190 protein-coding genes, 2 tRNA genes, 1 other RNA gene, 5 pseudogenes and 2 CRISPR repeat arrays (2 of these 200 cut by a window edge) are annotated in these 230,686 nt (G+C 52.1%); of the genes and pseudogenes, 93 read left to right on the top strand and 105 right to left on the bottom strand.

The features are described 5' to 3' along the window. The 8 genes in view from JFY74_03075 to JFY74_03040 are tightly spaced (at most 60 nt apart) and all read left to right on the top strand, a layout consistent with a single transcriptional unit that may run on beyond the window. Positions 1–31 carry the end of a PrgH/EprH family type III secretion apparatus protein gene (locus JFY74_03075; protein QQG29064.1) on the top strand. The gene continues 1,262 nt to the left of window position 1, outside the view, so the window shows 31 of its 1,293 coding nt (coding positions 1,263–1,293); its start codon lies off the left edge, out of view; the stop codon is at positions 29–31. Continuing rightward, positions 24–290 (top strand): type III secretion system needle filament subunit SctF, encoded by a 267-nt coding sequence (sctF, locus tag JFY74_03070; GenBank protein ID QQG29063.1) that lies wholly within the window; start codon positions 24–26, stop codon positions 288–290. The genes JFY74_03075 and sctF overlap by 8 nt, the downstream gene beginning before the upstream one ends. Positions 291–340: 50 nt before the next feature. Then, positions 341–664 (top strand): type III secretion system inner rod subunit SctI, encoded by a 324-nt coding sequence (gene sctI / locus JFY74_03065; GenBank protein QQG29062.1) that lies wholly within the window; start codon positions 341–343, stop codon positions 662–664. Beyond that, entirely contained in the window at positions 664–1,461 is a 798-nt protein-coding gene (gene sctJ, locus JFY74_03060) for a type III secretion inner membrane ring lipoprotein SctJ (GenBank protein QQG29061.1), read from the top strand. Before sctI ends, sctJ begins: the two co-directional genes overlap by 1 nt. Continuing rightward, positions 1,451–2,008, top strand: a complete 558-nt coding sequence (locus JFY74_03055) for a type III secretion system protein (GenBank protein QQG29060.1) — start codon at positions 1,451–1,453, stop codon at positions 2,006–2,008. Before sctJ ends, JFY74_03055 begins: the two co-directional genes overlap by 11 nt. Then, positions 1,986–2,663, top strand: a complete 678-nt coding sequence (locus tag JFY74_03050) for a type III secretion protein (GenBank protein ID QQG29059.1) — start codon at positions 1,986–1,988, stop codon at positions 2,661–2,663. Before JFY74_03055 ends, JFY74_03050 begins: the two co-directional genes overlap by 23 nt. Continuing rightward, positions 2,660–2,992 carry a hypothetical protein gene (locus tag JFY74_03045; protein ID QQG29058.1) on the top strand — a complete coding sequence of 111 codons (333 nt, stop codon included), beginning with the start codon at positions 2,660–2,662 and terminating at the stop codon, positions 2,990–2,992. The genes JFY74_03050 and JFY74_03045 overlap by 4 nt, the downstream gene beginning before the upstream one ends. A gap of 60 nt (positions 2,993–3,052) precedes the next feature. Next, a complete protein-coding gene (locus JFY74_03040) occupies positions 3,053–3,562 on the top strand; it encodes a lytic transglycosylase domain-containing protein (protein QQG29057.1) in 510 nt (169 codons plus the stop codon). A gap of 658 nt (positions 3,563–4,220) precedes the next feature. Here the strand turns inward: JFY74_03040 and JFY74_03035 are convergent. Both JFY74_03035 and JFY74_03030 read right to left on the bottom strand, forming a co-directional pair. Further along, entirely contained in the window at positions 4,221–4,859 is a 639-nt protein-coding gene (locus JFY74_03035; protein ID QQG29056.1) for a hypothetical protein, read from the bottom strand. Between the two features lie 118 nt (positions 4,860–4,977). Beyond that, a complete protein-coding gene (locus JFY74_03030) occupies positions 4,978–5,691 on the bottom strand; it encodes a winged helix-turn-helix domain-containing protein (GenBank protein ID QQG30432.1) in 714 nt (237 codons plus the stop codon). A gap of 1,133 nt (positions 5,692–6,824) precedes the next feature. On the opposite strand from JFY74_03030, the gene JFY74_03025 reads away from it, so the two are divergent. The 7 genes from JFY74_03025 (at position 6,825) to JFY74_02995 (ending at position 24,406) form a co-directional block, all read left to right on the top strand. Further along, entirely contained in the window at positions 6,825–8,906 is a 2,082-nt protein-coding gene (locus tag JFY74_03025; GenBank protein ID QQG29055.1) for a DUF4034 domain-containing protein, read from the top strand. A 290-nt stretch (positions 8,907–9,196) separates the two neighbouring features. Next, on the top strand, positions 9,197–10,000 hold the full coding sequence (locus tag JFY74_03020) for an efflux RND transporter periplasmic adaptor subunit (protein QQG29054.1): 804 nt from the start codon (positions 9,197–9,199) through the stop codon (positions 9,998–10,000). Then, positions 9,997–11,322, top strand: a complete 1,326-nt coding sequence (locus JFY74_03015; protein ID QQG29053.1) for an HlyD family efflux transporter periplasmic adaptor subunit — start codon at positions 9,997–9,999, stop codon at positions 11,320–11,322. Before JFY74_03020 ends, JFY74_03015 begins: the two co-directional genes overlap by 4 nt. After that, positions 11,319–13,424, top strand: coding sequence for an HlyD family efflux transporter periplasmic adaptor subunit (locus JFY74_03010; GenBank protein QQG29052.1), 2,106 nt, complete (start codon positions 11,319–11,321; stop codon positions 13,422–13,424). The genes JFY74_03015 and JFY74_03010 overlap by 4 nt, the downstream gene beginning before the upstream one ends. A gap of 374 nt (positions 13,425–13,798) precedes the next feature. Beyond that, the gene (locus tag JFY74_03005; protein ID QQG29051.1) at positions 13,799–14,599 is read left to right on the top strand and encodes a tail fiber protein; all 801 of its coding nucleotides are present in this window, start codon (positions 13,799–13,801) and stop codon (positions 14,597–14,599) included. A 324-nt stretch (positions 14,600–14,923) separates the two neighbouring features. Continuing rightward, the gene (locus tag JFY74_03000) at positions 14,924–22,798 is read left to right on the top strand and encodes a tandem-95 repeat protein (protein ID QQG29050.1); all 7,875 of its coding nucleotides are present in this window, start codon (positions 14,924–14,926) and stop codon (positions 22,796–22,798) included. A gap of 99 nt (positions 22,799–22,897) precedes the next feature. Further along, entirely contained in the window at positions 22,898–24,406 is a 1,509-nt protein-coding gene (locus JFY74_02995; protein QQG29049.1) for a TolC family protein, read from the top strand. A 74-nt stretch (positions 24,407–24,480) separates the two neighbouring features. On the opposite strand, the gene JFY74_02990 is transcribed toward JFY74_02995, so the two are convergent. The 7 genes from JFY74_02990 to JFY74_02960 are packed head-to-tail and all read right to left on the bottom strand — an operon-like array spanning position 24,481 to position 40,625. Beyond that, positions 24,481–26,595 carry an amino acid adenylation domain-containing protein gene (locus tag JFY74_02990; protein QQG29048.1) on the bottom strand — a complete coding sequence of 705 codons (2,115 nt, stop codon included), beginning with the start codon at positions 26,593–26,595 and terminating at the stop codon, positions 24,481–24,483. Continuing rightward, on the bottom strand, positions 26,592–32,963 hold the full coding sequence (locus JFY74_02985) for an amino acid adenylation domain-containing protein (protein ID QQG29047.1): 6,372 nt from the start codon (positions 32,961–32,963) through the stop codon (positions 26,592–26,594). The genes JFY74_02990 and JFY74_02985 overlap by 4 nt, the downstream gene beginning before the upstream one ends. Positions 32,964–32,985: 22 nt before the next feature. Beyond that, positions 32,986–33,756 (bottom strand): 2,3-dihydro-2,3-dihydroxybenzoate dehydrogenase, encoded by a 771-nt coding sequence (gene dhbA / locus JFY74_02980; protein ID QQG29046.1) that lies wholly within the window; start codon positions 33,754–33,756, stop codon positions 32,986–32,988. A gap of 5 nt (positions 33,757–33,761) precedes the next feature. Beyond that, the gene (locus tag JFY74_02975; GenBank protein QQG29045.1) at positions 33,762–36,905 is read right to left on the bottom strand and encodes an amino acid adenylation domain-containing protein; all 3,144 of its coding nucleotides are present in this window, start codon (positions 36,903–36,905) and stop codon (positions 33,762–33,764) included. Further along, positions 36,902–37,777 (bottom strand): isochorismatase, encoded by an 876-nt coding sequence (locus JFY74_02970; protein ID QQG29044.1) that lies wholly within the window; start codon positions 37,775–37,777, stop codon positions 36,902–36,904. The genes JFY74_02975 and JFY74_02970 overlap by 4 nt, the downstream gene beginning before the upstream one ends. Before the next feature lie 14 nt (positions 37,778–37,791). Continuing rightward, positions 37,792–39,432, bottom strand: a complete 1,641-nt coding sequence (locus tag JFY74_02965; GenBank protein ID QQG29043.1) for a (2,3-dihydroxybenzoyl)adenylate synthase — start codon at positions 39,430–39,432, stop codon at positions 37,792–37,794. Then, on the bottom strand, positions 39,429–40,625 hold the full coding sequence (locus tag JFY74_02960) for an isochorismate synthase MenF (protein QQG29042.1): 1,197 nt from the start codon (positions 40,623–40,625) through the stop codon (positions 39,429–39,431). Before JFY74_02960 ends, JFY74_02965 begins: the two co-directional genes overlap by 4 nt. Positions 40,626–40,968: 343 nt before the next feature. Here JFY74_02960 and JFY74_02955 point away from each other — a divergent pair, with 343 nt between their 5' ends. Both JFY74_02955 and JFY74_02950 read left to right on the top strand, forming a co-directional pair. Beyond that, positions 40,969–42,219 (top strand): MFS transporter, encoded by a 1,251-nt coding sequence (locus JFY74_02955; GenBank protein QQG30431.1) that lies wholly within the window; start codon positions 40,969–40,971, stop codon positions 42,217–42,219. A 139-nt stretch (positions 42,220–42,358) separates the two neighbouring features. After that, positions 42,359–44,275: a TonB-dependent receptor gene (locus JFY74_02950; protein QQG30430.1), complete on the top strand. Its 1,917-nt coding sequence runs from the start codon at positions 42,359–42,361 to the stop codon at positions 44,273–44,275. Positions 44,276–44,568: 293 nt separating this feature from the next. Here JFY74_02950 and JFY74_02945 read toward each other — a convergent pair whose 3' ends face one another. The 7 genes from JFY74_02945 to prfC all read right to left on the bottom strand — a co-directional run bounded on the left by JFY74_02945 (position 44,569) and on the right by prfC (position 51,275). Continuing rightward, positions 44,569–45,285, bottom strand: coding sequence for a 4'-phosphopantetheinyl transferase superfamily protein (locus JFY74_02945; protein QQG29041.1), 717 nt, complete (start codon positions 45,283–45,285; stop codon positions 44,569–44,571). 149 nt (positions 45,286–45,434) lie between these two features. Then, positions 45,435–46,712, bottom strand: a complete 1,278-nt coding sequence (locus JFY74_02940) for a NupC/NupG family nucleoside CNT transporter (protein QQG29040.1) — start codon at positions 46,710–46,712, stop codon at positions 45,435–45,437. Positions 46,713–47,026: 314 nt separating this feature from the next. Beyond that, entirely contained in the window at positions 47,027–47,824 is a 798-nt protein-coding gene (locus JFY74_02935; protein QQG29039.1) for a TatD family hydrolase, read from the bottom strand. Positions 47,825–47,933: 109 nt separating this feature from the next. Further along, on the bottom strand, positions 47,934–48,122 hold the full coding sequence (locus tag JFY74_02930; protein ID QQG29038.1) for a stress-response protein: 189 nt from the start codon (positions 48,120–48,122) through the stop codon (positions 47,934–47,936). 143 nt (positions 48,123–48,265) lie between these two features. Then, complete coding sequence (locus JFY74_02925) at positions 48,266–48,427, bottom strand: DUF1328 domain-containing protein (GenBank protein QQG29037.1); 162 nt, start codon at positions 48,425–48,427, stop codon at positions 48,266–48,268. A gap of 145 nt (positions 48,428–48,572) precedes the next feature. Next, positions 48,573–49,181: a molecular chaperone OsmY gene (gene osmY / locus JFY74_02920; protein QQG29036.1), complete on the bottom strand. Its 609-nt coding sequence runs from the start codon at positions 49,179–49,181 to the stop codon at positions 48,573–48,575. Positions 49,182–49,685: 504 nt separating this feature from the next. Then, positions 49,686–51,275 (bottom strand): peptide chain release factor 3, encoded by a 1,590-nt coding sequence (gene prfC / locus JFY74_02915; protein ID QQG29035.1) that lies wholly within the window; start codon positions 51,273–51,275, stop codon positions 49,686–49,688. A 293-nt stretch (positions 51,276–51,568) separates the two neighbouring features. On the opposite strand from prfC, the gene JFY74_02910 reads away from it, so the two are divergent. Then, complete coding sequence (locus tag JFY74_02910; protein ID QQG29034.1) at positions 51,569–52,477, top strand: hypothetical protein; 909 nt, start codon at positions 51,569–51,571, stop codon at positions 52,475–52,477. A gap of 54 nt (positions 52,478–52,531) precedes the next feature. On the opposite strand, the gene JFY74_02905 is transcribed toward JFY74_02910, so the two are convergent. Continuing rightward, positions 52,532–53,230: a YtjB family periplasmic protein gene (locus JFY74_02905; GenBank protein QQG29033.1), complete on the bottom strand. Its 699-nt coding sequence runs from the start codon at positions 53,228–53,230 to the stop codon at positions 52,532–52,534. 156 nt (positions 53,231–53,386) lie between these two features. Between JFY74_02905 and serB the strand changes: the two genes are divergently transcribed. From serB to nadR, 3 genes are all read left to right on the top strand, one after another. Beyond that, positions 53,387–54,364: a phosphoserine phosphatase gene (serB, locus tag JFY74_02900; GenBank protein ID QQG29032.1), complete on the top strand. Its 978-nt coding sequence runs from the start codon at positions 53,387–53,389 to the stop codon at positions 54,362–54,364. A gap of 17 nt (positions 54,365–54,381) precedes the next feature. Then, positions 54,382–55,764 carry a DNA repair protein RadA gene (gene radA, locus JFY74_02895; GenBank protein ID QQG29031.1) on the top strand — a complete coding sequence of 461 codons (1,383 nt, stop codon included), beginning with the start codon at positions 54,382–54,384 and terminating at the stop codon, positions 55,762–55,764. A 119-nt stretch (positions 55,765–55,883) separates the two neighbouring features. Continuing rightward, the gene (gene nadR, locus JFY74_02890) at positions 55,884–57,137 is read left to right on the top strand and encodes a multifunctional transcriptional regulator/nicotinamide-nucleotide adenylyltransferase/ribosylnicotinamide kinase NadR (GenBank protein ID QQG29030.1); all 1,254 of its coding nucleotides are present in this window, start codon (positions 55,884–55,886) and stop codon (positions 57,135–57,137) included. Here the strand turns inward: nadR and JFY74_02885 are convergent. From JFY74_02885 to zapA, 3 genes are all read right to left on the bottom strand, one after another. After that, entirely contained in the window at positions 57,134–57,781 is a 648-nt protein-coding gene (locus tag JFY74_02885) for a 5-formyltetrahydrofolate cyclo-ligase (protein ID QQG29029.1), read from the bottom strand. The two genes, nadR and JFY74_02885, sit on opposite strands and share 4 nt — an antisense overlap. A 39-nt stretch (positions 57,782–57,820) precedes the next feature. Next, positions 57,821–58,004, bottom strand: a non-coding RNA gene (gene ssrS / locus JFY74_02880) — 6S RNA. 74 nt (positions 58,005–58,078) lie between these two features. Continuing rightward, positions 58,079–58,408 carry a cell division protein ZapA gene (gene zapA, locus JFY74_02875; GenBank protein ID QQG29028.1) on the bottom strand — a complete coding sequence of 110 codons (330 nt, stop codon included), beginning with the start codon at positions 58,406–58,408 and terminating at the stop codon, positions 58,079–58,081. A gap of 192 nt (positions 58,409–58,600) precedes the next feature. On the opposite strand from zapA, the gene JFY74_02870 reads away from it, so the two are divergent. From JFY74_02870 to ubiI, 4 genes are all read left to right on the top strand, one after another. Then, positions 58,601–59,188: a YecA family protein gene (locus tag JFY74_02870; protein QQG29027.1), complete on the top strand. Its 588-nt coding sequence runs from the start codon at positions 58,601–58,603 to the stop codon at positions 59,186–59,188. A gap of 74 nt (positions 59,189–59,262) precedes the next feature. Further along, positions 59,263–60,588, top strand: coding sequence for a Xaa-Pro aminopeptidase (gene pepP / locus JFY74_02865; protein QQG29026.1), 1,326 nt, complete (start codon positions 59,263–59,265; stop codon positions 60,586–60,588). 45 nt (positions 60,589–60,633) lie between these two features. Next, positions 60,634–61,812, top strand: a complete 1,179-nt coding sequence (ubiH, locus tag JFY74_02860; GenBank protein ID QQG29025.1) for a 2-octaprenyl-6-methoxyphenyl hydroxylase — start codon at positions 60,634–60,636, stop codon at positions 61,810–61,812. A 27-nt stretch (positions 61,813–61,839) separates the two neighbouring features. Next, positions 61,840–63,051, top strand: a complete 1,212-nt coding sequence (ubiI, locus tag JFY74_02855) for an FAD-dependent 2-octaprenylphenol hydroxylase (GenBank protein QQG29024.1) — start codon at positions 61,840–61,842, stop codon at positions 63,049–63,051. A 52-nt stretch (positions 63,052–63,103) separates the two neighbouring features. On the opposite strand, the gene JFY74_02850 is transcribed toward ubiI, so the two are convergent. The 7 genes from JFY74_02850 to JFY74_02820 form a co-directional block, all read right to left on the bottom strand. Beyond that, on the bottom strand, positions 63,104–64,141 hold the full coding sequence (locus JFY74_02850; GenBank protein QQG29023.1) for an NADP-dependent oxidoreductase: 1,038 nt from the start codon (positions 64,139–64,141) through the stop codon (positions 63,104–63,106). Between the two features lie 94 nt (positions 64,142–64,235). Next, positions 64,236–64,742, bottom strand: coding sequence for a TIGR00645 family protein (locus tag JFY74_02845; GenBank protein QQG29022.1), 507 nt, complete (start codon positions 64,740–64,742; stop codon positions 64,236–64,238). Positions 64,743–65,171: 429 nt separating this feature from the next. Then, a complete protein-coding gene (locus JFY74_02840; protein ID QQG29021.1) occupies positions 65,172–66,191 on the bottom strand; it encodes an NADP-dependent oxidoreductase in 1,020 nt (339 codons plus the stop codon). Next, positions 66,188–66,598, bottom strand: a complete 411-nt coding sequence (locus JFY74_02835; protein QQG29020.1) for a hypothetical protein — start codon at positions 66,596–66,598, stop codon at positions 66,188–66,190. The genes JFY74_02840 and JFY74_02835 overlap by 4 nt, the downstream gene beginning before the upstream one ends. A 2-nt stretch (positions 66,599–66,600) precedes the next feature. Further along, the gene (locus JFY74_02830; GenBank protein QQG29019.1) at positions 66,601–67,419 is read right to left on the bottom strand and encodes an oxidoreductase; all 819 of its coding nucleotides are present in this window, start codon (positions 67,417–67,419) and stop codon (positions 66,601–66,603) included. A 132-nt stretch (positions 67,420–67,551) separates the two neighbouring features. Beyond that, positions 67,552–68,334 carry an SDR family oxidoreductase gene (locus JFY74_02825; protein ID QQG29018.1) on the bottom strand — a complete coding sequence of 261 codons (783 nt, stop codon included), beginning with the start codon at positions 68,332–68,334 and terminating at the stop codon, positions 67,552–67,554. A gap of 75 nt (positions 68,335–68,409) precedes the next feature. After that, positions 68,410–69,501 carry an alkene reductase gene (locus JFY74_02820; GenBank protein ID QQG29017.1) on the bottom strand — a complete coding sequence of 364 codons (1,092 nt, stop codon included), beginning with the start codon at positions 69,499–69,501 and terminating at the stop codon, positions 68,410–68,412. A gap of 132 nt (positions 69,502–69,633) precedes the next feature. Between JFY74_02820 and JFY74_02815 the strand changes: the two genes are divergently transcribed. Further along, positions 69,634–70,188 (top strand): TetR/AcrR family transcriptional regulator, encoded by a 555-nt coding sequence (locus tag JFY74_02815; protein QQG29016.1) that lies wholly within the window; start codon positions 69,634–69,636, stop codon positions 70,186–70,188. Positions 70,189–70,290: 102 nt separating this feature from the next. On the opposite strand, the pseudogene JFY74_02810 reads toward JFY74_02815, so the two are convergent. After that, positions 70,291–70,891, bottom strand: a pseudogene (locus JFY74_02810) (tyrosine-type recombinase/integrase). On the opposite strand from JFY74_02810, the gene JFY74_02805 reads away from it, so the two are divergent. Continuing rightward, on the top strand, positions 70,834–71,313 hold the full coding sequence (locus JFY74_02805; protein QQG30429.1) for a DUF4265 domain-containing protein: 480 nt from the start codon (positions 70,834–70,836) through the stop codon (positions 71,311–71,313). The pseudogene JFY74_02810 and the gene JFY74_02805 sit on opposite strands and share 58 nt — an antisense overlap. 208 nt (positions 71,314–71,521) lie before the next feature. Here the strand turns inward: JFY74_02805 and JFY74_02800 are convergent, their stop codons facing one another. Both JFY74_02800 and JFY74_02795 read right to left on the bottom strand, forming a co-directional pair. Continuing rightward, a complete protein-coding gene (locus tag JFY74_02800; GenBank protein QQG29015.1) occupies positions 71,522–72,136 on the bottom strand; it encodes a YagU family protein in 615 nt (204 codons plus the stop codon). 313 nt (positions 72,137–72,449) lie between these two features. Continuing rightward, complete coding sequence (locus JFY74_02795; protein QQG29014.1) at positions 72,450–72,911, bottom strand: MEKHLA domain-containing protein; 462 nt, start codon at positions 72,909–72,911, stop codon at positions 72,450–72,452. A gap of 272 nt (positions 72,912–73,183) precedes the next feature. On the opposite strand from JFY74_02795, the gene JFY74_02790 reads away from it, so the two are divergent. The 6 genes from JFY74_02790 to JFY74_02765 all read left to right on the top strand — a co-directional run bounded on the left by JFY74_02790 (position 73,184) and on the right by JFY74_02765 (position 78,874). Then, complete coding sequence (locus JFY74_02790; GenBank protein QQG29013.1) at positions 73,184–74,797, top strand: ABC transporter substrate-binding protein; 1,614 nt, start codon at positions 73,184–73,186, stop codon at positions 74,795–74,797. Continuing rightward, complete coding sequence (locus JFY74_02785; GenBank protein ID QQG29012.1) at positions 74,775–75,734, top strand: ABC transporter permease; 960 nt, start codon at positions 74,775–74,777, stop codon at positions 75,732–75,734. Before JFY74_02790 ends, JFY74_02785 begins: the two co-directional genes overlap by 23 nt. Further along, a complete protein-coding gene (locus JFY74_02780) occupies positions 75,727–76,593 on the top strand; it encodes an ABC transporter permease (GenBank protein QQG29011.1) in 867 nt (288 codons plus the stop codon). The genes JFY74_02785 and JFY74_02780 overlap by 8 nt, the downstream gene beginning before the upstream one ends. Next, positions 76,590–78,296 carry an ABC transporter ATP-binding protein gene (locus JFY74_02775; protein ID QQG29010.1) on the top strand — a complete coding sequence of 569 codons (1,707 nt, stop codon included), beginning with the start codon at positions 76,590–76,592 and terminating at the stop codon, positions 78,294–78,296. The genes JFY74_02780 and JFY74_02775 overlap by 4 nt, the downstream gene beginning before the upstream one ends. A gap of 75 nt (positions 78,297–78,371) precedes the next feature. Further along, positions 78,372–78,623 carry a YoeB-YefM toxin-antitoxin system antitoxin YefM gene (gene yefM, locus JFY74_02770; GenBank protein QQG29009.1) on the top strand — a complete coding sequence of 84 codons (252 nt, stop codon included), beginning with the start codon at positions 78,372–78,374 and terminating at the stop codon, positions 78,621–78,623. After that, on the top strand, positions 78,620–78,874 hold the full coding sequence (locus JFY74_02765) for a Txe/YoeB family addiction module toxin (protein QQG29008.1): 255 nt from the start codon (positions 78,620–78,622) through the stop codon (positions 78,872–78,874). The genes yefM and JFY74_02765 overlap by 4 nt, the downstream gene beginning before the upstream one ends. 42 nt (positions 78,875–78,916) lie before the next feature. Here the strand turns inward: JFY74_02765 and JFY74_02760 are convergent, their stop codons facing one another. Then, positions 78,917–79,771 (bottom strand): helix-turn-helix domain-containing protein, encoded by an 855-nt coding sequence (locus tag JFY74_02760; GenBank protein QQG29007.1) that lies wholly within the window; start codon positions 79,769–79,771, stop codon positions 78,917–78,919. A gap of 24 nt (positions 79,772–79,795) precedes the next feature. Beyond that, complete coding sequence (gene rhaS, locus JFY74_02755; GenBank protein QQG29006.1) at positions 79,796–80,635, bottom strand: HTH-type transcriptional activator RhaS; 840 nt, start codon at positions 80,633–80,635, stop codon at positions 79,796–79,798. 336 nt (positions 80,636–80,971) lie between these two features. On the opposite strand from rhaS, the gene rhaB reads away from it, so the two are divergent. The 9 genes from rhaB to JFY74_02710 all read left to right on the top strand — a co-directional run bounded on the left by rhaB (position 80,972) and on the right by JFY74_02710 (position 95,260). Continuing rightward, positions 80,972–82,462, top strand: a complete 1,491-nt coding sequence (gene rhaB, locus JFY74_02750) for a rhamnulokinase (protein QQG29005.1) — start codon at positions 80,972–80,974, stop codon at positions 82,460–82,462. Next, positions 82,459–83,721, top strand: a complete 1,263-nt coding sequence (locus tag JFY74_02745; protein QQG29004.1) for an L-rhamnose isomerase — start codon at positions 82,459–82,461, stop codon at positions 83,719–83,721. The genes rhaB and JFY74_02745 overlap by 4 nt, the downstream gene beginning before the upstream one ends. Before the next feature lie 4 nt (positions 83,722–83,725). After that, entirely contained in the window at positions 83,726–84,550 is an 825-nt protein-coding gene (gene rhaD / locus JFY74_02740; protein ID QQG29003.1) for a rhamnulose-1-phosphate aldolase, read from the top strand. 109 nt (positions 84,551–84,659) lie between these two features. Then, positions 84,660–84,974, top strand: a complete 315-nt coding sequence (rhaM, locus tag JFY74_02735; protein ID QQG29002.1) for an L-rhamnose mutarotase — start codon at positions 84,660–84,662, stop codon at positions 84,972–84,974. A gap of 460 nt (positions 84,975–85,434) precedes the next feature. Beyond that, a complete protein-coding gene (locus JFY74_02730; GenBank protein ID QQG29001.1) occupies positions 85,435–87,012 on the top strand; it encodes an MCP four helix bundle domain-containing protein in 1,578 nt (525 codons plus the stop codon). A 441-nt stretch (positions 87,013–87,453) separates the two neighbouring features. Beyond that, positions 87,454–90,165: a magnesium-translocating P-type ATPase gene (gene mgtA, locus JFY74_02725; protein QQG29000.1), complete on the top strand. Its 2,712-nt coding sequence runs from the start codon at positions 87,454–87,456 to the stop codon at positions 90,163–90,165. A 439-nt stretch (positions 90,166–90,604) separates the two neighbouring features. Continuing rightward, positions 90,605–92,554 carry a nitrate- and nitrite sensing domain-containing protein gene (locus tag JFY74_02720; protein ID QQG28999.1) on the top strand — a complete coding sequence of 650 codons (1,950 nt, stop codon included), beginning with the start codon at positions 90,605–90,607 and terminating at the stop codon, positions 92,552–92,554. Positions 92,555–93,125: 571 nt separating this feature from the next. Continuing rightward, positions 93,126–93,794, top strand: coding sequence for a carbonic anhydrase (locus JFY74_02715; GenBank protein QQG30428.1), 669 nt, complete (start codon positions 93,126–93,128; stop codon positions 93,792–93,794). Further along, positions 93,791–95,260, top strand: coding sequence for a SulP family inorganic anion transporter (locus JFY74_02710; GenBank protein QQG28998.1), 1,470 nt, complete (start codon positions 93,791–93,793; stop codon positions 95,258–95,260). Before JFY74_02715 ends, JFY74_02710 begins: the two co-directional genes overlap by 4 nt. Before the next feature lie 49 nt (positions 95,261–95,309). On the opposite strand, the gene JFY74_02705 is transcribed toward JFY74_02710, so the two are convergent. After that, positions 95,310–96,407 carry a DUF1615 domain-containing protein gene (locus tag JFY74_02705; GenBank protein QQG28997.1) on the bottom strand — a complete coding sequence of 366 codons (1,098 nt, stop codon included), beginning with the start codon at positions 96,405–96,407 and terminating at the stop codon, positions 95,310–95,312. A gap of 153 nt (positions 96,408–96,560) precedes the next feature. Between JFY74_02705 and JFY74_02700 the strand changes: the two genes are divergently transcribed. Next, a complete protein-coding gene (locus JFY74_02700) occupies positions 96,561–97,352 on the top strand; it encodes an HNH endonuclease (GenBank protein QQG28996.1) in 792 nt (263 codons plus the stop codon). Positions 97,353–97,357: 5 nt separating this feature from the next. Here JFY74_02700 and JFY74_02695 read toward each other — a convergent pair whose 3' ends face one another. From JFY74_02695 to JFY74_02675, 5 genes are all read right to left on the bottom strand, one after another. Then, positions 97,358–97,663, bottom strand: a complete 306-nt coding sequence (locus tag JFY74_02695) for a type II toxin-antitoxin system RelE/ParE family toxin (GenBank protein ID QQG28995.1) — start codon at positions 97,661–97,663, stop codon at positions 97,358–97,360. Beyond that, positions 97,660–97,944, bottom strand: coding sequence for a damage-inducible protein J (locus JFY74_02690; protein QQG28994.1), 285 nt, complete (start codon positions 97,942–97,944; stop codon positions 97,660–97,662). The genes JFY74_02695 and JFY74_02690 overlap by 4 nt, the downstream gene beginning before the upstream one ends. An 80-nt stretch (positions 97,945–98,024) precedes the next feature. Further along, positions 98,025–99,368: a HEAT repeat domain-containing protein gene (locus JFY74_02685; protein QQG28993.1), complete on the bottom strand. Its 1,344-nt coding sequence runs from the start codon at positions 99,366–99,368 to the stop codon at positions 98,025–98,027. 37 nt (positions 99,369–99,405) lie between these two features. Further along, positions 99,406–100,197: a nucleotidyltransferase domain-containing protein gene (locus tag JFY74_02680; GenBank protein ID QQG28992.1), complete on the bottom strand. Its 792-nt coding sequence runs from the start codon at positions 100,195–100,197 to the stop codon at positions 99,406–99,408. Between the two features lie 4 nt (positions 100,198–100,201). Then, positions 100,202–101,428 carry an RtcB family protein gene (locus JFY74_02675; GenBank protein QQG30427.1) on the bottom strand — a complete coding sequence of 409 codons (1,227 nt, stop codon included), beginning with the start codon at positions 101,426–101,428 and terminating at the stop codon, positions 100,202–100,204. A gap of 200 nt (positions 101,429–101,628) precedes the next feature. Here JFY74_02675 and JFY74_02670 point away from each other — a divergent pair, with 200 nt between their 5' ends. After that, positions 101,629–103,215: a sigma 54-interacting transcriptional regulator gene (locus JFY74_02670; GenBank protein QQG28991.1), complete on the top strand. Its 1,587-nt coding sequence runs from the start codon at positions 101,629–101,631 to the stop codon at positions 103,213–103,215. Positions 103,216–103,259: 44 nt separating this feature from the next. On the opposite strand, the gene JFY74_02665 is transcribed toward JFY74_02670, so the two are convergent. The 8 genes and pseudogenes from JFY74_02665 to JFY74_02630 all read right to left on the bottom strand — a co-directional run bounded on the left by JFY74_02665 (position 103,260) and on the right by JFY74_02630 (position 112,790). Beyond that, a complete protein-coding gene (locus JFY74_02665) occupies positions 103,260–103,772 on the bottom strand; it encodes an AAA family ATPase (GenBank protein ID QQG28990.1) in 513 nt (170 codons plus the stop codon). 47 nt (positions 103,773–103,819) lie between these two features. Then, positions 103,820–104,095: a type II toxin-antitoxin system RelE/ParE family toxin gene (locus JFY74_02660; protein ID QQG28989.1), complete on the bottom strand. Its 276-nt coding sequence runs from the start codon at positions 104,093–104,095 to the stop codon at positions 103,820–103,822. 3 nt (positions 104,096–104,098) lie between these two features. Beyond that, entirely contained in the window at positions 104,099–104,347 is a 249-nt protein-coding gene (locus JFY74_02655) for a ribbon-helix-helix protein, CopG family (GenBank protein ID QQG28988.1), read from the bottom strand. Between the two features lie 160 nt (positions 104,348–104,507). After that, positions 104,508–104,797 (bottom strand): annotated as a pseudogene (locus tag JFY74_02650) (virulence RhuM family protein). A 91-nt stretch (positions 104,798–104,888) separates the two neighbouring features. Continuing rightward, positions 104,889–108,137 (bottom strand): type I restriction endonuclease subunit R, encoded by a 3,249-nt coding sequence (locus JFY74_02645; GenBank protein ID QQG28987.1) that lies wholly within the window; start codon positions 108,135–108,137, stop codon positions 104,889–104,891. Next, positions 108,134–109,504: a restriction endonuclease subunit S gene (locus JFY74_02640; GenBank protein QQG28986.1), complete on the bottom strand. Its 1,371-nt coding sequence runs from the start codon at positions 109,502–109,504 to the stop codon at positions 108,134–108,136. The genes JFY74_02645 and JFY74_02640 overlap by 4 nt, the downstream gene beginning before the upstream one ends. After that, a complete protein-coding gene (locus JFY74_02635; protein ID QQG28985.1) occupies positions 109,504–111,867 on the bottom strand; it encodes an SAM-dependent DNA methyltransferase in 2,364 nt (787 codons plus the stop codon). The genes JFY74_02640 and JFY74_02635 overlap by 1 nt, the downstream gene beginning before the upstream one ends. Before the next feature lie 299 nt (positions 111,868–112,166). Further along, a pseudogene (locus JFY74_02630) lies at positions 112,167–112,790 on the bottom strand (site-specific integrase). A 51-nt stretch (positions 112,791–112,841) separates the two neighbouring features. Between JFY74_02630 and JFY74_02625 the strand changes: the two are divergent. Together JFY74_02625 and JFY74_02620 are read left to right on the top strand one after the other, a co-directional pair. Beyond that, positions 112,842–113,162, top strand: a complete 321-nt coding sequence (locus JFY74_02625) for a type II toxin-antitoxin system RelE/ParE family toxin (protein QQG28984.1) — start codon at positions 112,842–112,844, stop codon at positions 113,160–113,162. Then, entirely contained in the window at positions 113,152–113,436 is a 285-nt protein-coding gene (locus JFY74_02620) for an XRE family transcriptional regulator (protein QQG28983.1), read from the top strand. Before JFY74_02625 ends, JFY74_02620 begins: the two co-directional genes overlap by 11 nt. Before the next feature lie 268 nt (positions 113,437–113,704). On the opposite strand, the gene JFY74_02615 is transcribed toward JFY74_02620, so the two are convergent. From JFY74_02615 to lptF, 5 genes are all read right to left on the bottom strand, one after another. Further along, a complete protein-coding gene (locus tag JFY74_02615; GenBank protein QQG28982.1) occupies positions 113,705–114,421 on the bottom strand; it encodes a hypothetical protein in 717 nt (238 codons plus the stop codon). A 279-nt stretch (positions 114,422–114,700) separates the two neighbouring features. Then, complete coding sequence (locus JFY74_02610) at positions 114,701–115,957, bottom strand: tyrosine-type recombinase/integrase (GenBank protein QQG28981.1); 1,257 nt, start codon at positions 115,955–115,957, stop codon at positions 114,701–114,703. 220 nt (positions 115,958–116,177) lie between these two features. Beyond that, positions 116,178–116,262 (bottom strand) — tRNA-Leu (locus tag JFY74_02605). Positions 116,263–116,492: 230 nt separating this feature from the next. Next, on the bottom strand, positions 116,493–117,569 hold the full coding sequence (lptG, locus tag JFY74_02600; protein QQG28980.1) for an LPS export ABC transporter permease LptG: 1,077 nt from the start codon (positions 117,567–117,569) through the stop codon (positions 116,493–116,495). Next, positions 117,569–118,684, bottom strand: a complete 1,116-nt coding sequence (gene lptF / locus JFY74_02595; GenBank protein ID QQG28979.1) for an LPS export ABC transporter permease LptF — start codon at positions 118,682–118,684, stop codon at positions 117,569–117,571. The genes lptG and lptF overlap by 1 nt, the downstream gene beginning before the upstream one ends. A gap of 282 nt (positions 118,685–118,966) precedes the next feature. On the opposite strand from lptF, the gene pepA reads away from it, so the two are divergent. The 6 genes from pepA to JFY74_02565 all read left to right on the top strand — a co-directional run bounded on the left by pepA (position 118,967) and on the right by JFY74_02565 (position 128,615). Next, entirely contained in the window at positions 118,967–120,478 is a 1,512-nt protein-coding gene (gene pepA / locus JFY74_02590; GenBank protein QQG28978.1) for a leucyl aminopeptidase, read from the top strand. 104 nt (positions 120,479–120,582) lie between these two features. Continuing rightward, entirely contained in the window at positions 120,583–121,032 is a 450-nt protein-coding gene (locus JFY74_02585) for a DNA polymerase III subunit chi (protein QQG28977.1), read from the top strand. A 12-nt stretch (positions 121,033–121,044) separates the two neighbouring features. Beyond that, positions 121,045–123,900: a valine--tRNA ligase gene (locus JFY74_02580; protein ID QQG28976.1), complete on the top strand. Its 2,856-nt coding sequence runs from the start codon at positions 121,045–121,047 to the stop codon at positions 123,898–123,900. A gap of 512 nt (positions 123,901–124,412) precedes the next feature. Next, positions 124,413–125,606, top strand: coding sequence for a hypothetical protein (locus JFY74_02575; protein ID QQG28975.1), 1,194 nt, complete (start codon positions 124,413–124,415; stop codon positions 125,604–125,606). 441 nt (positions 125,607–126,047) lie between these two features. Continuing rightward, on the top strand, positions 126,048–127,169 hold the full coding sequence (locus tag JFY74_02570; protein QQG28974.1) for a cupin domain-containing protein: 1,122 nt from the start codon (positions 126,048–126,050) through the stop codon (positions 127,167–127,169). A 285-nt stretch (positions 127,170–127,454) separates the two neighbouring features. Beyond that, the gene (locus JFY74_02565) at positions 127,455–128,615 is read left to right on the top strand and encodes an alpha/beta hydrolase (protein QQG28973.1); all 1,161 of its coding nucleotides are present in this window, start codon (positions 127,455–127,457) and stop codon (positions 128,613–128,615) included. A 47-nt stretch (positions 128,616–128,662) separates the two neighbouring features. On the opposite strand, the gene JFY74_02560 is transcribed toward JFY74_02565, so the two are convergent. The 7 genes from JFY74_02560 to JFY74_02530 form a co-directional block, all read right to left on the bottom strand. Next, positions 128,663–129,838: an ABC transporter permease gene (locus JFY74_02560; protein ID QQG28972.1), complete on the bottom strand. Its 1,176-nt coding sequence runs from the start codon at positions 129,836–129,838 to the stop codon at positions 128,663–128,665. Then, the gene (locus tag JFY74_02555; GenBank protein ID QQG28971.1) at positions 129,832–130,950 is read right to left on the bottom strand and encodes an ABC transporter permease; all 1,119 of its coding nucleotides are present in this window, start codon (positions 130,948–130,950) and stop codon (positions 129,832–129,834) included. The genes JFY74_02560 and JFY74_02555 overlap by 7 nt, the downstream gene beginning before the upstream one ends. Further along, positions 130,950–131,951: an efflux RND transporter periplasmic adaptor subunit gene (locus tag JFY74_02550; GenBank protein ID QQG28970.1), complete on the bottom strand. Its 1,002-nt coding sequence runs from the start codon at positions 131,949–131,951 to the stop codon at positions 130,950–130,952. Before JFY74_02550 ends, JFY74_02555 begins: the two co-directional genes overlap by 1 nt. Then, complete coding sequence (locus JFY74_02545; protein ID QQG28969.1) at positions 131,948–133,369, bottom strand: TolC family protein; 1,422 nt, start codon at positions 133,367–133,369, stop codon at positions 131,948–131,950. The genes JFY74_02550 and JFY74_02545 overlap by 4 nt, the downstream gene beginning before the upstream one ends. A 377-nt stretch (positions 133,370–133,746) precedes the next feature. Next, positions 133,747–135,186, bottom strand: a complete 1,440-nt coding sequence (gene aspA, locus JFY74_02540; protein QQG28968.1) for an aspartate ammonia-lyase — start codon at positions 135,184–135,186, stop codon at positions 133,747–133,749. Between the two features lie 357 nt (positions 135,187–135,543). Continuing rightward, positions 135,544–136,539 (bottom strand): LysR family transcriptional regulator, encoded by a 996-nt coding sequence (locus tag JFY74_02535; GenBank protein ID QQG28967.1) that lies wholly within the window; start codon positions 136,537–136,539, stop codon positions 135,544–135,546. Between the two features lie 309 nt (positions 136,540–136,848). After that, positions 136,849–137,184, bottom strand: coding sequence for a hypothetical protein (locus JFY74_02530; protein QQG28966.1), 336 nt, complete (start codon positions 137,182–137,184; stop codon positions 136,849–136,851). Between the two features lie 168 nt (positions 137,185–137,352). Between JFY74_02530 and JFY74_02525 the strand changes: the two genes are divergently transcribed. The 3 genes from JFY74_02525 (at position 137,353) to JFY74_02515 (ending at position 139,050) form a co-directional block, all read left to right on the top strand. Continuing rightward, positions 137,353–137,625, top strand: a complete 273-nt coding sequence (locus tag JFY74_02525) for a hypothetical protein (GenBank protein ID QQG28965.1) — start codon at positions 137,353–137,355, stop codon at positions 137,623–137,625. Between the two features lie 698 nt (positions 137,626–138,323). Further along, positions 138,324–138,785: a lysozyme gene (locus JFY74_02520; protein QQG28964.1), complete on the top strand. Its 462-nt coding sequence runs from the start codon at positions 138,324–138,326 to the stop codon at positions 138,783–138,785. 79 nt (positions 138,786–138,864) lie between these two features. Next, positions 138,865–139,050: a hypothetical protein gene (locus JFY74_02515; protein ID QQG28963.1), complete on the top strand. Its 186-nt coding sequence runs from the start codon at positions 138,865–138,867 to the stop codon at positions 139,048–139,050. 54 nt (positions 139,051–139,104) lie between these two features. Here the strand turns inward: JFY74_02515 and JFY74_02510 are convergent, their stop codons facing one another. Continuing rightward, positions 139,105–140,007 carry a LysR family transcriptional regulator gene (locus JFY74_02510; GenBank protein ID QQG28962.1) on the bottom strand — a complete coding sequence of 301 codons (903 nt, stop codon included), beginning with the start codon at positions 140,005–140,007 and terminating at the stop codon, positions 139,105–139,107. A 179-nt stretch (positions 140,008–140,186) separates the two neighbouring features. Between JFY74_02510 and JFY74_02505 the strand changes: the two genes are divergently transcribed. Beyond that, positions 140,187–140,951, top strand: coding sequence for a type 1 glutamine amidotransferase domain-containing protein (locus JFY74_02505; GenBank protein ID QQG28961.1), 765 nt, complete (start codon positions 140,187–140,189; stop codon positions 140,949–140,951). A 109-nt stretch (positions 140,952–141,060) separates the two neighbouring features. Here JFY74_02505 and JFY74_02500 read toward each other — a convergent pair. Beyond that, positions 141,061–144,709 (bottom strand): annotated as a pseudogene (locus tag JFY74_02500) (molybdopterin-dependent oxidoreductase). A gap of 698 nt (positions 144,710–145,407) precedes the next feature. On the opposite strand from JFY74_02500, the gene ascB reads away from it, so the two are divergent. Further along, complete coding sequence (ascB, locus tag JFY74_02495) at positions 145,408–146,796, top strand: 6-phospho-beta-glucosidase (protein ID QQG28960.1); 1,389 nt, start codon at positions 145,408–145,410, stop codon at positions 146,794–146,796. Positions 146,797–146,848: 52 nt separating this feature from the next. Here the strand turns inward: ascB and JFY74_02490 are convergent, their stop codons facing one another. The 5 genes from JFY74_02490 to JFY74_02470 all read right to left on the bottom strand — a co-directional run bounded on the left by JFY74_02490 (position 146,849) and on the right by JFY74_02470 (position 152,207). After that, entirely contained in the window at positions 146,849–148,765 is a 1,917-nt protein-coding gene (locus JFY74_02490; protein QQG28959.1) for a PTS glucose transporter subunit IIA, read from the bottom strand. Positions 148,766–149,084: 319 nt separating this feature from the next. Then, entirely contained in the window at positions 149,085–149,444 is a 360-nt protein-coding gene (locus JFY74_02485; protein ID QQG28958.1) for a DUF305 domain-containing protein, read from the bottom strand. Between the two features lie 71 nt (positions 149,445–149,515). After that, positions 149,516–150,985: a GGDEF domain-containing protein gene (locus JFY74_02480; protein ID QQG28957.1), complete on the bottom strand. Its 1,470-nt coding sequence runs from the start codon at positions 150,983–150,985 to the stop codon at positions 149,516–149,518. Between the two features lie 209 nt (positions 150,986–151,194). Beyond that, positions 151,195–151,683 carry an ATP-independent periplasmic protein-refolding chaperone gene (gene spy, locus JFY74_02475; protein QQG28956.1) on the bottom strand — a complete coding sequence of 163 codons (489 nt, stop codon included), beginning with the start codon at positions 151,681–151,683 and terminating at the stop codon, positions 151,195–151,197. A gap of 227 nt (positions 151,684–151,910) precedes the next feature. Beyond that, positions 151,911–152,207, bottom strand: a complete 297-nt coding sequence (locus JFY74_02470) for a hypothetical protein (GenBank protein ID QQG28955.1) — start codon at positions 152,205–152,207, stop codon at positions 151,911–151,913. Positions 152,208–152,422: 215 nt separating this feature from the next. Between JFY74_02470 and JFY74_02465 the strand changes: the two genes are divergently transcribed. Next, entirely contained in the window at positions 152,423–154,477 is a 2,055-nt protein-coding gene (locus JFY74_02465; protein ID QQG28954.1) for an NADPH-dependent 2,4-dienoyl-CoA reductase, read from the top strand. Between the two features lie 11 nt (positions 154,478–154,488). Here the strand turns inward: JFY74_02465 and rlmG are convergent, their stop codons facing one another. Continuing rightward, complete coding sequence (gene rlmG, locus JFY74_02460; protein ID QQG28953.1) at positions 154,489–155,628, bottom strand: 23S rRNA (guanine(1835)-N(2))-methyltransferase RlmG; 1,140 nt, start codon at positions 155,626–155,628, stop codon at positions 154,489–154,491. Between the two features lie 161 nt (positions 155,629–155,789). On the opposite strand from rlmG, the gene JFY74_02455 reads away from it, so the two are divergent. From JFY74_02455 to sstT, 3 genes are all read left to right on the top strand, one after another. Further along, complete coding sequence (locus tag JFY74_02455) at positions 155,790–156,788, top strand: Gfo/Idh/MocA family oxidoreductase (protein QQG28952.1); 999 nt, start codon at positions 155,790–155,792, stop codon at positions 156,786–156,788. A gap of 253 nt (positions 156,789–157,041) precedes the next feature. Continuing rightward, positions 157,042–157,995 (top strand): TerC family protein, encoded by a 954-nt coding sequence (locus JFY74_02450; GenBank protein ID QQG28951.1) that lies wholly within the window; start codon positions 157,042–157,044, stop codon positions 157,993–157,995. Between the two features lie 279 nt (positions 157,996–158,274). Then, entirely contained in the window at positions 158,275–159,522 is a 1,248-nt protein-coding gene (gene sstT / locus JFY74_02445) for a serine/threonine transporter SstT (protein ID QQG28950.1), read from the top strand. Positions 159,523–159,607: 85 nt separating this feature from the next. Here sstT and JFY74_02440 read toward each other — a convergent pair whose 3' ends face one another. The 4 genes from JFY74_02440 to uxaC form a co-directional block, all read right to left on the bottom strand. Further along, positions 159,608–160,138, bottom strand: coding sequence for a YgjV family protein (locus JFY74_02440; GenBank protein ID QQG28949.1), 531 nt, complete (start codon positions 160,136–160,138; stop codon positions 159,608–159,610). Positions 160,139–160,227: 89 nt separating this feature from the next. Beyond that, positions 160,228–161,718 carry an altronate dehydratase gene (locus JFY74_02435; protein QQG28948.1) on the bottom strand — a complete coding sequence of 497 codons (1,491 nt, stop codon included), beginning with the start codon at positions 161,716–161,718 and terminating at the stop codon, positions 160,228–160,230. 19 nt (positions 161,719–161,737) lie between these two features. Continuing rightward, positions 161,738–163,204, bottom strand: coding sequence for a tagaturonate reductase (locus JFY74_02430; protein QQG28947.1), 1,467 nt, complete (start codon positions 163,202–163,204; stop codon positions 161,738–161,740). A 112-nt stretch (positions 163,205–163,316) separates the two neighbouring features. Further along, positions 163,317–164,726 (bottom strand): glucuronate isomerase, encoded by a 1,410-nt coding sequence (uxaC, locus tag JFY74_02425; GenBank protein QQG28946.1) that lies wholly within the window; start codon positions 164,724–164,726, stop codon positions 163,317–163,319. Positions 164,727–165,140: 414 nt separating this feature from the next. Between uxaC and JFY74_02420 the strand changes: the two genes are divergently transcribed. The 10 genes from JFY74_02420 (at position 165,141) to JFY74_02375 (ending at position 172,372) form a co-directional block, all read left to right on the top strand. Further along, positions 165,141–166,442, top strand: coding sequence for an MFS transporter (locus JFY74_02420; protein ID QQG28945.1), 1,302 nt, complete (start codon positions 165,141–165,143; stop codon positions 166,440–166,442). Positions 166,443–166,651: 209 nt separating this feature from the next. After that, the gene (gene exuR, locus JFY74_02415) at positions 166,652–167,428 is read left to right on the top strand and encodes a transcriptional regulator ExuR (protein QQG28944.1); all 777 of its coding nucleotides are present in this window, start codon (positions 166,652–166,654) and stop codon (positions 167,426–167,428) included. Between the two features lie 502 nt (positions 167,429–167,930). Beyond that, positions 167,931–168,614 carry a DedA family protein gene (locus JFY74_02410; GenBank protein ID QQG28943.1) on the top strand — a complete coding sequence of 228 codons (684 nt, stop codon included), beginning with the start codon at positions 167,931–167,933 and terminating at the stop codon, positions 168,612–168,614. A 2-nt stretch (positions 168,615–168,616) separates the two neighbouring features. Then, positions 168,617–169,012, top strand: coding sequence for an EnvZ/OmpR regulon moderator MzrA (gene mzrA / locus JFY74_02405; GenBank protein QQG28942.1), 396 nt, complete (start codon positions 168,617–168,619; stop codon positions 169,010–169,012). 5 nt (positions 169,013–169,017) lie between these two features. Then, a complete protein-coding gene (locus tag JFY74_02400) occupies positions 169,018–169,407 on the top strand; it encodes a DUF1090 domain-containing protein (GenBank protein ID QQG28941.1) in 390 nt (129 codons plus the stop codon). A gap of 174 nt (positions 169,408–169,581) precedes the next feature. After that, positions 169,582–169,887: a DUF883 domain-containing protein gene (locus JFY74_02395; GenBank protein ID QQG28940.1), complete on the top strand. Its 306-nt coding sequence runs from the start codon at positions 169,582–169,584 to the stop codon at positions 169,885–169,887. Between the two features lie 31 nt (positions 169,888–169,918). Continuing rightward, positions 169,919–170,314 (top strand): phage holin family protein, encoded by a 396-nt coding sequence (locus tag JFY74_02390; GenBank protein ID QQG28939.1) that lies wholly within the window; start codon positions 169,919–169,921, stop codon positions 170,312–170,314. Further along, the gene (locus tag JFY74_02385; GenBank protein ID QQG28938.1) at positions 170,311–170,601 is read left to right on the top strand and encodes a YqjK-like family protein; all 291 of its coding nucleotides are present in this window, start codon (positions 170,311–170,313) and stop codon (positions 170,599–170,601) included. Before JFY74_02390 ends, JFY74_02385 begins: the two co-directional genes overlap by 4 nt. Positions 170,602–170,873: 272 nt before the next feature. Continuing rightward, complete coding sequence (locus tag JFY74_02380; GenBank protein ID QQG28937.1) at positions 170,874–171,269, top strand: DoxX family protein; 396 nt, start codon at positions 170,874–170,876, stop codon at positions 171,267–171,269. A gap of 107 nt (positions 171,270–171,376) precedes the next feature. After that, positions 171,377–172,372 carry a glutathione S-transferase family protein gene (locus tag JFY74_02375; protein ID QQG28936.1) on the top strand — a complete coding sequence of 332 codons (996 nt, stop codon included), beginning with the start codon at positions 171,377–171,379 and terminating at the stop codon, positions 172,370–172,372. Between the two features lie 58 nt (positions 172,373–172,430). Here JFY74_02375 and JFY74_02370 read toward each other — a convergent pair whose 3' ends face one another. Beyond that, a complete protein-coding gene (locus JFY74_02370) occupies positions 172,431–173,327 on the bottom strand; it encodes a LysR family transcriptional regulator (GenBank protein ID QQG28935.1) in 897 nt (298 codons plus the stop codon). A 113-nt stretch (positions 173,328–173,440) separates the two neighbouring features. Here JFY74_02370 and JFY74_02365 point away from each other — a divergent pair, with 113 nt between their 5' ends. The 3 genes from JFY74_02365 to JFY74_02355 all read left to right on the top strand — a co-directional run bounded on the left by JFY74_02365 (position 173,441) and on the right by JFY74_02355 (position 175,434). After that, positions 173,441–174,139 carry a pirin family protein gene (locus JFY74_02365; GenBank protein ID QQG28934.1) on the top strand — a complete coding sequence of 233 codons (699 nt, stop codon included), beginning with the start codon at positions 173,441–173,443 and terminating at the stop codon, positions 174,137–174,139. Positions 174,140–174,245: 106 nt separating this feature from the next. Beyond that, the gene (zur, locus tag JFY74_02360; protein ID QQG28933.1) at positions 174,246–174,755 is read left to right on the top strand and encodes a zinc uptake transcriptional repressor Zur; all 510 of its coding nucleotides are present in this window, start codon (positions 174,246–174,248) and stop codon (positions 174,753–174,755) included. 244 nt (positions 174,756–174,999) lie between these two features. Then, positions 175,000–175,434: a RidA family protein gene (locus JFY74_02355; GenBank protein ID QQG28932.1), complete on the top strand. Its 435-nt coding sequence runs from the start codon at positions 175,000–175,002 to the stop codon at positions 175,432–175,434. Between the two features lie 246 nt (positions 175,435–175,680). On the opposite strand, the gene JFY74_02350 is transcribed toward JFY74_02355, so the two are convergent. The 3 genes from JFY74_02350 to JFY74_02340 all read right to left on the bottom strand — a co-directional run bounded on the left by JFY74_02350 (position 175,681) and on the right by JFY74_02340 (position 177,436). Further along, positions 175,681–175,890 (bottom strand): CsbD family protein, encoded by a 210-nt coding sequence (locus JFY74_02350; GenBank protein ID QQG28931.1) that lies wholly within the window; start codon positions 175,888–175,890, stop codon positions 175,681–175,683. A 461-nt stretch (positions 175,891–176,351) separates the two neighbouring features. Next, the gene (gene lexA, locus JFY74_02345) at positions 176,352–176,960 is read right to left on the bottom strand and encodes a repressor LexA (GenBank protein ID QQG28930.1); all 609 of its coding nucleotides are present in this window, start codon (positions 176,958–176,960) and stop codon (positions 176,352–176,354) included. A 110-nt stretch (positions 176,961–177,070) separates the two neighbouring features. Beyond that, positions 177,071–177,436, bottom strand: a complete 366-nt coding sequence (locus JFY74_02340) for a diacylglycerol kinase (protein QQG28929.1) — start codon at positions 177,434–177,436, stop codon at positions 177,071–177,073. A 252-nt stretch (positions 177,437–177,688) separates the two neighbouring features. Between JFY74_02340 and plsB the strand changes: the two genes are divergently transcribed. Beyond that, positions 177,689–180,157, top strand: a complete 2,469-nt coding sequence (plsB, locus tag JFY74_02335; protein ID QQG28928.1) for a glycerol-3-phosphate 1-O-acyltransferase PlsB — start codon at positions 177,689–177,691, stop codon at positions 180,155–180,157. 128 nt (positions 180,158–180,285) lie between these two features. On the opposite strand, the gene ubiA is transcribed toward plsB, so the two are convergent. The 5 genes from ubiA to JFY74_02310 form a co-directional block, all read right to left on the bottom strand. After that, positions 180,286–181,149, bottom strand: coding sequence for a 4-hydroxybenzoate octaprenyltransferase (gene ubiA, locus JFY74_02330; GenBank protein ID QQG28927.1), 864 nt, complete (start codon positions 181,147–181,149; stop codon positions 180,286–180,288). 12 nt (positions 181,150–181,161) lie between these two features. Then, a complete protein-coding gene (ubiC, locus tag JFY74_02325; GenBank protein QQG28926.1) occupies positions 181,162–181,695 on the bottom strand; it encodes a chorismate lyase in 534 nt (177 codons plus the stop codon). Between the two features lie 401 nt (positions 181,696–182,096). Beyond that, positions 182,097–183,743 carry a chaperonin GroEL gene (gene groL / locus JFY74_02320; protein QQG28925.1) on the bottom strand — a complete coding sequence of 549 codons (1,647 nt, stop codon included), beginning with the start codon at positions 183,741–183,743 and terminating at the stop codon, positions 182,097–182,099. 45 nt (positions 183,744–183,788) lie between these two features. After that, positions 183,789–184,082, bottom strand: coding sequence for a co-chaperone GroES (locus JFY74_02315; protein QQG28924.1), 294 nt, complete (start codon positions 184,080–184,082; stop codon positions 183,789–183,791). A 225-nt stretch (positions 184,083–184,307) separates the two neighbouring features. Continuing rightward, positions 184,308–184,778, bottom strand: a complete 471-nt coding sequence (locus tag JFY74_02310) for an FxsA family protein (protein ID QQG28923.1) — start codon at positions 184,776–184,778, stop codon at positions 184,308–184,310. Positions 184,779–185,216: 438 nt separating this feature from the next. Between JFY74_02310 and aspA (JFY74_02305) the strand changes: the two genes are divergently transcribed. The 6 genes from aspA (JFY74_02305) to JFY74_02280 all read left to right on the top strand — a co-directional run bounded on the left by aspA (JFY74_02305) (position 185,217) and on the right by JFY74_02280 (position 191,198). Further along, positions 185,217–186,656 carry an aspartate ammonia-lyase gene (aspA, locus tag JFY74_02305; GenBank protein QQG28922.1) on the top strand — a complete coding sequence of 480 codons (1,440 nt, stop codon included), beginning with the start codon at positions 185,217–185,219 and terminating at the stop codon, positions 186,654–186,656. Positions 186,657–186,902: 246 nt separating this feature from the next. After that, on the top strand, positions 186,903–188,204 hold the full coding sequence (locus JFY74_02300; GenBank protein ID QQG28921.1) for an anaerobic C4-dicarboxylate transporter: 1,302 nt from the start codon (positions 186,903–186,905) through the stop codon (positions 188,202–188,204). 131 nt (positions 188,205–188,335) lie between these two features. Then, complete coding sequence (gene cutA, locus JFY74_02295) at positions 188,336–188,668, top strand: divalent cation tolerance protein CutA (GenBank protein QQG28920.1); 333 nt, start codon at positions 188,336–188,338, stop codon at positions 188,666–188,668. Then, positions 188,644–190,377: a protein-disulfide reductase DsbD gene (locus JFY74_02290; GenBank protein ID QQG28919.1), complete on the top strand. Its 1,734-nt coding sequence runs from the start codon at positions 188,644–188,646 to the stop codon at positions 190,375–190,377. The genes cutA and JFY74_02290 overlap by 25 nt, the downstream gene beginning before the upstream one ends. 43 nt (positions 190,378–190,420) lie before the next feature. Next, entirely contained in the window at positions 190,421–190,996 is a 576-nt protein-coding gene (locus JFY74_02285) for a transcriptional regulator (GenBank protein ID QQG28918.1), read from the top strand. 126 nt (positions 190,997–191,122) lie between these two features. Next, positions 191,123–191,198: transfer RNA gene (locus JFY74_02280), tRNA-Phe, on the top strand. Positions 191,199–191,414: 216 nt separating this feature from the next. Here the strand turns inward: JFY74_02280 and JFY74_02275 are convergent. The 5 genes from JFY74_02275 to JFY74_02255 form a co-directional block, all read right to left on the bottom strand. Next, entirely contained in the window at positions 191,415–191,663 is a 249-nt protein-coding gene (locus tag JFY74_02275; protein QQG30426.1) for a helix-turn-helix domain-containing protein, read from the bottom strand. 200 nt (positions 191,664–191,863) lie between these two features. Further along, positions 191,864–193,483 (bottom strand): Tar ligand binding domain-containing protein, encoded by a 1,620-nt coding sequence (locus JFY74_02270; protein ID QQG28917.1) that lies wholly within the window; start codon positions 193,481–193,483, stop codon positions 191,864–191,866. 212 nt (positions 193,484–193,695) lie between these two features. Then, positions 193,696–194,775, bottom strand: a complete 1,080-nt coding sequence (locus tag JFY74_02265; protein ID QQG28916.1) for an alpha/beta fold hydrolase — start codon at positions 194,773–194,775, stop codon at positions 193,696–193,698. 622 nt (positions 194,776–195,397) lie between these two features. Further along, entirely contained in the window at positions 195,398–196,435 is a 1,038-nt protein-coding gene (locus JFY74_02260; protein QQG28915.1) for a M48 family metallopeptidase, read from the bottom strand. Between the two features lie 16 nt (positions 196,436–196,451). Next, complete coding sequence (locus JFY74_02255; protein ID QQG28914.1) at positions 196,452–197,633, bottom strand: DUF898 domain-containing protein; 1,182 nt, start codon at positions 197,631–197,633, stop codon at positions 196,452–196,454. A gap of 294 nt (positions 197,634–197,927) precedes the next feature. On the opposite strand from JFY74_02255, the gene JFY74_02250 reads away from it, so the two are divergent. Then, positions 197,928–198,431 (top strand): GNAT family N-acetyltransferase, encoded by a 504-nt coding sequence (locus tag JFY74_02250; GenBank protein QQG28913.1) that lies wholly within the window; start codon positions 197,928–197,930, stop codon positions 198,429–198,431. A 94-nt stretch (positions 198,432–198,525) separates the two neighbouring features. Here the strand turns inward: JFY74_02250 and rraB are convergent, their stop codons facing one another. Beyond that, positions 198,526–198,951 (bottom strand): ribonuclease E inhibitor RraB, encoded by a 426-nt coding sequence (gene rraB, locus JFY74_02245; protein ID QQG28912.1) that lies wholly within the window; start codon positions 198,949–198,951, stop codon positions 198,526–198,528. A 161-nt stretch (positions 198,952–199,112) separates the two neighbouring features. On the opposite strand from rraB, the gene argF reads away from it, so the two are divergent. Continuing rightward, positions 199,113–200,120: an ornithine carbamoyltransferase gene (argF, locus tag JFY74_02240; GenBank protein QQG28911.1), complete on the top strand. Its 1,008-nt coding sequence runs from the start codon at positions 199,113–199,115 to the stop codon at positions 200,118–200,120. Positions 200,121–200,513: 393 nt separating this feature from the next. Here the strand turns inward: argF and JFY74_02235 are convergent, their stop codons facing one another. The 3 genes from JFY74_02235 to JFY74_02225 all read right to left on the bottom strand — a co-directional run bounded on the left by JFY74_02235 (position 200,514) and on the right by JFY74_02225 (position 202,702). Further along, positions 200,514–201,179 carry a PAS domain-containing protein gene (locus tag JFY74_02235; protein QQG28910.1) on the bottom strand — a complete coding sequence of 222 codons (666 nt, stop codon included), beginning with the start codon at positions 201,177–201,179 and terminating at the stop codon, positions 200,514–200,516. Positions 201,180–201,183: 4 nt separating this feature from the next. Then, positions 201,184–201,867 carry a helix-turn-helix transcriptional regulator gene (locus JFY74_02230; GenBank protein QQG28909.1) on the bottom strand — a complete coding sequence of 228 codons (684 nt, stop codon included), beginning with the start codon at positions 201,865–201,867 and terminating at the stop codon, positions 201,184–201,186. Positions 201,868–202,237: 370 nt separating this feature from the next. Next, positions 202,238–202,702, bottom strand: a complete 465-nt coding sequence (locus tag JFY74_02225) for a YhcH/YjgK/YiaL family protein (GenBank protein ID QQG28908.1) — start codon at positions 202,700–202,702, stop codon at positions 202,238–202,240. Positions 202,703–203,152: 450 nt separating this feature from the next. Between JFY74_02225 and pyrB the strand changes: the two genes are divergently transcribed. The 5 genes from pyrB (at position 203,153) to nrdG (ending at position 208,259) form a co-directional block, all read left to right on the top strand. Then, positions 203,153–204,088, top strand: coding sequence for an aspartate carbamoyltransferase (gene pyrB, locus JFY74_02220; GenBank protein QQG28907.1), 936 nt, complete (start codon positions 203,153–203,155; stop codon positions 204,086–204,088). A gap of 15 nt (positions 204,089–204,103) precedes the next feature. Next, complete coding sequence (locus JFY74_02215) at positions 204,104–204,568, top strand: aspartate carbamoyltransferase regulatory subunit (GenBank protein QQG28906.1); 465 nt, start codon at positions 204,104–204,106, stop codon at positions 204,566–204,568. A 219-nt stretch (positions 204,569–204,787) separates the two neighbouring features. After that, positions 204,788–205,174, top strand: a complete 387-nt coding sequence (gene ridA / locus JFY74_02210) for a 2-iminobutanoate/2-iminopropanoate deaminase (protein QQG28905.1) — start codon at positions 204,788–204,790, stop codon at positions 205,172–205,174. A 400-nt stretch (positions 205,175–205,574) separates the two neighbouring features. Beyond that, positions 205,575–207,713: an anaerobic ribonucleoside-triphosphate reductase gene (nrdD, locus tag JFY74_02205; GenBank protein QQG28904.1), complete on the top strand. Its 2,139-nt coding sequence runs from the start codon at positions 205,575–205,577 to the stop codon at positions 207,711–207,713. A gap of 81 nt (positions 207,714–207,794) precedes the next feature. Continuing rightward, positions 207,795–208,259 carry an anaerobic ribonucleoside-triphosphate reductase-activating protein gene (nrdG, locus tag JFY74_02200; protein QQG28903.1) on the top strand — a complete coding sequence of 155 codons (465 nt, stop codon included), beginning with the start codon at positions 207,795–207,797 and terminating at the stop codon, positions 208,257–208,259. Positions 208,260–208,270: 11 nt separating this feature from the next. Here the strand turns inward: nrdG and JFY74_02195 are convergent, their stop codons facing one another. From JFY74_02195 to JFY74_02185, 3 genes are all read right to left on the bottom strand, one after another. Further along, on the bottom strand, positions 208,271–208,924 hold the full coding sequence (locus tag JFY74_02195; GenBank protein ID QQG28902.1) for a hypothetical protein: 654 nt from the start codon (positions 208,922–208,924) through the stop codon (positions 208,271–208,273). An 87-nt stretch (positions 208,925–209,011) separates the two neighbouring features. Then, entirely contained in the window at positions 209,012–209,479 is a 468-nt protein-coding gene (locus JFY74_02190; GenBank protein ID QQG28901.1) for a YhbP family protein, read from the bottom strand. Positions 209,480–209,488: 9 nt separating this feature from the next. Beyond that, positions 209,489–209,935, bottom strand: coding sequence for a helix-turn-helix transcriptional regulator (locus tag JFY74_02185; GenBank protein QQG28900.1), 447 nt, complete (start codon positions 209,933–209,935; stop codon positions 209,489–209,491). 152 nt (positions 209,936–210,087) lie between these two features. Between JFY74_02185 and JFY74_02180 the strand changes: the two genes are divergently transcribed. Together JFY74_02180 and JFY74_02175 are read left to right on the top strand one after the other, a co-directional pair. Continuing rightward, positions 210,088–211,368 carry an MFS transporter gene (locus tag JFY74_02180; protein QQG28899.1) on the top strand — a complete coding sequence of 427 codons (1,281 nt, stop codon included), beginning with the start codon at positions 210,088–210,090 and terminating at the stop codon, positions 211,366–211,368. A 54-nt stretch (positions 211,369–211,422) separates the two neighbouring features. After that, positions 211,423–212,775 (top strand): aspartate aminotransferase family protein, encoded by a 1,353-nt coding sequence (locus JFY74_02175; GenBank protein ID QQG28898.1) that lies wholly within the window; start codon positions 211,423–211,425, stop codon positions 212,773–212,775. A gap of 97 nt (positions 212,776–212,872) precedes the next feature. Here JFY74_02175 and JFY74_02170 read toward each other — a convergent pair whose 3' ends face one another. Next, entirely contained in the window at positions 212,873–213,331 is a 459-nt protein-coding gene (locus tag JFY74_02170; protein QQG28897.1) for a hypothetical protein, read from the bottom strand. 183 nt (positions 213,332–213,514) lie between these two features. Then, positions 213,515–214,947: a CRISPR direct-repeat array (repeat unit 29 nt; unit sequence CGGTTTATCCCCGCTGGCGCGGGGAACAC). An 84-nt stretch (positions 214,948–215,031) separates the two neighbouring features. Further along, positions 215,032–215,322 (bottom strand): annotated as a pseudogene (gene cas2e / locus JFY74_02165) (type I-E CRISPR-associated endoribonuclease Cas2). Between the two features lie 287 nt (positions 215,323–215,609). Between cas2e and JFY74_02160 the strand changes: the two are divergent. Further along, positions 215,610–216,113, top strand: a complete 504-nt coding sequence (locus JFY74_02160) for a hypothetical protein (protein ID QQG28896.1) — start codon at positions 215,610–215,612, stop codon at positions 216,111–216,113. A 222-nt stretch (positions 216,114–216,335) separates the two neighbouring features. Here the strand turns inward: JFY74_02160 and JFY74_02155 are convergent, their stop codons facing one another. The 9 genes from JFY74_02155 to casA form a co-directional block, all read right to left on the bottom strand. Then, positions 216,336–216,752, bottom strand: coding sequence for a helix-turn-helix domain-containing protein (locus tag JFY74_02155; GenBank protein QQG28895.1), 417 nt, complete (start codon positions 216,750–216,752; stop codon positions 216,336–216,338). Continuing rightward, positions 216,749–217,060, bottom strand: coding sequence for a type II toxin-antitoxin system HigB family toxin (locus tag JFY74_02150; GenBank protein ID QQG28894.1), 312 nt, complete (start codon positions 217,058–217,060; stop codon positions 216,749–216,751). The genes JFY74_02155 and JFY74_02150 overlap by 4 nt, the downstream gene beginning before the upstream one ends. Before the next feature lie 95 nt (positions 217,061–217,155). Further along, positions 217,156–218,711: direct repeats of the CRISPR family, unit length 28 nt; unit sequence GGTTTATCCCCGCTGGCGCGGGGAACAC. An 84-nt stretch (positions 218,712–218,795) separates the two neighbouring features. Next, positions 218,796–219,089, bottom strand: a complete 294-nt coding sequence (gene cas2 / locus JFY74_02145) for a type I-E CRISPR-associated endoribonuclease Cas2 (GenBank protein ID QQG28893.1) — start codon at positions 219,087–219,089, stop codon at positions 218,796–218,798. Beyond that, the gene (cas1e, locus tag JFY74_02140; protein ID QQG28892.1) at positions 219,090–220,007 is read right to left on the bottom strand and encodes a type I-E CRISPR-associated endonuclease Cas1; all 918 of its coding nucleotides are present in this window, start codon (positions 220,005–220,007) and stop codon (positions 219,090–219,092) included. A 27-nt stretch (positions 220,008–220,034) separates the two neighbouring features. After that, positions 220,035–220,682, bottom strand: coding sequence for a type I-E CRISPR-associated protein Cas6/Cse3/CasE (gene cas6e / locus JFY74_02135; protein QQG30425.1), 648 nt, complete (start codon positions 220,680–220,682; stop codon positions 220,035–220,037). Beyond that, positions 220,682–221,416, bottom strand: coding sequence for a type I-E CRISPR-associated protein Cas5/CasD (gene cas5e / locus JFY74_02130; GenBank protein ID QQG28891.1), 735 nt, complete (start codon positions 221,414–221,416; stop codon positions 220,682–220,684). Before cas5e ends, cas6e begins: the two co-directional genes overlap by 1 nt. A 9-nt stretch (positions 221,417–221,425) precedes the next feature. Then, complete coding sequence (gene cas7e / locus JFY74_02125) at positions 221,426–222,493, bottom strand: type I-E CRISPR-associated protein Cas7/Cse4/CasC (GenBank protein QQG28890.1); 1,068 nt, start codon at positions 222,491–222,493, stop codon at positions 221,426–221,428. 3 nt (positions 222,494–222,496) lie between these two features. Beyond that, positions 222,497–223,120 carry a type I-E CRISPR-associated protein Cse2/CasB gene (casB, locus tag JFY74_02120; GenBank protein QQG28889.1) on the bottom strand — a complete coding sequence of 208 codons (624 nt, stop codon included), beginning with the start codon at positions 223,118–223,120 and terminating at the stop codon, positions 222,497–222,499. Beyond that, the gene (casA, locus tag JFY74_02115) at positions 223,104–224,675 is read right to left on the bottom strand and encodes a type I-E CRISPR-associated protein Cse1/CasA (protein ID QQG28888.1); all 1,572 of its coding nucleotides are present in this window, start codon (positions 224,673–224,675) and stop codon (positions 223,104–223,106) included. The genes casB and casA overlap by 17 nt, the downstream gene beginning before the upstream one ends. Before the next feature lie 861 nt (positions 224,676–225,536). On the opposite strand from casA, the gene JFY74_02110 reads away from it, so the two are divergent. Further along, entirely contained in the window at positions 225,537–226,010 is a 474-nt protein-coding gene (locus JFY74_02110; protein QQG28887.1) for a helix-turn-helix domain-containing protein, read from the top strand. Here the strand turns inward: JFY74_02110 and cas3 are convergent. The 3 genes from cas3 to JFY74_02095 all read right to left on the bottom strand — a co-directional run bounded on the left by cas3 (position 226,000) and on the right by JFY74_02095 (position 229,658). Continuing rightward, positions 226,000–228,717, bottom strand: a complete 2,718-nt coding sequence (gene cas3 / locus JFY74_02105; protein QQG28886.1) for a CRISPR-associated helicase Cas3' — start codon at positions 228,715–228,717, stop codon at positions 226,000–226,002. The genes JFY74_02110 and cas3 overlap by 11 nt on opposite strands. Before the next feature lie 31 nt (positions 228,718–228,748). After that, positions 228,749–229,300 carry a polymer-forming cytoskeletal protein gene (locus JFY74_02100; protein ID QQG28885.1) on the bottom strand — a complete coding sequence of 184 codons (552 nt, stop codon included), beginning with the start codon at positions 229,298–229,300 and terminating at the stop codon, positions 228,749–228,751. Positions 229,301–229,469: 169 nt separating this feature from the next. Further along, positions 229,470–229,658, bottom strand: a complete 189-nt coding sequence (locus JFY74_02095; GenBank protein ID QQG28884.1) for a hypothetical protein — start codon at positions 229,656–229,658, stop codon at positions 229,470–229,472. A 322-nt stretch (positions 229,659–229,980) separates the two neighbouring features. On the opposite strand from JFY74_02095, the gene JFY74_02090 reads away from it, so the two are divergent. Further along, positions 229,981–230,686: the 5' portion of an aminoimidazole riboside kinase gene (locus JFY74_02090; protein ID QQG28883.1), read on the top strand. It continues 218 nt past the right edge of the window; the window shows 706 of its 924 coding nt (coding positions 1–706); its start codon is at positions 229,981–229,983; its stop codon lies off the right edge, out of view.

The raw sequence follows: 230,686 nt of genomic DNA, 5'->3' as shown, positions 1-230,686 counted from the left end.
ACTGAAAAAAAGAGACATAAACTATGACTGATCTAACTCACCCAAAGTTAGGATACAACAATGATTATTTTTTAGATGATGTTTCCGGAGCCTTTGAAGAAGGCGCCGAAGCAATGATGAAAGATCTAAATGCTGCACAGGCTGAACTAGAAAAAGATCCATCCAATCCAGCAGTATTAGCCAACTATCAGGCAAAACTACAGGAATACACTCTCTTTCGTAGTGCGCAAACCAGCACAGTTAAAGCCTACAAAGATATTGGGGCTAGTATTATTCAAAACTTCCGTTAACGTTTAGGGGGCCAGGATTCCCTGTGCCCATTTTTTATTTAGGACATGGTATGAACCAATCAGTTAAAGCATTATCGTCGCTAACCCATTTAACCCCCTACACTTTTGCGCCAGAAGATAATTCATCTATCAGCGTACACGATCAAAATTTTAACAATTTAGTTTCTAGCACGTTTGAAGAAACTAGTAAAAAAGATGTACAATTCAAAAATGTTATTAATATGCTAAGCCAATCACCAGAATATACCAGCGATCCACAAAAACTATTAATGTTGCAAAGTTACATAGGTGAATATAGCAACTACGTGTCTCTTGTTAGTACGTTAGCACGTAAAGGGGTCGGTACTATTGAAACACTGGTAAAAGCACAATAATGATAAAAAAAACATTTCAGATGATTGGCATTTTCTTTACAGTATTGATGTTGTCAGCTTGCCGTGAAGATGCCGTCCTTAATGACTTGACTCAAGAGCAGGCCAACCAAGCGTTGGCCATTTTACAGCAGCATAACATTGCTGCAAAAAAAGAGGGCACATTGAAATCGGGCTATACTATCACCGTTGATAACCCTGAGGTCACTGCTGCACTTTCTATTATTAGTCAATATAAATTGCCTTGGTCTGCCGATGTACAAATAGCAAATGCGTTCCCAGAGAGTTCTTTAGTTTCTTCACCGAATGCCGAACAAGCTCGTGTGATTTCTCTACAAGAGCAAAGGCTGGAACAGTCATTGAAAATTATTACGCAAGTAGTTAATGCTAAAGTACACATAAGTTATCCCTCTTTTAGCAATGATGTAGGAAATAAAAAAAAAGACGGACATGTTGGCATTCTTATTTCTTTCAAAGGAGAAATTGATGAAAATATTTTTATTTCTAAAATCAAATTATTGATTAAGAACAGCTTGGATGATGTGCGCTATGAGAACATTTCCATCGTACTTTTCTCCGCTCCACTCATTCAGTATGCCTCACCGATAAAATCGCCTGTATCTACACCAAGCTTGTGGACAATACTCCTTATAGCTATTGCCATGTGCGCAACAGCAATAACCTCGTATGTGCTCTATAAAACCAGTAGGAAACCTCCCATCGTTCAAGAAAATAACAATGCGGAAAAAGATAATGAGCCGCTGGACAAAGATAAGGAATCGCTTAATCATGAAACCTAATATAGAACAGATGATGAGTATTTTATACTATCCAGTAAATTATACCGACCCGAGTCATTTACCAGAAGAGCTATTGGTAAATGAAATATGGGATGAGACGCTGATAAATTACTGGTTACTGACTCAATATAAACTTGAGAATCTGCCAGTAAACAGCACGCCATGCGACCCCACATCATCACTTATAATCGCGTATTGGCAGAAAATACCCACGATTGCCCACCTGATCGGTGGGTATTTGCTACGTAGTCAATTACTGAGCCAGGGGGCATCGTTGTTAATAGATCATCGATTACTAACATTTATCTCTCTCCCCCTTGTACACCATGTAGCGATGAAAAATGTAACGCAGCACATAGATACTTACGCATGGGGGATGGCTTTTATTCTTAGCCAGCTCACTAATTTTCCAATTGCACTGAGGCAACGCCTTTTTCTCAGTTTTCCAGCGCAAATGGCACTGCCAGCAAACCCAATATCAAGTCACCCAGATCATATTAATTTGTTAAGAATGGCAATCACTTATGCGAACGATTACCAAAAATGAATTACCGCAAGACTTCAATAAACTCACGTTAATTAAATCCAGCGAACGGGCTAGATATCGTCGTATGGTCAATGCTCTGGAAAGTACACTTAAGCGTTGCAGTGAAATTCATGAAGAATATGAATCTCACACCGTCAGGTTAAGAGAAAGCTGCGAAAAAGAGGGTTTTTCAACAGGTTTTTATCTCTTTTTTTCTCAGTTAATCACAATGCTGGATCAATATGAAAAACAGCAAAACTCACGTATGGCCACCATGCGTGAGCATTTGATTACGGCATTAAGATCTTCGCTACACGATCCTGTTATTGTTGAGCGAATTATTCACCACTTGCAAGAAAAATGCGGGCATCAAAAAGATCTAAGAATTGTGATACCTAAAATTATCCCACTTCCCGATGGCGTTGATACATCTCATTATCAATTCACCGATGACAATCACATTACGGTACAGAACGAAACGGAGGCAATCCGATTCCCGAGTGAGTCACTTTGTTGGGAATGGATCCATTATGCAGATGATGAAATAGACTCATTGAACAAAAAAATAAACAGTATCATACCAGATACTCTCGCCAGTATTGCAACACGACTAACTTTATTGTGCCAGAAAGAAAATATCAATAAAATCATTGAAGAAAAGGAAAAAAATGAATGACAAACATTGACAGAATAATTCAACATAGCTCTAATTACGATAGTTATTCCAGCATAAATGAAAAATCAGACCTTCACGAAAAAGTATTACTTTGTGCCAAAAAAAACTATATTAATTATGATGATAATGCATTTTTAGAAAAACTAGCGCAACTTTCACCTAACACAAAAAAAGAAGAATTTCATACCTATAATGATGAATTAACAACAGGGACAGATAATACATCCCCACTTCTGGATGATAAACAATTATGCCTGTCAATATTTTTGAATGCGTTTATGGCGCGTATGTTACAGCCTGATTATCTCCTTTCATACGATGATGATTAATTAACACATCACAACATCACCCGGACTAATACTTCCCAGTTTAAGACTGGGATATATATCATGATGAAGAAAAATATTATTCTCACCCTACCGTTCCTTTTTCCAACACTGGTGACGGCCGCAACGCAGCAGTATGATTGTATTACTGAAGCAGCGATGTGCTTTCAAATTAATCCATTACTAATTAAAGCAATTATTTTTCAGGAATCTGGAAATAGGCAGCATGCCATAACAAAAAATAAAAACAACACAATAGATGTCGGTCTGATGCAAATAAATAGCATTCACTTTAAGGAACTCAGCTCAATCGGTATATCAGAACAAACACTACGAGAGAATAGTTGTGCTAATGTGTTCTCCGGTACATGGATACTACATAAAGTCATTCAGAAGCATGGCTACTCTTGGGATGGCATCGGTAAATATCACTCCAGCACTCCACATCATCATGATAAATATATAAATAAAATCATCTCCATTATCGTGAATAAAAATCAAGATTTGAATGAGATACAAGTTTCTTTACATGAAGATGTGCACAAGAAATTCAAGTGCAAGCCTATTCATTAGAAATATGTTCTTCTCTGTGATACTGTCATCATAGAATATGATGACATGGGATACGAGAACTATCTTTTTTAGAAATAATTATAAATTCGACATAGATAATTATAACGCTAAAATTTTAAAATTAAAAAAACAGTTGATTTCTAAATAGTTTTGCATAATAGCGCTACATTTACAGGCAGTTTTCCCCTGTCAGCACTTGCCTCGCACAATGCATAATGAGAAGTAAAGCATCAATGTGCGAAGTTATTTAGTTCAACGTAATTAATGGGAAAATCTTTTTAAAAAAAAGAGGGGGTTATGATTTAAGCAATAAAATTTTCGCTTTCATATTTCCATAATTTATTTTTTTAAATTTTATATTTTTACTTTCCGGTTCAGCTATTAAATCAGCGGATGAAACATCTTCTTTTTTTAAAGTGCTAGAATGAAAACAATACAAAGAAAACAATTATCATTATATAAAAAACGCCAATTATTTTTGTAAAAATTACATTTAACTACATGGCAGCAGGTCATTGTCTATTAAAAAAATTCAAATTTAAAATAACTCTGGCGATCCTAAATACCGCTCTAGTGAACGGTATTAATTTTAAATATATAAAACCAAACTCTTTCATTCCTCTTAAAAAAATTGAATAGTTAATGGTTTGTTTCTTACTCACCTATTTGTTTTCTTTAGTTTATGTCTAGCCTGAATAATCCTCGAGAGCATAGAATCTTTTCTTACTTCGGCACCCACAATGATTTCTTCATTCTCCTTTGAAGAATCATTATAATAATTGGAAATCAATGAACCGGAAACTGAATGTTGAGCACCTAGAAAATTAATAGACTTAATACCACCAGAGGAATTGCGAGAAACGGAACTCGAATTATTTTCGTCAGCTCGCCGTGTTATCGATTGATAAAAGTAATCCATCTCTTTTTTCATCATTTTAGAATCTAAATTACTAGAAGAGATATTGGCTCCGCAGTCAATAATAACACCTTCAATTCCTTTACAAATTGTAGCAATCCATGACAATTTATCTTTTTCCATACCAGAGCATTGGTTTTTCAATCTTTTTTGTAACGAGTCAGAAATATCTACAACATTTATTGAGCGATCCATAAAAGATTTATACAATTCGTTCTTAATTCCTTTCTCGTTTTTAACACAATTGATTTTGTCAAATAAATATGAAGCTTTTGATAGATCTTTTTTTTTCAATTTCCCATCGGGATTATCAATTATTCTATTCAAATAAAAATTTATCTTATCAGCGGTAACCTGTGATGAAAAAATGCTACTACACATATATTTTCCCCATGCTCTTGGATAAAAGTTTAAGATATCATCTTTGATATCAGCTAAAATATAAAAAATAGATTCCTTAAAAAATATAATTAAGCACCGTCAATAATTATTCCGTGTATTAGGTACTGTTTTTTCCACTAGAAAAACACATTACATTTTTTTCTTTTTTATTACAAAATAAAAGATCATCTTTGTCATCATAAAGCGAATTTCCAGACCATATAAAATTTGTACTAACACGAGCACGCTCTTCATCTGGATTTAAAGGGATTTCTCGCATTTTCGATCCTTTCAAAATCAGGCCGACCATAAAAACAACGATGCTACAGGTAAATAACATAAATATTTTTTTCGGAAAAAATCCTTTTTTAGATAAAAATCTATTCGCTAAGGATGGTTCATAGGCAAATAAAAATTTCGATTCTGCTATGGCGCGCTTGTTATCATCAAATACTTCAGAATTGCAATCTTTCCACGCAATATTTCTCTGCTCGACTTCGCCAATATTCACATCTGGCATGCAAAAAGATGGCTCTGTCGCAAGCTGATAGCCCAGCTTAGGGATCGTAATGATAATATTTTTATTTTTATCTTCCAAGGTACGCCTCAATGATCGAATCACTTGCGCAATGCTTTGAGAGGTGACATATCCTCCCTGCCATACCTCTGCTAAAAAATCATCTTGTGAGACGGGCTTCGGATATTTACGGCATAGCAGAGCGAGAACGTCAGCTTCTTTTTTTCTTAATTGGTAAATGTCTTCATCTTTTTTAAGACTTCTCATTTTTATGTTGAAAACAAAATTAAGGAAATAAACCTGTCCGTCATTCATCGATGTATCTTTCATACCTAATCCCATGGAATATTTTTTTCATATACTCATTGTGAAATAAACTTTCGGTACAAGCGTAAAATTACACTCTTATAGGCGTGGCAATAAGGGGTCATAACATCACTATAACAAATCCACATAAGAGAATATAAAAATACGATAGGAAATTTCTTATTATTGAATAGTGATGATGGACACAGTCTATCGCCCGCTTTTTAAACAAAAAGCAAACGAAGCATGTCAAAATGCCGACGTGGCATAAAATGAGACGCAGTGGTAGAGAATATTTTTACGTATAAACAATAGCTTTCAGGTTTTTTCATCAAAAAAATTTAATTCAAATAACGTCCAAAATTAATCAAACGCACCAACAGCATTTCTATTTATTTTCCCGCTTACGTTATACCTGAGAAAACCTAACCTTTTCAAATAAACTGTTATCTTGCGCTGCCTTGCATAATTTTCACCATCAGAAAATTATGCAAGGCAGCCAAGATTTTTTAAGGAAGAAAGCCATGGAGATAACTCACCTCTACCTGTTAATTATAATAACATCGGCATTCAATAGGCTCTACCAAAAAACGCCTCAAGTAAAGATGAGTGCAAAAATATAAATACTCCAGTAAGGCAAGTTTTTCACTTTTCGAGATTATTTTACATATAGCCGATACTCAGCCAAGAGAGATTATTATGCTTAAAAATCAATTCACTAAGTACAATTCACCACTGCTCTTAAAACTGTATGCTAGCCAGCTTGCCTAATTATACACCCCATTTTTTTCTCACACGTCATTAATTATATAACTACATAGTTTTAAAAAAAAATTTACATCCATGTAAAAATTGATGCCTCTGTATCAATTTATAGGTATTATTTTAACCATGAGTAGATAAATGCAATGAATACCAGCACAGGAAACAATGTCAATATACACGCTGTATGGATACTCAGGGAGCACACTATCCGTTCCCAATGTGGACATCCCTCCGATTTTTCTGTGTTATCTGAGCACTCATTTGTGTATTGCTTCGATATCAAACAGGTAATACCTCTAAACCCTGCCTGCACATGCTGCTGATAAAGCACGATGTTGTCGGCGTGGTGACTCAACAACAGGCCAAGAATTTACGCTATGACATTAATTTCTGAATCACTCACCGCATTGGTTAAGCGCCGCGCGCAGCTGCGCGAGATGTTCGCGACGCATCAATTCGATGCACTCGATACCCTGCTGGAGCAAGAACACCAGATTTGGCTGGATGGCCCCAACCGGCCTTATACCTATCTCTGGCACGTTAATTCGCTCTTTGACCCAGCGGTATCTGATGCCGATACCCTGCCACACTTGCAGGCATGGGTTGCCGCATGCCCAGAGAGCTATCACGCCACTTATCTGACAGGGCAATATTGGGAGAACGCCGCTGCGCGGATTCGTACCTCAAACGGCGGGCAATATGTAGAAGACGATCGCTGGATGGGCGCGGAACTGGCTCGCGATCTGGGCGTCTCGGCCTACCTACGCGCCAGTGCTTTACATCAACGGCCTGCGCTGGCCTTTTCCCGCCTGTTTCGTTTGACCTGCTATTTAGGGGAACCGCAATGGCTGGGCGTATTACTACAAGGTGGTGAACCACTGACCTACGCACAGCGTCAGGCGCAGGTGGAACCCGAGTTGTGGGAAGCGGGTCTACAGCACCTGCGTAATGAAGGCGCACAAGCGCTTGTTGAACTTCCTGTTGCTCTGCCCGCATCACTGCCGGCCAGAGAGGAACACGAATGGGAAGAGCCCATGCACTACTGGCTGCGTGTCACCTTGGCCGTTCGTCCACAGGACGTAGAAGTGCGCAAAGAGTGCGTTTACTTCCTGTACCCACGCTGGGGCGGTAGCCATGAGGCAATGGCGCAATTTATTGATGGGCCACTGTGTGAAGTGCTGACAGAGCAGGAACGTAACAGCCTGCGCGTTACACAGTGTTGGGACTACCTTGGCTATGCCGCACTCATTCCAGACGCAGATGATACCGAAAGCATCACGTACTGTCGGGAAACATTCGATTGGTTGTTGGGTCTGGAGCTCTTTCCAGAAACTCGCGCACGTGTTTTGCGCCAATACGCCTGGTTCCTCAGCCACTATGCACGTATTGAGGATGAAAACGGCATCCACTGGAATAAAGCGGATATGCAACTGGCCTACGACCTGATGGTTGAAGCGTGGCAGGTTGATTCTCCAGAATCCGATCCCGAAAGCGATGCATTCGCCACGTTAATCAGCTGTCTGGATTTCGCCCACATTCAAGATAGTTTCGGTTTAATGCCGAAATGGCTGGAACGCTGCCAATACTGGGGCGATGCGCACTATGAAACCACCATCGCGGCGCTCGCCAGTAAATTTGGCTTCTACGGTATCTCAAAAGGCCAATTTGATAGCGATGCGTTGCTTGCCCGTTGCCGTGTAATGAAATCAGATACAAATTTTGGTCAAGCAGCCACAAACCTGTTCGAGTATGTTTCTGAAGAAGCGGGCGTATTCCTGCTGCACGAAGCCGCTGACTGGGGGGAAGCCTCCTCAATGGCTGCGCTGTCGGATTTATACTCCGGCCATCTTTCCCGCCGTAACGGCCGCGATCCTTCGCCTTACGAAGATCAGGAAAAATCAGACTACTGGCAGGAACGCGCAGCAGATGCAGGCAGCGAGATTTGCCAGTACAACATTGCCTATTGCCTGATCAGAGATAATGAAACGCTGTCGCCAGAGCAGTACCAGCGCGCACGCGAACTGATGTTCGGCGTCCTGCATCGCCCCAACGTGGGGAGAACGGTATGGACACGAGCAGCAAGGGAACTAAGCACGCTGCTGCTGTTTAGCAACATTGCGGAAGATCAGGCGATCTGTGTGGATGTCGTCCTGCCTGAATTATGGAACGATGAAGATGATGCCAACTGCGACTATGCGGCAGGTTATTACGCGTATGCTTTCCGTAACGGGGCGGGCGTCGCTCAGAATAGCTATCTGGCCAAAGTGTGGATCGACCGCGCGCTGGAAATCAGCCCCGATAGCCAGTACAACCGCGATCGGGCAAACGAAATCTATCAACGGAGCGGTATGCTGGGCGGCGTTCGCGCCAAAATGGGCTTCAGCCGCGATAAAGCGCAAATGGATGCGCGTGGACGAGCGATCACGTTTGGCGATGACGCCCGTCAGGAGCACCAGTAAGCCACGACCGGTTTTCCCGTTTCATCATGGGGAAATCGCGGCATAGTATTATTGGGGCAGCACCGCTGCCCCTGTTATTTCAGGTGTTAATATCTATCGAGCTTCAAATCGCACAGGCATGGGCTAAAACGACAAATTGAGACCAGAACAGCCCTCTATTGCAGTTGTCAATTCAGCGTATTTTGTACCATTATATTCCCCAAAATAAGCACCGCTAATAAGTGAAAATTCAGAAAATCCCTTTATCTTTTCTGACGTGGCACACACCTCAACAAATAAGGCAGGCCAGTGTGGATGGTTTCAGTAACGTAATATTTCGCCACGCTTTTCAATTGCTGGCATTTTCCTTATTCACGTTTGCGGCCCATGCGCAAACGAGCGACCCACTCTTGGCAATGCCCTCTCATGACACACCCTCTCTCACGTCTACGGACAATCAGGCTCGCGGCATTCTGATAGCGGTGGAACAAGCCACACTGTCCAGCGAATTGGCCGGACGTATTGTGGAAATACCGTTTAGAGAAGGGGAATCCTTCAAGAAAGGCGATCTGTTGGTGCGGTTTGACTGTTCCATTTACCAAGCTCAATTGGCTGCGGCTTCTGCTGCCACACGAGCCGCAGAAGCGGAGCTGAGCCAAAATCAGCAGTTGGCACAGATGAAATCAGTGGGGAGACACGCGGTATCGTTATCAGCCGCGCACTTTGCACAAGCTCAGGCAGAAAGCCAGGTTTACCAAATTCAGGTCAATCGTTGTCGCATCACCGCCCCCTTCGACGGTCAGGTGGTAAAACGCCGTGTGCAAGCCTTTGAGAGTGTGGCGCAAGGTGCCCCACTGCTGGACGTGGTGAATAACCGCCACCTAGAGATCAACTTGCTAGTACCATCACGACTTCTGTCGGTGCTCAAACCCGGATTAGTCTTTACCTTCACGCCGGATGAAACCGGAAAACCGTTACAAGCCAAGGTCACACGGCTTGGCGCACGTATTGATGAGAGTAGTCAAACCCTAGGCCTGATTGGTACGCTGGCCCACGCGGACAATACCTTGATGGCCGGTATGAGCGGAACGGCACAGTTTTCGGAGGCGAGGTGAATACTACGCCAACGTCTGTCAGCACCGCTACGTTTGCCCGCTTCCTTGACCTCGAGCAGCAAGCACGGGCAGCCAACAGCATAGAAGAGCTAGCTTACTGCATCGTCAACGACAGCCAGCCGCTATTCAGTTTTCGCCATGCCGCCCTTCTGATTAACGGTAAGGTGCGCGCCGTAACCGGCGTCACTCAACCTGCCCCCCATGCCCCCTTTGTCGCCTTTGTTGAACGTGCCTGTACGCAGTTATCATCCGTCGATGAGAAAGCACTGGCTCAATGCAGAGTGATTCAAGCCTCACAGCTTGATGAACAAAGCCGTAAAGATTGGCTGGCGCTGTCTGCCCCCGAGGCACTGTGGTCTCCCCTCAACGATCGTCAGGGGAACCCCTTCGGTGCTATTTGGTATGCAAGAGAGCAACCATGGCAGAGTACCGATCAGGTATTGGCGGAGCAACTCAGCGGGGCTTTTAGCCACGCCTGGCTGGCTCTAGAACCGCAAACGACCCGTTGGCGTCGTCGGGCTCGGTGGAAAATCATCGTACCTGCGCTGCTACTGCTCGCTTGCCTGTTCATTCCGGTGCGCCAATCCGTGTTGGCACCCGCCGAGGTTATTCCTCATCAAGGCCGTGTCGTCGCCGCACCACTGGACGGCGTGATCCAATCCTTTACCGTGTTACCGAACCAGAGTGTACGCCAAGGGGAAGTGTTAGTTCGCTTTGACAGTACAACCTTGAAAGCCCAGGCAGATGTGGCCGAACGTGCATTGAATGTCGCCGAAGCGGAGCATCGTGCGAGTTCTCAACGTGCATTTCAGGATGCGGACTCCAAAGCCAGGCTCGACTTTCTCGCCGCTCAGGTGGCACAAAAACGAGCGGAACGCGATTACGCCAATGCCTTGCTGAGTCGCGCAGAAATCCGCGCCGAACGGGATGGCATTGCGGTATTTGCCGACGCAACGCGCTGGATGGGGAAACCGGTACGCACCGGCGAACGTTTGATGGAGCTGGCAGACCCCGCTCTCACCGCGTTACGCATCGAGTTAGACGTGGGTGACGCTATCCAGCTTGGTGCTAAAGCACCGATCACCCTCTTTCTCGATAGCGACCCGCTCACCCCACACGCCGCACTGCTGGAACGTATAGCTTATGAATCTGAACTGACGCCTGCGGGTAATCTGGCCTACCGATTGGACGGGCGCTTCAGCGACGCCCCTCCTCGCATCGGTCTGCGCGGCACAGCAAAAATCTCCGGTGACTACGTGCCGCTGGCTGTCTATCTGTTCCGCCGCCCCTTGGCGGTAATCCGTCAGACGATCGGGATATGAGTTCACTGCTGCCCACCCTGCGCGCCGACATTCAGTTGGCGGAATCTGCCACTGGGCTAAACGGCGCGCCACAGTGGATACTGTCCGATCCCGTGACTGGACGCTATTTCAACCTGACGCCCGCCGCCATCCGAATGTTGCGCCACTGGGCGCTATGCCATCCGCAGCAGGTACTGGCAGCGGCGAATAGCGAACCCGGATTACCGCTACGGCCGAAGGATCTGGAACAACTGGTGCAATTTTTACGTCAGCACGATCTGGTCGCTGCGAGCGATCCCGATCAGCGCCTGCGCTATATAGGCAAAGCCAACGCCATGCGCACCAGCCTGTGGAAAACCGTGCTGCACCAGTATCTGTTTTTTCGCATTCCGCTGTTTCGACCCGATCCCCTTCTCAACCTCTGTTGGCCCTGGCTACAGCGCTACGGCGGGCCGTTTCTTCGCTACCTGTTTCCTCTGATCCTGCTGCTGGGTGCGTTTCTGGTCAGCCGCGACTGGGTACGTTATTCCCATTCGTTTCCACACCTGTTCAGTCTGACCGGCATGGCGCTGTTTGGCCTGACGCTGATTTTCGCCAAGTTTTTCCATGAACTGGGGCATGCTTTTATGGCTAAGCGTGCGGGCTGTCGCGTGCAGAGCATGGGGGTAGCCTTCATCGTGCTGTTTCCGCTGTTTTACACCGACGTGACCGATGCCTGGAGGCTCAAGGATCACAAAGCACGGCTGCTGATCGGGGCAGGAGGTATCCTGGCCGAGCTGGTTCTGGCTGGGATTGCGCTACTAGTGTGGGCGCTGCTGCCTGATGGTCCGGCGCGCACCGCGGCCTTTATGCTCTCTAGCGCAACCTGGCTCACCACGCTGGCAGTAAACCTGAATCCGCTGATGCGTTTCGATGGCTATTTTTTGCTGAGCGACTACTGGCGCGTCGAGAACTTGCAGGAGCGGGCGTATGCACTATGCCGCTGGCACCTACGCGAAAGTCTGTTTGGCTACGGCCACCCGCCGCCAGAAACCTGGTCACCAGCAATGCAACGTAAGCTACTTTTCTGGGGATACGCCTCCTGGATATGGCGTTTTTTCCTGTTCTTCGGTATTGCCTTGGTTGTGTATCATTTTTTTATCAAGGTGATCGGCATTGGCTTAATGCTCATTGAGATCGCCTGGTTTATTGCTCTTCCTATCGTGAAAGAAATTTACATTTGGTGGTCTATGCGCAATGCCATCCGTCCTTCAACCTTACTGCGATCCGCCCTGCTGTGCCTGATCGTGTTACTGGTACTGTTTTTCCCTTGGCGAGGCAGCGTGCAGGTGCCCGCCGTGCTGGAAGCCGAAAACGTGAGCACGCTCTATGCAGCGATTCCCGCTCAGGTGAAAATGTTGCATGTCAGCGACGGTCAGTTGGTAAAAGCGGGTGAGACCTTGTTGGAATTGACCTCAAGCGATCTCGATTACCGGCTAGACATTGAGCGTCAGCGTATTACCCTGCTGCAACAGCAGCGCCAGCGCGGCGCAGCGCGTCAGGAAACAGCAGGTGAAACTCAGGTGCTCGACCGTCAACTGGCAGAATCGCTGGCACGTTACCGGGGATTGGCAGCCCAGCGCCAGCGCTTGTCGATTGTGGCACCGCAGGACGGTACGGTACGCGATATCGCGCGCGACATGACTGCAGGACGCTGGCTCACCGCCGATATGCCACTGCTACGCGTCGTAGAACCCACACGCGGCAAGGTACTGGGCTATCTGCCCGAAGATAATCTAGCACGCGTCAAAGAGGGTATGCATGGCGTGTTTATCGCCGATGATCCCGCCTATCCGCGTTTAGCGGTGCAACTGCATGCCATCGCTCCCACTGGCAGCGCCTATTTGCAACAAGAGATGCTGGCGTCCGATCGCCACGGGCCCATCGCCGTGCGCCGCGATAACGATCGCAACCCTCAGCCAGTGCAAGCGCACTACAGCGTGCGCTTTACCCTAGAACACGATATTACCTTGCCACCTCAGCCACTGCGCGGCAGCGTAATTTTACAAGGTGAGAAAGAATCGTTGTTAGGTACAGTGTGGCGTCGTATCGCAGCATTAGGCATCAGAGAGAGCGGTTTCTAGCTACTGGTAACACTTGCTAACAGGCAGACCATATCCTGCTATTCCTGCACAAGCGGGAATCGTCTTCAGCATTAACGCATCCCGCCTATGAGAGATCCTCCACCGCCGCGGAAGATGACAGAGTCATGTTGGAAGATAACCAGTGCCATACAGGCCATCATTGTGAGTTGGCAAGATAAGTTGCTTTGCATCATCTTTTTTCAGAATATTGAAATTAATTATCCTCCACAGCTAACAAAATTGGTGGCCTTAGCTATGTTTCATAAATAACTAAAATTGACACAAATATGATCATTTTAAATGATAAGTCAGCTAATTAATTGACTGCGATGGTATTCCCACAAAAGACAGTAAATCTATCAAGGAGAGTCGTTATGAAACTTAGCAAGGTGTTATTTGCCAAAACCGCCCTAGCGTCGACGTTGGCGGTTGTCTTACTGCACACAGAAAATGCTTCAGCTTGCGCCGCCGAACCTTTAATCGGCTCGGTCTGTTTTATGGCCACCAATTATTGTCCGCAGGGGTTTCTGCCCGCGAAAGGACAAGTCGTACAGATCAATGCTTACCAGGCTCTCTATGCGCTCGTCAGTAACACCTATGGGGGTTCAGCGGCATCAGGCACCTTTGGTCTTCCCGATTTGCGTGGCAGAGGCGCCATCGGCACCGACCAAGGGACTGGTCTGAGCAATGTTGTCCTCGGTCAGACGTTGGGGGCGGAAACGGCTACCCTCAGCATCGCGAATCTGGCCGTACACAGTCACACTGTTACCCAGACTCAACCCCCAGCAGATAACGTATTCATCCCTGCCGTGCCGGGCACTTTGAACGTAACAGCCAGCCTGCCACTTGCCACCACCGCGCCCGCCAGCGGCGGTGCCGCGCCTGTTAGCGGACTGAACTACCTCACAGCCATTGCCGGTACAGTGCCCGCTGGCGCTGGCACATCGAATGTGACCTTCAAAGGTCCCTATACACAAACCAAACCTGGCGCCGGTGCCACCCTGCCCGCTGACGTGGTGACGACAGGAAACTCCACCATTCCGGCGTTCTCGTTTAAGGTGCCGACTGTCACGGTCGGGACTACTGGCTCAAGCACCCCTGTCGCGGTACGCGACCCCGCGTTAGGGCTGACAGCCTGCATCGCAACGCAAGGTATCTACCCACAGCATCCGTAATCAGACACTTACGGGGTAAGCCGGTACTGATTACTGTATTGCCGACGATCGGTACCGGTTATTTATCGCGAGAAAGAAATCGTCCAAAACCGAACTTTCAGGAAAAATCTCAAAAATCAATTAAATTATTATTTAATGGTTGCAATATTAATATTTTCAATATTCAACTTTTAACTTAAATTTACAGACAGACAACAAAACAATCATGTCGCCATAGTTTCATTACACTTTCGCCACATGAGGTTTTCCGTCTCCCAGCAATGTAATCCCGCTGTTTTCACATAAGCAGCCATGTAACAAATATGATTATCGGGAGTAAGGCCTATGCTTCGGCGCCTTTTCGCAACGTTACGCACACCTCGCCACCACACTACTGCGGCTGACGCGACTTCATCAACGCCACTCGGGTTCGCTCTGGAGGCACGCATGATGTTTGACGGTGCGGTAGTCGCCACCGCCACGCAGGCCGATGCGGCACAGAACTCCAGTGAGGCGGCACAGACGGCCAACAGCACGGCGCACACGACGGATGACTCGCAGACCCATAACAACGATCAAACACAAAATGGGCAAGGCGATCACAGCATTACATCGGATGATACCACCAGCGATATTGCCGTCGCCGGTGAAGCACCACGCAAAGAAGTGGTGTTTATCGATACCTCGCTCACCGATTATCAAACGCTGGTGAACAATGTGCCGAGCAGTATTGAGGTTGAACTATTTGATGGCAGTAAGGATGGCCTCAGCCAACTGGCACAGTGGGCGCAGAACCACAATGGCTATGACGCGATCCACATTCTCAGCCACGGCGCAGAAGGGGAAATTCAGCTAGGTAGCCTGAAACTGGATAGCACCACCGCCAGCACACGTTCCGCCGATTTAGCCACCTTAGGTGCCGCGCTAACCGACTCGGGCGACCTGATGATTTATGGCTGTGATATAGCGCAAGAATCGGGACAAAGTTTTGTCACCTTGCTGGCACAACTGACCAGTGCGGATGTTGCCGCCTCGGACGATACCACGGGAGCCAGTGCGCTGGGCGGTAACTGGACGCTGGAAAGCCACAGCGGTAGTATCGAAACCAGCGCAATACATATCGACAGTTATCGGCATACGCTTGATGTCAGCGGTACCACAGTGGATTTAATGATTGGCAATACGTCTTATGCCACCGGCACGGTCGGCGCTGGCGTTGAACTGTTTCTTGATGGCGCGTTTGATGTCGACAGTTCTAACTGGTACGCCGATATCAATCCCACCACCTCCACCATCACCATGACCATCCGCAATGGCATCTACGTCAGCGACGGACTGACTTCGTTTGATTTTACCTTTTCCGGCGGTACATTGCTCGCCATCACCTCGATCACCAAAGACAATTCAGCGACCACCAGTGTCGCAGACATTTCTGCCAGCGTCAGTGGTAAGACGATCACCTTCCATATCGACACCAACGAGACAGGAGGAAATGGCGTACTGGTGTGGCATTTTACCTCTACCAATACCGGCGGCAGTACCGATACGGCGCCTAGCGTGGTCGCCACCGGGGCCAACCCCACCTATACCGAGAACGGCGCAGCGGTGGGTGTGTTTACCGGCATCAGCGTCGACACTAATGACACAGGGCAGACCTTTGCCAGTGCGGTATTTACCGTCAGCAACGTAGCGGGTAGCACCGAATACCTGACCCTTCATGGCATCAATGTGGCGCTGAGCAATGGTAACAGTGTCTCGCTCGGCAGTGGCTATGGCTCCGCCAGCGTTAGCCTGAGCGGCGGGATTGCTACGGTCAGCATCACGGGTGCGACGCTGAGTAACAGCGACATGGGCAGCCTGTTGTCCGGCATGACGTATGGCAACAGCAGCGACAACCCCGGCAATGCCACACGCACGGTGACACTGACGCAACTGACCGATTCCGGTGCCAGCAACAATACCGTTGCGCCGAATATCAGCAGCGCCATCACCGTGGTGCCGGTGAACGATGCACCGACCGATATTACGCTCTCTGCCACCACCTTTGCGCAATCGCTCGGCAGCAACGGCACTGTTGCCACCCTGACGGCGACCGATGTGGATTCCTCGGTGTTTACCTACAGTCTGGTGAGTGGCAGCGGCAGTACCGATAACGCGCTGTTCACCATTAGCGGCAACACCCTAAAAGCAGTCAACGCCACTGGCATGGCAGCGGGTACCTACTCGGTACGCCTACAGGTATCTGATGGTGCCGCTACCTATGACAAAGTGGTGTCATTGGTGGTGGTGGATGATATCGCCCCCACGTTTGACCAGTCACCCAGCGTCTCCAACGCCACCGTGGGCGGTTTTAACCTAAGCGGCAGCCTCACTGAAACTGGCAATGTGTATTATGTGGTGGTGGCTGACGGTGCCAGTGCTCCAACCGCGACGCAAGTGATCGCTGGACAAACCGCCACAGGCAGCAGCGCCACCGCCTCCGGCAGCCAGGTGCTGGGTTCTTCGCCATTCAACTTTAGCTTTACCTTGGCCGGCCTTGCCGCCAGCACTGCGTATGATGTGTATGTGGTGGCGAGGGACAGTGCAGGTAATAATACGGTCAGTGTAGTTAAGGTTGATGCCACCACGACCAGCGCGGGCACAGCGCCGACACTCAGCGCCACTGGCAGCAACCCGGTATTTATCGGCGGCATGGCCGGCTCGATTGATCTGTTCAGCGGCGTCAGCGCCAATACCAACGACAGCGGCCAGACCTTCAGTTCGCTGACATTGACTGTTTCCAATGTCACCGACAGCGGCGAATTTATCAACGTTGGCGGCAACAATATCAACCTGAGCTCCAACAGCAGCGGCACGCTGACCGGCATCGGCAGCTACAGCGTGACGCGCGTCGGCAACACCGTCACTCTGCAACTGAACGGCATGAGCGCCAGTAACAGTGAGGTAGCCGGGCTGGTGGATGGCTTGCGCTACGGCAATACCAGCACCACCGCCACCGCAGCTACGCGTGCAGTCACCCTAAGCGCCGTCAGCGACAATGGCAGCAGTAACAACAGCACAGCACTCAACCTGACCTCAAACGTCAACGTGCTTGCCAGCAACAGCGCCTTGTTTGTCACCGCCGGGGATGATATCGGCGACGATGCAACTTTTGGCAGTTCGGTGCAAGAAGATGCCAATGACGGCGGCGGGCTCAGTCTGCGTGAAGCCCTGCATTGGGCGAATGCCACGGCGGGTATCGACCGTATTGTGTTCCAGACCGACGTGACGCTGGCCAGTTCGCTGCTATCGCCGACCGACAGCGTACTGATTGACGGCCAGAGTTTCACCCTGAACGGTGGCGGCTATTCCGGTTTTCAAATCGTTACCGGGTCGATCACCCTGGCCATCCAAAACCTGACACTGACCAATTTCACCACCGATTACAGTACCGACACCGGCGGCGTGTTTGGGATCAGCTACAGTGCCAGCGATGTCAACTTCCGGCTGTACAACGTGGATATTTCAGGCAACCGTGACACCATGTTCGGCAATGGCGTCTTCGACCTGTTTAACATTGCCCCCGGCAGCTACAACTTCGATTTTGACCGGGTGAATATTCACGACAACCTGATGATTGGCAATTTGAATGAAGGGGTGATCAGACTGTTTGTGTCCAGTACCCAGCAAACAGTGTCCCTGTCGATCACCAATTCCGCCATCACCAACAATACCGGTATTAACCCGGCAGGCAGCACCTTCGGTATCAGTGGGTTGTGGTTAACCGGGAATCAGGGTAACCCCACCAGCACCCACATCAGCCTGATCAACACCACCATTACCGGGCAGGACAACGGCATCGTCTTCGAATTTATCAATAATGCCCTCAGTTGGGTCGCCAGCGTGCGCAATTCCATCATCACCGGCACCAGTCAGGATATTGTCGCCTACACCCCAACGGGACAACCATCCGGCGGCAGCTACACCCTGTACGGCGGCAACAACATCCTGAGTGGCAGCATGGATCAGGTATCGTCATCTGATCCGCGACTGGCCGCCACGGCCAGCAATGCGATTAATCAAGGCAACCGTTTCTATGTTACAGGTGAGACAGATGTGCGCGGCTTGGATCGGGTACGGCAAGGCTCCGTTGATATTGGCGCTTATGAATCGCAGTTTGCTGCGGGTACCGCCCCGCAGGTCGATTTGAATGGCAGCACCACAGGCAATAATTACTCCACGACGGTACCCGCCGCCGCCGCCGCTACGGGTATTTCCGTGACGGATGCCTTAGCAACCCTGAGTCAAACCGACGGGGATTCCCGCCTCTGGACGCTGACGCTCAATTTGGCAGGAACGACAGACGGTAGCAGTGAGTCCTTATCCCTTTCACGGCAGGCATTGCTCGCTGCCCATGCTGCCGGCATCAACGTAACCGGTAATGGTAGCCAGACGCTGACGCTGACAGGCGGTGCGACGCAGGAAGCCTTCCAGATCGCGCTACGTGCCATTGTGTATGCCAACGTAGCCGCTACGCCAACGGCAGGAAATCGGACCGTATCGGTAACGGCCAATGATGATGCCAGTAGCACCGCAACCTCTACCTTGACATTGACTGCGAGTAACAACGCGTCTCCGGTAGTGTCCGGCACGATTGCCGCGCAGAGCATTGCACAAGGGGACACTCTGAATGTCACCTTACCCGCCGGCACCTTTACCGATCCGGATGGCGATACCCTGACGCTCAGTGCCACGCTGGCGGACGGCACCCCGCTGCCATCCTGGCTGTCGTTTAACCCGGCCACCGGCACCTTCACTGGCACACCAGCCAATGGGGATGTGGGCAGCCTGACCATCAAAGTCACTGCCACCGACGGCAGCAACGCCTCGGTCAGCACCACCTTTGGCCTGACCGTCACCAACGTCAACGATGCCCCAGTGGTCTCCGGCACCGTTCCGCCACAGAGTGTTGCGCAGGACAGCGGCCTGAACTTCACGCTCCCGTCGGGACTTTTTACCGATGTGGACGCGGGCGATACCCTGACGCTCAGTGCCACGCTGGCGGACAGCACGGCGCTGCCAGCCTGGCTGTCGTTTAACCCGGCCACCGGCACCTTCACTGGCACACCAGACAATGGGGATGTGGGCAGCCTGACCATCAAAGTCACTGCCACCGACGGCAGCAACGCCTCGGTCAGCACCACCTTTGGCCTGACCGTCACCAACGTCAACGATGCACCTGTCGTCGCCACGCCGATCCCCGCGCAAAGTGTCGCGCAGGATGGCAGCCTGAGTTTCACCGTGCCCGCAGGCACCTTTACCGATCCCGATGGCGATACCCTGACCCTCAGCGCCACGCTGGCGGACGGCACGGCGTTGCCAGCCTGGCTGTCGTTTAACCCGGCCACTGGCACCTTCTCCGGCACACCAGCCAATGGGGATGTGGGCAGCCTGACCATCAAGGTCACCGCCACCGACGGCAGCAATGCTTCGGTCAGCACCACCTTTGGCCTGACCGTCACCAACGTCAACGATGCACCTGTCGTCGCCACGCCGATCCCCGCGCAAAGTGTCGCGCAGGATGGCAGCCTGAATGTCACCGTACCCGCCGGCACCTTTACCGATCCGGATGGCGATCCCCTGACGCTCAGTGCCACGCTGGCGGACGGCACCGCGCTGCCATCCTGGCTGTCGTTTAACCCAGCCACGGGCACCTTCTCTGGCACTCCCGCCAGTGGTGATATTGGCAACCTGACCATCAAAGTCACCGCCACCGACGGCAGCAGCGCCTCGGTCAGCACCACCTTTAGTTTGACGGTCACCAACGTTAATGAAGCCCCGGTGGTCTCCGGCACGATTGCCGCGCAGAGCATTGCACAAGGTGGCAACCTGAATGTCACCGTTCCCGCAGGCACCTTTACTGACCCTGACGGCGATACGCTGACGCTCAGTGCCACGCTGGCGGACGGCACCGCGTTGCCAGCCTGGCTGTCGTTTAACCCAGCTACTGGCACCTTCTCCGGCACACCGGCTAATGGGGATGTGGGCAGCCTGACCATCAAGGTCACCGCCACCGACGGCAGCAACGCCTCGGTCAGCACCACCTTTGGCCTGACCGTTACCAACGTTAACGATGCCCCAGTGGTCTCCGGCACGATTGCCGCGCAGAGCATTGCACAAGGTGGCAACCTGAATGTCACCGTTCCCGCAGGCACCTTTACTGATCCGGATGGCGATACGCTGACGCTCAGTGCCACGCTGGCGGACGGCACCGCGTTGCCATCCTGGCTGTCGTTTAACCCAGCTACCGGCACCTTCTCCGGCACACCGGCCAATGGGGATGTGGGTAGCCTGACCATCAAGGTCACCGCCACCGACGGCAGCAACGCCTCGGTCAGCACCACCTTTGGCCTGACCGTTACCAACGTTAACGATGCCCCAGTGGTCTCCACGCCAATCCCGCCGCAAAACGTGGCTCAGGGGGGTGGCTTCAACTTTACCGTGCCTGACGGCACCTTTAGCGATCCCGATGGTGACACGCTGACGCTGAGCGCCACCCTCGCCAACGGGTCGCCGCTGCCAAACTGGTTACGCTTCGATCCTGCTATCGGCACCTTCTCCGGCACACCGGGCAATGCAGATGTCGGTACCTTGGTGATCAGGGTCACGGCCACCGACGGCAGTAATACGTCCATCAGCACCAGCTTTGGTCTGACGGTAACTAACACCAACGATGCACCCGTGGTCGCCACGCCAATCCCGCCGCAAAGCGTAGCTCAGGGTGGTGGCTTCAACTTTACCGTGCCTGACGGCACCTTTAGCGATCCCGATGGTGACACGCTGACGCTGAGCGCCACCCTCGCCAACGGGTCACCGCTGCCGAGCTGGCTGCGCTTCGATCCGACCATCGGCACCTTCTCCGGCACGCCGGGCAATGCAGATGTCGGTACCTTGGTGATCAGGGTCACGGCCACCGACGGCAGTAATACGTCCATCAGCACCAGCTTTGGCCTGACGGTGACTAACGTTAACGATGCCCCGATGGTCGCCACGCCAATCCCGCCGCAAAGCGTGGCTCAGGGTGGTGGCTTCAACTTTACCGTGCCTGACGGCACCTTTAGCGATCCCGATGGTGACACGCTGACGCTCAGCGCCACCCTCGCCAACGGATCACCGCTGCCGAGCTGGCTGCGCTTCGATCCGACCATCGGCACCTTCTCCGGCACGCCGGGCAATGCAGATGTCGGTACCTTGGTGATCAGGGTCACGGCCACTGACGGCAGTAATACGTCCATCAGCACCAGCTTTGGCCTGACGGTGACTAACGTTAACGATGCCCCTGTGGTCTCCACGCCAATCCCGCCGCAAAGCGTGGATCAGGGCGGTGGCTTCAACTTTACCGTGCCTGACGGCACCTTTAGCGATCCCGATGGTGACACGCTGACGCTCAGCGCCACCCTCGCCAACGGATCACCGCTGCCGAGCTGGCTGCGCTTCGATCCGACCATCGGCACCTTCTCCGGCACGCCGGGCAACGCGGATGTCGGTACCTTGGTGATCAGGGTCACCGCCACCGACGGCAGTAATACGTCCATCAGCACCAGCTTTGGCCTGACGGTGACGAGCAGTTTTGTAAGCGGCGATCCTCAGTTCAAAGCCAACGACGGTCTTGGCCGGACGCCGTCAGCCAGCGATACACGCCAGCTGTTTACGCAGGATGCCACGATAGCACTGCCGGCATTGGATGGTCTGATTGCCAATCCATCGCTCGGCAGTTTCACCGTGGGTAACGACGGCGCACCGAAGTCAGTGATGTCTGCCATTTTTGCTACCGGACGCCAGAACACCGAGAGAGGCCCCCTCCCAACGAGTCAGATGGCGGGCACTTTCGGACGTGGAGCCGCCAGCGGCATTGGCATTAACTTCGACAGCACGCTAGGTTCCTTCCCCAGCTTCAGCAAAGATCCCGCTTTAGGCGGCACCTCATCGCTGGCTAGCACGTTCTCAGGGATCTATCTGCCTTCACTGACGCCAATGGAGGTCTTCTCCGGCGGCAGTTGGAAGGATATTCCGCTCAATGGGACGAGTAACGCAATGAATAGCACTGATGACGGCACTGGGCGCTCGGTGGCATTTACGCCCTCGCTGCATCGGCAATTACAACAGATAGGTGATTCGAAACAGCAACGTCTTGCAGCCATTGAGCAAGCATTGCAGGAAAGTGGTCAGCAGCAGGGATAACCCTGCGCGGCAGCGGCGATACGTAAGACGATCGCAAGAACAACCAGAACCATTACAAGAATAACATGGGTAATGATGATAATGACGAGGAGCGGAATCGTGTTAAAGGGTCGGAAACTATTTAGCCTTAGCGCCATCGTGCTAGCCGCCAGCGGCTGTGCCGTGACCACCCAGCCGATCAGCAAGGTCGAAAGCGGACAACGCAGCCAGCAAGACCGAGTCGCCATGTTCAGCCAGCAGGAGCCCGTCACGGCACCAATCACGCTGTATGATGCCATGGCACGTGCACTGAAATATAACCTCGAATCACGCTTAAAAGTGATGGAATATGCGCTGAGCCAGCAGCAGGTGGAGCTAGCACGCTACGATATGTTGCCGAAACTGGCGGCATCAGCGGGCTACGTGGGGCGTAATAATATGAGTGCCTCCAGTAGCCGCAGCGTGGAAACAGGACGTACTTCTCTGGAACCTTCCACCTCACAGGACCGCGACCGAGATGTAGCCGATCTGACTATGGTGTGGAACGTGCTCGACTTTGGCGTCAGCTACGTGACCGCCCAGCAAAAATCAGATCAGCGCTGGATTGCCGAAGAGCGTAAACGCAAAGTCGTGCACACCATCCAGCAAGACGTACGCTCCGCCTACTGGCGCGCCGTGGCAGCTGAACGCTTATTGGGACAGATTGATGGCCTGATCGTCCGTGTCAACGCTGCGCGTGACGCGAGCGAACACATGTCGTCACAGCAGATTGGCGACCCCATTGAAGTCCTTAGTTACCAACGCGCGCTGATCGACGCCACACGCCAATTGGAGGAACAGCGTCGCGCATTATCGCTAGCCAAGACTGAGCTGGCAACCTTGATGAACCTGCCATTGGATACGGCCTACAAGCTTGCGTTGCCACAAAGCGGTGACGAAACCGTACCGCAACTGAATGTCGATGTGAAGGTGCTGGAAGAAGCGGCGCTGGTCAGTCGCCCAGAACTGCGCGAGCAGGATTATCAGGTACGAATTCATGCCGCTGAAACCCGTAAAGCGCTGCTGCGTATGCTGCCCGGCGTGGAAATCAGCGCAGGTGGCCACTATGACAGCAACTCTTTCCTGGTCAACAACAGCTGGGCTGACGTTGGCGTGAAAGCCACCTGGAACCTGTTCAATCTGCTGTCCGGCCCAGCCGCGCGTAAAGCCGCTCAGGCTAACGAGTCCGTGTCGGAAATTCAGCGCCAGGCGATGTCACTGGCAATTATGGCACAGTTATACATCGCCCGAGCCAACTTCAATGAGGCGCAGCGACAATATAAAACTAGTTCAGAATTGCGCAATCTTGACACTAAAATCGTCGAACAGCTGAGAAACCGCTATAAGGCTAACAGCATCGGTGAACTACAGTTGATTCAAGGTGAGCTGAACGCACTCAACGCCAGTTTGCGTCAAGATCTGGCCTATGCAGAACTACGCAATAGCTACGGCCAGATATTCTCAACGATCGGACTGGATTTGCTACCGAAAACCCTCCCGTCCAACAGCCTTGCAGATATCAGTCAGGCACTGCGTCAATCTGACACCAACTGGCAACAGGGCAAAATCAGTACATTGCAATCGTTCTGATACGCACTATTGTTGTGCCTGAAATATCATGTTTTACGCGAGTAGGAGGGGCAGCAACGCTGCCCCTCTTGCTGTCAGACGTCAGTCAGGCGTTTGCGATCGACCTTGCCGCTGCCGGTTTTCGGCAGCTTGTCGAGCACCACAATGCGCCCTGGCACCATGTAAGCTGGTAAGAACTGATGCAGCTGTTTGCGCAGCGCCAGTTTGGTCATCTCTGAGCCGGGTTTATACTCAACGTAGCCGACCAGCACCGCCTCATCCCCTTCCCCCTGAAGCTTGACGGCCGCATCCTGCACTTGTTCGATCCGTTTCAATTGCGCTTCGATCTCTCCTAATTCGATGCGAAATCCCCGTAATTTTACTTGATCGTCGAAGCGACCAAGATACTGATAACGATCGTCCGCCAGCAGCCGGACTTTATCGCCAGTGCGATACATTCGCTGCCCGGATTCCACCTGCTGAATAAAACGATCCTGCGTCAGATCGTCACGTTGCCAGTATCCGCTACTCAGCGCTTCACCGAGAATGCACAGTTCGCCGACCATCCCTTCTTCTAACGGATGGCGATCGTCATCGATCACCAAATGCTGATAGCCCGCCAGCGTATTGCCCAACGCGACCGTGTGCTGGTTTTCCAACGCGGCACCGTCGATCTGTGCCATCTGCGACCAAATTGTCGCTTCGGTTGGCCCGTAGCAATTCCACAGCGTCCTGCAACGGCTGACCAGACGTTGCGCCAGTCGCAGATCCAGCGCTTCACCGCCGCACAGCGCGACCAGATCGGATTTACCCTGCCAGCCCGCTTTGAACATCATGCGCCAGAAAGCGGGTGTGGCCTGCAATACGTTGATGTCCGGCCGAGCCTGCAAATACGCCGCGACCGCCTGCGGATCTTTGTATTCCTCGTGCGTGGTCAGATGCTGCACGCCACCGACCCACAGCGGCGCAAACACTTCCAGCATGGAGATATCAAACGCCAGCGTGGTAATCAGCAGCCAGTTGGCTTTATCCGTTAACGTCAGCCGCTCTACGCTGGCATGAATAAAGGTTTGCAGCGCCCGCTGACCAATCACAACGCCTTTTGGTTTCCCTGTCGAACCGGAGGTAAACATCATGTAAGCCGCCGTTTCCGGTCCACCGGCCCGCGCCAGCTGTACGCTCGCCGTGGAATCACTGGCCGCATACGGTAAATCGCAGAGATTCAGTATCGGGCAGTCAAACGCCAGCGAACCGCCGGTGTAGCCGTCCTGCAAGACCGCTGCCAACGCCGCCTCCTGCTGAATCGCCTGTAGACGCTCCCCCGGAAAGTCTGGCTCCAGCGGCACAAACGTCACCTGAGAAAACAGGCAGGCCAGCAGCGCCGCGACGGTGTCAGGCTGGCGACTGAGATGCAGCCCCACACGCTGACCCGCAGCCACCCCCTGTGCAGCCAGTGCCTGTTGAATCAGCGCCACGCGTTGCAGCAGTTCCCGATAGCGAATTTCGCGATCCTGAAAGGCGATCGCCACGCAATCCTGACGCGCTTCCTGAGTCAGGCGCGCCAGCAGTTCATCGTGCAGCGCATGCGTCGTCGCCCGGTGCGGTAACGTTGCCACCCGCGGGCTAAGGCGGATCTGCGCCAGCCGTTCCCAGCGCGATGCCAGCAGGCCATCAAGTAGCTGCGTGAGATGGCGAGCAATGCGCTGTAGCTGCCGATTATCGAACTGTCCGTCAGGTGCGGTCAGAATTGACCGATCGTTTTGAACCTGTACGATCAGCGCCACGTTTTGCGCCGCTTTTTGTACTACCACAGGCAACGATGCCATCTCCCCCACGATCAGCAGACTGCTAAACAGCGCATGCTGGATGTCTGCTGTCAGAAGCTCTGACGCAGACTGCGGATCGCACGACGATCCCACGGCGGCGATCCACTCGCTGACGAGACGATCGCGCTGTTGAAAATGCGCGATCAGCGGCCTTACGTTATCAGGAAGATCGGCCGTGACGAGCGCGGCACACACCTGCTCTTCACCGCTGTATTTGTACAGTAGCCAACTCCACGCCGCGCTCACCAGCGATGCAGGATAGTGCTTAATCAGCTCACTGCTGTGCCGCTGTTCACCGTGCGCGGCCCCCACCCGCTGCCCGAAGGCCGTGGGCTGTTGGATATCCGCCAGCGGGTTCCCTACGATTTCATCGTTCACTGTCATGACAGCGTTTCCTCATTGGCGGTCACCCTCGACTGTGCCAGATACCCGCTCAGCGCCTGCGGTGAAGGGTAGCGTTGTAATAACGCCACACTCACCGGTTGCGCTAACGCACGGCTTAATGCCTGTGCCAGCGCAATACGCTGGAGCGAATCGACACCGCTTTCACACAGCGTCTGTGACCAGAGGCCGGATTCATTGAGGCTAGGTTCACTGAGTTTCAGCGCCTGCGCCCACACGCGCAGCAGCGACTGGGCTGACGGCGTATCAGGCGAGCCAGCACGGCTATCCGGCGAGCCAGCACGGCTATCCGGCGTGACAGCCTGTTTCATCGCCGCATCTGCCACCTTATTATGTCCAACGATCTCGGCTGACTGCTGCGGTGAACTATTCACCAGCGCCACCATTTCGTCATGCCAGCGCATCAGCACCCGCCGCGCCTGCGCACTGTCCAGCGCATCGGCGTCAAACTCGAAGCGCAGCAGCATGCAGCCCGCCTGCTCACGCACCACCAGATTCAGCGGCATCTCGACTTTTTCATAGGCGGCGGAGAATTCGGGTGATAACCGATGCGGATCGTCAGCACGTTGGCCCTGCTCCGCTTTCGCGCCAGGATAGTTTTCATAAATAAACAGGCTGTTGAACAGACGCGGGCGTCCAGCAGTCAGGGCAATCAGCGACTGCGTAGCATGCTGATTCATCGCCATCAGCTCATTCTGCAACTGCACCAGATGCTGTTGCAGCGATACCGGCTGCTGCCAGCTCAACGCCAGCGGCAGGCTGTTGATGTACAGACCCACGCTACTCGCCACGTCCTCCACCGGGCTTTCCCTGCCCGACAGCACGTTGCCGACAATACTGACCGCATCACCAGTCGAGCGCGCCAGCAGCCGGTGCCAGGCATATTGCGCAATAATGCTGTGCGTAACGCCCACCTCACGGGCAAAGGCAGTTAGCGTCGCCTGATCCTGCTCGTTCAGACTCACACCAGTGACCTGCGGTTCAACCTGCGTCAGATGCTGACTGAGATCGGCGCGTTTCCCTGTCGCCGCAAACAGCATCGCCACATCGTTCGTCTGCGCCAGCAGCGGCTGACGCTGCTGCCAGAAGGCATCGACAGCGGGCTGCTGCGCCACAGCGTGCCGCGCATGATCCACATAAGCACGATCCGACTGAATCGCGGATGTTTCGCCGTGCATTAATGTTTCACCGCGCATCAACAGCAGATAGTCGCGGTGTACCGCGCCCAGTAGCTGCGGGCCGCTCCAGCCATCAATCACGCTGTGGTGACAGCTCAGGAGCACCCGATAATCCTGCTCGCCCAAACGGAAACAGGCAATGCGCAACAGCGGCGGCTGCGACAAGTCAAATCCTGAACGTAAATCCTGCTGGCGATAGCGCTCGATGACCGCCAGTGGATCGGCCTCCTGCGCCACATCCTGATAGTAGAAAGGCAGATCGGCCTGCTTCACAATCACCTGCACGCTGGCACATTCGCTTTCCAACGCGGCACGCAGCGCCGGGAAACGCTGAATCTGACGCTGCCATGCCTGACGATAGCCTTCCACATCCAGCGCCTGCGCATAGCGAATCGGCGTTTGCAGATGATAAGCATCATCCTGCGGACAGCGTAGGCGGTGATACAACATCGACTGCTGGAGCGATGACAGCGGCAACAAGGTGTCGATGTCATAACGCTGCGACAGGCTATCAAGTTGCGTCTGGCTCAGCGCAATCGCCGGGAAATCGCTGGGGGTAAAGGCCGTGCCGTGGTGCAACTGGGCCAGACAGGCTGCCGTCAGCGCTCGCAGATTCTCCGTCAGTCGCACCATCAGACGTTCACTATCGCGCTGGTTGAGGCACCCCACCTGACGCAGCGTTAACTGCCCGTCTGCAATACCACCGTGGAGACTGATCACCTCCGCTGGTTTGTTCTCCGGCGATACGCAGCAGCCCGGCGCGATGCCCACCGGACGCCATGTGCCAGCGGCCTGAACCGACAGCCCGAGATAGTTGAACACAATCGGCGACAGCGTTAGCGCATTGCCCTGCGGATGGTGGTAGCGCAACGGGTTAAACCCAACGCCTTTATCCGGCACCTGACGCAGCTGTTCCTTGCTGGATTTAATCAGGGAAGCCCAGTCAGGCTTATCTTGCAGGCACACCGGATAGGTGCTGGTAAACCACCCCACCGTGCGGCTGACATCCAGCGTCGGATCAATCGCTTCGCGGCCGTGCCCTTCCAGCATGATGCGCGCTTTGTCGCCCCAGCCGAGATCGTTTAACGTGCGGGTTAGCGCCGCCAGCAGCAAATCGCTGACTTCGGTATTAAAGGCACGATTCGCCTCGCTTACCAGTTGGCCCGTGGTTTCGGCGTCCAACGTCAGAATCGCGGCGCTGGCCTGGCCCTGCGGATCTTTCGCCGCCAGCAGCGCTGCCTGATCCACGCCATTTTCCTGCGCCTGCCAGTACGCCAGTTGTTCCGCATGCTGCGTAGCATAGTTATGCAACGCCGTGCCCCACTGGCGATAGCTCGACGTTTTCGGCGCCAGCGCTTCACCGAGGTACAGCCGCTCCAGATCATCAACTAGGATGCGCCAGGACACGGCGTCAATCACCAAATGGTGGAAAGCGAGGAATACAGCCGTGTCCGCCTGCGGATGGTGCCGCACCAGCGCACACCCCATCGTTCTTCCCTGCACGGGATCGAATTCACTCTGCAACGCGGTAAACGCCTGTTGCAGGCCGTCATCGCCAAGCTGGCGATAATCCAACGTCGACACAACCGGGCAAGGCACCTCCGTCAGATAGCGTTGCCCGTCGGCATCACAAGCCAGACGCAGCGCGTCATGCTGCGCCATCAACGCCTGCAACATCGTGGTAAGTCGTTCGGTATCCACGTCCGGCAGTTGGATCATCGCCGCCTGATTCCAGTGTTCTGGACGTGCCAGCGGCTGTTCCATAAACCAGCGCTGAATCGGCAGCAGCGCAAATTCGCCTTCCAGCGTGCCCTGCTCCGCGACAATGCCTGTGTCACGGTTATTCTGCGCCAGCACGCGGCACAGACGCCGCACGCTCTTCGCTTCGAAAACGTCCTTCACCGTGCAGACATAGCCCGCGCTGCGCAGGCGGGTGGTCAGTTGGATACTGAGAATGGAATCGCCGCCTAAGCGGAAGAAATCATCCTCAACGCCCAGCGGCGTATTCAGCACGCTGCGCCAAATCACCAGCACGTCCGCTTCCAGCGGATTACCGGCTTCGCCGTCGCCCTCGCTGGTTTCCAGCACCGGCGGTAGCTGTTTCGTATCGAGCTTGCCGTTCGGCGTCAGCGGCATGTCTTCTAGCAGAATCAGTCGGAACGGCACCATGTATTCGGGCAGATGCTTTGCGACATCAATCAGCACGGCGGCGGGTTCCGGCGTGCTGCTGCCTGCTTTCACCGTGCCATAGGCGACCAGCGCCGGCCGGTTCCCCACCTGCGCCACGATGACTTTAACCTGTTTCAGCGACGGACATACTGTCGCCAGCTGTGCCTCGATTTCACCCGGTTCAATGCGGTAGCCGCGCAGTTTGATCTGCTCATCAATACGGCCACAGTATTCATAGTCGCCGTTGTTCAGCAGTCTGGCCTTGTCGCCCGTGCGATAAATGCGCAGCGTCGCCGTGCCGTGTTCAGCATTATTTACGTCATTCAGCGTGATGTGTTCAAAGCGGCTGGCCGTCATTTGTGGCTGGTTGAGGTAGCCACGCGCCAGCCCAAGCCCCGCAAGACACAGCTCTCCCGGTACGCCCGCTGGACACAGTTGCCCGGCCGCATCCAGAATCAGCGCCTGAATATGAGTAAGCGGTTTACCGATAGTGACAGGCTGGCCTTTGCGCAGACGGGTACTCAATGCCGTGACGGTACACTCCGTCGGCCCGTACATGTTGTACAGCGCCACCTTATCGGCCCAGTTTTCCACCACTGCGTTCGGGCAGGCTTCTCCGCCCATGCCAATCGCCTGAATACCATTAACCTGCTGTGGATCGAGAATCGACATCAGCGCCGTCGGCAGGATCAGATGCGTCGCGCCCGCCTGTTCGGCCTGCACAATCGCCCGATCGTTGGGTTCGCCAAACGCCAGCGTGCCACCGCAGCTCAGCGGCAGCAGCGTCGTCATGTTACCGGCGTCAAACGAGAGCGACATGCAGTTGAACATGGTGCTTTGCGGCGTGAACGCGATGCGATCGCGATGATCGTCCAGCAGATTGATCAGCGAACCGTGTTCGATCATGACGCCCTTCGGCAAACCAGTCGATCCCGAGGTGTAGATCACCTGTGCCAGCTGCTGTGCATGGCGCGGAATGGCGGGCGCTTCATCGCCCGGCAGATCGTGCCACTGCGCGACAACCGTAGGATCGGTCAGATCGATACACTGTTCGGCAGACCACTGCGCCAGCTGTTGCCCATCGCCGCCAAGAATGACGGCAAGATTGGCATCGGTAATGATGTGGAGCAGCCGCTCCGGCGGATAGTCAGGATCCAGCGGCACATAGGCAGCGCCCGCTTTCCAGACGGCCAGCAGCGCAATGACAAAATAGCGATCGCGTTTCGCCAGCACGCCAACCAGCGACTGTTCGCCCAGCCCCTGACGGTGCAGCCAGTGCGCCAGCTGATTCGCCTGCCTGTTCAGTTCAGCGTACGTCAGCGTGTCAGTGCGCTGTTCACCATCAAAAGCAATCGCCAGCTGCTGTGGAGCGCGCAGTGCCATCGCTTCAATCACATCGGTTACCGTCAACTGCGGCTGCGGATAGCTACGCGGCAGTTGCTGACTTTCCGCCTGCACGGCAGCAAACCGCTCCGCATCCATCAGCGGCAGGTGCCAGACATCGGTTTCGGGGGCCTCAACGACGGCTTCAATCAGCCGGATAAAGCGGTCGGCGTAATACTGGATCGTCTGGCGCTCAAACAGCGCGGTAGCAAACAGCCAGTCCAGCCGCACCTCGCCCATCAGCTCCGTCACCTTGACCGAAATATCGGTCTTGGCAGGCAGCACGGGCGAGGTTTCTTCCGCCGCATCACAACCGGGGATCAGATCGTTGAAATCTACTTTGGCCTGATAAACCAGCATCACCTGGAAGATCGGGTTGATCGCAGTGGTGCGATCGGAGCCGATCGCCTCGCTTAATGCTTCAAAACGGTAGAGTTGATGATCGAAAGCCGACAGATCCTGTTCGCGGCAGTATTGCAGGTAATCGACGAAAGTCTGGCTGTCTTGCAACTGGGTGCGCAGCACGATGGTGTTAACGAAAAAGCCGACGACATCTTCGATATCCGGCCGCTCGCGGTAGGCCAGCGGTGAACCAATCACGATATCTTTCTCGCCGCTGATGCGCGCCAGCATCAGGGAGAACACCGCATGCAGGCCAATGAAATTAGACGTGTTATAGCGCTGGCACAGGCGTTTGAATTTATCCCACAGATCGTTGTTGATCGCGGAGAAGATCACCTCCCCGCCGCTGTTCTGATGCGCCGGACGCGGTTTGTCCAGCGGCAGGCTATGTACTTCGGGGATCCCCGTCAGCCGCTCAACCCAGAACGGTTTGAATTCATTGTGGTAATCCAGAAACGAGTCGGAATTAAACCAGTGTGCGTAATCGATATAGTTAAGCTGGGTCGGTTCGACGGGATGAGGCTGGCGATTTTGACAAGCAAGAAAAGCTGGTTTGAAGTCCGCGAACATATTCTTCACCGACCAGCCATCGGAAATAATATGGTGCTGGGTGATCATCAGAACATGCACCCGTTCGCTCATTTTCACCAGCCGCACGCGGGTGAGATCGCCCGCCGTGAGATCGAACGGACGGCTGATTTCCGCTTTCACCTGCTGCTGCAAACGCCCTTCCCGTTCGGCTTCCGGCAACAATGAGAAGTCATCATGCTGTATCACAAACGGTTGATAAGCATCGATACGCTGCTCACCTTTGCCTTGTTCATTGACCACAAAACGGGTGCGCAAGCTGGCATGACGCTGCGCCAGCGCGTCAAAGGCAAACTCCAGCGCAGCCACATCCAGCGTGCCGGTCAGCCGAAAATAGACCGGCATATTGTAGAGGTGTGATTGCTCTTCGTACTGCTCGATAAACCACAGTCCGCTTTGCGATGACGATAGCGGGCCAGACGTCGCATTCTGCGGCGTGATGGGGCGCTCAAACGCCTGCTGCGCCGTCAGGCAGCGCACAATGGCGTCTTTGTTTTCCTTAATCGTGCGCCCAATCTCTGCCGTGATCGCGTCTTTGTTGGACTGCGAAATCAGCTGCCCCTGTGCATTCAACGCCAGACGAACGCCCTGCCGTTCCAACTGCTTTAACAGCGTTACGATATCTTTCATGACTTATCACTCTCTCAGCAAATCAGGCCGTCAGCGTTGCCCCGCCATCCACCACCACGTCCTGCATGGTGATGTGGCTGGCCAGATCGGAAGCCAGAAAAACCACGGTATTGGCGATCTCTTCCGGCTGAGCGATCTTGCCCAGAGGAATTCCCAGTTTGTACTGGTCAGGAAAGCCCGCGATAGTGCGCTGCTCGGCATCCGCGCGGTGCCACATGCCGCGCTGCATCGGCGTATCCGTTGAGCCTGGCGACACCAGATTGCAGCGCACGCCGTAAGGCGCTAACTCCAGACCCGCACAGTGAGACAGGCTGGTGAGCGCCGCTTTCGAGGCACAGTACGCCGCCATCTGTAGGCGTGGCACATGCGCGGCATTGGAACCGACGCAGACAATCGCGCCACGGCGCTGCTGCTTGAAATGCGGCACCAGTGCGTTCAGCAGGTAAAACGCACCAGAGGCGTTGACGTTAATGCACTGGTGCCAGTCGTCCACGCTCAGCGCGTCGATATCACCGAGACGCAGAATCCCAGCGGCGTTGACCAGAACATCAAGCCCAGTTTCTGCCAACTGCTGGCGACAGACCGCCGCCACGCTGTCCGGCTCGCTGATATCCAGCATCACACAGGTAAACGGGCGATCGTCATGTTGGAACGCGCGATCGAAGCCGATCACGTTCGCGCCCAGCGCGACAAACTGGCGGGCAATGCTTTCGCCAATGCCGCTCGCCGCCCCGGTTACCCAGACGGTCTTGCCGCTGAAATCAAACTGAAGAGGTTGTGCCTTGTTCATCATTTTCCCTACCACACCATTTCCACGCTGTTTTCATCCTGTGACAGCCTGTCGTCCAGATAGCGGCAGAAGTCGCTGAGCTGGGGATGATCGAACACATCAGACACCTTGATGCTGACGGAAAATTCGGCAGCCAGACGATTAACGATCTGGATGGTCTGCAATGACTGTCCGCCCAGTTCGAAGAAGTTATCTCGCGATTGGATCCCCGACACGCCGAGGATCTGCTGCCAGATGGCGCTGACCCGGTTCTCGGTTTCGCTGGCTAACGCCTGCGCAGGTGCCTCGTCGCGGTATTCCGCCAGCAGACGTTTGCGATCGACCTTGTTAGAGCCGGTTTTTGGCAACTGTCGGAAGGCGCGGTAATCGGTCGGGATCATCGCTGGCGGCAGCACGCTGCTCAGGCGCTGTTTCAGCGCTCGTGCATCGATCTCGCCCGCTTTCGTGGCAACAAATGCCACCAGACGCCGTACGCCGTTAGGGTAAATAATGCCCTGCACGCAGGCTTCATCAACGTCCGGCTGCGCCAGTAGATGGGCTTCGACTTCCCCCGGCTGGATCCGGTACCCGCTGATTTTAAATTCGTTATCCATACGCCCGAGGTACAACAGCTGTCCTTTCTCCAGCCGAACTCTGTCGCCGGTGCGGTAAGCCGGAAGATCCTGATCGCCCACCGCTATTTGCGTAAACGCCGTGTGTTCTGTACCGATGTAACCCGCCGCCAGCGTTGGCCCCAGCAGCACCAGTTCTCCTTCCGCCGCAGGGCGGTCGCCCGCCGCCAAAATCAGCGCGTTGACGCCCGCCAACGGCAGACCAATAGGAAGCTGCGCCACATCGGCAGACTGCGTTTGCAGATCGTAACTGGTCGCGACTACCGTGGTTTCGGTGGGGCCATAGGTATTGATTAAGCGCAGCGTATTCGGCGCATGACGCTGCCACTGCGCCAGCTGTTCGGGGTACACCGCTTCACCGCCGATGATGATAGCGCGCAGTGCGGAAGGCATGGTCAGCGTGCCGGTTTTCAGCCCCACTACCCATTCATTCCAGAATGCCGTTGGCAGATCGAGCAGCGTAATCGCCTGCTCTTCAACCTGTTCGACAAAGGTCGGAATCGATTCCAGCATCTCATCGGTGCGCAGCACCAGCGTCGCACCGCTGGTCAGCGTGGCAAAAATTTCTTCGATGCTGGCATCAAAATTGAACGGGGCAAATTGCAGCACGCGATCCGCCGCACGCAGGCCGTAGCGCTGACGTGCCGCCGCCGTGAAGTGATCCAACGCGCTGGCGCCGATCTCCACACCTTTCGGCAATCCGGTCGATCCCGATGTGAACATGACATAGGCAATCTGCCCGTCTCTCGCTTCCACAGGCGGCAGCGCGGCGGCCTGTGCGTTGGATGACAGAAGATGCCCTGCCAGAACGATCTCGCCGGAAAAGACCGACGCCAGCCGATGTTGATAATCCGCCTGCGTGACGATCGTATGCAGATCGGCAATCTGGATGATGTGCTGCTGACGTTCACGCGGCTGTTCAGGATCGAGCGGCACATACACCGCACCGCACTGCATCACGGCCAGCAGGCAAATGATGGTTTCAGGGCTACGGTTCAGCATAATGCCGATGCGTTCGCCGGGCTGAACGCCGCGCTCATGCAGTGCCGCAGCAGCCTGACCGCTCAGATCCAGCAATTGCTGGTAGCTATACTGTCGATCGCGCTGCGTCAGCGCCAGATGGTTCGGGTTTTTACGCGCCTGTTTGGCGATCGCCGTCAGAACCGGTTCGGCAAACGGCTCAGGCTCGCGGCTGGTGATCAGCGCCAGTTCGCGTTCTTCACGCAGCCAGCGTCCCAGCAGCTCGCCACTGGTCTGCTGCGGCTGTGCCAACCAGCGTTGAAGCAGCGTGAACAGCGTTTCTTGCAGGCTGGCAAGCGCTTCCGCGCTGTAACAAGCTGGGTTAGCGTCAAAATCCAATACCGGTGTGCCATCCGGTTTGAAATGGATCTCGATCGTCAGATCTTCGACTGGCCCAGCACTGAGATTCAACGTGCTGGACGACAACGATCCGTAATTGAGCGGATGATCGAACGGCATGATATTGATCAGCGGGCCGAAGAGGCGCTGTTCGCCGCCGACGCGGTTCAGATCGCGCCGTAAATGCTCATAGCGATAATGCTGATGCCGACGCAGCGTGCGCTTGGTGCGGGCAACCTGCTGCGCCAGTGTGACAAAGTCCGCCTGCTCATCCACCTGAATGCACAGCGGCACGATATTCATCTGCATGCTCGGCACCGTCAGCGAGGCGGAACCGATACGGTTCATCACCATCATGCCGAACGTCAGCCTATCGCTGCCGGACACCAGCTTGAGGTGCGTCGCCAGCATCGCCAAAAACAGATCCGGCCAGCTGATTTTGTTGCCTTCACACAGCGTCGTCAGCGGCTGCCAGATATCTGTAGGCAACACGCTGCTTTGGCGCAAAAAACGCGCCGCGATCGGAGCTTTCTTCTCGCTGAAGCTGGCCGGTTCCGGCATTGCGTTCAGCGTTTCTAGCCAGAAATCACGCGCCTGCGTCGTCTGCCCGCTGGCATCACGCTGCTGCTCTTCTTCCAGTACCTCGCTGAATGGGCCGAACTCCGCCACCGCCACGGGTTGCCCCGCCGTCAGCGCGGTATAGATCTGGGCGATGCGTTGAAACAGCATCGTGGTGCCAAAGCCGTCCAGCGCAATGTGGTGAACGCAGCTATAGAGAAAATCACGCTTTTCACCGCACAGTAGCGCAAAGCGGCAGGGTAATCCGTTCAGCAAATCCAGCGGCTGGGAGATTTCCTCACGCGCCCAGTGGCGTATCGTCTGCTCTTCATCCGTCATCGACGCGGGTAGCAGCTCTATAATCGGCAGCACGCCGATCGGCACTGGCAGTTGTGAAGCCACAAAGCCGATTTCCGGCTGGTCAGCTTGTTCACCTGCGACCTCAACAAACTGGCAGTACAAACACTCGCACTCCATTACCGCCTGACGGATCGCGCTTAACATGGCTTCAATATCGACCTTGCCATCAAACGCGATGCACTCCGCCGTGTTGAACGTCGCCTTATCATCGTTCAGGGCATGGCCTAACCACAGCCCGCGCTGCGCAACGCTCAAGGGCTTCATGATGCAGCTCCCTGCTGTTTTTCGATCAGCGCCCACCAGGCATTCAGGCTAGGGTTACGCGCCAGATCGACAAAGCTCAGCGTGACGCCCTGATTGCGCCATTCGGTTAGCAGCGCCATCATGCGTACCGAATCCAAACCGTAGTCAATCAGGTTCTCATCTTCATCGAACTGATCTTCTTCTTCGTCGATCAAGGTCAGCAGGTGCGCTCTCAGTCCTTGTTTCGTTAGTGCCTGTGCCATTTTTGCTCCTGTGAGTTCTGCCGTGCTAACTACTCGTCCAGCGCGCGTCGCCACATATTTCAGCGCCATCTGGTGTTCCTGAAGTGAGAAATCCGCCACCGCATCGCCGACCATGAATGGCTTGATGTCGCGCATGAAGGCATCCGTTGCGGTAATCATGCAGCCGATATGCCCGTAAACGCCGCAGATAATCAGCTGATCTTTACCCATTTCCTTCATCATCGGTTCCAGCGGCGAACGGTGGAAGGCGCTATAGCGCCACTTCACCAGCACGGTGTCGTGCTCATCCGGTGCCAGCGCGCTCACGACGCGCTGTTTTTCAGGATGATTATTCAGCCCTGCGCCCCACATGTCGTTCAGCAGCGCCCGGTCAGCCGCACTTTGTGCATTCGGCTGCGCGGTATACACCACCGGAATCCCCTGTGCTTTGCAGTAGGTTCGCAACGCCACAATATTCTCAATCAGTTGCTGCGCCAGCGGGCTGTCCGCGCCATAGAAATTCACGAAATAGTCCTGCATGTCGTGAATCAGCAGCACCGCGCGTTCAGGCTCAAACGCCCAGGAAACCTTGTTCTCAGGGAAATCCTGTGCGCGCGGCAGGGGATAAGAAGCAATAGAAGGGATTGCCATCACAAAATCCTTATTTATTTTGAACACCAAGTTGGGTTTTGAGTGCTAAGTTGGGTCTGGATGCGCTGACGGAGTGATTTCTTATCAATCTTGCCAACCGGTGTAACAGGTAAGGTGTCGATCATCTCGAAGCGGTCCGGCAATTTGAATTCAGCAATACCCTGATTACGCAGATATTTTCTTAACGTGATGGCTTTCAGCGAGGGATCGTTGACCACCAGAAAAGCGCAGCTCTTTTCGCCCATAATCGGATCGGGCATGGACACCAGCGCGGCATGGAGAATGCCATCATGCTTGAGCAGCAGGTTTTCGATCTCTTCAGCGGCAATCTTTTCACCGCCTCGGTTAATCTGATCTTTTTCCCGCCCGACCACGCGCAAATAGCCATCTTCGGTCATCTGCACCACATCGCCCGAGTGGTAGAAGCCTTCACTATCAAAAGCGTGGGCGTTGTGTTCCGGGCTGCGGTAATAGCCTCGGAAGGTGTACGGGCCGCGCGTCGCCAGCAGCCCCGTTTCGCCTCTCGGCACCGGATTACCGTCGATATCCAACACTTTAACTTCATCGTCCGGGCTCATCGGATAGCCCTGCGTGGTGAAAGTGTGCTCGTCGCTGTCGTCCAGTCGGGTGTAGTTCACCAGCCCTTCCGCCATGCCGAGCACCTGCTGTAGCTGACAGCCCAGCACCGCCGGAATACGACGGGCGACGGTTTCACTCAGCTTCGCGCCGCCTACCTGCAAGATCTTCAGGCTACGCAGCGCGCCACCAAACTGTTCGGCTGCTTGGATCCACAGCGCGGCAGCGGGCGGCACCAGAGAGGTAATATCGATCTGATGGCGTTCGATCAGCGGAAAACAGGTCATCGCCCCCGGATCCGGTGCCAGCACGACACGTCCACCGGCGTAGAACACACCGAGCGAGCCGGGCGAACTTAACGGGAAGTTATGTGGCGCAGGCAACGCGCACAGATAGCGGGTGTGTGGCGTCAGCTCGCAAATTTCCACGCTGCGGCGCACGCTGTAGTAATAATCATCATGGGTACGGGGAATCAGCTTTGGCGTGCCGGTACTGCCGCCAGAAAGCTGGAAGAAAGCCACCTGCCCCGACGCAGAAGGCTGATACTGGCTGGTCGACGCGTACGGTTGCAGCCAGTCCGTCAGACTGTGCCCCAGCGGGCTGTCGCCGAGCATCACCACCGTTTGCAGGCGGGGAACCTGCGTCTGTAGCCGATCCAGAAATTCACCGTTGCCAAACAGCGAATGTTCGGCCGAGGCGATCAGTAGGCGTGGTTCGATCTGCGTGGCATACGACAGCAGCTCCAGCTTGTTATGGCTGAACAGTGCGTTAACCGGTGCGACGCCCATTTTCAGCAACGCAAAAAAGGTCAGGTAGAACTCTGCCACGTTCGGCAACTGCACCAGCGCGGTGTCGCCACAGCGCAGGCCGCTTTCAGTCAGGCGCGATGCCAGTGCGGAAGACTGTCGATCCAGCTCCCGATAGCTCCACTGCCGCTCGCCGCACACTACCGCAACGGCGTCAGGCTGCGTCGCAAGATGACGTTCCCAGGCATCCGTGAGCGGCAGGCCAACCCAGTACCCCTTGTCGCGATAACGCTGTGCCAGTTCCTCTGGCCAGGGCGTAAATTCAATGCTCATAGTCCATCCACACCTGAGTTAAGCCCAAACGCATTCAGCATCGTGTTTAATTTGGCGGCGGTTTCAGCCCATTCATCCTCGGGGACGGACGCCTCAACAATGCCCGCACCGGCAAACAGGCGGACTTTGTTGTGTTTAATGGTGCCGCAGCGAATCGCTATCGCCCATTCACCATCGCCGTTGGCATCACACCAGCCGACGATGCCGCTGAATACGCCACGATCGTGCGGTTCAAGCTCGGCAATCAGCTGACGCGCTTCCTGCGTGGGGAAGCCGCACAGTGCGGGGGTAGGATGGAGCTGGCAGGCGACCTGAAGCGCCGTCATCTCCGGGTTCGCCAGTTCACCGCGGATAGCGGTAGACAGGTGCCACATGGAGGCGGTGTGCATCAACGAAGGGGCCGATGGAATGGTTAACGACGAGCACAGCGGCATCAGGCGTTGGCGGATGTCATCCACCACCAGCTTATGCTCGTGCTTGTCTTTACCCGATTTCAGCAGGCGCTGGCTGTTCAGGTAATCCAGATGCTCATCGTTCATCCGTCGCGCCGATCCCGCCAGCGGATTAGAGACAATGACGTTCCCCTGCTTGCGCACCAGCAGTTCCGGGCTCGCGCCCAGCAATACCGAACCATCCGGCAGCGGCAGTGAGAAGTGGTATCCACCCGCGTTCTGCACCATCAGGTTATTGAGGATCGTTTGCGCCTTCACGGGGCTCGTCAGCTCAATGTCCAAAACGCGTGACAGCACCGCTTTGCTCAGTTCACCACGGCGGAACCGCTCAACCGCCTCTGCCACGATGGACTTGAACTGACATTCGTCTGGAATGCTGTTTAACGTTAGGGCAGCAGGGCCCGCAGCCGTGTGCTTACGGGCACGGCTGACGAGTTCAGATTTCGTCGTAACGGTATAACTATCAGGGATATAGAGACAAGACGGTTGCGTAGTATCAAAGGGAATCGCCCCCACAACAATAGGCAGCGGCTGCCCTGCCTGACGCGCTCGCTGGAATGCCTGCGCGATTGCAGGGCTAAGCCTGTCATCGTGCGAGCCAGGGACACAAACAGGGGACGAAATACGTTCAAATAAGCCTGAAGTAGACAGGCTTCGGTGCTCCGATGCATATAAAAAAGCGGTCTGTTCCGAATAGGTTAGCCCGCTAAATGCTTCAGTTTTTGTAATCAGTGTATCCACAAGACAGCTCCTGCGCTCGCAAATCAAATACCAATGATTATTAAAATCATTATCATTTATATTAAGCGCAGTTAAATTACACTGAAGTAACGTGTTCGGTCAATCCTTCCACAAAATGGTTATTCACGCCTATTAATTAGGGGTTATATTGATGTTAATCAATTTTTTTGTTCATGTTTCATAATGAATAATGGTTAGCAACAAGAATGTATTGATTATAAAACCCACATCACAGGTGATAATGAAAATACTTATCATTTATTGTCAGAAAAATTAAGCTGCGCTAGACTGCGCAAATATTTTACTATTTATGTCTAAATGTGAGCCTGTCATGGATGAAAGCATGTACCGCCCGCACACCCGATCCGTTGTGCATCTGGCGCTGCTCATTAATATGCTTTCCCTCGGTAGCTTGATGATGGTGATGCCGCTAGGCCCCGATTTCGTTAGCGCACTGTCTATGGATGCTAAGAACATCGGCTACATTAGCGGCGGTGCAACGTTTGCCTCCGCCATCGTCGGCTTTCTCGCCGCTCCCTATCTGGACAGATTTAACCGTAAACATGCTCTGATCGTGCTGCTAACGCTGCGCTTTGGCCTGACGGCAGCCTGCATGTTTGCCACCAGCCAAACCGATCTTTTGCTGCTGTTTATTCTGGCGGGCTGTGTTGCTGGGCCGGCATCCGGTGTCTTGATGGCCGCGGTTGTCGATATTGTGCCGGCCAACGAGCGCGGAAAGCAGCTGGCCTATGTCGGCATGAGTTTTTCGCTCGCGGCGATTGTCATCATGCCGCTGTCGCTGGAACTGGCGCACCGAATTAACTGGCAAGCGCCGTTTTATATTTTCGGCCTCGGCGGTCTGCTACTGGCGCTGTTAGTGCTGTGGTTTTTTCCTTCCATGCCGCCGACGCATCGGGTCCAGCAAGGTAATTCCCCTACGACGGCATCCACGTCGGTATTACATGACCTGTTAGCATCGCCTCTTTTCCTGCTGGGACTGACGGTAATTTCGCTGCAAATGTTCGGTCATTTCCTGCTGATTCCGCACTTTTCCAACTACTTTCAGTTCAATCTGGCCTTCCCGCGGGATGATATTTCCCTGCTCTATCTCTGCGGCGGGCTGGCCAGCATGGTGACCATGCAGCTGTGCGGCAATCTGTTGGATCGAGGATATGCCAGCCGGACGATTGTCGTCACGACGCTACTGCTGGCCGTTGTGATTCTCTGCGGTTTCGTTTTGCCTTTTTCATTTTCCCTGTATCTGGTGTTCACCCTGTTCATGGCGCTCAGCGCAGCCCGCTCCAGCAGCACGCTGGCAATTACCGCCGGTATTCCGCTACCGCATCAGCGCGCCGCGTTCATGTCCTATCAGGGAACCGCTGCCAACGTGGCATCCGGGCTTGCCAGCGTCGCTTCTGCCGCTTATCTGAGCACCTCTGCCGAGGGAAAAATTGACGGATTCTCGCAGCTCGCTATCGCCAGCACCGTATTTGCGCTGGCCGCCATGCTGCTGACCCTGCGCTTAATTCCGCAGTTGGCTGAACGCAGCCGAAAGATGGCCGCACGCCAACCTGCACAGGCTACAGGGCAATAAACCGATCACGTACTAATGGGTCGGCAATACACAACACAGCACGTTTACGGGGATATTTTTTCCACTCTTTGATGGGGTCTTTGACATGCAGCTAAAACCGGAAAGTCGTTTTTCACATCATCATTTCCCACACAGCAAGGTGTATCACGCCCTGCTGGTGACCGGGTTACTAACGTTACCTGCGCTTGCACAGGCAGAAAACGCGGCAGATGAAAAAATCGTCGTGACGGCAACACAGACGAAACATACCACGCTAAGCGCTCCCGCCAGCGTTTCTGTCATCACCCGCGCCGAGCTGGAAAAGATGTCGGTGAATAACGTTACCGATGCGGTGAAAAAGCTGCCGGGCATTAATATCAACCCGTCGACTACCTATGGCCGTAACGAGATCAAGATCCGTGGTATGCGGGCAGACTACACGCTGCTGCTGGTGAATGGTCGCCGTATCAACGCCCAAGAATCACTCGCAACTGATATGGGGAATGATTTCGATCTTAGCTCCATTCCTATGTCGGCGATTGAACGTATCGAAGTGATTCGTGGCCCAATGTCTTCGCTGTACGGTGCTGACGCGCTGGGCGGTGTGGTAAACGTGATTCTGCGCCAGCCGGGGGAGAAAGTGGCTGGTGAATTCGGCTATAACTTTCAGGCACCGACCGAAGGTTCCGGCGGTGACAACAATCGCCTGAATGACTACGTTAGCGGCCCACTGATAGAGAATACGCTGCTGGGTAGCTTGATTGTCGATGGCGGCAAACGTGATGCGTGGCGTACCGAGCAATCACAAAACCGTAACACGGATGCCATAGAAAAGCGTGATAACTACAGCGTGCTGGGTAACCTGACGTGGTTGATCGATTCCCAGCAGAGCCTGGATTTTGATGCGACCTATACCAAAGATGACCGCTTCGTCGACTGGAATAACGCTGGCACCGCTGCTCATAATACACAGAAAATCGATCGCCTCGGCCTGGGGCTCACGCATAACGGTAGCTGGGACAATGTCGATACGCGGCTGCGCTACTACTACGAAAACATCGATTTAATGGATAATTCTGAGCTTAATAAAGGTATAGCCGATATTACTCAGAATAATCATACCGTTGACGGGCAAATTTCTGGTTACCTAGGTGACCACCTGCTGACCGGCGGCGGCGAATACCGCATCACATCGCTGGAACACAGCATGAATCTGAAAGGTGGAAAAGCAGACGTCAATCAGAGTGCTCTTTTCCTACAAGATGAGTTCAAGATTGCGGATTTAGCCCTCACCTTTGGTGGTCGCGTCGACCACCATGAAGTCTATGGAACAGAATTCAGTCCACGCGCCTACGCCACTTATAGTTTAACCGACAACTGGGTGATCAAAGGCGGCGTGAATAAGGCCTTTAAAGCGCCAACCCTCGCTCAGTTTACCCCCGGCTATATGAAGGCAGCATGTCGCGGATTCTGCTATCTAGTCGGTAACCCTGATCTCAAAGCAGAAACTTCCATCAGCTATGAGATAGGAACTGCCTATGAAGCTGAGCGCTTCGGCGGAGGTGTCACTCTGTTTAATAATGATATCAAGAATATGATCCAATCTGAGGCTTGGGATAAAGACAGAACTAGGGTAGTCAATCTTCCTTATTACAACGTGGATAAAGCGCGGGTTCAGGGAATTGAAACCTCATTTTGGGTCGATCTCACGGATGACCTAAACTGGACCACTAACTGGACTATCGTCGATGCCGAAGACCGCACCACCAAGAAGCGCCTGAAAAAAACCCCAAAAAATACGGTTAACACGCAGTTGAACTGGCAAGCACTGGATAATGTATCAACCTATATTGCTTACCAATATACGGGGAACCAATATCTGCTTGACAAAGAGTCCACCAAGACTCGCGGTTTCAATACCGTGGATATCGGTGCCACTTATACACCGGTTAAAAACGTAGATCTAAAACTGGGCGTCACTAACCTGACCAACGAAAAACGGGACTATGTTGCCACTGACAACGACTACTTCCTGTCTGGGCGTACGGTGTACGGCGGCGTGAGCTATAAGTTCTGATACCGATGACTCTAGCCCGCTAACGCGAGCTTCAGACCGTTGACAAGTCTGTTTATCGAACGAGAACGGGAGCAACGGAATAGAAGAGTAAAGCGTTTGCGCCAGGGACAAAAACGTCAGGAACGTTTTTGAACGTCGCTTGCGACGGCCCTGCAAGGGTGAATCTCAGGGATGAGATTTATATCTGCGCAAGCCGAGCTTACATGGACGTACTTGCAGCGTCTTTACGATCTATCCGTTACTCCCGCTCGACGGACTTTGTCAGCAACCCCAGCCCGCTAACGCGGGCTTTTTTAGCAGCAGAGAAAGGTGGTGACGTCGTACTCTCTCAGCAGATACGCACCTTTAAAACGGCGTCCGGCATAAAACGTTGGCGTCAGATCGGTCAGCAGTTCCAGCTCGAATTCACGTTTGGTGATATCCAGCGCCACCAGTCTGGCATCCAGAAAATCGAAATAGTGCCTAACCTGCGGGTAAAGCGCCTTGAACAGACTCTCTTTCGCAGAGAAGCTGATCGTCAGCAAACAACTAAATGCCTCATCCCGCTCCTGAAACCAATGGAACTCTTCATCGCCAATGATGCCAGGCCACAGCGACTGCGCACGCTCGTCGGACATAAATCCTTCGATATCCACACCCACGCACGATAGCGCATCGCTACGTAAATGGGCGGCGCAGAGTACGCTGTCTTTGTTATGGCTCAGCGAACCAGCAATATTTCCCGGCCACTGCGGCGAGCGGTCTTCTCCGCTATGCAGAACAAAACCAGGGTGATCCAGCTTGTTCAACACATGTTTGGCAACACAACGCCCAGCCAAAAATTCGGCACGTCGTTTCGGTACGGCGCGCTCTAGCGCGTCGGAAAAAGGAATGTTCGCCTCGGCAAAAAGCGCGTCGTCGTAGGCAGACAAATGGAAATGGCAGCGTGCAGTAATACCTGGGTAGGCGGCACCGTCCGTTGCCCGTGGAAAAGAAATCCATTCAACATCATCAATAAAAGCAGAAAGCATGTTGCTCCACTCAGGCAAGCATATCGCACCCGCATTCGGTAAATGCTGCGCAAGCCACGCTTAAACCCTGAATAATGTAGGGACTTAAACGAACAATGGGCGACTTTCGCCGCCCATCATCTCGCTACTGCAAGAATGCCTGGTTACATTTACAGGGCCAGGAAGAACCCTGCGATGCAGGCGCTCATCAGGTTAGAAAGCGTACCTGCCGCAACCGCTTTCAAACCAAAGCGGGCAATATCCTGACGCCGAGTCGGTGCCATACTGCCCAAACCTCCAATAAGGATAGCAATAGACGAAAGGTTAGCAAAGCCGCACAGCGCGAACGAAATCACAGCTTTGGTATGATCCGACAGAACCTGCAAACCAGCGGCCTGCACCACCTCATCCGCTTTCAGATATTCACTGAAATTCAGGTAAGCAACGAACTCGTTGACGATCAGTTTCTGCCCAATGAACGAGCCCGCCACGGTTGCCTCACTCCACGGAATACCAATCAGGAACGCGACAGGCGCAAAGCACCAGCCCAGAATCAGTTCCAGTGACAGCTGCGGGTAGTCAAACCAGCCACCGATGCCGCCCAGAATGCCGTTCAACACGGCGATCAAGGCGATAAACGCCAACAGCATCGCACCCACATTCAGCGCCAGTTGCATACCGGACGCCGCACCGCTTGCCGCCGCATCGATGACGTTAGCTGGGCGATCGTCTTCATCGACAAAGCCAACCATCTCATCATGGTCGTGCGTTTTTTCCGTTTCCGGCACCATCAGTTTGGCAAACAGTAACCCGCCTGGGGCAGCCATGAAGGACGCTGCAATCAGGTATTCCAACGGCACGCCCATCTGGGCATAGCCTGCCATCACCGCTCCGGCAATTGAGGCCAACCCACCACACATCACCGCAAACAGTTCTGACTGCGTCATATTGGCAATATACGGACGGACCACCAGCGGCGCTTCCGTTTGACCGACAAAGATATTGGCCGTCGCAGAGAGCGATTCAGTACGGGAAGTTCCCAACAGTTTCTGCAATCCGCCACCGAGTACCTTGATGACGATCTGCATAATGCCCATGTAGTACAACACGGCGATAAGAGAAGAGAAAAAGACGATAATCGGCAAGACGCGGAGTGCGAAAACAAAGCCACCACCGCCAAAGACTTCGAACATTTTGTCGGAGACCAGACCGCCAAACATAAACGAAACGCCTTGATTTCCGTAGGAGATAACGTTTGCTACACCGCTCGTCATGCCCTCCAGAATCTTGCGCCCAAGGGGTACATACAGTACCAGCGCACCAATACCAATCTGAAGAATAAAAGCACCAACTACGGTGCGCAATCTGATCGCTTTACGGTTATTGGATAACATAACCGCGCACAGTATCAGAACAATCATACCGATGAGACTCATAACGAGTTGCATGTGTAGTTCCCTATAACGCGTGAAAAAGTAAGAGCATAATAAAAATCGGGTCACCAGAACGGTAAACACGCGCTGGCGAGCCGATTATAAAGACAGGCCCGTGAAGGTCGCTAACTTATGTCACAAATACATACAACATCGAACAGCCGAAAACACAAAAAGGTGATCTTTATCACAATTTAATGATTGATATATGAAATCAGAATGGCTGTTCTGTCTGTTGTTGCACAGAAATAACAGAAAACGGAAGCAAGTATTCTTCCACTTGGGGGAATGGTAGTGGTGTAACGGGTAGCGTCGTAACACTCTCAGCGTTACGTCGGGCTCAGCCGTCCAAACAGCCTGAACGAATTCTGCCACAGCGCCTCGGCAATCTCTTCAGGCGATTCTGCACGTAGCTCACACAGCGTTTGAAACGCGCACGAAATACGTTCAGGTCGGTTTGGCTGCCCCTGATAGCCACTCATCGGCATGTCGGGCGCGTCAGTTTCCAGCAGCAGTCGATCTAACGGCAGTTGCGCGATTGCCTGACGCGTTTTATTCGCTCTGTCATAGGTTATGGTTCCCCCTACGCCGATGTAATAGCCCAGCCGGATAAAGGCCTGCGCCTGTGCCAGGCTACCTGCAAACCCGTGAACCACGCCAGTACGCGGCACATCGATACGGCGCAGTAATTGCGCCAGCCTGTCGTGGCTTCGTCGCGAGTGCAGAATCGTCGGGAGATCGTATTTTTTCGCCAGCCGAAGCTGAGCCTCAAGGAAGGTAAGCTGCCGCTCAAACTGCGGTTCCGGCATATAGAGATCCAACCCAATCTCCCCCACCGCCACCAGCTTGGTGGGTAGCTGGCGCAGTTCGTCTTCCAGACGGAGCAGGTCGCTCTCCTGATGCTCGGCGATATAAAGCGGGTGAAGGCCCAGTGCGGCGTAGAGCGGTGAGTAGGTGCGAGAGAGCGTCAATACGCGCTCAAAATGCTGAGAAGCCACGGCAGGAATGATGATGCACTCAACCCCAGCGTCTTGCGCCAGACGCAAGCTTTCCGGTGCGTCATCATAGAATAAGGGGAAATCAAAATGGCAGTGGGTATCGATAAAACGGTATCGTTCAGCGGGCACGTCGCTTCTCTCCGTCAAAATTAGGTCAGATGAGGCGACCTAATCTACGCCCAAGAACTATCCTGCCAAAGCCTCATGGCAGAATCGGACTTGTCGTTGCGGTGAGGCCTCAGTGTAACGTGGTTTTCTCTGAGGATACCTCTTCGTGCGCTTTTCCGTAACCCTCTTGCAAGACACCGGACAGGTAATCGTTACTCCCTTCCAGCCAGGCGCAGTCGCTGTCAAACCAATCGGCCCACAGCGCGAGGAAATTCCCTTTCCACTGTTTCCATTTGCCAACAACGATATCGCTATTCATCATAAACCTCCTGATAAACTGTCGAAATGCAGCAAATACGCGGGTAGTATCAGTAAAAGACAGTGTGCCGGTAAAATATGACAGCCGCGTGGCGCGGCTGTGTGCTCTGTATGACATTTTTCTATACGAAAGGATGCGCTGTGCTACGGCCGTTTTCGACCCGTGAACAAGCTAACCAGAAACAGAATAATACCGACTACAAAGACGATTTTTGCCGCGCCAGCTGCTGTGCCGGCTAATCCACCGAAACCCAGTGCTGCCGCGATGAGTGCGATAACTAAAAAGATAATACCCCAACGAAACATACGCTCTCCTTACCAGACAAAATGAAAAATCATGGTGGTCATCCTGACGCCATTCGTGCGTCCTGACTGCGTATCCACAGGTGGTGTTTTATTATGCGGATTAGGTAGGGTTATCCGCCATTAAGGATAACCCTGTATCAAAGGGTTATTTAACTGTCAGGTCGTTCTTGACGCTTTTCACACCGTCGACGGCCTTCGCAATACTCTCAGCACGGTCGGACTGCGCTTTGTTATCCACCCCGCCGCTCAGTTGTACGACGCCAGCCTGCGTTTCAACTTTCACTTTACGGGACGGAACAATGTCATCCGCCAGCAGCTTGGCCTTAATGGTGCTGGTAATCACGGCATCATCGGCATACGCGCCAACCGATTGTGATTGATTATCTTTCACCTGCAGTTTATCGCTGACAGACTGGACCCCCTCAACCTGCGTAGTGATTTCTACCGCGCGGGTGCTCAATTCCTGACTACCGACAAAGCCACTCAGCGTGACGACGCCATTTGATGTTTCAACGGAAATATCGCTGCTGGTAATCGATTTGTCTTCCAACAACGCACTCTTCACTTTTGCTGTGATAGCGCTGTCACTGACGTAGCCAGAAGCTTTATTGGCGGAGCTATCGATTTTTGCACCAGTTGTGTCCGCGATACGCTCTACTTTCTGCCCTAACGTTTCTTCAGCCATGGCACCGCCAGCCAGAATCGAACCCAGAGCAACTACGATCAGCGATTGTGTCAATTTGGTCTTTTTCATCGATGTCTTCCTTCTTATGCTCTTCTATAAACCCGAAAAACCGATTTGGGTCACGTTAACGCCTGCACCGTCATCAGCAAACCAAGGTGATAATGACGTTATCAATACTCCGATGATTCCTTCTGCTTGTATAAAAAAATCAGAGTATTGAATTGCAAAGACGAAACAAATCAAAATAATGAACCAACTTAAATTGAACTAACAGTTGAACAAGCTAAATCAGTTAACACGCTGTTAACTATAGCCTACAGAATGGAAAATCACAGGGGAGCAAGGGAATATGCGCAGCAATTCAGATTTGTCTGTTGCACTGAAGCGAGAAATAACAGCAGGGAAAAACCCTGGGTAATGCATTGTTTTTAAATACATTTAAAAATAAAAACACCCAGCACTTTTGGCCTAAAGCCAAGCATAACCGGGTGATGATTATTTTAACAATGTGGTCACGATTTAAACGCCACAGTTACGATGATTTTCATGAAACCGTGGCGCCATCGATCAAAATTAATGCTCGCGCGTTTGGTGGAACTTCACTTCTGGATAGCGTTCCCGCGTCAGGTTCAGGTTTACCATCGTCGGTGCGATATAGGCCAGATTATCACCACCATCCAGTGCCAGATGCTGTTCGTTCTTACGCTTAAACTCTTCGAACTTCTTCACATCGCTGCACTCAACCCAGCGCGCGGTAGAAACGTTCACCGACTCGTAAATCGCCTCAACGTTGTATTCCGTTTTCAGACGAGCAACGACCACATCAAACTGCAGCACACCGACCGCACCCACGATAAGGTCGTTGTTGGTCAATGGACGGAAGACCTGTACCGCGCCTTCCTCGGACAGCTGTACCAGCCCTTTAAGCAGCTGTTTCTGCTTGAGCGGGTCACGCAGGCGGATACGACGGAACAGTTCCGGCGCAAAGTTGGGGATACCGGTGAATTTCATGTCTTCACCCTGGGTAAACGTATCGCCAATCTGGATAGTGCCGTGGTTGTGTAACCCAATGATATCGCCGGGGTAGGCTTCTTCAATGTGGGAACGGTCGCCCGCCATAAAGGTCAGCGCATCTGAAATCACCACGTCTTTGCCCGTACGCACCTGACGCAGCTTCATGCTCTTTTCATATCTTCCGGACACCACGCGCATAAACGCCACGCGGTCACGGTGTTTCGGGTCCATATTGGCCTGAATCTTGAACACAAAACCGGTGAATTTCTCTTCCGCCGCCGTCACTTCACGGGTATCCGTTTTACGCGGCATCGGCGCAGGTGCCCAGGCGACTAAGCCATCCAGCATGTGGTCAACGCCGAAGTTGCCCAGCGCCGTACCAAAGAAGACTGGCGTCAGTTCACCTGCCAGAAACGCATCCAGTTCAAATTCGTGCGATGCCCCTTGCACCAACTCCAGCTCTTCACGCAGTTGTGCGGCCAGCTCTTCGCCAACGGCGGTATCCAGTTCCGGGTTATCCAGCCCTTTAACGATGCGCACTTCCTGAATCGTATGGCCTTTACCAGTCTGATACAGATAGGTTTCGTCTTTATAAAGGTGGTACACGCCTTTGAACAATTTGCCGCAGCCAATCGGCCAGGTAATTGGCGCACAAGCGATCTTAAGTTCGCTCTCGACTTCATCCAGCACTTCCATTGGATCGCGGATGTCACGGTCAAGTTTGTTCATGAACGTCAGAATCGGGGTGTCGCGCAGCCGAGTGACTTCCATCAGCTTACGCGTACGATCTTCGACCCCTTTTGCGGCATCGATCACCATCAGGCAGCAATCCACCGCCGTCAGCGTACGATAGGTATCTTCGGAGAAGTCTTCGTGCCCTGGGGTATCCAGCAGGTTAACCAGACATTCGCGGTAGGGAAACTGCATCACGGACGTGGTGATGGAGATACCACGCTGCTTTTCCATCTCCATCCAGTCGGATTTCGCATGCTGGTTCGAACCACGCCCTTTTACTGTACCGGCAGTCTGGATCGCCTGTCCGAACAGCAGAACCTTTTCGGTAATCGTGGTTTTACCGGCATCGGGGTGAGAAATGATAGCGAACGTTCTTCTTTTGGAGACTTCGCGGGCGTATTCACTTGGAGACATGATTTTCAGGTTTCTTTTGTTAGCCACCCGGCGTCAGCATCAAGTGAACAACACACCGATGTCAGATCGTCAGGCAAAGCGGAAATAAACGGTAGCCGAGCATTTTCCCTGATTTAACGTGCAGACACAATCGGTGATGGCATAAACAGCAAAGCAGCGTCTTTACTTGCCAAACCTCGGCACCACGTCACAAGTAATAATAACGGAATAAATCATTTATAAAGTTACCATCTGTCCCTGCCGATAACATTTGGGTCAATATTTAACCATTCAATCGCACTTAAGGAGAGAGTATGAGCTTGTCTGTAAATAATACGGGTTATAGCAATTCTCAGGCCCAAAGCACCGCGATACCTTCATCATCAACACAGCACACGGCAACGACAGAGTCCAGCGCGGCCGACAGCGTACAAATCGTCGATCCGATTACCGGAAAGGCGGTCACCTTCCCCAACACTATAAAAATCTCTGCGGAAGCGATGGCACGCTTGAAAGAAAATATAGCAAACGCTCCACCTTCTAACTTGAGCGAAATAGATCAAGATGCGATGCAAGCAGAGATGCTTAAAGCACGTAACCTGATGATACAAAACGAGATTAACTCAACGGCCAAGTTGCCGATTGATCCTATCGGCACGAATGAAATAGCGTTGGAACTTTGGTCAAATAATCTCAAAGCCGACAGCGGTATCAGTAAAGAAGACTTTATCGACCTGGTTCATCAAGCGCTGTCTAAACCGTCCGACGTGAGAACGTGGAGCTATACCACCGATAGTATCGAAATCACGCTAAAAGCCGCAAAGCTGGAAGAACTGAAAAACCGCTATGTGGATAGTAGCGCTCACCAGCAAGCCGATAAAGATATTCAGGACTTTATCCAGTACCAGTCTGATGCGTTGAGTAACGTGGAAAAACATATTCTGCAAGATGAGTATCAACGCAGTGTCGACGCGGGAGACACCGATAAAGCGAACGCGACGTTCCAGGAACTACAGAAAAATGCGGAAGGCACGTCAGCCACGCAGGTTCAACGCCAGCAAATCTTTTCTCTGGCTGCATCAAGCGACAGCGACGCCATGTTCAGCCATTTTCGTAACTATATTTCCGCTACTGCATCCGATCGCTACACCAAAAGCGAATACACCTCGATACTCAATCAATTCCATAGCCACTGGCTGGAGTTTCAACTGTCGTTGAAATAACTCGCTACGCCCTCCGTACAAACAGACCGTTTGTACGGGGTGCTCGCCCGCATGTCAGAGACTTTTCTCTTCCCCGTCTTTTTTCACTATCGCGCCGCTGTCCGGCTGCGTGTCGCTTTCTACCTCATCCCCTTCTTCTTTCACTGGCGTACTGGCCGTGAGAAGGTAAGGCGACTGCTGCCAGCGGGTACGACGATTCTGCAACAGCGTTCGGGTCAGAATAATGCCGATAGCCAGTGAAAGTAGAATCATCAGACGCAGAATATTGGTGGTGTTATCTACCTGTCGGGCTTCGGTCGCCAGCACATGGGTATCTAAGGTGATGCGCAGGAACCCGATCGGGCCTTCTTTTCCTTCAATCGGCTGCACCAGTTGGTGGTTAAAGTAGCTACCGACACGATTGCCGTCCAGCGCCAGCCGGTCTCGCAGTTGCACCTGTTCACCGACATGCGCTACCAGCGAACCGTCCTGTTGATACACACCAGCATCCAGAATGCGGCTATGATCGGTAAGCTGCTTGAGGATGGTATTAATCTTTTGACTATTATCATCGACGCTACCCATCAGCGACGAAAGGCTGTAAGCCACCTGTCTGGAGAGCGTACGCGCCAGATCTTCAACCTGCTCAGATCGCACCATCTGGTGGCTCAAACTGAAATAGGACGCACCTTGCATTAATACCACTAGCAGAGCGAAGCAAATCAGCACAATTGCCGTGCGGTGTAGACGAAATTTCACCTGGGCGCGAACCATGATAATCCTTACACGATTTGGATACTTTCATGTTGCCAGAAGCGCCGACGATAGGATAGCTTGTTGCCCAGTTTTTGGAGGGATATGTTTGGTCGACGCCACATCCCTCTTTATCACACGACTTTATCGCACTACTGCCAGCAGAGGATTTACCCCATGTCGAATAGTCTGACCTATCGTGATCTCCCTGATGAGATCAACTGTTGGCCGGGACTGCCATTATCACTAAGCGGTGACGAAGTGATGCCGCTTGACTACCGCGCTGGCGACACCGGCTGGCTTATTTATAGCGACGTCCTCGATAAAAACCTGATTTCCCGCTACCAGCGTAAACTGGGAAGTGCGATGGTGATCGTGAGCGCTTGGAGCGTGGGCGATTATCAGGTCGTACGCTTGGCTGGCACGCTGACGCCACGCGCAACTAAGCTGGCCCACGAACTGGGCATCGATGTCGCGGCAATGCGTAACGCGCCAACGCTGCGTTCGCCGGGTTTACTGGTGATGGACATGGATTCCACCGCGATTCAGATCGAATGTATTGATGAAATCGCCAAACTAGCGGGTACAGGCGAACTGGTCGCTGAAGTTACCGAACGCGCGATGCGTGGCGAGCTGGATTTCGCTGACAGTTTGCGCCAGCGCGTAGGGACATTAAAAGGTGCCGACGCCAATATTTTACAGACGGTGCGTAAAAATCTGCCGCTGATGCCGGGCCTGCGTAATATGGTTAGTCAGCTTCAGGAAGCAGGCTGGCACGTCGCGATTGCATCGGGCGGGTTTACCTATTTTGCTGATTATTTACGTGATGAGTTAGGTCTGGTCGCCGCCGTTGCCAACGAATTAGGCATGCAAGACGGCAAGCTGACTGGCGACGTCATCGGCACGATTGTCGATGCAAAATATAAAGCGACCACGCTGCAACAGCTGGCGGAAAAGCTGGAAATCCCAATGCATCAGACCGTTGCGATTGGCGACGGCGCAAATGATCTACCGATGATCAAGGCAGCCAGCTTAGGCATTGCCTATCACGCCAAACCGAAGGTCAATGAGCAATCTGCGGTGACCATCCGTCATGCCGACCTGAGTGGTGTACTATGCATCCTCAGCGGCAGCATGAGACACGAAAAGCGTTAATCAGTGGGAGGTGAGACGTGGCAAAAGCCGTCAAACGGGCGTTTGTATGTAATGAATGCGGGGCTGACTACCCGCGCTGGCAAGGGCAGTGCAGCGCCTGCCATGCCTGGAATACCATTACCGAAGTCCGTCTGGCCTCGGCGTCTGTGTCACGTTCCGACCGTCTCACTGGCTATGCAGGTGAAAGCGCTGGCGTCAGCCGGGTACAAAAGCTCTCAGAAATCAGTCTTGAAGCGCTGCCTCGCTTTTCTACCGGCTTTCAGGAGTTTGACCGCGTTCTGGGCGGCGGCGTCGTTCCGGGCAGCGCCATTCTGATCGGCGGTAACCCCGGCGCAGGCAAGAGTACCCTGCTGCTGCAAACGCTCTGTAAACTGTCAGAAAATATGAAAACCCTGTACGTCACCGGTGAAGAATCACTACAGCAGGTAGCAATGCGGGCGCACAGACTCAACCTGCCGACCCAGAATCTCAACATGCTGTCGGAAACCAGCATCGAACAGATTTGCCTGATTGCCGAGCAGGAACAGCCGAAGCTGATGGTGATCGACTCCATTCAGGTCATGCACCTCGCCGATATCCAATCGTCCCCCGGCAGCGTGGCGCAGGTGCGTGAAACCGCCGCCTACCTAACGCGCTTCGCCAAAACGCGCGGCGTTGCTATCATCATGGTCGGCCACGTCACCAAAGACGGTTCGCTCGCCGGGCCAAAAGTATTGGAACACTGCATCGACTGCTCCGTGCTGCTGGATGGCGATGCCGATTCCCGCTTCCGCACGCTGCGCAGCCATAAAAACCGTTTCGGCGCCGTTAATGAGCTGGGCGTGTTCGCCATGACGGAACAGGGTCTACGCGAGATCAGCAATCCGTCGGCGATTTTCCTCAGCCGCGGAGACGAAGTCACGTCCGGCAGTTCGGTCATGGTGGTGTGGGAAGGCACGCGTCCGCTGCTGGTCGAAATTCAGGCGCTGGTGGATCAATCGATGATGGCTAACCCGCGTCGCGTGGCGGTTGGACTGGAGCAAAATCGCTTAGCGATTCTGCTGGCGGTACTGCATCGTCACGGCGGCTTGCAGATGTCGGATCAGGATGTGTTCGTGAATGTCGTCGGCGGAGTGAAAGTCACCGAAACCAGTGCCGATCTGGCGCTACTGCTATCGCTGGTCTCCAGCTTCCGCGACCGCCCGCTGCCGCAAGATCTGGTCATCTTCGGTGAAGTCGGTCTGGCGGGCGAAATTCGTCCGGTTCCCAGCGGGCAAGAGCGGATCACCGAAGCCGCCAAGCATGGCTTCAAACGCGCCATCGTTCCTCACGCCAATATGCCGAAGAAAGCTCCTGCTAGCATGCAGGTGTTCGGCGTGAAAAAGCTAGCCGACGCGCTCGCAATCCTCGACGATCTCTAAACGGGCCACAGAAGGTCATCCGCCCCTTCCATCCTGAGCTAAACAGGGAATGAAAGCGTAGCGGATATTGCCCTGTTCTGTGTTATTTTGTTTAGTAAGCTAAACAAGAGTGCTGCGCCATGTCATCATTTGATTACCTGAAATCCGCCATCCGGCAGAAGGGTTGCACCCTACAGCAGGTTGCCAACGCGACCGATATGACCAAAGGCTATCTCAGTCAATTACTTAATGCCAAAATCAAAAGCCCTAGCGCCCAGAAACTGGAAGCGCTGCATCGCTTTCTTGAACTGGAATTCCCGCGCTACGAAAAGAGTGTTGGCGTCGTCTTCGGCAAGTTCTATCCGCTACACACCGGCCACATTTATCTTATTCAGCGCGCGTGCAGCCAGGTCGATGAACTGCATGTGATTTTAGGTTACGACGAACCGCGCGACCGCCTGCTGTTTGAGAACAGCTCGATGTCACAGCAGCCCACCGTCAGCGACCGCCTACGCTGGCTATTGCAGACCTTTAAGTATCAGAAAAATATTCATATTCACGCCTTCAATGAGCAAGGAATGGAGCCTTATCCGCACGGCTGGGATGTGTGGAGCAAAGGGATTCAGGCGTTCATGCAGGAAAAAAGCATCACGCCGAATTTCGTCTACACCAGCGAAGAACAGGATGCCGCGCAATACCGCGAGCAACTGGGCATTGAGGCCATTCTGATCGACCCGCAGCGATCCTTTATGAACATCAGCGGTTCACAGATCCGTCACGATCCCTTTCGTTACTGGGACTATATTCCGACCGAAGTGAAGCCGTTCTTTGTGCGTACCGTTGCCATTCTTGGCGGCGAATCCAGCGGTAAATCCACGCTGGTAAACAAATTGGCGAATATCTTCAACACCACCAGCGCCTGGGAATATGGTCGCGATTACGTGTTCTCCCATTTGGGCGGCGACGAGATGGCGCTGCAATATTCCGACTACGATAAGATCGCGCTGGGTCAGGCACAGTACATTGATTTTGCAGTGAAATACGCCAATAAAGTGGCCTTCATCGACACCGACTTTGTCACCACGCAGGCGTTCTGCAAGAAATACGAAGGCCGTGAGCACCCGTTCGTTCAGGCGCTGATCGATGAATACCGTTTCGATCTGGTGATTTTGCTGGAAAACAACACGCCGTGGGTCGCCGATGGGTTGCGTAGCTTAGGCAGCACCACCGCCCGCTCGGAGTTTCAGGATCTGCTGAAAACGATGCTGGCTAACAATAATATCCCGTACGTTTACATCAAAGAGTCGGACTACGATTCGCGCTTCCTGCACTGTGTGGAATTGGTACAGCAGATGTTAGGCCACGATCGCTCGCCTGAAGCGCTCAAAAGCTAGCGTGAGTTCCACTGCCAATGGCGGGAGGGGGTAATAATTTCCGGCAGCGGAATATCCCAACTTTCCACTGGTAGTGCGTCAACCTGCTGACAATCGTGGGCCAGACCGATCGGATAAGGCCCGCGAGATGTATAGTTGCGATACTGCAACGTACGGTCGTAAAACCCGCCCCCCATACCCAGCCGCTGTCCCTGATGATCAAACGCCACCAGCGGCGTCAGCAGGACGTCCAACTGCGGTAACGGCAGCACCTGACGCACATCCAGACGTGGCTCCATAATCTTCAGACGATTGCGCACCAGTTCAGTGTCCGGTGCATAGCGCAGGAACAACAGATGCCCGGTACGAAACGGATGCAGAACCGGCAAATAAACGCGTTTCTCCTGCTGCCACAGCTGTTGAATAAGCGGGTGCGTATCCAGTTCACCATCAAATGACAGAAATACTGCGACGCTATCTGCCTGTATGATTTTCGGGTGCACCATGACGCGTTCACTCGCCTGCTGCGCAAAGCGCGACTGCTGCTCTGGCGTCAGTAAACGACGCTGCTGACGCACAGCCTGACGAATCTGCTGACGCGATGACGCCGTAGAAGAAAGTGAAGTATCGAGAAGTGCCGATGAAGATGAATCAGAAGATGACATGGGCTGCATTCGCCACGGGTCAAAAATGATAAAAGAAAGGGAATCTCCGAGATGCCGCCGCAGGCTGTAACCCTTGAACCCTTGGTTCAAGGTGAACATAACGTCGCAGTCTTAAGGCTTCTCGGACGAACCGAGCGTGCTCACCAACCGCAGAGCATTACATTCTGTTGGTATGAAATATCGGCTCAGGGGACTGGCCCGCTGACAAACATCTCAGAGAAATTTTATTCGTTACTCGCGATAAACCTTAGCACGTCTTCTCGCGTAAAAACACCGTACTTTTGTCAAAATACGACGTTATTCAAATTGTGCACCCTGACGTTCAGTGATCTTGCCTTGCTCCAGCAACGCCTGTTCGATCGTCTGCTGCAACATACGAATACGCTGTTCCATATTCGATGCATAATCACGCGTCTTACCCCGCTCCTGTGCCAGCTCATGGCACACATTCAGCGCGGCAATAAACACCAATTGCTCAGTGTTTGTGACTCTAGTGCGAACTTTAAGATCTTGCAACCGCTGGTTAAGATCTTCCGCCGCCTGATTCAACGCATCCTGTTGTTCTGGCGGGCAATTTACTCTTAACGAACGGCCAAAAATTTGAATATCTACTGGTTGTGCAGACATACCACCTTCCTGCCTTTTGTCGTTCTTACGCCCGCGTGCCACATAGCATGAGCATTACCCGTTACATCGGGCTCGTTAAAGCGGGCGCAACTATATATAGCCGAGATCTAAGATACAAGCCCTTTCTGGTATCGAAAGGGAGCTTGGTGGTAGCATAGCACGAACCAATCCAGCCAACGATGACGAATCCGCATGTCTATAGAGAATACGTTTCCTGCCTATGAAGGCCTTGACCAACTGCTTCACCAACAGCAGGTCGCGCTGACCGCAGCAGAAATGCACGGTTTGATCAGTGGGATGCTGTGTGGTGGAAACCATGACGACAGCTGGAGAACGCTGGTTTTTGAACTGACTAACGAAGGCATGGCGTTTACCCAAACGCTGTCGCAGCCGCTTCAGGAGCTGTATCAGGCCACGTGTGAAGCGCTGGAAGATGATGGCTTTCTGTTCCAGCTTTTCCTGCCGGACGACTCGCAGGATGACGTGAGCGTTTTCGATCGCGCCGACGCGCTGGCAGGCTGGGTCAACCACTTCCTGCTCGGGCTGGGCGTGGCTCAGCCACAGTTGAACAAAGCCAAAGGCGAGCTGAAAGAAGCTATCGAAGATTTACGCAACATCGCACAGCTGGGCTACGACGAAGATGAAGACCAGGAAGAACTAGAGCAATCACTGGAAGAAGTGATTGAGTATGTTCGCGTTTCTGCCATTTTGTGCCATACCGAATTTACCAGCCAACGCGTTGTGACTGCGCCCGAACAGCAAAAGCCAACGCTGCACTAAATAACGTCGAAAGGCATGCCTCATTCAGAGCGGAAGGGAAAGGCAACCGCACGGACTATTTTCAGGAGCAGGTGATGAATCCACAAGAATTTCTTCGTCGTCGTCAGGGTCTGTTGGAAAAAATGGCACCGGGCAGCGCGGCGATTATTTTTGCCGCGCCGGAAGCACAGCGCAATGCCGACAGTGACTATCCTTATCGTCAAAATAGTGATTTCTGGTATTTCACGGGCTTCAATGAACCAGAAGCCGTTCTGCTGCTGGTAAAAAGCGATGCCAAACATCATCACAGCGTGATCTTCAACCGCGTACGCGATCTGACAGCCGAAATCTGGTTTGGTCGTCGCCTCGGTCAGGAAGCGGCACCCGCTAAACTCGGCGTTGATCGCGCACTGCCATTTGGCGAAATCGGCGCACAGCTGCATCTATTATTGAATGGGCTGGACGTGGTGTACCACGCACAAGGGCAGTACGATTATGCCGACAAGCTGGTCTTCGCCGCGCTGGACACCTTGCGCAACGGCTCCCGTCAGAGCTTTGCTGCCCCTGCTACGCTGACAGACTGGCGCCCGTGGGTGCATGAGATGCGCCTGTTTAAATCACCGGAAGAAATTAGCGTGATGCGCCGCGCCTGTGAAATTACCGCGCTGGCCCACACCCGCGCCATGCAAAAATGCCGTCCCGGCATGTATGAATATCAGCTTGAAGGCGAAATTCATCACGAATTTACCCGTCACGGTGCGCGTTATCCTTCTTACAACACCATCGTAGGCAGCGGTGACAACGCCTGCATCCTGCATTACACCGAAAATGAAACGCAAATGCGTGACGGCGATCTGGTGCTGATTGACGCTGGCTGTGAATACAAAAGCTATGCTGGCGACATTACCCGCACCTTCCCCGTCAACGGCAAATTTACCGCGCCGCAGCGTGCCATTTACGACATCGTGCTGCGCTCACAGCTGCGTGCGCTGGAACTGTTTGGCCCAGGTCGTAGCATCCGTGAAGTGAACGAAGAAGTGGTGCGCATCATGGTCAGCGGGCTTATCAAGCTCGGCGTGCTGAAAGGTGAAGTGGAAGAGCTGATTGCCGAGCAGGCACATCGCCAGTTCTTCATGCACGGCCTCAGCCACTGGCTGGGTCTGGACGTGCACGACGTGGGCAATTACGGCACCACCGATCGGGGCCGTCCGCTTGAACCGGGTATGGTATTGACCATCGAGCCGGGTCTTTACATCGCACCTGATGCCAAAGTGCCGCAGCAGTACCGGGGAATCGGCGTACGTATCGAAGATAACATCGTGATCACCGAAAGCGGCAACGAAAACCTGACGGCTGGCGTAACCAAAGACGCTGATGCCATCGAAGCGCTCATGGCGCAGCAGCATGATAAGCAACGCTAAGCAGCGCTTTCAAAGGGCAACGACATAATTGCAAAGGACAACAGCATGGCGGTCATGATTGTCGGTGGCGGGATGGCAGGCGCAACGCTGGCGCTGGCGATATCGCGGCTTTCGCAGGGCGCAATCCCGGTCGTTCTTATCGAGGCGCACTCGCCACTCGACAAGGAACATCCGGGTTTTGACGCGCGCGCCCTCGCGCTGTCTGACGGCACTCGCCAGCAGCTCGCGGCGTTGGGCATCTGGCAAGCGCTGTCGGGTAACGCAACGGCGATAACCGATATTCATGTCAGCGAACGCGGCCACGCCAGCGTGGTAAATCTGAAGGCCTCGGACTATCACGTTCAGGCATTAGGCCATGTGGTTGAGCTGCACGACGTCGGGCAACGCCTGTTTTCCCTGCTGCAACAGGCACCGGGCGTGCGTCTGCATTGCCCGGCCAAAGTCGTTGCCGTCACGCGGACGCAGTATAATGCGACGCTAACGCTGGACAACGGCACCGAGCTAACGGGCCAACTGCTGGTCGCCGCCGATGGCTCACGTTCCATGCTGTCGCAGTCCTGCGGCATTCAATGGCAGCAGCATGATTATGATCAGATTGCGACGATCGCCAATGTGACAACCGCAGAACCTCATCGCGGACGCGCGTTCGAGCGGTTTACTCCACACGGCCCGCTCGCGCTCTTGCCGATGAGTAACGGTCGCAGTTCGCTCGTCTGGTGCCATGATAAACACCGTCAACATGAGGTCGATGACTGGAGCGAGGCCAACTTTCGCCAGCAGCTACAACAGGCTTTTGGCTGGCGTCTGGGGCAGTTCACCCACATCGGCGAACGCCACAGCTACCCGCTGCGCTTACTCACAGCCAGCCAGCATATTAGCCATCGGCTGGCGCTGGTGGGTAACGCCGCGCAAACGTTGCACCCGATTGCCGGACAGGGCTTTAATTTGGGGATTCGCGATGTCATGTCGCTGGCAGAAACGGTCGTCGATGCAGCGAAAAAACAGCAGGATATCGGCCAATACAGCGTGCTCAGCCGCTACCAACAGCGGCGCGAGCCCGACCAACACGCCACGGTGGCGATCACCGATGGACTGGTCAGGCTATTCGCCAACCGCTATGCCGCACTGACCGTCAGCCGCAATCTGGGACTGATCGCCATGAATAACCTACCGCTGATGCGCGACGCCTTTGCTCGTCGCACGCTGGGCTGGGTAGAACGTTAATTAAGCTCGCCAACAGGAAATACGGAAATGCAATCATTCGACGTGGTTATTGCCGGTGGCGGTATGGTCGGTCTGGCGCTAGCCTGCGGCTTACAGGGCAGCGGCCTGCGTATCGCCGTGCTGGAGAAACAGGCGGCCGAACCTCAGCCGCTTGGGAAAGACCATGCCCTGCGCGTCTCCGCCATTAATGCCGCCAGCGAATGTCTCCTGCGCCATATCGGCGTCTGGGAAAACCTCGTGACGCAACGCGTTAGTCCTTACAACGATATGCAGGTGTGGGACAAAGACAGCTTCGGTAAAATCAGCTTTAGCGGCGAAGAATTCGGCTTTTCCCATCTTGGGCATATCATTGAAAACCCGGTGATTCAGCAGGTACTGTGGCAACGCGCCTCTCAGTTAAGCGACATCACCCTGCTCTCCCCCGCATCGTTAAAACAGGTTGCCTGGGGCGAGAACGAAGCCTTCATTACGTTGCAGGACGATAGCATGCTGACCGCCCGGCTGGTCGTCGCTGCGGACGGCGCCCATTCGTGGTTGCGTCAGCATGCGGATATTCCGCTGACCTTTTGGGACTACGGCCATCACGCGTTGGTCGCCACTATTCGAACTGAACACCCTCATCAGTCCGTCGCGCGTCAGACGTTTCACGGCGACGGTATTCTGGCGTTCTTGCCGCTGGACGAGCCTCACCTTTGTTCGATTGTCTGGTCGCTTTCACCGGAACAGGCTCAAGCGATGCAGAGCTTGCCTGCCGACGAGTTCAATCGTCAGGTCGCGATGGCGTTTGATATACGTTTGGGGCTGTGTGAGCTGGAAAGCGAGCGCCAGACTTTCCCACTGACTGGGCGCTACGCCCGCAGTTTTGCGGCACACCGGCTGGTGCTGGTCGGCGACGCGGCGCACACCATTCACCCGCTGGCAGGACAAGGTGTCAATCTGGGCTTTATGGATGTCGCCGAACTGATTGCGGAAGTGAAGCGCTTACAGGCGCAGGGCAAAGACATCGGCCAACACCTTTATCTGCGACGCTATGAACGTCGCCGCAAACATAGCGCTGCGGTGATGCTCGCCAGCATGCAGGGGTTCCGCGAACTGTTTGACGGTGACAATCCGGCGAAAAAGCTGCTGCGCGATGTCGGTTTGGTGTTGGCAGACAAACTGCCCGGCATTAAACCCACGCTGGTTCGTCAGGCAATGGGATTACACGATCTACCAGACTGGCTTAGCGCCGGAAAATAATAAAACCAGAATGGATAATAAGCCTCGCCGCTTAAGCGGCGAGTCCGGTGTATCAGGCATCTGGCCCGATTCTGACCACTAACTTACCGAAGTTTCGGCCGTGCAGCAGGCCGATAAAGGCCTCTGGGGCATTTTCCAACCCGTCGACAATCTCTTCCCGATATTTGATCTTACCTTCCTCCACCCATGGCGAAACATCCTTCCAGAACTCATCAAAGCGATGACCATAATCATCAAAGATAATGAATCCCTGCATCCGAATACGTTTCTTCAGGATCGTTCCCATCAGTAGCGGTAGGCGATCTGGCCCATCCGGTAACCCTATGGCATTGTAGCCAGAGACGAGTCCGCACACTGGAATGCGCGACGAGGTATTCAGCAGCGGCAGCACGGCATCAAAAACTTTCCCGCCGACGTTTTCAAAGTAGATATCGATTCCCTGCGGGCAGGCTTGTTTCAGCTGTTCTGCAAAATCATCCGCCCGGTGATCGAGGCAAGCATCAAACCCCAGAACCTCAACCGCGTAGCGACATTTCTCTGCGCCACCTGCCACGCCAACGACACGGCAGCCTTTCAGTTTCCCGATCTGGCCGACCGTCGCACCAACCGGGCCTGTCGCGGCGGCCACCACCAGCGTTTCACCCGCTTTAGGCTGGCCGATATCCGTTAGTCCCATATACGCAGTGAAGCCCGGCATACCCAGCACGCCCAACGCATAGGAAGGATTGGTGGGCGACTGTCCCAGATTCGTTAACCCTTTACCGTCCGAAAGCGCATAGTCCTGCCAGCCGCTGTAGGACAATACCCAATCACCTACCTGATAATCGGGGTGTTTTGACTCCACCACTCGGCTGATTGTCCCGCCGACCATCACGTCATTCAGTTCGACGGGTTTGGCATAAGAAGGCGCGTCGCTCATGCGGCCACGCATATAAGGGTCAAGGGAAAGGAACACCGTACGCAGCAGAATATGTCCTGAATCAACCTGTGGGACAGGCTGCTGTTCCAGACGGAAAGTCTCTTGTGTTGGCGCGCCGTGCGGGCGCTGAGCCAGAACCACACGGCGGTTAATTTGATTGGTTTGCAGCATCGTATCCTCCGTTAAACAAAGTGTGTTGATAAAATCACTTCATTAACAATAGGATCGGTTTTTTCTTCTGGCTACGCAAACCGTGCGGTGTTCATTATGCCGTTTTGCTTTTCTCGTAACGCGACATGCGATCCAGATATCCCATGACAAGTGCAGACAGCACAAACGTCAAATGGATAATTACGTACCACATCAATTTGTTATCCGGGATGTTACGGGCATCCATGAACACACGCAGCAGGTGAATCGACGAGATAGCGACAATCGAGGCGGCAACTTTATTTTTCAGCGAGCCGGAGTCCATCTTACCAAGCCAGTTCAGCTTTTCTCTGCCTTTGGAGATATCCAGCGCTGAGACAAAATTCTCGTAGCCGGACAGCATCACCATCACCAGCAATCCGCCAACCAGCGTCATATCGATCAGTGACAACAGCACTAACACCAAATCCGCTTCAGCGATATCCAGAATATTGGGCAGGACGTGGAACACCTCCTGGAAAAATTTGATCGCTAGCGCCAGTAAACCCAGCGACAGCCCGAGATAAACAGGGGCAAGCAACCAGCGCGATGAATACATCAGATTCTCAATAAAACGTTCCATAACTCACTACATGCAGGTGGAAAAGAGGGAAATCATAGCGAAAAGTCCTGCGGTGGTGTTAATCAATTCTTGAACAGAATGCACCATTTACAGAAGACTCAGCGCGCTTTTGCTATTTCATCGGGTGTATCTGGCGTTCAAGGGATGTGGCTGGACAAGCAGACAGCGCTCCCTATATGCTGCCCCTCGGAATACGTCATTATTCGTCATGATGCGAACCCGCCTCATCAGGTACACAAAAAATAAGGATTCATCATCACCAACAAAAAATGAGTGAAGGTCATCTACTAAGTTGACAGGCAGCTTTGAGCGATAAGCGGACATTTATGGCCATCAATCTAGATACTTAATAGCTGTGATATATAGTCAAACTTGCGGAGATTGTTCTTGGTGATTATCCTCTTTCACAGATTTAAACTTCAGTTGTTATTACTCCTGCATCTTCACAATCACTTTTCCTTTCGCATGCCCTTGGGCAAGGTAGGCAAGAGCCTCTTTCGCCTCTGTAAAGGGGAATACCTTGTCGATCACTGGCTTGATTTGTTCAGCTTCTATGAGTTTGCCGATTTGGGTGAGTTGATTGCCATCAGGACGAACAAAGAGAAATGAATAGTTCAGTCCCCGTTTTTTCGCAAGACGCATAATCTTGCGGCTCATCATCCTGAACACAAAACGCAGCAAGAAGTTTAATCCCCGGGCTCGTGCGAACGCGGTATCTAACGGCCCGGTGAGAGAAACAATCTTTCCACTGGGTTTTAGAATTTGGGTTGATTTTTCAATTGAATCACCTCTGACAGTGCCGAGAACAATATCGTAGCCGCTCAGCACCTTTTCGAATTCTTGCTTCTTATAATCAACCACTTCGTCTGCACCAAGACCACTCACCCACCCGACGTTACCTGAACTTGTTGTCGTTCCCACTTTTGCGCCAAGGTGTTTCGCCAGTTGGATCGCAAAACTGCCAATTCCCCCGGAACCTGCCGGGATGAAAACCTTCTGACCAGGCCTCAACCTGGCTCGTTCTGTCAGCGCTTGCCAAGACGTTAGGCTCACCATCGGGAGCGAGGCTGCCTGCACGAAATCCAGGTTTGCGGGTTTGATTGCTGCGGCGCTTTCAGGCACCACTGCAAATTCGGCAAGAGATCCCGTTCCCATGTCAAAAATGCTGGCAAAGATTTCGTCGCCTGGCGTGAAACGCGTCACGCGACTCCCAACGGCAACAACAACCCCGGACAAGTCGCTGCCTAATGTCGCGGGAAGCTTAAAATGCAAAACCGGCTTAAATATTCCGGTTGGGATCATGTTATCAATCGGGTTCAGGCCAACAGCATAAACTTTAACCAGGATTTCATCAGGGTTGAGTGAAGGATAATCTACGTCATCGAACCCCAACTCAGGAGATTTACCATAGCATTTAAATGTAAATGCTTTCATCGTCTTAGCCTTCATTTGTCATTTATCCTGTCGCGTTTGTCAGTGAAATTTTTCTTAGCGGATCTGTTGTTAAGTAAAAAGGCAATACCCAGGAATAACTCTATAAATACTGCAAACAGGATCTGCCCATTAACGTGTCCTTCGCGCCATTCAACGATGCCTAGTACGGCTAAAATAATAGATATCGTGCTGATACCGGCGGCCAGAGCATAACGAGCTAGTGAAGGCTCTGCATTTCTGGCAAATAAACACATCACCCCTATTCCCACAAAAAATGCGGCAGAGCGACGACTGATGACTCCTGTACTACTCGTATATTCAATTCCCCACTGAGTTAAGAGCTGTTCTGGGAACAACATCCATAACGTGGCCAGGATGAAAAACAACACAGAGGTCAGAATAGCCAGTTGAGAAAATTTCATTTTTATTCTTTCGCATCTAACTGAAGACTTTTTCGCACCACCTTATCCAGGAATGAGGCAGGGGCGAATCTGAGAATAAAGTTCAATTGACCTGCCAGCTTTCCCGCCGTATAGCGCACCTTTGGACGTGAAGTCTGAGCCGCTTTAACCACCACGTCAGCCACCACCTCCGGACTTTCCGCTTCGGCCATTGCCTTGCTAACCACTTTATCCAGCTTAGCCCGGATGAGGTCATACTCTTCAAGCTTGGCATCCGGCTCTATATTATTGTTTTCAAACTGTGTTTTCATGTAAGCAGGTTCGACGACAGACACTCTGATGCCCTGCGTGCGCAGTTCATGATCCAGTGCTCCCGTATACCCTTCGACCGCATGCTTACTGGCAGCATAAAGTGCCACATACGGCAACGGAACGACCCCGAGTATCGAACCGATATTGATGATGCGCCCGCTGCCCTGACGGCGCATGTGAGGGATCACTGCCCGCGACAACCTGACTATGCCCAGGAAGTTGGTATCAAAAATGCTCTTGGCCTGTTCGATAGAACTTTCTTCTGCCGCCGCCGGCGTGACCCCGAAGCCCGCATTATTCACCAGAACATCGATCCGCCCCTCCAGGCGCAGCAACTCCTCAATGGCGGCCACGACAGAAGCGTCATCCGTCACATCCAGCGTCAATAACGGAAACAGATGCTTTTCTGCCTGAGCGCCACGCCTGCTGGTGCCATATACCCTATACCCCGCGGCTAAAAGTTTACGGGCAGACGCTTCGCCGATACCTGAGGAAGCGCCTGTAACCAGTGCTACACGTTTTTTTGTCATGCTGAATTAGGCCTTCATGATGTATTCGAGGTTTCTCATCAAAGATGAAACGACACGCTGTGAGGGATTTATGTCGGATTTACCTCTCTGCAGAACAGCCAAAAGACCGTTCTGCAGAGTACAACCCATTGACTACAGTGCTTTATACCGCTCTGCGGCTTCATCTTGTTTGATGTCGGAAAGCAGAGCCTGACGCGAAGCATCTAAGGTGTCCCAGCGGGCTGCATTATGTAAAGGCGGGATGGTGACGAGTTCACGGCGATCAAAGCCCACCAGCGCTGCATCCACTAACTCGCCCACTTCCATGAATTTTGCCGAGTTACTGATATCGATACCCGCACGGTCCCAGATTTCCGTGTAAGTGCCGGCAGGGAGCACCGCCTGGACATAAATGCCCTTAGATGACAGCTCGACGTTCATTCCCTGAGACAGGAAAAGAACAAAGGCTTTAGTTGCGCCGTAAACCGTCATGGCAAATTCCGGAGCGAGTCCGACGATGGAACTGATGTTGACGATCGAGCCTTCTCCGGCTTTTACAAATCGTGGTGCCACCGCACTGGCAAGTCTCGTCAGGGCAGTGACGTTAAGCGCGATAAGGCTTTCTATTGAATCAGGCGTCTGCTCTGTAAAACTGCCGGACTGTGCGATACCCGCGTTGTTGATAAGAATGCCAATTTGCGCGTCTTCACACAGGCGAGCTTCGACCACGGCTAAATCACTCGTTTGCGTGAGGTCAGCAGGCAAAACATCAACAGAAATGCCATTTTCCTGTCGCAGACGATCGGCAAGCGTTTCTAACTTTGCTTTGTCGCGTGCGACCAGAACTAGGTCGTGGCCCCGGCGGGCGAACCGTTCAGCGTAAACAGCACCAATACCCGTGGATGCACCTGTAATAAGAACTGAAGCTTTAGTCATAAGTTGATCTTCTTTATCAATATGTAAACAGAATTCGCAATGTGCGACGTGTGTATAGCTGTGACACCTGTTGTTCTACTTTTTGGTCTCAGTAAGCGACGGGTAATCGGTATATCCCGCAGCGCCACCGCCATAAAGTGTTTCAGGATTGAGTGATGCCAGAGGCGCGCCAGTCTTCAGCCTTTCGACCAGATCAGGGTTGGAGATGAACGGACGACCGAATGCGAACAGATCGGCTTTGCCTTCCGCAAGCTGAGTGGTCGCCAGCGGCAGATCATAGCCGTTGTTGCCGATGTAGGTGTTTTTAAAACGCCGGCGCAGGGAGTCGTAATCGAACGGAGATGCATCACGCAGACCGCCCGTCGCGCCTTCAACCACATGAAGGTACACGATACCTAATGCATTAAGTTGATCAGCGACGTAGTCATATTGCGGCTGCGGATCGCTGCACGAAATCGCATTAACAGGGGAAACCGGCGAAATGCGCACCCCCGTGCGGTCAGCACCAATCTCTTCTTTAACAGCCGCAGTGACTTCTAACAGCAGGCGCGCGCGGTTCTCGACAGAGCCGCCATACTCATCGGTACGCTGATTGGCACCGTCTTTAAGGAACTGTTCCAGCAGATAACCATTTGCGCCGTGGATCTCTACGCCATCAAACCCGGCAGCAATGGCATTGGCAGATGCCTTCCTGAAATCGTCGATAATTCCCTGTATTTCCTGCAACTCCAGCGCACGTGGCTCAGAGACATCAGCAAATCCGTTGTTCACAAAGGTCTTCGTCTCGGCACGGATGGCAGACGGTGCGACCGGCGCAGCGCCACCAGGCTGTAAATCAACATGAGAGATCCGTCCCACGTGCCACAGCTGTACAAATATGCGCCCACCTTTGGCATGCACGGCGTCAGTCACTTTGCGCCAGCCATCGATCTGAGCCTGCGTGTAGACCCCCGGCGTATCCTGATAGCCCTGCGCCTGTGGGGAGATCTGTGTAGCCTCAGTAATCAACAATCCCGCAGTGGCACGCTGTGCGTAATATGTCGCCGCCAGTTCGCCGGGTACCAAACCTGCTCCTGCCCGGTTACGCGTCAGTGGTGCCATTACAATATGGTTGGCAAGCGTAATTGGCCCCAGATTGTAAGGTTGAAATAGTTGCTGATTCGTCATGTTGTTTTTCCTAGTCGGTGGTTAATGAAAGCACACAACAATGATGATGATCGTAATCTAAAAAGTCAATCAATTTGATTATGACCATCATCAATGTATACTTAGCCCTATATTTTGAGAGGATTGAAAAACATGAAAGTGTCGAAAGAGCAGGTTCGGGAAAACCGAATCCGCATTGTTGAAACGGCCTCAGAACTTTTTCGTGAGCGCGGCTACGATGGTGTGGGCGTCGCGGAACTGATGTCAGCGGCAGGCTTAACCCACGGCGGGTTCTACAAGCACTTTGGCTCTAAGGCCGACCTGATGGCAGAGGCGATGAGCTGCGGTTTTACGCGATCTGCAGAAAGCACGGTAGGTGTGGACCGGGAAAATTTTGTTAAATACTACCTCTCGCGGCAACATCGCGATGATATGGGAAAAGGTTGTGTGATGTCGGCACTGGGTACCGATACAGCCCGTCAGTCTGAGTCGATAAAAGCGACATTTGCGGCTGGGATTGAAAATCAGCTGACCATTTTAGCAAATGAAAATAGTGCTGAAAGCGGAACGCGTGCTGAACTCATCGACACCATTGCACATCTTGTTGGCGCCCTGGTGCTATCTCGTGCCTGCCCTGATGATTCCGCTCTGGCAGATGAGATTCTGGATGTTTGCCGCACACGTCTTCTCAGTCAGGGATGCACGTAAGGATTGAATTTGCTGGATAACAGGAATTTTTTTGAGCAGTGCATTTAATAAAGTATCCACGTCCGCTTCTGGCACAGGGCTGCTGTTGCTGCCCTGACAGCCTTAGACTTCAATCGACTCAGAGACCTCTAACGCATCATCGACTTCAATGCCCAGATAACGGACTGTGCTTTCCAGTTTCTTATGACCTAACCAGAAGTTGGATCACCCTGAAATTCTTGGTCTTCTTGTATATCAGGTAAGGTTTTGTTCTTCTCATGGAATGTGTGCTGTACAGCGAATCTTCGAGACCAAGCTTTTCTATCCATCCATGAAAGATACGGTTGTATTGCTGGGTTGAAATGTGTTGGCAAGAACCGACCCGAGATTGGAACAAGTGGTCTTTACTGTGCAAATTGCTCAGCTTTATTAGCGCTGCAACTGCTTCTCTACTCCCTTTGGTTATCTCAAATTGGACAGGGATACCGATTTTCTGTTGTAACACCGTTGTCCTACTCGAAACAGAACTCCCATATGCAACATCTGATACTTTGAGTTTTACCAGATCACAGTCCCGAAGTTTACTATCTAAAACCATATTGAACAGTGCTAGATCGCGCGTTTTGCCTTCCAGTTCAAGTCTGATTCGAATCCCCTAGATATGAGATATCTGAAGCTGTCTTTTCAAGCCGGAGTCTTTACGTAGCAGATAACGATGAGCCAACCTTTGAAGTGCTGCCTGTCCGAGAAATCGAGAAGGACACTTACGAATTGCTGTCTTCTCCCGGCCTTGCGTTAAATTTAGCGCGTGGGGATATCTTCCGAATTAACGATAAACATGCCCATCCTGAAGTGTTGCAAAGAGGCGGTAATTTTTGCATTCACATCTATGCCGATTATCTTCCCCCCGAAGACATTACCCGTTTAGAGCATGATGTGGTTAGCCAATTAAATGGAACCTTAGACAGTGTATATCAAGGAAACTTGACGTTGGCCGTTCCTGCCAGAAATGGGATGGATAAGATTGCCGACGTTTTCGATGCCTTCCGCGAAAAAACAGGGGTTCAATGGTACTTCGCGAACATTTATAAGAACATCGATGACGATGAAGACGAAACGCTTTTAAACTGGTGGCTGGATAGTTAAGCACCCGCCGGCCAGCCCTCAAGTGAAAGCGTTCATGGTTAAGATCAGCGGCGTTTTTCCAGAAAAGTAACAACGCCCAGAGAGATCCTCAAGGTGTTCTAGAATGGATTTCAATGTTTACGGCTAATTTTTTCACGATTCATTAATAGTGCGACACTTAAACAATAAGCATCGCACTCTTTCACATTGTCTAAAATAAAATCGCAGCTTATCGTGCAGCATTCAACGGAATTTCAGGATCCGGTTCGCGAGTCATACGATTACGTAAATCACGGCGAATAATTTCAATAGACCAGAACCAAATCAGGTGCCCCACGATCTCTGATACATGTTCATACCAAGGGAGAACAAAAAGAGACGGCGTAAGACCCATTAATGGGAATGAAATCATATGGACAAATAATTGAGCCAGCGCACCAGCCAACAGACCTTGCCATAATTTTATTTTAGGAAATACTTCTGCAACAACGCAGTAACCTACAGCGAAAACAATAGAGAAAATAATGTGCGTTACACCAACCCAATTGAATACGTGGCCGGCAAAGGTATAAACCGCCGCATTAGGGTCAACAACCCCAAGCCAATCGCGTAAAAAGATGTAGGGTGGGTTAAGAAAATTACGAGAGCAGTCAATTTGCTCAGCAGCTCTAATCAGTGATTCAGGGACGCAAGCACTACTAAACATATCAGTAGGGCTACGTGGAGGAAGCGGATTTTCTGCACCCCACTTAACAAAAGATGAAACAATACCAGCAATCAAACCAATAAAAGCAGCTAAGCCATAGCGTCTCCGAGAGGGAGGTGTTTGTTCAAAAAAGTTCATTTTTTTACCAATCTAACCATTAAAGGTTATAGTCTTACATAGACATCACGTACTTATAAAGAGGTTAATTGATATATCGAAAAATCTCTCTAGTATATTTTGTTATTAGGAACGCAGTTTTAAATTTTATAAAAATAAAAATAAGAAATCATGCGTTTATTTTTTGTAAAATTTTTACTCAATAATTGAAAAACCAGATTCTATAACGTGTCCTAAATGTATATTTCCTCCGATAAAAACGAATAATAATCCTCCAATAAAAACATTTCGGTTATTTTTATGTAAAATACTAACAGTTAAGTAACTCATAATTTCACGCTGCACCATACTGATATTCAGCCTGCAACATGGATTGATGGGATGCAGGAATCCAGCAAACCTCACCCCAGACTCCCGTCTTACCCTTCCTTAATTTTGCCTGAACCAATCCGGACGCTGATGCTCTTGCCGCCATTCCCCATGCTGTCCCATCCTGATGATGTAGCTGCCAGACTACGCCGCCATAAATCGGAAACGTCTGGTCATTTTTTCTGACTCGAACTCCGCTGTAGCCATAGACAATCCCTTGCTGAGACACATTTTCAAGAAACTTCTGCCGGGCTGGCTGCAAAGCGGTCTCAGTACTCAATCGTGAAGGCAGTGCCAGCATTTCTGCTTCGGTGCATCCAAAGCAGGCGAGCGCAAAGCGATTGGCAAGATCAGCGGGGGAAGGTAATAGGGAACCACTCTGAGCCAGGTAACACGAATCCATCTTCTCAAGCAATGTGAGTAACATAATCGCTCCTTAAAGGTTTCGTAAGCGTGGATTACTCCCCAGAAGCTGAAGCGTATCAACAGGCACACCGATCAATGGTAGTAATAAAAGCCAACATCATCACTCAGATTTCAAAGAAAGCCTTAGTCATCAATGCAAGCAAAAGCCTTTCGTATATATATTTTTATGGAATTGAAAATCAATTTTTATTCTTTTACATGCATAAGACCGCTCTCTAGAGTAGCGAAAAGACCGCCGTGTATGGCCTCATGTCATCGTAAAGGACACAGGGAATGGAAAAAAATCACCCGCAAGTTACGACTCTCGCAGCAGGATTACTCACGCTGCTTTTCGCACTCAATCCCGGTGCTTACGCTGCACAAAGCGGTGAAAAACCGGTATCCGGTGGTATTCTGAACGTAGGTCTGGGTAGCGATACGCCGATCATCGACCCGCACATTACGGCCTATGGCGTAACGGCGCTGATTGCTCGTAACGTGGTGGATTCACTGGTAGGACAGGCGGAAGATAACCGCTTTACGCCCTGGTTGGCGGAAAGCTGGAAAATTAACGACAACAACACCGAGTACACTTTCCACCTGCGCAAGGACGTGACGTTCAGCGACGGCACCAAGCTGGATGCGGAAGCGGTGAAATACAACATTGAGCGTATTCTCGATCCGAAAACCACCTCCAGCTACGCGAAATCGCTGTTAGGTCCTATCGACAAGATCTCAACGCCGGATGACTATACAATTGTGCTCCACTACAGCTCACCGTTTGCGGCGCTGTTACAGGGCCTGAGCCTGCCGTATCTGGGCATTCAATCGCCGACGTACCTGAAGAAAACACCAAACACCAGCACCACCGTCGTGGGTTCTGGTCCGTTTATTCTTGATTCCTTTGTGAAAGGCAGCGGCAGCAAGCTGACGAAGCGCCCTGATTACAACTGGGGCCCAGGTTATGCCAAGCACACTGGCCCAGCCTATCTGGATGGTCTGGTGTTCAAATATCTGCCAGAAGCGTCGGTTCGCCTTGGCGCACTGAGCAGCGGCCAGATTCAGGCCATTGACGCCGTGCCGCCTGCCAATTTCCCGACGGTGAAGCGCAATCCAAAGCTGGAAGTAATTACCTATGAGAACCCGGGCGTTAACCGCGTACTCTATCTCAACACCACCAAAGGCCCTTTCCAGGATGTCGCGGTGCGTAAGGCATTCCAGAGCGCGGTAGACACCAACGCGGCAGTGAAGGTTGCCTTCTTCGGTACGCTGAAAGCCGCCGATAACGTTCTCGGCCCGGCCACGTTGCACTACGATCCGAGCGTCGCGTCCCGCTGGGGCTTTGATGTGAAAAAAGCCAACGAACTGCTGGATAACGCAGGCTGGAAACAGAAAGACGGCGAAGGCTTCCGTACTAAAGAAGGCAAGCGCCTGAGCGTCAGCTTCGTTTACGCCTCAACCAACGTTGAAGCCGCAGATGTCGCGCTGTTCCAGGCGGTGCAATATCAGGTGAAGCAGGCAGGCTTCGAAGTCAAACTGACGCCAGTTGATGCGGGTGAATTCACCACACGCACCAATGCCAACGAGTACGATATCGCCTCTAACTTCTTCGTGCGTGCAGAGCCAGATATTCTGCGTACCGTGTTCGATTCTGCCTATGCGCCACCGAACGGTAACGGCTTTACTCGCATCAGCGTGCTGGACGGTAAACTGAGAAAAGCCATTGGCGCGGGTGACGCGGAACGTAAACAGCTCTACAGCGAAATACAGCGTGAGGTCATCGATCAGGCGTATGTTGTTCCGCTGTATGTTCCAGCCTACCAACTCGGCCTGTCCAAACAGGTACAGGGCATAAGCTGGGCCACCAACGCAAAACCGAACTTCTATGATGTCTGGATTAAACGTTAATCTGTACGCGCTAGGTAAACGTCTACTCACCATTCTGGCTGTGCTCTGGGGCGCAGCCACATTGACGTTTATTGCCGTCAAACTGATCCCCGGCGATCCCGTCGCTATTCTCAGCGGCGGCGATAACGTGGTGGATGAAGCCTATCGCGCCGTACTCATCAAACAATTTGGGCTCGATCAGCCGCTGTGGGTGCAATATCTGCGCTACTGTGGACAGGCGCTACAGGGCGATTTTGGCGTCAGCTATCTCTATCGTCTGCCAGTCGGCAGCGTGATTAGTGATGCAATGCATGAAACCCTGCCGCTGGCGCTCGGTGGCCTGATTCTGGCTCTGCTCCTCGCAATTACCAGCGCGCTGCTCACCGCAGGCCGCTATGGTGCGCTGCGTACCAGCGTATCGTGGCTGGAGCTAACGCTGCTTAGCACACCGGTCTACTGGATTGGTATCGTGCTATTAAGCCTGTTCAGTTTTCGCCTGCAATGGTTTCCTGTCACTGGCAACGACGGTTTTATGTCGCTGGTGTTACCGGTTATCACCCTGGGCTTGCCGATTGCCGCCATTCTAAGTCAGGTACTGCGCGACGGTTTGGAAGATGCGCTCTCCCAGCCGTTCTCGCTCACTGTACGCACGCGCGGCGTCAGCGAAATCCGGCTGCGTTTCCGTCACGGTTTGCGCCACGCGGCGCTGGCCGCCTCAACGCTGACCGGCACCTTGCTGGCAAGCGTACTCGGCGGCTCCGTGCTGACCGAAACCGTCTTTGGCCGCGCGGGTATCGGGCAGGTCACGCTGAGTGCGATTGAAAACCGCGACATGCCGCTGGTGCTCGGCGTCGTCATGCTGTCCGCGTTCCTGTTCGTCGTCATCAATCTGCTGGTGGATGCGCTGTATCTCCTCATCGATCCCCGTTTACGCAAGAAGGCGAGCGCCCATGAGTAGTGAACCAATGCCCTTCACGCAGACACCATCAAGAAAAACCTATCGCAACCCGTGGCTGAGCACGGCGACGCTGCTGCCTGCCGCTATCGTTTTCCTGCTGGCGCTAGCGGTCTTTTTCCCTTCGCTGTTTACCAGCCGCACCGCCGATGAAATGGATATGGGGGCGGTATTCCAGTCGCCGAATAGCACTTATTGGTTCGGCACCGATCAGCTGGGGCGCGACATTTTTTCCCGCATCGTTCACGGCACCTCGCTGTCGCTGGGTATTGGCGTCGGCGCGATGCTGATCGCCTGCTTCGGCGGCGTGCTGTTTGGTACGCTCTCGGTGCTCGCACCGCTGCGTATCCGTCAGATTCTGGTACGCCTGCTAGACATCATGCTGGCGTTTCCCGATCTGTTGCTGGCGCTGCTGGTGATCGCCGTACTAGGACGCGGCCCGGAAAACACCATGCTGGCCGTCGGTCTGGCGGGGATTGCGGGTTATGCACGTTTGATCCGTTCTCAGGTGCTGCAAGTCAGATTATCCGGCTATGTTGAGCATGCGATTGCGCTGGGCGAGCACCCACTGTATATCGTTTTTCGCCATATCATTCCCAATACGCTGCGTCCGCTGTTGATTGTCGCCACCATTGGCGTCGGCCACGCGGTGCTGTCCGCCTCGGCGCTGAGCTTTTTGGGATTGGGCGTCGTTCCGCCGACCGCCGAATGGGGCGCGCTACTGGCCGATGGGCGTAACTTCCTTGATATTGCGCCGTGGGTCAGCCTGCTGCCCGCTAGCGTCGTCGCGCTGTCGGTAATTTCCATCACGCTGCTGGGGCGTCGTTTACAGGCTATTTTGGCAAAAGGAGAGGCACGATGAGCCTGAACACACTCCCTCACTCCTCTCATTCGTCTTCAGATGCACCAGCGAAGACGCCGCTGCTACGTGTAGAGAACCTGAGTGTCACGTTTCCCAGCCCTTTCGGCCCTGTTCGTTCGGTTAAAAACCTCTCTTTTCAGGTGAATGCCGGAGAAATTCTGGCGCTGGTCGGCGAATCGGGTTCAGGAAAATCCGTCACCGCCCGCACACTGGTAGGTTTATCCGGTGAAGGCGTTGACGTACAGGCAAACGCGATTGAACTCACGCGCCATGATGGCAGCCTGTGCGATTTACGCTATCTGACCGATCGCGACTGGCGGGTGATTCGCGGCCGTGAAATTGGCTTTGTTTTGCAGGATGCGCTGGTGTCTCTCGACCCGCTGCGCAAAATCGGTCAGGAAGTTGCCGAGCCGATTCTGACCCATCGCCTGTTGCCCCGCGAGCAAATTCCCGCCCGCGTCGCCGAACTCCTGACGAAGGCAGGCATTCCCGATCCTGAGAATCGTGCGGCGCAGTATCCGCATGAGCTGTCCGGCGGCCTGCGTCAACGCGCGCTTATTGCCTCCGCGCTGGCAGCCGGCCCACAGTTGCTGATTGCCGATGAACCCACCACCGCGCTGGATGCCACGGTGCAAAAGCAGGTGCTGAAAGTCTTCACCGCCTTGGCACAGGCGGGGCACGGTGTTCTGCTGATCACTCACGATCTTGCCGTCGTCGCGGACGTCGCAGATCGCGTCATTGTCATGCAGCACGGCGCGCTGGTAGAAGGCGGTGAGGCGCGGCAGCTCCTGTCAGCGCCGACGCATCCCTACACCCGCAAGCTGCTGGCGGCGATCCCGACTGCATCTACGCGAGGAAAGTGGCTAGCCGGTGTCGATCCGTTACAGAGCGGTATTGCACCATCAGCGGCGTCTCTGGCAGCGAATCACGCCAACACCGACGCGATAGCCCTGACGGCGGATCGCATTGCGGTGTCGTTCAAGCGTCCGGACGGCAGCCGGATGCAGGCCGTCAATCAGGTTTCTCTCCAGATCAAGCGCGGCGAAACTCTGGGTATCGTCGGGGAATCCGGCTCAGGTAAAACCACGCTGGGCAAAGTCATTTTGGCATTGCAAAAGCCGGACAGCGGGGAAGTCCGACTCGCGGACCATGCCTGGAGCACGTTAACGGAACGCGAACGCCGACCGCTGCGCGCACGTATTCAGACGATTACGCAGGATCCGCTCAGTTCGTTCGATCCGCAATTTACCGTCGCCCAGATTCTGAACCAGCCGCTGCGCTTGCGCCGCGATTTGAGCGACGATGAGAAACAGCGACGCATTTTGACGCTGCTGGAGTATGTCGGCTTGACGCCCGATCTGCTGACCCGACGCCCTACGGCGCTGTCCGGCGGTCAACGCCAGCGCGTCTCCATCGCACAGGCGCTGGCCTCAGATCCTGAAATCCTGATCTGTGACGAGCCGGTATCGGCACTGGATGTCACTACACAGGCGCAGGTGTTGGATTTACTGGTGGCGTTGCAGCGCCAACTGGGCCTGACGATGCTGTTCATCTCCCACGATCTGGGCGTGGTACAGCACATGAGCCACCGCATCGCGGTCATGAAGGACGGGGATATCGTAGAAACCGGGCCGGTCGAACAGATCTTCAATCAGCCGCAGCATCCTTACACGTGCCTGTTGCTCTCGACGGTGGCGGAATAGGGATGTTGAAGAAAGATTGGGTGGTTAAAAACACAGCGACATTGTACAATGATAAGTACATATCAGGAGGTACAGATGCGTACAATTAGCTACAGTGAAGCCCGACAAAATCTATCGGCGACCATGATGAAAACGGTCGAAGACCGTGCTCCTATTCTTATCACTCGACAGAATGGTGAAGCCTGCGTGCTTATGTCTCTGGAAGAGTATAACTCTCTAGAGGAAACCGCGTATTTACTGCGTTCACCCGCCAATGCAAAAAGACTGATGAATTCAATCGAGAGCCTTAAGGCTGGCAATGGCGAAGAAAGAGATATCATTGAGTGAAGCTAATCTGGTCAGAAGAAGCATGGGAAGACTATCTGTACTGGCAGGACATCGATAAGCGGATGGTCAAAAAGATCAATGAATTAATAAAAGAAACGCGCAGAACACCTTTTGAAGGAAAAGGAAAACCAGAGCCACTTAAACATAACCTTGCAGGTTTCTGGTCGCGCCGCATCACCGAAGAACATCGTCTGGTTTATGCCATCACCAATGACGCCATGATGATCGCTGCCTGCCGCTACCACTATTAACCCTTCATTGATCCATCACACTTAATCGCTAAAAAAGCACAATCACTCCACATTCAGGAAGCGCTGTCGATAAGCGCTGGGCGAAACGCCGAACGCCTGATGGAACACCACAGAGAAGTAGTTACTGTCCTCAAAGCCACACAGCGCGGCAACGTCGCCGATGGTTTGCAGGTCATAACGCAGCAGCTCCATCGCCTTACAGAGCCGCAGCTGGCGCAGGTAATGCGGCACGCTCATGCCGGTTTGCTCTTTAAAGCGCGAACGCAAACTGCGGGCGCTAAAGTGGTGCTGTTCGCAGAAGGCTTCAAAGCGGAACGGTGCCGCGATGCTTGCACGCAGCGCATTCATCAACATATCCAACTGGTGCGCATCGGCCAATTGCGGACTATCCGGCGTGTGGCGATAGCGCGCCGCCAGCAGCGCAATCTGCAACAGCAGCGCTTCACTCAATTGCAGCGACAGCGCATCCGATTTCATGCACTCCTGCCTCAGCGCGTCCACCTTCTCGCGGAGGGTATCCATGCCTTCCGAGCCTAAACACCAGTGGCGCTGGCTTTGTGGAAGCTCCCCACTCGGCAGTAACGCTTGCCAGTCGGCGGATAACGTCAGGCGATTGCGAATATAGAGAATGTTGTCCAGCTCAAGCTCGTGGACGGATTCATAGCTGTGGCGATCGTTTGCAGAGACATAGAACATATCACCGCGAGTAATGCGGTACGGCACATCGTTCCAGAGGTGCAGACCATTGCCACGCCAGACGATGACGAGTTCATCAAAATCATGATGATGCAGCGGAAACACGGGCTGTGGGTGTCGTTCGGCAACCATCACGGCATTCTTGTCGGTGAGGAAATAGTCTTCAGTCTGTAATTTCAAACCCCGTATTGCTGTCGCCATTCCCTCACCCGCAGTTGCCGTTACCTACTCTTCACGAGAAAACGCCTGATGGCGCAGTGATTTAGGCGCCTGCGAGAATGCCTTGCGGAATTGCGTCGAGAAGTGATTACTGTCGCTAAATCCACAGGCGTGCGCGATAGTGGTGATGGAATCATCACTCTGCTGCAACCGCCGACGAGCCTCCAGTAATCTTAACCGATTCAGATAGCGTTGTGGCGTCATACCGGTGTGTTGTTTGAGCTGACGGTGCAGCGTACGCAGCGGCAACGAGAACTGATCGGCCAGGCTGCCCCAGTTGACCTCTTCGCTATAGTTGTTTTGCAGCCAGCCCAGCAGCGCCTGTACCCCCTGACGCTCGGGGCCGTTGGCCTGCGTCTGGAAGCAGTGCTGGCGCAGTTGCACCAGAATATGCAGAAACAGGCTCTCACTGGCGGCAATCGCTTCTGGCGCATCGCTCTGTGCCAACTCCGCCAGACTGTTCATCGACTGTTTCAACTGCTGCATCCCCGCCGCATTCACCTGCCATTGCCCCTGCCACTCACCGTTCGGGCCATACGGCAAAAAGGCGGCGATATCGGAAAGGAAGCGGAATCCGCGCGGCGAGCGGTACAACATGTTGGTCAGACACAGCCCTTCCACGTCTTCAAACAGATGCCGATCGTTATCACGAACGAAGAATACCGAACCGCTGCACAGTGCATAGGGCTGATCGTTAAACACATGGACGCCAGCGCCCTGCTCCACCAGCACAATTTCCCAGAAATCATGATAGTGCTCAGGAAACGCCGCTTGTGGGGTACGCGGCTCCACCGCAACCGTTACGGCACGCGAAGTAAAAAAATCATCACCACGAAGTAACGTCATTTCAGTTCTCCATTCAGCCTCTGGCAAAAATGCGGCCTTTGAAAAAGGGTAGCCATAAGCCACAAAACCAGCCTTGAAATACCGTCACCCGCACGCCATCTGGCTGCTCTTTTTTTAAGATCGCACCGCCTAATTGATTGAAGTGTGGTAAGGATCACACCGCCTTTTCCCTGGTTTTTTCATGGTTATTCCCTAAATAATTTCCCAGATTGTGAGCCCTTTCACGGTCAGCTTTGTCATTTTGCCAGCCGCTTGTTGTTGATGGCACTCATAGGAAGGTGGCTTCTGCTACCGCTCCTTACACTGCAACACATCCAACAAGTAAGGAGTGCGGCTATGGCGGTGAAGAATATCGTGGCGGTGGATTTAGGTGCATCCAGTGGTCGGGTCATGCTGGCAACCTTGCACACCGCAACGCAGCATTTGACGCTGAAAGAAATTCACCGTTTCAGCAATACGCTGGTGTTTCAGGACAACCATCATCAGTGGGATCTGGCCGCGCTGGAAGGCGACATCCTCACCGGATTACACCAAATCGATGCCATGGGTATCGCCCCCGATAGCATCGGGATCGACAGTTGGGGCGTGGACTACGTGCTACTCGATAAAAGCGGGCAGCGTGTCGGCCTGCCATATTCCTATCGCGACCACCGCACCGACGGCGTAATGGCCGCGGTTACCGCAGAACTGGGGCGTGAAGCTATCTATCAGCGTACCGGCATTCAGTTCCTGCCGTTTAATACGCTGTACCAGCTTAAAGCGCTAGGCGATGCGCCCTCTGACGATCTGGATCAGGTGGCACACCTGCTGATGATCCCCGACTATTTTCACTATCGCCTCACGGGGAATGTCGTCTGCGAATACACCAACGCCAGCACGACCCAACTGCTTAATCTGGAAAAGAAAAGCTGGGACAGCGAACTGCTGGAGTATCTGGGCATCCCGCGCCGCTGGTTGAGCGATCCGGTACAGCCGGGGCACGCCGTCGGGAACTGGACAGCGCCGAGCGGACGACACATTCCCGTTACCGCTGTCGCCACGCACGATACCGCCAGCGCGGTAGTCGGCGCACCGTTGCTGAGCCGCGACAGCGCCTACCTCAGTTCCGGCACCTGGTCGCTAATGGGCATCGAGAGCGACACGCCGTTTAATAGCCCGCAGGCGCTGGCCGCCAATATCACCAACGAAGGCGGCGTAGACGGCACCTATCGGGTGCTAAAAAACATCATGGGTCTGTGGCTGCTACAACGCGTTTGTCAGGAGCGTAATATCAAGGATTTAGGCGCGCTGATTCAGTCCGCCGCCGCCGTGCCCGCCTTCGCCAGCCTGATTAACCCCAATGACGATCGCTTTATCAATCCGCCATCCATGCATCAAGCGATCCGCGACTATTGCCGTGAGCACAACCAGCCTGTGCCCCATAGCGATGCCGAACTGGCACGCTGCATCTTCGACAGCCTCGCGCTGCTCTATCGGCAGGTGGTACTGGAACTCGGCGAACTGCGCCATGCGCCAATCCACCAGTTGCATATTGTCGGCGGCGGCAGCCAGAACGCCTTCCTGAACCAGCTGTGCGCCGATGTGTGCCAGATTCCGGTTCTGGCCGGTCCGGTCGAGGCCTCGACGCTTGGCAATATCGGCTGCCAACTGATGGCGCTGGGCGCCGTTGCCGACCTTGCCGCCTTCCGGCACATGCTGACTCATAACTTCCCTCTGCATCGCTATACCCCGCGTGCGGAGAGTGATTTTGCCGGGCACTGGCGTCGTTTTCAGGCGCTCAGCCAGCCAGAAACCGCCCCACAGGGCAAAAAGGAGACAACGCAATGAGCACACCAATTGAAGCTGCCTGGCAGTTGGCAAAAGCACGTTATGCCAGCCTAAATGTTGACGTAGAGGCAGTGCTGGAAAAGCTCGACCAGATTCCGGTGTCAATGCACTGCTGGCAGGGCGACGATGTAGCCGGATTCGAGAACACCGGCGGACCGTTGACCGGCGGCATTCAGGCCACTGGCAACTACCCCGGTAAAGCGAGCACGCCAGATGAACTGCGTGCCGATCTGGAACAGGCCTTTGCGCTGATCCCCGGCCCCAAGCGGCTGAACCTGCACGCCATCTATCTGGAATCCGCGCAGCCCGTCGCCCGTAACGAGATTGCCCCCGAGCATTTCAGCACCTGGGTTGAATGGGCCAAGCACCACAAGCTCGGGCTGGATTTTAACCCGACCTGCTTTTCTCACCCGCTGAGCGCGGACGGTTTTACCCTATCACACCCGGACGAAAAAGTCCGCCGCTTCTGGATTGAACACTGTCAGGCCAGCCGCCGGATTTCCGCCTACTTTGGGCGTGAACTCGGCACGCCGTCCGTCATGAACATCTGGGTGCCGGACGGCATGAAAGATTTGACCATCGATCGTCTGGCATTCCGCCAGCGACTGCTCAGCTCACTGGATGAGGTCATCGCCGAGCCGCTCGATCAGGCACACCATATCGACGCGGTGGAAAGTAAGCTGTTCGGGATCGGCGCAGAAAGCTTTACCGTCGGCTCCAGCGAATTCTGCCTCGGCTACGCGACCAGTCGCGGCACCGCGCTCTGTCTGGATGCCGGACACTTCCACCCAACCGAAGTGATTTCCGACAAGATCTCCAGCGCGATTCTGTACGTTCCACGCCTGCTGCTGCACGTCAGCCGCCCGGTACGCTGGGACAGCGACCATGTGGTGTTGTTGGACGACGAAACGCAGGCTATCGCCCACGAAATAGTGCGCCATAAACTGCTCAACCGCGTGCATATCGGGCTCGATTTCTTTGATGCCTCAATCAACCGCATCGCCGCCTGGGTCATCGGCACCCGCAATATGAAGAAAGCCCTGCTGCGCGCGCTGCTGGAACCGACAGAAACGCTGCGCACACTGGAACAAAACGGCGATTACACCGCACGTCTGGCTCTGCTGGAAGAACAAAAATCACTGCCGTGGCAGGCCGTGTGGGAACACTACTGCCAGCGTCATGACGTCATCCCGGGCAGCGAATGGCTGCAACAGGTGCGTCAGTATGAAGAAACCATCCTCACTCAACGTCAAGGGTAAGATTATGCAAGCAATTCTCTCTTCCTGGTTTGTACAGGGAATGATTAAAGCCACCAGCGACATGTGGCTCAAAGGCTGGGACGAACGTAACGGCGGTAACGTCAGCCTGCGCCTGACGGCTGAGGATGTGACGCCTTATGAAAGCGATTTCTACCCGCAGCCGCGCCATGAGGCGTTATCACAGCCGATGCCTGCGCTGGCAGACTGCTGGTTCATCGTCACCGGCTCCGGCAAATTCTTCCGCAACGTGCAGTTGGATCCGGCTGATTCACTGGTGGTGTTGCAGGTCGATAGCGACGGCAAAGGCTATCGCATTTTCTGGGGGCTGACCAACGGCGGCCTGCCAACGTCTGAACTGGCCTCGCATTTCCAGTCGCACATTGTGCGTATGGGCGTGACCCACGGGCGCGACCGCGTCATCATGCACTGCCACGCGACCAACCTGATCGCCCTGAGCTATGTGCTGGAGCTGGATACCGCTAAGTTCACGCGTGAACTGTGGGAAGGCAGCACGGAGTGTCTGGTCGTTTTCCCAGACGGCGTGGGGATTGTGCCGTGGATGGTGCCGGGCACCGATGCCATTGGCGATGCCACTTCCGAACAAATGAAGCGTCATTCGCTGGTGCTGTGGCCCTTCCACGGCATCTTCGGCACCGGCCCAACGCTGGATGAAGCCTTCGGCCTGATCGATACCGCAGAGAAATCCGCTGAAGTGATGGTGAAAGTGAGATCGATGGGCGGTAAGAAGCAGACGATCTCGACCGAAGAGCTGATCGCCCTAGGTAAACGTTTCGGCGTCACGCCACTGGAAGCCGCGTTGCGCGTGTAGGTCGTGTAACGCATGCAGTGCGTGTAATGCGTATAGCATTAGCTTCAGCCTCAACTCGCCACGGCATCACCGCCGTGGCGTTCTGCCAATGACTACGGGGGATTCATCCATGTTGCGTAAGGCTTTTGTGATGTCGGTTTTTCCTGACTGCCACGATGAATATCAGCGTCGCCACAATCCTATCTGGCCGGAACTGGCCGAGGTGCTAAAGAACCACGGTGCGCACCACTACAGCATTTTTCTGGATAAACAGCGCAATCTGCTGTTTGGCTATGTCGAGGTCGAGTCCGAAGCACGCTGGGAAGCGATTGCACAAACGGATGTCTGCCAGCGCTGGTGGAAACACATGGGCGATATCATGCCCTCCAACCCTGATAACAGCCCGGTCAGCGATGCGCTGGAACCCGTGTTCTATCTGGACTGAGGAGAATCATGCGGCGGTAATATAATCAAGGATTACCGCTGTAACATTATTTTGAAGGCATAAGAAAGATTACTGAGGACAGAAGAAAGAAATAATTTGTCATTTAATTAATGGATTCCGTTACATATAATCATTATTTTTATTAAACACATAAGTATTTATTAATTATTGATGGCAGTCACATTTTATTTCCTCTGTTTGTGAATGCTTTATTTTTCACATTAAAAATAAAAACATTTATTAAAACAATGATTAACAACCCTCCCTTCAAAAACAACCCATCACCACAATCCGTTGTCACATTGAAATAAAACAGAGTTTAGTCTCGACATAATCAATTTGGTTATTATTAAATTCTGTTTATTTGCCCGCACCACTTTATCGAATTACACATTATAAAGATCTTATTTTATTTGCCGTTATCACTACTACCTTCTCTCTATAATCAATAAGAATAGCGATGAAATTCTCTCAACTCACAGTACTTTCCAAGTTATTACTCGGTTTTTCCGTCCTGATAGCCATGATGTTGTTATTAGGTGTAGTTTCACTACTCCAGCTTAGCGTTAATAATAGCCGTATTGATGAATTAAGCAGCAGCAGCCTGCCCGGCGTGCGATATAGTCTGGAAATGCGCGGTGCACTGTCTGAAACGCGTTTGCAGCAAATTCAGTATATCGATTCTAAAACCCCCGAGGAGCGCGAAGGCCACCGCAAAGAATTACTGCAAAACGCCGATGCCTTCCTTGCTGCGTTTAAGAACTATCAAGCGGTTGCCAGCACTGAGGATAAAAAAGCGCTGATCAAGGTGATTGGCGAAAACTTCTCAGCGTTCAATTCAGTTAATGCCACACTGATTGATATCGTCAATCGGGGCGATCTGGCAGAAGCCAGCAAGATCAGCGGTGCAAGCTCCGGCAAGTATCGCGGTCAACTGATGAAGGATCTGGCGAAACTGGTCGAAATGGAAGTCGCGACCACAAAAGACATCGTAGACAGCGCCGAAACGACATACCGCGCCTCACAATACTATGTCTGGGGATTGCTGCTACTCGCTCTGCTGACGACCGCCGTTATCGCCACCCTTATCTCACGTAATATTTCGCGCCAGCTCGGCGGCGACCCGCATTACGCGCAAGAAATCATGGCTGAGATTGCCTCCGGCAATTTGACGGCGCAAATCCAGCTACGTCAGGGGGACAACAGCAGCCTGCTGGCCTCCATCAACTACATGAACCAGCAGTTGATGAGCATCGTGCATACCATCATGAACGGCAGTGAATCCATCTCGCTGGCGTCCAGTGAGATTGCTCAGGGCAACAGCGACCTGTCGCAGCGTACCGAAGAGCAGGCGGCTTCACTGATTCAGGCATCGGCCAATATGCAGCAACTGACGCACACCGTGCGCCAGAACGCGGATAACGCCAAAGAAGCGAGCCAGTTGGCGCAGCAAACCTCGGAAACCGCGTCTCAGGGTGGGCTTATCGTGGACGACATGCTCAAACGTATGCATGAGATCTCCGACAGTTCACAGAAGATCGTCGACATTATCGCCGTGATCGAAGGCATTGCCTTCCAGACCAATATCCTTGCCCTGAACGCCGCAGTAGAAGCGGCCAGAGCAGGAAGCGAAGGGAAAGGCTTTGCCGTCGTAGCGGGCGAAGTCCGGACGCTGGCACAGAAGAGCGCCAACGCGGCTAAAGAGATCAAGACGCTGATCGAAGGCACCGTTGAGAAAATTACTGACGGCTCCGCGCGGGCAGACAAAGCCAGCCAGGCGATGTCGGAAATTGTGCTGTCGGTGAAAAAGGTGACGGACATCGTGGCGGAGATTTCTCAGGCCTCCAACGAGCAGCATATCGGCATCAAAGAGATCAGCGTGGCAGTAGAACAGATGGATCGGGTCACCCAGCAGAATGCCGCACTGGTTGAAGAATCCGCCACGGCGGCGCACGCCATGACAGAGCAGGGCGAACAGCTACGCGATGCCGTTCGTTTCTTCAAAGTTAACCAAGACCACGTGCTGAGAATTCATTAATTCCCCTCTGCCCCGTCGACCACTCGACGGGGCAACAAACAGTTTCTTAGCACTTCTCACCCACTGTATAGCAATACGCCGCCGATTAGCGGCAAGCACATCCGATCTCACTCACGAACAAACGTTGACGTCCGGTTTAGGCAAACAGGGTTATGGTTGCACCACTAAACTACGTACTGTGTTTTTACGTAGTCTGTTTCGTCAACTGACGACTATTTTTATATCTCGCCGCACGGCGATAAGGAGACAACATGGACGAGCACCCTAGATGGCTCGGTAAACCGCATCCGTTAGAATAAGGACTGTCTTCTTCGACCTCTCTGTTCTCTTCGCCTGCACCGTTTACCTCCCTTAATACCTTCATTCTTTTCCGCTTTACGTCCCTTTATCTGGGATGCGCGCCCGTGCGCGGCGGACAGGCAACATTAAGAGAGCAGCATCATGACCGATATGATCACGCAAACGGGGTATCGTCGCGCCCGTAAGACACCCACAGCCACCTTTGCGATTGCCCGCGAGGCGCAAAACAGCCTCGATCAAACACTGGCTAACCTGAATACTCATCTGCACGGCTTAAGCCATGATGACGTCATTGAGCGTCAGCAAACCTATGGAGAAAACCGCGTCGCCCACGAAAAAGCGCCTCATGCGCTGGTGCAGTTGGCTGCCGCGTTTAATAACCCGTTTATTTACGTACTGATGGCGCTGGCCGCTATCAGCTTTTTCACCGATTACTGGCTACCGCTGCGCCATCACGAAGAGACATCGCTCACTGGCGTTATCATCATTCTGATGATGGTTAGCCTGAGCAGCCTGCTGCGCTTCTGGCAGGAGTTTCGGACCAATAAAGCCGCAGAAGCGCTGAAATCCATGGTGCGGACGACGGCTACCGTACTGCGTCGCCCTCACCCCAGCGCTACTGCCGTCCTGCAGGAAATTCCGCTTCAGCAGTTGGTTCCCGGCGACATTCTGATCCTCTCCGCTGGCGATATGGTGCCCGCAGATGTCCGGCTGGTGGAATCACGCGATCTGTTCGTCAGCCAGGCAGTACTGACTGGCGAATCGCTGCCGATCGAAAAATACGACATATTCAGTGATATCAGCGCCAAAGGCTGTCAGCCCGCAGGCTGCGGCGGCGAGAGCGACCTGCTGGCGTTATCCAACATTTGCCTGATGGGCACCAACATTTCCAGCGGTACGGCCACGGCGATTGTCGTGGCGACCGGTAGCCAAACCTACTTCGGGTCACTGGCAAAATCCATCGTCGGCACCCGTTCTCAAACCGCCTTCGATCGCGGCGTTAACAGCGTAAGCTGGCTGCTGATCCGCTTTATGATTGTGATGGTGCCTGTCGTGCTGCTGATTAACGGCTTCACCAAAGGCGACTGGATGGAAGCCAGCCTGTTTGCACTGGCGGTTGCGGTTGGCCTGACGCCAGAAATGCTGCCGATGATTGTCTCGTCCAATCTGGCGAAAGGCGCGATTGCCATGGCGCGGCATAAAGTCGTAGTTAAACGACTGAACGCGATTCAGAACTTTGGTGCGATGGACGTCCTGTGCACCGACAAAACCGGTACGCTCACGCAGGATCGCATCATCCTTGAGCACCACCTGAATGCACAGGGTCAGGTCGATGAAAGTGTGCTTCAACTCGCCTGGCTCAACAGCGCACACCAGAGCGGTATGAAAAACCTGATGGATCAGGCCATCATGCATTTTGGTCGCCATAATCCGGCTATCGTTGCGCTCGGTCGCTATCGCAAAACCGATGAACTACCGTTTGATTTTATTCGTCGTCGCCTGTCCATCATCGTTGCCGATGAGCACAACCAGCAACGTCTGATTTGCAAAGGTGCAGTGGAGGAAATGCTGGCGGTCGCCACCCACGTCAGTGAAAACGGGCAGCGCTATGAACTGGACGACGAACACCGCAATACGCTGAAAATGCTGGCAGAGAGCTACAATCAACAAGGGTTTCGCGTGCTGATGATCGGCACCCGTGAGCTGAGTCCGGTGGGCAGTACGCTGCCGCTCAGCGCCGAGGATGAACGCGACCTGACAATTTGCGGCCTGCTGACGTTCCTCGATCCACCGAAAGAAAGTGCCTCTGCCGCCATTCGCGCCCTGCATGAAAACGGTGTGACAGTTAAAGTTCTGACGGGTGATAACGCGATTATCACCAGCAAGATCTGTCGCGATGTCGGGCTGGAGCCGGGCGAGGTGCTGGAGGGCAACGCTATCGATGCGCTCAGCGATGAACAGCTCGGCGTACTGGTAGAACAGCGCACCATCTTTGCCCGACTGACGCCGCTACAAAAATCCCGCGTGCTGAAAGCGTTGCAGGGGAATAACCATACGGTCGGCTTTTTGGGCGACGGTATCAACGATGCCCCCGCCCTGCGCGATGCGGATATCGGGATTTCCGTCGATACCGGCACGGATATCGCCAAAGAATCGGCCGATATCATTCTGCTGGAAAAGAACCTGATGGTATTGGAAGAAGGCGTCATCAAAGGGCGTGAGACGTTCGGGAATATCATCAAATACCTGAACATGACCGCCAGTTCCAATTTCGGTAACGTGTTTTCAGTTTTGGTCGCTAGCGCTTTTATTCCGTTCCTGCCAATGCTGGCGATCCATCTGCTGATTCAGAACCTGATGTACGACATTTCCCAGCTATCGCTGCCGTGGGACAAGATGGATAAGGAATTCCTGCGTAAACCCCGGAAATGGGATGCTAAAAATATCGGTCGCTTCATGTTGTATATCGGACCGACGTCATCGATTTTTGACATCACGACCTACGCGTTGATGTGGTTCGTGTTTGCCGCCAACAGCGTAGAACATCAGGCATTATTTCAGTCAGGCTGGTTCGTTGAGGGGTTGCTGTCACAAACGCTGGTCGTGCACATGCTGCGTACCCAGAAGATCCCGTTCATTCAGAGTACGGCAGCGCTGCCAGTGATGTTAATGACCGGATTGGTGATGGCGCTGGGCATCTATCTGCCATTCTCTCCGCTGGGGCCGCTGGTGGGCTTGCAGCCGCTACCGTGGGAATATTTCCCCTGGCTGGCCGCCACGCTGATTGGCTACTGCACCGTCGCGCAATTGGTCAAACGCGCCTATATCCGCCGCTTCGGCCAATGGTTCTGATCCCTTCTTTACCTCTTCACGGCGGGTGCGCTGTCACCCGCCAAATCAGGAGCCGCTATGAAACCTTCTCGCTACGCATTCAGGATCGTTGTCTTCTTTCTTACCCTGATTTCACTGATTAACGTCACGATGCTGCTCACCGTCATCTAGATTGTAAAAATACCAATACAGTGGCAAAAATACATACCACCTTGGATGTAGCATAAGTTAACGATCTTGTTGCAAAAAAAGAGAGAAAAAAGATATAAGCAATTAAGTAATAAGCAATATATTCTTATCAATGGGGTGGTAAGCAAAATAGGCATGGTTTTTTTAAGGGAATCATGGGGTCAGCGCTAAACCATTCCCCTATTAGGCCGAAACTAAAATAAACCCCCTGTCTACTTTTGCAAACTGCACATGTCAGGAACGGACTACTTGCAGGCTATGGAGCACACCTATGAAATCCCTTCATCACATCTCGATCCGTAGTAAGTTCATTCTTGCCCTTCTCCCGCCCATACTTGCCCTCCTCTGGTTCAGTTTTTCCGGCGTAATGGAACGCCGCAGCACAGAAAATGAAATGATCCGTATGGAGAAGCTCATCACACTGGCGCGCGACGCAGGCGAGTACGCCCACCAGCTACAGCGTGAGCGCGGCTTGAGCGCGGGCTATTTTGGTAGTCAGGGGAAAAATTTTGGCCCGGAGCTCACCACGCAGCGGCAAGCCACCGATCGGGCACAGCAGGTGCTTGAGCAAACCGCCGCAAACCTGAGCCGCGCCGAGCTTGGCGATGCCGTCAGCGAAGAACTCGATCGCGTCACGCAGAAAACACAGCAGCTTGCGGAACATCGCCGCAGCGTCGATAGCATATCGATACCCGTCGCCCAAGCCATTGGCTACTATTCCGACTCGGTCAGTAATCTGCTGAATATCGTCGGGGATATGGCCCATCTGGTCAGCGACGGCGGTATCGCCCAGCGGCTGGCGGCCTATTACAACCTGCTGAACGTCAAAGAACAGGCTGGGCTTGAACGCGCCGTGCTCTCCAACGCGTTCTCTGCTAATAGCTTTGCTACCGGTATGTTCGAACGTCTGAACCAGATGGTTGGCCGGGGAGATGCCTACACCACGGCCTACAACATGTTCGCCAATCCCGAGCTGCGCCGGGCTTTTGAACAGGCCCTCAACAATCCTTCTGCACAAAGCGCACTTCAGATGCGCAACAAAGCTATCACCTCGCCTGGCGGCAATTTTGATATCGATGCCAGCCAGTGGTTTAGCCAACAAACGGCAAAAATCGATGAGTTGAAAAAGGTTGAACAACTCGCCACCAACGACCTGACGGCACAGGTGAATACTTTAGCCGCCAATGCCCGCCAGTCATGGATCAGCTACCTGGCCGGTGCGTTGGTTTCTCTGCTCATGGCGCTCGGCCTTGCTTCCATGGTCATGCGCAGCATCAACGAGCAGCTTCAACAAACGCTGACGACTATTCGCGAGATGGGTGGGGATCTTACACGCCGCCTGCGCGTGCCGGGAACCGACGAACTGTCGCAACTGAATCAGGCGTATAACGCCTCACTGGAAAACATTGCCGATATGGTGGTGAGTATTAAGCGCAGCTCGCAGACGATCGGACAAGCCAGCAGCGAGATCGCCAACGGCAATCAGGATCTGGCGCAGCGTACCGAAGAGCAATCCGCTTCGCTGGTACAAACCGCCAGCAGCATGGAAGAAATTACCGTTACGGTAAAACAAACCGCCGACTTTGCCGGACAGGCGCGTCAATTGACGACGGAGGTGGACGATCAGGCGCACCGCGTTGGAACCATTACCGAGTCGGCTAGCGGTGCGATGGAAAAAATTCAGGATGCCAGCCAGCGCGTGAATGCGGTGGTTTCCGCCATTGATGCCATTGCCTTTCAAACCAACCTGCTGGCGCTGAACGCGGCGGTCGAGGCTGCACGAGCGGGGCAGCATGGTCGTGGGTTCTCTGTCGTCGCAGCAGAAGTGCGTCAGCTATCGCAGCGTAGTGCAGACGAAGCGGGCAAAATCCGTGCGCTCATCGCCGACAGTATTGCCAGCGTCAGCGAAGGGACGAAGCTGGTGAACCAATCGAACCGGGGAATTAACGACATCGTCGCCGGCACCCGTAAAGTGCGCGATCTGGTAAATGAAATCGCGGTCGCCGCCGATGAGCAATCGCTGGGCATCGCACAAATTAACGAAGCGCTCAGCCAGTTAGAGATGGTCACGCAGCAGAATGCGACGCTGGTTTCTCAGGCTTCCGTTGCCAGCCAGTTACTGGATGAACAGGCGATTGAAATGGAATCGCTGGTCAGTCGTTTCAAGGTTAACGACAGCGCACCGCAGCAGCCTTTGCGGCAAGCGCTGTTATCAAGATAGAGCATAAAGACATGCGGGCTTAAGTGGCCGACAGCAGATATCTTCTGTTCTCTTAGCCGGGCGATATAGCCCGGCTCCCTCTCATTATTTAGACGATATATCCCTCATCACTTTCCCTCTATATTTCCTCTATATCTCTTCTGTTTATTTCCACACTTTATATTGGGTTAATGTAGATAAAATCTATTTTATATTTCCAAACAGAATTGTAATTGGTACCCTCGTCGCTTTAATTAACTAATTAAAGTGGATGTCGATAACGCATTACTTTATATAAAAAGGCTTGGCAATAAGGATATAAATTGCAATATCAATGCAACATTAAATACCTAACCTCAAAGGAGATTAAGTAAAATAGCTTTTTCTTATTATAAAGATATAAATCACAATGCATTGTTTTAAAAGGAATTAAATGATTATTTATTTATATAGATAACAAACAAAAATATAAGAAAATTCTCAATAAGCGTCACGGTTTAGAAAACACCAGAACTAAATTTAATTGTGCCTAACTTAATTAAGTGAAGGCTAATAATTAATGATTCCGTTTTCCTTCCCAACTGGGCGGGAAATATCCCTGTGTTTTCTAAAGAGAGAGTTTAATTTGACGACATTAAAACCCCTATTAGCCAAGAATCGCAGTTGGGCTACGTTGCGTCGCCAACGCCATCCCCACTATTTCAGAAAGCACACGCAGGGCCAGACGCCCCATTCACTCTGGATCGGCTGTTCAGACAGCCGAGTGCCTGCCGAAGTGCTGACGGGTTCTGCGCCCGGCGAGCTTTTTGTTCATCGCAACATCGCGAATATGGTGGTGGCAGACGACGACAATTTCATGAGCGTGCTGCAATATGCCCTCGAATACCTGCATGTTTCCCGCATCGTGCTCTGCGGCCACTATGGCTGTGGCGGTGTTCAGGCGGCGGTTAACCTGCCCGAAATGGGGCTCGCTCAGGAGGATTCCGCCCTGTCCCGCCGCATCACGGATTTGCGTCAGGCGCTTTCGCCGCATATTGCCGCCTCGCAAGATAGCGATGCCAATGAAAGCACGCGCCAGAATCAGCTGGTGGAAGCCAACGTGCTGGCACAGTTCGCCCACCTGATCGCCTGTGAACCGGTGCAGAAAGCCTGGCGCAATGGCGTTGAGCTTGATGTTTTCGGCTGTGTCTACGACCTGCATAGCGGCCATCTGAAAGAACTCATCCACCGTCACGCCCAAAAACAGGAGGCATCCCCATGAACCTGAGTACACTCCGACATGATATCCCCGCGGGGCTCGTCGTCTTCCTTGTTGCCCTGCCGCTGAGCCTCGGTATCGCGCAGGCCAGTGGTCTTCCTCCTTTTGTCGGTCTGTTGACCGGCGTCGTCGGCGGTATCGTCGTCACCCTGTTCAGTCCCTCTCGTTATGCAGTCAGCGGCCCTGCCGCCGGTCTGGTTACTATCGTCTCCGGCTCTATCGCCAGCCTGGGATCGTTTTCAGCATTGCTATTGGCGATCATGCTCGCAGGGGTGCTGCAATGCATCATGGGCCTGCTGCGCGCCGGACGTTTTATTACGCTCATCCCCGGCACCGTGATTAAAGGCATGCTGTCTGCTATCGGCATCCTGCTGATTATTCAGCAAATCCCGCTTGCCTTCGGCTCGGACGGTGAGGACGATCTAAAATCGCTCTTCGACGCTTCCGAACCTGGATTTTCCGCCAGCGCGCTGACTGTCTGTCTGGTCGGGCTGGCGATTCTCTGGCTTTGGACCACCAGGCCCGTGCAGAAAATCAGCGCATTGAGCTGGCTTCCCGGCCCGCTGGTCGCCGTGCTATTTGGCGGATTATTTACCGTCTACGGCGAGCGCCTGTCTACCGAGATGGTCGATAACCTGCCACGTATTGTCCTGCCGGAGTTTGGCAGTCTGGAACAGCTGATGGGAGAGATGACCCGCCCAGACTGGCAGGCATGGAAGAACCCGGCGGTTTATGTGGTCGCGGTGACATTGGCGCTGGTGGCTAGCCTGGAAACCTTGTTAAGTCAGGAAGCGTTGAAGAAAATTCGCCCGCAGCACCCTGCGCCCTCGCCGGATAAAGAGATGCGTGCGCAAGGTATCGGGAACATGCTCAGCGGTTTTCTGGGCGGATTGCCGATTACTGCCGTGATCGTACGCAGCTCCGTCAACGTCAACGCTGGCGCGCGTACCAAGTTCTCCATCCTGCTGCACGGCGTGCTACTGCTGCTTTGCGGCCTGTTCATGACCGACCTGCTCAACGTCATTCCACTTGCCAGTCTGGCAGCCGTATTGCTGTATACCGGCTATAAGCTGGCTTCACCGCAACAGTTCCTGCTGCTGTGGCGTCAGGGTTTACAACAGTTCGTGCCTTTCGCGGCGACCGTTATCGGAATCATCGTGTTTGGGATGCTGGCAGGCATCGGGATTGGCATCGTGACCCAGTTGGCCTTCAGTATTTACAAAAGCCACCGCAACGCGATGCAACTCACACGCTACGGCGATCACTTTGTCCTGAGCTTTCAGCAGAACCTGACGTTTGTGCACAACCCGCGTCTGCAAGGCTTGCTCAACAAGATCCCCGCCAACAGCGTCGTGATTGTCGAACACGACAATGCCGACTATATCGATCCTGATGTCCGCACGATGCTGGAAGATTTCCGCGAGAATGCGCAAGAACGCGGCATCAAACTCAGTCAATGGCCAGTTTGATACACTGACCGCCATGCATGACAGCAACGCCCTTGGTGGAGGGCGTTGCCTATTTGGCCCTTGCCAAACACCGCTGGCGACGCTCATCAACGCGATTGGCAAACCACGCCGTAGTGAGCTTACGGGTGATTTTCGGGCTTTCCAGCGTGATCCCCGGCAGGATAGCGCGTGGAGCCTTCGCGCCCGATTTATCCGCCAGCGCAAAGACGCGTTTGTACAGGCTGGTGTCTTCAAAATCGAGGCTATTCCCCTTCTCCAGCGCTCGACGAATGGCGCTGTCGCTCATATCTATCCGTTTCCCCAACGCGCGTACCGCCAGTTCCGTGGCGCTGGCTTTATCCGAGCTGTAATTGATTACATCACCATCCAGCGCCAGTTTGATCCCTGTCAGACGGCTAACGGCACGCTGGAACGCCGCATTCCGGCTGGCATACCATCCTGCATTGAAATCGGCGAATCGATAAATGGACTGCGGATAATTCGCCGGATAACCCAACAGGTGTTTGATACCAAAATACATTCCACCGCGACGGCTGAAGACTTCACGGCGAAGAGTACCGTCTACGGTATAGGGATAGCCCTTCGCGTTCGCTTCAGCAAAGGCAATACTCACCTGCATCGGCCCGCCGGTACGTACCGGATTCAGCCGACCGAACAGCGTCTGTCCCATCGGCACCATGTCGATGAAATCATCAAAGATCGCGCTGAGCTCTTTTTCCGTGCGAACCTTATCAAGCCGCTCGCTGTAGCTTTTTCCGTTAGGGGATTTGATGAGTAGCGCGGTGCGCACCAGAAATGCCGGAACATGAACTTTCTCCGCACGACGGTCGATCTCCTGCCAGGCGATTTTCGACAGATTCGGCACCTGCGGATCGGCATTAAACGTCGATTCCTGCTCGGTCACCGCGAGCACCGAGCACAGATTTTCATTGCTGGGATCGAGCCCCTGCGTGGTAAATGCGGTGGCGATATCGGTCGCCCAGCCCTGACGATCTTTCACGTTGTCTGGCAACAGCTTGAGTAGTTGAACACGAACATCCGCAGGCCGCGATTCCGGCGTCGTCGCGGTCTTGCTGGCACAGCCCGCCAGCACCAGCAAAGCCAGCGCACACAGGGGACGAAACAAGGGAATAGAAGAACGGGGCATAGTCTCTCGGCATCATGATAGGAAGGCTGTCAGAACGTTAGCGCAGCCCGCACCAATTATCCAGCCGGAGTCAAGCACATGCATTTTACGCACTGACCTGGCATAGTTAGCGCTATCACTAACCGAATGCGCTAACGAACGGACGACACACGCATGGCTGCCACCAACCATTGGACGCGAGATCAGCTCCTGATCGCCTTCACCCTGTACAGCCAGCTACCGTTTGGCAGGCTGCATTCGCGTAATCCCGACATCATTCGCTACGCCGAGTTGATTAACCGCACGCCTTCCGCACTGGCGATGAAGCTAGTGAATCTCGCCAGCCTCGATCCATTTATTATCGATTCGGGTCGCACTGGCTTGCGCGGCGCGTCCAACGCTGACCGCGCGCTGTGGCAGGAAATGGACGATAACCCCGAGCTATTTGAACAGCAGTGCCAACAGGCGATGGTATCGCTCGAAACAGGAGCGGCGGAAGCGACAACAGCGCCATCACCGTTCCAAGCCAACGACAGCGAAATCCCTAATTATCACGGCGGCGAGCGCCTTACACAGGTAAAAACGCGCATCGGTCAGCAGCTATTCCGCAAACGCGTACTCAGCAACTACGGCGAACGCTGCTGCGTGACCGGATTGGAAGAGCCCGCGCTACTGGTCGCCAGTCATATTCAACCGTGGAAAATGGCAGAAGAATATCGCCTCGATCCCAGCAACGGCCTATGCCTGTCCAACCTGCACGACAAAGCCTTTGATATGGGGCTAATTAGCTTCAATGATTCGCTAGAAATGCTGCTTTCGCCGCGTATCAAAAAGCTGAAAAGCGCCATCAGCGACGTCAATTTCGCCCAATACGAAGGCAAACAAATCCACCTGCCAGACACCTACCCGCCCAGCCTGTCACAGATGGCATACCATCGTGAGCATATTTTTTTGGGGCGTGGGTAAATACGCTATCGGTAGGTCGCCGACAGTTTGCGGGAGGTATGTAATATACGCAGGATATGCACTTCGTTTATCTTTCGCTTGAGTGCATAAATGATAATGAAGGGGAATCGCGTCAGTACCCGTTTTCGCCTCTCCCCCGATTTCCCGATATCAGTACCCGCTTCTGGCGTGGCTTCGAGCAACGAGACTGATGAAATAAACTTTTCATCCGCCGCATTCGCAACATCCAGCCCCGCCTCTTTATACAGATAGCGGTATATTCCTTCACGATCTGCCAGCGCCTGCTTCTCCCATCGGACCTTAAATATCACAACTCACCTCGCGCCGCCCGCGCTTTCAATGCATCCATTCTCTGGCTGACGTCCTCATTACTGACGAACTCACCTTCACCCGCATCATAACGAGAAAACGCTTCCTGAATCTGCGTTTCAAGCCATTCATCACCCGCGTTGCGCTGATACTGACGCTCTTCTTCTGCCAATTCCTCTGCACGTTGCCGCATCAATTCCGTCAGACTCACCTGATGACGATCCGCAGCCTGCATAGCCAGTTGCTTGGTTTCTTCATCGATTCTGAAATGGATGGTACTCATTTCCGCCTCCCGTGGTGTCAATTGTGTTGTCACTTTACGCGATCCTATCCACTTTTTCCTGTTCTTTTTTCATACGAAAATCAACTATACAAAAACAGGGCGATATAGGGGCTGTCGCGCGAGATGACGTGCGGATGTTCATCAAGCAGCGTCCGCAAACGCGCCTGCTGTCGCGTATTTGGCAGCATGCCAGAACGGTTGAACCGCTGTACCCAGTACGCCACGCCAACCTGCGTTAGTGCAGTATTCTCTGACTTAGCGTTATCCAGCAGAAACATCAGCCAATCCCATTTATTCAGCTTGTGCGCTAGAAAGTAGTACACCTCAACATGTTCTTTGGAAGATGCACTGTCCAGACAACGTTGAAGCTCAGGCAGTGACAGATAAATTTTCTGCTGGTAAAACAGCTTCCGTGCCACCTTCGCAATAGCCAGCGAGGGGTGACGCAGAGAGGCTAACAACTGCTCACGCGCGTCGTCACCAGTACGCAGAATGAGAATGCGCAACGCACTGTAGTAAAGGCTGGGATAGCACTCGTCCAGATTGCGCTCCGTCAGCGCCACAATACCGTCGTAGCGATGCTCATCCAGCTCCCAAAGCGTGATTTTGCGCACTGTGACGGTACTCGCCCGATCCAGTGCCGCAAGGTAATGCGTAACCGGATCGCCGTTTCGTTCGCGCAGTAGCGTTGAGGCCCGCTGACGCACCAATGCGTTCTTATCAAACAGTAAGGCAACCAGTTGAGGCTCAGATACAGGGAACGCATTGTCTATCACGTACTGCAACGCCACCTGCTTGATGGGGGCGAACGAGTCTTTCAACAGAATGGTCAACGCGTCGTGATCGACATCCTTGTCAACACTGAGCAGATACCGCGCCGCGTTCGCCCTGACTAACGGATCGCGATGCAACATCGCCTGACCAAAGATCTGCTTCAACGGGAACCGCTCACGCTCAGCGAGAATATCCAGTGATAATCGGGCAACGGTTTTGTCTTCCGAACACAATCCCGTCAGTAACGACGGCGCGTGCGCCTCTTCGGACAGAAAGCTGACGATCTCATCCACCAGCGGCTGATGATCTTCCCGCTGGCACTGCAACAGCCAGAAAATGGCAGGCAAATTGGCGACAAAAGACGCGGTGTTATTCGGCGTTAACAGCAGCCGCACACTCTGCTTGGCAGCGCGGCGCACCGGTTCAGCCCAATCGTTTACTCGTTCAATCAGCGCGGGTAATGCCGAGACCTCGTCCATGAAGCCCAAACACAGCACCGCACGCTGCCGAATATGCCCGTTATAGTGGCGTGTGAGTGTTATCAGGTGTGACACTGAACCCAGTGCATCAGCCTGCGCGGGCCGATAATAGTTATCTGGCAAAGCCACCAGCTTTTCCAACTGCTGCAGGAGTAAATTGTACGATGCCATATTCCTTACCTTCTCTTTTTCGCTTCCATATCAATGCTTATACCATCACCGTCCGATACAACAGCGCATCCAGCATCGTGTCGTCAGCGGCCTTACTGTCTGGCAACATTGCTGGGCTATCGGCATCGTTCAGCATCTGCGTGATGAATGCGTGGATCACCTCCCGACGTGGGCCGTATTCCGCCTCACCCGAGCGCTGTTTGATCTCCAGCAGTTGGTGGATTTCAGCCAACAGGTGCGGATCGTCTACCGTTGTTGCAAGCAACTGCGAAAAACGCATGGGCGGCATGCCTTTGCCTGCCTCTATCCAGCGCACAGCCAAAAGCGGACGCAGGACGTAAAAATACTTTTTGAGGCGTACCGTTTCGTCTTGCAGATAGCCGCGAAAGTTTTTACGTGCCATCGACAGATAGTGCCAGCGCGCCTTGGATGGCGAGAACCACATCGGCACCGCCGCCCGTAGTTCTGACGTAGCGTTCCGATCCTCCTGATAGACAACGGGCGAATCCAGCCACTCGATCAGCGTCGGGTTGGCCCGCTTGAGCAGGCCAAGTGCTTTACGCCATTCCCAACCACAGACGTCCAGTTCATCGTCGATGGGTAGCTCTATCACATCGCGCTGCGGCTCAACGCGCAGATACCACTCTGGTTGATGCACGTAAAGAAAACGCACATCGTAATCGCTATCAGGGGATGAAAATCCCCAGCCACGGCTACCCGATTCACAGGCATAAAGCACCTTCACCTGATAGCGTTCTTCCACATCTTGTAAGACTAATTTCACCCGCGTCCGCATGGCTGCATCAACGCGATAATCGTGTTCCATCATGATTTTATCCTTTCACACACACCACCTGACGCAGCGTATGTACAATTTCCACCAGCGATGACTGTGCCGCCATCACCTTATCGATATCTTTGTACGCCATCGGGATTTCATCGATAACGTCGCTGTCTTTTCTGCACTCAACGTGCGCGGTTGCGCGAATCTGATCTTCCACGGTGAAGCGTTTTTTCGCGGCAGTACGGCTCATCGTTCTCCCCGCGCCGTGGCTACAGGAACAGAAGCTCTCTTCGTTCCCCAATCCGCGCACGATAAAACTCTTCGCGCCCATCGACCCCGGAATAATTCCCATCTGGCCTTTCTGCGCCGACACCGCGCCTTTACGGGTAATCAGCACCGATTCACCAAAGTGCGTTTCGCGCTGTACATAGTTATGGTGGCAGTTCACGCCTTCCTGCTGCGTCGTAAACGGCTTCGTCACAATACGGGACAGCGCCGCCAGCGTATGCGACATCATCACTTCGCGGTTATGACGGGCAAAATCCTGCGCCCACTCAACCGCTTCAATGTAATCGTCAAAGTGCAGGCTTCCCTCCTCGAAATAGGCCAGATTACGGTCCGGCAGATTCGCAATGTGCTGCTGCATATCTTCCTGCGCCAGCTTGATGAACAACGATCCAATCGCGTTCCCCACACCACGTGATCCGCTATGCAACATCACCCACACGCGATCCACTTCGTCCAGACAGATTTCGATAAAGTGGTTACCCGTCCCCAAGGTTCCCAGATGCTGATAGTTGTTAGTGTTCAGCAGCCGTGGATACTTATCCGTCAAACGTTTGAAACGCGGTTCCAGCAGCGCCCAATGCGCATCTACCGTCTGTGGCGGATTCTGCCAGGAACCGACATCACGTTTGAAACGCGTTACGCTACGTCCGTGCGGCACCGCCTGTTCAATCGCGCTACGCAGCCCCATCAGATTATCCGGCAGGTCGCTGGCAACCAGTGACGTACGCACCGCAATCATCCCGCAACCGATATCCACACCGACCGCGGCGGGAATAATCGCGCCACGCGTGGGGATCACGCTACCAATCGTCGATCCTTTTCCCAGATGCACATCCGGCATTACCGCCAGATGTTTAAAAATAAACGGCATTTTGGCCGTATTCAGCAGCTGGTTACGGGCTTCCGGCTCCACGGGCACCCCCTGTGTCCACATTTTTACCGGCGCGCTATTCACTGGCGACATCATGTCGTAATCCTGCGTTTTCATCTCTTCCATTTTTTATTCTCTTTGCTTGTCATTGTTCGTTATAGATAATGCCAAAGACGTGCCAATCTCCTGAAACAGAACAATAAAAAATATAATTAATTGATAATTAAACAAATAAAAAATAAAAACCAAAACTGGCGACAAAAACAAAGAACAGGTAAATTTATCCCATATTATAAATTTTTATAAATGGATATCATATGAAGCGTCGCGTCATCATCGGTGTACTAGGCACTACACTAGATAAACGAGGTAAACGGGAGAGCCGCTGGACGAAATGGCGGCCTACCGTCGGCCTGTGTCAGCAGCCGGATTTCCCCGTCGATCGTCTGGAACTGTTGCACCAATCACGCAATGAAGGAATGGCACAGCAGGTGGCGGAGGATATCGCCGTGGTGTCACCCGCCACGCGGGTCACGCTTCAGGCCGTTGAACTGCGCGACCCGTGGAATCTGGAAGAGGTCTACAGCGCCTTTCTGGACTTTGCGAGCCGCTACCCGTTCGATACCGAGAACGAAGAGTATTTCGTTCACATCACCACCGGCACTCACGTCGTGCAGATTTGCTGGTTCCTGTTGACCGAAGCCCGCTACCTGCCCGCCAAGCTGCTACAAACCGCACCGGGGGAAAAAGCAGATCGCCCGGCACCGCAGGGGATCTACTCCATCATCGATCTGGATCTCAGTCGCTACGCCACACTCACCAGCCGCTTTCAACACGAACAACAGCGCTCCGTCTCATTCCTGAAATCCGGCATAGAGACGCGCAACGCGACATTCAACACACTGATCGATCAGATTGAACGCGTCGCACTGCGATCCACCGCGCCGATGCTCCTGACTGGCCCGACCGGTGCGGGGAAATCCTTTCTGGCGCAGCGTATCTACCAGCTACGTCAGTCTCGCCATCTGGTCAGTGGCCGTTTTGTTGCGGTTAACTGTGCCACGCTGCGCGGCGACAACGCGATGTCGACGCTGTTCGGCCACGTAAAAGGCGCGTTTACCGGCGCGTTGCAGGCGAGAAGCGGACTGCTGCGTGAAGCGGACGGCGGGATGCTATTTCTGGATGAAATCGCCGAACTGGGGCTGGATGAACAAGCGATGTTGCTAAAAGCCATTGAAGAAAAACGCTTTTTTCCGTTTGGCTCGGATAAAGAGGTCAGTAGCGATTTCCAATTGATTGCTGGCACACACCGCAACCTCCGCGAGTGGATCGCACAGGGAAAATTCCGTGAAGACCTCTATGCGCGTATCAACATGTGGACCTTTCCTCTACCGGGACTGGCAGAACGTCGGGAAGATATCGAACCCAACATTGACTACGAACTCCAGCGCTTCACACGCGATCACCAAGCGCAGGTCCGCTTCGATAAAGACGCGCGACAGCGCTACCTCGCCTTCGCCTGCTCACCGCAGGCGGCGTGGCGCGGCAACTTCCGTGAACTCGGTTCATCCATTGCACGTATGGCAACGCTGGCGGAACAAGGGCGCATCACCGTGGCACTGGTGGAAGAAGAAATTGCCCGCCTGCGAGCCAACTGGCAGAGCGACGCCCCGACAACCGCACTATCCGAGCTACCGCCCGAACTCGCCAGCATCGACCTCTTCGAACAGCGCCAGCTTGAAACCGTGCTTGATGTCTGCCGCACTTCCCATTCGCTTTCCGAAGCTGGCCGTCGCCTGTTCGCCGTCTCACGCCAGCAAAAACAAAAGCCCAACGACGCCGACCGACTGCGTAAATATCTGGCACGTTTTGGGCTGAATTGGGAGGCGTTGAAGCGAAAATAAGTGTGAAAGAATAAGAGCTCTAGATTGGGCAAAAACAATGAGAGTTAGGGCCTGCATGATTCAATATGCCGGAGAATAACCTCTACGGCTTGATCGGGCGTTAACACTGAAGTATCTAGGGTGATATCAGTGGATAACCAAACTTCATACTGGCGAGTGATGACTTTCTGCCAGTCGGGCAGTATATGCCCAGCAATATCTGCGCAGCGATGTTCAACCCTCTCCTTATGCTGCGCTTTATCGGAACAGATAATTTCAATTTCCAACGCAGGCGTGGCATTTTCTGAAGCCACATCTCGCCAAGCCTGCCGGGTAATAGCGAGAGGATTTACCGAATCAGCAATGACGTTGTTCCCTAACTTAAGATTGTCCGCAGCGATAGCATACGCGACCAGATATCCGGCAGGCCCCATATCAGACATTGTGATTTTTTCTGACCGAATCAGTGACTGTTCGATAGAATCGATACGCAACCAGACCGCGTTCAGTCTGGATGCCAATAAACGAGCAATAGTTGATTTCCCAGTTCCCGGTAACCCACCCAAAACGATTAACATGAGCGTCCTTATATGACTATAAGCAGGTCTAGATATAACAACGAAATTCAGCGATCTTCTCGTGTATACCAAAGATCGACGATATAAATCGTATCGTGCTGAATTTCGTAGTGAACGTCATAATCATCAAACAAAATCTTTCTCACCTCGCGTGGTTCATATCTTGTCTGAGATACGCCGATTCTCAGGTGGTCAGCAAGCCCCGTGGTACCGATGATCAAGCGATCTAGCACCTCATCAGCATGTTGCCGACTGTACTGACTGAAAAACCCATAAATACGTTCCAGGCCATCCTGTGCCTTTTGCGTCCAACGTATTTCCATTGATTATGAATTTTTCAGTTTGTTGGCGAAGTCGATCACATCTGCATGGCTTACCACCCTTCCCGTATCGACATCAGCAAGGCCTTTCAAAACCTGCTGATGCCGCCGTTCTCTCTCTTCAATCATTGCGGTCAGCGCTTCTTTTATCACCCAACTTTTGGATCTATCCAGTTCAATAGCCAGGCTTTCAACCGCAGCAGCAAGCTCGGCGGGTATCTGAGCACTGATCGTCTGTTTTGCTGATTGTCCCATGAACGCCACTTTTAATAGAAGTTAATAACACTTATTAAAATAGCGTGATTTTGTTAGCGTCACTACCTGTGACAAGTACCACATCAGCATCCCTGCTACATCATGCGCTCGCCTTGCTGCCAACATTCTCGGGTATGTGCCAGTATCACGGCGGCAGCGCTGTAGCCCATTGACGGAACTGGATGCCTCGGGTTGAACGGACGCGGTAACCGACGGCCAGTACCAATGACAGATTAACGTATTGAACCTGATAATTTTTTCCATCACTGGCAGTTGTTCGGTAAAACCGAACAACTGAATCTTCATCCAATCCACTGTCTTCAAAGATGTTTTTGATATGGTTGCTTTGGCTTTACCATATAGCTCATCAATCATCGCTTGCGATAGCCATAACGTATCGCTGTCGAAACGGCATTCAATACGTATTTTGCCATCCTGACTGGTAAACATGATGAATTGCTTGAGGTAAGTGTTTATCTATCATGGTGTCTCCGTTTTTATGCTCCATCGGCTGAATGGTGATACCCAGTCAGTGGAAAACTCACGCCCCTTTCAACATATCAAACACCACCCGGGCAAACCCTTTTGCCAGTTCAGGATTAGACAGGTATTGCATCATCATCTCCTGCTGCGCGTCATTGCTGTCCAACACCGCGTCATCAATCGCTTTAGGGAAATCACCCAGCATGGCCTGTTCGCGTGTGTTATTCGCAATCTGCGTCATCACCGCTTGATTTTCTGATAACTTGTCGCGCACGCTAAAAGCATAATTAATCATGTCTTTATCGGTCAGATTATCCGTAATAAACAGCTCGTTAAGACGCGCCAGAATATGTGACAGAAATTCTTCTTTCTTATCCTTCGGCTTGGCGGTGCCAATGTCGTTACCTGGCTTTATTTTGTATTCTTCGGCATCTTCCTGAAGTTTCAGATGTTGTTCGTGAATTTTTGACAAGCGGTAATGACTCATTTCCACATTGCTTAAATCAACCTCATCTTCTTCAACATTCTGTTCATGCAGCAATGGCCGTAAATGGCGGGCAAACAGACTGAGTTTCTCCAGTTCCTTATCATCGTACTCAACGATTTGTGACATAAACTCGTAGAAACGGACAAAACTACCGAGATCTTTCTTGAAGATATCCAGCGTGTCTTTCTCTTGCTTACAGCTTTTAAAGCTGTTTTCAGCATTGGTAATCAGCACCACATCGTTGGTTTTCTTCGTACGCTCAAAAATTTCCTTTGCCAACACATAGGCATCAATGGCCGAGGTATAGCGTTTTTTCCAGCGCTCAACGGCGGGTTTACAAATATTGCTAATTGCCGCGTTGGATTTATTTTTGGTAAAGAACGCTTCGCAGAATTGTTCCACTTCATTCCACAAGAAAATACCGCTGGCACGGAGCTTCTCGAATAGCTCGAAGACTAACTGCGGATCGCTGATATCTGTCAGTTCGGCAGTCTGATAGTAAGGCTGGAAAGCCCCCAGAATATCATCCGGTTCATTGTAGAAATCGAGCACGAAGGTGCCTGACTGCGCTTTGCTCGGATAAATACGATTCAGGCGCGAGAGTGTTTGTACGCACTCCACCCCGCCGAGAGGTTTATCCACATACATGGCACACAGCTTCGGCTGGTCAAACCCCGTCTGGAATTTATTCGCAACCAGCATGACCTGATAATCATCACTATCAAAGGCCTTGCGCATATCCCGGCCTTTCAGCCCTGGATTCATATTGATTTCAGTGAACTTTTTATTTAACAGCGCGAGACTGTTTTGATCGCTTTCAACAAATTCCACTTCGCCTGAAAACGCCACCATCGCGTTAATTTTCTGGTAGTGATTCTCAGCAATATATTTATCAAACGCCAGCTTGTAGCGCACCGCCGCTTTACGCGAACTGGTCACGACCATGGCCTTCGCCTGCCCACCGAGTAAATGCATGACGTGTTTTCGGTAGTGCTCGACAATCACTTTGACTTTTTGCGAGACGTTATGTTCATGCAGCGTAACCCACTGGTTTAGTTTTATTTTGGCTTTTTTACTGTCCACTTCCCGGTCAGGATCGTCCAGCTTTTGCAACAGCTTATACGCCACTTTGTAGTTGGTGTAGTTCTTCAGCACATCAAGAATAAAGCCTTCTTCAATGGCCTGACGCATCGAGTAGACATGAAACGCTTCGGGCTTATTGGTCTTGGATGCGGGTTCAAGAGGGTTGGGGCGACGGCCAAACAGCTCCAGCGTTTTCGCTTTTGGCGTGGCGGTAAACGCATAAAAATTAAGATTATTACTGCCTTTGCGTGCGGCAACGGTGGCCCCCAAAATATCTTCCGACGACAGCACCACATCGTCATCCGCTTCTTCGGTCATCAGCACTTCTTTTAACTGACGCGCCGTGGAACCACTTTGGGAAGAGTGCGCTTCATCCGCAATCACCGCATATTTGCGTTGCTTAAGGCTGACGCTGTTTTCGATGGCTTTGAGCACAAACGGGAAGGTCTGGATGGTAACGATAATAATCGGCTGTGAGTTTTCCAGCGCACTGGCAAGTTTCTCTGATTTAGAGCCGTCGCCCTCTTTATTATTAATGCGCCCGACCACACCGTCCTGATGCTCAAACTGGTAAATCGTATCCTGAAGCTGATCGTCCAATACCGTTCGGTCGGTAACAACAATCACCGAGTGGAACTGCTTTTCACCCTTATCATCATAGAGTGTAGAAAGCTGGTGGGCGGTCCAGGCAATCGAATTGGACTTACCGGAACCGGCACTGTGCTGAATAAGATATTTATTTCCGGTGCCTTCTCGCGTGGCGGCGTGAATCAGTTTATTCACCACATCCCACTGGTGATAACGAGGGAAGATTAAACTCTCTTTTTTAACCTTCAGCCCGTTCCAGTCCTCTTTTTCCTCAATTTGCAAATGCACAAAACGCGCGAGAATATTCAGCAGATTGTCCGGCAGTAGAACCTCATTCCACAGGTAGCTGGTGGCGTACTCGTTTTCATTGTCAGGAATGTCGTTCCCTGCACCGCCGTCAGCCGTGCCTTTATTAAAAGGCAGGAAGAAGGTGTCATCACCAGCCAATTTCGTCGCCATAAACACGTCATACTGGCTGACGGCAAAGTGCACCAGCGCCCCGCGTTTAAAGGTCAGCAGCGGTTCAGGTTTATTGGTTATCGGATCTTTCGGCAAACGCGTTTTCTTATATTGTTTAATCGCGTTTTGTGCCACCTGTTTGAATTCGGATTTCAACTCAAGCGTCGCCACCGGCAGACCGTTAACAAACAGTACCAGATCGATACGCCACTTTTTCGCTTTTAAGCCGGTTTCTTCAAACACCGCTTTTGTGGCATACGGGCTATAAACCAGCTCCGGCACAATACGGCAGATATTCTGCTGGTAACGCGCCAGCGTTTCCGGGTTTAAATTGTGCTCGGGTTTAAACTGGCATAGCGTAAAACGCGCATTGCGGATTTTTAGCGCATTGCGCAATACGCCCAACGTACCGTAGGTGCGCGAGAGTTTATCGGTGGCGTTAACATCGGCTTTCTTAAGCTGTACCACCAGTGCATCGAGGAAATGACGCTCAGTATCGGTAGGGAAAACCTTAACCAGCTTTTCCCATTCCTGCGGCTGAGTCGTTTTAACGAAGGTCAGCACATCTTGCGAATACAGCGCACGTTCACGATCGTAGCCATCACCTTTTCCGACAATCCAGCCATGTTCAACCATCTGTGCAATAATTTCATTTTGGAAGATCGCTTCTTTGGTGGAGTCCATGCTCATGCGTTCACCTCCTGTGATTCCTCAATGTCCTGCGTGTCAGGTGCAACCCAGTCGCGCACGTCAATTTTTCCGGTGACGGCGGCAGAGATTAGAGCGGTGCGGCGTTCTTTAAGCAACTCAATCTGGATTGTTGATAATCTCGACAGATTGTCATAATTATTTCTGATGGACTCTAGGTATTTTACGATTACATCTTGTTCATGTTTTGGGGGTAACGCTAATGGTGCTTCACTTACATTACCCAAGCTCAACCCTTCCTTTAGCCCATATTGTGCAACATCAAAGAATGAACGTCCTACAGATGATGCAAGGCTATAACCCAGAAATGCAGAGTTAATAGTAGATGTGTTGGGGCGAATCAGACTCAGATGTTGATTAATGTAGGTTGATTGAGAAAGCTCAGGGACAATAGCGACCCGTCCAGTATTTGCACCAGTAATACATACGACAACATCTCCCGCGACCAGTTTGGTGCGCACTCCCTCAGCATTTTTAGGTGGTGATACTCGTTTTGCTTTATCGAGTTGCAGACCAAGTTCATTATTTAAGTCACCACTTTGAAGAAATATTTCATTTCCTTCATCAGTAATAAAATCAGACCAACCTCTCGGGCCAGAAGTAATAAATGAGGATATTTGCTTTACTCGAACAGAGACCCAATGTTCAGGCACTTCCCCCAACCATTCAACACCAGAATCTTTCATCGACACATCAGGGTTTAACCCTTTGGTGACGGCATGGCTAATCACTGCCTGACGTTTTTCTTTGAGTAGCTCAATCAGTTGCTGTTGCTTTTCGATTAGGTTATCGATTTTTGCAGTTTCGTGGTCGAGGAAAGCATATATATTTACTTGTTCATCAAGTTCAGGTAATAAAATTTCAACTCCCCCAAACATCTCGGGATATAATCGAAGGCGAGAATCAATAACCCCTGTAGAAAGAGATTTAAAATGGTCTGTATAAATCTTCGTCCTGAGTAGGTAATGCATATACCCAGGTAAAGCTATTGCAGTGTCAAATCTAAAAACAGAATATGCTGGGCTAATAATACCTTCATATTTTGAAACACCAAGGCCGCACTTCCAAGCAAGCATGATGTTCATTGCCAAATCATTGACCTGACATTTTTTGTAACCAATTAGAGAGTCAGCCCTTGAGATGAAATCACCATCTTCAATAACCTCTTGCCTAGGTTTAACACCATAGTATTCAGACACAGAAAGCAGCATTTCATCGCCACTAGTAGATAACTCTTTAATCTCCTTGAATACATACTTGCCACATAATGTCTGCCAATCGCTTGGAATTTCACCCAACCACTCAACCCCAGAATCCTTATACTCCGGATACGCCTTATATTTAGCCATCAGGAATGTACCTCCTGCAACAGCTTCATAATCTCGGCGCTGACCGCATCCAGATCGGCATCAATTTCTTCCAGCGGGCGCGGCGGCTGATACACGTAGAAATGGCGGTTAAACGGAATCTCATAGCCGACAATGCCAATTTCACCGTCTTTGGCATCACGTTTATCGGCATTAATCCAGGCATCGGCCACATGCGGCAGCACTTCCGCTTTAAAGTAGCTTTCGATCAGGTCACTGGTAGCAACTGCTGGGTTCAACGGTACGTTCTCGTTATCACGCAAATCGCCATCCTGCTCGAACTCTACCACGTTACCCTTGTATTCAAACGCACCGTACAGCGGTTGGGCGGCTTCTTTCAGCACCTTTTTCACCACCGGTTCTGCATCTGAGTTTTTCGTGGTGATCGCGTCGATAAATTGTTTGTTCTCTCTGGTATCCAGCTTAACGCCTGCGGTTTTCAGCGCCCCTTTCAGAGTAAGTTGGAATTGGTTAAAGTCGTTACTGATCAGCGTTTTTCCACCTGCTTGCGTTCCCAGCGCGGTTTGGATCTGCTGTACTTTGATCATTAATTCGCGCTGCGCCAGCCACAGTTTGCTGTCGAGCAAGTCTTTAATTTGCTTCTCTTTCAGCTCGGCAAATTCAGCTTTAATGATGGCGCGAGCTTCCGCTTCGATATCAGCAAAACTGCCATAATTATCATCCTGCCACTGCGCAGTGAACTCGTCATACAGACGCTCCATCGGCGCGTTAAACGGCTTCGGCGCAAAGCGCAGGCTGGCAATGGCTTCATCGGTAACCTGTGCAGACAGACGCAGCGGACGCTCAATGGTCAGGCGGCGGTAGCCAAAATCGGTACTGTTGAAAATTTTGCTGGCGAAGGTTTTTGGCGCTTCCGTTTTGGCCGTTGCAGACTGGCGTCCACGGTTGGATTTTTGCTCTGCTGCTTTTTCAAGACCTAAGGCTTCAAGAGAAATCGCATCAACCACCTCAAAACCACCAAACGTGCGGGTGATAAGCTTAATATCATCCTCGCCCATCAGGTTACGCTTGGAACCCAGCGACTTACGCATCTTGCCGCACAGGTTAGTGCCATCAATCAGTTGGACTTTGCCTTTGCGTTCCGCTGCTTTCTTATTCGACAGAATCCAGACGTAAGTCGCAATCCCCGTGTTGTAGAACATATCTGTCGGCAACGCGACAATGCCTTCCAGCAAATCGGCCTCCAGAATATAGCGGCGGATTTCGCTCTCACCGCTACCCGCACCACCGGTAAACAGCGGAGAACCGTTGAGAATAATGCCAATACGCCCGCCATCATTGACTGAACCATCAGCATTGTGGGTATCACGCATTTTGCTGATCAGATGTAGAAGGAACAACAGAGAACCATCGGATACGCGCGGCAAACCTGAGCCAAAACGGCCATTAAAGCCTTTCAGTTTATGCTCGTCGTTAATCTCACCTTCAATCTTTTTCCAGTCCACACCGAACGGTGGGTTCGACAGCATATAGTCGAACTGGTCTTGCGGTAACTGATCGTTGGAAAGGGTGTTGCCCAGTTTGATACGGCTAACATCCTGTCCTTTTATCAGCATATCGGCTTTACAAATTGCGTAAGATTCTGGATTCAGCTCCTGACCAAAAGCTCGCATTACCGCATTCGGGTTAAGCTCGTGCACATATTCCATGCCAGAAGAGAGAAAGCCGCCAGTCCCCGCCGTCGGGTCATAAATGGTGCGAATGATGCCGTCTTTAGACAACGCTTCATCATCTTCCATAAACACCAGTGAAGTCGTTAAACGCACGATATCGCGTGGAGTAAAGTGTTCCCCAGCAGTCTCATTCGAACTTTCCGCAAAACGGCGAATCAGTTCTTCAAACACCAGCCCCATTTCATAGTTAGAAATCGCTTTTGGACTGAGGTCTGTAGTGGCGAACTTTTTGACGATTTTGAACAGTAGGTTTGCATCATCCAGCAGGCCAACGAACTCACTAAATTTGAAGTGCTCAAAAATTTCACGCGCATCTTTTGAGAAACATTGAACGTAATTCTCCAGATTCGCTTTAATGTCGTTCTGCCCCATCTTGCCGAGATCCATCGGCGAGGTATTGAAGAATGACAGGCCATGAGTGGCGCGTAACAGAAACTTCTCTCGTCCCTCTTCAGGCAGCGGGCTTGTCTTAAGTTTTTCGACTTCCGCTAACACCGCTTCTTTACTCGCGGCTAACACGCACTCAAGCCGACGCAGCAGCGTAAAAGGCAGAATCACGCGTCCATACTGGGATTGTTTAAAATCACCGCGAAGCAAGTCAGCAACGGACCAGATAAAGGCAGCCGTTTGAGAAAAATTAGTGTTAGACATGAAAATCCTTAGAAGAGATCGCTGCCATCGCGCAAAGATGCGCAAGCATAAATTCAGTTTTAGAATGTAATTCACAAAATAATACCCGCAACGAAGGCTATCGCAAACGATACGGGCAAATAAATGAACACCGCGGTGGGCCATGACTTAAGCAGCGCTAAGTCTTCGACGAAAGCGGCATGCTGAGGTGAAAACCAACCATGGCAAAAAATACACGGCATTCTCCACCTACTCAAAAAATCAGCAGAGAATGCCCTTATGTGAAATTTTTCAAAACAGATGCAGGAAAAGGAAAGTTTCTATTTTAGTCGATTAATAACCTTCCCAAAATCAAACGGACTCACCGCCCTCTCCCGATTCGCATCCAGAAAATCCGCCCATCATTACAGCATCAGCTTACGCTCGTCCAAGTGCTCCGCCTTGTGGATATACGCTGCACGAACCGAGTTACGCTCCATATGGCTCATCTGCCGTTCAACTACGTCCCTCGACCATAATCCCGACTCAATCAGCGAGCTACAGGCCATCGTTCTGAAGCCGTGGCCGCAGACGTCAATCTTGGTGTCATACCCCATAACCCGCAGCGCCTTATTCACCGTATTTTCACTCATTGGCTTACGTGGGTCGTGATCGCCAATAAAGATCAGTTCATGGTCGCCGCTGAATTGCTGTATTTGCTTCAGGATAACTAACGCCTGTCGGGACAGTTGCACAAGGTGGGGAGTTCGCATCTTAGAACCACGATGAGAGTGCTTCACACCTTCTATCGGTTCGCGCTCAGGGGGAATGGTCCACATTGAGGTTTCAAAATCGATCTCTGACCAACGGGCAAAGCGCAGTTCGCTGGAACGGATAAAGATCAGTAGCGTCAACTCGACCGCCAAACGAGTTAATGGTCTGCCGATAGACGCCAAATATAACATTTGAGTTATTATAACTTATGAGTTATATTCTCCGTTAATAAGGGGACTGACATGTATGAATTGATTTTTCACCCCGAAGCTGCAAGCGAAATTTATGACCTCGAACCGGTCATGCAAGCAAAAGGGCTTGAAAAGCTTGAAAAGCTTGAAGCTAAAGGGCCAGAGCTAAGATATCCAGACACAGACATTATCGAAGGTGGGTTGTTTGAGCTACGGGTTGGTAGAAAGGACATCAGCAGAACGTTTTTTGCTTACGCAAAAGGACGTAAGATCTATATTTTAAGGACGTTCGTAAAGAAAACCCCTAAGACCCCGAAAGCTGAAATAGCGCTAGCAAAGTCAAGATGGGAGGAATTGAAAGATGGCAGTTAAAGGTATCAGCTTCTCTGAAGTTAAAGCGAAAGCGCTTTCTAATCCTGAAGTTAAAAAAGCGTATGAGGACGAAACTCAAGAAGAAGCGCTTCGCGCTGTTCTGATCGAAATGAAGTCCAAGTCAGGTCTGACAAGTACAGAGATCGCCGCTCGTATGGGTGTAAGCCAACCTGCGGTGAGCCGCCTTGAGAGAAATGTTTCCAGTGCGAGTATCTCAACCTTACAACGGTATGCCGCTGCTTGTGGGATGCAGCTTAAGCTGTCGCTGGGTTAAGATTAGCACGGTATTTATAAGCCGGATTTTGCACTGGCTTGCCAATTAGCATTGGTGCTACAGGTGTCGCTTGCTACTTCTATACGGTGGAAAGCGATCTGGCAAAATGATACTTGGGTATTATGAGTAGCTGGGAAATCATCCACATAAGAAAAATGAGCGCCAGCCCCTCCCAAAAAAGGGGCTGGCGCGGTAGATAGGTAAATAACAGCTACCCAATAGATAGCATTACATGGGTGCTCTGTTGTTTGATATAGCTATCGATAGTCTATTCTTTAAACCACTGAGGCATGTTTGACTGTTCCACAAGCACGCGGGTAAACGAGTCCTGATTTTTGTCATCTTTAGCACATTGAAGTTCTTCAAATCCCCATTTCCCATCACGATTAGAGAAATAAACTGTGTACTTGTCTGTATTAAATCCAAAATATCGCTCAGTTGAGTCACTAATCTTCAAAGAACCACACGTTGCAGAAGTATGCCATTCACTACTCGTAGCCCAATCAAGTACGATGACTATAAAATTTGCAGTCCAGCGAGGTATGGCAGACAGCAGCAGAGCTGTTAACATCAAGACTCCAAAAAAAGTAATTAATTGATGTCCTTTCAATTTATCTGATACTAATAGAAATGCCCCATATGAAATTGGTTGTAATATCATAAAAAAATAAATAACAAAAAAAGCCAATTTCCACCCAAGTTCAAGCAAGGGAGAATCACTGATATCCATATTACTCATTTGGATAAAATAGCTAGCTGCATATACGCTTGTAATAAAATACAATAAAGATATTCCGCTAAAAAACACAACCCTAAGTTTACTAAAGGTAATATGACCTTCGCGGTCAAGATCATAGAAAGTAAGCACGCCACTAATAACAACAAATATAATGAATGCTAAAATAGACCACCGAGCTAACCATACAAACCCAATGTTTAGTAAAAATAAAGAGGACACGAAAAAAATCCAAGCTAATAATGACATACCACCTGAAATTTTCTTATCTATTTTGTCATTATTAAAATAAATAAAATAATGTATTATTTTTTTAAAAGACTCTTTTTGTAAGAAACAAAATAAAACCACAAAAATAAGAAAAAATACAAAAAAACACTTTTGAAAATAAATTTATATTTAATAAAAAAACGTTAACAATTAAGAAAACGAAAATAACTATATGAAGCGAATACTTTTTTATCTTGTAAAAATTCATAATATTTCATCCATAAAATAATTTCACATTAGAATACAACCATATAGGAATCAGATCTTTTTAAACTCATACGGCACCACATACTCTTCCCGATTCGCATCCAGATAATCCGCCCACCATTGCAGCATTAGCCTACGCTCATCCAGATGCTCCGCTTTGTGGATATAGGCAGCACGAACGCCGTTGCGTTCCTGATGACTCATTTGCCGCTCTACCGCATCCCGCGACCACTGGCCGGACTCCACCAGTGCGCTACAGGCCATGGTGCGAAAGCCGTGTCCGCAAACCTCGGTAGTGGTGTCGTAGCCCATGGTTCGCAATGCATTGTTGACGGTGTTTTCACTCATCGGTTTGGTTGGCCGACGATCGCCGGGGAAGATCAGTTCATGAGCACCGCTGATGGCCTTAATCTCTTCCAGCAGCGCTAAAGCCTGTCGGGATAACGGCACCAGATGTTCAGAGCGCATCTTTGCACCGCGCTGTGAGTGCTTCACGCCAGGAATGGCTGCACGTTCAGCCGGTATCGTCCACATAGCGTGTTTAAAATCGATTTCCGGCCAGCGGGCAAAACGTAGCTCGCTGGAGCGGATAAAAACGCACAGCGTAAGTTTTAACGCCAGTCTGGTTAACGCCCGCCCTTTGTGGCGTTCAATCCTTGCCAGAAAATCCGGCAGTTTATTCAGCTTCAGGGCTGGCCGATGGGTGGCCTTGGGCGCGGCTATCGCCCCGGAGAGGTCTTGCGCGGGGTTGCGCTCTATCAGATCGTTCTGCACCGCATAACGCATAATATCGGTGACGCGCTGGCGCAGCCGTGACGCCAAATCAAGATGACCGTTCTGTTCGACGACTTTCAGCGGCTCCAGCAGGTCTTTAGTTTTTAGGTCAGCAATATGGCGATGCCCGATAGCAGGCAGGAGATTTCGTTCCATATCACGCCATACCCGTCCGGCGTGCGTTTCTGACCATCTGTTTTGGCTAATGTTTCGATGCCAGTCCTGCGCGACCTTGGCAAAAATATTCAACGCCTCTTGCGCCTGCTCTTTTTCTTCTTCACGCTTTTCCGTTGGGTGGATACCCTCCAACAACAGCAATCGTATCTCATCACGTTTCTCTCTGGCCCTTGCCAGCGAGATCAACGGATAGGCACCGAACGCAATCCGGCTTTCCTTACCTTCAAAGCGGTATTTGAGATACCAGCGCTTAGAGCCGTTAGGACTCACCAAAAGATACAGGCCGTGCGCGTCCGCGAGCTTATAGGCTTTCTCGCGAGGCTTGGCAGTACGGGCAACAACGTCGGTCAGCGCCATAATTTGGGGGTCAACTCATAATCGAAGTGAATTGACCCTCATCTTGACCCCCAAATCATCTGGATGTCAATGGACGAAGAAAGACCACTGTGGATAAAACAGACAAAATAGTTGAGAGGGAAATTAAATTAAAATCGTTATTTTACAGTAAGATATGGACGTCACTGGACGATTGCGGACATAAAAAAAGCCACCCTAAGGTGACTTAATTTTCATACTATGGTGCCGAAGGCCGGACTCGAACCGGCACATCTTTCGATGGTTGATTTTGAATCAACTGCGTCTACCGATTTCGCCACTTCGGCACAGAAGTAGTATGCGGAAAACGGGTGCATTATACCTTTTGACAGCCCACGCGCAACGTTAATCCACTCAGTGTTCGGTTAAGTGCTGAAAAAATCATCTCTAGCAACGTGTTATGACTTTTTTACCTTCAATATTGTGTGGTAATGGGTGTTGCCAAGGCGATTTGCCACGACCAATAAAAAAGCGCCGAGGGGTTATCCACTCGGCGCTTTCTCTGATTTATTAGATGCTATCGGCGTTTCAGTAGCAGCGCGACGCTGATGAACAGAAACAACGAGCTCGGCAAGATAGCCCCCAGGATCGGCGGGATACCATAGACTAAGCTAAGTGGGCGGAAAATCTCATTCAACAGGTAGAAGAGGAAGCCGAAGCTGATGCCTATCACGATACGTGAACCCGCAGACACGCTGCGCAATGGGCCGAAGATGAAAGAGACCGCCATGAGCATCATCACCGCGACCGAGATGGGTGCAAAGATTTTGCTCCACATGTTGAGTTGGTAGCGATTTGATTCCTGCCCGCTTTGTTTCAGGTATTTGGCGTAATTATGTAGCCCGCGTATCGACAGCGCATCTGGTTCCAGTGCCACCACGCCCAGCTTATCGGGCGTCAGGTTGGTTTTCCATTCGCCGCTGAGCGTCTGGCTGCCGCCAATCTGTTTGCTGTCGCTCAAATCGGATTCATCAACCTGTGAGAGCTTCCAAACATTCCGATCCTCTTCAAACTCGGCGGAGGCCGCATAGCGCACAGATAGCAGCTTGTTCTTATCGTCGAAGTGGTAGATGTTGACGCCAGACAGTTCTTTATCGCCCGTCACCCGTTCAATATAAATAAAGTCATTGCCGTCTTTTGCCCACAGTCCGCCCTGCGTAGAGATCATCGATCCACCGGAGATCATCTGAGAACGGTAATTACGCGCCATCTGTTCCCCTTGCGGAGAAACCCATTCGCCAATCGCCATCGTCAGCAGCACCAGCGGGATCGCGGTTTTCATCACGGCCGTCGCAATCTGCAAGCGGGTAAAGCCGGAAGCCTGCATCACTACTAGCTCACTACGCGTCGCAAGCTGGCCCAACCCAAGCAACGCGCCAAGCAGCGCCGCCATCGGAAAGAAAATCTCAATATCTTTGGGTACGCTGAGCAGCGTGTACAGCCCCGCCCCCAGCGCCGAATATTCGCCCTGCCCCACTTTACGCAGTTGGTCGACAAACTTGATGATGCCGGAGAGCGACACCAGCATGAACAGCGTCGTCATGATGGTGGTGAAAATCGTTTTGCCGATATAGCGGTCTAATACACCAAACATCAGGCCGCTCCTTGTGTGCTAAGCGTACGAGGCTTAAAGCGGGCGCGCACTTTGCGCATCGGCACGGTATCCCAGAGGTTAAGCATCACAGCGATACCGAAGTACGTCAGGTTGGTCAGCCAGATCCATACCATCGGATCGATTTTGCCTTTACTGGCGTTAGAACGCAGCGAGCTTTGCAACAGGAAGAAAATCAGATACAGCAGCATCGCGGGCAGCATACTCAGCACCCTCCCCTGACGTGGATTCACCACACTCAGCGGCACCACCATCAGCGCCATGATCAGTACCGAAATAATCAACGTCAGCCGCCAGTGGAACTCTGCACGTGCATCGTGCGCATCCGAATGCCACAGAGTCTGCATATCCATTTGCTGCACGTCACTATTATTTAGCGTCACGCTCTGGTGACCAATCACGGCCTGATAGTTGGTGAAATCCGTGATACGAAAATCACGCAGCAGCGCCGTGCCTTCATAACGCGAACCGTTATCCAGCGTCACAACCTGCGCACCGTCTTCGTTTTGCTTGATATGACCGCGATCGGCCACGACGACAGAAGGCCGTGCGTTACCGCTGGGGCGCAGCTGTGCCAGAAAGACGTGCTCAAACTCCGAGCCTTTGACATTGCCGACAAACAGCACCGCGTTGCCGCCCTGTGCAGACTGGAACTGCCCTTCTACCAGCGTTGCCATGCCGGGGTTTGCCTTCGCTTCCGCCAGCACTTCTTCCTGGTGCCGGGACGACCACGGGCTGAGCCACATGACGTTAATGGTTGCGACAATAGCAGTGAACACCGCCAGGACCAGCGCGGCTTTCAGCAACACGCGTTTGCCTAGCCCGCAGGCATGCATGACGGTGATCTCGCTTTCCGCATAGAGGCGGCCAAACGTCATCAATACGCCAAGAAACAGACTTAATGGCAGGATGAGCTGCACCATTTCTGGCACGCCCAATCCCAACAGGGAGATAACCAAATTTGTCGGGATTTCACCATCAACAGCGGCACCCAGTATCCGTACCAATTTCTGACAAAAGAAAATCAGTAACAGAATGAAAAGGATGGCCAGTTGGCTCTTAAAGGTTTCCCGTACCAGATATCGAATGATGATCACGCTTAATTACGCCTGTGAAAACTTGTCTTTTTGCAGGAAAATCGATAGTTTCTTCGCTAACGCGCCATTTATACTCATTTTTGGCTGCCCTCTTAGCTAAAACTGTATTACAACACACTGCGTTTGAGCTGTTGTATCAGAACCTGCTTATTAGTCACTAAAACAGGTTCGCTACGTCGTTAAGATTAACACAGGTTATGTTAACGCAACGGCGGGAAGTATTACGGAGTGTCACATTCTAGCCGTTGCCCCCGCCGTTGTCTTTAAGATTCAGGAGAGTACATGGAGTTCAGCGTAAAAAGCGGTAGCCCGGAAAAACAACGCAGTGCCTGCATTGTCGTCGGCGTGTTTGAACCGCGTCGTCTGTCCCCTATTGCCGAACAACTCGATAAAATCAGCGACGGCTACATCAGCGCGTTGCTTCGCCGTGGTGAATTAGAAGGCAAAGTGGGGCAATCACTGCTTTTGCACCATGTACCTAACATTCTTTCCGAGCGCATTCTGCTGATTGGTTGCGGTAAAGAGCGCGAACTTGATGAACGCCAGTACAAACAGGTGATTCAGAAGACGATCAACGCCCTGAACGAAACCGGCTCGATGGAAGCAGTCTGCTTCCTGACAGAGCTACACGTGAAAGGCCGTAACACGTACTGGAAAGTGCGTCAGGCGGTCGAAACCGCAAAAGAGACGCTGTATACCTTCGATCAGCTTAAGAGCAATAAGGTCGAGCTGCGCCGTCCATTGCGCAAAATGGTCTTCAACGTACCGACGCGCCGTGAGCTGACCAGCGGCGAGCGCGCTATTCAGCACGGTCTGGCGATTGCAGCGGGCATCAAAGCCGCGAAAGATCTCGGCAACATGCCACCGAATATCTGTAATGCCGCGTATCTGGCTTCGCAAGCGCGTCAACTGGCCGATACTTACAGCCAGAACATCATCACGCGCGTGATTGGCGAACAGCAGATGAAAGAGCTGGGCATGAATGCCTATCTGGCCGTGGGTCAGGGCTCGCAGAATGAATCGCTGATGTCCGTTATCGAATATAAAGGCGATCCGAACCCAGAAACCCGCCCGATTGTGCTGGTAGGTAAAGGGCTGACGTTCGATTCCGGCGGCATCTCCATCAAACCTGCCGACAGCATGGACGAAATGAAGTACGACATGTGCGGCGCGGCCACGGTCTACGGCGTGATGCGCATGGCGGCCGAACTGGCGCTGCCGTTGAATATTATCGGCGTGCTGGCGGGCTGTGAAAACATGGTCGATGGCCGTGCATACCGTCCGGGTGACGTGCTGACCACGATGTCCGGTCAAACGGTAGAAGTGCTGAACACCGATGCAGAAGGCCGTCTGGTCTTGTGTGATACGCTGACCTACGTTGAGCGTTATGAGCCGGACGTGGTGATTGACGTCGCGACGCTGACCGGCGCGTGCGTGATTGCGCTGGGGCACCACATCACCGGGCTGATGGCGAACCACAATCCGCTGGCGCACGAACTGTTGAGCGCGTCCGAGCAGTCTGGTGACCGCGCATGGCGTCTGCCGCTGACCGACGAATTCCAGGAACAGCTGGAATCCAATTTTGCCGATATGGCAAATATTGGTGGTCGTCCGGGCGGTGCGATTACCGCAGGCTGCTTCCTGTCGCGCTTTACGCGTAAGTACAGCTGGGCGCATCTGGATATCGCGGGTACTGCTTGGCGTTCAGGTAAAGCCAAAGGTGCAACGGGTCGTCCGGTCGCGCTGTTATCACAGTTCCTGCTTAACCGCGCCGGACAGAACGACGTAGAATAAGACTTTCACGTCAACGGCGATGACCAAAGCCAGCGATTGCCTTATCCTTATAAGGTAATTGTCTATCGGGCCGGATATTCCGGCCCTTATCAATAGTGTAAACAATGAAAAACGCAACGTTCTATCTTCTCGAACACGACAGCAAAAGCGGTGAGCTCAGCGCCCATGAGGCACTGGCATGCGATCTGGCGGCAGAACGTTGGCGAGCAGGAAAGCGCGTGCTGATTGCCTGTGAAGACGAGCAACAGGCCATCAGACTGGACGAGGCGCTGTGGCAGCGCGATCCCAACGCATTCGTGCCGCATAATCTGGCAGGCGAAGGGCCTCGTCACGGCGCACCAGTCGAACTGGCCTGGCCGCAGCGGCGTGGCAACGCGCCACGGGATCTGCTGATCAACCTATTGCCACAGTTCGCAGATTTTGCCACCGCTTTCCATGAAGTGATAGACTTTGTCCCTTACGAAGAATCCTTGAAACAGTTGGCGCGCGACCGCTATAAAACCTATCGCAGCGTCGGCTTCCAATTGACCACGGCTACGCCGCCAACTCACTGAATTTTGAGCATAATGGAAACGAAATATAACCCGCAAGATATCGAGCAGCCGCTCTACGAACACTGGGAAAAGCAAGGCTACTTCAAGCCACACGGCGACACGAGTAAAGAAAGCTTCAGCATCATGATCCCGCCGCCCAACGTCACCGGCAGCTTGCATATGGGTCATGCTTTCCAGCAAACCATTATGGATACGTTGATCCGCTATCAGCGCATGCAGGGCAAAAATACCCTGTGGCAGGCGGGTACTGACCACGCGGGTATCGCCACGCAAATGGTCGTTGAGCGCAAGATCGCCGCAGAAGAAGGCAAAACTCGCCACGATTACGGCCGCGAAGCGTTCATCGATAAAATCTGGCAGTGGAAAGGCGAATCCGGTGGCAATATTACCAATCAGATGCGCCGTCTGGGCAACTCCGTTGACTGGGAGCGCGAGCGCTTCACTATGGACGAAGGCCTGTCCAACGCGGTGAAAGAAGTATTCGTCCGTCTGTATAAAGAAGACCTGATTTACCGTGGCAAGCGTCTGGTGAACTGGGATCCGAAACTGCGCACCGCGATTTCCGATCTGGAAGTAGAAAACCGCGAAGTGAAAGGGTCGATGTGGCACCTGCGCTATCCGCTGGCTGATGGCGTGAAAACCGCCGACGGGAAAGACTATCTGGTTGTCGCGACCACCCGCCCAGAAACCGTGCTGGGTGATACCGGTGTCGCCGTTAACCCGGAAGATCCGCGTTATAAAGATCTGATCGGCAAAGAAGTGATCCTGCCGCTGGTTGGCCGTCGAATTCCGATCGTTGGCGACGAACATGCCGATATGGAAAAAGGCACCGGCTGTGTGAAGATCACGCCAGCTCACGACTTCAACGACTACGAAGTCGGTAAACGCCACCAGTTGCCGATGGTCAATATCCTGACGTTCGACGGTGATATCCGCCAGAGCGCTGAAATCTTTGATACCAATGGCGAAGCCAGCACCACTTGCAGCAGCGACATTCCCGAAGCCTTCCAGGGTCTGGAGCGTTTTGCCGCGCGTAAAGCGCTGGTCGCCGCATTCGATGAGCTCGGCCTGCTGGAAGAGATCAAAGCGCACGATCTGACCGTTCCTTACGGTGACCGTGGCGGTGTTGTGATTGAGCCGATGCTGACCGACCAGTGGTATGTGCGTGCTGCCGTGCTGGCTAAGCCAGCGGTGGAAGCGGTGGAAGATGGCCGCATCCAGTTCGTACCAAAACAGTACGAAAACATGTACTTCAGCTGGATGCGCGACATTCAGGACTGGTGTATCTCCCGTCAGTTGTGGTGGGGTCACCGCATTCCGGCCTGGTACGATGCCAATGGCAACGTCTATGTCGGTCGCACCGAAGCGGAAGTACGCAGTGAAAACAACCTCGCTGACGATGTCGTTCTGAATCAGGATGAAGACGTACTGGATACTTGGTTCTCATCTGGGCTGTGGACGTTCTCTACGCTGGGTTGGCCAGAACAAACGCCAGATCTGAAAGCTTTCCACCCAAGCAGTGTGATGGTCAGCGGCTTCGACATCATCTTCTTCTGGATTGCCCGCATGATCATGCTGACCATGCACTTCATCAAAGATGAAGACGGCAAACCACAGGTGCCATTCCATACCGTCTACATGACCGGCCTGATCCGTGATGATGAAGGCCAGAAGATGTCCAAATCCAAAGGGAACGTTATCGACCCGCTGGATATGGTGGACGGCATTTCGCTGGAAGCGCTGCTGGAAAAACGTACTGGCAACATGATGCAGCCGCAACTGGCGGAAAAAATCCGCAAGCGTACCGAGAAACAGTTCCCGAACGGCATCGAGCCTCACGGTACGGATGCCCTGCGCTTCACGCTGGCAGCACTGGCCTCTACCGGTCGCGATATCAACTGGGACATGAAGCGTCTGGAAGGTTACCGCAACTTCTGTAACAAGCTGTGGAACGCCAGCCGTTTTGTGCTGATGAACACCGAAGATCAGGATTGCGGCTTTGGCGCAGGCGAGAAAGTGCTGTCACTGGCCGACCGCTGGATTCTGGCAGAATTCAACCGTACGGTGAAAGCCTACCGCGAGGCGCTGGACGGCTATCGTTTTGATATTGCGGCCAACATTCTGTACGAATTCACCTGGAACCAGTTCTGCGACTGGTATCTGGAGCTGACAAAGCCTGTGATGAATGGCGGTTCAGAAGCGGAACTGCGCGGTACGCGTCACACGCTGGTTACTGTACTGGAAGCGTTGCTGCGTCTGGCACATCCGATTATTCCATTCATTACCGAAACCATCTGGCTACGCGTTAAAGCGCTGAAAGGCATTAGCGCCGACACGATCATGTTGCAGCCGTTCCCTGAGTTCGATGCCGCGCAGGAAGATACGCTGGCGCTGAACGATCTGGAGTGGATCAAGCAGGCGATTATCGCGGTGCGTAACATTCGCGCAGAAATGAACATCGCGCCGGGCAAACCGCTGGAAGTCTTACTGCGTGATGTCACTGCTGAAGCACAGCGTCGCGTGGAAGAGAACCGCAGCTTCATCCAAACGCTGGCGCGTCTGGAAAGCATTACGCTGCTGCCTGCGGGCGATAAAGGTCCGGTTTCCGTCACTAAACTCATTGATGGTGCCGAGCTGTTAATTCCGATGGCAGGCTTGATCGATAAAGCGGCAGAGCTGGATCGCCTGACGAAAGAAGTAGCGAAAATCGAAGCAGAGATTGAGCGCATCGAAAGCAAGCTGTCCAACGAAGGCTTTGTGGCTCGTGCACCGGAAGCGGTCGTCGCCAAAGAGCGCGAGAAGCTGGACGGTTACGCCGTAGCGAAAGCCAAACTGCTGGAGCAGCACGCGGTCATCGCTGCGCTGTAAGCGCTAACTGATTTCCAGCGGTAGTATGGTAATAACAAAGGCCTCGTTGCAAAACGGGGCTTTTTATTGCTAACTCAAAACCACGTCCTGTGGACGTGGTTATCGGCTTGGTTTTGGCTCTGCCTGTAAAAAAGTCACGCCAAAAACCTATTTATTGCTCAACAACGGATAGGGAAATAAATTCCCACGTGCTGTGACATTGCCAACACCATATTGTTTGGACACTTATCAACACAGAATAATTTAAAAACCAGAATCCAGCTCAATTTACGTGGATAAGATCAGCTGTAAGCATGGTGCTATTTGGTTCATGCAGCCGTTTTACGTTTTGGTTAAACTCGTTTCATGGTGTCGTTTATCTTGACCTTAGTCTTTTCTATAAAAGACGGTGTTGTTGTACTGAAAAACACTATAGAAACGATTTTTGATGGTTTTACTTTTTATGAGTGATTATTATTGAGTGTTTTTTAGTACGGTACTCAGTAGCTCGTCAAGCATAGGAAGCTGTGTTTATGAATAAAGTAAGTTCGGGAACTCATTCTAAGCTGCATTCCATTTGCTTCGTTGAAGATCGAGTGTGTCCCCGTATTGACAAGAAAATATCCTTCCTGAACGGTCAGTTGAAATCTGTTACAAATAGTAGTGATATATGCTTAAGCAAATTTGTCAAAAAAAGTAAGAATGACCATTGTAAACTCCTGAATGAATCTTTATTCAAAGATAATCATAATAAAACCTCACGATTACCCTATCAATCTCACGATGATGGGATATTTAAGATAAGAAATCATTTTTTAATAGGAAAAAATATATATAGTTGGGTAGCACCTATCTCTTATTTGCGGGAGATCAATCCTGGTTGTTATTTGATTATAAAGGATACATTAAATAATTCTAAAAAAATATGTAATATGGCAATGATCAACATGCAAAATCTCTCACATCTCGAACTTACTGAGTTTTATAAGAGAAAAATAGGACTAATCATTGATAAGTCTGATGCTCAAATTCTAGCTGAAAGTGTCGTGAAATTGAATTCTGCTGTTGATTTTTTTTGTTCTAAAATGGACGATGAATTTATATTTTCCAGAGATATGTATCCAGATGAAAGTTTGGCATCTTACTCTAGCTTAACAAAGAAAATCATTATCTATAACTCCATTTTTAAAGCTGATAGCGCAACAATTTCGCATATTTTCCTTCATGAAATATCACATTCATTAGGTTCTAAAGATTATTTTTATCATAGAACGCCAAAGCTATCTATAACTAGAGATAATGAAAGACTACATGATATGAGTACTTTTGATGCATTAAATAAGAAAACCATCGATCTGTCTATAAGTGCTAATGGTAGTTTTTTAAATTTTAATAAATATACATTCGGCCCATCATTTTACAAAGATGATGAAGTCATAAAAATGAATTTAAATCCAAAAAATTTACATTTTGAGTCATTTAAGATGTTTTTGAATAATAAATCTAAATTGAAAAAAATGGCTTTTTCTAATGCAGACACAAATGCAGTCTTTATATTACAGCTCGCAGGGTTTGGCATTCCTGATATGAAAAAAATGAATAAATTATCAAAATTAATTAAGAACGTAGACACAAAGTCACAATTCCTGAATATAGCAGACATTCAATCATTTTTTGACGAAAAAGGTAGGGGGAAAGAAGGGGCATGTTTTGGTGATACCGAATAAAGATAATCCGTTATTTTAATAGAATACTGTAGTTATAACAATGCTTAAAAATTTACAGCAAAGATCTTAGTAACGTTAAAATCGGCAATAATTTTGTTAGAGGATTATTAAGCATAAAATTTTTATGTATCAGTTTATATTTTTAGATATTGAATAAAATCATTATGTTATTAATCAATAAAGGAAAATATTAAATAGGCGTTCCCAACACACTTCAAGTTACATATGTGTTGGCTAAAAATCGCTTACCTGAATAAATTCATTAAGATGAAAGGAGATACATCCTGCTGCCGAAGGCTAGCTATTGGCTGGTCAAACTCTTTCCCGAAAAATTTACCTTTATACCTCGTTGAATCCCCATCTCATTGACCAATAACAAAGTTACACTGGCCTTACGTTCTTTATAATCAAGCCTGTTTCTCTTCTCACTGGTGTGGACGCATGACTTACCAACTTAATCTTAACTGGCCTGAATTCTTAGAAAAATACTGGCAAAAAAAACCTGTTGTATTGAAGAACGCTTTCCCGAATTTTGTCGATCCAATTACGCCGGATGAGCTGGCGGGTCTGGCGATGGAGCCGGAGGTCGATAGCCGTTTGGTCAGCCATAAAAATGGTCAGTGGCAGGCCAGCAACGGGCCGTTTGAGCATTTTGATAACTTGGGTGAAACGGGTTGGTCGCTGCTGGCTCAGGCGGTGAATCACTGGCATGCGCCATCTGCTGAACTCGTGAGTCCGTTCCGTGTGTTGCCGGACTGGCGTTTAGATGACCTGATGATCTCCTTTTCCGTACCGGGCGGCGGCGTGGGTCCGCATATCGATCAGTATGATGTCTTTATCATTCAGGGGATGGGCAGCCGTCGTTGGCGTGTGGGTGACAAGCTGCCGATGCGTCAGTTCTGCTCGCATCCTGCGTTGCTGCATGTCGATCCCTTCCCGCCAATTATTGATGAAGATCTTGAACCGGGCGACATCCTCTATATTCCACCAGGCTTCCCGCACGATGGCTTCACTCACGAAACCGCGCTCAACTACTCAGTAGGATTCCGTGGACCGAACGGCAGAGACTTAATTAGCAGCTTCGCTGACTACGTGCTGGAAAACGATCTCGGCGGTGAGCACTATAGCGACCCTGATTTAACCTGTCGGGAGCATCCGGGGCGGGTTGAAGCCTATGAGCTTGACCGTCTGCGCGAGATGATGAACGATGTGATTAATCAGCCGGAAGCGCTTAAAGAGTGGTTCGGCCGCTTTGTAACAACACCGCGCCATGAGCTGGATATCGCTCCCGCAGAGCCGCCTTACGAGCAAGATGAGGTGGTGGGCGCACTGATGGACGGCGGAGTGTTGACACGCCTGAGCGGACTGCGGGTGCTGGAAGTTGGCGATAGCTACTTCATCAACAGCGAACGCTTGGACACAGTCGATCCGAAAGCGGCTGATGCGTTATGTCGTTATACCGTTCTCGGTAAACAAGAGCTGGGCAAGGCGTTAGAGAACCCGGCTTTTGTGGCTGAACTAACCGCGCTGGTTAATCAGGGTTATTGGTTCTTCGACGAATAACTCCTCTTCTCAGTAGCGGCTTCCGAACACATATTGCATAGCATGCTCCGGGAGCCGCACATTACCATTCGAATGATTCGCTGTATCAAAAGCGTATAGGTCCACCCTGTTAACATTCGACTACCAGCCCGATGTCAGTCGCGCCAATGTGAAGATCGCAATAGCGTTGGCTTACTTTTACCAAAAAATTAGCTAGTTATTGAGCTTTCTAATAAAAGCATCAGTAATAAATAATTGAGCTATCTTTTAGGGTGATACCAAATCAAATAACTCTGGAGAGATGTAATGTTCCGTTTGCCTAAGATAAAACAAAAACTCTTAACGTTATTTTTTGTCATATCTGCCGGTATGATGGCTCAGTTTTCTTTCGCAAACACGAAAGCACCGGGCACCTTGATAGAAAAAACGGCGTTGGATGAGAAAAATGGCCTACAGGAAGCGGCGGAACAATATCTGATCCGGTATCGCTCTCTGAGTGGGGTAGATGGTAAAAGCCTACGGGAAGACACCGGTGCCGTTTTCATCCCGAAAGGTGAAATGCCAAAAGGGGGTTGGCCGGTTGTGGTATGGACACATGGGACGGTTGGCGTGGGAACCTCCTGCGCACCGTCTCTCAATCCGCGTTCAGAACGGGATGTGCAGTATCTGAATACCTGGCTGTCACTGGGGTTTGCGATTGTAGCACCGGATTATGCAGGGCTAGGATCTACTGGGCTGCATCACTACCTTAATGCCCGAGGGGAAGCATGGAGCGTGTTGGATAGTGTGAAAGCCGCGCTTAGCACCTTCCCACTGCGTAATCAATTGACTCTGGTCGGGCAGTCGCAGGGGGCGCACGCGGCCTTTGCGACAGCAGGCTATCAGCCAGATTATGCGCCGAATCTGCATATCGTATCGACCGTACTAACTGGCACGCCCTATTTTGATGACAAAACCTCTGCGGCAGCGCTTTTTGCCGGAGAAAGCGGTGTAAAAGAGGGCGGCGATCCTAAGATTCCTTATGTGATGTATATCTATCTGTCGGCAGCCGATACAAAAAAGGGGCTGAATGCCGATGATTACTTCACGCCGAAAGCCGCTGCTGTTGTCGCTGACGCACGTACAATGTGTATCGGCGAGCTGACACAAAAGGTGATGGCCGAAGGGCTAAATGCCGGGAATAGCCTTAAGCCTGCAATTCAGAAATTACTGGATAGCCAAACCGCGAGTTTACGCTATAACACACTAAACATTAACCAACCGGTTTTTATCGGGATTGGAACCAGCGACATCAATGTGCCTACTGCTATGCAGCGCCACTTTGCAAGTGACGTCGTTGGTGCAGGAACATCAGCAGATGTATATGAATACAAAGGCATGAGCCACAGCGAAACGGTTAACGTTTCACTGCGTGATTCTGTTCCCTTTGTGTTGAAAAACTTGCGGGCCGATACAACAAAACCTTAAACCTCTTGTGTCCCGGTGTGTCTGCCGGGACATTAATTTACCAACGTTCAGCGTGCGGCCTGATGTTCTCTACGATATTGCCGCTGCCGATACCCTAGCATTCCCCACGCCAGTAGCCCGTATAGCGCAGCAAGCATCCATAAATGCCACCAAAATGCGCTAACCTGGGAAAAATCGGCTCCCATCTGATTAAGACGCAATATTCCCTGAATGGTGAAGACAGCGGGCACCCACTGTGCAAACCAGTTCAGAGGCGCAGGAATCATCTCCACAGGCCAAATGAAGCCGGATAGAAACACGATAGGGATGGAAGACAGCAGCACCGCCTGGCTGGGAAGATCTTTGCGCATAAAAGCACTTCCCAACGCCACACCAAGCCACAGCGTAGCCAGCAGAAAGGGCAGCGCAAACAGAAGCAGTTGGCTCATTTTCGCTTCACGTGCGATGCCGTAGGCATCGAGACAAAAACCAAGCATGTAGAGTAACGAGAGCTGGTAGGCTCCACCAACGATTATTGTGCGAGCCAGAAGCAAACGCCACGGTGTCGCATATTGCCAATAGCGAACGGCTCCTGACTGTGCTCGCTGATTCTGCCCTGCGCCAAGCAGGCCGCATCCCATTAATAAAATCTGGTGCAGTATCAACATGAAAACACCGGGAACCACATAGTTGATATAGCCCATGGTCGGGTTGAATACTGGGACAACATTCAGGGATGCAGCCTGCCATTGCGCACTGGCAGCAGGTATGCCTTCCCCCTGAGTAAGCAGCCGTGCGACTTTAATCTGCGCCCCCACAGTGCCACCGACCGTCGCCAGAGACTGCGCGATTGCACCGTAGATCAGGAAGTAGCTGGCGTCTGCTGAATAGCTTACAGTGACACTTTTTCCCTGCATGATATCGCGATAGAAGTGACGGGGAATGTAGAGAATGCCTTTTACTTCGCCATGCAGAAGCAACGCTTTTGCTTCATCCAACGAATTGCGCTGTGCCACCAACTGTATCTCTGGCGTAGAGTCAGCCATAAATGCCAGACGGCGCGAGAGCTGGGTGCCATCCTCATCGACCAGCACTACCGGCAGTTCGCGCGGCGTTTGAGCAAGGTAAGGTCGCGGATAGAGAAAGGAATAGAGCAGAATGCCGCCAAATAGAGTGAGCAGGATTGTCGGATCTCTCAGCACACTACGCAACTCAAACCGGATGATGTCGGTAAAGGTCAGCATGTCGCCTCCTTGTCACTGGATCGGTAGCGCCAGAGGGTGAGCGGTAGCAGCAGCCAGAATAAAGCAAGTGCCGCCAGAGCGGGCGCGATCTGAACAATTCCGGCACCGTAGCTGGTGATGGCAATCGCGATATCACCGTAATGGGCGACGGGCAGCAGCTGTCGCCAGAATGTAGCGAAGGTCTCCATTGCCGAGGCCGGAAAGGTGATGCCCATGAACGCCAGTCCGGGGGCCATTAACGCCCCAACGATAGAGACGGCACGTGCCGGGTCGCGAATCAGCGCATAGAAAGCCATGCCCAATGCAACGCAGGCACCTGCTGTCATGCCGATTGAGACAAATAGCAATAATGGCGAGCCGTTAAGCGGATAACCAAGCAGGCTATACAGTGCATAGCTCCAGATCCCGCCCCATACCCAGCCGATCAACCAGTGTGTCAGGAATTTAGCACTGATGATCGCAGTATAGTTCTCTGGCACCCAGTGCACTCCATGGCGATCCTCCCGAGCCAGCGTATTCAGGCCATATAGCGCGAGCAAAATTGACCAAATCGAGGGGATAATCGCGTTCAGCAAAAACTGGGCGTAGTTGGAGTTTTGGTTAAACAACGCGCTAGTCTGCCCACCAACCGGCACTGCCAGCCCTTTGGCTTCAGGCATGGCCGCCCCTTGAGACAATGCCTGTACCACGGCGATCTGCCCGTTGAATGTTCCTGCCACCAGCGCCAGCGAGCTGTTAATGACTTTTGCAACCAAAACGAATTGCCCGTTATTCCATGCGGTGATGGTTGGTAACGTTCCCTGGCGGATATCGCGCTCAAAGTGGCGTGGGATCACCACCAGCGCGTAGATCTCCCCACCGCGTAATGACATTGCGCCTTCTGCCACCGCTGAGAACTCATGGTTCAGGTTGAAAGAGGGCGAAGCATGTAGTTCTCTGGCAAACTGGCGCGACATCGTGCTGTTATCCAGATCGATCAGGCCGATGGGAAGTTCACGAACAATCGCCCCAGATAGCGTCCACCAGGTAATCAACATTGTGACAAGTGGCAACCAGAGCGCTAAAGCCATTCCCCAGCGGTCACGCCACAACGCCCTCCATTCGTGCATCATCACATTTCTACCAGCGCGCTCATGCCAACGCGCAGACCGTTAATTGGCTGAATCGGACGCGCTTCTACTTCAAATGTCCGCATATCAAATCCTTGTCGGGTGTCCGTTGCTCGCCATGTGGCGAACTCCCCCATGACGGAAACGTAAGACACCTTAAATCGGAATGTCTGATTGTTTAGCGCTGGGATACTCGCTTCAAATTCGGTGCCCATCGCAAAACGCTCAAGAAGATCTTCGCGTACCGCCAGTTGGATCCAGATGTCGCTCATATCCAGTAGCGTGACCACAGGAAAGCCCTGCGGCGCAATTTCGCCGCTGCGCAGCAGCACATTGCTGACCTCGCCAGTGTGTGGGCTGACGACGCGTGCTTCTGCCAGATAGGCTTCCACCTCAGCAACAGAGCCAGCAGCCATGCGGACTTTTTCCTCTGCGGCCACCCGCGTTTCTTTCCGCGTACCTTCCAATGCCATTTGGTATTCTTGCCACGCCATCCCCTCGGTATAGCGTGCGGCCTCCCATGAGGCTTTCGCTTCATCCCGTTTTTGCAGCGGCAGCACACCTTCCTGATAGAGGTTTTGCACGCGTAGATAGGTCTTATGGCTTAGCTCGGAACCGGCTTTAGCTTTTTGCCACTGATCTTTTGCGGCGGCGATTTGCTGTTCACGCGCGCCTTTTTGAGCTTCCAGCGCAACGGCCCCCGCTGCGGCCTCACCCGCTTTCGCCTGCTCCAGCTTCGCGTCCAGTTCCGGCGTCAGGAGAGTGAAGACAAGCTCACCCACGTCTAGTTGCTGACCTTTTTGTACCTGCACGTCTGCGATACGGCCTGCCACTTTTGAAGATACCGAGTACTGCTGTGCTTCGATTTGCCCCTGTAAACGTATTGGTTCGGGCTGATAGGCAAGCCAGAAGCGATAAGCGACCCAGACAACCACAATCAGCAGGACGGCCTGAAGGAGCCATTTGCGCGTTGAACGTGAAGAGGGCTGGTGTGGTTGTGTCATGGCATCACCTGTATGGCATAGTGGATCTGATAGTCAGCGAAGCGGTTTATCTGGCCGGAAATGGCCATTAATCTGGCGATGGAAACCACGTAGCGATAGGCTGCGGAAGCGCGCTGTGTTTTGGCTCCGGCGAGCTGATTCAGCGCATCGACGACGTCCAGCGAGGTCGACATCCCCTGCATAAACGCCTTGTTGCGTAACCGGACGTTCTCTTCGGCCAGCTTTTCCGTCGAAGACAGAGAATTGAACTCTTCCAGCGCTAGTCGAGCTTCTCTCCATGTGCTCTCGACCATTATTTCAAGATTTTGCCGCATATCGGCTTCCAGATGGTTAACCTGCATTTCTGCGCTTTTGGCGGCAGCGATATTGTCAGAACGGCCTTCACGGCTGATGAGCGGGACGGAAACGCCGACGCCCACCATCCAGTCCGGTGTGGTTCTGGCGGCCAGCGTGTCCTGTTCATAGAGTTGATAATTGCCGAACAGAAAGACGTCGGGGGCGTATTTAGCACGTTCAATACGGATAAGATCCTTGGCCTGATCGCGCTTGGCAGAGAGTACCTTTAGTCCAGGGTGTGTATTGAGAGTTTGTTTCACCAAGGCGGGCAGTTCGGGCAGCATTTTGTTGACGAACAGCGAAGAAGACGGCGTTGCGCCTTCGGTCTTGATCAACTTCGCGAAGACCATTTCGGTCGTCTCCATACTGCGCCGCGCTTTTTGTGTCTCAATACGCGCCATGTCGTAAGCGGATTGGGCAGACAACACCTCGACTCTGGCGATTTGGCCTTGAGCCTCCAACTTACGGGCGTGCTCATAGTGCTGCGCCATGCCTTTTTCTATATCCTGACGCGTCTTCATCACCTGATGTGCCATCACTACGCCGTAGTAAGTCTGTGCCAGCGCCTCAAACTGAGCCAGCGTGCGGACAATGAGCATCTGCTCCGCCTCATTCACCTGCGCAGCCCGAATTGACTGCGCAGCATCAATCCGGCCTCCGGTGAATAACGGCCAGACGACCTGAACGGAGCTAGTGACCACATTTTGTTCTGTGAAACGGGTGACGAAGGGATTGCCGTTGATATTAATCAGCTGATTTAGCGCAGCGAAAATGTCCCGGTGATTAGACAGTGGGTTTAAGTCACGCGCATCCAGTTCGACAGGTTTATCAAGCCGCGTATAGTTTGCGCCTACGTTGACTTGCGGCCAATAAAGTCCTTTGGCGGATTCTTTCAAAAACTGTGCGCGATCGACCCCAGCGTGTTCAGCAGCAATGCTGTCATCACTTTGTAGCAGGCGAACCCAAGCCTGATTAAACGAGATAGTTTGCCCAAATGCCGTGGACGACCAGCACAGCAACAATAGCAACGCGACGGGGAAATAAGTCAAAATCTGGATTTTTCCGTGTGTTATTTGAGGCATGCTTGATGAAATCATCCTTTTACCCAAATACCGCCAAATTGATAAAAATAAGCCTTCTGAAAGAAGCACAAGGCTTGTCCGTTTGCACATTGTGGGAAAAACAAGTCTAACGTCAGGTAAACAAACCGCGTATTGCAGGTAATGTGTCCCATATTATTTTTGTGATGATCTAGTTTTGGTCTAAATTCTCAATTATTCAAATAATATAAGGGGTTGAATTGGAAATTTATTTTTAGGGGGGAGGCGCAATGAGGAATATGCCGCAGTATATCTGCGATGCCAGTATTTAAGTGGGCAACAATAACATCGCCACACCATAAATCGTGGGCAAAAAAGGCCCGAAATTTCCTTCGGGCCAGCGAGGCAGAAAACGAAAATTATACGGCTTCGTTTTCGTCAGTATAACGTTTGGCTTTGTAAGCTGGGTGCATCAGGTTCTGGATGGAGAAAATGTCGTCCAACTGTTCTTCGGTCAGCAGGCCGCGCTCCAGTACCACTTCACGTACGCTCTTACCGGTTTCGGCACAGATTTTCCCAACGATATCGCCGTTGTGGTGGCCAATGAATGGGTTCAGGTAGGTCACGATACCGATAGAGTTGAAGACGTAAGCTTCACACACTTCTTTGTTAGCAGTAATGCCGTTGACGCATTTTTCCAGCAGGTTATAGCAGGCATTAGACAGAATCTGGATAGATTCGAACATGGCCTGTCCGATAACCGGTTCCATCACGTTCAGCTGCAACTGACCCGCTTCTGCCGCCATGGTGACGCAGGTATCGTTACCGATGACTTTAAAGCACACCTGATTGACCACTTCTGGTACGACAGGGTTAACTTTGGCTGGCATGATGGACGATCCCGCCTGCAGTTCCGGCAGGTTGATTTCGTTCAGGCCAGTGCGCGGGCCGGAAGACAACAGGCGCAGGTCGTTACAGACCTTCGACATTTTAACCGCGACGCGTTTCAGGGCGCTGTGCATCATCACGTAAGCACCGCAGTCGGAAGTGGCTTCGATCAGGTCTTCAGCGGGTACGCAAGGCAAGCCGCTGACTTTCGCCAGATGTTGAACGGCCAGTTTCTGGTACTCATCCGGCGTATTTAGGCGCGTCCCGATGGCGGTAGCGCCAAGGTTCACTTCCAGCAGCAGTTCAGCAGTGCGCAGCAGGTTACGATTTTCTTCTTTCAGCAGCACGTTGAACGCGTGGAATTCCTGACCGAGCGTCATCGGTACGGCGTCCTGCAACTGGGTACGGCCCATTTTCAGAATGTTTTCGAACTCTTTCGCTTTGCGCTCAAAGCCATCACTCAACTGGGTAATCGCTTCGACCAATTTCAGGATGGAGGTGTACACTGCAATACGGAAGCCAGTCGGATAGGCATCGTTGGTGGACTGGCATTTGTTCAGATGGTCGTTCGGGTTCAGGTATTGGTATTCACCTTTCTGGTGACCCATCAGTTCCAAACCGATATTCGCCAGCACTTCGTTGGTGTTCATGTTGACTGACGTACCCGCACCACCCTGATAGACATCGACAGGGAATTGATCCAGGCATTTACCGTTATTCAGTACTTCATCACAGGCTTGCAGGATGGTATCGGCAATTTTACGTGGGATAGTTTGTAATTCTTTGTTTGCCAGCGCGGCTGCTTTTTTTACCATGACCATGGCACGAACGAATTCTGGAATATCGCTGATGGTACTATTGCTGATATAAAAGTTTTCAATCGCACGCAGCGTATGGATACCATAATACGCATCAGCAGGAACTTCACGGGTGCCTAACAGGTCTTCTTCAATACGGATATTCGTTGACATGGTTCCTCTTCCTTTTTTCTTGTTCGATGTACATAGCATCGTTTTCAATATTAAAACTATGATTTTTTAGGGTTTGTCTTTCCTGGTTTTTGATTTTCAGGTAACACCAACCCATCACGATTTTGATAAAATCATGACTAAAAAGCGTTCTCGGGGAGACGAACATTGAATTAGCATCGTTAAATAGCTATTGGTGAATATATTCCTCCATTTTTCTGTCTCCCAATCGTTAATAGTTATACCCGTCATACTTCAAGCTGCATGTGCGTTGGCTTCGGGGTCAGCGCAAGCGCTGTTCAAAAACGCCTCGCCGTTTTTGTCCTGCAACTCGAATTATTTAGGGTATATCCCTAATGGCTATTCCGTATTATCCGGGCTGATCTCAACCAGCTTTTCTATCCCACGGTTTAGCGTTTTCAGCTTCGGAATAAATACGGTTTTAATAATGTCATGTGTGACATCACATGCTTCTTCAAAGAATGCGCTGTATTCATCACGATGCCCGACAATATAAAGCGAGCGCTTGATATTCACTGGTTCCGGCATATGCGTTAGCACCTCGCGGGAATGTGCAACGGATTGCAGGAAACTGAGCGGGGTGGTTACCGCCCAACCGATACCTGCCGCCACCATCGACGTTAAGGTATCCGCATTATCAAATTCGAGCATGTTCGGCACGCGGATATCAATACGGCGCAGATAACGCTCAATCTGCATCCCAATCTGCGAGTTCCGGTTAAAGCGCACCAGCGGCAGTGCGGTGGAAAGCTCGCGAATATCCTCAACCGTTTTGATGCGTTTGCGGTAATCCGGCGGCGTAATGATGAAGTAGCCTTCGGAAAACAGCTGATGACGCACCACGCTATCGCTGTCGATCAACGGATCGCTGGTAACGATCAGATCCAGCTCGCGGCGCATTAACGCTTCTCCCTGCTGCGGGCTAAGCCCGGTGCGAATCAGCAACTGCGATGAACTCTTCATCAAACTCTTGGTAAACACCGAACCACAGGTGATGGCAAAGGAATCGACCAAGCCGATACGCAAGTCGGGTTTGATCCCTTTTCCCGCCTCCAACACCTGTGCCTTCAGGTTTGCGATCTCCTCCGTCAGGATTTCTCCACGGTTTTTCAACGCAATGCCGTAGGGCGTCAGGACAAAGGGGCGGCGGGCCCGGTTAACCAATTTGACGCCAAAATCTTCTTCCAATAACCGAATCGTCTGCGAAATGGCAGAAGGTGTCAGGCCTAACCGTGCGGCTGCTGCCGTCATGCTACCTGCTTCCGCCATCGTCACAAAAACATAGACGGCGTACATATCGATCGATTTATTGGCGGACACTGTGCGTTTAACCATGTGAGTTTGCCTGCGCTGCTAGGTGAATGTCGTCGAAATATGAAGCGTTAGTCTATCTCATCTCGCTGACTACGACCTCGCTAACTGGTGTCAGAATAGTCGGCTAACTTCAGAAAAAATACAGGTCGCGTCACTAATTAATTTTTTCTTATTTTTAGCTTTAGCGGATCTGAAGGTGATGCGTGAAGAGAGCTTGGGCACTGCCTGTCAGAGTAATTCTGCTTTGCTGATGTTATTTCCTCCCCTTGTACAGGGGAGGGCTGGGGTAGGGTAAAAAATCATAACCCTAAATTTCATAACGTATTGTTTTTACTGCGTGGTAAGACGTGCATCATCCACTGCTGTTGCTGTACGCACATGGCGTTCCGCCTGTTCGCATATTTCCAGTAGCGCGGGAATCAGGTGCGCGGTGGCGTTGAGGCAGGCGCCGAGCTGGCTGAGGCTTTCTTGTGGCAGTTCAACGTCATTTTGCAGCGTATCGCCGAGGTAATGCAGGCCGTAGCACAGGCCTTCAACCGATTCGGCGGCAATCGCGCCGAGGTCACAGAGCTGAACGTCATCTAACTGCGCGAAAGGCAGGCTGGCGATCAGATCGCGGAAAATGGTAATGGTGCTGTCTGCAGGTGTGGCGTGAGTGTCCGTCATGGTCATTTTGTCCTTGAGATAATTAAGTTCGCCACCACACAAGGTTCCAAATTCGGGTGGTGACACAGACAGGATTGGAACCCCGGCTCTCAAGAAGACCGGTCAACCTTGCGGTTGCCCTGCCTGCGTCACCGTAAAGAGTGTGCACGCAGCCCCTGAAAAAACAAAGTGTTTTTCAGTCTTGAGAGGTTCGGGGTTCCAAGCCCGGCTGCGGATGTTGCCGCAGCACAGAGACTCTATTCCAATGGCAAAAAACGTGAAATAGGGTGGATGGATTTACAGTGGAATTACAGCGGGTTTTGGAATGGTGTTCGCAGAAGTAGCTTTGGTTTTGGAAATGGGCAGGATTGTTCTTTTATTTTAATTGACTATAGTGAAAAATATTACGGTGTTTGCAAAAATGACGGCAGGGGATTTTTTGAAAAAACTCGTATTTGTTAACGATGCTACTGATTGAATTGCATGAAAAGTCATCGGTGCGTTCATTGAAAAGTAGATGCTCTACTCATTGGCGTCATTACCTCGTTTGGCATACGCCGCTTACCTTATATACATAGTAAGATTTACCCACATATACTGACAAAATAGTCCCAGTTAAAACCAAGAAACATGACTATCGTTATCGATAAAGTATTTCATTAGAAAAATACCATCATGGCAAAAAATTCACAAAAACATCAGAACCGTCTAAAAATAGATTTTTAAATTAAAATAAACGACCATAACATTAAGTTTACCCATGTATACCCTAAATAATTCGAGTTGCAGGACAAAAACGGCGAGGCGTTTTTGAACAGCGCTTGCGCTGACCCCGAAGGGGTGAGGCCATAAGACCGAATAATGCAGCAAGCAGCGGCCCCAACGGGGCGAGGCTCATGAATGAGCCGAGTAATGAACGTAGCCAACGCACATGCGGCTTGAAGCATGACGGTATAAAGCAACAGAGATTAATTCCATTAACTTATAAAAAATAAATTACATTATTGTTTATAGCAAATCATAATTAAGACAAATTAAAATTTAAAATAGCCAGAAAATCAATGTATAAATGCAGCTCACAGCAATCAAGCGACTAAATGCATCACGCAATTAATTGATGAAATACCAATTTCGCCCCCCTTATAATACAAGAGGAAAAAATGGCTAATATCCCAGAAAAAATCAACGACGCTGGTTTTAATCTGATTAAGAGCTTTGAAGGTCTGAGATTAACAAAGTATCTTGATACAGCAGGTAAATGGACCATTGGATATGGTCATTTAATATTACCAAATGAGAATTTTGATAATGGAATTACCTCTCAAGAGGCTGACTTGCTGTTACAGCAGGACTTAAAGACAGCGGAAACAGGTGTTCAGCACTATGTGAACGTTGATCTCAACGAAAATCAATTTGGTGCATTAACATCATTTACTTACAACCTAGGAGTAGGAAATCTGAAGGCATCGACATTACTACGCCTGCTAAACCAAAGAGAGTATGACGCCGCTGCAGCTCAGTTTCTACGCTGGAACAAAGCTGGTGGACAAGTTGTAAAAGGGCTTGTGCGTCGTAGAGAAGCAGAAAAAGCGCTTTTCCTACAGCCCGTCATACCAAACTAATATTTAAACCTAGAAAACATCATGACGATGCCTTCAATTAGTTTAGCCTGGCATATAATGCTTGCTTTGAGATTCTCTCATGGTCAGCGTTAATATTAGTTGTCCCTGTTGTCAGTCTGATCAGGTTTATCACCATGGTCATAACCCTAAAGACCATGACAAGTATAAGCCAATCACGTCCGCAGAGATTCAGGATTGTATAAATCGACGTGGGAAGAGCATAAGGTCAACATTGAAATTAAGTGATCGCACTCCCGCCCCCTGAAAAGGGGCGCTTTGTAGCGTTATTTTCACAGCGCAACGATTTGGAGAAACATATTCACGTCTTAATTATCTGTGAACACACGTCGATAAACGCGCGTAATTTGGGTTGATTCCTCGCGGCTCTGGAGAAATAAAGAAAGAGGCTGTCGTTGCCCGGCGAGAGATCGAGTAACGCCGCTTCCAGCGTGCCATTTGCCAGTTCGCGTGAGGTATGGAAGGTGGATGAGTAAATAAGCCCAACGCCCCTGACCGCGAGGCTACGCATTAGCTCACCATCGTTCACGGTAATTGTGCCGGTCGGCTCAACTCTTACACTTTCTTTATTTTCGACAAACTCCCACCGATAGATATCTCCCTTTTCAGGGCGACGAAAGCGAATACATTCGTGATGCACCAGATCGCGCGTCGCTTTAGGCTTACCGCTCGCTTTGAAATAGTCTGGCGAACCAAATACCGCCCACTTAAATGGCGGTGAGAGCCGTACTGCAATCATATCCTGTTCGATGTATGAACCGATCATAATGCCAGCATCGTAGCCTTCGGAGACGAAATTATCGTGACGATTACTCACCGTGATATCGATATTCAAATTCGGCCACGCCTGACGAAATGCAGGTATGAGGGGTTCGATAACATGAGGCAATGCCAAACGTTCTACGATCAGCTTCAACGTCCCCGAGGGCTTTTTTGCCGATTGAGCCACATCTTCAAAACCCGTTGCGATAACGTGTGCCGCGGGCCCAATTCTCAGCAGCAGGTCTTCTCCTGCTTCCGTCAATGCCATTTTGCGCGTCGTTCGATGGAAAAGTAGCACGCCGAGGCGATGCTCCAGTTTCTGGAGCGACAGACTCACCGAGCCCGGCGTCTTACCCAGATCGAGCGCTGCTTTGCGAATGCTCAATCGTTTCGCTATCGCCAGAAATTCTGCCAGTCCATCAAAGCTATCAGATTGCCCCATCAGGGTTCCTCATCGTCATGCGATACCAGGATCATTAAACACACTTTACGACAGTTTCTCACGCCAATACAAAGTTATTGCATCGATTTATTAAACAATGCATCCCATTATTACCCCCTATTTTCAATCAGTTATCACAGATATAGTCGGCAGACACCACCTGCTGAAAGGAGTTTTTTATGTCAATAATAAAGCGTTGTGCTGGTCTTATCGCCGCCATGGCTGTGTTTGCCGCAGCCTCCCCTGTTTTTGCTCAGGCCAATCTGAAAGAGGAGAAGATACTGATCGTCGTCTCCAGTCTGGATAAAAAGACGCCTGACCTCGTCGGTGGCTTCTGGTTTCCAGAGCTCACTCACCCGGTTGAAGTCTTCGACAAAGCCGGACTGGATTACGACATTGCCAGCCCGAAAGGAGGATTGCCTCCGTTCGACGGGTTCGATCTCAAAGATCGCGCGAGTCTGGATTTTTGGACTAACCCGGAACACCGCAACAAATTGGCCAATTCCATCCCGCTGGCAAACGTTGATCCGGCTAAATACACCGCGATCCTGCTCGTCGGCGGACATGGGCCAATGTGGGATTTCGTCAACAATCCTGAGCTGATTAACATCGTACGTACAATGTATGAGAAAAACGGCATCATCAGTGCCGTTTGCCACGGTCCGGCAGGCTTGCTGAATGTGAAGCTCAGCAATGGCGAACTGTTGATTAAAGGCCGTCGTCTTACCGGATTTACCGCAGAAGAAGAGGCTTCCCGGCAGTACGACAAGATTGTGCCGTTTGAACTTGAAGCCGCCCTGAAAAAGGATGGCGCAATATTCGAAGAAGCCCCAATCTTCGAAAATAAAGTCGTCGTTGACGGACGGTTGATCACCGGCCAGAACCCAGCCTCCGCTCAAGCGCTTGGCGAAGCGGTTGTCAAAGCCCTGCAAACGAAGGCGTAATCACCGCATCATTAGTTGCGTTAGGTGGTCAAACACCTAACGCATCAACCTTAGAAAGGACGTCACGCATCAGGCGATACACCGACACCAGCAAAAATTACTGGCAAACTCAGTACACATCGCGGACATAGCGTTTGTCTTGTGCCATTTTGGCAATATAGGCCGCCGCGTCTTCACGGCTCATGTTCCCGTGAACCTGCGCAACCTGCCGAAGCGCCGAGTCCACATCTTTCGCCATACGACTGGCATCACCACACACGTAAAAATGTGCGCCCTTCTCTAACCAGCGCCATAGCTCGGCCCCCTGCTCACACATGCGGTGCTGAACATAAATTTTCTCACGTTGGTCACGCGAAAAAGCCGTATCAAACCGATGCAGGTAACCCTCGCGTTGCAGTTTCTCCAACTCCTCACGATAGTAAAAATCTGTCGCGGCACGCTGCTCGCCAAAGAACAGCCAATTTTTACCTTGCGCCCCTGTCGCCCGTCGCTCTTGCAGAAAAGCCCGGAAAGAGCGCATCCCCCGCTTCGTAGCTCACATCGCTGCCTGAAATATCAAAGGCGAATTGCCGGGTCTCTTTTTCCGCTCCCGGCGCATTAAGCAACTGATTGATGACAAGGCGTGCGGGCAGAGGCGCATTTCTACTAAAGATAGGCGCCGAAGCCGCAGGTGCTGTCGTGCATGCTTCATTTCCGTCAGCCAGTACCACCGTCGCAGGCGTAGTAACCTTACTTACCATTGACGTATGCATTCCCGCGAGAGCGTTGACCATGCTGTCTAGCCAGGCTTTCGCCGCATCCTGATAGTCAGGCTCACAGTCGATTCGTGCTGACAGACGCTGCGCGCCCAGCGCCTCCAGCCGTGCATCGAGCCGACGGCCAAAACCGCAAAACTGATCGTAGTTTGAATCACCAAATGCCAGCACGGAGAACGACACGTCCGCCAGTCTGGGCGCAGCTTCTGCCTGTAATGCCGTCCAAAAATTGGTGCCATTGTCGGGAGGGTCGCCGTCGCCAAACGTGCTGGCGATGAAGAGCACACGCGGTATCCCAGGCAGATTAGCACTGTTGAAACTGTCCATATCGGACAGGGTAACGGTATGCCCTTCAATCTTCAGACGTTCGGCGCACTGTGCCGCGAAACTTTCCGCATTGCTGGTCGACGACGCCCATAAAATCAAAATAGGGGGTTGTGATGGCACGGTTGCAGCCACCACATTCGGAGAAGAGGCGGGTAGCAACGTTATACCGTCACTGGGTAGCCAGGTGCGGGCAAAAAGCCCCGCCAGCATTCCGTCGAGCATCAGGCGTCTGGAGGGTTCCAGTGGGGCCGTGGCGGGCAGGACAGGCACGCCACCAGCCAGTCTTGATGCATCAGTGCGCAAAGCCGCAATATAACCTTGCAGATAGTGTTGTTCGGGTGCACTGAGTGTCATCGCCGGCGCGGCATCAAGGCCAAGTAGCGTGGCCAGCGCATCAATGTGTTTCATGTCGAGTTCCTTGATGTCGTTGTTCGGCGTACTCGCCTTGGCCTGTTCCGATGCGGGAACAGCCACTGGGTGGCTCTCCCGCTCCGGAGAAATCCGCGCTGAGGGTTCAGCGATCCGCGTCAGCGCCACCGCAGAGATCTTGAATTCAGGCTGCTGGGAAATCGGGTCAATGGCATCGCTGGTGACGGCGTTAATCGCCAGATCGTCACCAAAGACGTCATTCCAGTGAAAGGGAGCAAAGCAGTTACCGGGGCGAACCCGATTGGTCACCACGGCGGGGAGTACCGCACGCCCACGGCGCGACCGGACTTCTACACGATCCTTATCCTGAATACCGAGCGCAATGGCATCTTCGGGATGCACTTCGATAAAAGGCCCTGGATTGAGCTTGTTGAGCGTCGGAATTTTTCCGGTTTTCGTCATCGTGTGCCACTGGTGCTGCAAGCGGCCGGTGTTCAGCACAAACTGAAAGTCATCATCCGGCATTTCGGCGGGCGACATATGCGGTCGAGGGAGGAATATTCCTTTACCGCTTTCAGTCGCAAAAACGAGGCGTGGCTGGGTGCCGTCCGGCAGGTCTTTACGCGTCTGGCTCACGCCGTCATTGAGGTAGCGAATGGGGTGACGATCTTGGTTATCCTCAGGAGGACAGGGCCACTGTAAGGGAGCCTGCCGTAAGCGTTCATAGCTGGCGCCACGAATGTCGTATCCCGTCTTCGGGTTCCAGAACTGTTTGATTTCTTCAAACACCTCGGATGCCGAGCCGTAGCTAAATCCTTGCTCATAGCCCATCTCGCAGGCGACGCTGGCGATGATTTGCCAATCGGCCATCGCCTCACCGGGCGGTTCAACGGCCTTTTGCATCAGCGTCAAATTTCGCTCGGAGTTAATCATCACGCCTTCAGCCTCAGCCCACAGTGCGCCGGGCAGCAGGATATCGGCATAGCGGTTGGTCTCGGTATCGAGAAACGCATCTTGTGTGATAACCAGTTCGGCGGCTTGTAGCCCCGCGATCACATTCTTGCGGTTGGGAACCGTAGCCACCGGATTCGTACAGATGATCCAGCACGCTTTGATCTTGCCCGCCATCATGTCTTCAAACATGGCGACGGTGCCGCCACCGAGATCCATGCGCAGCGTTCCAGCAGGACCCCCCCAGAGCGCCTCAATGGCTGCCCGATCCTTCTCCACCAGCACAGAGCGTTGCCCCGGTAATCCCATCCCCATATAGCCCATTTCACGCCCGCCCATCGCATTGGGCTGCCCCGTCAGGGAAAACGGGCCGCTTCCCGTGCGGCAAATCGCGCCAGTGGCTAAATGCAGATTGCAGATCGCATTGGTATTCCAGGTGCCATGCGTACTCTGGTTAAGCCCCATCGTCCAGCAACTCATCCACTCCGGCGCCGTACCAATCCACTCCGCCGCCTTGCGGATATCCGCCTCTGGCAGCCCGGTGATCTCCGCGACTTTCTCAGGGGGATAGTCTTCAAGGAATTCAGGCATCACCTCCCACCCTTCGGTGAACTCGGCGATAAAAGCAGGATCGGTGTACCTATTCTGGACAAGCAAATACAGCAGGCCGTTGAGCAGAGCCAAATCCGTGCCGGGTTTGATTTGCAGGAACAGGTTCGCTTTGTCCGCCGTAGCATTACGCCGTGGGTCAACCACGATGAGCTTAGCCCCTGCCTTGACGCGGTCCATCATGCGCAGGAAAAGAATGGGATGGCAGTCGGCCATGTTCGCGCCAATGACGAAAAAGACATCAGCGTGGTCAAAGTCTTGATAGGAGCCCGGCGGCCCATCCGATCCCAAAGAGAGCTTGTAGCCGCTACCTGCACTGGCCATACACAGACGGGAGTTTGGCTCTATGTTATTCGTACCGATAAAACCCTTAACGAGTTTATTCGCCAGATATTGAGATTCCAGCGACACCTGCCCGGAGACGTAAAGCGACACCGCATCGGGGCCGTGGGCATCAATAATAGCCCGTAACCGTCGCGCGGTTTCCTTGATGGCTTTCCCCATATCAACCCTGACCGATTCGTGCTGACGATCTGCCCGCAGGTAGGCATTCTCCAGCCGTCCTGACTCAGCAAGAGCCTGATCGCTGGTATTGCCCTTGGTACACAGTCGACCAAAGTTAGTGGGATGCGTCTTGTCACCTGATACCTTGATCACACGATTATCTTTTACTTCCATCACCACACCGCAACCGACCCCACAGTAAGGGCAAACACTCTTTACACACGCTGAGGATTTGGCATCCATGACTGACTCCCGTAAGGACTGAGTTGCAACAGCCGCGCAAAACAAGGGCTGCACCGAGCGAATTCAGGCATAAAAAATTTCCGGGAGAAATTTTTAACGTTGCGTTAGCAACGGCCCATAAGGGTGGCGGCCAAGGATGGCTCGCCATAAAAAAACGTCCACAGAACCCTGCTCTCGCCTTGATGCGAAAAGCATGATTGTGTGGACGCCATTGTCCTGACCGAGGCTTTGCTCACCGTTGAGGCAAAGCGACGGAATCGCTATAAGGTTGAGAAGCAAGTTGCGTGCCACCGTTATGCACAGCCAGATATAACGTGGGAGAGGGGAAGCTATGACATTTTTTGCCGCGTAGCTGCATCACGGTGGTGCAGAATCGGAGGGCAGCCGTTCACTTCTAGTTCATCTGCTACTTCATGTTATTTATTGTGGCCGGTAGATCATTACTGAGCGTTCTACCGGCTTAATAGAGATGTCGTGACCGAAGTCACATAACCAAACGGGGGCATTGCCGCAGAGATTCAGGATTGTATAGTGTACTAACAAGACGTTACCGCCAATGGCGGGCGAGACTTGGGCAGAGGTGAGTAACACTACTCTCTTCTGCCCAAGTTTTTTTTTGCCTGTCATCCGGTAGTTCCCTGAGCGGAACCAGCGTCCGGCGCAGCGTAATGATGTAGAAAACGATAAGGAGAAATACCATGAAAGCATTCCCCGACGGATTTTTATGGGGCGGTTCAGTCGCAGCAAACCAGGTCGAAGGCGCATGGAATGAAGACGGTAAAGGTGTATCCACCTCCGATCTTCAGCTAAAGGGCGTGCACGGTCCGGTGACAGAGCGCGATGAGCACATTAGCTGCATCAAAGATCGGGCCATCGATTTTTATCATCAATACCCGCAGGATATTCAGCTGTTCGCCGAAATGGGGTTCAAGGTGTTGCGCACCTCCATCGCCTGGACGCGCATTTATCCCGAGGGCGACGAAGCAGAGCCTTGCGAAGCCGGTTTGGCCTTCTACGATCGCCTGTTCGATGAAATGGCAAAGCATCAGATTCAGCCACTGATTACGCTGTCGCACTATGAAATGCCGTACGGCCTGGTGAAAAAGCTGGGAGGCTGGGGCAACCGTGCCGTCATCGACCATTTTGAGAAGTATGCGCGTACTGTTTTCAGCCGCTACAAAAACAAAGTGAAGCACTGGCTGACCTTCAATGAAATCAACATGGCGCTGCACTCACCCTTTACGGGCATCGGGCTGAGCGGCGAACCTACGAAGCAAGAAATTTATCAGGCTATCCACCACCAGTTGGTTGCCAGCGCACGCGCGGTAAAAGCCTGCCACGACATCATCCCCGATGCCAAAATTGGCAACATGCTGCTGGGCGCGGTGCGCTATCCCATGACCTGCCACCCGAAAGATGTGCTGGAAGCGCAGAGCAAGAACCGTGAATGGCTGTTCTTCGGTGATGTTCAGGTACGCGGCACCTATCCGGCTTGGATTCAGCGCTATTTCCGCGAAAATGGCGTCGAGCTCACCATTACCGCACAGGACAAAGACGATCTGAGCCACACCGTGGACTTTGTCTCCTTCAGCTATTACATGAGCGGCTGTGCGACCTTCGAGCCGGAAAAATATCAATCTTCACGCGGTAATATCATCCGCCTGATTCCTAACCCGCACCTTGAAGCGTCCGAATGGGGCTGGCAGATCGACCCCGAAGGCCTGCGCTTCCTGCTGAATGAGCTGTATGACCGCTATCAGAAGCCGCTGTTCATCGTGGAAAACGGACTGGGCGCACGCGATGTGGTGGAAGACGATGGCAGCATTCACGACAGCTACCGTATTGATTACCTGCGTCGCCATCTGATTCAGGTGCGTGAAGCCATTGACGATGGCGTTGAGCTGCTGGGCTACACCAGTTGGGGGCCAATCGATCTGGTCAGTGCGGGTACGGCACAGATGTCAAAACGCTACGGCTTTATTCATGTCGATCGCGATGATGACGGCAAAGGCACGCTGGAACGTCGGCGCAAAGACAGCTTCTACTGGTATCAGGATGTAATTAACAGCAACGGGAAATCGTTGTAATCAGGTAGAAAATCAGACGGCGTGCTCATACATCGCCGTCTGATTTATTGCATTACGCCAGCGCGATCACCGTCTCTCCCACCACCAACTGACGAGCGGATCCTGGGCTGAATAGGTGGTACTCATCCGCATTCGTCACCACCATTGGCGTCACGGTATCGTAGCCCGCCTTCTGGATCGCTTCCAAATCAAACTCCAGCAGCAGTTGGCCTTTTTGCACCTTGTCGCCTTCTGCAACGTGCATCTGATAATGCTGACCTTCCAGCTGTACCGTGTTGATGCCGACATGGATCAGAATCTCCGCACCGCCCTGCGAAAGAATACCGACGGCATGGCCACTGGCGAACGTGCTGGCAATCACGCCGTCCACCGGCGAATAGATGCGCCCTTCCTGCGGCAGAATGGCGACACCCTGCCCGACGACGCCGGAAGAGAACACCTTGTCATTTACCTCTTCCAGCGAAATCAGTTCACCTTTTGCTGGCGACCCCAGTTGTTCAGCCGTTTCAGGTGCGTCTTTCAGCGGTAGGGGCACAGCATTGGCGTGCTGACGTGATGCAGGCGCAGCAGGTGTCGCTGCTGGAGAGTGCGTTGGCACTGGCGCTTTTTCCGCAGGCGGTACGGGCTCGTCAAACCCAACAATGATGGTCAGTACAAAACTCACCGCGAAGGCGATAGCGCAACCAATAAGGAACCCAACAAAACCTTCGCCGTAGAAAATCGGCAGCGTCAGCAAGCCGGGCATCCCCATAGAGACCGCAGAGCTTTTCGCATAGCCGACGATAGCGCCCCCGACTGCAGCGGCGATCACCGCGCAGATAAACGGTTTTTTCAGCTTCAGCGTCACGCCGTAAACTCCGGGCTCCGTGATGCCAAACAGCGACGCGATAAACGTACTACCCGCCAGCGCTTTGAGCTTTTTATCTTTGGTACGCACCATGACGCCCAGCAGTGCGCCAGACTGGGCAAAGACCGACGGGCTGGAGGCAGCTTTAAGGTAGCTGTGCCCCATGACGGAGAGATCGTTGATGAACACGGTCACAAATCCCCAGTGAACGCCAAAGATCACCAAGATCTGCCATGACGCCGCCATCAACGCCCCGGCAAGAATAGGATTGAACTCATAAATACTGACGAACACCGACGCAATGAGCTTACTGGCTGAAATGCCAATCGGCCCGATGGTCATCAGCGTGAGTGGCACCATCAGCACCAGCAGGAAGAACGGCGTCAGGATATTGCGCACGCTTTCGTGAATATGGCGATTCAGGAAACGCTCGATATATGACATCAGCCACACGCTGAAGATAATCGGGATCACCGAGGAGGTGTACTTCATCATCACAACGGGCAGACCGAAAAACGTCACGGGCTGACCGGCGTCGAACAACCCCTGAATCGTGGGGTAAACCAGTGCGCCAGCAACCGACACGGCCACAAAAATGTTGGTTTCGAATTTACGCGCGGCGGTAATCGCCAACAACATCGGCAGGAAATAAAACAGGCTGTCAGACGCCGCGTGCAGGATGACATAGGTACTTTCTTTGGTATTCAGCCACCCAAGCGCAATCACAATAGACAACGCGCCTTTCAGCACCCCCGCTGCCGCCATCGCCCCCAGCAATGGAGTAAAGATCCCAGCAACCAGATCAATCAGCCGTCCCATCGCAGACGTTGATGCCTCACTTTCCGCCGTCTGGCGTTTCCCGTCGCCGTCCTCCAGCAGCCTGGAGATCGAACCAAAAGCGCGGTACACCTCCGGCACCCGGTTCCCGATCACCACCTGCAATTGCCCTGAAGCATTGATGACCGTAATGACGCCATCCAGCGCCTCAAGCGCAGCCACATCCACTTTACCGTGATCCACAATCTTAAAGCGCAAGCGTGTTGCACAATGCACCAGAGTTGAAACGTTGGTTTCCCCTCCGACTAACTCCAGAATATTTTCAGCGAGCACTTTGCTATTCATAATGACTTCCCGTTTCGTCAATGGCTGCAACTGCCTGATACACGTCATCCCGCTTGTTGTCCGCTGGCCAGCTGGAAAATAAGCAAAAAAAAACCTGGATAAAGCAGCGTGCTATACGCTGCTTTATCCAGGTCTCGCCCAGAAGATTCTGGTGACGTCCTTTCCTGTTTTCTAACAAGTTAACGCGGAGAAAGCTATCTCCACGTTTTATTCTGTGAAAACAGTCACTAAATTTTTACCAATCAGGCAAAGCCGCCCAATTCACGGCGTGATAAAAGCAAAATGGCGCCTCTCAGAAGAAGCGCCATCGGAAAATTGACTATTTGCCCTGCTTCTTCAGCCAGGCTTCCATTTGGTCGATCTCTGGCTGTTGCGCTTTAATAATCTCTTCCGCCAGCTTGCGCAATTCAGGATCTTTGCCGTATTGCAGTTCCGTCTTCGCCATATCAATCGCGCCACGGTGGTGGGCAATCATCCCTTTGGCGAAAGCAATATCAGGGTCGCTGGACTGCATCCCTTCCATCATCTCGCTATGCATCGCATCCATCCCTTTCTTATACGCCTGCTGGGAGGACGATGCGTCGTTTGCAGAACCATGGCCGCTATGCGCGCTGTCGGCCGCAAACGAGAGAAACGGAACCAGCAACGCTGCCGTTAATAACAAATGGACTTTCTTCATCACAACCCCTCAATCAGTCACAGTACGTTTTGAGGGTAGACGTTCCAGTAAGGGGAAGGTCAAGGGAAGATTCAAGCCTCCTCGACCAGACGCATACAGACACGATTACGCCCCTGCGCCTTCGCTTTATACAGTTGCTCGTCCGCCAGCCCGATCAGATCGTAAATATTACCGCCCTCATACTGGGCAAACACGGCAACACCAATACTGGTCGTAAAATGGATTTCCCGCCCATCGGACAGCGTAAGCGCCGTGGATTCCGTAAGATGCCGCAGCGCTTCGGCCATCGCCTCAGATTGCTCAGCCGTCAGGTCATAAGCCGCAATGACAAACTCTTCACCCCCCCAGCGGCAAAGAATGTCGCTCGGCCGAATAGCGGTGCTCAGCATACGGGCAAAGCTGGCGATCAGTTCATCACCGCAGGCATGGCCGTAGGTATCGTTGACCTGCTTAAAATAATCGATATCCAGAAAGAGCAGCGTTAATTGGCGCTTTTTCTTATACCCCGGCGCACTCTGCTTCCCATTCAACATGCTGAGAAACGCCCGACGATTGAAAGTATTGGTGAGCGCATCCTTCCGGCTGCCGCTTTCAATGATTTTAATCAGTCGCCGGTTCATCGAGACAAAATGAGAGACGCTTAACATCGCCATAATTAGCATCGCGATATTCAGCCGCGCCGTGGTCAGAAACGAATTAATGTACGCTTCGGAGTTCGAATCGATGAGTATACCGACCTGATTAATATAGAGATAATTCAGTATTACGCCGGTAATCGCACAGAGCAACGACATGATCGGGAAAGAATAATTGAACGCACACAGCGTAAGCGGAATAACGGACAGCGTAATCAGGCTGGCATCCAGAAAAAGCAGGCTCACTAATAAGAAAATGATGAAGACCAGAAAGGGAAAGATATTTTCTCTGATATTCTTAGGGCACAGCGGAATATTCCGTAACGCCCGCAGGATGTCTTTACCGCGCAGGAAAAAGAACGCGAGGATAATACCGGTTCCCAATTGCTCGCTGAACCAGTCCATAAACTCGGCATAGCGGTTCCCCGTATCATAGACATACGCATAGAACCCATACGCCACGCCGGATAAGAACGCGCCGACAAACGTCGAAGCGAAAATAATATAGACGTAATATTTGCTGAATTTCTCAAAGGTCGACCACTTTCCGGTAAACCGACACAGCAGGCAAAAAGCGCACCAGGCCGTCACCACAAAGACTATATTGCACAAACATAACAGCACTTTGGTTTTTAACGGTGAGTTATTGTTCATCAGTAACGCAGCCGACAGCATCGCGGCATAACCCACCAAAAAACCGATACAGATAGAGAGCGTTTTACCTTTTATCGTCCCTTTTCTGGCTCTGAAACTAATCATGAGGCAAAAAACCAGAATGTTGGCGGGCCAAAACAGCGATAGCTCATCTAACACCCGAAACCGAAATCCCAGACAACTCACTATCAGGGTGGTCAGAAACAGAAACGGCATGAATTTTATAGTTTTCAACGTCAAATCGTGATTCATCTGTCCTTTACCGCCCACTGTCCGATCATTTCATCTGCTCTCTCCGCGTGAGAATAGCATTAATCATTTCCCTACTCACAGTGTGATGGGAGAGGGAAAATAAATAAAAAAACCACCGGACCGAAGCATTACCCGTGAGGTAATACGTCAATCCGGTGGTCTACTGACTTGGGTATTTTAGCTATCGCGCCGATTCATGAAATAACGTGTTATTCCGCAGGAACGGGCTTGCCGTCAGGTTTTTGCGGTTGAGTCAGTCGCTTTTCAAAGTTGTCGTTGTACTGCTTCTTCTGTTCTGGCGTCAGAACGTTGTAAATTTTGTTTTTGGTTTCCAGTCCGTTAAGCATTCTGGCCTTGTGCGCGGCGTCGGCTTTATCCAACTGTGCCTGGGCTTTTGCGGCATCAAACGACTCGGAGGCGACCAGGCTATGCATATCGCGGCGGTCATCCTGCATCGCTTTGTGCATTTTCTCGCGGGAATCTTTCATGATGTCTTTAATTTGCTGCTTCTGCGCTTCCGTCAAATTCAGCTCCTTAAACATCGCATCCGGCCCCATCATGCCACGATGCTCCCGACCCTCTTTCATCATCATCTTGTGTTCCGGGCCAGGACCTTTCGGGGCATCATTAGCATGCGCGATACCTGCCGCGCCCAATGCTAAAGAAGAAGCAACCAGCATTGCAGTAAGTTTACGCATATTCTATTCCTCTCTCTGAATTGACTTGTCGACGGCGAGTGCCGTGCTACGAGAGAAAGTATAGGCCCGACACCTTCAGTTAATTAGAGCAAGGGTAAATCTCTGCAAGTGTCGGCTCCACATTTGCGGCAATTATGGAGAATGAGGAGGAATTGTGTAAGGAAGTGGAAGCATTACGTTAACGAAATAGGGCGTTAACGACGCATCGTATTAATACTGCGGCGCGATTACCGCAGTGAACGTCTAAAGGCGCTAGCGTCTTGTGCCAACCCATCAAGATGGGCATGAATGATCTTCATTTTCTGAATCAGCGGATTGCGCTCCGGCGAACTATCCATCGCGCTCAACTGTGCAGAGAGCCGTTCAATCTGCGCACAAAGGTAAGCATCACGCTCTTTCACCTGAAGTAACTGCTGCTGGAGGGACTGATGTTCCTGCCGCCACATCTGCTGCTGACGCTGAACGCTTTGCTCTAACGCCTGAAGCGCGCTATCCAGCCGATATTCCAACTCTTCCACCCGCATAACGATACCTTTGCCTAATAAACTCGCGGATTATAATGTCACACGCCCCCGACAACAAACACTCCAGCGCACGATCCCTTGTCTGCACACGCTTCTCCCTATGGTTAGCAATGACGTCAATCACAATAAATAAACATAAATTTCACAACTCCCTCAATTACCGCTAAATTGAACATCATGACTCATCAGACCAGTTAACCTCACCGGAGAGTGCAATGACTGTCTACCCCACGCTGCTTTCCCCACTCGATCTTGGCTTCACGACGTTAAAGAACCGCGTGGTGATGGGATCCATGCACACCGGTCTGGAGGAACACCCGGACGGCACCGAAAGGCTGGCGGCATTTTACCGCGAACGGGCGCAGGGCGGCGTTGGCCTGATTGTTACTGGCGGCATTGCGCCAAACGCCAAAGGGGCTGTCGCAAAAGGCGGTGCAACCCTGCATGACGAGGCGCAGCTGGCACATCATCAGGTACTGACGCAGGCGGTACACGACGCAGGCGGGAAAATCGCGCTGCAAATTCTCCACGCCGGACGCTACAGCTATCAGCCCGATCCGGTTGCGCCATCGGCTATTCAGGCACCGATTAACCGCTTTGCGCCACGAGAAATGAGTACGCAGGATATTGTGCAAACCATCAACGACTTTGCCCGTTGTGCCGCGTTGGCGCAGCAGGCCGGTTACGATGGCGTGGAAATCATGGGATCGGAAGGCTACCTGATTAATCAGTTTCTGGTAACGCACACCAACCATCGCGATGATGAATGGGGCGGCGATTTTCAGCGCCGTAGCCGCTTCGCACTTGAGATCGTTCGCGCCGTGCGGGAGCGAACAGGGCCGAACTTCATTCTGATTTATCGTTTATCCATGCTCGACCTGATAGAAGAAGGCTCAAGTTGGCAAGAAATTGTGCAACTGGCGCAGGCGATTGAACAGGCAGGTGCGACGCTCATCAATACGGGTATCGGCTGGCATGAAGCGCGAATTCCGACTATCGCCACGCTGGTGCCGCGCGGTGCCTTCGGCTGGGTGACGAAGAAGCTGATGGGGAAAGTCCGCATCCCGCTGATTACCACCAACCGCATCAACGATCCTGGCGTGGCCGAGCAACTGCTGGCTGAAGGCTGTGCTGACATGGTGTCGATGGCTCGCCCTTTTCTCGCCGATGCGGAACTGGTAGCAAAAGCGCAATCGGGGCGTGCCGATGAAATCAATACCTGCATCGGCTGCAATCAGGCCTGCCTCGATCAGATTTTCGCTGGCAAGATCACGTCCTGTCTGGTCAACCCGCGCGCCTGCCACGAAACCGAACTGCCTATCCAACCCGCCAGAGTCGGTAAACGCTTTGCGGTGGTCGGCGCGGGGCCTGCCGGCATGGCTTTTGCCGTCAACGCCGCTGCACGCGGCCATCAGGTCACGCTGTTTGAATCGTCTTCCTATATCGGCGGACAGTTCAATATTGCCAAACAGATACCCGGCAAAGTGGAATTTTATGAAACGCTGCGCTACTACCGTCGGCAGCTAGAATTGCTCGGCGTCACGCTTCGCCTGAGCACGCAGGCAACCGCCGCCGATTTACTCGGTTTTGATGACGTGATTCTGGCCTGTGGCATCGTGCCACGTATCCCCGCGATTACAGGCATCGATCACCCTAGCGTGCTGAGCTATCTGGACGTGCTGCGTGACAAAAAGCCTGTCGGCAAGCGGGTAGCCATTATCGGCGCAGGCGGCATCGGTTTTGATACCGCGCACTATCTTTTGAGCAAGAATGATCTTTTGAACAAGAATAATCACCTTAATCCCCAGTCTTCTCAGGCTGGGCATGGCGATTTTTATACGGAATGGGGAATCGATAAACAACTACAGCATCGGGGTGGCCTGCTGCCTCATCAACCTAACGAGCTTCCCCATCAGCGAGACATTACGTTATTACAGCGAAAATCCGGCAAGCCCGGTGACAATCTGGGGAAAACGACAGGTTGGATACACCGCACCACGCTGCTGCGCCACGGCGTCACGCTGCTGGGCGGCGTGGAATATCACCATATTGATGATGAGGGACTGCACATTATCCACGACCAGCAACGACGCTGTCTGCCAGTGGATAACATCATTATCTGTGCCGGTCAGGAACCCAACCGTAAGCTGTATGACCCTTTACTGGCTGCTGGATGTCACGTTCATCTGATTGGCGGTGCCGATGTGGCGCAGGAGTTGGACGCTCGCCGGGCGATCGATCAGGCCACCCGGCTGGCGTTAACGCTGTAGTTTAGGCAAGTTTAACGGGACGACCCCGTTTTAACCGCACGCAGTACAGCGAACTTCGTGTTGCTGGCGAGGGTTTCACAGTTACCGAATAGACGCTTCAACTTGTGGAAATAATCCAGATGACGATTCCCCACGATGCGCAGTTCTCCGCCAACCTGAAGGCAGCGGCGGGCATCCATAAACATCTGCCAGGCAATTTCATCGGTCACTGCCTGCTGTTGATGGAAGGGCGGATTACACAGCACCGCCTGCAACGTATCGCGCCTAACGCGAGCTAATCCGTGGTTCACTACAAAGCTACAGCGCTCGATATCCTGCGGGCGGTTGACTTCAACGTTGATCTGGCTCGATGCCACCGCCATGTAGGATTCATCAAAGAAGCCGACGGTGGCCTCTGGGTTGGCTTCCAGCGCCGCCAGTCCAATAACGCCGTTACCACAGCCGAGATCGATGATCTTACCGTCTATCTGTTCCGGCAAATGCTGCATAAAGAAACGGGCGCCGATATCCAACCCATTACGCGAATACACGTTAGCATGGTTTTGAATGCGATAGCCGTAACCATCCAGCTCCCACTCAGTAGTAAGTGACTGCTCACTGACTTTGAGTTCCGCCCACTCACAGTGAACCAGACGCGCTTTTTTCCAGGCCAGCGAGGTTTTCGTCGGCCCCATCACGCGTTCAAACAGTTGCAGCGTAGAAGTATGAATATCCCGTGCTTTCGCCCCGGCGATGATGCACGTTTGCGGCGTAACGACCTTGCGCAACATTCTCAACTGGTGTTCCAGTAGCGCGATCGTTTTGGGGATTTTTATCACCACCAGCGCGGGCGCAGCGGGTAGTTCCGCCATGCTATCCAACAGGGTTACCGCATCGACAGCATAACCATTCAGTTCCAGATTATGTCGCGTCGCCAGTTGGCTGAGATAAGAGTCACTGATGCTGACGGGCGATTGCGCCTGTAAACCGCAGGCCAGCGCACCAAACGTATCATTGAAAATCAGGCGCGGCCCCGGCGCGATTTCCATGCTAGCCAGTTCACGCAGCAGATATTCATCTGCGGCATCCCACGCCTGTAGCGCCGAGTTTTCAGCGACCTGAGGGTAACGCACCAACGTCAGGTTGCACGTTTCCAATTCGAGTTGGCTCATTAGCCTCTCCTGCATCATAAAATTTGCGCTGTTTATCCCTTAAATTAGCCCATCAGTAAATGCTTTTCTCTGCCAGAACGGGAAATGATTGACGTTGCCTTGTCATTTCACCGTGATAATCTGCATAGTCATCACCCATGCCTCCAGGATACCAAACGCTTATGATTCGCTTCGCCATTGTAGGAACTAGTTGGATCACCCGTCAGTTTGTTGATGCCGCCCATGAAACCGGCAAACTGAAGCTCACCGCCATCTATTCACGAACGGCAGAAAAAGCGCAGCCGTTTCAAGCGGATTACATGGTGGATACGCTGTTTGATTCACTGGAAACCATGGCGAAATCCGATCTTATCGACGCGGTGTATCTGGCCAGCCCGAATTCCCTGCATTGCGAACAGGCGCTGCTTTTCCTGAGCCACGGCAAGCACGTCATCTGTGAAAAACCGCTGGCTTCCAACCGCTATGAAGTCGAACAAATGATAGCCTGCGCCAGAGAAAATCAGGTCGTACTCTTTGAAGCGTTCAAAACCGCCAGCCTGCCCAACTTTAGCGTGGTACAGCAGGCACTGCCGAAAGTCGGCAGGTTGCGTAAAGTGGTGCTGAGCTACTGCCAGTATTCCTCACGCTACCCGCGCTATCTGGCAGGTGAAAACCCCAACACGTTCAATCCGGCGTTCTCCAACGGTTCCATCATGGATATCGGCTACTACTGTCTGGCCTTCGCCGTAGCGCTATGGGGCGAACCGTGCACCACGCAGGCCAGCGCGACACTGCTGGAAAGCGGCGTAGACGCACATGGCAGCATCATCCTGAATTACGGCGATTTCGACGTGACCATCGTCCACTCCAAAGTCAGCCACTCCGCTATTCCCAGCGAAATTCAAGGGGAAGACGGTTCGCTGGTGATTGAAAAAGTGTCCGAATGCCATAACGTGAAATTCATCCCGCGTGAAGGCAAGCAGGTGGATCTCACCCAACCGCAGCATATCAACAGCATGCTGTACGAAGCTGACGTCTTTGCCACGCTGGTGAATGATAGCGACATTAACCATGCAGAACTGGCACGCTCGCGTACCGTCGCGGGGCTGCTGACGGAAATTCGCCGCCAAACCGGGGTCGTGTTTCCTGCCGATGCCGCAACGCTGGGAAATACGGAGTAAGACAGCGATAATTATTTGACCAGGATCATCTTTTCACCTATCTTTTGTCAGGCAAAGGGGAGTAACTTTTCCGCCGGTCAATCGTCATTACGATGCTTTACGCATCCGGTTACCGGGCAACCTTGATGAGACAGCTTCATTAACGTTGTAAGTGAGACCTTGCCGGAAGGCGAGGTGCATCTGCAGCTTTAATAACAAGCGGCCAGCGTCCTTCCGATGTTGGCCGTTTTTGTTTCTATTTAAGGATCTTGCTATGCACACCATCGGCACGCCATGGTTATGGGGCAGCTTCGCTGCCATTGTTATAGTGATGCTGGCCATCGACCTGCTCTATCAAGGGCGCAAAGGGTCGACGGTAATGACGTTCAAACAGGCTGCCGTCTGGTCTATCATCTGGGTCACGCTCTCTCTACTGTTCAACGCTGGTTTCTGGTGGTATCTGGATGGCACGATGGGTCGCGAGGTTGCCAACGCCCAGTCGCTGGCCTTCCTGACCGGCTATTTGATCGAGAAAGCGCTTGCCGTCGATAACGTCTTCGTCTGGCTGATGCTATTCGGCTACTTCGCCGTTCCCCCGCAATACCAACGTCGCGTGCTGATTTACGGCGTGTTGGGTGCCATCGTTCTCAGAACGCTGATGGTGTTTGGCGGCAGTTGGCTCGTCACGCAGTTCCAGTGGCTACTCTACGTGTTCGGCGCGTTCCTGCTGTTCACTGGCCTCAAAATGGCGCTGGCGAAAGAAGATGGCGGCGCGATAGGCGACAAGCCGCTGGTGCGCTGGCTGCGTAGCCGTCTGCGCATGACGGATAGCATCGAGAATGAAAAATTCTTCGTCCGTCGTAACGGTATCCTGTATGCCACGCCGCTGTTTTTGGTGCTGATTATGGTTGAAATCAGCGACGTAATTTTCGCCGTAGACAGTATCCCGGCTATTTTCGCCGTCACGACCGATCCCTTTATCGTACTGACGTCAAACCTGTTCGCTATTCTGGGCCTGCGTGCGATGTACTTCCTGCTGGCTGGCGTGGCTGAACGCTTCTCGCTGTTGAAATATGGCCTGGCCGTCATCCTGATCTTCATTGGTACCAAGATGATGCTTATCGATATTTTCCATATTCCGGTGGCGATTTCTCTGGGCGTCGTTGCCAGCATTCTGGTCATCACCATGCTGATCAACGTCTGGGTGAACAAACGCGCTGAGCGTTAACGCTTCCCCTTCTCGCCGCACGGTTTTTTCCGTGCGGCGTTCGCTTTCCTCATTCCATCGTTTCCGTTCCTACACATGCGCGACGCAACGGCCCGCAGGGTGACGGACAAGGATGTCCGTCATAAAAAACCACATCATCGCTTTTCTCAAAAACAAATTTTCATATACTGATACATGCAAACACACTTCGTTACGGAAAAACAAAATCACCCGGCGCAGGCCAGAGGTGTCAGCTCCGTACAGACAACCACTTAGCGGAACGGTTACGCCATCAAAATTATGGAAACTCAACACTCTCGTTTTTTGCAGTACATTGCCCACGGCAGCCTGGTTAAACAGATTCTTCTGGGGCTTGCGGCTGGTATTATTCTGGCTTCTCTGTCCACGCAGGCAGCACTGGCGGCTGGCTTATTGGGAACGCTGTTCGTCGGCGCATTGAAAGCCGTTGCCCCCATTCTGGTCTTGGTGCTGGTCATGGCATCTATCGCCAACCACCAGCAAGGGCAGAAAACCAATATCCGCCCTGTCCTGTTTCTCTACCTCATCGGCACCTTCTCAGCAGCGCTGATTGCCGTCGTGCTAAGCGTCCTCTTCCCTTCCACGCTGGCGCTCAACGCGCAGGCCGCCGACATCACGCCACCATCAGGTATTGTCGAAGTGCTGGAAGGGCTGTTGATGAGCGTCATCGCCAACCCGATTCACGCGCTGCTGAATGCGAATTACATCGGTATTCTGGTCTGGGCCGTGGGGCTGGGCATTGGATTCCGTCACGGTTCGGACAGCACAAAGAGCATGATTAACGATGCCTCCAACGCGGTCACCATGATTGTGCGCGTCGTGATTCGTTTCGCACCGCTGGGGATTTTCGGTCTGGTCGCCTCAACGCTGGCGGAAACGGGCTTCGGCGCACTGTGGGGCTATGCCCATCTGCTGATGGTGCTCATCGGCGGCATGCTGCTGGTCGCGCTGGTGGTCAACCCGCTGATCGTCTATTGGAAGATTCGCAGCAACCCTTATCCACTGGTGCTGCGCTGCCTGCGTGAGAGCGGTGTGACAGCCTTCTTTACCCGCAGCTCTGCCGCCAACATTCCGGTGAATATGGAGCTGTGCCGCAAGCTGAATCTGGATGAAGACACCTACTCTGTTGCCATACCGCTAGGTGCAACCATCAATATGGCGGGCGCGGCGATTACCATCACGGTGCTGACGCTGGCCGCCGCGCATACGCTGGGTATTCAGATCGACGTGCCGACTGCGCTGCTGCTCAGCGTCGTCGCTTCGCTGTGTGCCTGTGGCGCATCGGGCGTGGCGGGTGGTTCACTGCTGTTGATTCCATTGGCATGCAGCATGTTCGGTATCTCTAACGATATCGCTATGCAGGTGGTCGCGGTTGGCTTCATCATCGGCGTCTTACAGGACTCCGCAGAAACCGCGGTGAACTCCTCGACGGACGTGATGTTCATTGCCGCCGTGTGTCACGCGGAAGACGCCAAGCTGGCGGAAAAAGAGCGTTTGAATCTGCTGTAACTGATTAGGGATTAATTATCCCCCTTTCCTCTAACGCCGTTCGCTTCAAAACGAGCGGCGTTAAAGTGACGAGAAACACCTGAAATTACGCGTTGTTCTCTACGCTAAAAGGATCGATGCCGCGCTGCTGCATGCGCCAGAAGCGGATGATGTTAAAGCCGTTCATCAGCAGGAAACTGCCTTCGATCAGCGATCCGCCAATCGATCCCAACCAGATATTATGCGCAACCCAGCAAGCGGTTGAGCACCACATCACACAGCGCGTCGTCAGCCCAGACGTACGGAACAGCGCCCAGGTACTGGCGACGGTACCCGCGATCGGCAGCAGTTCCATCGCATGGTTCATGCCCGACAAACCAAAGAGCAGCGTCAGTGAGATAAAGACAAACATCACAAGGATGTTGTGTGTTTTCAGTGAAATAAGCGTACGTGCCGAGTTCAACAATGCGCTGGCACCTGCCGCATTTGCCCCCATCAGGAAGAAATGCAGGCCAATGACGGCGCTGTATGCCGAGAGCTGTATTTTGAATTTTTTATCGTTACGGTTGAAAAACATGGTGATACCGACCAGAAATGCCAGTACACCAACAGACTGGGCAATCCAATAATGTGTCATGATCCCTGCCTCTAAAAAGTTGTGGCGAAAAAAAACGGCGCCATTATAAAAATGAAACGCCGTTTTATTTTAATTGGAATGAATGTGATTTACAACGTCACGCCGCTCTTAAATATCGCTAATTCGCGGAAGTCGTTCACCTCATTCTTCGTACGCTTGCCGTCAGCAATCTCAACAATCAGCTCCACGAACTGGCTCAACAGTTCATCCATCGGCATGTCGTGGATCAGACGTCCCGCATCGAAATCAATCCAATGTGGTTTCTTCTTCGCCAGTTCGCTGTTGGTCGCCAGTTTTACGGTAGGCACGAATCCACCGTAAGGCGTACCGCGCCCGGTACTGAACAGCACCATATGGCAACCGGCCCCCGCCAGCGCGCTGGTTGCGACGGCATCATTCCCTGGTGCGCTGAGTAGGTTGAGCCCTGGGGTATGTAAGCGCTCACCATATTTCAGTACGTCCACCACCTTGCTCTGTCCGGCTTTTTGCGTACAGCCCAGTGATTTCTCTTCCAGCGTGGTAATCCCGCCCGCTTTGTTACCCGGCGATGGGTTCTCGTAAATCGGCTGGTTGTGCGCGATGAAGTACTGTTTGAAGTCATTGACCATGTGCACGGTTTTCTCAAACGTGGCTTCATCACGGCAGCGGCTCATCAGAATACGTTCCGCACCGAACATTTCCGGCACTTCGGTCAGTACGGTGGTGCCGCCGTTGGCGATCAGATAGTCAGAGAAGCGGCCTAACAGCGGGTTGGCCGTAATACCAGACAGCCCATCGGAGCCACCGCATTCCAGACCAAACTTCAGCTCGCTCAGCTTACCCGGCTCGCGTTTGTCATGGCGCATCGCCTCATACAGCGTATGCAGCCGCTCCAGACCGGCTTCGACTTCATCGTCCTGCTGCTGACACACCATGAACGTCACGCGATCGGAATCAAAATCGCCCAGCGTCGTGCGGAATGCGTCAACCTGATTGTTCTCACAGCCCAGACCGATCACCAGTACGGCACCCGCATTCGGGTGACGCACCATGTTTTGCAGCATCGTACGGGTGTTTTCGTGATCCTGACCAAGCTGTGAGCAGCCGAAGGTATGGCTGAACAGGTAAACGCCGTCGATCCCTTCCGCATCGTTGGTTTCTTTCAGGAAACGCTGCTGAATCTGGCGGGCAATCCCGTTCACGCAGCCGACGGTAGGCAGGATCCACAGCTCATTACGGATACCGACATCGCCATTTTGGCGGCGATAGAGCTGTACATCCCGATCGCCCATCTGCGGCGGCAATTCGAGGAACTCAGGCTGGTACTGATATTCATCCAAATCGCTCAGATTGGTTTTCGCATTCTGGGAGTGGATGTGTTCTCCAGGAGCAATAGACACCAACGCATGGCCGATCGGCAGGCCATACTTGGTAATCATTTCTCCCGGTGCGATGGTTTCCAGCGCGAACTTATGTCCGCGCACGACAGGTTGCTGAAGTGTCACCGTATGGCTATCCACCGACACCGTTTCGCCTTGCTCGACATCACGCAGGGCGACAGCCACATTGTCCAGAGAATGAATTTTTATAATACTTTGCATGGATAACCCTTCTTACTGATTAGCAATAACCTTCCACGGCTGCGCGCATGCCGCGCTCAACGATGGTTTGCAACTGTTCAGTCACCTGCGCAGCCAAGCCAGGAACCTGTGTTAAATCCTGTTCCCAGTGATCGGCATCGCGCAGTACGACATTCACCAGCTCAGCCAGGCTGACGGTGTTTTCTTTTACGCCCGCCCACAGCGTGGAATAACGCTCCAGCCAGTGTGCATCGTCCTGCAACGGATAGGTTTGTAACGCATCGCCTTCACCACCGCGCTCGCCGCGATAGAATGCAATCAGGGCCGCCAGCGCAAACGTCAAGCGTGCAGGCAGTTCACCGTGACGCTCACGATAGGTCAGCAGCTGCGGCAGAATGCGGGTGCGGAATTTGGTCATGCCATTCAGCGAGATCGATAACAGCTGATGCTGAATGAACGGGTTACGGAAACGGCTTAGTACAGCCTGAGCAAACGACGTCAGTTCGTCATGCGGCAAATCCAATACCGGCACAATCTCTTCGGCAATGGTCTTTTCCACGAATTTGCCGATCAGGGCATCATTCATCGATTCGCCAACGGTATCCAGACCTGCGAGGAATGCCACCGGCACCAGCGCGGTATGGGCGCCGTTGAGAATCGCCACTTTACGTTCTTTGTACGGCTTGATGTCATCAACGATACGAACGTTCAGATCCAGCTTGTTCAGACGTAATTCTTCCGCCAGCCACTGCGGCCCTTGAATCACGAACAGGTAGAAGTGTTCCGCCGTATCCCAGAAGGTATCCTTGTAGCCCATCTCCTGCTCTAGCGCTTCCACTTCGGCACGCGGATAACCCGTGACAATACGGTCGACCAGCGTTGAGCAGAAGGTGTTGTGATCGTTCAGCCAGGCGGTAAACGTTGGCGTCAATTTCCACTGTGCGGCATAGCGCAGCACCAGCTCTTTCAGCGCCACGCCGTTATAATCAATCAGCTCGCACGGCAGCAGCACCCAGCCTTTATCCGCTGCGCCGTCAAAATGACAGAAGCGCTCATACAGCAGACGGGTTAATTTCGCCGGGAAGCTGACAGGCGGCGCGTCATTCAGGCGGTCATCGGCGTGATAGCTGATACCCGCTTCGGTGGTATTGGAAAACACGAAGCGGATATTCGGATCGTGCGCCAGCGCCAGATACTCATCGAACTGACGGTACACGTTAATTTCACGGTTTACCGAACGGATCAGGCGGGGTTCACGCACCGCTTCACCCTGCTCGTTCAGACCACGGATAATGGTAGTGTACAGCCCATCCTGAGTGTCCAGCGCGGGCGGGAAGTCGGAATCGATCGGGCGAACAACGACAATGCCCGCATCCAGATCGGTGTGCTCATTCAGCAAATCCAACTGCCAGTCGACGAAGGCGCGCAGGAAATTACCTTCACCAAACTGGATAACACGATCGGGGTGTTGACGACCGGGGAAGTTACGACGATTTAACGTTTGCATTAACAGGCTACCTTAAGACAAAAGACCGAGACATAGAGAGCCGCGGCGTAAGCCCCTTTGGGAATCTTACTGCCGCGCCCTCACGCAATTCACACCTTACGACGCCGTGGAATTACAGCTCGATGGCAAAATAGTTTTTAGCGTTATCGAAACTGATGTTTTTCACCATTTCACCCAGCAAAGGCAGATCGGCTGGCGCTTCGCCATCTTCCACCCAGCGGCCAATCATCTGGCACAGGATGCGGCGGAAATATTCATGACGGGTATAAGACAGGAAGCTGCGGCTATCGGTCAGCATACCGACGAAGCGGCTCAGCAGACCAAGCTGTGCTAACTGGGTCATCTGACGTTGCATGCCGTCCTTCTGATCGTTGAACCACCAGCCGGAACCGAACTGCATCTTGCCCGGCATCCCTTCGCCCTGGAAGTTGCCGATCATGGTGCCGAGCACTTCGTTATCGCGCGGGTTCAGGCAGTAAAGGATGGTTTTCGGCAGCAGGTTTTCTTCATTCTGCTTGCTGAGCAGGCGAGACAGTTCCTGAGCCAGCGGACGGTCGTTGATGGAATCGAAGCCCACATCCGGCCCCAGCAGCTTGAACTGACGCAGGTTGTTGTTGCGCAGTGCACCAATGTGGTACTGCTGAACCCAGCCGCGACGGGCATATTCCGCCCCCAGCCAGACCAGAACGCCGGTCTTGAACTGTGCCACTTCATGTTCACTCAGCGTTTCGCCCGCAAGACGACGCGCCAGAATTTTATCCAGCGTTGCCTCATCCGCCTCGGCAAACATCACCACATCCAGCGCGTGGTCAGACACTTTACAGCCATGTGCCGCGAAGTGATCCAGACGCTTGGTCAGCGCCGTTTGCAGATCGCTGAAACGACGAATGTCGGTGTCGGAGACTTCACCCAGTTTCGCCATGTAGTCGTTGAAGGTTGCCAGTTCAATGTTGAACGCTTTATCCGGGCGCCAGCTCGGCAACACTTTGATAGAGAAGCTTGAATCCTGAGCAACGGTTTTATGGTGGCGCAGATCGTCAATCGGATCGTCTGTCGTCCCAACCATTTTCACGTTCATCTGCTGCATGATGCCGCGCGCGGTAAAGTCATCGCGCTCCAGCATGGCATTACAACGATCCCAAATGTCTTTTGCCGTGCTCGGCGACAGCAGCGTGCCGGTGATGCCGAACGGACGACGCAGTTCCAGGTGCGTCCAATGGTAGAGCGGGTTGCCGATGGTGTGCGGCACGGTAGCGGCCCAGGCTTCAAATTTTTCCCAATCGCTGGCATCGCCCGTACACAAACGCTCAGGCACGCCGTTAGTGCGCATCGCACGCCACTTGTAGTGATCGCCTTTCAACCAGATGTCATACAAATTTTTGAAACGGTAGTTTTCCGCGATCTGTTCAGGCGGTAAATGGCAATGGTAGTCAAATATCGGTTGGTCGACGGCATATTCATGATAAAGACGACGGGCAAATTCACTGTCTAACAGAAAATCTTCACTCAGAAACTGGGGCATGTTCTCTTCCTTACCGTGCTTCTTGTGCACCAAATTAGTTGACCGTTAAAAGATATCACACCAATTATGCGCGATATCTCACAGTATTTGTGAGGTCATGATCGCAAAAATGTAACAAACAGTACAATAACTCAGCATTTATCGCCGTAAACGGCGTATCTCTCTCGGTTTAAACGAGGAATCCGCTATTCCATATAAAAATAATGGTTTTGTGATATCACTCAACTTTTAAAGTTGTATGACAAATTATTGTAGCGCTGCCTTAAGCAGGGATTCAATCGCTATCTCACAAAGAGAAGGGTTTTCCTGTTCAGCACAACAAAAAAACGTGTCGTACAACATCACAAGACACATCACACCGTGACGCCACTCAAGAGCCACCACGGTGTTTTTATTGACTCGGAGAGAAAGTAAATGCGTAAAATCAAAGGATTACGCTGGTATATGATCGGCCTGGTGACCATTGGCACCGTGCTGGGATATCTGACGCGTAATGCAATATCTGTCGCCGCACCGACGCTACAGGATCAGTTACACATTACTACACAGCAGTATTCTTACATCGTTGCTGCCTACTCAGCTTGTTATACCATTATGCAGCCTATCGCTGGCTATGTGCTGGATTTGCTGGGCACAAAAATCGGCTATGCCATGTTCGCCATTCTGTGGGCCATCTTCTGTATGGGCACCGCGCTGGCAAATAGCTGGGGGGGTTTAGCGATCGCCCGCGGCGCGGTGGGTATGGCAGAAGCGGCCATGATCCCTGCGGGCCTGAAAGCCAGCAGCGAATGGTTCCCGGCAAAAGAGCGCTCTGTTGCGGTAGGTTACTTCAACGTGGGGTCATCCATCGGCGCCATGATCGCGCCACCACTGGTGGTCTGGGCGATTGTGGCACACAGCTGGGAAATGGCCTTTATCATTACCGGTGCGCTAAGCCTGATCTGGGCCATCTGCTGGCTCGTTTTCTATAAGCATCCGAAAGATCAGAAAAAACTCAGCGACGAAGAACGTGACTACATTCTTAGCGGGCAAGAAGCACAGCATCAGACTAATAACGCGAAGAAAATGTCTGCCTGGCAGATCCTGCGTAACCGTCAGTTTTGGGGTATCGCACTGCCGCGTTTCCTGGCTGAACCCGCCTGGGGAACCTTCAATGCGTGGATCCCGCTGTTCATGTTTAAAGCCTACGGCTTTAACCTGAAAGAAATCGCCATGTTCGCCTGGATGCCAATGCTGTTCGCCGATATCGGCTGTATTCTGGGCGGTTACTTGCCAATGCTGTTCCAGAAACATTTCAAAGTGAATCTGATCGTTTCCCGCAAAATGGTCGTCACGATGGGTGCGGTACTAATGATTGCACCGGGCATGATCGGGCTGTTCTCCAGCCCTTATGTCGCCATCGCCCTGCTGTGCGTCGGTGGTTTTGCGCATCAGTCGCTGTCCGGCGCGCTGATTACCCTGTCATCTGACGTATTTGGCCGTAATGAAGTGGCTACCGCGAACGGTTTGACCGGCATGGCAGCCTGGATGGCAAGTACCATGTTTGCACTGGTTGTCGGCGCGCTGGCCGATACGCTGGGCTTCAGCCCGCTGTTTGCTGCACTGGCCGTCTTTGACCTGTTAGGTGCCGTCGTCATCTGGACGGTGTTGAAAAACCAACCGGCATCAGAAGTCGCTGCGGCGGCGGAAACGCTGAAAGAAGCCAACCAGCACTGATAATCCCTGCATTATCCTGGCTCATCCGGTATGATCTGCGACTGGGTGAGCCACCTCCCTCCGATAACACACTGCGATAACTGTGACCACAACATTGGTTGCTGCTATGATTAAGTGGTATAACAAATCATCCCTCAAAGATTAACGAGATAGACACTCAGGCCCTGACGTGGCACATGGACCGTCATCTATCGAGAGTAGACATCATCATGGCACTCACTGAACCCCGACGGCTATACCAGCAGCTAGCCGCAGAATTAAAACAGCGCATTGAAAGTGGTATATATCAGGTCGGCGAAAAATTACCGGCAGAGCGCTATATTTCTGAAGAAATGAACGTCAGCCGCACCGTGGTGCGCGAAGCCATCATCATGCTGGAAGTCGAAGGGTACGTTGAAGTACGCAAAGGTTCAGGCATTCACGTTATTTCCAATCAGCAGAAAAACCCGTTCATTAATAGCAGTGATAGTGAATTCGTCGCCGCTGGCCCCTTTGAGCTGCTTCAGGCTCGCCAACTTATTGAAAGCAACATTGCCGAATTTGCGGCCACGCAGGTAACCCGTCAGGACATCATCCAACTGATGGAAATTCAGGAATACGCACGGCAAGAAGATCGCTTCCGTGATTCTCAGTGGGATCTCAAATTCCACGTTCAGGTCGCGCTGGCAACACAGAACTCCGCGATGGCGACCATCGTCGAGAAAATGTGGAGCCAACGGATCCACAATCCCTACTGGCGCAAGCTGCATGAGCACATTGACGACAAGTCGATTGAAAGCTGGTGCGAGGAACACGATCGTATCCTTAAGGCACTGATTCGCAAAGATCCTTATGCAGCCAAACTGGCCATGTGGCAACATCTGGAAAATACCAAACAGATGCTGTTTCGCGCCACGACGGATGATTTCGAGTTTAACGTCGACCGCTATATGTTCGCCGAAAATCCGGTCGTCCACCTCGACCAGATACACACGGGCAAGCCCTAAATAGGCATCCTCCCCCTTGTTTTGAGCGCAGGGGGGAATTTTTGAACCAACGGAAAAAAGTCAGAAAACGTTGATTTCTGTCAGCGAGTGTAAAATATCGCAGAAATCACAACTCTTCCTCGAAAAATCCCCCTAAATCGCCTCAGTTGTCGTAATATTTTTCTGTCTCAGTAACACCTATTTTGTTACAGTTAACGCGTCTTTCTTACGCTTAATCCGTCGCTTTGGATGCAAAGTCTACCAAGACCAAACAATCCGCAAGCTGCCTGTTTATCAGGTTCGCAGCGAAAGTGAGCATCAAGTCAGACACCAGCGTCACTATCGGGCAGAAAAAACAGAGATCATAAAAAAAATCATAATCCTGCGCCCTGATATACCCGTCATAATTCAAGTTTCAGGCAACTTGAATTATGACGGGATTAACACTGTATTCATTCTTATCATGTCCAGACGCGTGATTGTCGCCAAGGCTAAAATGCAACAGCAGTATTAGGAATACCGGATGGAATTAATCAAAGAACTGTTAAACGCACTCTGGCATCAGGATTTCGATATTTTAGCCGACCCGAAGCTGGTATGGACCATCTACATATTACTGTTTCTGATTATCTTTCTGGAAAATGGCCTGCTCCCCGCCGCTTTCCTGCCCGGCGATAGCCTGCTCATTTTGGTCGGCGTCCTCGTCGCCAAGGGCACAATGAATTACCCTTTTACGATATTTCTCCTGACGACGGCCGCCAGCCTCGGCTGTTGGGCAAGCTATATTCAGGGGAAATGGCTTGGCAATACGGGAGTGGTTCAGGGTTGGCTATCACATTTGCCCGCGCACTATCACCAACGCGCCCACCAACTCTTCCATCGTCATGGTCTGTCCGCACTATTAGTTGGCCGCTTTCTGGCTTTTGTCAGAACGTTATTACCCACCATCGCAGGCTTGTCAGGCCTGAATAACGCGCGCTTTCAGTTCTTCAACTGGATGAGCGGGTTCCTGTGGGTGTTTATTCTGGTTACGCTGGGCTACGCCTTAGGGAAAACAACCGTCTTCCTGAAATATGAAGACGAGCTGATGCTCTGCCTGATGATACTGCCGCTAGCCCTGCTGTTTATCGGCCTGTTTGGATCGCTTTTTGTCCTGTGGCGTAAAAAACGTGACGCTAAAGCAGATAACGCTGAAAAAGGGAGCTAACCGTGTCAATCAGCGGGTTATTCTCTAGGCTCTTCTCCAGGAAAGCAGCTCGAATACTGCTATTGCTTGCGCTGCCGATGATTGCATTGACGCAGTCACAGTCACCGCGCCATTCTCAGGACGATGCTATGCTACACATCAAGCCTTATGATGGTGCCGCATTACCAGATGGCTTTTACGTGTATCAGCGTCTCAATGAAAAAGGGATTGCGATCAAAAGCATTACACCAGAGCAAGATAGCCTGATCGTCCGTCTGGCCTCGCCAGAACAAAGTATCGCTGCCAGAGATGTCCTGCGTTTGTCTCTACCTAAAGTCACAATTACCGCGCAACAAGCGGCAGCCCCGACACCGTTCTGGCAGCAGAAACTGACACAGAAACAATCCAAACTGGGGTGACGAAGATGAAACTATTTCCATCCATCATTGCATTATCTGTCCTGCTTTCCGGTCACGTGCTGGCGAGTGCCACCAATCAGGTGGAAACCTGTCAGCAGAAAGCGCAGGATATTCAGCGTCAAATCGATGAAGCACGTAAGCACGGCAATCAGAACCGCATCAATGGATTAGAGAAGGCGCTGGACGGCGTGAAAACCCACTGTACGGATGCCGGATTAGCAGAGAAACGTCAGGAAGCCATTGCGGAGAAACGCAAAGACGTTGCTGAACGGCGGCAGGAACTGAATGAAAGCCGCCATAAAGGGGATGACGCAGAGAAGATTCTCAAGCGCGAAAGAAAGCTGGCTGAAGCCGAGCAGGAATTGCGCGCCGCAGAACGTGGCACGTCGCAATAGCCCATCACCACATTGCCCCTAAAAAACACACGATTACTGTTCATTTTGTATTCAAAAACCAAATCACTAAAATTTACAGCGAGTTATCAGAATTGTCCGTACCGTTTGGGGCAGCATAAATCTCAGCTTCAGCTATAGTTAACGTTCAGGTTTATAACATGAAGGGTTATTAATATGGCTAAAGATCAAAATTCTGAGTACCTACGCGCCGAATTGAAATCACTGGCGGACACGCTGGAAGAAGTATTAAGCACCTCCAGCGATAAATCTAAAGCGGAACTCGACAAGCTGCGTAATAAGGCAGAAAGCGCGCTGAAAGAAACCCGCAGTCGCCTGAGCGATACCGGTGAGCGCATCGCTTCCCAAACCAAAGAAGCGGTTGAATCTGCGGACGATTATGTACGCCAGAACCCGTGGACTGGTGTCGGCATTGGCGCAGCAGTCGGTGTCGTACTTGGCGTCCTGCTGTCTCGTCGCTAATTAGCGGCTTGTTATGACTTAGCGGATCGTTATGACGGATAAATCACAACAAGGCCCCGCAAGCGGGGTCATGGCTTCTGCTCAACGCATCATCTCCATTATTGTCAGCATGGTAGAAAGCCGTGTTCGACTGGCCGTCATTGAATTAGAGGAAGAGAAAGCCAATCTGATTCAATTGCTGATTATGGTCGGCCTGACGCTGCTTTTTGCCGCTTTTGGCATTATGAGTCTGATTGCGCTGATCATCTGGGGCATCGATCCGCAATATCGTCTCTTTGCGCTGGGCTGTATTACCGCCACATTGCTCGGACTGGCGCTGATAGGCGGTATATGGACACTCGTGAAGGTACGTCGCTCCACCTTGCTCAAAGCAACGCGTAAAGAGCTGGCGACCGACAGATCGCTGCTGGAGGAAGATCCCAAGTGAACCAGCGTCAGCAGCGAGACAGAGAAAAAGCCCAGCTACTGCGCCAGATACAGCAGCAGCGGCTGGATTTATCGGCAGGTAAAAAACACTGGCTGGATAGCACCGCCCGTTACGATCGTAGCTGGCAAAGTCTAATGCAGTGGCGTAAATACTGGATCGTTGGCTCTAGCCTCGTGGCGCTCTATGGCGTGCGCCATCCTAGCCGCATGATCCGCTGGGGACGCCGCCTCGTCGGGCTGTGGGGAACCTTCAAGCTCGTGCGTAAAACGTTTGACCAACGTCCCTAAGCCCTTCCATCACCTCAGTTGCCTACCCTGCATAACGACACTGCTTATCTTACCGTTGCCTGACGCGCTCACGTCATTATAGCGCGTTCTTGCACGTTTCACTGAACATCAATTTTTCTGAAATAAAGCAACAATTATACTCGCTGGCAGCGTAAATCATCTCTCTATACTATCTGCCCATAACCTGATGGCGGGCCAAGTTTTCAGACCACACCTGCTACAACAAACAAAACAGGGCAATATAGCCCACAACAAAATTAATTGGAGAGATGATGAAAAATTTAGAAAGTACTGCACTGCTGGTTGCACGTATCTTAATGCCAATTCTGTTTATCGTTGCAGGTTACAGTAAGCTGGGTGATGCCTATGCAGGCACACAACAATACATGCAGGCGATGGGCGTGCCGACCTTCCTGCTGCCGCTGACCATTCTGCTGGAGCTGGGTGGTGGTCTGGCGGTTCTGTTCGGTCTGCTGACGCGTACTGTCGCGCTGTTCACTGCCGGCTTTACGCTGCTGACTGCATTGATTTTCCACTCTAACTTTGCGGAAGGCATGAACCAACTGATGTTCATGAAAAACCTGACCATCGCTGGCGGCTACCTCCTGCTCGCTGTAACTGGCCCAGGCGCATTCAGTATCGACCGCCTGCTGGGCAAAAAGTGGTAAGACAAGCCTTTTCCGGCCTGTACTACACTTAATAGTCGAATAACGAATGAGACGGCAAGCACACAAGGCTTGCCGTCGTTTTATCATCACTCACTCACGGAGGATTTATGGGACAACTGGTTGACGGCGTATGGCACGATACCTGGTATGAAACCAAATCTACCGGCGGCCATTTTAAGCGTTCAGAATCTGCATTCCGCAACTGGGTAACGCCCGATGGCGCCCCAGGCCTCACCGGCAAAGGTGGCTTCCCTGCCCAGTCCGGCCGTTATCATCTCTACGTTTCACTCGCCTGCCCGTGGGCACACCGCACGCTGCTTATGCGGCAATTGAAAGGGTTAGAAGATCACATCGCCGTTTCGGTGGTTCATCCGCTCATGCTCGATCATGGCTGGACGTTCGGTACCAATTTTGAAGCTGCGACGGGTGACTCACTCTATCAGCATGAATTCCTCTACCAGCTCTACCTGCACGCCATGCCAGACTACAGCGGTCGGGTGACCGTGCCTGTCCTGTGGGATACCGAGCAGCACACCATCGTCAGTAACGAATCTGCCGATATCATCCGCATGCTGAATAGCGCTTTTGATGGCGTGGGAGCAACGGCGGGAGATTATTACCCAGAAGCGCTACGCGCTCAGATTGACGAATTGAACGGCTGGATTTACGACAAGGTCAATAACGGTGTGTACAAAGCCGGTTTTGCGACAAGCCAGTCAGCCTATGATGAATCCGCCACGACCGTTTTCGCCGCGTTATCCGATCTGGAAAGCATTCTGGCAAAACAGCGCTATCTGACGGGTGAGCAGTTAACCGAAGCCGACCTGCGGCTGTGGACGACGTTGATCCGTTTCGATCCGGTCTATCACACGCATTTTAAATGCGATAAATATCGCCTGAGCGATTACCCTAATCTGTTCGGTTTCCTGCGTGATATTTATCAGATGCCCGGTATCGCCGATACCGTCGATATGGCGCATATTCGTCACCACTACTATCGTAGCCACGGCACGATTAATCCTCATGGCGTGATTTCGCTGGGTCCAGAGCAAGATCTGAACCAGCCTCACCACCGTGATAAGACGTTTGTCGATTTATACTGACATAATGAAGTGCAGAGGCAAGGTGTGGAGCCACACCTTGCCGCAGAAAATGCAGGATTTAGGGCTGGTTCAGCAGTTTTGGAATTTCACGCAGGAACCAGGATTTCGCCTCGCCCATGCTGTCTCGCCGCCACGCCATAATAATCTGGCTTTCCATCTGATGCTCTGGGCCAACCACCAGTAAACGCCCTTCGGCAATATCTTGCGCAACCATCTGATACGGCATGGTCGCGACGCCTAACCCAGCCAACAACGCACGCCGTTTATCATCCAGCGAACTCACTGTCAGACGCTGCTGTTTATCCAACAGTTGTACAGTCAGTACTGGTCGTTCACGCGCGGTGTCTGCCATCGCAATCCCACGGTATTTCACCCGGGTTGCATCCGACAGCGGTTCAGGCTCCTGATGAATCGGATGCTCCGGGCTGGCGACATAAACGTTATTCATCGTGTACAGCTTGCGGGTATTCATTTCAGAAGACGCGCGAAAATGCATGTCCGGCGCAATCACAATATCGGCGCGTCCTTGCTCAAGACGCTCCCACGCCCCAGCCAGCACTTCAGTCAGAATCGATACCTGCGTATTGGCTTTAAGCGCCAGCTTATCGATTAATGGGAAAATCCGCTGAGTCGGAATCAAGGCTTCCGTCACAATCGTCAAGTGCGTTTCCCAACCGCGCGCTAGCGCCTCAGCATCGGTGGTGAGCTTATCTGCGGCTTCCAGCAAGATACGTCCGCGTTCCAACAACATGCGTCCAACATTCGTGAATTTAGTACGATGTCCAGAACGATCGAACAGCACAACATCTAACTCTTCTTCCAGTTTCTGCATGGTATAGCTCAGTGCCGAAGGCACCCTACCCAGCTCATCTGCCGCAGCGGCAAAGCTGCCACGACGATCGATCGCATCCATCACCCTCAACGCTTCCAGCGTCAATGCTCGTTCTTTCGCCATCTTCGTACTCATTCAGGAATTTTGAATATACCGACCAGATTAACTAGCTAACAATCCAACGTCCACACAATTACTATCAGTTCAATAAATAATTCTCTGGAGGGATAACAATTATGATCACACGAAGAGCTGCGGGGCAATGTGGCCAGGCCGACTATGGCTGGTTGCAGGCGCGCTATACCTTTTCTTTTGGTCACTATTTTGACCCACAGTTGCTGGGCTACGCGTCTCTGCGCGTGCTCAATCAGGAAGTATTGGCACCGGGGGCATCATTCCAGCCACGAACCTACCCACGGGTTGATATTCTGAACATTATTCTTCAGGGCGAAGCGGAATACCGCGACAGCAACGGTTGCCACATTCAGGCGAAAGCCGGAGATGTGCTGCTGCTCGCGACTCAGCCAAATGTCAGCTATAGCGAACATAATACCAGTGCCAACAAACCGCTGACGCGTCTGCAATTATGGCTGAATGCCTGCCAGACTCGCGAGAACAGCCCGTTGCAGCGCATGGGGTTGAATTCAGTAAACCATACGCTGCTTGCATCACCAGAAGGTGAACACAATAGCCTGCAACTGCGCCAGCAGGTTTGGGTTCATCATGTCGATCTCCAGCAGAATGAGCAAAGCACAATCGCGCTACAGGGAAATCAGGCATACCTCCAGCTGATCCACGGTTCAATGGCAGTAAAAGGCAATCAGAACAGTGAAACACTACACTGCGGCGACGGCGCCTTCATTAAGGAAGAAACGGCGTTGACGCTACAGGCAGAGTCGCCTTTGCGGGCGCTGCTCATCGATCTGGTCGTGTAGCGCTTCTGTCCGCTGTTTTTGCAGGAAAACGCCTCCAGTTCGGCGTTTTTATTCAGTCGTGGTAAGATATCCGCCTTGTTCCTCAATGCGTCAGGGTGATATGACAATGGATTCAACCAAACAGGACAAACTTCTTGCCCAGGCTGAACAGATTTGTCAGCAGCGCGCTGTGCGTCTCACGCCACAGCGGTTAGAGGTTTTACGCCTTATGGCACAGCAGTCCGGTGCTATCAGCGCTTATGACCTGTTGGATCTGCTGCGCGTTTCCGAGCCTCAGGCGAAACCGCCGACCGTCTATCGCGCACTGGATTTTCTGCTGGAACAAGGCTTCATTCATCGCGTCGAATCCAACAACAGCTATGTGCTGTGTCACCATATCGAGGACCACAGCCACACGTCCGCCCTTTTCATCTGCGACCGCTGCGGGCAAGTCACCGAACGTCAAACCGAAGGTGTCGAAGAAACATTACGCAGTCTGGCACAGCAGTCAGGATTTACGCTGCGTCACAGCGTGGTGGAAGCACACGGCTTGTGTGGAGGCTGTCAGGAAGTTGCCTCATGCAAACAGCCGGATCATTGCGATCACGACCATACGGTTCCAATTAAAAAACGATAGCCCATTCTTTACGCAGCTTGGATGCGCACCCCATCTCTTAGGGCATCACGATGTGCCGCTTTCTCTGGCGTTAATCCCTGCGCCAGTACCCGTTTGATCGCTTCGGACCAGAATTACGACGTTTATGTCGTTGGTTTCATGACGTCACGCCCTTTGGATCGCGGTCTATCCTTAAGATCGCACGCAGACCGCCGAACGATAGCTTATTATTGATTCTTGCTGATCATGCTAGCGTGTGGCAGCGATGGCTTTCGTTGCGGTTGAAAGTGCCAATGCACAGAGCGTGACCTTCTCCAACCCTCCTGGCGTCGCCAAACCATTCGGATATTCACACGTCGCAGTCGTCCCCAGCGGGCAGCGGATGGTTTTTGTCGCGGGTCAGTTGGGCTTTCTGCCTGACGGAAAGATGGCGGGCGAGCCTGGAGACTTCAGGGCACAGGCCCACCAGGCATTTCAGAACGTCAAAACGTCGCTTGAATCTGTGGGCGCCACATGGGAAAACGTCGTGAAGATCAACATGTACATGACAGATGCCAAGAACCAAATCCCGGTGCTCCGAGAGGTGCGGGACAGCTTTGTCAATACGAAGACTCCACCGACGAGCACAACTGTAGAAATTTCAAAGTTGGTGGTCGAAGGAGCATTATTCGAGATCGAAGCAGTGGCCATCATTCCTTGATGCTTGAAGGCGTTAGCCAGTTGGTTATCATGAAAGGCGGTCTCGAAGGCTTTCAGCAACACGATGCACAGTGCCGTCACCGATTAAGATAACGCTCGCACAAGTTCATCGCCTTCGGCAGCAATCGGCTCATGGCGATCACGCCCATACTGTTCCCATTAAAACATACTGTTCCCATTAAAAAACGATAGCCCAAGGGCTATCGTTTTTTCTGTGGAGAGACATCACCTTTATCACCAGCGATAGCTACCAGTGATATTTGTGGTGCTCTTCCCAGTGTTTCACTTCTTTCTCTGCCGCTTCTTTTGCGTACCCGTAACGCTCCTGGATTCTCCCCACCAGTTGGTCACGCTTACCTTCGATGACCGTCAGATCGTCATCCGTTAATTTTCCCCATTGCTCTTTCGCTTTACCTTTAAACTGTTTCCAGTTACCGCTGGCTTGGTCTTTATTCATAATAATCTCCGTACCTTAGGTGCATTGCGCATAAAAAATCGTGACTACCGACTTATGCGTCAATTTCAGATAAATAGATTTATTCAGTAAGCAGCATCATAACTCTGTGAACCATGACGGTGCTCTTCGCCACTGTCTCCCTTGATTACCGGGCTATCTACATGTGATGGCTAATGATCAATCGACAAACGATCAATCAAGATAAAAATGCTTACCTTGATAAAAATTATAGTCGAATATTTCACTTAACATGGAAAATTAGAAATCTGTGACTAGAACGGACGTTGAGAAAGAGAAAATCACCGCAAAAAGCAGTGAAAAAACAGAGGGTAATAGGGATCGTAGAAAATGCGCGCGAAATGTAACTAAATATATATGGTTAGCAGATTAACACGCTAAACGATGAATACAGGACATGATGCACTGACCCAGACAGACGAGCAGTGCATCTCTGCGAATGGTTAGCTCCAGTCGCTGTTGCGAATCACGCCAACCGCTAAGCCTTCTATCGAAAAGCTTTGCTGACGCAGATCGACAACAATCGGGGCAAACTCTTCATTTTCAGCGAGGAGGTGTACCGTATTGCCCTGCTTTTTCAGGCGCTTCACCGTCACTTCATCGTCAATACGCGCGACGACAATTTGACCATTTCGCACATCTTCTGTTTTATGCACGGCCAGTAAATCGCCATCCATAATACCGATATTTTTCATCGACATGCCGCTCACCCGCAGCAAAAAATCAGCGCTGGGTTTGAACATCGCAGGGTCAACCTGATAGCGACATTCGATGTGTTCCTGTGCCAGCAGAGGTTCACCTGCGGCCACGCGACCAACCAGAGGAATACCCGTCTCTTCTTCCATCAGCAGACGAATACCACGAGACGCGCCCGATACAATTTCAATCACACCTTTACGCGCCAGCGCTTTCAGATGTTCTTCAGCCGCATTGGGAGAGCGAAACCCTAGTTGTTGAGCAATTTCCGCCCGCGTTGGCGGCATTCCGGTTTGCGCAATATGATCGCGGATCAGGTCATAAACCTGCTGCTGCCTTGCTGTTAATACTTTCATTCCGCCCCCTGGTTGTTTATACAGTCTTGCTGTGAGTATATACAGGTAAGGCACAATTGGGAATGACGATATCGGCAAAGCCCCTGACTTTTACTCATTTATGCGCGCCGTCAGGCAAAATGTTGCCAGAGGATACTGCCCCACACGACAGCGGCTAACAAGATGGCAACAAAGACAGCGGCCGACCCAATATCTTTCGCCCGACCGGATAATTCGTGATGCTCAGGCCCAATGCGATCGACCACGGCTTCAATGGCGCTATTCGCCAGCTCAAACAGCATAATCAGTACCACAGACCCGATCAGCAGCAGTTTTTCGACCAGCGTAACCGGCAGTAAACACGCGATAATGACGCCGACAAAGGTCAGTATCGTTTCCTGACGAAATGCCGCCTCATGCTGCCACGCCTGCTTCAGCCCCTTAAAGGAATAACCGGTCGCCTTAATAATCCGGGTCATCCCCGTTGCTTTATTCATTTATCCTCCATTATTTATACGCTAAATAATTCGAGTTTCAGGCAGGCGGCAAGAGAACGAATCCCGATGAGCTTACTGGAGTAAGTGATTCGGGTGAGTGAACGCAGCCAACGCACATGCAACTTGAAGTATGACGAGTATATGCAAAATAGTTCGCATTTTAACGCACCTACGTTGTCTCATCACCACAGATCTCCGGCGCAGTTTCTGGTATCCTTGCGGCGCATTGCTAACAAGAGGCTCCATGTTGTTATGTCAGGTTGGCGTAAAATTTACTATAAATTATTGAATCTCCCACTGAAACTGCTGGTGAAGAGCAAAGTTATTCCCGCAGATCCCGTGGTCGAGCTGGGGTTAGATCCCTCACGTCCTATACTCTATGTTCTGCCTTATAACTCTCAGGCGGATCTCTTGACGCTACGTGCGAAATGCCTGGCATTGGGGCTACCCGATCCTTCGCTGTCGTTCGAATTCAATGGCGTCGAACTTCCTAGCCACGTCTTTATTAATGACGGGCCTCGTGTCTTCCGCTATTACGTTCCCAAGCAAAAATCCGTCAAGCTGTTCCACGACTACCTGGATTTGCACCGTGCCAATCCAGATTTAGACGTACAGATGGTGCCGGTTTCCGTGATGTTTGGGCGCTCTCCGGGTCGGGAAGGCCACGCTCAGGCAGCACCACACCTGCGCTTGCTCAACGGTATTGAGAAATTCTTCGCCGTCCTGTGGCTAGGCCGCGATAGCTTTGTCCGCTTCTCCAGCCCAGTGTCGCTGCGCTATATGGCGACCGAGCACGGCACTGACAAAACCATAGCCCACAAACTGGCGCGTGTCGCACGTATGCATTTCTCCCGCCAACGTTTGGCAGCAGTTGGACCGCGTTTGCCGGTGCGTCAGGAGCTGTTTAACAAGCTGCTGGATTCCAAAGCGATCAAGAAAGCCGTCGACGATGAGGCGCGTAGTAAGAAGATTTCTCATGAGAAAGCGCAGCAGAATGCGATTGCGCTGATGGAAGAAATCGCTGCCGATTTCTCCTACGAGGCCGTGCGTCTGTCGGATCGCGTATTAAGCTGGACGTGGAACCGCCTTTATCAGGGGATTAACGTCCACAACGCCGAACGCGTTCGCCAACTGGCACAGGATGGTCACGGTATTGTCTATGTGCCCTGCCACCGCAGCCACATGGATTATCTGCTGCTGTCCTACGTCCTGTACCATCAAGGCTTAGTCCCACCGCACATCGCCGCAGGCATCAACCTGAATTTCTGGCCAGCGGGACCGATCTTCCGTCGTCTTGGCGCGTTCTTTATTCGCCGTACCTTCAAAGGCAACAAGCTGTATTCCACGATTTTCCGTGAATATCTGGGTGAGCTGTTTGCCCGCGGTTATTCGGTTGAATACTTCATGGAAGGCGGACGTTCACGCACGGGCCGTCTGCTAGAGCCGAAAACCGGTACGCTGGCGATGACCATCCAAGCCATGCTCAGAGGCGGCACACGCCCAATCACGCTGGTTCCGATTTATGTCGGTTACGAGCATGTGATGGAAGTCGGCACCTATGCGAAAGAGCTACGCGGTGCGGTGAAGGAGAAAGAAGGCTTTATGCAGATGGTACGCGGCTTGCGTAAGCTACGTAATCTGGGCCAGGGTTATGTGAACTTCGGCGAACCGCTCCCGCTGACAACCTATCTGAACCAGCATGTACCACAATGGCGTGACGCGATTGATCCCATCGAGGCACAGCGTCCAAGCTGGCTAACGCCGACGGTGCAGGATATCTCTATGGATATCATGGTGCGCATCAACAATTCTGCGGCAGCAAACGCGATGAACCTGTGCTCTACGGCCTTATTAGCCTCGCGCCAGCGTTCACTGACGCGCGAACAAATGCACGAACAGCTGGATTGCTATCTGCAGTTGCTGCGCCAGGTGCCTTATCATAAAGATATTACGGCACCGAAGAAGACAGCGGATGAACTGCTGGAACACGCGCTGGGTATGAACAAGTTTGAAGTAGAAAAGGATAGCATTGGCGATATCATCATTCTGCCGCGCGAGCAGGCGGTACTGATGACGTACTATCGCAATAACATCCAGCATCTGTTGGTCTTGCCGTCACTGATCGCCAGCATCGTCATCCATCATCGCCGGATTACGCTTGACGAAGTCGTGCGACAGATCACGCTGGTCTATCCACTGCTGCAAGCTGAGCTGTTCCTGCACTATTCCAAAGAACAGTTGCCAGGCGTGCTGGAAACGTTGGCTAACGAACTGATTCGACAAGAGCTGCTATGTAGCCGCGACGGTCAATTAGCCATCAATCCGCCACGCATCCGTACGCTGCAACTGCTGTCAGCAGGCGTGCGTGAAACGCTGCAACGCTATGCGATCACGCTGTCCTTGCTGTGTGCGAACCCAGTAATCAACCGTGGAACGCTGGAGAAAGAAAGCCGGAATATGGCGCAGCGCCTGTCCGTTCTGCACGGCATCAACGCGCCGGAATTCTTTGATAAAGCGGTGTTCTCAACGCTGGTCGCCACCTTACGTACAGAAGGGTATATCACCGACAGTGCGGAAACGGCGCAAGGCGATATCGTGGCAATCTATAACATCCTCGGCGATCTGATCACCCCGGAAGTTCGGTTGACTATCGAAAGCGCCAGCTCATCCGCAGACATAGAAGCCGATAGTCAGACGGTGGAAAAAACGGCGCAGGAATAGCGGAAAACTGGCGGACAACATGCCGCCATCAAGCTGTGGATACGTTTTGGCATGACACAAATCCTCAGCACATTTCGCTATAAAAAAAGCAGCGAGAAATCGCTGCTTTTTTACATCTGATGTCGGCCTCACTGGCCAAACAACACGCCAATAAATATCGCCATACCCGCGTATTTATTATTGTGAAACGCCTTAAAACACGCCTCGCGCTCACGTCCGGCAGTCAATATTTGCTGGTAGACAAACATCGTGGCAGCCACCAGCAGTGAAATGTAGTACGGGATTCCCAGCCCGCTGCTCTTCCCTAAAGCGAGCAGCAACGCCAGCATCCCTACCTGTAATGAGCCGATGATTAAATTGTCAAAACGGCCAAATAATATCGCAGTAGACTTCACGCCGATCTTCAGATCGTCATCACGATCCACCATCGCATATTGGGTATCGTAGGCTACCGTCCAGCAAATATACGCCAGAAACATCATCCAGCAGGTTGTAGGCAGGCTTTCACTCACAGCCGAATAAGCCATCGGAATCGACCAGCCAAACGCCGCGCCCAGCACAAACTGAGGAAGATGGCTGACCCGTTTCATAAACGGATAAACCCATGCCAGAACCAATCCCGCAACGGACAGCCAAATAGTCATCTTATTCAGCGTCAGCACCAGACTAAACGCCAGCAAGACCAGAACGACAAATAGAACTTTAGCAGATTGCTCGCTCACCTCACCGCTGGGCAACGGGCGAGAAGCCGTGCGTTTTACATGGCCGTCAAAATGGCGATCGGCATAATCATTAATAACGCAGCCCGCCGCACGCATTAAGAAAACACCCGCGACAAACACAAAGAGCGTCCACGGTGCAGGTGCTCCCCCTCCCGCCAGCCACAGCGCCCATAGCGTTGGCCACAGCAGTAACAGAGAACCTACCGGTTTATCAATCCGCATCAAGCGGCAATAAGCCAGCCATTTCCCTGCTGTAACACTTCTTTCCAAGGATTTATCTCCTCAAATTACCTGCCAACCTTCATCACTGGGTGTGAAATAAACCGGTGATTCAGGTAAGAAAAGCTCAGTCAACAGTAACGGATAACCCGAAAGGCACAAGCGGGAACGCCGCGCCCATAGGCCTTCGCAGCATCCGGTATGAATGTAGTCACGCGTCAGCGATTTTTGCTCAAATAGATAACGACCTAACGGCTGAGCGCCTATTTTTGTCAGGGCTGAATCGGTGCCGTCGAGCGTTTGTTGTGGAGCAAGGGTTCGGCCAAAAAGCCAGGGGCGCTCGTCACCATACAGCACGACCTCACGCAGCCAGTAACGCTCACTATGTGGCAATTGTTCGCACTCTTCGCTCAGTGCCTGTGGCGTAATTAATCCCTCACGACAAAGTGTAACCCTGAGCTGGGCACAATATTTTTCAAGCCGCTGCGTCATTGAGCCAGCTTCCATCAGCCAGTCACCAATGTGCTCAGGTAATACCGAAGGGGGCTCAGTAAACCAGGATATGGTGCGCAGAAGCGTAGACGCATCATCAAACATTATCCCCACTCCAAACAGGGTTACTTCGTAGATAAAAGTATTCGCAAATAACGCATTCGTAAATAAAGTAAGCGTCCTTATTGTAGCGCAGAATGCTTCCCCGATAACACGCTATAAACCAATTCATCCCTGATGTGGCAACATTTCAGCAATGTGGTTAAATTCACAGCATCCACAGCCATACCTCTTTAACCATTCCTATCGCAACCTGATGGGAAATTGGCCAGCGCGAGAACCGTTATATCAATAACACATTGAGTTATATGAATATAAATGAGATACATAAAAAAAGCACTACCCAGTATACAACCAGATAGTGCTCTTTAAAGGACAGAAAGACGTGCTTCTGTAACCTGACTCCCTGTCACCAGAAAATGGCTTCCGGCGACAATAGCGTCACATTACATCATGCCGCCCATACCACCCATGCCGCCCATACCACCAGCGCCACCTAAGTCAGGTGCATCGCTTTTCGGCAGGTCGGTTACCATACATTCGGTGGTGATCATCAGACCAGCAACAGAAGCCGCGAACTGCAGAGCAGAACGGGTTACTTTGGTTGGGTCCAGAATACCGAAGTCGATCATGTTGCCGTATTCTTCAGTTGCTGCGTTGTAACCGTAGTTACCGTCACCTGCTTTAACGTTGTTCGCAACCACAGATGGCTCTTCGCCCGCGTTGGAAACGATCTGACGCAATGGAGCTTCCATTGCGCGCAGCGCAACTTTGATACCCACGTTCTGGTCTTCGTTTTGAGCAGTCAGAGAAGCCAGTTTGGCTGCAACGCGAACCAGCGCCACACCACCACCAGCAACCACGCCTTCTTCTACCGCAGCGCGAGTCGCAGCCAGGGCATCTTCAACGCGTGCTTTCTTCTCTTTCATTTCCACTTCAGTTGCTGCGCCAACTTTAATAACGGCTACGCCGCCAGCCAGTTTAGCCACACGCTCTTGCAGTTTTTCTTTGTCGTAATCTGAGGTTGCTTCTTCAACCTGCTGACGGATCTGAGCAACACGGCCCTGAATCGCAGCTTCTTCCCCCGAACCATCGATGATGGTGGTGGTGTCTTTGTTGATAACAACGCGTTTTGCCTGGCCGAGATCTTCCAGCGTCGCTTTTTCCAGCTCCAGACCGATCTCTTCAGAGATAACAGTACCGCCAGTCAGCGTAGCGATGTCTTGCAGCATAGCTTTACGACGGTCACCAAAGCCCGGCGCTTTCACCGCAGCCACTTTCACAATGCCGCGCATGGTGTTAACCACCAGCGTAGCCAGTGCTTCGCCTTCAACATCTTCAGCAACGATAACCAGCGGTTTGCCCGCTTTCGCTACGGCTTCCAGTACTGGCAGCATTTCGCGGATATTGGAGATTTTTTTGTCAGCCAGCAGGATGAATGGGCTTTCCAGCTCTACAACACCGGTTTCTTGCTTGTTGACGAAGTACGGAGACAGGTAACCACGGTCGAACTGCATACCTTCGACCACATCTAGCTCATCTTGCAGACCGGTACCTTCTTCAACGGTGATAACACCTTCTTTACCGACTTTGTTCATGGCTTCGGCAATCATTTTGCCTACGGTTTCGTCGGAGTTAGCAGAGATGGTACCAACCTGAGCGATAGCTTTAGAGTCAGAGCACGGTACAGACAGTGCTTTCAGCTCTTCAACAGCGGCGATAACGGCTTTATCGATACCGCGCTTCAGATCCATCGGGTTCATGCCCGCTGCAACAGCTTTCAGGCCTTCAGTGATGATAGCCTGCGCCAATACGGTTGCGGTCGTGGTGCCGTCGCCTGCTGCGTCATTCGCTTTAGAGGCAACTTCTTTCACCATCTGTGCGCCCATGTTCTCAAACTTGTCTTCCAGCTCGATTTCACGCGCAACAGATACGCCGTCTTTAGTAATGGTCGGTGCACCGAAGGATTTATCCAACACGACATTACGGCCTTTCGGGCCCAGGGTAACCTTCACTGCATCAGCCAGTACATTTACGCCGCGCAGCATTTTTACACGCGCGTCATTACCGAATTTTACGTCTTTAGCTGCCATGGTCTATTTCCCTCAAATTCTTTCAGTTCAGATGATTACGCGCAATTACGCTTCAACAATTGCCAGAATGTCGCTTTCAGACATGATCAACACTTCTTCGTTATCAATCTTCTCTGCTTTCACGCCATAGCCATCATTGAAAATAACGATGTCGCCAACTTTCACATCCAGCGGCTTCACTTCGCCATTTTCCAGGATACGTCCGTGACCTACGGCCAGAACTTCACCGCGGGTAGATTTACCAGCAGCGGAACCAGTCAGTACGATACCGCCAGCAGATTTTGACTCAACTTCTTTGCGCTTGACGATCACGCGGTCATGCAATGGACGAATATTCATTGATAGCTCTCCTTTGAGAAAGTCCATATCGGTTTAGGATAAATGCCAACTACGCCTTTCATATCATAATCAGCCTTGTGTTATTTTAAGTGGGGGCGTTATGCGGTCCTTCAAGGGAGGAAATTAATTTTTTTCACATTAAGCAACCACCTATCGCTGATAGCATATAAAAAATAATGATTATCAATATGATAACCCTTCCCTGCTTTTCAGTTTATCTTGACGTTAACGGTCGTCCCTATCGTTTCTGTGTTCAATATTTCCGCTCCCACCATCCTTGTGCTGGTATTCACCTTCAAAGATGTTACCGCCAGACGACGACGCACCGGGGCCAGAACGCCATATATGCAGGTGAGGCATCAATTTGAGCGTCAGGCTCTTCTGCACTGGCGGCAACAGTAACAGCAGCCCCAGGAGATCAGTCAGGAAGCCCGGTATCAGGAGCAAGAAGCCAGCAAGCACCAGTGACACGCTTTTTACCATTTCGGCAGCGGGACTTTCCCCTGCGGCCATTTTCTGCTGCATCTGCACCAGCGTTTTCATTCCCTGATTGCGTACCAGCGAAACACCCACGCACGACGTAAAGACGACCAGCAGCAGAGTCATCGCGACGCCCAGTACTTCAGCCACCTGAATAAACAGCGATATCTCGATGTAAGCCAAAAGAAAAATAAGTAATAACGGTAACCAGCGCACCCGGTTCTCCTGTGTTTTTTTACGCGCACTGTTTTTTAATCAGAACGAGTGTGAATAAGAACGTGTTAGGCCATCGCGATCAAAAACCCAGTACGCTTTACTACCATATGGATTAGGTAACATGCGCGTCTGCTCTGCGATCCGGCACATCGTGATTTACTTAAATGGGTACGCCTTCGCACATTTTCAAGCCGCCGCCACACGATTATTGTCCTAAAATAGTGGCTCGTGACTACAGTCACAGTTCATTTACCGTGGCGGTAGAGAACGCCAGTATAGTGATCTAAACACCTGTTTTTCGCTGTCGTAACGACATATCCTCATGGTAATAGATACTTGGTTGGTCAAACATCCCGAGGCTATTGCCGAAGCAAGATGGTTTATCAGAGCCACACACCAGCCCACAACGTCTAGTCACACAGCAGAATAGGAATTTTCATGTCAGAAAACATCCGTATTGAAGAAGACCTGTTAGGCACCCGAGAAGTTCCCGCAGACGCATATTATGGCGTTCATACGCTGCGCGCCGTCGAAAATTTCTATATCAGCAACAATAAAATCAGTGACATACCTGATTTCGTGCGCGGCATGGTCATGGTGAAAAAAGCCGCAGCGCTGGCGAACAAAGAGCTGCAAACTATTCCGAAAAAAATCGCCGACGTCATCATCCGCGCCTGCGATGAAGTGCTGAATAACGGCAAATGCATGGATCAGTTCCCGGTAGATGTCTATCAAGGGGGCGCTGGCACGTCGGTGAATATGAATACCAACGAAGTATTAGCCAATATTGGTCTGGAGTTGATGGGCCACCAGAAAGGCGAATACCAGTATCTGAACCCCAACGATCACCTAAATAAATGCCAGTCCACCAATGATGCCTACCCCACCGGATTTCGTATCGCGGTCTACGCGGCCGTACTAAAGCTGACGGAAGCGATAGCGAAGTTGAGTGAGGGTTTCGAGCGTAAAGCCAAAGAATTTGAAGACGTACTGAAAATGGGCCGCACCCAGTTGCAGGACGCCGTACCGATGACGCTCGGCCAGGAATTTCATGCGTTCAACGTGCTGTTGCAGGAAGAAATCAAAAACCTGCTGCGCACGGCGGAACTGCTGCTTGAAGTCAATCTGGGTGCGACCGCAATCGGTACGCGTCTGAATACGCCGGACGGCTACCAGCAACTGGCGGTGCAGCGTCTGGCGGAAGTCAGCGGCCTGCCGTGCGTGCCCGCAGAAGATTTGATCGAAGCCACGTCAGACTGCGGCGCCTATGTGATGGTGCACAGTTCGCTGAAGCGGCTGGCCGTGAAGCTGTCGAAGATCTGTAATGACCTGCGTCTGCTCTCTTCCGGCCCGCGCGCGGGCCTGAATGAAATCAACCTGCCGGAGTTGCAGGCGGGTTCTTCAATCATGCCAGCCAAGGTTAACCCAGTGGTGCCGGAAGTCGTCAATCAGGTGTGTTTCAAGGTCATCGGTAACGACACCTGCGTCACGATGGCGTCAGAGGCTGGGCAATTACAGTTAAACGTGATGGAGCCGGTCATCGGTCAGGCGATGTTTGAATCGACCCACATTCTGACCAATGCCTGCTACAACCTGCTGGAAAAATGCGTCAACGGCATCACCGCCAACAAGAGCGTGTGCGAAGCCTATGTCTTCAACTCCATCGGGATTGTGACGTACCTGAACCCGTTCATCGGCCACCATAATGGCGATATCGTCGGCAGAATCTGCGCCGAAACGGGGAAAAGCGTGCGTGAAGTCGTACTGGAGCGCGGCCTGCTGACGGAAGCCGAGCTGGATGACATTTTCTCCATCCAGAACCTGATGCATCCGGCGTACAAAGCCAAACGCTATACCGATGAAAACGAGCTTCCCTAATACCGACATCTAATTCCAACAGGCACGTCCGTTCACGAAGAACAGCGTGCCTTTATTTTTTGCCGTCTACGGCCATAAGAATAAGTTATGCACTCTAAATAATTCGAGTTGCGTGAAGGCGGCAACCGCATGAATCCCCAGGAGCTTACACGAGTAAGTGACTGGGGTGAGTAAGGGCAGCCAACGCACAAGCAGCTTGAAGTATGACGAGTAGATTGAATTTTTTATTAATTAAGGAGCATAGTCATGCTTGGTCTTGAGTTACTGATCGTTCTGCTCGCCATCTATTTGGGGGCACGACTGGGAGGCATCGGCATTGGTTTCGCCGGTGGCCTGGGAGTGCTTGTTCTTACGCTTGGGTTTCAGATAAAGCCCGGCGCCATCCCTTTTGATGTCATTGAAATTATCATGGCCGTTATCGCCGCCATCGCCGCGATGCAGGTGGCGGGCGGAATGGATTATCTGGTCAGTCTGGCGGAGAAACTGCTGCGTAAGCACCCGAAATACGTCACCTTTCTCGCGCCACTGGTCACCTACTTCATGACGATTCTGGCCGGAACCGGACACACCGCGTTCTCCACCCTGCCGGTTATCGCCGAAGTTGCCAAAGAGCAGGGTATTCGCCCTTCTCGCCCGCTCTCTATCGCCGTTGTCGCCTCGCAAATCGCCATTACTGCCTCGCCGATCTCGGCGGCAGTGGTGTTTGTCGCCGGTATTCTTGAGCCGCACGGCGTCAGCTATCTGCTGCTGTTAGGGATTTGTATTCCGACCACGCTCGCCGCGATCATGCTGACGGCGATTGTGACCAACTTCCTGGGTAAAGAGCTGAAAGACGATCCAATTTATCAGGAACGTCTGAAAAAAGGCGAAACCACGCTGCGCGGTAATAGCCAGCATGAGATCAAACCGGGTGCCAAGCTTTCCGTGATGCTGTTTCTAATCGGCATCGTTGCTGTCGTGCTGTATGCCACGGCAATCAGCGGCACCGTCGGGCTGATTCAGAACCCGGTTCTGCCACGTAACGAAGCGATTGTGGTCTTCATGCTGACCATCGCCACGCTGATTTGCATCACCTGCAAAATCGATACCGCACGCATCCTCTCCGCTAGCACGTTTAAATCCGGCATGAGCGCCTGTATCTGCGTGATGGGCGTTGCCTGGCTGGGCGATACCTTTGTTAAAGCACACATTTCCGATATTCAGGACACCGCAGGCGCACTGCTGCAAAGCTATCCGTGGATGCTAGCTGTCGTGCTGTTCTTCGCCGCTACCCTGCTTTACTCACAGGCGGCAACGGCAAAAGCGCTGATGCCTGCTGCGCTGCTGTTGGGCGTGTCTCCGGTCACAGCCGTGGCGTCTTTTGCTGCCGTTTCGGCTCTGTTCGTTCTGCCGACCTACCCGACTCTGTTGGCCGCCGTGGAGATGGACGACACGGGCTCCACGCGCATCGGCAAGTTTGTGTTTAACCACTCCTTCCTGATTCCCGGCGTGCTGGCGATTACGCTGTCGGTGATATTTGGCTTTATTCTCGGCAGTATCCTGATCTAAAGATTGCTTTCCAGACAGTCCCTCGCGGATCGGCTTAGCTCGTCGATCCGCCTCATTCCCTTCAAACAATAAAGCAAGGTATAGTGTGGCTCTGGTTGTCTGGGATTTGTTCATCTGACACGGAGGATGTGATGTCTGACCGCCCGCTTAGCGATGCTGTCGTCATATTATGTACCGCACCTGACGACGCCTGTGCACAACGGCTTGCCGACTCGCTGCTGGAAACGCGGCTTGCCGCCTGCGTCACCCTGCTGCCCGGCGCACGTTCGCTCTACTACTGGGAAGGCAAGCTCGAACAGCAATCAGAAGTACAAATGCTGATAAAAAGCGATACCTCACATCAGCAAGCGCTGCTGACTCATCTGAAACAACAACACCCTTATGATACGCCGGAGCTGTTAGTTCTGCCGGTATCCGGGGGCGATAGCGATTATCTGACATGGCTCAACGCATCTTTACGCTGATTTTCCTGTTATGGACGGCTTTCAGTACTCCCAGTGTGGCCGCCTCTTCTTTCGGCCAGAAACTGTTTGGCAACAGCACGACGTCACGCTTTTTGCCGGTCGATGGCGCTTTCGCCTTTGAGTTTCAACAGCAGGATAACCAGCTCAACCTGCGCTGGGATATCCATCCCGATTACTACCTGTACCGCGCGCAAATCAAGATCGAAGGGAACGGTGCCACGCTTGGCAAGGTGGAGATGCCGCAGGGCGAAAGCCATAATGACGAGTTTTTCGGTCAGGTCTTTATCCTGCAGGATCGGCTGGCGCTAGCGGTTCCCATTGAACGGGCTGAAAGCGGCGCAACGGTTAAAGTCACCTATCAAGGCTGCGCCGATGCCGGTTTCTGCTATCCGCCGGAAACGCGCACCGTTCCTCTCAGCCAGGTGCTGGCTAACGCAGGCACGGATGCTCCGCCCAATGTAGTCTTGAGCCAGACGGCACCGCCGCAGACCACGCCGATGCCGTTTTCGCCGTGGTGGGCGCTGTTGATTGGTATCGGCGTCGCCTTCACACCTTGCGTCCTGCCGATGTACCCGCTAATCGCCAGTCTGGTGCTGGGCAGAAAAGAACAGCTGACGCCGCGCCGCACACTGCTGCTGTCGATGACCTATGTTCAGGGCATGGCGCTCACCTACACGCTGCTTGGGCTGGTTGTTGCCGCTGCCGGATTACGCTTTCAGGCGGCGCTCCAGCATCCGTACATTCTGATTGGTCTGTCGGTAATGTTTGCTGCGCTGGCACTGTCCATGTTTGGACTGTATACACTCCAGCTCCCGTCATCGGTACAAACCCGACTGACAGAGTGGAGCAACCATCAGCAAGGCGGCTCCGTCACTGGCGTATTCTGCATGGGCGCATTGGCTGGGCTAATTTGTTCTCCCTGCACCACCGCCCCGCTCAGCGCCATCCTGCTTTATATCGCCCAGAGCGGCAACATGCTGGCAGGTGGCGGCACGCTCTATCTCTACGCACTCGGAATGGGTTTACCGCTCATTCTGGTCACGCTGTTCGGCAACAAACTGCTACCGCGCAGCGGCCCGTGGATGCAATACGTTAAGGAAGCGTTTGGCTTCATTATTCTGGCACTGCCCGTCTTCCTGCTGGAACGTATTCTGGGTGAAACGTGGGGGATGCGCCTGTGGAGCGCGCTCGGTATCGCCTTCTTCGGCTGGGCGCTCATGCTGACGTTGCGTAGCAGCAAAGGCTGGATGCGTGGCGTACAGTTGCTGCTGCTGGCAGGCTTGGTGATCAGCGCTAAACCGCTGCAAGACTGGGTATTCCCCCCAACTGGCGTGGCGCAAGCCCACACGTCGGCACTGAACTTCGCCCCCGTCGCCAACATTGCCGATCTCAACAGCGCGCTGGCAAAGAGCGCTCAGCCTGTTATGCTCGATCTTTACGCTGACTGGTGCGTGGCCTGCAAAGAGTTCGAGAAATACACGTTCAGCGACCCGGCGGTGCAAAACCATCTGTCGCGCATCACGCTACTACAGGCGGACGTCACCGCTAACCGCGAAGAACAAAACGCGCTGCTGAAAAAGCTACAGGTTTTAGGGCTGCCGACCATCGTCTTTTTTGACGCTCAGGGGAAAGAGATCCCCGGCTCGCGCGTCACCGGTTTTATGAACGCTGAACAATTTCAGGCACATTTGCAGAAGTTCAGCCCATAAACGACACTTTCAATTCGCTTGTTGTGCTTCTGGAGGAAACCAAATGCAACGGGAAGACGTTCTTGAACATGCGCTTACGCTACTGGAGCAGCATGGTTTTTCCATGACAACGCTGGATATGCTGGCGGAGAGATTGGGGGTTCCGGTAGAAGAACTGACGCCATTCTGGCCGGATCGGGAAGCATTGCTGTACGACGGCCTGCGCCACCATAGCCAGCAGGTCGATACCTGGCGACGTCAACTGCTATTGGACAACGAGAAAAGCATCGAGCAGAAGCTACTGGCGCGCTATCAGGTGCTGCACGAGTCGGTGAACAAACAGCGCTATCCGGGTTGCTTGTTTATTGCGGCGTGCAGCTTCTTTCCTGATATCAACCACCCTATTCACCAGATTGCGGAACAGCAGAAGCAGGCATCTTACCAGTACACTCGCGATTTGCTAGAAGAGCTGGAAACGGACGATCCCGAAATGGTGGCACAGCAGATGGAATTGATTCTGGAAGGCTGCCTGAGCAACCTGCTAGTCAAGCATCAGGCCGCTAGCATCGCCACCGCCCAGCGGTTAGCTGAAGATGTATTACGCTTTGCGCTGTGCCGTAAAAACGGCGCACTCACCTGATTTCGGACACAAAATGCGGTAAAGCCCGTAGTTTGGCTGAAAAGTCGGCAGTCAGCAGGTTTTTCAGCGCTTTCGTTGATAAACCCGTTGACGCCACGCGGTCAATACGGTTTAATGCGCCCCGTTGCCCGGATAGCTCAGTCGGTAGAGCAGAGGATTGAAAATCCTCGTGTCCTTGGTTCGATTCCGAGTCCGGGCACCACTCATTCTTAACCCTCGCCTTTGGCGGGGGTTTTTCGTTTCTGGCTTATGGACTCTCCATCGAACGTCGTTCGATTATTCGCCGCAAGCGGTTCACCCTTTCAGGGCTAGCGCGACACGCGCGCTGTTCAACGACTCCGGCGTTTGTCCGAGTCCGGCACCACTAATTAAAAAAAACCAGCCTAACGGCTGGTTTTTTGCTTTTGGGGGAATGGGTTCAATTCACTACGAGAACGTTATCCCGCAACCCTTCCCCATGATTCGGACTCATACCTTGATAGCGTGACGGCCAGATCTCTTCCGGCTGCTTTCCCAATGCACAAGCAATTAATCTCTCACCTTTAGGCCAATGTCTTGTCAACACATTAGCAAGTGTTGAAGACGCTAGTCCAGATGCCTTTGAAACCGCCGCCAGCGTTGTGCCTTTCTTCCTCAAACCGGGAAAAATTGACCTTGCTGGACACAGATACGTTCTGCGTCCCCCGCACAGCTCGCCTTCCGATACGTTTTGATTTATTCCTTCGTATCGGGGGATTTGTGGGTCATCCAGTTCGATGAACGGAGCGAGCCTGGTGCTGGCCCAAAATCACTCCGCCCTGCTGCTAAGTCACCAGTCTTCGCTGCCCACATAACATCAGCGAAAACAGGCGATAGATCATTTAACGATTAACGGGCATCGACCAGCGCAATGTTCTGGCGTAAACCGGGCGGCACGTTGTCCATGCCCATGTTTTCTCTTGCGATCTGGAAACGGGAAACGGACTGTTGCAGGTTAACAACTTGCTCCTGAAGCGAATTCGCTGAGGCCGCTACTTCTGATACCAATGACGCATTCTGCTGAGTCACCCCATCCATCTGATTGATGGCGATATTGATCTGTGAAATACCGCGACTCTGCTCGCTGGAAGCCAGCGTGATCTCATCCATAATATCGACCACTTTTTTCACATCCATCAGCACTTCGTCCATAGTGTTACCCGCGACTTCAACCAGCCCCGCGCCCTTTTCAATACGGCTGAGAGAATCATCGATCATGGTGCCGATCTCTTTCGCTGCCGTCGCACTGCGCGCAGCCAGCATCCGCACTTCGGAAGCCACCACCGCAAAACCTTTACCGTATTGACCCGCGCGCGCAGATTCCACCGCCGCGTTCAACGCCAGCAGGTTGGTCTGGAAGGCGATGCCGTCGATTACACCAACAATGTCGGAAATCTTGGCAGAACTCTGTTTGATGGAACGCATGGTATCAACCACTTCGGAGACAACATTCCCGCCGCGAGACGCAGAATTAGAGGCTTTTAGCGCCAGATCGTTGGCCTTACGCGTGTTGTCTTCGTTGTTTTTCACCGTCGACATGATCTGTTCCATGCTTGAAGCGGTTTCATCCAACGAGGCCGCCTGCTGCTCGGTACGGCTGGAGAGATCGATGTTACCGGAGGCAATTTCCTCGACACCGACGCTTATCGCATCGGTACCGTTACGCACCACGCGCACCATATTTTCCAGCCCGTCGCGCATACGTTGAACCGCGGCAAACAGGTGTGCAATTTCATTTTTTCCACTGCTATCAATCTGTGCCCGCAGGTCGCCTTCGGCGATACGGTCAAAGACGGAAATAGCCTGATTCAGCGGTTTCACGATCATGTTGGTCACCACGGACCAGGCCAGCGCCGCCAGCAGCAACGCACAGGCAATCGCACCGTACAGAATGGTTTCCATCAGCTCGACGCGTCCATTCGAATCGGCATAGGCTTCATCAATACTCTTCAGTTTGAAGGCAACCAACGCTTTAGAGGATTTATCAAATGCGGCATACAGCACCGTTGATTTCCCGGCACGCTGACGATATTCATCCAGATTCCCTGCGTTAAGCGCTGCAAATGCCGGATCGATAAACTCCTGCATCAGCGTATTACGCTTTTCAGCCATGTCCGCAGAAATGACTTTCTCCGCTTCGGACTGCGGGTATTTCAGGTATTCCTGCCACTTTTCACTGGCACCGTCGACCTTGCCTCTGGCACGCCCTAGCGCGACTTTAGCCGCCTCGACATCCCCTTTCCCCATTAATGATTCGTACAGACGCAAATCCAACCGGCCACGCAACAGCAGTTCGGAGCTGTCATTCAGTGCAACCAGCCCTGGCAGCACTTCCATATCGACGCGAGCAAATGATTTATTCCCTGACTGAACGGCAACCAACCCTAACACGCCGACGAAAAGCAGTAACGCCGCTAACGAAAACACCATCATGCTGAGTGCAGTACGGATCTTTATCTTACGAAACATAAATTATCCCTGTAGTCTGAAAATAAGAAAGGATGAGCACCAGCTCCAGAGCAGAGCCGTTCCGTTATTTACGTAATAGTCGTTATTCATTTTTCCAGACGTGTTAATCCCCACGAACTGAAATAAATTCGTTATAAAACCGTAATAAAATAAAGAAAGGTAGCAAGCAAACGATGACCGACAGAAAAAGACTTTCTGCCGGTCATGTGTTTTTATTTTTTATTATTTTTCTGAGACGGATTCTTTTCTAAGAAACGTTGCAATTCATCTTTATAAAACTTCGCCGACATCATGGTGCCATGCCCACTGGTATCTTTACTGGCGGGAATAAGGAACAACGTCGCCTGCTTAATTTTCTTAAGCTCATTATCCAGGATGCCTGTTTCAATAGGATTACGCTCATCATCCGCAGAGTTAATCACCAGAACAGGTGCCTTAATTTTATTCAGCTCCAGTGCCGCGTTATAATTTGCAGACGAGCCCCAGATATAAATAAAGTCGTTGGCATCGCTGGTCGACGGTGCCGCAAGGCGATCTTCTACCAGTTTGTCCGCCTGTGCACGCGTTGGTGCTTTGCTCTGATACGCCAGCGTGCCGCCAGTGGTGGCGATACTGAACATAATGTTGGCCGTTTTCAGCGTTGGCGGCTGCTGTATGTAATCACCGTTATTCCACACCGGATCGTTCTTGATGGATTCAATCAAAATGCGGCGCATCATCCAGTTACGGCCAGACAGCTCATTCGGCAGCGATGCCATTGGCACCAGCGCATCCATCATGTCTGGGTATTTTTCACCCCAGAGCCAGGTTTGCATGCCGCCCATGGAATATCCCATCACCAGGCGCAGGTGGTTAATACCCAGCCCTTCTTTGATTAAGCGATATTGTGCTTGCACCATATCGTTATAATCGTACTGTGGGAATTTCATTCGTAAGCCGTCTGACGGTTTGGACGATTTTCCAGAACCGATGCTCTCCGGCATGATAATAAAGTATTTGCTGCTATCCAGCGCCTGACCCGGCCCGAACAGCTCGCCACCAAAACCATTTGCTAACAGTGATTTAATCGGCTGGTTCGTTCCATGTAGCAATAAGACAGCGGGCTTGGTTTTATCACCGATCGTGTAGTAATGAATACGCAGATCTTTTAATTTTTCGCCGCTGTTGAAGGTAAATTCTGGCGCAATCCAGTCGCCTTCTTTGGGCTCTGGGAAATTGGCCTGTGCATGCGTTAATGGTGACAGCATTAACAGAAATGCGCCCACCACCCCTGATAGTATTCGATTAATCATAAATAACTCTTCGGTAATCATGAAGTCGTGAAGCCACGATTTTAATGTCTATTAGGAAAAATCCCAATAAACATAAGCGGACTAATAATAAAAAGAGATTATTCTCTGATTTTTTTATTTATCGCGAAAGATTCTACAGATAGTTTTTAATAGGATGATATTTAACGCATTCCTGTTAATCGTCTGGCTACTCGGCTCATATTTTCCGCTCGACACTCGCGTTTATAAAAACAGCAAAGTGAGCTTTTTTTGATCAAAAATATAATCATACTCTAAATAATTCGAGTTTCAGGACAAAAACGGCAAGGCGTTTTTGAACAGTGCCTGCGCTGACCCCGAAGGGGTGAGGCCATAAGGCCGAATAACGCGGCAAGCGAAGGAATCCCGATGAGCTTACTCAAGTAAGTGATTCGGGTGACTGACAAACCTGCCATAGGCAGGTTTGAACGCTGCTTGCAGCGGCCCCAACGGGGCGAGGCACACGCAAGTGTGCCGAGTAGCGTAGCCAACGCACATGCAACTTGAAGTATGACGAGTATAGAAAGGAGATCGTGTGCGGTGACACCACACACGATCGACACAAGGCAGGGTTAGATCGGAGGTGAGAATCGAGAGTTGAGGATTAGTGCTTATTCATCTCGCTTTCAATGGCTTTCAGCCGCTCATCCATATCTGGGTGCGTACTCAGCCAGTCCGGTAAATCCAGCGAATCAATTTCATCATGACTGCGGTCGTTAGCGATCAAGGCCCGATACATTGCCTGCATCGACTGAAGCGAACGTCCTTGCTGCTGCATTTCTGCTATTGCCCATGCGTCGGCTTCCCGTTCCATATCGCGGGAAAACTGCATCTCGTTGATAAAAGCGGCAGACTGCAACACGGTATCCCCCACGCCGCTGACATCTCCCGTCATCCACATGAACGTCAGCGATACCAACGACGAACGCACTACCATACGCATTGGGTGGCGATAGGCGTGATGCCCCATTTCATGCAGCATCACCGCAGCCAGTTCGTCGTTATTTTTCGCCAGCTTCACCAGATCGTCACTGATAATCAGCGTGCCATCCGCCAGCATAAAAGCATTCGGCCCAATAGGCGCGGACATGATCTCCAGGCGCAGTGGCGTTTTGTCTTCCCGCATATCAGCGGGCATGACCTGTTGAAACAGCGCTTGCATCGCCTGCTGGCGTTCAACAGGCAGTTTAGAAGGCTTAAAATCACTGTGCCGTAACAGCTTCAGCGTGTTTTGTCCCAGTTGCTGTTCGATAACGGTAGGCATACGGAGTGCCAACGCAGAACTCGCCCACGGCAGAACCACGTAAACATAGTTTATCACCATCAATATGGTGGCGAATAACGTGAGAATGACGCCACGTTTATGGCGTTCCAGACGGTGTACAAGTCCCGGTTGGCGTCTTGCGGAATACCACGCGCGAAAGGCGGGGTCGTCGGCAGGAACAAAACGGCCACCGTCAGGAAAGGTTAACGTCAGAGGAATGGAGCCCAATGCATCGGAAACCGTGACCTGCTCCAGCGCAAACGTCGTGTTCGATGACCCAGTATTTAGCACCATCGTCGAACCGTTATCCGTTAAATGAAGAGAAGCGGCCACGCGGGCCGCCAATCCGGGGTATTGATAATGCCCCTCAATATTCATATTCCTGCCTTATAACTTACAGGCCAACACCCAAATCGAGCGCTTGCACGGCTTCTTCGGCCAGTGCGCTGTTTGCTGTGTCCTGGTGTGCCTGAACGTGCAGCAGTGCCAGATCGCCTTCAATCGCTGTCGCATTCGCGATATAGCGTGCGTGACGAATCTCTGCCACTGGTGCTGCCCAACCCAAAGAAAAAATAGTAATCAGGCTATTGGTTATCAGTAATCCCATGTAAGACAGCGTTTGCATAGAAGAGTGCAATTTCACACCGCCATTCAGCGACGTTTGGTTAAACAAATAGTTACGCTGTGCAACCGCCACATAGCTGCTGGAAACCAGCGCGCCTAGTAGCATCACAATTACCATCATCACCAGATTAAAGATATTGCTTAGCAGCATCATGAGCACAGTATCTTCATTGCCACCGCCCATCATCACAATCTGGAACAGCGTGAAAAAGAACGAGCCCATGAATGACAGCGACGCGATCAGGAAAGGAACAAAAATCAGCAGGCTAATCAGGGAAAATTTAATAAACGCCGCTTTCGTTAGTTCTGCTTTAAATGCCGTTTTACCGAAGGACAGGTTATTAACATAGAAATCAAGCTGCATCATTTTCATGATGCCATTTACCGCAGCAAACCCTGGAATAGCAATCGCCAGCACGATAAATCCAATCAGTATCGGACTATCGCTCTGCGACCCAATCAACCCTGCCACAATCAACGCGGCATAAAAAGCCAGCAACAACAGAATAGGGCAAAGCAGTAATACCCAATATGCACGGCCCGTCTGACAATGGTAATTAAAACGGACGCCGCGGTAGCTGGACATAATAGCGTCATAACGCCAGTTGCGGATCACAATAATCGGAATCAGTGCCGAAAATGCCAAAGCGATAAGTGTGCCCAGCGTTGGTGACATCATCATCACGATATAAAACAAGATGATACCGGCAATAACCAGCAAACGCCCTTTAAGGATCTGAATGGGCTCTGCGTGGTAATCAAAACGGTCACCATTAATTTCCGTGTTACCGTAGAAATAACGACGGCGACGCACGGTGGCCCAGGCAGAATAAATACCTAAGGTGATCACCGTTAATAACGCATTCACCAGCCAAATTGCAAAATATTCCCCAGCCTTACCGTGAAACTGCACGCGATGCTGCGTGTTATTTTCTGAAATATTGGTAGTCATAAACCTTTCATCCTAAAAGAAATAAGCCTTATAAACGCTTCGTTCGACACGTTGTAGGCAACAAAAAGCGGCTTATTTAAGCACGTCTTGTTAACGACAACAATAAAAGTTAACAGTAACCAAACAAGTTAATATACTTATTAATTACAAGGAATAAGGAAGTCTGCAGAGAAGCTAACATATAGCCAACGTCGATTATAACGGACATAGACATTGCACCAATGTGGTCTGAAATGGTATTACAATCGGCTAGGATCATTCCCCTCGTAAACCGTAAGAGCAAGAGTACGTATTATGACAACCGCGACCTCCACCAATCTTCAGGTACGCCCAATCACCGCGCAGGACGATGCTGCTATCGCCCAGGTCATCCGTCAGGTTTCTGCTGAGTTTGGTTTGACGGCCGATAAAGGCTACACCGTCTCCGATCCCAATTTGGATGCACTATTTGCTCTGTATAGCCAGCCGAAAAGCGCCTATTGGATTGTTGAATATAAAGGCCATGTGGTTGGCGGTGGTGGGGTTGCGCCACTGCTTGCGGGTGAAGAAGATGTGTGTGAATTGCAGAAAATGTATTTCTTACCCATCGCTCGTGGCAAAGGGTTGGCACGCCAATTAGCGATACAGGCGCTTGATTTTGCGCGTCAGCACGGCTTTCGCCGCTGTTATCTGGAAACCACTGGACACCTGACCAGTGCAATAAAACTGTATGAATCGCTGGGCTTTGAATCGATTCCCCATCCAATGGGTAACACAGGCCATACCGACTGTGAAGTGACGATGTTGAAGGTACTGTAATAAGCTGAAGGTACAGTAATCACGCGCTGTCATACCGAATAAAAAACGCCGCGGGGGTTCCTGCGGCGTTTTCAGTAAACGATTCAACGAGGGATTAATGGCGCTTGCCGTCATCGTCTTCGTCATAAAAATCTTCATCATCCCCGTCTTCTTCGCCTTCACCATCTGGATCTTCGAAGTAGGTACCCCAACCGTCGTAATTCACGCCGTAGCGTTCTGCCAGCGCCAGCAGCTGTTCTACCTGTGTGTCGATCAGTTCAGCCTTCAGCGCAACTTCACTGATGGCATCGCAGCACATCAGCAACACGCCATCTTCCACTTCCAGTTCTTCCGCATCGGTCACTTCATAGCCCAGCTTGAAGGCTTCTACAGCGACTTTTTCCAACACTTCAAACTTCTCGGCAGAGAAATGGTGTTCAATGGTATAAAGCGCGTCAGGATCGCTGCCATCATCCAGCAATTCTTCAATGATCAGGCGTGTCTCTTCCCGTTGCTCTTCCAGTAATTCGCGGTTTGCCATGCCTCAGTCCTCATTAAACGACGTAATATTACTTATTGTCCCACAGCCCTGCGGCTTGCTCCACCACAAAGTTTGATATCACCACTTGAATTTGAATAATTACACATATAAAGTGAATTTTAATTCAACCAATGGTGTTGAGCCACATGGAGAGGTACATCATGCAACCGTTCTATAAGCGTCATTTTTTAAGGTTAATGGATTTTACACCCGCAGAAATTGCCCATCTTTTAGCCCTGTCAACGAAACTGAAAGCCGATAAAAAAAACGGGACAGAAGCCCGCCGCCTGCAAGGTAAAAATATCGCACTCATCTTCGAAAAAGATTCGACTCGTACTCGCTGCTCTTTCGAAGTTGCTGCATACGATCAGGGCGCGCAAGTGACCTATCTCGGCCCAAGTGGTAGCCAAATCGGCCATAAAGAATCCATCAAAGATACCGCTCGCGTATTGGGAAGAATGTACGACGGCATTCAATATCGCGGCTATGACCAGCAAATTGTCGAAACGCTGGCGCAATACGCGGGTGTTCCGGTCTGGAACGGACTGACGAATGAATTCCACCCTACGCAACTGTTAGCGGATCTGCTGACGATGCAGGAACATTTACCGAGTAAACCGCTGTCAGAGATGACGCTCGTCTACGCTGGTGATGCACGCAACAACATGGGTAACACCATGCTGGAAGCGGCCGCACTGACTGGGCTGAATTTACGTCTTGTTGCGCCAAAAGCCTGCTGGCCGGATGTCAGTCTGGTGGCTGAGTGTCAGGCGGCAGCAGAACAAACCGGTGGCAGCATCACGCTGACGGAAGATATCGCTACGGGCGTCGCGGGCGCAGATTTCATTTATACCGACGTTTGGGTTTCCATGGGGGAACCGAAAGAGACCTGGAAAGAACGTATCGCGCTGCTGAAACCGTATCAGGTGAACATGGCGATGATCGCCGCGACGGGTAATCCGCAGGTGAAGTTCCTCCACTGCCTGCCAGCCTTCCACGACGATCAGACGACGATGGGACAACAAATGGCGGAGCAGTATGGTTTACACGGTGGAATGGAAGTCACGGATGAAGTCTTTGAATCCGCGCACAGCATCGTTTTCGATCAGGCGGAAAATCGCATGCACACCATCAAAGCCGTGATGGTCGCCACGCTGGTGCAGGATTAAGGTTTAGCCTGCCTTTGATGTGTTTTAAAAACAGCTCAGAGGTGGGCATGCCCTTTTTCAGTGGGATTATCGATTGTCGATGTTCTCTCGCCTGATTCCAAGCATTCAGCAGTCCCAGTGAGTGCGGGACAACGTGCCACCAATTCAGGATCAAGAAAATCACCGAAAGAGGTCAGAGGATTACGGGTAGCGTCGTAGCAGGAAACAAGGTCGGGAGACTGAGCAATGTACATAAAAAAATCCGAAAACAAGGCGCGTTTCCGGATTCTTACACAGCAGTTGGATCGTTCAACTGCTCCTTAACTGATCGGCATTAGGCAAAGAGCTGGATCTTTAGTTTGGCTTAGAGCCCCTTCCCGTCGTTTTGACATGAGAGGCTAGAACCACAGCCCCTCAGGTAATCGACACATGCCCTTTTATCAGAAAAAAAGGGGGAATGTAGTTATCCCATCCTTTTTGATTGCAGTGTTGGATCAGGGTGGTGCTGTTTGCCACACCTGTTTTATCACAGCAACGCGTTATTCTGTTACGAAGCGTTGAAGAACTTATACCGAGTATGTCTGGAATACTGTTCTGCTTCACCCCGCACTGCAGCAAAAGAATAACTTCCCACTCTTTGTCTGTAAAAACATTTGCTGGTCGGGTGAACACAAAGGGCTTCCTTTCGCATGGCATAAGAAAGGTTGAAAAGTAAACATTGGTGATTTCTATGTAAGTGCAAATAATACCGTCATTCCCATCATTGAGCCGCCAAGGACGCTTCTCCACCAGAAAAGACCTAAGTCTATTTCGTCTTCCATAATCAAATGTTTTGAGGACGATACTCATTTCATTTGTGGTCAATATTTTTTGGTCGTCATAAAGTATATGGTCGTAGTGCTCGCTGACATCAGGCGTTAAATCAGTGTCGAGACGGCCTAAAAGTTTATTTTCTGTAACGCCGAAATACTGACATACCATCTTATTGCCATAAACATACTGGGAGTTGCAGTCCTTTATTGCCCAGCCAAACAAAGAGTTATCAAAGTAATACTCAACAGGAGTCAAATCTGGGTCCATCAGGTTAGCCTCTGATAATAATATGTCCTTTTTTCAGAAAGAACAGCGGGATGTAGTTATCAAATCTGTTATCTCTACAGTATTCCTTTAGGCCTGATAGTGAATTCAAGCCTGTTTTTCTGTAGCAGCTTCGGAGTCTGCTGTTAACGGCATCGACGGTGATTGAGAGGATGCTGCTTATATCTTTAAGCATCATCCCACAGACCAGCAGGTAGATAACCTCCCATTCCTTCTCGGTAAATATTTTAGAAGGGGGCTCGAAGGTGGAGTGTTGCATTATTGTTCCATTTAACAACGAGGTCGGCGTGATGATCCTAACATGTCTGACGCTGATAACTGTGCCTACACAGTTGCGATGTTCATCATAGATTGGCTCCTGAATATTGTAGGCAGGCTGCATTATTTTTTCCGTGCCTTGAATATGCGTTGTAATGGCTCTCACCGCCTTACCTGTACGCTCTATCTCTCGTTCCTGCTGGTTAAAAATGTCTGAAAATTCGGCTACAGGAACAGGGATATCCCTAATATTCAAACCTTCATAATCATAACGAGTTGATATAGTTTGCCAAGTTTTAAAGGTGTTATTGACATAAATAAAACGGGAGTTTGTGTCTTTTACTGCCCAGCCGACGAGAGGATCGCTTTCAAACATTGCGATTAATCTGTCAGGTAATGTAATTTGTTTCATCAGTGTCTCCCTACATTAAAATTACCCTACATAAAATATGCCGTACCTGATATGCGCCTGTTTATAAAAACTAAAATAGAATAAAAAGTCTGCGGCAGGCCAATGCCAGGGAAAACATCCTACATAATTTAAATTAATAATATACCTATAATCGAAAGGTCATTAGGTTTTCTAGCAAGAAAATCATTTTCTGAAAAACAGCCAGTCAGTTAAGCAACTGACTGGCTGTTTTTTTCTAGGCCTTGCGGTATTTACGTGTTTTTTTCTTTACTGCTCTTGAGAAGAGGGGGAACCACTGGGAGGCATCTGAGGAATTATTGCCATTATTTTCTTCCATTTTATGGTTGAACGTTCCTTGTTCACAGAAATCCTACACCAGCGACGCGTCGATTTTCACCACGGCTTTGCGCACGTGCGCTGGTTCGCCGACGGCACACAGCGGTTTGTGCACTTCGCCTGGGAAGAAGACGACAAAATCCCCTTTCTGCATCACAAACTGTTTTTCCTGCTCGCCAGCAGGCAGGAAAGCAATGTCTTTATCCGCCAGCCAATCGGTATCCGGCTTGCCCGCAGGCAGGTTACTGAACGTCATCCCTTCCACACCGGACAGCACGATCTGAATGTCCAGATATTTGGCGTGATACTCGGCGCGGCGTTTTTCCAGCAGATCGGTGCTGTCGTTGGAGATCAACACAAACACGCTGTTGCCCTCGATATCATGCTTGCCCAGCGGCGTGTCTGCCGTAATGTTTTGCTTCACGTATTCAATCGCTTCACGCAGTTTGGCAGGCAGATAAGGGACTAGTTCAAGGTGATGGACGTTGCCAGTAATCATAAAAAAACCTCGCTAATATAAAAATGAAACCCTGTTTTACAATCCTTATACTCTCCAAATGTGACGCCCGCCAGCGTGTTAATACGAAAAAGTGAACTGCCCACCACTCTTCTCCATCGGCCTTCTTTCATCGACGAACGTTATGCATACAGCACGCGACCCGCAACCGATTGCGATGCGTAAAAAACCACGTTTTCTGCTTGAAATAGCCTAGTCGGCGCGTATAATTCCCGACAGTTTGCTGGGAGGGGTCATGCACCGTTACACCAAAAAATCCGCTGCTTATGTTGGTTCTCAACCACAACTGCCATCCGGCAGCCAGCTAGCGTTTTCCTTTCCGTTGCTCAATGATTCAATGAAGAAAGCCCCTCAATGAGGGGCTTTTTTTTGGCCCACAATCCGGGCAACCAGATACGACATTTCCTGTGTACACGTTAGGAGAAAGACAACATGGTCAATCCGCTCTATCAAAAACATATTATTTCGATTAACGACCTCAGTCGGGAAGATTTGGAACTGGCGCTGCGTGTCGCTGCCAGCCTGAAAGCCAGTCCTCAGCCTGAGTTGTTGAAACATAAAGTGATTGCCAGCTGCTTCTTCGAGGCCTCCACTCGGACGCGTTTATCCTTTGAAACCGCAATGCATCGCCTCGGCGCCTCCGTCGTCGGTTTCGCCGACAGCAACAACACATCGCTGGGGAAAAAGGGCGAAACGCTGGCAGATACCATTTCCGTTATCAGCCAGTACGTTGATGCCATCGTGATGCGCCACCCGCAGGAAGGCGCTTCCCGACTTGCAACCGAATTCTCCGACGGTATTCCGATTCTGAACGCCGGCGACGGTGCGAACCAGCACCCGACGCAGACGCTGCTCGATTTGTTCACCATTCAGGAAACACAGGGCCGACTGAATAACATTAATATCGCGATGGTCGGTGATTTGAAATATGGCCGCACCGTGCATTCGCTCACGCAGGCGCTGGCGAAGTTTGAAGGTAATCGCTTCTACTTCATCGCCCCGGACGCGCTGGCGATGCCGGACTACATTCTGAGCATGCTGGAAGAGAAGGATATTGCTTACAGCCTGCACAACAGCATCGACGACGTCGTCGACGAGCTAGATATTCTGTACATGACGCGAGTGCAAAAAGAGCGTTTGGATCCGTCCGAGTACATCAACATCAAATCCCAGTTTGTCCTTCGCGCCGCCGACCTGCACAGTGCCCGCCCGAATTTGAAAGTGCTGCACCCGCTGCCGCGCGTCGATGAGATCACCATTGATGTGGATGCCACGCCGTATGCCTATTATTTCCAGCAGGCAGGTAACGGTATTTACGCCCGTCAGGCGCTGCTAGCGCTGGTCCTGAATCGCGAACTGGTTCTGTAAGAGGAAGAAACCATCATGACACACGATAATAAATTACAGGTTGAAGCGATCAAACGTGGCACGGTGATCGACCACATTCCCGCACAGGTGGGTTTTAAGCTGCTGACGCTGTTTAAACTGACCGCGACAGACCAGCGCATCACCATCGGCCTGAACCTGCCGTCCAACCACCTTGGGCGCAAAGATCTGATCAAGATCGAGAACATCTTCCTGACTGAACAGCAGGCGAACCAGTTGGCAATCTACGCTCCGCAGGCTACCGTCAATCAGATTGATGAGTATGACGTCGTACGCAAGCTGGTGCCGACGCTGCCAGACCACATTATTGGCGTGCTCACTTGCCCGAACAGCAACTGCATCAGCCGCAGCGAGCCGGTGTCGTCGTCATTCAGCGTGAAGCAGCGCGACGGCGACGTTCACCTGAAGTGTAAGTACTGCGAGAAAGAGTTTGAGCGTCAGGCGGTGCTGCAAGATCGCTAGTTTTCTGCATTGCCCCGCGATGAACATTGCCTGTGGCGGGGCTTTTTTGAATAATGCTACGTCCGCGTAATGCCGATCGTTTAAGGATCGAGATACCGGGGCTACCACGGCGTGAGGCATCCCTACGGGAACCTCATCACCGTGTTTCCCCTAAATCCATGCTTGAGTGGCTAGCATTCTACGTCCGCGTTTCTTTTACGCCCCCATCAAGGAGATACCATGTCACGCACTATCAGCACTGAGCACGCCCCTGCCGCCATCGGCCCCTATGTTCAAGGCGTAGACCTCGGCAGCATGATCATCACTTCCGGCCAGATTCCGGTGAACCCGAAAAGCGGTCTGGTGGCAGATAACATCACCGCTCAGACGCGCCAGTCGTTGGAAAACGTTCAGGCAATTGTGGAAGCCGCTGGCCTGAAAGTTTCCGATATCGTGAAAATGACCGTGTTCGTGAAAGACCTGCACGATTTCGCTCTCGTAAACACCGCGTATGAGGCCTTCTTCAATGAGCATAGCGCACCGTTCCCGGCTCGCTCTTGCGTTGAAGTTGCACGCCTGCCAAAAGACGTGAAGATCGAGATCGAAGCGATCGCCGTTCGTCGCTAAATATCGCAGCAATATCCCCAAAAAGCGCACGGTAACCGGTGCGCTTTTTTTCTGTTCTTTCTTTCACCATAACAACATTATTGACATTTTCAGCACACATCACGGTCAAAAAATAAACGAATTTTCGCCAGGCCGCGTGTAGCAAGCCTTCCCACTCTCATCGCCTTTTTTGACTACTTTTTGTTCAGGCTCAAATTCCCCGCGACATGAGGATTTCTTTGCTCTACATCAATTTTACAGCGATAAAAGCGCAAACACCCCTACGCAATTTCAATATATAGTGCCTACCCTGTAAACATGAACTACATATAGTGTTTATCCACAGCATCATCCACAGCCCCCTGTAACCCTTGTCAGTTACGGTTTTCGCCTGTGGATAACCTTTCCAGAGGAAGAAAACGTGAAACCAGTAGTGATTAAACGGGACGGTTGCCAGGTGCCTTTTGATGAAGTGCGTATCAAAGAGGCGGTCGAACGCGCGGCACATGCAGCCGGTGTCAATGATGCAGACTACTGTGCAACGGTGGCCTGTGCGGTCGCTCAACAAATGCAGGATAAATCGCGCGTAGATATCCGCGATATTCAGGACGCAGTCGAAAACCTGCTGATGTCCGGCAATTACAAAAAACTGGCGCGTACCTACATCGAATACCGCCATGACCGCGATATTGCGCGTGAGCGCCACGGTCGCCTGAATCAGGAAATTCGCGGTCTGGTCGAACAGAGCAACATGGCGCTGCTGAACGAGAACGCCAACAAAGACAGTAAAGTGATTCCCACCCAGCGCGATCTGCTGGCCGGTATTGTCGCCAAGCATTACGCCAAACAGTACATCCTGCCACGTGATGTGGTACTGGCGCACGAGCGCGGTGAGATTCACTATCACGACCTCGACTACTCGCCCTTTTTCCCAATGTTTAACTGCATGCTGATCGACCTGAACGGCATGCTGACCAACGGCTTCAAAATGGGCAACGCGGAGATTGAGCCACCGAAGTCGATCTCAACCGCTACCGCCGTCACCGCGCAGATTATCGCGCAGGTCGCCAGCCACATTTATGGCGGCACCACGATTAACCGTATTGATGAAATTCTGGCGCCGTTCGTTACCGCCAGCCATGCGAAACATAAAGCGGTGGCAGAAGAGTGGCAAATTCCTGATGCGGAAAATTATGCTTTAACCCGCACGGAAAAAGAGTGCTACGACGCCTTCCAGTCACTGGAATACGAAGTTAACACGCTGCACACCGCTAATGGCCAGACGCCGTTCGTGACCTTTGGTTTCGGGCTCGGCGTCAGTTGGGAATCGCGTCTGATTCAGGAGTCGATCCTGCGCAACCGCATTGCCGGACTGGGTAAAAACCACAAAACGGCGGTCTTCCCGAAACTGGTTTTTGCTATCCGCGACGGTCTGAACCACAAAGCGGGCGATCCAAATTACGATATCAAACAGCTCGCGCTGGAGTGCGCCAGCAAGCGCATGTACCCAGATATTCTGAACTATGATCAGGTCGTGAACGTCACCGGTTCGTTCAAAACGCCAATGGGCTGCCGCAGCTTCCTCGGCGTTTATGAAGAAAACGGCCAGCAGATTCACGACGGCCGCAATAACTTAGGTGTGATCAGCCTGAACCTGCCGCGCATTGCGCTGGAGGCCGAAGGCAATGAAGACCGCTTCTGGACGCTGCTCGACCAGCGTCTGGCGCTGGCGAAGAAAGCACTGATGACGCGAATCGCGCGTCTGGAAAGCGTGAAAGCCCGCGTTGCGCCAATCCTGTATATGGAAGGGGCTTGCGGCGTGCGTTTAAAAGCGGACGATAGCATTGCAGATATCTTCAAGAATGGGCGCGCTTCAATTTCACTGGGCTACATCGGCCTACATGAAACGATTAATGCGCTCTTCGGTAGCCAAACGCACGTGTTTGATGACGAAGCGCTGCGTGCCAAAGCTGTGGCCGTTATCACTCGCCTGAAAGCCGCCACCGAGCAGTGGAAAGACGAAACGGGTTACGGCTTCAGCCTGTACAGCACGCCGAGTGAAAACCTGTGTGACCGTTTCTGCCGTCTGGATACCGCCGAGTTTGGCGTCGTGCAAGGCGTGACGGACAAAGGGTATTACACCAACAGCTTCCATCTTGATGTGGAGAAGAAGGTGAACCCTTACCAGAAAATCGACTTCGAACTGCCCTATCCGCCGCTGGCTAACGGTGGGTTCATTTGCTACGGCGAATACCCGAACCTGCAACACAACCTCAAAGCACTGGAAGACGTGTGGGATTACAGCTACAGCCGCGTGCCTTACTACGGCACCAACACACCGATCGACGAATGCTATGAGTGTGGCTTCACCGGTGAATTCGAGTGCACCAGCAAAGGCTTCACCTGCCCGAAATGCGGCAACCACGATTCGGCCCGCGTTTCCGTCACGCGTCGCGTGTGCGGCTACCTCGGTAGCCCAGATGCACGCCCATTCAATGCGGGTAAGCAGGAAGAAGTGAAGCGTCGCATCAAGCATTTAGGCAACGGTCAACTAGGGTGATCCCTTCCGGGCCGCAACAATGCGGCCCCACTTTCGCGGCACCGTCAACACGCGCCCGCTTCATAACATGGGCTCTATCGTATGAATTACCACCAGTATTATCCCGTTGATGTCGTCAACGGCCCCGGCACCCGCTGCACGCTGTTTGTCGCTGGCTGCGTGCATGAGTGCGTAGGGTGCTACAACAAAAGCACCTGGCGGCTAAACTCCGGTCAGCCGTTTACACAAGAACAAGAAGATCGGATCATCGCCGATCTCCAGGATACCGCGATCCCCCGACAGGGAATTTCGCTGTCTGGCGGCGATCCGCTTCATCCTCAGAATGTGCCTGACATCCTGCGGCTAGTCGAACGGATACGCGCAGAATGCCCAGGCAAAGATATCTGGGTCTGGACGGGCTACGTGCTGGCGGAACTTACGCCGGAGCAGCAGCGGGTGGTCGATCTCATCAACGTGTTAGTCGATGGAAAATTTGTGCAAGATCTGAAAGATCCCGCACTGATCTGGCGCGGCAGCAGCAATCAGGTTGTCCACCGCCTGCGTTGATCGACAGGAGGCTACTGAAGCGCCTGCTGCTTACCCAGTGAACGTAATTGATCGGATTCCAACACGGTAACCCGCGCTTTGGGCTCGGGTGAGAACGCCTGATTCAGCAACGCCTGCGCGACCGTTTTCCCCTCAATGGCTCGCCACTTTGCCGGAAACAGGCGGAACAGCGGGGCGGCCAGACTTTCTAGCGGACGGCTGTCCTCTCTTTCCCCCAACAGCATCGAAGGCTGCGCCAATGTCAGATGCTGCCAGCCTTGCTGACGCAGCGATTTTTCCGCTTCTCCCTTCACTCGCGAATAGAAGAAAGGCGATGTCGCATTCGCACTCAGCGAACTGACGACCAACAGGTGCGTTGCGCCCAGCGCCAGCGCCACTTTTGATCCTTCCACCACCAGCGTGTAATCCACATAGCGGAACGCCTGTTTACTGCCTGCCGTCTTGAGCGTCGATCCCAGACAGCAAAAGGCGATGTCGACAGGATCGGTCAACTGCGCCAGCGCGGCAGACAGATCGGGATCGTGCGGATTGATCACTTTCTCCGACGGTGCCAGCGGCTTACGGGTCGGCGCATAGATCGTCTCAACCCGATTATTGGCTTTCAACAGCTGTAACAACTCGTGCCCCACTAACCCCGTTGCACCTAATAACAGTACTCGGCTCATCGGTTTCCCCCTTGCTCTACGTCTTTCACTATCCCATCTTTTTACGTTTATGTTCTTATCTATGACACCGCTATCCCTGAAGCATGATTAGCGCTGAAGAGCCTGCTCGTCGCGCTGCCAGTGGCGTTTCTTACCAAAGCCCAGCGTATTGTCCGTCATTTTGATTTCTGTCAGATCGAGCCGCCAGATCGGCGCTTGCGATGCTCGGGCAATAGGGAAACGCGCGTTGTACCGTGCTCTGGCCTGCTGCGCGTCATCCCCCTCCAACTGCACCGCCTGTGCCCGAAACTGCACGCCTTTAATCAGCATCACGCTTTTCGGCTGGCCGCTGACCGTGCCGGCCACCTGCGGCAACCTTGCCATGATTTCACCGTGACGCGTCTGCAACTCTGTCATTAGATAGAAGGCTATTTGTTGCTCGTCATAAGTATAGAAGCAACTCGCACACCATAATTCCGAATTTTCACCCACGCATAACGTCAGTACGTGCAACTTCTTCAAATAGCGGGAGATTGCCTCAAGATCGCTGCTTATTTCTCTCGGTTCTTTCTGCATTACGCTGCCTCAATCCACTTTCTGAACGAACGTATCCTGCCCGACCAACCGTTGCCCTTCCGCAGAATGCGGCAGCATGGTTTGCAGAGGCTTGCCGGCGTGTTTATCCAATAGCAGGGAATGAGGTTCCCCCTCCGCAAACAGCTGCTGCTCCCCCCACTGGCGTAGCGCCACGACGAGCGGGAATAGCTGTTCGCCTTTTGGCGTCAGGATATATTCCTGATAGGCCGAGCTTTCGGAAACGGGCTGAACGGACAAAATGCCTTCCTCAACCAGGGTACGCAGACGATCGGTAAGAATATTTTTAGCAACACCCAAACTGCGCTGAAAATCGCCGAAACGGCGGCGATTATCGAAGGCATCGCGGATAATCAGCAACGCCCAGCGATCGCCAACCACATCCAGCGCGCGGGCGACGGGACACGCATCCTCTTTCAGACTTTTGCGCTTCACCATGAATACTTCCTCCCCTTTTTCCTGTGCATCCTGCCTGCCTTACCCACAGGCTTAAAACTGACAGTGTGTTTTTGGTTGCAGAATAAAACCAGAGTATTTATGCTTCAACTGGTTTTATTTTGAAACCAAACTGAATAACGAAAGCCAATACGATGAAAACAAGCCCTATTCATACCACGTCATCCGCCACCGAAGGCGATCTTTACAGCACGCTTTGCAACACTATGCCACCTACGCAGACGGCATTACCGCGCGCTCTGGTTTTGCTGTTTGCCTGTGCCAGCGCCCTCAGCGTCGCCAATGTCTATTACGCACAGCCGCTGTTGGATGCATTATCGGTAGATTTTCACATCAGTATCGCTGCCGTTGGCGGCGTGATGACCGCAACACAGTTTGGCTGTGCGCTGGCATTAATGCTGCTGGTGCCGCTGGGCGATATCCTCAATCGGCGCTATCTGATGCTGGCCCAGTTGGGTGCGCTCATCGTGGCGCTGATTGCCGTTGGGCTATCCACCACGTCCCTGTCTTTATTGATCGGCATGTTGGCCGTGGGCATGCTCGGCACGGCAATGACTCAGGGACTGATTGCTTATGCCGCGACGGCTGCCGCTCCGCAGGAACGCGGGCGCGTGGTGGGTGCGGCACAGGGTGGCGTGGTGATTGGGCTGTTGCTGGCGCGCGTGCTGTCCGGCTTCATCGCCGATCTAGCAGGCTGGCGCAGCGTGTACTTTTTCTCCGCGCTGCTGATGCTCCTGCTTGCCGTGCTTTTATGGCGCGCGCTACCGCATCAGCCACCTGCCCGGCAACGCCCGCGCTATTCCGCGTTACTGATTTCTATGCTGACCCTGTTGCGTAAAGAACGGGTGTTGCAAATACGTGGCGTCATCGCTTTACTGATGTTTGCTGCCCTGAGCATTTTCTGGAGCGCGTTAGTTCTGCCGCTGAGTCGCGAACCGTATTTCTTTTCTCATACGGTTATCGGTGCATTTGGTCTGGTCGGTATTCTCGGCGCACTGGCGGCCGTGAAAGCAGGTTCGCTAGCCGATAAAGGGCGAGAACAGTGGGTCAGCGGCATCGCCCTGTTATTGTTGCTGACATCGTGGCTGCCGCTGTGGTTAGCACCCTATTCTCTCTTCGCGCTGGTGGTCGGCATTATCGTGCTCGATCTGGGCGGACAGGCCATTCACGTCACCAACCAAAGCATGATTTTCAAGACGCATCCTGATGCACACAGCCGTCTGGTTGGCTGTTATATGCTGTTTTATAGCATCGGCAGCGGTCTGGGTGCGATGGCAACCACCGCGGCGTATGACGCTGTCGGCTGGTCAGGCGTGTGCCTCCTTGGCGCAGCCGTCAGCCTGACGGCACTGCTCTTCTGGAAAATGACGCTGCACGTTTCAGCGCCGTCACCGGCCGTATCCACGCCATCGTGATAGCGGAAAAACACTTCTTGATAAAAGAACAATCCTATTGATAAGGGAAAAAGCATGAGCGAACTGACTTTACTGGCTGATGCCGACGAGCGCGGCCGACGTTATCTGGCTGAGACTGCACAGCGTCGGGTTTTCCCCGATGCAGACGCCATCGCAGCGCTGGCTCGTTTTGATGAAACGCTGCCGCAACAGGGCTTTTCGCCCGAAAGTACACTGGCGCTGCTGGATGACGTCGGTTCACCGGCCACCACCGCCTCCAATGGCCCGAACTATTTCGGTTTTGTTATCGGTGCCTCATTACCGGTTGCCGCCGCCTCCGAACGATTGATGATCGCCTGGGATCAGTGCGCCTCCACCTTTGATAATTCGCCGGTATCCGCCACGCTGGAACGCCTCGCCAGCCTCTGGGTGCTCGATGCGCTGAGCTTACCCAAAGAAAGCGCCGTGGGGTTCGGCACCAGCGCCACCGCCTGTACGCTTTCCTGTTTAGCCGCCGCGCGTCGTGCCCTGCTGGCAAAACAGGGCTGGGATTTTGACAACGATGGACTGAACGGCGCGCCTGAAATTAAGGTCGTGATTTCGGAACTGACGCACATCACCGTCAAGAAAGCGCTGCGCGTACTCGGCTTTGGGCTACGCCATTTACACATCGCGCCCGTGAATGCGTTTGGGCAGATTGATGTATCGCAGCTTCCTCCGCTGGACGATCGTACAATTCTTTGTTTGCAGGCGGGTGAAGTAAACACGGGCGAGTTCGATGATTTTGCGCAGATCATTCCCATCGCAAAAGCGGCGGGTGCCTGGGTTCACGTTGATGGCGCATTCGGACTCTGGGCCAGAGCCTCATCCCACGCGGCGCTCACCGACGGCATCGAACTGGCCGACAGTTGGACAACGGACGCGCATAAATGGCTAAACACCCCCTACGACTGCGCGATGGCGATTTGCCGCGATGCGGACGTGCTGGCCGAGGCGATGAACGCAGATGCGGTTTACTCCAGTGCGGCACGCGATGCGCAGAAGAATCTGACGCTCGAATTTTCCCGTCGTCCGCGCGGCATTCCGGTATGGGCGGCACTGCGTACGCTGGGACGTGATGGCGTAGCAGAGATGGTCGAACGGCACTGCCGACAGGCGACATTCATCGCCGACGGCCTGCGCCATGTGGGTTTTGAGGTACTGAATCGGGTTGTGCTCAATCAGGTTCTGCTGCGGGGGGAAACCGACAGCCAAACAGCGGTGATACGAGAAGCGTTGCAGGCGTCGGGCAAAGCATGGTTTGGCGGCACCGTCTGGCAGGGGCGTCCGGCATTGCGCATCAGCGTGTCATCCTGGCGTACGCAGGACGACAACGTGCAGGCGTTGATCGCACTGCTGACGGAGATCAAGACTCAGACCCCACGCTGAACGAAGCCTAAAACGATGAGCGCGGTATAAAACGACTATCCCCGCAAGTGCGGGGATAGAAAAAGGGACTTCATCAAATTATGCGCGTCGAAATGCGCTAGACGTAAACGCTAATACTGGAGACCTGCCCCTGAAAGCGGTTCAGCGCCTCGGCGGCACGCTGTAGACTTTCGGTATTTTGCACTTCGCTACGGGATGATGCACCCGCGACACCTTGCTGAATGGTGTCGAAAACATTAATCGGCTGGAACACATTGGAAGGCGGAATACTTCCTCCTTCGGCTCTCGGCGACGAGACAAAACCCAGCAGCGCGGAGCCTTCTTCACGCCCCAACCGCCCACTGCTGACAAGGCCTTCAACCGTTTCATACAGTTCGGCAGGGCTAATGCGGGTGAAATCATACCGCGTCGTCTGACCAGCAGGAACGGCACCGCTGCCCGCCTGATAAGACTGAAGCTGTTCGGACAGCGCCGCTTTCTCTGCATGCTCGGTAGAACGCTTCGCCATCACCTGCTGGCTGGCAAAAACGGACGGCTCTGCGGCTTCAACTTTCATATCACCTCCTTACAGTAACGTACGGAAGACAAAAATCATTGGCATAGCGCGTCACCATTACGGTGAGCACAAAAAATGGCGTGCTTTAATACTGACACGCAATCCCCCATCGCGCCAGCCAAAAGCGGGATTTGGCCCCGTGCGGGGGATATTTAGACCAACATGCAACAAGGGGGATAAGCCCAGGTTATCCCCGCTGGCGCGGGGAACACATGTATAGCGAAACAGCGGCGCTCGATCAGTTCGGTTTATCCCCGCTGGCGCGGGGAACACAGGCGCGATGATTGCAGGATTTCTGGTAGTCACGGTTTATCCCCGCTGGCGCGGGGAACACATCCTCGCAGTGTCCACCTTGTTCCGGCAATACGGTTTATCCCCGCTGGCGCGGGGAACACGGTCAATGTGTGGACATTGTAAGAAACAAATCCGGTTTATCCCCGCTGGCGCGGGGAACACCTGCCATCTAATAAACCTCGTTTGCGATAATGCGGTTTATCCCCGCTGGCGCGGGGAACACGTTCCCCCACTGAAAATGGTGGGGGGGTTAACGCGGTTTATCCCCGCTGGCGCGGGGAACACTTCGTGATGCGGAATCACAACGCGATAGCTTGCGGTTTATCCCCGCTGGCGCGGGGAACACTCCACCATTATCAACGTCGATGAAATTCATTTCGGTTTATCCCCGCTGGCGCGGGGAACACGTGTGTACCGCCGCCGATGCTGATGCGGCAACCGGTTTATCCCCGCTGGCGCGGGGAACACAGATTGCATTTCCAACATTGCGATCGTTCGCGCGGTTTATCCCCGCTGGCGCGGGGAACACTTGCTGGGTTACTCTTCTATTAGTTTATAGGGCGGTTTATCCCCGCTGGCGCGGGGAACACGAAACGTCCTCAGATATGGGGATCGTCCGGTTCGGTTTATCCCCGCTGGCGCGGGGAACACGTGGACTTTGCTATTCCGTGCTTGTCGGCAACCGGTTTATCCCCGCTGGCGCGGGGAACACAATGAAATGTTGCTCAAGGGTTGGGATGGTGACGGTTTATCCCCGCTGGCGCGGGGAACACGATGATTTAGCAGATCTGTATTTCAACCCGTTCGGTTTATCCCCGCTGGCGCGGGGAACACACCTGCTCATTTTCCCCACTAAAACCACGTAGCGGTTTATCCCCGCTGGCGCGGGGAACACGTCTCGCTAAACGGGGCAACCCTGAAAATGGCCGGTTTATCCCCGCTGGCGCGGGGAACACGACGCCCAGGCGGAAACGGCCTTTGACATATCCGGTTTATCCCCGCTGGCGCGGGGAACACAGCAACCTGATATTCAGTGAGATTGCTGATTTCGGTTTATCCCCGCTGGCGCGGGGAACACATCATAGATGCAAGTTCTGAGTCGCTGAATTTCGGTTTATCCCCGCTGGCGCGGGGAACACGGAGGGAATAGGGTTATCAATCCGTCGCTGTCCGGTTTATCCCCGCTGGCGCGGGGAACACTTCAGCGGTGTGCTTTTCTTTCGTTTTGCTGACGGTTTATCCCCGCTGGCGCGGGGAACACCCGTGCCGATCAGCGAAAAGCTGTATAACGCGCGGTTTATCCCCGCTGGCGCGGGGAACACTCTAAAAGTAGAGCATTGTTTTATAATACTTTTTTCGGCATAAAAAATCCCACCGATTTTTCCATGTTGTTAAAGATCGCTAACTTATTGATTTTCAATAGGTGAAAAAGAGACTAACCGCAGGCCATCCAGATCTACCGGCATTCGGCGGTTTTCGCCCCAGGTTTGGAACTCAAAGCCGGATTCCGTATTCGTCGCCCACACCATCACCACGTTTCCCTGATTTGCCAGTTTGATTTCAGACAGCAGGAAAACGCTCAGTCGCTGAATTAAACGCTGTACACTTTTGCAAGAGTTATACCACTATGATTCTATTTCTAGGTAAAGAACTTCTCTGTTAAAAATATTCTTTCTCAACCGAATTTCAATATATATTGTAAATACCAAGGTTTTTCATCCACTATATTTAATGATTACAAGCATATTGACATAAATTGGAAGCAATCAATGCATATCCGTCGTCTTGAAGTAACACAGTAAATAATTAGCAGAGAATGCAAATGAAAAAAAACAACCCAATTAGATATAAAAATAATAATGAAAATTTTCATACTTGTGTTATAGGTTTAATAGATGCCGTTAAACCCCAGCACTAAGTAGCAAATAAAAGACAACCTAATGTAACAATCGTCTCCCACTCTTCGTCAATATAGGTGAATAAAATGAGAGTTATTCTTGTTATATCTATCGCTATGTTGTTATCTGGGTGTATGGTTACAAAAACCATTGATAATAATTCACCAACGCTTGTCAGAAGCAGTTCAAGCCAGAGAGTTGGCATCTTAATGCCAAACAATGCCAATGTTAAATATTGTCCCGATGCTCCGGCTGACACAGCTAAAACCATTGATAGCAATTTAGCTGCAACTTTGACTGATAAATTAGGAAATAATGCCAGTGCTGATGCCAGCTTAAAAACAGCGATAGTGGACCTGGCCAAAAGAAACACCACTACAAATGTATTGGTTTATTCTTTGAATAGTTTGTGTTTTCTTTCAATGAATGGTGAACTAAGCAAATCTGAAGTCGCTGATCGATTTGATGCGATTTTAAAAGTCGTTGGAGATATAGCGCAAACAGACAAAGAAAATGCAGAAGCTAAGAAAGCAGAAGAACAATTAAAGCTAAATAAATTTAATAAATACAATAATATAATAGAGAGATAGGTACTCATACAACACCTATATTTTATTATAAACCCGTCACATTTAATATTCCAAAGAGTGCCGCCGACTTATTTCATGAATTTATCACGATACATCTCAGTCATGTAAGATAATCCCTGCTAACGCAGGGATTATTCAAATAACAGTCTATCACTGCTGTCTTTATTACATGATTACATGGCTCATTATGCTGCTCTTAGCAAGAATCGCTTAACAGTCGTGTCAATCAACAAAAGCACTCACGGGAATATTGAATCGTTTAGCAAGCGCTCTCATGTGATCAAGCGTTAGGGTACGCTCACCGTTTAGAATGCGGGATACCAGTGACTTTTTACCGATCTCAGCTTCAAAATCACTTTGCGTTAGCTGATACTGATCCATAAGGATGCGCAGTAAAGCGATACCAGCAGGCAGAGCTTTAACACGTTCGTTGAAGGCAGCAAACTCCGGCGCATCATCTTCGTATTTGTCAATTTTGGCAGTCAGCATATCGATTAGCGGACTGTCAGGTTCACTCTCGATCAGGTATTCGGTTAGTTTCAGCGCATCCTCATAATCCTTACGAGAGGTGCTGCCTCCGAGGAATGGTACGATACTCGTCAGGTTGTTAGCTGCCTTGATGGCGTCGGCGTACATCATTCTTTATTCCTCCGGTAATACTCTGTCAGCCTGTCGTACTCTGCATGGGATGTGATGTGCTTGATGAAGATTTTCCCTCGCTCAAAATCAGCAAAAAACATCACTCGAAGATGCCCGCCACCAATATCAATAACCCACCATTTTTCCCGATATTTCATCCTATCTAGACTAGGGAAGCGTTTTTTCATATCGTCCGGCGTTGCATACATTTCGCGTTTGATAACCCGATATAGGTCATCAAGTGCTGCCGCCTGATTCGGAAACTGAGTGGTTGCAGTGTCGAAAGGTGCCCGCGAAATAACATGCATTCTGATGCCTTCCCTAGTATTTCCAAATTGGAAACACCATGCCATAAACAGAACGAGTTGACAATATGGAAACATGTGTAATTTACATTTCACATCAGTTTATCCCCGCTAGCGCGGGGAACACTCGATATATACATCACGCGCTTTGACTGAAAACGGTTTATCCCCGCTGGCGCGGGGAACACGTGTGGTGAGGTTGCCTGATTTGAATGCGGCACGGTTTATCCCCGCTGGCGCGGGGAACACAAACGCAAGGAAGAGGAGAAGCGGACACGCCTGCGGTTTATCCCCGCTGGCGCGGGGAACACTTTGAAATCGACGCCGCGGTTGCCGTCTTTGGCGGTTTATCCCCGCTGGCGCGGGGAACACCTGCATCATCAGTGCTATTAAAAGGCACGCCGCGGTTTATCCCCGCTGGCGCGGGGAACACAATATCCAGCATTTCTGAATGTACCATCTACCCGGTTTATCCCCGCTGGCGCGGGGAACACATGTTTGATTATCAAATTTCCATACACCCACACGGTTTATCCCCGCTGGCGCGGGGAACACGGCATGGCAGGGGGCGCTAAGGCGTGCAGGCATGGTTTATCCCCGCTGGCGCGGGGAACACCAAGATGCCGTCAAACACCTGCATCTGGATATCGGTTTATCCCCGCTGGCGCGGGGAACACGTCCAGGGTTTAACTTTCCTGTTACCCTTTTCTCGGTTTATCCCCGCTGGCGCGGGGAACACGGTAGTTCGACGAATGGCCATAAATGATGCGGCGGTTTATCCCCGCTGGCGCGGGGAACACATTTCATCTGGTGTATCGATCGAGACCCCGCACGGTTTATCCCCGCTGGCGCGGGGAACACCCGTTTGTTAATGGTGTCTATTGATTCCCCCACGGTTTATCCCCGCTGGCGCGGGGAACACCCATAGAATCCACTGATCCACAGATGGCATTTCGGTTTATCCCCGCTGGCGCGGGGAACACGGTGCGAACGGGTGCATTAGCGATAACCTCTTCGGTTTATCCCCGCTGGCGCGGGGAACACGGTTGCCGCATCAACATTGAACACGTGAAAGGCGGTTTATCCCCGCTGGCGCGGGGAACACTACACCCGTTTAGCGGAGAGTTAAACAAATGGCGGTTTATCCCCGCTGGCGCGGGGAACACTAGCAACTTCAGGTTCCATGATCTTAGGCACACGGTTTATCCCCGCTGGCGCGGGGAACACTTTCAAGAACGCCACCAGATATCTATTACCATCGGTTTATCCCCGCTGGCGCGGGGAACACAATGCCCCATTGCCACGCGCATCTTTCAGCGACGGTTTATCCCCGCTGGCGCGGGGAACACCCGATACACGTAGTCAGACCATTAATCAGGCACGGTTTATCCCCGCTGGCGCGGGGAACACGAGTATCGATGGCGACTGTTGCCCCATCAGGTAGGTTTATCCCCGCTGGCGCGGGGAACACCGTTGCTCAGGAGTTGGATCTTAACTATCAGGCGGTTTATCCCCGCTGGCGCGGGGAACACATAACTCAACTAATGATTCTTTATGATATTGCCGGTTTATCCCCGCTGGCGCGGGGAACACCAGAGGAATACCCACGGCCCCCGCAATGTCCTCGGTTTATCCCCGCTGGCGCGGGGAACACTCTAAAAGTAGAGATTTGTTTTATAACACTTTTTTCGGCATAAAAAATTCTACCGATTTTTCCATGTTGTTAAAGATCGCTAACTTATTGATTTTCAATAGGTGAAAAAGAGACTAACCGTAGGCCATCCAGATCTACCGGCATTCGGCGGTTTTCACCCCAGGTTTGGAACTCAAAACCGGATTCCGTATTCGTTGCCCACGCCATGACCACGTTGCCCTGCTCTGCCAGTTCGATAATCTGCTGCCAGATCATTTCCCTCACTCGCTGTGAGGTATCGCCGACATACACGCCTGCGCGAACTTCCAGTAGCCACACCGCCAGCCTGCCGCGCAAACGCGGCGGGACATTTTCCGTCACAACCACCAGCATGCTCATTTAACCCTGCCCCCGGTGGCCGCTATCACCAAACGGTTTCGGTTCTGGAATTGCAGGCGGCTGTGCATCGTCCGGCGGGAGCGGCGGCGTAATGCCACCCGCAGACAAGACGTCCTCAATCAAGGGAATCAGTTTGCTCAGCGTTTTCTGGCTGCGGAAAATATCACGACAGGCAAGCCGAACTTCACGATCCGGCTCAGCAGGGTTGCGGGCTGCAATTTCAAAAGCTTTCGCCACCACACCCTCGAATTTGATGATGTCGGCAATGTCATAAACAAAAGAGAGCGGTTTGCCGCTGTGGACAAACCCGATTGCTGGCGCATAGCCCGCCGCCAGCACGGCCGCTTCCGTAATACCGTACAGGCAGGACGTTGCCGCGCTAATGCACTGGTTGACCTTGTCGCCTCGTTCCCAGTCTTTCGGATCGTAACGTCGGCCATTCCATTTCACGCCATACTGCTGCGCCAACAGCGTATACGTTTGGCGCACGCGGGCACCTTCAATCCCCCTGAGCTGATCGACCGAACGGCGGCTCGGTGCAGGTTCACCAAAGCGTAGCTCAAACATTTTGCGCACCACTTTCAGGCGCAATTCCTCATCTAACGCCAATTTGGCCTGATAGAGCAATTTGTCAGACCGCGCACCGCCGGGCTGGCCAGACGCATACAGTCGCACACCCGCTTCGCCAACCCACACCAGCAGCGTCCCGACCGTTGCCGCCAGTCGCACGGCAGCATGAGAAACCCGCGTGCCCGGCTCCAACATGATGCAGGCCACCGACCCCACGGGAATATGCGTGCGCACGCCGGTTTTATCCACCAGCACAAACGCACCGTCAATGACATCAATCTGCCCGTATTGCAGAAAGATGAGTGAAACCCGATCCTTAAGCGGGATCGGGTTAAGCGGAACATACATCGTCAACTCTCCCTGTAACGGGGCAGGCTACGCCCGTTTCAGCAGCAGCAGGCCGCACCCCAATGCTTTGCTTTTTCCTAACCCTTGTCGGGCAGCCGTCGCAAAGCGTTCAGCATCCGTAATGTGAAGCACGCCGTCATAATCCACGCTGCTGAACATAATCGCCGCCGACTGGCCGGGCTTATTCAGGCGGTGGCGCTGATAGCCATCGACCCGACACGACGACACCGCAAAACCCGCGTTTTCCCCTTGGCGCACCAGCCAGTCATGAGCACGCTGCTGTTGGTGCTGCCACAGTTCCATGCCAGAGAGCCCAGCAGCTTTTGCCTGATGACGCGCATCCATCAACACATCGCTACGCTTGCCATCCCGCGTGACCACCGGATTAGCACGTAGCGAAAATGCCAGCGTCATGCTGTTATGCCACTGCGGTTGATAGGGCTTGGTTTCCACCTGAAACAGATTGTGACCCGCCTGCGGTGCCTGTTCAGAAAGCAGGTAAAACAGGCTTTTGGTTTCATGCGCCTCTTCGCGGAACAGGAACGAACGCTGAAGCTGTTCAGGGAAAAGCTGCCAGAGCCATTGGTGGCTGGCATAGCCCCCTGCATGCAGCCGCTTTTCCGCCATCACACGCGGCAACGCATTGAGTTGCAGCGTTATTCTGGAAAAATACATCATTCCTCTCCCTTTTCACTGCCGACATATTGCACGCGGGAGGTGAACTGCCAGCGCCCTCGATCGGCGGGCTGATCGTTTCGTGAGACCCGATATTGCTCCGTTAGCCCTGTGTCGGTTTCCTGCTCCCAGTAGCACACGCCCCCGGCACGGCCGATCATCTCTAACGCGAGATCGTTCAGCGCAGGCGTCTGCTTTGCTAACTGCCACACCTCGGCCAACGTGCCAGCAAACAGGTGCGGCGCCAACGGCAGCGCAGGCGGACAGCTTTTCCGTCCGAAATAAAGCGTAAACACCGGTGATAACAGTGCATCCCGCAGCGCACTTAACGAGTAAGGTGCATCCGGCGTGGCGCTAATGGCGATGTGGTAATAGGCATCACAGCGGTATTCGCGTGAGGTCAGAATGGTTTCGAGCGATTGCCCTGCCTCTGGCCGCAATTCATCACGCCTTGTGTAGCGCGGCACCTTGCGGTTTTCTTTCGGCATCTGCACCGTGTGGTAGTCATTCAGCCAGGTTTCACGATCGGAAAGCGGCCGCACCGCCACATGGTAGTGTTGGTTAAAAACCGTCAGCGCGGCTCGATCGTCGCGCCGGATCCCCAGCGCCGCTGCCAGCAGCCCCAGCAGCGCCGAACGGCTGGGTACCGTCGAGGTGTGGCGCACCTCACCGACCGCCACTTCCCCCCACGACACCAGCGGGGCATAGATCTGGAAGACCAGATAGTTATCCATAGCGCGCTCCTACTGGCTGATGAAATCCAGTAACCCTTGCAGCGAACCGCCCTCGCTGTCGGCTTCCACGTTCAGCTCATAGGAAGGAACGCCGCTCGCAGAGGCGTACACCCGGTCAAATTTGGCTTTTTGTTTATGCAACAGATCGATGGCGTCATTGACCTGATCGTCACTGCGAATAGGTTTGAAAAACGCGACCGACAAGGTACGCGGCTGATCGCTTCCCTTTTCTGCCAGCGCATAGGTTGCCAGCGCTCGGCTGGCAAAGCTGTTCTGCTTGCCGCCCGGTGATACAGTCAGCACCGTTTCCGTCAGCGCACGCAGGGTCCGCGCCACCAGCGCTTCATCATTATTCAGATTTTCCAGCAGCAGATCGCGGTTAATGCAGACATAGTGATAGAACAGCGCCGAAGCAAAGCTCTGTTCGCCCATATGCGCCGATCCGCTGTCAGCTGCCGTATTCAGGTCATCCACCGCCGTGAAAAAGTCATCTTCGATGGTTACAGCACTCACGCCCAGTGCGTGCGCCACCTGGCAGGCCGCTTCGACATTAAATTCCGGCTCGGCGGCCAGCATCCGGCCAAACAGCGCGATATCGACGCTGGCAGCATCCTTACGCAGCAGTTTTAGTTCTTCGCTATTCGGCTTACGCGATTCTGCAATCAGGCGAGCAACCAGCTGATCGATCAACGCCCTTTCCCGCACGCTGAAATGAGCGAGCTGTTCGATATCATATTTTTCCAGCGGTTCTTTACTGCCTTTTTCTTCTTTCTTCGGTTTACCGAACTGTTCAGCAATGCTCTTCGCCGCTTCATCGGCCAGCTTTTCACTCATGCCTCCGGCAATCATCGCAGCATAGATATCACGCCCAATGCGGCGACTGCGGGTGCCGATATGGCCGTCCATCGCAGATTCAAACACCTCAGAGGTACGCCATGCACGTTTCAGGCTTTGCGAGGACACCCGCAAACGTTCAACGCCGCCAACGATGGCGGTTTTCGGACGACCCGCGTCATCACGGTTCAGGTTGGAAGACGGATAAGCGGTTAAAAAATGAAGCTGGATAAAAGTGGTCATCAGTTATTCCTTGTCTGAAGCTGTCGTTAACGTGTCTGGCTCATCGGTGGTGATATTTTGTGACGCCTGCGCATACTCGCACGCCCAGCGCACGGCGTTGCGTCGTAAAGGATGAAGCGTCGGCGCACGGTTTTCCTGCCGCGCCTGCCACTCGTCCGCCCACAGGAAAATACCGTCCGCCAGTGAAGGGAGGTTTACACCGGCCTCACCGCGTATTTGCACCGCGCGGAAAAGCTGGCGATACAGCTCTTCCGGCGTTTGCGCCCGCTGTAGCCGTTCAAAACGCAAAGGGGAAAGAAAAGGACGGTCACGACCCGGTTCCTTACCCAACTGTGCGGCAAAGCTGGTTTTCAACGTGTTTTTCTCCGCATGTGCCGCGACAGAAACAAAAATCGCCAGCGCCACGATACGGTGTTCCTTTTCCAGCCGTGCTGCCAGCTTCCCCGCCAGATCGTGATATCCCTGACAGGTCAACACGCCAAAAGGCGGTGTGGCGCGGCGCAACGCTGCCCGGCGCGCACGACCATTGCCCGCAGCGCTGTGGCGATTTTGTAGCGCCTCGAACCAGTCACTAATCTTTTTCGCGTCATCCTTGTTGATGACCAAAAAATCAGCCGTGTTTGCCATCCACTGCCTCCTGCATTTGTTTAATGGATTCTGCCGCTTTCTGCTTATAGAAAAACGCACTCAACTTTTCCCGCGTTCCCGCCGCCTTAGCCAGATCGCGATGTTCGTCGGGGTTGCTGAACACACGCGCATCGTAGTTCTCCAACAGATAACGATAGAGCGCCTTTTGCCACGTTTTCAGCGCCGTGGCGGGGGCATCCCCCTGAGCCAGCGACTGATGCAGCCGCATAAAATCAGGCTGCGTTTCCTGCCAGAACGCGACATCAATGGCGCTGAAATCCCCTTTTGCGTCCTTAGGGCGCGAGAACCAGGCTTCTTTAATCATCTGACGCAGCAGCGTGGCACTGTCTCGCGCCAGTTCCACCGCCAGTTGCAACTGCTCTTTATATTCACGCAGCGCAAGGGGATCATCACGAAAACGAGCCGAGGCAAACAACTGCGGAACGTGGTGCTCATACCAGCAGCGCGCCTTCATGTTGTCCATATCATAGCCAAAGCACCACAGCCCAGACTCTCTACGCAGTTCATCTCGCCGGGCATTGTGGTGCACGACCGTCGCGGGAAAGGTGCTATTGAGCTTATCTTCTCCCTGAATCAGCAGCCCCAGCCAGTCACGATACGCCAGCCCGCCCGGCTGCCCTTTCACCGACAGAAAAGGGGCATCACCTTTCAGCGCATGACGATAGGGAGTGAGCGGGTGCCGCCAACTGTCGTACTGGATGCCATAGTTTTTGGTGCGATACTGCGTGAGCAGCGTGGTCGATTCCGTACCGCACAAATCACATTCACCCGCCTGTAGCGTGGTGAAATCCAGCTCAATGCGGCGCGGCATGCCCCAATAGGCTTGCAGCCGATGCGCATTTTCCGGCGTCACGGGCGGGTGAACGCCATCACTGGTAGGCGTAGCGGCTAACCACGGGAACACCGTGGCATCGGGTTTCCCCTTGGGCATTACCTCTTGCGTCACCACATTCATCCAGAGCTTTTTCCACAGCGGCAGACCGGTTTCTTCCGGCATGAGCAGCGTGGTGATCGGCCCGCCACCGCGCATCCCAGTGCGATGCCCTTGCCCGCCAGATGGCGCATTGGTTTGCAGCGTGAACAGCGCCATTGCCGCACAGTGCGGGCACATCGCACTGTGCGTGCCGCGCTTGATGAAGTGATCTTTATTCAGCTTGAGCGTGTTGCCGCCGGGGGCATCGATCAGCAGTCCGGAAATTGGCGTCGGGTCGCTGTCGAGCGTGGCAAAATCCTGCATAAACGCGGGCTTCTGTGCGCCAAACTGCATCGCCGGTGCCAGCGTGGCTAACGCTTGCAGAAAATCGGGGCCAAGCCCGTTCTCCCAAATCTCCCTCCAGTCATCGTCATCGGCGGGGGCATAGGCGGTTTGCAGCAGGCCGATAAGAAGTTGATAGCCCGCGCCCTGCAAATCGGCACGCGGCCAGGCGAGATCGATAATATTGTCGTCGGGGAGCTGTTGCGGGGAAATGTTACCCATGCTGCCATCCGCAAAGACGGCGGGTAGCCAGGGTTCTTCAATCAATGAAAAAAACATCGTACCTCCTGTGTGTGCCGCATCCCTGCGGCAATCCTGATTAAGGCTGGTTCTACAGTCTCTTTTTTAACGCATTCAGCCCGCGACGCCAGAGAGATGGCTCACGTTTGTGGCTGAGGACAGGGACAATACAGGCAGGATGCGGCGGCGGCAGTGCCTCCACTTTGGTTTGGTGAATAGTGATATTCACTGGGATAATAGCTATAGGAATAATGATCAATGTGTACGTTCCTTCTGAAACGTGGTTTGATTTCCACGGCACACATCGCTACGATTAAGGGTGTCGAATCGCTCAACTAAGCGTGTGCTCCGTGCCTTGTGCCTGAACACCGCTTTTTTGGGCAACCCATTAACGATGACAAGCTACGATCACAAGATAGTCGAAGAGAAATTAAAATGGAAGAGTAAACGGATCATTGAATCAATTTATTTATCTAAACTATGTTAAACTTCTTCCGTGTTCCCCGCGCCAGCGGGGATGAACCGAGTAATCGGACTATTGAGTCATACTTCCCCGCGCCAGCGGGGACAAACCGCAGGGATGCGGTACCTCTCGCAATGCCTTCCTATCTTTCTTTGGCAAAATAGAAATAACTGGTGAACACCCTCTGGCGTAAATTTTGCCGAACTGGCCGAGGCCTTCAGGATGAGCCGCAAGACGCTTGCTATGACGTAGCATAAGAACATAACTGGCTTAGCGCACGAAACCAGCACTTCTCTTGCAAATAACTAACCGATAAACACCCCAATTACGGCACTGCTCGCAAAAGCCTCAACCTCTGTGATTATGTGAAAGACGTGTGCTCTCACGCCGAGTACGATAAGTGGTGGAAAGCTCAAACAAAGACAAAAAGGTGAATTATGCGAAATACATCTCTGGGTTCTAACAGTTCTGTAGGAATCAGTGGGCTCATCGAAAATTTACCTCTTCTGCTTCAGGAAGCCTCTGAGCAGCTTAACAGTCTGTCTGTTTTACTCTCTGCCTGTATGGAACCGATTGAAAACGATAACGATCTTCAGGAAAGAATGGAGTGTATCAATCAACTTTACCTCTACTCTTCTGATGTCAATGATATTTCAGCCACTTTCGCAGAGCTAATCTCAGACAGAGTCTATGAATATGAAAAGAAAAATCGGGATGTCCCCCACGTCAGTCAGGCTGATGCCTTAGCTTTTTTTATTGAAGAAAGAGGGCTGAAACAGTCAGACTTAAAGCAAATTGCAACACAAAGCGTCATCTCTGAGATTATTAACGGTAAGCGAACCATGACATTACAGCAAGTTAAGGATTTTTCTCGCTACTTTAATGTGCCTGTTGAGACATTTATTGACTGAGCATCAACCCCACCCGCTCGCTATAAAACGCGTGGGTTTCACCCCGATTCAGCAGCAGCACTTCGACCTGTGGGCGGTGTAATTGCTGCCGAAACCGTTCCAGCGCGTCACCTTCCAGTATCGGTAATCCGGTTTTACGCTTCTGCCACCAGCTTAACCGAACCTGCACGCGGCTTTGCTCCCAGCCGAAGGTTTCCGATGTGGCGTACGGCTGCGGGAGTTCGCCATCATTTTCCGGTTTCCACGCCAGATAGAGATCCAGCGTTTCCTCTCCTATGCGGGTGGAGATATCCACCGCATCGCTCCAGCCAGAGTCGCTGGATTGAGCACAGTAACCGTGTACCAACGCCAACGATGACTGACCCGCCACTGAACGCTGGCCATATCGTTCTCCCAGAACCTTGTTGGCTATCGCTTCCAAGGCAGGAGGCACCGCGATCTGTTCTTCATACACGCTGTTGATCAGTTGTCGCGCCGCTTCCGGCATTTTTATCGCGCCGTATTCACGTAATATCGCCTGCGTGCGCCACAGCGCAGCATGATCGGGGTAAACGTAGCCGCTGTTGCACAGTTCATCGCCCAGCCAGTCAGCTCCTGCTTCCGGCTGCCAGACCGGTGCCATAATGTGCAGCACCGCCGCCGGGCGCTCATCCGTTAGCGGTGCAGTGTCCATTTCAGTTTTACGACGCCCGTCGAGAAACCGGATATGCCGCTGTAGCCGCCCTGCACGCTGAATCAGCAGATCGATCGGCGCAAGGTCGCTAATCATGTTATCAACATCGATATCCAGCGATTGCTCGACAACCTGCGTGGCAATCAGCACCTTGCCAGCACGCTGATCCGGCGTACTGTCTTTGCCAAACCACGTCAGCGCCTGTTCCTCAATCGCCATGCGATCGCAAAAGGCGAAACGACTATGGAACAGCAACATATTTTCCTCTGCAATACCCGCCTCAATGAGCTGGCGGTACACGGCGATGGCGTCATCCACCGTATTCCTGATCCAACAGATCGATTGCCCCGCCGCCACGGCAGCCTTGACACGTTCGATGCCCTGCAACCGTTCCGTCAACCAGCCAATCTTGACCTCGCGTCGCACTTCCGCCCGCGTATCCAAACGCGCTTCCCGCAGACACTCCCGCGTTACCTGCGTCATCCACGGATAATCCGCGTCGGGATTGAGCTGTACAGCTTCACACGCAATCCCCTGCGCGAACGCCCACGTCAGCTTTTCCCGCAGATTAAGCGGCAGCGTCGCGGTGAGGATAATCACGCTACCACCCTGCTGTGCATGGAAGCCAATCAACAGTTCGATCAGCTTGCTCATATAGGCGTCATACGCGTGCACTTCATCCAGAATCAGCAGCTTGTTCTGTAGCCCCAACACCCGTAACGACTGGTGGCGAAATGGCATCACCGCCATCAGCGCCTGATCGAGCGTGCCCACGCCGATATCCGCCAGCAGCGCTTTCTTGCGCGAGTCCGCAAACCAGATGTTGCAGTCTTTGCTGGCGGCGTTTTCCTTCTTGTCGTACTGCGCCTGCCCCTGGCTGTCGCCTTCCCACAGCGATTGCATAAAGGCTGACGACATATGCCGCGCTCCGTGCGCCAGCATCAGCGAAGGGCTGTGCTCTGGTGAATATAATGCGTGGTAGGCCTTAGCAAGCCGCAGATACATAGCATTCGCCGTCGCCATCGTCGGCAGGCCGACATAAATACCGCTCGCTTTTTGCTGCGCCATCAGCCGATGCGCCAGTACCATCGCCGCTTCTGTTTTCCCCGCACCGGTCACGTCTTCCAGAATGAAAAGCTGCGGCCCGTCAGCAGAAATATCAGCCTCCAGCGCCTGCTGTTGCAGCGGCGTTGGGCGTTGGATAAACGGAAAGAGCTGTTGGATAGAATGGAAAGGAGCAGTAGACGGGGTTCGTGGCAAACGCGAGATGACCTTTTCTGCCGTTGGCAGCGCGTGTTCACGCCAATAGGTTTCGAGTGGCATCGGCGTGCTGCAATAGCAGAAATCCTGCTGGCGCGAGCCCAGCCAATCTGCCAGTACAGTCAAGCCAGCCAGCGCCCAGCTTTGCTGCTTCAGCCGGTTTCGCCAGCCTTTATCAGCGAAACAGGCTGGGAACGCAGACGCGTCGGGAAAACACGTTTCCAGATCATGTAGGTAATGTTCTACCGCCAGATAGTCATCACGATGAAAAGCCAGACTGCCTTTGCATTCCGCCGCTGGTTTGCCGTGGTGCCCGGTAACAATGTTCAGCCAGATCTCCAGCGTATTTTTCACCACTGAAGTAGGCTTTTTCGTCCCTAAAGGAAATAAATTGGGAATGTCATCACGCATCGTCCATAGCCAGAAGCCCAGATCGTCATGCCTGTCCTTCCCGGACTGCCCCGAATGCTGGACTAACGGGGAATCAGGGTTGGCATATTTGCCCTGAAAACCACGCGCAAACTTTCCGATATCGTGCCAAGCCAGAAAATACGCAAACCATGCGGCGACATCATCATCGCCAAATACCAGTTCACGCAGCACATGGTTAGCCTGAAAATAGTTTCCCTTTAATAAGAAATAACCGCAGGCCGCCACATCCAAACCGTGATAAGGCAGCAGATGATAATCATCCCCTTCCAGCGCATCCGCGGCTCTTTTTGCTTTTCCCCAATACTGGAAATAGCGCCGGTCGATGATGTCTTCCTTGTGCATAGGCTTTACCTGTCAGAATGACCTTACGACATCACGCCGTTGGCGCATTGCTCGCTAGCGCGACGACGTTCTCTTGCTCTGCGGGTGCTTTGCTGGTTTTCTCTTTTTTCTTTTCCACGTAGGTCAGTTTTTCCTGGCTCTGCGTTGGCGGGGTCAGCGGGTGGGATTGACCGGTGAAGACGCCACCTTTTTCGATGGAGAGTTCATCGGTGAAAATGTCGCCGAATACTTTTCCCTGCGCCAGAATGGCTACAACGCTGGCGGCAATGCGTCCTTCAACGCGACCGTTGATGACGATCTGCTGCGATTTCATCTCGCCATTGACCTGACCGGTATGCTCCACCTTAATCGTGTTATCACACTGCACATCACCTTCTACCCGGCCTTCCACGGTAATGTTGCCATCCACAGTCAGAGAGCCCGTCATACGTGCGCCCTGAGAAATGAAGGTGTCTTTTTTCACGCGCACAGGGTTCACTGAATTAATCAACTCGTTCGATGGGCTGATAGCGGGAGAGCTGTTTATTTCACTGCGCTCTTGCGGTTCTTTTACGTCTTTTTTGTTTTTATCAAATGAAAACATCGTGTTATTCCTTTTAACAGTATAGAAAAATGCGATCGCAGCACTTGCGGCTAGCACGGCAACCACTCCCTGACCGTAATATCGAAGGGGGAATTCACTATAAATATCAATAAGCCAGACGATAACCAATAAAGCCCATATCGCCCATATTCCCCAAAGCAGATTGTAATTACGCACGATCGGTACGCTGATTAAATTCAATTTCCAGAGTGGAAATATCAGGAATAGTAATACGAAGTGTTTTACGCCCTCCCTCAAGGTAGCGTATGTCGATCCGAACATTAGCACTATCACCGACGTGCTGTTTAACCACTGTTTTTAATTCATCCAACATATTATCCAAGATTTTATGAGCCATACCATTCTCTCCTTCTTGGTATCTTCCTTGATGGCAGTCATGCTGCATTGCCAAACGACATAAAGGGTATCGGGCAGAAATGTATTTTATTTAGCCTGCGATTTCAAAAATTCGATCTCGTTCACTTTCCTTTCTTTACACCGACATGTCAAAAAAACATGATTATCCAAACACTTAATAGACTCCTGTAACTTACAGATTTTCCCTATGCTTATTGCTTCGCTGTAAGCGGTTCTACAGACACGCTCTAATAACGTTGCATAGCTAAACCGATTCTTCTATTTTAGCAAACAGTCTAATTACCGCTGATAAGAGTAACGTTATGGCAAACAGAATTTGGGTTATGGGAGACGCAGTTGTCGATCTCGTACCGGAAGATACGGAACGCTATTTGAAATGTCCCGGCGGCGCACCGGCCAATGTCGCGGTCGGTATCGCCAGATTGGGGGGAAATAGTGCCTTTATCGGCCGCGTTGGTGACGATGTTTTTGGCCATTTTCTAAAAACGATTCTGGAAAAAGAAAACGTCGATACCCACCACATGGTGCACGACAGGCACCACAGAACCTCAACCGTGGTCGTAAGCCTGGATGATGTAGGGGAACGCACTTTCACGTTTATGGTACGCCCGAGTGCCGATCTGTTTTTACAGTCGGAAGATCTGCCGATGTTCAACCGAAGAGAATGGCTGCATCTCTGCTCCATCGCACTCTCGCAGGAGCCCTCGCGCAGTACCGCATTTGAGGCGATGCGGCAGGTGAAAGCCGCGCTGGGGCGAGTTAGTTTCGACCCGAATATCCGTGACGATCTCTGGCAAAGCGAGCAAGAACTGCGCGATTGTCTGACACAGGCGCTGATGCTGGCCGATGTGGTGAAGCTGTCGCGTGAAGAACTGAGCTTTCTCTGTTCAACACCGGATGTTGAAGCGGGGATTCAGCAGTTTATGCAGCGCTACCCCACCCAACTCTTGCTGGTGACATTAGGTAGCGAAGGCGTCTGGCTGCACGATCGCCACCAGCTACGGCACT

This window comes from Pectobacterium carotovorum, from assembly GCA_016415585.1.
GTDB lineage: Bacteria > Pseudomonadota > Gammaproteobacteria > Enterobacterales > Enterobacteriaceae > Pectobacterium > Pectobacterium carotovorum_K.
Note: the sequence above shows the minus strand (reverse complement) of the source record. Positions and strands in the feature narration are given on the sequence as shown.

Coding starts and splice junctions, on each gene's coding strand:
- cas5e (QQG28891.1), bottom strand. CDS start 221,416: ATGGATAACTATCTGGTCTTCCAGATCTATGCCCCGCTGGTGTCGTGG.
- JFY74_03035 (QQG29056.1), bottom strand. CDS start 4,859: ATGTGTAGTAGCATTTTTTCATCACAGGTTACCGCTGATAAGATAAAT.
- rhaB (QQG29005.1), top strand. CDS start 80,972: ATGGCGGTGAAGAATATCGTGGCGGTGGATTTAGGTGCATCCAGTGGT.
- JFY74_02215 (QQG28906.1), top strand. CDS start 204,104: ATGACACACGATAATAAATTACAGGTTGAAGCGATCAAACGTGGCACG.
- cas1e (QQG28892.1), bottom strand. CDS start 220,007: ATGTATGTTCCGCTTAACCCGATCCCGCTTAAGGATCGGGTTTCACTC.
- rhaS (QQG29006.1), bottom strand. CDS start 80,635: ATGACGTTACTTCGTGGTGATGATTTTTTTACTTCGCGTGCCGTAACG.
- JFY74_02255 (QQG28914.1), bottom strand. CDS start 197,633: ATGACTACCAATATTTCAGAAAATAACACGCAGCATCGCGTGCAGTTT.
- JFY74_02490 (QQG28959.1), bottom strand. CDS start 148,765: ATGAATAGCAAAGTGCTCGCTGAAAATATTCTGGAGTTAGTCGGAGGG.
- JFY74_02420 (QQG28945.1), top strand. CDS start 165,141: ATGCGTAAAATCAAAGGATTACGCTGGTATATGATCGGCCTGGTGACC.
- JFY74_02230 (QQG28909.1), bottom strand. CDS start 201,867: ATGAAACAAATTACATTACCTGACAGATTAATCGCAATGTTTGAAAGC.
- rraB (QQG28912.1), bottom strand. CDS start 198,951: ATGGCAAACCGCGAATTACTGGAAGAGCAACGGGAAGAGACACGCCTG.
- JFY74_02955 (QQG30431.1), top strand. CDS start 40,969: ATGTACCGCCCGCACACCCGATCCGTTGTGCATCTGGCGCTGCTCATT.
- pyrB (QQG28907.1), top strand. CDS start 203,153: ATGGTCAATCCGCTCTATCAAAAACATATTATTTCGATTAACGACCTC.
- cas3 (QQG28886.1), bottom strand. CDS start 228,717: ATGCACAAGGAAGACATCATCGACCGGCGCTATTTCCAGTATTGGGGA.
- JFY74_02535 (QQG28967.1), bottom strand. CDS start 136,539: ATGGTTAAACGCACAGTGTCCGCCAATAAATCGATCGATATGTACGCC.
- casB (QQG28889.1), bottom strand. CDS start 223,120: ATGGCAAACACGGCTGATTTTTTGGTCATCAACAAGGATGACGCGAAA.
- uxaC (QQG28946.1), bottom strand. CDS start 164,726: ATGCCCCAGTTTCTGAGTGAAGATTTTCTGTTAGACAGTGAATTTGCC.
- JFY74_02580 (QQG28976.1), top strand. CDS start 121,045: ATGGAAACGAAATATAACCCGCAAGATATCGAGCAGCCGCTCTACGAA.
- JFY74_02825 (QQG29018.1), bottom strand. CDS start 68,334: ATGACTAAAGCTTCAGTTCTTATTACAGGTGCATCCACGGGTATTGGT.
- JFY74_02910 (QQG29034.1), top strand. CDS start 51,569: ATGAGCTTGTCTGTAAATAATACGGGTTATAGCAATTCTCAGGCCCAA.
- JFY74_02395 (QQG28940.1), top strand. CDS start 169,582: ATGGCTAAAGATCAAAATTCTGAGTACCTACGCGCCGAATTGAAATCA.
- cas7e (QQG28890.1), bottom strand. CDS start 222,493: ATGACCACTTTTATCCAGCTTCATTTTTTAACCGCTTATCCGTCTTCC.
- JFY74_02945 (QQG29041.1), bottom strand. CDS start 45,285: ATGCTTTCTGCTTTTATTGATGATGTTGAATGGATTTCTTTTCCACGG.
- zur (QQG28933.1), top strand. CDS start 174,246: ATGGATTCAACCAAACAGGACAAACTTCTTGCCCAGGCTGAACAGATT.
- JFY74_02795 (QQG29014.1), bottom strand. CDS start 72,911: ATGTTACTCACATTGCTTGAGAAGATGGATTCGTGTTACCTGGCTCAG.
- JFY74_02440 (QQG28949.1), bottom strand. CDS start 160,138: ATGACACATTATTGGATTGCCCAGTCTGTTGGTGTACTGGCATTTCTG.
- JFY74_02160 (QQG28896.1), top strand. CDS start 215,610: ATGAGAGTTATTCTTGTTATATCTATCGCTATGTTGTTATCTGGGTGT.
- JFY74_02410 (QQG28943.1), top strand. CDS start 167,931: ATGGAATTAATCAAAGAACTGTTAAACGCACTCTGGCATCAGGATTTC.
- JFY74_02355 (QQG28932.1), top strand. CDS start 175,000: ATGGCTTTCGTTGCGGTTGAAAGTGCCAATGCACAGAGCGTGACCTTC.
- prfC (QQG29035.1), bottom strand. CDS start 51,275: ATGTCTCCAAGTGAATACGCCCGCGAAGTCTCCAAAAGAAGAACGTTC.
- nrdG (QQG28903.1), top strand. CDS start 207,795: ATGAATTACCACCAGTATTATCCCGTTGATGTCGTCAACGGCCCCGGC.
- JFY74_02635 (QQG28985.1), bottom strand. CDS start 111,867: ATGTCTAACACTAATTTTTCTCAAACGGCTGCCTTTATCTGGTCCGTT.
- JFY74_02285 (QQG28918.1), top strand. CDS start 190,421: ATGCAACGGGAAGACGTTCTTGAACATGCGCTTACGCTACTGGAGCAG.
- JFY74_02800 (QQG29015.1), bottom strand. CDS start 72,136: ATGAACTTTTTTGAACAAACACCTCCCTCTCGGAGACGCTATGGCTTA.
- JFY74_02110 (QQG28887.1), top strand. CDS start 225,537: ATGCGAAATACATCTCTGGGTTCTAACAGTTCTGTAGGAATCAGTGGG.
- JFY74_02665 (QQG28990.1), bottom strand. CDS start 103,772: ATGTTAATCGTTTTGGGTGGGTTACCGGGAACTGGGAAATCAACTATT.
- JFY74_02375 (QQG28936.1), top strand. CDS start 171,377: ATGGGACAACTGGTTGACGGCGTATGGCACGATACCTGGTATGAAACC.
- osmY (QQG29036.1), bottom strand. CDS start 49,181: ATGAAAAAGACCAAATTGACACAATCGCTGATCGTAGTTGCTCTGGGT.
- JFY74_02675 (QQG30427.1), bottom strand. CDS start 101,428: ATGAAAACGCAGGATTACGACATGATGTCGCCAGTGAATAGCGCGCCG.
- JFY74_02270 (QQG28917.1), bottom strand. CDS start 193,483: ATGTTTCGTAAGATAAAGATCCGTACTGCACTCAGCATGATGGTGTTT.
- JFY74_02930 (QQG29038.1), bottom strand. CDS start 48,122: ATGAATAGCGATATCGTTGTTGGCAAATGGAAACAGTGGAAAGGGAAT.
- JFY74_02680 (QQG28992.1), bottom strand. CDS start 100,197: ATGATGGAACACGATTATCGCGTTGATGCAGCCATGCGGACGCGGGTG.
- JFY74_02965 (QQG29043.1), bottom strand. CDS start 39,432: ATGAGCATTGAATTTACGCCCTGGCCAGAGGAACTGGCACAGCGTTAT.
- JFY74_02470 (QQG28955.1), bottom strand. CDS start 152,207: ATGCGGGTGGAAGAGTTGGAATATCGGCTGGATAGCGCGCTTCAGGCG.
- JFY74_02760 (QQG29007.1), bottom strand. CDS start 79,771: ATGGCGACAGCAATACGGGGTTTGAAATTACAGACTGAAGACTATTTC.
- JFY74_02870 (QQG29027.1), top strand. CDS start 58,601: ATGTCTATAGAGAATACGTTTCCTGCCTATGAAGGCCTTGACCAACTG.
- mgtA (QQG29000.1), top strand. CDS start 87,454: ATGACCGATATGATCACGCAAACGGGGTATCGTCGCGCCCGTAAGACA.
- JFY74_02465 (QQG28954.1), top strand. CDS start 152,423: ATGACTGTCTACCCCACGCTGCTTTCCCCACTCGATCTTGGCTTCACG.
- JFY74_02615 (QQG28982.1), bottom strand. CDS start 114,421: ATGTCATTATTAGCTTGGATTTTTTTCGTGTCCTCTTTATTTTTACTA.
- JFY74_02155 (QQG28895.1), bottom strand. CDS start 216,752: ATGATGTACGCCGACGCCATCAAGGCAGCTAACAACCTGACGAGTATC.
- JFY74_02775 (QQG29010.1), top strand. CDS start 76,590: ATGAGCCTGAACACACTCCCTCACTCCTCTCATTCGTCTTCAGATGCA.
- JFY74_02400 (QQG28941.1), top strand. CDS start 169,018: ATGAAACTATTTCCATCCATCATTGCATTATCTGTCCTGCTTTCCGGT.
- aspA (QQG28968.1), bottom strand. CDS start 135,186: ATGTCAACGAATATCCGTATTGAAGAAGACCTGTTAGGCACCCGTGAA.
- exuR (QQG28944.1), top strand. CDS start 166,652: ATGGCACTCACTGAACCCCGACGGCTATACCAGCAGCTAGCCGCAGAA.
- JFY74_02195 (QQG28902.1), bottom strand. CDS start 208,924: ATGAGCCGAGTACTGTTATTAGGTGCAACGGGGTTAGTGGGGCACGAG.
- JFY74_02340 (QQG28929.1), bottom strand. CDS start 177,436: ATGAATAAAGCAACGGGGATGACCCGGATTATTAAGGCGACCGGTTAT.
- JFY74_02585 (QQG28977.1), top strand. CDS start 120,583: ATGAAAAACGCAACGTTCTATCTTCTCGAACACGACAGCAAAAGCGGT.
- JFY74_02575 (QQG28975.1), top strand. CDS start 124,413: ATGAATAAAGTAAGTTCGGGAACTCATTCTAAGCTGCATTCCATTTGC.
- rlmG (QQG28953.1), bottom strand. CDS start 155,628: ATGAGCCAACTCGAATTGGAAACGTGCAACCTGACGTTGGTGCGTTAC.
- groL (QQG28925.1), bottom strand. CDS start 183,743: ATGGCAGCTAAAGACGTAAAATTCGGTAATGACGCGCGTGTAAAAATG.
- plsB (QQG28928.1), top strand. CDS start 177,689: ATGTCAGGTTGGCGTAAAATTTACTATAAATTATTGAATCTCCCACTG.
- JFY74_02790 (QQG29013.1), top strand. CDS start 73,184: ATGGAAAAAAATCACCCGCAAGTTACGACTCTCGCAGCAGGATTACTC.
- JFY74_02970 (QQG29044.1), bottom strand. CDS start 37,777: ATGGCAATCCCTTCTATTGCTTCTTATCCCCTGCCGCGCGCACAGGAT.
- JFY74_03010 (QQG29052.1), top strand. CDS start 11,319: ATGAGTTCACTGCTGCCCACCCTGCGCGCCGACATTCAGTTGGCGGAA.
- dhbA (QQG29046.1), bottom strand. CDS start 33,756: ATGATGAACAAGGCACAACCTCTTCAGTTTGATTTCAGCGGCAAGACC.
- JFY74_02885 (QQG29029.1), bottom strand. CDS start 57,781: ATGTCATCTTCTGATTCATCTTCATCGGCACTTCTCGATACTTCACTT.
- JFY74_03030 (QQG30432.1), bottom strand. CDS start 5,691: ATGAATGACGGACAGGTTTATTTCCTTAATTTTGTTTTCAACATAAAA.
- sctI (QQG29062.1), top strand. CDS start 341: ATGAACCAATCAGTTAAAGCATTATCGTCGCTAACCCATTTAACCCCC.
- JFY74_02235 (QQG28910.1), bottom strand. CDS start 201,179: ATGGACCCAGATTTGACTCCTGTTGAGTATTACTTTGATAACTCTTTG.
- JFY74_02845 (QQG29022.1), bottom strand. CDS start 64,742: ATGGAACGTTTTATTGAGAATCTGATGTATTCATCGCGCTGGTTGCTT.
- JFY74_03000 (QQG29050.1), top strand. CDS start 14,924: ATGCTTCGGCGCCTTTTCGCAACGTTACGCACACCTCGCCACCACACT.
- JFY74_02315 (QQG28924.1), bottom strand. CDS start 184,082: ATGAATATTCGTCCATTGCATGACCGCGTGATCGTCAAGCGCAAAGAA.
- JFY74_02940 (QQG29040.1), bottom strand. CDS start 46,712: ATGCAACTCGTTATGAGTCTCATCGGTATGATTGTTCTGATACTGTGC.
- JFY74_02700 (QQG28996.1), top strand. CDS start 96,561: ATGGCTGCCACCAACCATTGGACGCGAGATCAGCTCCTGATCGCCTTC.
- JFY74_02565 (QQG28973.1), top strand. CDS start 127,455: ATGTTCCGTTTGCCTAAGATAAAACAAAAACTCTTAACGTTATTTTTT.
- rhaD (QQG29003.1), top strand. CDS start 83,726: ATGCAAGCAATTCTCTCTTCCTGGTTTGTACAGGGAATGATTAAAGCC.
- JFY74_02435 (QQG28948.1), bottom strand. CDS start 161,718: ATGCAAAGTATTATAAAAATTCATTCTCTGGACAATGTGGCTGTCGCC.
- JFY74_02505 (QQG28961.1), top strand. CDS start 140,187: ATGTCAATAATAAAGCGTTGTGCTGGTCTTATCGCCGCCATGGCTGTG.
- JFY74_02095 (QQG28884.1), bottom strand. CDS start 229,658: ATGGCTCATAAAATCTTGGATAATATGTTGGATGAATTAAAAACAGTG.
- JFY74_02520 (QQG28964.1), top strand. CDS start 138,324: ATGGCTAATATCCCAGAAAAAATCAACGACGCTGGTTTTAATCTGATT.
- lexA (QQG28930.1), bottom strand. CDS start 176,960: ATGAAAGTATTAACAGCAAGGCAGCAGCAGGTTTATGACCTGATCCGC.
- JFY74_02685 (QQG28993.1), bottom strand. CDS start 99,368: ATGGCATCGTACAATTTACTCCTGCAGCAGTTGGAAAAGCTGGTGGCT.
- JFY74_02190 (QQG28901.1), bottom strand. CDS start 209,479: ATGCAGAAAGAACCGAGAGAAATAAGCAGCGATCTTGAGGCAATCTCC.
- yefM (QQG29009.1), top strand. CDS start 78,372: ATGCGTACAATTAGCTACAGTGAAGCCCGACAAAATCTATCGGCGACC.
- JFY74_02655 (QQG28988.1), bottom strand. CDS start 104,347: ATGGGACAATCAGCAAAACAGACGATCAGTGCTCAGATACCCGCCGAG.
- JFY74_02150 (QQG28894.1), bottom strand. CDS start 217,060: ATGCATGTTATTTCGCGGGCACCTTTCGACACTGCAACCACTCAGTTT.
- JFY74_02720 (QQG28999.1), top strand. CDS start 90,605: ATGAAATCCCTTCATCACATCTCGATCCGTAGTAAGTTCATTCTTGCC.
- JFY74_02645 (QQG28987.1), bottom strand. CDS start 108,137: ATGAGCATGGACTCCACCAAAGAAGCGATCTTCCAAAATGAAATTATT.
- JFY74_02260 (QQG28915.1), bottom strand. CDS start 196,435: ATGAATATTGAGGGGCATTATCAATACCCCGGATTGGCGGCCCGCGTG.
- cas2 (QQG28893.1), bottom strand. CDS start 219,089: ATGAGCATGCTGGTGGTTGTGACGGAAAATGTCCCGCCGCGTTTGCGC.
- JFY74_02835 (QQG29020.1), bottom strand. CDS start 66,598: ATGAAATTTTCTCAACTGGCTATTCTGACCTCTGTGTTGTTTTTCATC.
- JFY74_02570 (QQG28974.1), top strand. CDS start 126,048: ATGACTTACCAACTTAATCTTAACTGGCCTGAATTCTTAGAAAAATAC.
- JFY74_02450 (QQG28951.1), top strand. CDS start 157,042: ATGCACACCATCGGCACGCCATGGTTATGGGGCAGCTTCGCTGCCATT.
- cutA (QQG28920.1), top strand. CDS start 188,336: ATGTCTGACCGCCCGCTTAGCGATGCTGTCGTCATATTATGTACCGCA.
- JFY74_02815 (QQG29016.1), top strand. CDS start 69,634: ATGAAAGTGTCGAAAGAGCAGGTTCGGGAAAACCGAATCCGCATTGTT.
- aspA (QQG28922.1), top strand. CDS start 185,217: ATGTCAGAAAACATCCGTATTGAAGAAGACCTGTTAGGCACCCGAGAA.
- JFY74_02300 (QQG28921.1), top strand. CDS start 186,903: ATGCTTGGTCTTGAGTTACTGATCGTTCTGCTCGCCATCTATTTGGGG.
- zapA (QQG29028.1), bottom strand. CDS start 58,408: ATGTCTGCACAACCAGTAGATATTCAAATTTTTGGCCGTTCGTTAAGA.
- JFY74_02250 (QQG28913.1), top strand. CDS start 197,928: ATGACAACCGCGACCTCCACCAATCTTCAGGTACGCCCAATCACCGCG.
- pepP (QQG29026.1), top strand. CDS start 59,263: ATGAATCCACAAGAATTTCTTCGTCGTCGTCAGGGTCTGTTGGAAAAA.
- JFY74_02830 (QQG29019.1), bottom strand. CDS start 67,419: ATGACAAAAAAACGTGTAGCACTGGTTACAGGCGCTTCCTCAGGTATC.
- JFY74_03025 (QQG29055.1), top strand. CDS start 6,825: ATGACATTAATTTCTGAATCACTCACCGCATTGGTTAAGCGCCGCGCG.
- JFY74_03045 (QQG29058.1), top strand. CDS start 2,660: ATGACAAACATTGACAGAATAATTCAACATAGCTCTAATTACGATAGT.
- JFY74_02610 (QQG28981.1), bottom strand. CDS start 115,957: ATGGCGCTGACCGACGTTGTTGCCCGTACTGCCAAGCCTCGCGAGAAA.
- JFY74_02660 (QQG28989.1), bottom strand. CDS start 104,095: ATGGAAATACGTTGGACGCAAAAGGCACAGGATGGCCTGGAACGTATT.
- JFY74_03055 (QQG29060.1), top strand. CDS start 1,451: ATGAAACCTAATATAGAACAGATGATGAGTATTTTATACTATCCAGTA.
- JFY74_02390 (QQG28939.1), top strand. CDS start 169,919: ATGACGGATAAATCACAACAAGGCCCCGCAAGCGGGGTCATGGCTTCT.
- nadR (QQG29030.1), top strand. CDS start 55,884: ATGTCATCATTTGATTACCTGAAATCCGCCATCCGGCAGAAGGGTTGC.
- spy (QQG28956.1), bottom strand. CDS start 151,683: ATGCGTAAACTTACTGCAATGCTGGTTGCTTCTTCTTTAGCATTGGGC.
- JFY74_02290 (QQG28919.1), top strand. CDS start 188,644: ATGGCTCAACGCATCTTTACGCTGATTTTCCTGTTATGGACGGCTTTC.
- JFY74_02430 (QQG28947.1), bottom strand. CDS start 163,204: ATGCAAACGTTAAATCGTCGTAACTTCCCCGGTCGTCAACACCCCGAT.
- JFY74_02555 (QQG28971.1), bottom strand. CDS start 130,950: ATGATGCACGAATGGAGGGCGTTGTGGCGTGACCGCTGGGGAATGGCT.
- sctJ (QQG29061.1), top strand. CDS start 664: ATGATAAAAAAAACATTTCAGATGATTGGCATTTTCTTTACAGTATTG.
- ridA (QQG28905.1), top strand. CDS start 204,788: ATGTCACGCACTATCAGCACTGAGCACGCCCCTGCCGCCATCGGCCCC.
- JFY74_02975 (QQG29045.1), bottom strand. CDS start 36,905: ATGAAGCCCTTGAGCGTTGCGCAGCGCGGGCTGTGGTTAGGCCATGCC.
- JFY74_02455 (QQG28952.1), top strand. CDS start 155,790: ATGATTCGCTTCGCCATTGTAGGAACTAGTTGGATCACCCGTCAGTTT.
- JFY74_02350 (QQG28931.1), bottom strand. CDS start 175,890: ATGAATAAAGACCAAGCCAGCGGTAACTGGAAACAGTTTAAAGGTAAA.
- pepA (QQG28978.1), top strand. CDS start 118,967: ATGGAGTTCAGCGTAAAAAGCGGTAGCCCGGAAAAACAACGCAGTGCC.
- JFY74_03040 (QQG29057.1), top strand. CDS start 3,053: ATGATGAAGAAAAATATTATTCTCACCCTACCGTTCCTTTTTCCAACA.
- JFY74_02625 (QQG28984.1), top strand. CDS start 112,842: ATGTATGAATTGATTTTTCACCCCGAAGCTGCAAGCGAAATTTATGAC.
- JFY74_02905 (QQG29033.1), bottom strand. CDS start 53,230: ATGGTTCGCGCCCAGGTGAAATTTCGTCTACACCGCACGGCAATTGTG.
- JFY74_02370 (QQG28935.1), bottom strand. CDS start 173,327: ATGGCGAAAGAACGAGCATTGACGCTGGAAGCGTTGAGGGTGATGGAT.
- JFY74_02840 (QQG29021.1), bottom strand. CDS start 66,191: ATGAAGGCTAAGACGATGAAAGCATTTACATTTAAATGCTATGGTAAA.
- JFY74_02365 (QQG28934.1), top strand. CDS start 173,441: ATGATCACACGAAGAGCTGCGGGGCAATGTGGCCAGGCCGACTATGGC.
- casA (QQG28888.1), bottom strand. CDS start 224,675: ATGTTTTTTTCATTGATTGAAGAACCCTGGCTACCCGCCGTCTTTGCG.
- JFY74_02560 (QQG28972.1), bottom strand. CDS start 129,838: ATGCTGACCTTTACCGACATCATCCGGTTTGAGTTGCGTAGTGTGCTG.
- ascB (QQG28960.1), top strand. CDS start 145,408: ATGAAAGCATTCCCCGACGGATTTTTATGGGGCGGTTCAGTCGCAGCA.
- JFY74_02785 (QQG29012.1), top strand. CDS start 74,775: ATGATGTCTGGATTAAACGTTAATCTGTACGCGCTAGGTAAACGTCTA.
- JFY74_02225 (QQG28908.1), bottom strand. CDS start 202,702: ATGATTACTGGCAACGTCCATCACCTTGAACTAGTCCCTTATCTGCCT.
- JFY74_02185 (QQG28900.1), bottom strand. CDS start 209,935: ATGGTGAAGCGCAAAAGTCTGAAAGAGGATGCGTGTCCCGTCGCCCGC.
- ubiH (QQG29025.1), top strand. CDS start 60,634: ATGGCGGTCATGATTGTCGGTGGCGGGATGGCAGGCGCAACGCTGGCG.
- JFY74_02170 (QQG28897.1), bottom strand. CDS start 213,331: ATGAAAGTTGAAGCCGCAGAGCCGTCCGTTTTTGCCAGCCAGCAGGTG.
- JFY74_02485 (QQG28958.1), bottom strand. CDS start 149,444: ATGAAGAAAGTCCATTTGTTATTAACGGCAGCGTTGCTGGTTCCGTTT.
- JFY74_02990 (QQG29048.1), bottom strand. CDS start 26,595: ATGACAGTGAACGATGAAATCGTAGGGAACCCGCTGGCGGATATCCAA.
- JFY74_02705 (QQG28997.1), bottom strand. CDS start 96,407: ATGCCCCGTTCTTCTATTCCCTTGTTTCGTCCCCTGTGTGCGCTGGCT.
- JFY74_02380 (QQG28937.1), top strand. CDS start 170,874: ATGAAAAATTTAGAAAGTACTGCACTGCTGGTTGCACGTATCTTAATG.
- serB (QQG29032.1), top strand. CDS start 53,387: ATGTCGAATAGTCTGACCTATCGTGATCTCCCTGATGAGATCAACTGT.
- ubiI (QQG29024.1), top strand. CDS start 61,840: ATGCAATCATTCGACGTGGTTATTGCCGGTGGCGGTATGGTCGGTCTG.
- ubiC (QQG28926.1), bottom strand. CDS start 181,695: ATGTTTGATGATGCGTCTACGCTTCTGCGCACCATATCCTGGTTTACT.
- JFY74_02175 (QQG28898.1), top strand. CDS start 211,423: ATGAGCGAACTGACTTTACTGGCTGATGCCGACGAGCGCGGCCGACGT.
- sstT (QQG28950.1), top strand. CDS start 158,275: ATGGAAACTCAACACTCTCGTTTTTTGCAGTACATTGCCCACGGCAGC.
- JFY74_03050 (QQG29059.1), top strand. CDS start 1,986: ATGCGAACGATTACCAAAAATGAATTACCGCAAGACTTCAATAAACTC.
- JFY74_02820 (QQG29017.1), bottom strand. CDS start 69,501: ATGACGAATCAGCAACTATTTCAACCTTACAATCTGGGGCCAATTACG.
- lptG (QQG28980.1), bottom strand. CDS start 117,569: ATGTTTGGTGTATTAGACCGCTATATCGGCAAAACGATTTTCACCACC.
- JFY74_02780 (QQG29011.1), top strand. CDS start 75,727: ATGAGTAGTGAACCAATGCCCTTCACGCAGACACCATCAAGAAAAACC.
- JFY74_02850 (QQG29023.1), bottom strand. CDS start 64,141: ATGCTGCAAACCAATCAAATTAACCGCCGTGTGGTTCTGGCTCAGCGC.
- JFY74_02730 (QQG29001.1), top strand. CDS start 85,435: ATGAAATTCTCTCAACTCACAGTACTTTCCAAGTTATTACTCGGTTTT.
- argF (QQG28911.1), top strand. CDS start 199,113: ATGCAACCGTTCTATAAGCGTCATTTTTTAAGGTTAATGGATTTTACA.
- JFY74_02710 (QQG28998.1), top strand. CDS start 93,791: ATGAACCTGAGTACACTCCGACATGATATCCCCGCGGGGCTCGTCGTC.
- JFY74_02515 (QQG28963.1), top strand. CDS start 138,865: ATGGTCAGCGTTAATATTAGTTGTCCCTGTTGTCAGTCTGATCAGGTT.
- JFY74_02640 (QQG28986.1), bottom strand. CDS start 109,504: ATGGCTAAATATAAGGCGTATCCGGAGTATAAGGATTCTGGGGTTGAG.
- JFY74_02690 (QQG28994.1), bottom strand. CDS start 97,944: ATGAGTACCATCCATTTCAGAATCGATGAAGAAACCAAGCAACTGGCT.
- JFY74_02530 (QQG28966.1), bottom strand. CDS start 137,184: ATGACGGACACTCACGCCACACCTGCAGACAGCACCATTACCATTTTC.
- JFY74_02510 (QQG28962.1), bottom strand. CDS start 140,007: ATGGGGCAATCTGATAGCTTTGATGGACTGGCAGAATTTCTGGCGATA.
- JFY74_02100 (QQG28885.1), bottom strand. CDS start 229,300: ATGTTTTCATTTGATAAAAACAAAAAAGACGTAAAAGAACCGCAAGAG.
- JFY74_02180 (QQG28899.1), top strand. CDS start 210,088: ATGAAAACAAGCCCTATTCATACCACGTCATCCGCCACCGAAGGCGAT.
- JFY74_02985 (QQG29047.1), bottom strand. CDS start 32,963: ATGAAAGATATCGTAACGCTGTTAAAGCAGTTGGAACGGCAGGGCGTT.
- JFY74_02745 (QQG29004.1), top strand. CDS start 82,459: ATGAGCACACCAATTGAAGCTGCCTGGCAGTTGGCAAAAGCACGTTAT.
- JFY74_02925 (QQG29037.1), bottom strand. CDS start 48,427: ATGTTTCGTTGGGGTATTATCTTTTTAGTTATCGCACTCATCGCGGCA.
- JFY74_02265 (QQG28916.1), bottom strand. CDS start 194,775: ATGATTAATCGAATACTATCAGGGGTGGTGGGCGCATTTCTGTTAATG.
- cas6e (QQG30425.1), bottom strand. CDS start 220,682: ATGTATTTTTCCAGAATAACGCTGCAACTCAATGCGTTGCCGCGTGTG.
- rhaM (QQG29002.1), top strand. CDS start 84,660: ATGTTGCGTAAGGCTTTTGTGATGTCGGTTTTTCCTGACTGCCACGAT.
- JFY74_02620 (QQG28983.1), top strand. CDS start 113,152: ATGGCAGTTAAAGGTATCAGCTTCTCTGAAGTTAAAGCGAAAGCGCTT.
- JFY74_03005 (QQG29051.1), top strand. CDS start 13,799: ATGAAACTTAGCAAGGTGTTATTTGCCAAAACCGCCCTAGCGTCGACG.
- JFY74_02545 (QQG28969.1), bottom strand. CDS start 133,369: ATGCCTCAAATAACACACGGAAAAATCCAGATTTTGACTTATTTCCCC.
- JFY74_02670 (QQG28991.1), top strand. CDS start 101,629: ATGAAGCGTCGCGTCATCATCGGTGTACTAGGCACTACACTAGATAAA.
- JFY74_02550 (QQG28970.1), bottom strand. CDS start 131,951: ATGACACAACCACACCAGCCCTCTTCACGTTCAACGCGCAAATGGCTC.
- sctF (QQG29063.1), top strand. CDS start 24: ATGACTGATCTAACTCACCCAAAGTTAGGATACAACAATGATTATTTT.
- JFY74_02480 (QQG28957.1), bottom strand. CDS start 150,985: ATGAATCACGATTTGACGTTGAAAACTATAAAATTCATGCCGTTTCTG.